Below are 226,466 nucleotides of genomic sequence, written 5' to 3'. Positions count from 1 at the left end.
CCACCGTCGACAGGAGCTTCACCGTGTCGTCGTGGCCGGCCGGGCAGTCCGCGGGGGCGGCGGACTCCGCCATCGGACGACTCAGTTCGAACGTGTCGCCGCAGGTCCGGCAGCGGTACTCGTAGCGAGGCATGCGCACAGGTTAACCGGCGGCGGCCGACGGCTGTAGAGGCGTCAGTGCCCCGCCCCGCGCTCCTCCCGGATCTGCGACACCACCCGCGCCACCGTCTGCCGCACCGCCTCCGTCTCCGTGAGGAAGTGCCAGTAGTCCGGGTGGCGGCCCTCCAGCGTGCCGATCGCCCGCTCCAGCCGGGCCACGGAGTCGTCCAGGGGGCGGGCGTGACGCGGATCGGGGGTGTTCCGGCCCGTCATGGCCAGCCGCTGCGCGTCGCGGATCGCGAAGCGGGTGCGGTCGATCTCCTGCTGGGGGTCCTTCTGTACGGCGTTCAGGCTCCGCAGCCGGTCGCCCGCCGCGGAGACGGACTCGTCGGTGCTGTTCAGCAGGGCCCGTACGGTCGACAACAGGGCGGTCGCGTCCGGCCAGCGCTGCTCTTCGCGGGCGACGCGGGCCTCCGTGAGCTTGCGCTCGGCCTGGCGTACGTTCTCCGCGGCCTGGTCCGGGACCTGCTGGAGGTCCTGCCAGCAGGCCGCGGTGAAGCGCCGCCGCAGCTCGCTCAGGACCGGGTCGACCTGGCCCGCGCGGGTGGTGAGGGCCTGGGCGCGGGTGCGCAGGGAGACGAGCCGGTGGTCGATCTCGGCGGCCTTCTCGGGCAGCCGCTCGGACTCGACCCGGACCGTCTCGGCCTCCCGGGCGACGCGCTCGGCGCGCTCCAGGGTGTCCGGGACGCCGTGCTGCCCGGCGCCCTGGTTCAGCTTGGTCAGCTCGGGGCCGAGGGCGGCGAGCCGGGCGGCGAGGTCGTCGGCCTTCAGGCCCGACTGCCGTACGGCGTCAAGGGCGTTGGAGGCGGCCAGCAGTCCCTGCCTGGCCCGTTCGACGGCGGGGGCGAGGCGAACCAGTTGGGTCTCGGCCTTGCCGAGGAGCGGACCGAGGCTGTCGCCGAAGCGGTCCAGCTCCCGCTTGACGTTGGCGAGCTCGTCCTTGGCCTTGGTGAGCTCGGTGCGCGCGCGTACGGCGACCGACGCCTCCAGGTCGTCCCGGTCGAGGTCGTGCGCGTCGACGGCCTCGATGTACTGGTGACTGGCCTCGTCGATCCGCCTGCTGATCGCCTCGAAGTCGGCGACCGCGCGCCGGGCGGCGGGGGAGTCGTCGACCGCGGTGATGGTCTCTATCGAGATCCGCAGATCGCGCTGGGCGGTGTCGAGTTCGTAGAACGCGGCCGCGGCGGCGTCCTTCGCGGCCTGCGCCTCGGCCCGCTGGCTCTCGGAGCGTCCCCCGAACCAGCGCCGGGTGCCGCCGCCGGCGAACGCGGCCGGCAGCGCGAGGACGGCGACCAGTGGCAGAGCGATGAGAGTGAGCGTGTCGCGCAGCGCATGATGTGCGCGCGGCTTCGACGGCGAGTACGGCTGCGCTGGTGTCGCCGTCACATCCCTCTCCCGTGCTGTGTCCGTCCTGGCCCGGTGTCATTCTCCCACCGGTTAAGGACGAACACACGGGCCCGTTAGTTCGCGGTCCGGACCGTGACTTTGCCGTCGCCGGTGCGGGCGGTGATGACGTGCGAGCTGGAGTCGGCCCGCGGCACGGACACGTCCACCCCGCCGTCGCCGGTCTGGGTGGTCACCTTGTACGTGGCCTCGGGGACGTCGATGGTCACGGAGCCGTCGCCGCTCCTGGACTCCACGCGGTCCGGGACGGTGCCCAGTTCGAGGTGGACCGAGCCGTCGCCGGTCTCGGAGCGCACGTCGCGCGAGGTGACGTCGGCGCGTACGGAGCCGTCGCCGGTCTTCAGGTCGAGCGGCCCGCTGGAGTCGGTGACATGCACCGATCCATCCCCCGTACGAATGCTCAGCGCGTCCTCGAATCCCCTGGCCCGCACGCTCCCGTCCCCGTCCTGGACCTTCACGGAGACGCCGCGCGGGACCTCGATGCGGTGCTTGGCCGCGCAGTCGGCGACCACGCCGGTGCACTTCATCCGCAGCTTCAGCGTGTCGTCCGTCATCGACCAGGTGACCTTCGGGTCCTTGCCGAGGGCGACCGTGCCCTGGAACCAGCGGGTGACCTCGATCCGGCCCGCCTTGTTGTCGTCGGCGGCGACGATCTCCAGCGCCGAGTCGTCGGAGTCGATGGTCAGCGTCCTCCCCTCCAGCGCGAACGACCGCTGGTCCGGATCCTTGTCGTCCCCGGCGGACGCACCGCAGGCGCTGACGCCCGCGATGAGAGCGACGGCGCCGGCGGCGAGGACCATGCGAGCGGTGGCGGTACGTGCCATTGGGATCTCCCCCTGAGCCAGAATGATGAGGCTCTTCGACCGTACGGAGCGGGGCGCCGCCGCGGGATCCGGGACGCTCCCGGATCCGGGGTGGGGAAAACCCCCGGGTCGACCCTGAGATCCGGCTCCCGCGATACGCGTTTGCAGGACACGGCCCCGGGCAAGGTAGTCTGTCGACTCGTCCCGAGCGCGGATGTTCGGGACCCGGGTGCGTAGCTCAGGGGTAGAGCGCCTGCCTTACAAGCAGGATGTCGGCGGTTCGAAACCGTCCGCGCCCACACCGAAAGAAGACCCCGGCCGATCACGGCCGGGGTCTTCTTCGTTTCTCAGCCGTCCTCCTGCGCGTGCTTCAGCGTCATGCGGGCGTCCACGCGCTCCCCGCCGACGACCTCCGCCCAGAAGCGGTGGCCGGTGATGAAGACGGCGAGTTCGTGTTCGCGCTGTCTGAGCTTTTCGACCTCGGCCTGTTCGTCGGGTGTCCAGCCGGGGGAGGCGGGGCGTTCCACCTTGCGCCAGCCCGCGGTGTCGCTGAAGCCGTCCAGGGGCTCGACCGACCAGGGCAGTCGCTTGAGCAGGGCCGACAGCTCGGCCCGGACCTGATGCAGCTCCTCCTGACCGGCGAGGAGGTCACTCGGAAAGTCATAGGTCGTAGCCACGCCGCAATGCTACGCCTGTTCGATTTAGGGGTGCGAGTTTCTGGGGGTAGTTCATGTGTTCGGGTGAAGGGGATCTGAGAAGATCACCGGAACCGTACGAACGCAGGGGTGGGGACATGACCGTTCTGGTGCTGGTGGGCGTTCTGGGTCTCGCCGTCTTCGGGTGTGTGTGCGTGGTGTGGGCGGAGCGCGGCGGGCCGACCTGGGTCCGCGCCGTGGCGGCCGTGACGGTCGGCCTGGGCAAGGTGCTGCAGAGCTCGGGGAAGCAGAGGGGCGGGAGCTCGTCGTCCGGCGGCGACGACTGACGAACTCATCGCCGCCGTGGGAAACGGCCCCGCGCCCCCAGCGTCAGTGACCGGCTTCCCTCAACTCCCGTACCAGGCGCGTCGCCACCGGTACCGGTACCCCGTGGTGGGCCGCCGCGCGGAGCAACGCGTCGCCGATCGCGTCCAGTTCGAGGGGGCGGCCGGCCTCGGCGTCGCGTTGCATGGAGGACTTGGTCTGCGGGGGGAACGCGTCGTAGCGGGCCAGGGCCTGGGCCGGGTCCGTCGCGGCGCCCGAGGCGCGGCTCACCGCGGCGGTCTCCTCGACGAGTGCCGTCAGCTCCTCGCGGTGGCGGGTGCGTACGTCGCCCAGGGGGAGGGCGTACCGCGTGGTGAGGAGGGCGAGCGGGGCCAGGAACGACATCTTGGCCCACAGTGCCGCCGTCTCGTCCGGCAGCACCCGGGTGGTCGGACCGGCAGAGCCCAGAGCGCCCGCCAGCGTCTCCAGGCGCTCCTTCGCCACCCCGTCGCCGGTCAGGTCGATCTCCGCGAACGGGCTGCCGTGCACGATGTCCCCCGGTGCCACCCGCGTCGACTCCACACGGATCACCGCCGGGGCCACCACGTCCTCGCGATAGCGGGTCCGCAGCGTCGCCGGATGCTCCACACCGTTCAGGAACGGCACCAGGAGCGCATCGCCCAGCGCCGCCGGCGGAACGCGGTCCAGGGCGGCCTCGAGCGCAGTGTGCTTCACCGCGACCAGGCAGACGTCCACCGGTACCCGCAGCTCGGTGTCCGCCTCCACCTCGGCCGTGAAGTCCCCGAACAGACCGCTGCGGACCCGGATCCCGGAGGCCCGCAGGGTCGCGGCCGTCTCGTCCCCGGCCAGGCAGATCACCCGGTGCCCGGCCCGCGACAGCAGTCCGGCGAGCAGGCCGCCGATGCCGCCCGGGCCCAGCACGGCCACGGTCAGTTTCTCGTCGTGCGTCATCAGACGAAGTCCCTTCGTCGGTCGGCCCCTTGAGTGGTGGCCGCCTCGGAACGGATCATCGCAGACGTCAGAGCCGTACGGACTCCCCGGGCGCCAACAGGTGCAGTCGCTCCGTCAGTCCGGCCTCCGCGAAGGCCTTCGTCAGCGTCGGTCCGTCCTGTGTGAAGTGGCCCCAGTGCTCGAAGTGCAGCGGTACGACATGCCGGGCGCCCAGGATCGTCGTCGCCTCGGCCGCCTGCTCGCTGGTCAGGGTCAGGGTCGCGTCCGGTACGAGGGGAGTGCGTGCCGCGCCCGCGAACAGCAGCGCCACGTCGAAGGGGCCCTCGCGGTCGGCGATCTCCCGGACCCGGTCGAGGGAGGCGTTGTCGCCGCTGACGTACACCTTGGGCAGTCCCTCCCCGGACAGTACGAAGCCGGTGACCTCGCCGACGAAGGGTTCGGAGCCCTCGGGTCCGTGCAGGGCGGGGACGGCGGTGACGCGTACGCCGCCCACCTCCACGCTCTCCCACGCGGGCAGGGCGCGGACGGGGGCGCCCAGGCGCTCGTGGGCGGAGGCGGTCGACAGGACGAGGGGGACACCGGCGAGGTAGGCGCGGCCCGCGCCGTCCAGGTTGTCGGGGTGCTGGTCGTGGGAGAGCAGCACGGCGTCCACCGCGCCGAGGTCCGCCGCCGTGAGCGCCGGGCCCGTCGTCTTCACCAGCGCGCGGGAGCCGATGGGGTACTCACCGGGCGCGTCGAAGGTCGGGTCGGTGAGGAGACGCAGGCCCCCGAGAGACAGAACGGCGGTCGGGCCGCCGACGTAAGAGATCTCCACTGTCGTCATGCTCCACACAATTCCGCGGACGCCCGGCGCTATTCCCCGGTCGGGGCGAGACTGGGGGTATGTGCCGCAGCATCAAGACCCTTCGCCCGCCCGCGTTGCCCGAGGAGGCGACGGATGACGAGATCCGCGCCGCCGCCCTCCAGTACGTACGGAAGGTGTCCGGCTTCCGGGCGCCGGCCGCACACAACAAGGAGGTCTTCGAGCGGGCGGTAGCCGCGGTGGCCGAGGCCACGGCCGAGCTACTGGCCGACCTGGAGGTCCGAGGCACCACCGCACAACGCGCCGGGTAGCCGGTCAGCCGGGCCGTCGACGGCCCGGCAATCGGCAGATCCGTCCCACGTCCGCCGATCCCTCACGCCGTGAGCCGGCGGGCGCGCGGCGCTATGCCGGCCGGCGGCGCATCACGAATGCCGCTCCGGCTCCCGCGGCGGACAGGGCCAGTACCGAGACGCCGGTCGCCAGCCATGTCGTGCCCAGCCACTGGGCGCCGTAGTAGCCGAGGGCGACGCTGTACGCCGCCCAGGCCAGGCCCGCGAGGGCGGACCAGGGGAGGAACTCCCGGACTCGGCGGTGGGCGGCGCCCGCGACGAAGGAGACGACCGAGCGGCCGGCCGGGGCGAAGCGGGCGAGGACGACCAGGGGGCCGCCGCCGCGGGCGAGGGCGGAGCCGAGACGTTCCTGCGCCGAGGTGAGGCGGCGGGAGCGGGCGATGGCCCGGTCCAGGCGGGCGCCGCCGCGCCAGGCCAGCCGGTACGCGACCAGATCGCCGAGCACCGAGGCCGTCGCGGCGACCACGGTGAGCAGCAGGAGGTCGGGAACCTCGCCGGGGACCTTGCCGGTCGCCGCTCCGGTGCCCGCCGCCGCGGCCGTGGCGGCCGTGATGACCAGAACGCCGCTCGGCAGGACCGGCAGGAACACGTCCAGCAGCACTGACGCGGCCACCATCGCGTAGATGATTCCTGGGCTGCCGGTCAGCACGCCCATACTCCCGAGACTCTCGAACACCGTCACTCCCCGTTTTCCCCCGTAACAGCCCTACAGCGTACGCCCGAGGTGTGACAGGAGATTCATGGGGGGCGCGTGTGTTCGGCACAGCATGTTCACCCGGCCGACACGTATCGGCGCCCGCCCCCACGCGGGGACGGGCGCCGTCGGGTGCGGGTGTGGCTCAGGCGGCCACGGGTGCCCGGTCCGAGGCCGGCCGCTCGGCGGCGGCCGAGCGCTTCTGGAACAGCCGGTCGAGCCCGAAGGCGCCGGAGCCGGTGAAGACCAGCAGCAGGAAGGCCCAGCAGAACATCGCCGCGCCCTCACCGCTGTTCTCGATCGGCCACAGGGCGTTCGGCTGGTGCACCTTGAAGTAGGCGTAGGCCATTGCGCCCGAGGCGATGAACGCGGCGAAGCGGGTGCCCAGGCCGATCAGGACGAGGGAGCCGCCGACGAGCTCGATCACGGCCGCGTACCAGCCGGGCCAGGTGCCCAGCTCGACGGTGCCGCCCTTGCCGTCCGCGCCGCCGAGCACTCCGAAGAGCGCGACGGCGCCGTGGCTGGTGAAGAGCAGTCCGACGACGATGCGGAACAGGCCGAGGACGTACGGCTGGGCGCTGTTGAGGCGTCCGGTCATGTGGGGGGTACTCCTACGGTCGGGCCGGTCCCTGGGGTGGACCGGTCGGGGGACGGAACCGAGCGAGCACCCCCACGTTAGGTCGGACTAATCGATACTTACAAGTTCAACATTTGGCCACGGCTTTGCTTCCGTTTGGCCTTCCGTTCCTGCTGTAGTCGCACGTAGAGCCGCTCGCGCCACCGCGTCGGCGTCCGAAAGCGTGACCGAATCCACACCCGGACGCGCGCCCGCCGCGGTCACCCAGTGCACACCCTCCGTCGGCACCCCGAACGCGAACCGCCTTGTGTGCGCGTGTCCTTGACGGTCGATCAGGCGATATGGGCGGGGTGTCACGTCCAGTCCGCCGGTCTCGTATCCGTCGACCGAGTGCGGCCGGCACTGTCCGGTCTTCAGCAGCCGGGCGAGGAGACCGTCGGCCGTGCGCCGCAGATTCGGTTCTGGAAGCCGTGCCTCTATGAGCGTCGTCACGCGTACGCCGGACCCGTGGACGTCGGGCGAGTGCGCCACCCAGGCCCCGTCCTCCGCCCGGACCTCCAGGCGCGGCCCGAGCACCTCCACCACACCCGCCTCCATCAGTGCCACCAGCTCCTCGATCCGGCGCCGGGGCGGGCCGATGGACAGGAAGGCGTTGAGCGGGGTGTACCAGCGGTCGAGGTGGTCCCGGCGGGAGGCGCCGGCGATGCCGCCGTGGTCGACGGTCAGCCGGAGTTCGTTGCGCAGGTCGCGCAGCACGTCGAGGGCTGCCTTGAGCGGGCCGTCCGCGTTGCCGAGGGCGGCCTGCGCGGCGTCCTCGCGCAGATGCGCCAGCAGCCACTCGCGCCAGCGGCCGGGGTGGGTGAAGGCGCGTCCCGTGTACGGGCGGGAGATCCGGTCCCAGCTCCAGCGGTCGGCGTCCGGGATCCCGAACTCGTCGAGGATCAGCGCCTCTTGGGGGTCGCGGTGGGGGACGGCGAGGAAGCGGTCGGCGAGGTCCGGTCGCCGTACGAGCGCCGCGTAGTAGACCGTCTCCACCTCCTTCGCCACCAACGGCCATATCTCGGCGAGGAAGTCGGGCGCCTCACCCGAGTCGGCACGCTTGCGGAAGCCCGCTATGACCTCCGGCGTCAGGACGAGCGGGGTGTGACGGCCGTACGGCCCCTTCGCGTTGTCGCCACGGGCCTGGTAGGGGACGCCGCGCCGGGACCCGGCGTACAGACGGGGCTCGCGGCCGGAGGGGACATACCGCAGCCCGCGCCGATCACGCACGAAACGGCCGCCGCGGCCGGTCGTCAACAGGGCGGTGTGATCGAAGAAGTTGAGGCCGAGGCCGCGCAACAGCACCGGTTCGCCCGGGGAGACGGGGGAGAGGTCGACGTCGGCCGGGTTGGCGGGCGGGACATGGAGCAGGCCGTGATTCTCGGCGTACGACGAGATGGTCCGCTGCGCCGCGTCGGGGGCGGTCGGCAGATGGCCCTGGGCGAGGACGACGGCGGACAGGCCGGTCAGTTCACGGCCGTCGTCGAGGGTGAGGACCTGACGGCCGTCGGGGGCGTCGTCGAGCCGTAGCGCACGGGCCGTGTGCGTCCGTATCCGGACGCCGGGCGGCGCCTCGCGCACCGTGCGGGCGAACACCCACTCCAGATAACGGCCGTAGTGGGCACGGGTCGGATACTCGTCCGGGCCCAGCTCGCCGGCCGCCCACTCGTGCAGGCTGGGGCCGGGGCGGACGGGTCCGGAGCAGTCGACGCTCTCGTCGGTGAACAGGGTCACCTGACAGGCCACGGTGTTCATCAGGAGGTCCGCCGGCTGCGCGGTGCGCCAGACGCGGCCGGCGCCGGGCGGTGCCGGGTCGACCACGTGGACGGTGAGCCGGGCGCCGGGCGGGAGCAGTTCCGGCGCGGAGGCACAGAGGCGTTCCAGGACGCTGGTCCCGCGCGGTCCGGCACCGACCACGGCGACGGAGACGGGCGCACAGGCCGTGGTCGGTGCGGACAAAACGGGGACTCCCGGGCGTGTGGGGGCGCTTGGCAGCAGACCGCCCACCGGAAGCGGACGGTCCGCCTCATCATGCCTGCCGCACGCCGGCCGGGCGTCAGGTACCCCGGATTACGCGTTGCCGGTGGCGATGGAGAGCCACGGGGTCCAGGTCGAACAGTTCTCCCAGCCGATGTCGTTGGAGTAGTTGCGCAGACACACCTTGATCCGGACCTTGTAGTCCTCGTCGAAGTTGTAGTTGCACTCCTCGCGGCCGGTGAACGCGCCGCCGGTCGCCTTGCACTCGCCCTCGCGGCCGTAGTTGGTCTCCCAGCGGGTGACGGCGCTCTTGTGGTCCTCCCCGATGTCGTTCGCCATGATCCAGTCGCCCTCGGCCTGGAAGGCACCCTCGCCCGCGTTGTCGGAGGTGTACGCGTGCTGCGGCCATCCCGTCGGGTACCAGGTGGCGTGGGCCGGTACGGCCATGAGGAGGACGCCCGCTCCGGCGGCGCCGAGCGAGATGCTGATCTTCTTCAACAAGGCTTGTCCTTCGAGCAGTTGGGCCGTATGTGGGGGCCCAAGGTCGAGTGAGCATATGTTCGATTGCATGCCTGCTGAAGATGCAACTGTGCCCAACTCGCCCTTCTCAAGGCTCACTTGTGCACAGCCCGGTCACTTCTCGCTCAGCACCGACTCCGACACCACGGTCAGCCGCGCCTTCCCGCCCCGCACGGCTCGCGCCTGCTCCAGCCGCAGTTCTGCCGAACGCCCGCGCATGGCCAGCGTCATGAGCTGGTTGCCGAACCAGGGGCCGCCCGTCCGCCGCCAGTCCACCGACGGCTGGGGACAGGCTCCGTGTCCGGCGAACCGGCGCCCGAGAAAGCGGCCCACCGCGCTCCACCCGAAGCGGAAGCCGAGGCGTATCGAAAGCGGGATGGAGTTGTGGACGGGGGAGCAGGTCAACTGCAGCACCCGCGCATCGGGCCCGCTCCCCTCCGGCCACCTCGGCTCGGCGATGTACGCGTGATGGACGTCGCCCGACAGCACGCACACCGTCGCCGGCGCGTCAGGGCCCGATCCCGCCTCCGCGATGAGCTCCACCAGCGCCTCGAAGGACGCCGGGAACGCCGCCCAGTGCTCCAGGTCCGCCCGCCGCCGCAGATCCTCCCCGAACCGCGCCCAGCGCGCCCCGCGTTCACCCCGGCACAGCGCCGCGTTCCACGCCTCGGCGTCGTGCACCAGATGCGGCAGCAGCCAGGGCAGCGAGGTCCCGATCAGGAGATGGTCGTACGACCCCGGCCCGTCCAGCACCTGCTCGCGCACCCATCGCGCCTCACCGGGGTCGAGCATCGACCGGTTCTCCTCGTCGAGGACCCGCGCCGCCCGGCTGTCGACCATCACGAGCCGCACGCGCCCGAAGTCCCGCCGGTAACTCCAGCGCACGGAGGCCGGATCGACGTCGGCCCTGCAGGCGAAGGCGCGCAACTCGTCGGTACCGTCCGGGGTTTCGCGCAGGGCGGCGTAGAGCGGGTCGGAGTCGAGCTCCGCCGGGGACAGGTTCCCGAGGTGCTGATGCACCCAGTACGACATCAGCCCGCTCAGCACCCGCTCCCGCCACCACGGGGTGGCCCGCATGTCCTCCACCCAGGAGGCGGAGGTGTTCCAGTCATCGATCACGTCGTGATCGTCGAAGATCATGCAACTGGGCACGGTGGACAGCAGCCACCGGATCTCGGGATCGAGCCAGGACTCGTAGTAGAGGTGGGTGTACTCCTCGTAGTCCGCGACCTCGCTGCCCGGCGGATCGCTCAGATCCCGGCGCGCGGCGAGCCAGCGGCGGGTCGCGGGGGACGTCTCGTCGGCGTAGACCTGATCGCCCAACAGCAGCAGCACGTCGGGCCGTTCACGGTCCGGGTCGGTCGCGATCCGGGCCGCCAGGGTGTCCAGGGCGTCCTGGCCGACGGGATCCGGCTCGCCGTGGGGAGGAGCGGCCCAGCGGCAGGACCCGAAGGCGACGCGGACGGTGTCGCCGTCGGCCGGCGTGCGGATGACGGAGTCCGGGAACGGGGAGTCGGGCAGCGGCCACACGCGTACTCCGTCGAGCAGGACCTCGTACGACGACGAGGTCCCCGGCGTCAGACCGGTGACCGGAACCAGGGCGTAGTGATGGCCTGAGACCTGAAAGGTCTGGGTCTTACCGCCCGCCCCGCCCGCGCAGCGCACCTCGGCGGCGCACGGACGGCTCGCCTCGACCCATACGGTCGCGGACGAGCCGTCGGCATACCTGAGCAGCGGTCCCAACCGAAGTCCGGCCACGTGATCCTCCTCCGTCGCCCCGTACGGTACGGAACGACGGAGGCCGGCGGGGAGGTTCCGTCACTGAATCGTCAGCAGCTGGCCAGGTAGCTGGTGAGCGCGCTCTTCTCCGCGGAGTCCACGGACAGGTCGTAGTAGTACTTCACCTGGACCCAGGCGCGGACGTAGGTGCAGCGGTACGAGGTGACCGACGGCATCCACTCGGCCGGGTCCTGGTCGCTCTTGGCCTGGTTGACGTTGTCCGTGACGGCGATGAGCTGCGGACGGGTCAGGTCGTTGGCGAAGTTCTGGCGCTTGGTGGAGGTCCAGCTGTCGGCGCCGGAGTCCCAGGCCTCGGCCAGCGGCACCAGGTGGTCGATGTCCAGGTCGGAGGCGGCGGTCCAGGTGGCGCCGTCGTAGGGGGAGTACCAGGTGCCGCTGGTGGCGGCGCAGGCGGAGCTGGTGACGACGTTCGTACCGTCCCGCTTCAGGACCGTCTCACGGGTGTTGCAGGTGCCGGAGATGGTGATCCAGTGGTTGAACAGGTCGCGGTCGTAGCCGGTGCGGTCCTCCGTCGCCACGGTGAGGGAGGCGAGGTAGGTGCGGGCGGTGGCGGCGCTGACCGGGGTGGGGAGGGCGGCGGAGGCGGTCGGACCGTTGAAAAGTCCGACCGAGGCTATGAGACCGGTGAGCGCCGCGAGTATGCTGAGCCGTCGACGCGCGTAGAACTTCGCCATGCGAACTCCCTTTGAGGGGTGGGGGTGTTGGAGCGCGAGCGAGGGAACTCTCGCGGCTCCGCGTTGCGGGGAGGTGTGCGTTGGGTTAGAAGTTAGTGACGCGTACATGACACGACAAGGTTTACGGCGAAACGATCTCGTATGATTGACGGAGTTGAAGGGGAGTAGCTCTTCGCCGGACCGTCGACATACTGCTCAGCTCGTCTGAGCCGGCGCCCGGAGGCAGGTCATCCGTGACCGGCCAGCGAGACCTTCGGCCAGTAGTGCACTGACTGTGTGCTGCCGTGCCGAGGTGTCGTGTCGCAGTAACACTCTCGGTGGGGCAGCCCCGACCGATTGAGGAACCTTGATCAGCTTCACCGTGATGGCCGTCGTCTTCGGCGTCGTCTTCCTCGCAGAGTTGCCGGACAAGACCGCGCTGGCGGGTCTGGTCCTGGGCACCCGCTATCGCGCGTCGTACGTCTTCGCGGGCGTGGCGGCGGCCTTCGCCCTCCATGTGGCGCTGGCCGTGGCGGCGGGCAGCGTGCTCACGCTCTTGCCGCAGCAGATCGTGCACGCGATCACAGGCGTCCTCTTCCTGGGCGGTGCCGCGGTGCTGCTGATGAAGAAGGACGAGGACGAGGACGAGATCCGTCGCCCGGAGAACCAGTCCTTCTGGAAGGTCGCGGGAGCCGGCTTCATGCTCATCCTGGTCGCGGAGTTCGGCGACCTGACGCAGATCATGACGGCGAATCTGGCCGCCCGCTACGACGATCCGCTCTCCGTCGGTCTCGGTGCGGTGCTCGCGCTCTGGGCGGTGGCCGGGTTGGGCATCGTCGGTGGAAAGGCGCTGATGAAGCGGGTGCCGTTGCGGTTGATCACGAAGATGGCGGCGCTGCTGATGCTCGGGCTCGGGCTGTGGAGTCTGTGGGAGGCGGTCACCGGGTGAGCTGAACGGTGAGTGAACAGTTTCGGGATGCGCTGGCGCAAAGCGGGCCCGGTTTTGTACCGTAGAGAAACAAAGTGGCTCCCCGCCCGTTTTCCCTGACCGGCGGGTGGGGGCCGCCTTGTCCCTCCGGGTCACCCCCGGTCCCCGCGCCTTGGAGCTGCCGATGACGGCCACCGCCGTGCCCACCGTGCTGACCGCCCGCGCCCTCCTGCTCGACATGGACGGCACCCTTGTGAACTCCGATGTCGTCGTCGAGCGCTGCTGGCGGCGGTGGGCGTCGCGGCACGGGTTGGACGGCGACGAGGTCATGAAGGTCGTCCATGGGCGGCAGGGGTACGCGTCGATGGCGTTGCTGCTGCCGGACCGGCCGATGGAGCAGAACCACGCGGACAATGCGGTGATGCTTGCCGAGGAGACGGCGGACATGGAGGGCGTGGTGGAGATACCGGGGGCGTCGGAGTTTCTGGCGTCCTTGCGTGGTGTGCCGCATGCGCTGGTGACCTCGGCGGATGTCGACCTCTCCACGGCGCGGATGGCTGCGGCCGGTCTGCGACTGCCGGACATTCGGATCACAGCCGAGTCCGTGGGCGCCAGCAAGCCGGATCCGGAGGGCTTTCTGAAGGGGGCCGCGGAGTTGGGGCTGGCGCCGGAGGACTGCATCGTCTTCGAGGACTCCGGGGCGGGGATCGCTGCGGGGCGCGCTGCCGGGATGCGTGTGGTCGGCGTCGGGTCGCGGGCCGACGTCTACGACCCGGACGTGGTCGTCCGTGACCTGACCCAGGTCCGTGTGGAGCCCACGGCGGACGGGACGATACGGCTGTACGTCCGCTAGGCCGGTGCCTGGGCCGGCCTGGGGCCTTTTTCGCCCCCGCCGCCCCTACCCGTCCCATCCTCCAGGGGCCGCTGCCCCTTCGACCCCGCCCCCAGGGGGCTCCGCCCCCTGGACCCCCATCGGCCCCAAAGGGCCTCGTCCTCAAACGCCGGACGGGCTGAAAGACCTGGACCGGCGTCGAGGGGCGGAGCCGCCTGTGGGTGGGTGGGGGATCGGGGCGACAGGCCCTCGTTGCCGAACGCCGGGCGGGCTGAATGACACGGGATCGGGATGGCTGCCCCCGTCCTCTGACGCCGGACCGGCCGGTCCGTAGAGCCGTCTCCTGTGGCGCCCGGCGGGGCACCGCCCGCGCTTGCGCAACGGCGAGCAGGGGACGTACCGGGGGGTGTCCGCCCGCAGCGTCGGGCGACCGACCAACGGTGCAGCCCCAGCACACAGCACCGCCCGACCGAGGACGGACACCCCCCGGTGCGGCACCGACCCCCGACGAACCGTCATGCGCGACGCGAACCCCACCGGACCGCGACGGGCCGCCGCAGGCATCCACCCACTCGCCGTCAGACGCTCACGGCTCCTGTGTCTCCGACTCCAGTCGTTCTCGGGTCGCCAGGTCGTACACCCCGTACTCGGTCGCCTGGATTCCCCGTGCCCACTGGTACCGGGAAACCGCGTCCTCGACGCCCTCGTTGTAGTGGCCGCTCGCCTTGCGGGTGTAGAGGCCCAGTTGGGTGAGGCGGAGTTCCAGTTCGGTGACCTCGTCGCCCTCGGAGCCGCGGCGTAGCACCGGGGGTGTGCTTTCGCGGGCGTCGGAGGAGTCGTCGGCTGTGGTTGAGGTTGTGGGGGAGGGCGTGGGGGCCGTTGAGCGGGACGGGGTCGGGGAGGCGCTTGTCGGGGTTGGGGACGGGGACGGCGGTGGTGACGGGCTGGTGGACGCCGACGGGGGCGTCGTGGTGGGGCGGGGTGCCGTCGTGGTCGGGGATTGGGATGCCGCTCCCGTTGTCGGTGGCGCGTCCGGGACGCTCGCCCGTACCTCCTCCGGCAACGCTCCGTTCCGGGTGGGCGTGTCGTACGAGAACAGCCCGCTCGCCAGCCCGGCCGCCGCGATCACCCCGACGAGCCCGCCCGCCGCGCCCAGCAGGACCGTGCGGCGGGGGCGTCGGCGCGGGTCGTCGTCGAAGTCGTCGAAGTCGGTGAGGCCGTCGACGTCGGCGCCCTCGCCTTCCCGGCCTGCCCCCTCGAACAGGCTCAGGTCCCTCGTGGTGGGCGCCGGGCCCGGCACGGCACGCAACGGCATCGTCACATCGGCCGCCCCGGCCGACGCCTCCCCCTCCAGCTCCACGTAGGGACGTATGCGCAGCGGGTCGAAGTCCTCCGCCGCGGCCGCCTCCGCCGTACGCGCATCGCGCAGGGCGTCGGACGCCCGTTGCGTGCACCCGCACGACGGCGTGTTGTCGGTCCCTCTCGGTGCCCCGCACTCCGGGCACAGATGGCCATTCGATTCCGCCATGTGTTCGTCCCTCCCCTCGCGAACTCCAGAGATTATGCAGACCCCCTCCACACTCCCGACCCATAAGCCCCCGGAATACCGGCTTCCACCAGGACTCAACAGGCCATAAACGGTCACACCGACCACGATGGAGATGTAACGAGACCGTCGGGAGGTCTTCATGGCCGCGGATGCGGACGGTATGACGGGGGATGTGCGAGACCCTCGAGACGGAGCAGGGGACCAAGCCGGGGACGGAACACCCGGCCAGACGCCCGGCGCGGTACGAGGCCAGGCGCAGGACCCCCACGTGTCCGGCAACGTCCTCGTCTCGATCGGCGCCCTGCTCCTCGGCATGCTGCTCGCCGCCCTGGACCAGACCATCGTCTCCACCGCGCTGCCCACCATCGTCAGCGACCTCGGGGGCCTCGAGCACCTGTCGTGGGTGGTCACGGCGTATCTGCTCGCCTCGACCGCCGCGACCCCGCTATGGGGCAAGCTCGGCGACCAGTACGGCCGGAAGAAGCTGTTCCAGACCGCGATCGTGATTTTTCTGATCGGCTCGGCGCTGTGCGGCATGGCGCAGAACATGCCGCAGCTGATCGCGTTCCGGGCGCTGCAGGGGCTCGGCGGCGGTGGGCTCATGGTGCTGTCGATGGCGATCGTCGGCGACATCGTCTCGCCGCGTGAACGCGGGCGGTACCAGGGACTGTTCGGCGCGGTCTTCGGGGCGACCAGTGTCCTCGGCCCGCTCCTCGGCGGGCTGTTCACCGAGCACCTCAGCTGGCGCTGGGTCTTCTACATCAACCTCCCCGTAGGCGTCGTGGCCCTCGCCGTCATCGCCACCGTGCTCCGCATCCCGCGCAAGGCGACGCAGCACGTCATCGACTACCTCGGCACCTTCCTCATCGCCTCCGTCGCGACCTGCCTGGTCCTGGTGGCGTCCCTCGGCGGCACCACCTGGGGCTGGGGCTCGCCGCAGATCATCGGCCTGGCGGTGCTCGGCGTCGTGCTCGCCGTGGCGTTCGTCGCCGTGGAACGGAGAGCGGCCGAACCCGTCCTCCCGCTCAAGCTCTTCCGCATCCGCACGTTCACGCTCTCCGCGGTCATCAGCTTCATCGTGGGCTTCGCGATGTTCGGCGCGATGACGTACCTGCCGACGTTCCTCCAGGTCGTGCAGGGCGTCAGCCCGACCATGTCCGGTGTGCACATGCTGCCGATGGTGGCCGGACTGCTGCTGTCGTCGACCGCGTCCGGGCAGATCGTCAGCCGTACCGGACGCTGGAAGGTGTTCCCGGTCGCGGGTACCGGTGTCACCACCATCGGTCTGCTCCTGCTCCACCGACTGGACGAGAACAGCTCGACCGGGGAGATGAGCACGTACTTCTTCGTGTTCGGTCTGGGTCTGGGCCTGGTGATGCAGGTGCTGGTCCTCATCGTGCAGAACGCGGTCTCGTACGAGGATCTGGGCGTCGCCACCTCCGGCGCGACCTTCTTCCGGTCCATCGGAGCCTCCTTCGGCGTCGCCATCTTCGGCACGGTCTTCGCGAACCGCCTCGGCGAAAAGCTCACCGCCGCCTTCCGCGGCGCCGAACTCCCGCCGGGCGCCTCGGTGGACGCGCTGGAGTCCGACCCGCGGGGCATCTCGGAGCTGCCGGGCGCGCTCCAGCCGCCCGCGGTGCACGCGTACGCCTCGTCCATCACCGACGTCTTCCTGTACGCCGCGCCGGTCGCGCTCGTCGGCTTCGTGCTGGCCTGGTTCCTCAAGGAGGACCGGCTGCGCGGCTCGGTCACGGCGCCGGACCTCACCGAGACGCTGGCCAGCAATCCGGTGGAGCGGTCGTCGTACGACGAGGTGTGCCGGGCGCTGTCGGTGCTCGGTACGCGGGAGGGGCGGCGGGAGATCTACCGGACGATCACCGAACGGGCGGGGTACGACCTGCTGCCGGGCGCGAGCTGGCTGCTGCTGCGGATCAAGAAGTACGGCTGGGTGGAGCCGGCCCTCCTCGCCGAACGCAGCTCCGTTCCGCTGCACGTCATCATGGCCGCCGCCCGCCAGGTCGAGGAACGGAGCCTGGCCCGCCGCGACGGCCTCGACCTCGTCCTCACCGACACCGGCCACGAGGTCGCCGACCGCCTCGCCCAGGCCCGCGAGGAGTCCCTGGCGGAGCTTCTCGGCGACTGGTGGGGCCCGGACCGCCCCACGGACCTGAACCGCCTCGTGAAGGACCTCAACGCCGAACTCTGCGGCTCGGACCGCGAACAACCCCACAACGGCTCGACGAAACACCTCGGTTGACCCCTTTCACGACCGTCAGCCGTGCCCCCTACAGCCTCTTGGTGAACCAGTGCTCCGCGTACTGGTCGTCGTTGTGCGGTTCGGTCTCCACGTAGCCGAGGCGGGCGTACAGGGTGCGGGCCTCGGTGAGGTCGTTTCGGGTGTCGAGGATCAGGCGGCCGGCGCCCAGCTCGCGGGCGGTGTCCTCGGCGGCGCGGACGAGGAGCGGGCCGCCGCCCTTGCCGCGGAGTTCCTCGCGGACGTACACGCGCTTCAGCTCGGCGGTGTCGACGTCCAGTAGGCGTACGCCCGCGGTGCCGGCGGGCTCACCGTCGTACCGGGCCACCAGCAGCCGCCCTTTCGGCGGGGTGAGTGCGGACCAGTCCGCGCGGGTGACCTCCCGCTCCAGCTCCTCCGGCTCGGTGCGCCGCCCCTCGTGCAGGAGGTAGTAGCGGTCGCTGACCTCCGTGTAGTACGCCCGCCAGAGCGCGGCGGCGACGGGGGAGTCGTAGGGCTCGGGGGCCACGGTCCAGGAAGTCATGCGGCTCATTCTCCGGATGTGCGCCGTGGCGACCGCAAGCGAATTACTGGCGGTTTGAGGCCCCTGTTCGGGGCTACCCGGGAGCCATGTCAACAGGCCTGATCATCGCTCTGATCGTGATCGTTGTGGCCGTCATTGCCGTGGCGGCCGTTCTTGCCCGGCGTGCTCGGGGGCCGCAGCGCGGCCGGAGTCTGAAGCGGCGCTTCGGACCCGAGTACGACCGGGCCGTGTCCCTGCACGACGGGGACCCACAGGCTGCCGAGCGGGAGCTCGCCGAACGTGTCGAGCGGCACGGTTCGCTGCGCGAGCGGCCGCTGGAGCCGGCGCAGCGCCAGCAGTACGAGGCCCGCTGGACGGCAGCCCAGGAGCGCTTCGTCGATTCGCCGCGGGAGGCCGTGGCCGAGGCGGACCGGCTGCTCGCCGACCTCGCCGGGGTCAAGGGGTTCCCGGACGGCGGGCAGTACGACGAGCAGGTCGCCGCACTGTCCGTGCACCACGCGGACCATGTGCACGGCTACCGGCGTGTGCACCAAGCCGCCCATCTGCGCGGGGACGAGACACAGGACGGCGCCCGGGCCGGCACCGAGGAGATGCGCGAGGCCATGGTCGAGGCCCGGTCCCTGTTCGAGGACCTGGTGGGCCACAACGGCCGGCACCGGGAGTCGTCCCGGACGGCCGGGCGGGCGGAGAACACACCCGAGCACGAGGCAACCGACGGCGGGAGCCGACCCGCCCGCACCGACAGCCGCGGCCATCTGCCGTGGGCATCCACCCGGCGTCACGCGAAGGGGAGTTGAGTGACATGACGGATGCGACGACCGGCCAGGGCGCCGACGGCGCACGGCGCGGCGAGAAGACGGCGGGCGAGGGCCCGGCAGGGCGTGCCTATGTGACGGGCGGCCAGTCGAACGCCCCCCAGGGCGACCGCTCCAAGGGCCCCGAGGGCCAGGAGAGCGCCCCTCTCGTGGCGGGCCACGACACGCGCGACACCTCCGGTGCCGAGCGGACCGAGCGGCCCGAGAAGGGCGACGGCTCGCGGTCACCCCTCGTCGCCGGTCCCGCCGGGCACGAGGCGGCGACCAAGGGCGAGGGTTCCCAGCGCGGCCGGCTGCTCCCGCACGACGAGTGCGACAAGCTCTCGCTGCGGCTCCAGCACGCGGTCGCCGGTTTCGTCGACGGGCCCCGGAACGCCGTCGAGGAGGCCGACCACGTGATGGAGGAGGTCGCCTCCCGTGTCACGGACGCCCTGACGCAGCGCCGTCGCACCCTGCGCACGTCCTGGCAGGACGGCGAGGACAAGCACGCGAACGCGGGCGACACCGAGCAGCTCCGCCTCGCCCTGCGCGACTACCGCGAGCTGGCGGACCGGCTACTGCACCTCTGACCTACCCGCCGCCGCGCGGCGTTCCCGCCACTGCCGTACGACGTCCTCGACGTCGTACGGCTTTTTTCCGAGCGGGGGGCCGGGCGGCGGCCTGAACATCATCTCGCGGATCTTGACGTTGACGTCCGTGATCAGCTTCCGGACGATCCGCTCCGAGGGTGCCGCGAACGCGGCGGCGAGGGTGTCCTCGGCCTCTTTGCGCAGGGCCAGTGCGGGCGGCAGCACGGCGAGACCCTCGCGGGCCATCTTGCGCCTGATCCACCAGAGTTCGTCGTACGGGGTGTCGAGATCGGCGGGCAGGGGCTCGCCCACGCCGGGGAGTCGGTCGAAGTCGCCGCGGCCCTGCGCGTCTTGGATCTGCTTGTCGACCCAGGACTCGAACGGGACGCCAGGTGGCTTTCGCTCGGTCATGAGTCCATTGTGCCGGACGCGGAATGGCCGGGCGATTTATCATGCGGCCGCTGTGCAAGCACAATTGCACAGGGACATTTCAGCAACTGCACAAGGGAGCGCACGTGCTCGAACTCACCATGGCCGCCGTATCCGCGGCGGAGGAGGGTGCCACGGCCGGCATGCAGATGGCCGACGCGCCCAGTGATCCGGGCGCCGTGCTGCGAGTGGGCCGCGACAAGTCCGTGTGCCGTCTCTCGACGCCCGACGACTGGCTGTTCGTCTCCCGGGTCCATCTGGAGTTCCTGTGCGGCCCCGAGGGCGGCTGGCAGGTCACCTGGCTCCAGGGCTCGCAGCCCGAACCGTCCTCCGAGGTGCACCTGGTGGTCGGCCAGTACGCGCAGCCGCTCGTCTACGGCGGGAGCATCCCGCTGCCCAGGGGCGGCAACGGCGAGATCGTCATCCGGGACCGCACCGCCCCCCGTACCGTCAACGTGGGTTTCTACCACGAGGCTTGATCTTCACGGGCCCCGCAGCAAGGGCTACGCCAGCACCCGCGCCAACGCGAAGCCGTCGTAGCCCTTGCTGCCCACCGTCTGGATCGCCGTGCCGCTCAACCTCGGGTGGGAGCCGATCAGTTCGATCGCGGCCCGGGTCCCGGTGACGTCCGGGGCGGTGCTGCCGGAGTCGGCGACGCGGCCCCCGCGTACGACGTTGTCGACGATGATCAGGCTGCCCGGGCGGGTCAGTTCGAGGGCCCACTCCAGGTAGTGCGGGTTGTTGTCCTTGTCGGCGTCGACGAAGACGAGGTCGAAGGGGGCCGGAGCCTCGTCGGCCAGCCGGGGCAGCGACTCCAGGGCCGGGCCGACCCGGATCTCCACGAGCTTGTCGAGGCCGGCCCGCGCGATGTTGCGGGTCGCGACCTCGGCGTGCCGGGGGTTGTACTCCAGCGAGACCAGCCGGCCGTCGGCGGGCAGCGCGCGGGCCAGCCAGATGGTGCTGTAGCCGCCGAGGGTGCCGATCTCCAGGATGTTCCGGGCGCCCTGGATCTGGGCGAACAGCTGGAGGAGCTTGGCCTGCGGGGCGGCGACGGCGATCTGCGGGAGCCCGGCAGCCTCGCTGTCGCGCAAGGCGGCGGCCAGCACTTCGTCGTCGGGCGTGAGGTGGGTGGTGAAGTAGTCGTCGACGTCGTCCCAGATCTTCGACTCGCTCATGCGAACTGTGCCTTTCGGGTGGCTAGTTGACCGGTCGGGGTGGCTGCAGCGGCTTCGGTGGGATCACCGGGCGCCGGGAGCGCCGTACGGCGAGCAGGACCGCGGCCGTGACGAGCAGCGCGAGACCGCCGACGACCGTCAGCAGCCATGCCGGGATCCCGGCCACCTTCCGCAGCCGGTCCTCGTAGATCACCTGCTGGAACGTGGTGTCGGACGCCGTCCGGCGCAGCACGTGGTCGCCGTCGATCAGGGCCGGGGCCGGGAACTCCTGGCCCACGGCGGTCAGGAACGGTGTGCCCCGCGCCAGCTCGGCGAGCGGGCCGGACTTCGCGGTCACCCGGCCGGCGAAGGTGACCCGGGGCCGCTCCCCGCCGATCCCGGAGGCGGGCTCCATGCGGTGCGGGGCCAGGACGTACAGGCCCAGCGACTGCGGGGTCCGCGCGAGGCGGGACAGCCGCATCGGGTAGACCGGCTTGTCGGCGGAGAAGGTGAGGTGCAGCGGGTCCAGGGCGCCGCGCAGGGCGGTGCCGGAGGTCTCGGGGGCCAGTCGCACCGCCACGTACTCCCAGCGGTCCTGGACGTAGGGCTCGAGGGCGGTGGTGAGGCGGGGCGGGAGGGCGAAGCCGTTGGTGTCCAGCCAGCTGCCCAGCGCGTTCGGATCGGTCGCGGTCAGCCGGGCCACGTCGAAGGGGCCGAGCTTCTGGCGGCCGACCACGCTCACGGGCGGCTCGGCGCCGACCCCGGCGCCCGGTGGTGGTGCGCCGGTGTCGGGGCCGCCGTCGCCGGAGACGAGCGGCCAGTCGCCGTCCTGGGGCCAGAAGTGGTGGCGCGTGCGGTGCACCGGCGCGGTGGCCGCGTCCAGCTCGTCGAAGAGGGCCGGGTCGCCGAGCTTGACGGTCGCCCGGCGGGGTACCGGCATGACCCAGGCGGCCCGGTCGCTGTCGCCGTCCACCGTCAGCCGCATCACGATCTGTTCCTGGGTGCCGTCCCAGCGCACGACGGACACCTCGCGCGACACGCCGACCCGCCGGTCGGTGTCCGGGATCAGGGCGCCGCAGCCGCACGCGTAGGCCGGGGCGACGAGCGAGCCGATCTGGGTGGCGAGTAATGCCAGAACGACCGAGAGTACGCGCCGACGCGCCCGCCCTCGTAGGAAACCGACCATTTCCCCAGACCCCTCCGCCGTACCGTCGACGGCTTCAGACGGTAGTACGGCGGGAGCATACGGTTCCGTTCCGTCCGGCGCCGTAAGTGATCCACGTCGCGCCCGGCAAGGCGGAGTGACCGGCCGCGGACTATCGTCATTCGGACAAAAGCAGGACAGACGTCAGGTGAGGCGGGGGCAGCCTGCGTCTCTCTCCGGGGGTGATGCGAGCCTTGATTAGGGTTCGCAAAGCAGCCCTCACGCACCCAATGCGTGGGAAAACGGGGCGGGAGGCCTACGAGGCGTGGCGAATGCGGAACACAGCGGAGCGACGGACGTCGAGACGGTGAGGGCACGCCTGCGCGTGGCCCACCTGGGGCTGTGGCTGATCGCCGCGATACTCGCCGTCCGACAGGTGGCCGTCGTCCTGAGCACCCCCGACGGCGAGCGGCTGACCGATCTGGAGACCTGGGTCGGCCCGGACGGCGTCCTGCATGTGAAGGGCTCGCTGTACGACTCGACCCTGTTCACCGGTACCCCTTTCGGGGGGCTTGTTCTGAAGCCGTTGACACGTGCCGCCGAGCAGGCTCTTGGCTGGGGCTGGACCTTCGGCACGCTGCTCCTGGTCGTCGCTCTCGGCCTCGTCGCCGCGCGGGCGCTTCCTCATCCGGTGAACAGACGTACGTCGCTGCTGGCCGCGCCGGTCGCGATCAGCCTGCTGATGCTGTCGCTGCCGGTCCGTAACACGCTGTACCTGGGCCAGACGAGCATCATGCCGGTGCTCCTGGTGTTGTTGGGCTGCTTCGTCGTGCGCGGACAACGAGCGGGCGGCGTACTGATCGGCGTGGCCGCCGCGCTCCAGCCGACGGTGCTGCTGTTCGCGCCGCTGCTGTGGTTCACGGGCCGGCGCCCGGCCGGACTGTCGGCCGGCGTGACGTTCGCCGCGAGCACGGCGCTCGCGTGGCTGGCGATGCCGCACGACTCGTACACCTACTGGGTCCACCACGTGGCCGGCACGGGGCTCGGCGGCGCGGCGGACGGCCTCGCCAACCAGTCGCTGCACGGCGCGCTGCTGCGGGCGGGCCTGTCCGGGCCGCTGGAGATCGCGCTGTTCCTGGTGCTCGGCGCGGCGGTGGCGGTCCTGGCCCTGCGCCGGGCGGTGCGCTACGCCCACGACGGGCAGTTGCTGCTCGCGGTCGCGATCACGGGCTGCGCGGCGATCCTGATCTCGCCGACGACCTGGCAGCACCAGCTGCTGTGGGTGCTGCTCGCGGTGGTCGGGCGGGTCGGGAAGCGGGCGTCGGACCGGTATGTGTGGCCGGTGGCCGTGGTGCTGGTGATGACGCTGCCGACGAAGATGATGCTGCCGAACATGTCGTCGCTGTACCCCTTGCGCGACAACATCGTGCTGCTGGCGGCGCTCGCGGCGGCGACCGTGATCCCGTTCCTGTCCCGCACCTCGCCGCACTACCAGGCCGCGATCCCCGCGGAGCACGCCGAGCCGGTCCCGACCCGCTTCAGGCGGGTGCCACTGCTGCCGTTCCTGAAGCGGGTGCTGAACCGCCCGAACCTGCTCCTCGAACTCCTGCTGATCCGGGTGACGTACGCGGCGTACCAGAAGGTGCGGCTGGCGGCGACGGGCGGCAGCAACTCGGAGGGCCGGGCGCGGGCGGAAGCACACGGGCAGCAGATCCTCGACCTGGAGCGCCGGCTGCACCTCGACATCGAGCACTGGGCCAACCACGCGGTGGTGAAGGTCGCCTGGCTGCGCGACTTCTTCGACTTCTACTACACGTCCTTCCACTTCGTGGTGCCGCTGTCGGTGCTGGCGGTCCTGTACTGGCGGCGCCCGGTGGACTACCGCTGGGCCCGCGCGTCGCTGGGCTTCGCGACGCTGCTGGCCCTGGTCGGCTTCTGGCTCTACCCGCTGGCCCCGCCCCGGCTCATGCCGTCGCTGGGCATCATCGACACGGTCCACGGCGTCCAGGACTTCTCCAAGCCGGACTACGGCACCCTGACCGCCCTGACGAACCAGTACGCCGCGATGCCGTCCCTGCACTTCGGCTGGTCGCTGTGGTGCGGTCTGGTCATCGCGATCGTCGCCCCGAAGTGGTGGCTCAAGGCCCTGGGACTGCTGCACCCGCTGTTCACGGTGACGGCGATCGTGGCGACGGGCAACCACTGGGTCCTGGACGCGGTGGGCGGCGCGCTGGCCGTGGGCGGCGGCTTCGGTCTGGCCTATCTCTTCCAGGGGCCGAGGGCGCGTACGACGGTGGCGGTGGCGGTGGGCGGCAAGGAGGAACCCGTGGCGGCGGGCCTCGGGGGAGGCAGGAGCGGGGCGTAGGGATGGGGGTGCTCGCTGCCTCCCCCGGGTCTGGGGACGGGCCGACGGCGCCGGGAAGCCGTCGGCCCGAGTAGGGGTTGGCGCGGTCAGCCCACGCTCACCTGGAGTTCCTTCACGCCGTTGATCCACGCGGAGCGCAGCCGGCGGGGGTCGCCGGTCAGATGGAGGCCGGGCATGGCGTCGGCTATGGCGTTGAAGATCAGGTTGATCTCCATGACGGCCAGGGACTTGCCGAGGCAGAAGTGCGGGCCGCCGCCTCCGAAACCGAGGTGGGGGTTGGGGTCGCGGGTGATGTCGAAGGTGTCCGGGTTCTCGAAGACGTCCGGGTCGTGGTTGGCCGAGGCGTAGAAGATGCCCACCCGGTCGCCCTGCTTGATCTTCTTGCCGCCCAGCTCCGTGTCCTGCGTCGCCGTGCGCTGGAAGCTGACCACCGGGGTCGCCCAGCGGACGATCTCCTCCGCGGTCGTCGCCGGCCGCTCGCGCTTGAACAGCTCCCACTGGTCGGGGTGGGTCAGGAAGGCGTGCATGCCGTGGCTGATCGCGTTGCGGGTGGTCTCGTTGCCCGCGACCGCGAGGGCCAGGACGAACATGCCGAACTCGTCCGAGCCCAGGTTGCCTTCGTCCTCCGCCGCCACCAGCGTGGTCACGATGTCCTTCGCCGGGCACTTCTTGCGGTCGGCGGCCATGTTCATGGCGTAGGCGATGACCTCCATCGCCGCCTCCTGGCCGACCTCCTCGGTGATCGCGTACTCGGGATCGTCGTACGAGATCATCCGGTTCGACCACTCGAAGATCTTGAGGCGGTCCTCCTGCGGGATGCCGATCAGCTCGGCGATGGCCTGGAGGGGGAGTTCGCAGGCGACCTGGGTGACGAAGTCGAAGGAGCCCTCCTGGGCGAGGGCGCTCTGGACGATGCCCTGCGCCCGGGTGCGCAGGGTGTCCTCCAGTGCCCGGATCGAGCGCGGGGTGAAGCCGCGCTGGACGATCTGGCGGACACGGGTGTGCTCCGGCGGGTCCATGTTGAGGATGATGAGCCGCTGGGCGTCGATGGCGTCGCGCTCGATGCGCTCGTTGAAGCGGATGATCGCCGTGTTGAGCATGGACGAGAACAACTCGGGGTGCGTGGAGACGAACTTGACGTCCTCGTGGCGGGTGACGGCCCAGTAGCCCTCGTCCTGGAAACCGGCGACATTGTCCGACTGGGCGATCCAGTGGACCGGTTCCGTCCGGCGTAGCTCGGCGAACTCCGGTAGTGGTACGCGCTGTTGCAGCATGTCGGGGTCGGTGAGGTCGAACCCGTCGGGGAGCGCTGGACAGGGCATGGGCAGCTCCAGCCATATTCTGACGGTCCATCAGTTTGTGTCGTGAACGTAGTAACCGGTTCTAGAAGTAGCAAGAGGCGTGCACGACTCTTGCGGTGATGGACTCCGTGTCAGCAGACTGCCTTTGGAACTAGAACACGTACTAGTTCCGCGTGGCGGGCCGGGCCGGGACGCCCCCGCGCCGCGCGGGTGAGAGCCTGTGTCATATTCCCGGTCGGATCAGCGCGCGGCGTCTGGTGCGTGCGATCGCAAGGCGCCGGAGCGCCCTCGTGGCGGAGCCACGTGGGTGGTTCGGCAACGCGGCGAGCGTGCGTGCCAGGCGGCGGGCGCCCGGCCGGGGATATGACACAGGCTCTTGAGGAGGAGAGGAACTCCCCATGGCCGCGGAACCCGTGATCGTCGAAGCCGTACGCACCCCCATCGGCAGGCGCGGCGGCGCGCTCGCCAACCTCCACCCCGCCTACCTGTTGGGCGAGACCTACCGTGAACTCCTCGGCCGCACCGGCATCCCCGCCGACTGCGTCGAGCAGATCGTCGGCGGCACGGTGACCCACGCCGGCGAGCAGTCCATGAACCCCGCGCGCACGGCCTGGCTGACGATGGGCCTGCCGTACGAGACGGCGGCGACGACCGTCGACTGTCAGTGCGGCTCCTCGCAGCAGGCCTCGCACATGACGGCGAACCTGATCGCGGCGGGCGTCATCGACGTCGGCATCTCCTGCGGCGTCGAGGCGATGTCGCGGGTGCCGCTCGGGTCGGGGTCCAAGCACGGGCCGGGAAAGCCGTTCCCCGACGAGTGGAACGTGGACCTTCCCAACCAGTTCGAGGCGGCGGAACGGATCGCCCGCCATCGGGGCCTGACGAGGGAGAACGTCGACTCGCTGGGCCTCATCTCGCAGGAGCGGGCCGCTGTCGCCTGGAGCGAGGAGCGCTTCAAGCGCGAGACGTTCGCCGTGCAGGTGCCGACGACCGAGGACGAACAGCACGCCGGGCAGGGCATGTGGCGGCTGGTGGACCGGGACGAGGGTCTGCGCGACACCTCCATGGAGGCGCTGGCGGGCCTGAAGTCCGTCATGCCCACCGCGATCCACACGGCGGGCAACTCGTCCCAGATCAGCGACGGCGCGGCCGCGATCATGTGGGCCTCGAAGCGGATGGCACGGGCGCTGAAGCTGCGTCCGCGTGCCCGGATCGTCGCCCAGGCGCTGGTCGGCGCCGACCCGCACTTCCACCTCGACGGACCGATCGACGCGACCAAGGCGGTGCTCGGGAAGGCCGGGATGTCCCTCAAGGACATCGACCTCGTCGAGATCAACGAGGCCTTCGCGTCCGTGGTGTTGAGCTGGGCGCAGGTCTTCGAGCAGGACCTGGAGAAGGTGAACGTGAACGGCGGCGCGATCGCGCTCGGGCACCCGGTGGGGGCGACCGGGGCCCGGCTCATCGCCACCGCGCTTCATGAACTGGAGCGTGTGGACAAGGAGTTCGCGCTGGTGACGATGTGCGCGGGGGGTGGCCTCGCCACCGGCACGATCATCCAGCGGATATAGGCAGGGGCGGCTTCGGGCTGCTGTTCCTGGCGATCGCCGTCCTGCGTGCGCATCTCTTCCGCAAGGAGTGGAGAGCGCACCAGGCGGCGAAGGCGGGGGGTGTGGTCAGACCGCAGGTGTAGCGCCGCTCCAGGAGACGAAGTGGTGGAAGGCGGCGGGGGTGATGGTGAGGATCGGTCCCGTCGGGTTCTTTGAGTCGCGGATGGCGATGGTGGGGGGTGCTTCGGCGATTTCGACGCAGTCCCCGCCCTGGTCGCTGCTGTGCGTGGACTTGCGCCAGGCGAGTTGGGCGGAGGTCGCGCACTCGCCGCCCTGGTCGCTGCTGTAGCTGGACTTACGCCAGTTGCTCTCCATAGCGGTCCTCCATCACACGCTGGATCAACTCCGCCGAGTCCTTGAGGGATAGAGCGGCGGCCCGCAGATGATCGTAACGGAGCGAGCAGTCCTTGACAGTGTCCGGGTTCGCGGTCGGATGTCCGCTGCCGTACCCCTCGGTGTAGACGATCGTCGGGTCGCTGGCGAAGCGGTAGAGGTTGAATGAGCCTGTCAGTCCGGTGTGCGCTCCGGCCGAGAATGGCAGCACCTGGATGTTGATCCGGGGATTGTCCTCGAAGTCCAACAGGTGAGCCAGTTGGCCGCGCATGGTTTCACGGCCGCCGATCTCCTGGTACAGCGCCGCCTCGCTGATCACCGTCCAGAAGACGGGCGCTTCCGCCTTGTCGAAAATGCGCTGACGGGCCAGTCGTACGGCGGTGCGGTCGTCGAGGTCGGTCCGATTCAGCGTGCCGAGCGTGGCGCGTGCGTAGGCGTGGGTCTGGAGAAGGCCATGGATCATCGTGGCCTGGAACGTGCAGATCTCGGTCGCCCGTGCCTCCAGCTCGGCAACCTGCCTGAACCACGCCGGGAGTTGACTGCGCAGAACCAGCTCGACGAGCCGCGTCAGCAATCCGTCCGACCCCAGGGCCGCGTCCGCCCGCACGCTGAACTCCGGCGTCGGCACCTTCCTCGCTGTCTCGATCTGGCCGATCAGGGACCCGGTGTAGTTGAGGATGTCCCCGAGCTGTTTCTGGCTCAGCCCGGCGGCCTCCCGCAGTCGCCGCAGCTCGAAACCGTAGTAGTCGAGCGGTGAGGCCCCCGGGTCCAGGACGTTGATGTGCGTCACGAACACCCTCCACTCCAGAACAGGTTGTATCCAGCCTGTAGCCCAGCGTAGTTGCGCCAGTTCAGGCTCGTACCGTGAACGCATACATTCCCCCCATCCTCCTGGGCCCCCTCTCCACCCAGTACCGCATGCGCCTCACCGTGGGCGAACACTCGGTCCGGTACATCCGCCGTATCGTCCGCTCGCTGCTCGTCGACTGGGAGTTGGCCGGGCTGACCGACGCCGTGGAGCTCGGCGTGACGGAGCTGGTCGCCAACGTCGTACGGCATGTTCCGGATCGGCTGTGTGAGGTGGTGGTGCTGCGTCAGGTGGCGGGGGTGCGGGTGGAGGTGGCGGACGGATGTGCGCAACGGCCGGTCCCGCGAGGTGAGTTGTCGCCGGACGCCGAAAGTGGGCGCGGGCTTCTGCTGCTGGAGGCGGTCGTGGACAAGTGGGGTGTGACGGGGGTGGCCGGGGGTGGCAAGACGGTGTGGTTCGAGTGTGGGGGTGTCGGCGACGGCTGATGGTCGGGGATGATGTGGGATCTTCGGCAGGGGGTCGCAGGTGGAGGCGTTCGAGGCGCTGGTAGCGGGGGATCCGGAGCAGGTCGGGCGGTACCGGATCGTGGCGCGGTTGGGTGTGGGCGGAATGGGCCGGGTGTATCTGGGGCGCTCGCCTGGCGGCCGGGCGGTGGCGGTGAAGGTGGTGCGTTCCGAACTGGCCGAGGATGGTGAGTTCCGGCGCCGGTTCGCCCGGGAGGTGGCCGCCGCCCGACGCGTCAGCGGGGTGTTCACCGCCGGTGTGGTGGACGCCGATCCGGACGGGTCACCGGCATGGCTCGCGACGGCGTATGTGCCCGGCGTCTCGCTGGGCGAGGCCGTGGTCGCGCACGGGCCCTGGCCGCAGGGCCTGGTGCTGGCGCTCGGCGCCGGTCTCGCCGAGGCGCTGGAGGCGATCCATGCGGCTGATGTGGTCCACCGGGACCTCAAACCGTCGAACATCCTCCTCGCGACGGACGGGCCCCGGGTGATCGATTTCGGGATCTCGGTGGCGCATGAGGCCACCGCGCTGACCCGGACCGGCATGGTGGTGGGCACGCCGGGCTTCATGTCCCCCGAGCAGCTGACCGGAAAGCCGGTCGGGCCCGCCAGCGATGTCTTCTCCCTCGGCGTGGTACTGGCGTTCACCGCGACGGGATCGGGGCCGTTCGGGACCGGCTCGGGGCATGCCCTGAGCTTCCGCATCGTCTACGAGGACCCGGACCTGGACCAAGTCCCTCCCGTTCTACGGTCGTTGGTGGCCCTCTGTCTGACCAAGGAACCCGAACGGCGTCCGACGGTGGCGACGCTGCTGGAGCAGCTGGCGGAGGCTGCGGCCGAAGAGGCGGGGGAGGCGGCGGAGGCCGAAGCTGCCGTGGAGGCCGTCGGTCACACACCCACTCAGCCCGGCTGGCTCCCCGCACCGGTCGCCGCGACCTTGCACTCACGCACCACCACGCACGGGCCCAAGGTCCCACCAGCACCAGCACCAGCACCAGCACCAGCACCAGCACCGGCACTGGCACCAGTGGTGACCGAGGCACCGGTGGTGACCGAGGCCCCCGAATTCGAGCCCTCGCCCAAGAGCCCGGAGACGGCAGCAACCGGCGCCGGCCCGACCGCGCTCCCGGCCGACCTGACCCGCCGACGCGCCCTGTTCGGCCTCGGCGGGGCCGCCGTGGCCGCAGGATTCGGCTTCGCCGCCTGGAAGTCCAGCGACGGCGACTCCTCCGCCGAAGGACCCGAGTCCCTGCCCGATTCGAGCCGAAGACCCAGCGCATCCCCCACACCCACACCCACACCCGCGGCCCCGTCCGGCACAGAGCAGTGGAGGTTCGCCACGGGCGACCTGGTGTACGCGTCGCCGGTCGTCGTCGGTGGCGTCGTCTACATCGGCAACGACTCCGACAACCTGTACGCGCTGGACACGGCCACCGGTGGAGAGCGGTGGACGTTCCCCGCCGGTGGAATGCGGCCGACGTTCGTCATCGGTGCGAAGGTGAGCTCGGCGCCGGCCGTCGCCGACGGGACGGTCTACGAAAGCAGTGCGGACGGCCACCTGTACGCGGTGGACGTCGGTACCGGCAAGCAGCGGTGGACATTCCCCACCGGCGAGTACGGAAGCTCGTCGCCGACCGTGGCCGACGGCGTCGTGTACGTCGGCGGTGGGGGTGAAGTCGTGTACCGCCTCGGTCCGGGGGGACGCAACGACTACGGAGACGGCCATGTGTACGCGGTCGACGCCGGTACCGGCGAACAGAGGTGGAGATTCACCACCCGCAGCTCGGTCGTCGCGGCACCGACCGTCGTCGACGGGGTGGTCTACGCCGCCTGTCTCAGCGGCACCGCGTACGCGCTGGACGCCGGCACCGGCAAGCGACGGTGGGAGTTCACCACCCGCGGCTATGTGGGCTCACCGGCAGCCGTCGCCGACGGCGCGGTCTACGTCAGCAGCGAGGACGGCCAGCTCTACGCGCTGGACGCCGAGACCGGCGACCAGCGGTGGAAATTCGCCGCCGGTAAATCCATGAGCGCGCCGACTGCCGTCGACGGCACGGTCTACTTGGGCAGCGCGAACGGCGACTTGACCGCCGTGGTTGCCGGTACCGGCAAGCGGCGATGGAAGTCCCGCATCGGCAAGGAGTTCGTGAGCGCCCCGATCGTCGTCGACGGCACGGCCTATGCGGGCAGCGGGGACGGCAACCTGTCTGCGGTGGACGCCGACACCGGGAAACGGCGGTGGACGTTCCGCACCGGCAGCTCCATCTACTCGACGCCGGCCTTCGCCGACGGCGTGGTCTACATCAGCAGCCTGAACGGTGTCCTGTACGCGGTGACGTAGTCCGATGAGTTTCGCCGCCAGTCGCGGTCATACCTTCGGCCACGGCACGAGGAGGAGGTGTCCGCGATGGGCGGAACGGCGGGGCAGGAAGCGTTGGAGCGGCTGGGTGTGCTGGTAGGGGAGTGGGCGGTGGAGGCCGATCTTCCCGGGGCGGACGGGCCTCCGGCGCGGTGTGTGTTCGCTTGGGATCTGGATGGGAAGTTCCTGGTGCAGCGGACCGAGATCCCGATCGAGGGGGCGCCGGACAGCATGGCGATCATCGCCGTCGATCCGGAGTCGGGGGCGTACACGTACCACTACTTCGACACACGCGGTGTCGTACGGACGTATGCGATGAGCTTCGATGGCGAGGAGTGGCGGCTGCTGCGCGAGACGGCGGACTTCTCGGCGCTGTCCTTCCGGCAGCGGTTCTTCGGGCGGGTGGAAGGCGATGTCATCCGGGGGGCCTGGGAGCTGGCCAAGGATGAATCGGCGCCGTGGGAACGGGACTTCGGGCTCGTCTACCGGAGGACTCGGTGACGGGGAGCGGCGAGATCGCGCGGGGGATCGTCGACGGGATCCGGTACATGGTGCTGGCCACCGCCGACGCGGACGGGCGGCCGTGGAGTTCGCCCGTCTACTTCGCGCACGAGGGGTACCGGGAGTTCTTCTGGGTGTCCTCGCCGGAGGTCACCCATTCACGGAACATCGCGGTACGGCCCGAGGTGGGGATCTCGGTCTTCGACTCGTCGGTGGCGATCAGTACCGGGCAGGCGGTGTACATGGCCGGTGTGGCCGAGGAGGTCGTGGACGACTCGGCGGCCGAGCGTGCGCTGGAGGTCTTCTCCCGGCGTTCCGTGGAGCACGGGGGTCGGGTCTGGACCCTCGACGACGTGCGGGGCGACTCCGGGATCAGGCTGTACCGGGCGGTGGCCGACGGTCACTCGATGCTGGCGAAGGACGGCAAGCCGGATCACCGGGTGCCCGTCGACCCGCTGCGGCCGTGATGAGGACGGCCGGCAGGTCGGCGAGTGCGAGGGCGCCCACCGGCCCGCCGCCGAGGTCGCCCTCGTGGTGAGCCCAGCGCCGGCCGGTGCTCCAGCGGCCGTACCGCGCGACGAACTCCTGGGTCATGGGCTCGGCCCAGGGCTCCCGCATATCGTCTTCGCATGGAGGACGAGACGGAGACCGTCTGCCGGGTCTGTGGGCATGACGGCTACGAGGTGTTCTGGGAGGGCGGCTGGCCCACGGCGGAGATCTGCTCGTGCTGCGGCAACGAGTCCGACGTCGGGGACAACAGCGTCCTGGGTGTGCGGGGCTATCGCGGCTACTGGGTGGGGCAGGGCGCCCCGTGGAGCAGTCCGTCGGCGGAGCGCAGGCGCAGGAGCGAGGGCTGGGACCTGCTGCGGCAGCTGGCGAACATTCCGCCGCAGTGGCGCTGAGCCGGTCCCCGAACGCAACGGCCCTTTCCTACTCCCGCCCCGACGCCACCACCGCCAGTACCCCCACCAGCACGGCCGTGACCAGCAGCGGGATGCCCAGCCCGTGGTGGAGCACCAGCCACGCCCCGAGCGCGGCTCCCACCACCATCGCGACGACCGCGGCTGAGCGGCGGGGAGAGCGCGTCCCCGGCCCGCCGCCCGCGCGGGAGTCCGCGGCGAGGCCGGTCAGGGTCATGGTGAGGACGGTGGTCGTGATGTCGGGGACACCGAGTCTGCGGACCGTGGCGTTGCGCAGGCCCATCGCGAAGGCCGTGACCGCGATGAGGGTGTAGACGGTGGCCGTGTCGTCGGGTGCGACGAAGGCGACCACCGCGGACGCGCCCAGCAGGGCCGCCTCGGCGGCGAGGGTGAGCCGGGCCCACCTGCGGCGGGAGCCACGGCCGAGACGTACGGCGATCCGGCCGCCCACCACCGCGCCCACCAGGAACGAGGCGAGCGAGGTCACGGTGTGCGGTACCGAGAAGCCGGGGGCGCCGGCCGCGGCGAAGCCCAGCACGACCACGTTGCCGGTCATGTTCGCGGTGAAGACGTGCCCGAGGCCGAGATAGCTGACGGCGTCGATCAGACCGCTGACCAGGGTCAGCGCGAGCAGTACCGGCACCAGGCGGAGCCCGCGGTCCTCGGGGGCGGACTCCGTGGACTCCTCAGTCTCTGTGCTCACCGGCCCAGTGGACCATGCGCGCTCCCCCTGGACGACGAAGGCGGCGGCCCCCTCGTGGGAGGGGGCCGCCGCCTTCGTACGTCAGTCTGCTGTCAGTCGGCTCAGTACCAGCCGTTGGCCTGCCAGAACGCCCAGGCGCCGGTCGGGCTGCCGTAGCGCTCGTTCATGTACTTCAGGCCCCACTCGATCTGGGTCTCGGCGCTGGTCTTCCAGTCGGAGCCGGCGGAGGCCATCTTGGAGCCGGGCAGGGCCTGGACCAGGCCGTAGGCGCCGGAGGAGGCGTTGGTGGCGTCGACGTCCCAGCCGCTCTCGTGCTCGACGATCTTGCTGAACGCGTTGTACTGGGCGGCGTTCGGGATCATCTGACGCGCGATGGACTTGGCCTCGGCGGCCGAGGAGCTGGTGGCCGCCTGAGCGGGCGCCGCGGTCAGCACCAGACCGGCGGTGGCGGCGGCCATCGCGACGGTGGTGATGGCCTTCTTCGGGGAAGCGATGCGGCGAACGATGCGAGAGACGGACACGGAGAACCTTTTCTTCGGGGACAGGGAGTCGCGGGTATGTCGTGACCGCGTTGAGCGGCTCTGACATGCGTTGGCGCCGAGGCCCGTGGGGCGGGTCGGCGCCGTGCGACGTTGTCCAGATAAACAGGCTCGGAGCGCGTCCGCAATGACCCCTTTTGCTAGTTGTGGTCGTATGTGCGGCGGGAGGGGGTGGTGTGATCTGGCTCTCAAAGCGCAGGTCAGAGGCCATTATGGCGTGGACATGGCGTCCGAAATGTACTACTAGGCCGGGTAGTTCGTGATGTGGGTCATGTGGGGTGCTTCACCGCTCAACGAGGTTTCGAATGTGACCGCGGTCTCGAACGCCGCCCGCCGGGTGGCTCTGCGTAGCGCCCTGAGCACGGCCGGACCGAGCAGGAAGGTCAGGACGACCGTGCACACCGCCCGGCCCAGGTCCCAGCCGAGGGACGTGGCCAGGCAGTAGGCGAGGAAGCGGGCCAGGTTCTCGGGGACCGGGTCCCCGGGGACGAAGGCGATGTTCGAGGCCAGTGCGCCCATGAAGGGCCAGCCCGCGAGGTTCATCGCCGTGCCGTAGGCGAAGGCCGCCGTGAAGCCGTACAGGGCGAGCAGGCGCAGCTCCGCCCGCCCGCGGACCCGGCCCGGCAGCAGGCCCGCGCCCATCGTGAACCAGCCCATCGCCATCATCTGGAACGGCATCCACGGGCCCACCCCGCCCGTCAGCAGCGCCGAGGCGAACATCGTCGTCGAGCCGAGCGCGAACCCGAACCCGGGGCCGAGCACCCGGCCGCTCAGCACCATCAGGAAGAACATCGGCTCGATCCCGGCGGTCCCGGCTCCGATCGGCCGCAGCGCGGCGCCGGTCGCGGCCAGCACGCCCATCATCGCCACCGCCTTCGGCCCCAGCCCCGCCTCCGAGATCGCCGCCCCGACCACGGCGACCAGCAACAGCAACAGCCCCGCGAACAGCCACGGCGCGTCCTGCGTGTGCGTCCCGACCTGCGAGGTCGGCGGCGCGAGAAACGGCCACCCGAAGGCGACGACACCGACCGCCCCGGCGAGGGCGAGGGCGGCGATGGAGCGGGGGCCGAGGCGGATGGCCTTCACGGACTTCACGCGAGGCCCTCCTCGACGCCCGCCACGAGTGCCTCCCGTACCTGCGTCACCGTGAGCCACTTCTGTGGGGCCAGGATCTTGCTGACCTGGGGGGCGAAGGAGGGGGAGGCCACGATGACGTCCGCTGCCGGGCCGTCCGCGATCACTTCGCCGTCTGCGAGCAGGACGACCCGGTGGGCGATCTCGGCGACCAGTTCCACGTCGTGCGTGGCCAGCATGATGGCGTGACCCTCGGCGGCGAGCGCCTTGAGGAGCGTGACCAGCCGGGCCTTCGCCGCGTAGTCCAGTCCGCGGGTCGGCTCGTCTAGGAGGAGCAGGGGAGGGCGGGCGGTGAGCACGACGGCCAGGGCGAGGGCGAGCCGCTGGCCCTCGGAGAGGTCGCGGGGGTGGGTGTCGTCGCTCACGCCCGGGAGGAGCTCGGAGACGAGGGTGCGGCAGGTGCCGGGGGCGGCGCCCGCGTCGGCGTCGGCGGCGGTGCATTCGGCGGCGACCGTGTCGGTGTAGAGGAGGTCGCGCGGCTCCTGCGGTACGAGGCCCACGCGGCGTACGAGGTCCTTGGGGGCCGTGCGATGGGGCACGGTTCCGCCTACCCGTACGGAACCGGCCGAGGGTTCGACGAGGCCGACGAGGGTGTTGAGCAGCGTGGACTTGCCGGCGCCGTTGCGGCCCATGAGGGCGATGGTCTCGCCGGGGGTGACGGTGAGCGTGATGTGGCGGAGGGCCTGGACGTGAGCGCGCCGGACCGAGACGTCGTGGACTTCGGCGGTGTGGGGGGACGGGGGGAGAGGGGTGGAGGTGGTGCGTGTGAACCAGCGGCGGCGGGTGGGGGCGCCCAATGGCTCGGGGGGTGTGGGTTGTTGGCGGGTGCGGGCTGTTTGTGGCTGATCGCGCCCCGCGGCGGAGCCGCTGATGAATACAGCCCCGCGCCCCTTGGCGGCGTCGGCCGACCCCGCGTTCAGACGTTCGCGCAGGTCTCCTGCCCTCCGGCGCGCATCCCTCACCGTCAGGGGCAAGGGGAACCAACCCGCCAGGCGCCCCAGGTCCACCACCGGCGGGTACACCGGGGACACGGCCATGATCTCGGCCGGGTCGCCCAGCACCGGGGGTGCTCCCTGGCCCGGCAGAAGGGCGACCTGGTCGGCGTACTGGATGACCCGCTCCAGGCGGTGCTCGGCCATCAGGACCGTCGTCCCCAGATCGTGGACCAGACGCTGGATGACCGCGAGAACCTCCTCCGCGGCGGCCGGGTCCAGCGCGGAGGTCGGTTCGTCGAGGACGAGGACCTTGGGGTGCGGGGTGAGGACCGAGCCGATCGCCACGCGCTGCTGCTGGCCGCCGGAGAGGGTGCTGATGGGACGGTCGCGGAGGTCGGTCAGACCCAGGAGGTCCAGGGTCTCCTCCACACGGCGGCGCATCACGTCCGGTGCGAGGCCCAACGACTCCATGCCGTAGGCGAGTTCGTCCTCGACCGCGTCCGTCACGAAGTGGGACAGCGGGTCCTGGCCCACCGTCCCCACCACGTCGGCGAGTTCACGCGGCTTGTGCGTACGGGTGTCACGGCCGGCCACCGTGACGCGGCCGCGCAGGGTGCCGCCGGTGAAGTGCGGGACGAGACCGCAGACGGAGTTGAGGACGGTCGACTTACCGGTGCCGGACGGCCCCACGAGCAGGACGAGTTCACCCTCGGGAACCTCGAAGTCCACGCCCCGGACGGTCGGTTCGGCCGCCCCGTCGTACGTCACGGAGACATCCTTGAAGCGGATCACGATGGCTCCTTGTGGGGGACGTGGGGGACGTGGGGGACGTTCGGGGCGATGAAGGCCGGGAGCAGTCCGACGAGGATCGCCGCCGCGGGCCAGAGGGGCAGGGTGGGGGCGACCGGCGGGATCACGCCGGGGTGCAGGGCGGGGTCCGTCGAGGCCGCGAGGACCAGCGCCACCGCCGCCACCGCGCCGGAACCGGCGACGAGCAACGCGCGCGCGTTCCAGCGGTCCGGGCGGTAGCGGGTGCGCGGGGTGCGCCGCCCGCCGAGGCGCAGCCCCGCGAGGGCGGCGGTCGCTCCGCCGAGGAGCACGGGCATGCCGTACGTGCCGCCTTCGGCGGTGAGCAGGCCGTACGTTCCCGCGCAGATGCCGAGCAGACCGCCGAGGGTGAGCGCGGTCGTCGTACGGCGGACACGGGGCGGGACGTCGGCGGTACGGCCGTACCCGCGCGCGTCCATCGCGGCGGCGAGGGCGACGGAGCGCTCGAGGGCGCCCTCCAGGACCGGGAGTCCCACGTGCAGCAGGCCCCGGATGCCCATGTCCGGACGGCCGCGCAGACGGCGGGCGGCGCGCACGCGCTGGACGTCGGCGATGAAGTGAGGCGCGAAGGTGAGGGCGACGACGACCGCCACGCCGATCTCGTAGAGGGCGCCCGGCAGGGACTTGAGGAGCCGGCTGGGGTTGGCGAGGGCGTTCGCCGCGCCCACGCAGATGAGGAGGGTGGCCAGCTTCAGCCCGTCGTAGAACGCGAAGAGGAGTGTCTCGCCGGTGACCTTGCCGCCGAGCCGGATGCCCTGCGCCCAGTCGGGGAGGGGGAGTTCGGGGAGGGTGACGATCACATGGGTGCCGGGGAGGGGGGAGCCGAGGGTGACGGCGAAGACGAGGCGGATGAGGAGGACGGCGAGGGCGAGCTTGACGAAGGCGGAGTAGGAGCGGGACCAGGGGGCGTCGGGGCGACAGGTCACCACGACGTAGGCGGACGTGGCTATGAGGAGGGCGTGCAGGAGGGGGTTGGTGGTGCGGGTGGCCGCGACACCGAGGGAGAGGGCCCAGAGCCACCAGGCGGCGGGGTGCAGGTTCCGCAGCCGCGCAAGGTCAGCGCGCATTCCCGCGCCGCCTCGCCTGCCACACCGCTGCCGCGCCCAGGGCCGCCACGGCGGCCGCCCCCGCGAACAGACCCACCGAGGGGCCGCTGGCGGAGTCCTTCTTCTGCGCGGACGTCCTCTGCGTGGACGTCGGCTTCTTCCCTCCCGTCACCTGCTCCCCGCACCCCGTCTCCGGATACCCGGTGATGGCGCACAGCAGCGCGTTCGTGCCGTACCGCAAGGGCTTCGCCACCGTCGCCAGCGCCTCCGCCGTCGTCGCGTCCTGCGACACCACCGCGCAGGCCGTGCGGGTCGCGGGCGGGGTCTCGCCGGAGGGCGCGTCCTGTGCCGTACCGAAGTCGATGACCAGCGCCACCCGCTTCCTGCCCTCCGCCGCCGGGGTCTTCGCGCAGATCGTCGCGAAGGACGCGGTGCCACGGGGCTTCGTCGCGTCCGCGGAGTCCTCACTGACGGCGAATCGGAACCCCTGCACGTCGCCGTCGGCGGGGACGGCGGTGGCGGGGCCCTGGGTGGCGTAGGTCCAGGTGGTACCGGTGCGGTCCCAGAAGGACCAGTAGCGGTAGCCGGCGGCGTGGGCGGCCTGGGTCGCGCCGGTCAGGAGGACCAGCGCGGCCAGCAGCGGTGCGAGGGCTCGGCGGATCACGGCTGCTGCTTCTTCTTGCGGCCGCTGATCAGGAAACCGACACCGATGCCGCCGACGAGACCGACCCCGACGATCCACCAGACGCTGACGCCCTCGTCGTCCTTCTCGGCCGCCTGGTCGTCCGCCCCCGGGGACGCGCTCTCGGCGGCGGAGGGCACCTTCTCGGGCGCGGGGCCGGTCGCGTTGAGCAGCTTCACCAGGTCCTGGCCGCCGAAGTCCCGTGCGTCGAAGGCGTCCGCCTCGGCGGCGAGGATCAGCTGCGCGTACGCGGCCGGACCGCTCTGCTGGGCCCACTGCTCGAAGTTGGCCTCCAGCCAGCGCACGCTGTCGGCCGCCTTGTCACCCTGTCCGACGGTCGCGAGGGCGAGGACCGCATCGGCGGTGTTGCCGTAGTCGGGCTGGTCCTCGGAGCCGGGCAGCGCCGATGTGAGGTGCCCGTCCTTGGCCAGGGCCTTGACGAGGTAGGCGGCACCGTTCTCCGCGCCCTGCTCCGGGTCGGTGGCGTCCTTGCAGGTCAGGTCGGTGCCGGTGGGCTTCTCGGGCGCCCCGGCCAGTCCCTTGCCCAGCGCGCCCACCACGGCCGCCGCCGTCGCGTCCGCGTTGGCCGCGAGCTTGCCCTTCTTGTCCGGCTGGTAGGCGAAGGCGCCCTCGCCGTCCCCGGTGCAGGGCAGGGCGAACGTCAGCAGGGCGTCGTAGGGGGACTTGCCGTCCTTCACGACAGCGGCAGGCTTCTCGCCGGCCGCCGTGAGCGCGCCGATGACCACGGACGTGGAGTTCGCGTCGCTGGCCCCGCCCGGGGTGTAGCCCCAGCCGCCGTCCTTGTTCTGCACCGACTTCAACCAGGTGACCGCCTTGCCCGTCGCGGTGTCGTGCCCGCCGAGCGCGGCCAGGGCCTGGACGGCGGCGGCCGTGCTGTTGGTGTCGACCAGGAGCCCCGGGGCACAGGCCTTGGCGGTGTCGGCGCGGAAGGGGGCGAAGGCGCCGTTCGCGCACTGCTGGCCGGTCAGCCAGTCCACCGCCCCGGCGGTGGGTACGACACCCACCGTGTCCTGCGCGAGCAGGGCGAGCGACTGCCGCCACACCCCGTCGTACGTCGGATCCCCATCCCCGTACAACCCCTCCGGTATCACCACCGACGGCGACGGAGAAGGACTCGCGGCGACGGCCGGTGCGGCCGTCCCGATCACTGCGGTGGCGGCCAGGACCGCGGCGCTGCGGCGGACGTTCATGATCGGCGGGTGCCTCTCCCTGCAAGGGAGCCAGGCAGCACGGGACATCCCGGCGGCTCGGCTCCGTATACCTCGACGGTGCCGCGCACCGGCCGGTTGCCGGTGCCCGTGAGCCGGTCACAAGTACCGACACGGGGCGATCCGGCTCGCCGCCCCCCGGCAGGAGACGGCTCACGGTTGCGGGTCAGCGCCGGAATTGCACCGGCTTCCCCCCGTACGGGTGTGATGACGACCCGGCCACTCTACCGGCCCGTAGCAAAGCCCCTGAGGGGTGGCTGTGGGCCCGGTAGGTTCCCGGCATGGGGATCATCACGGGGAGACTGATCGGCTCGGGGCGGGCCTCGGACGTGTACGAGATCGACGAGGCGTGGGTGCTGCGGCGGGCTCGGGACGCCTACGGCGACGCGCTCGTCGAGGCGGCCGTCATGGAGCGGGTGCGCGGGCACGGGTATCCGGTGCCGCGGGTGCGCGTCGAGGACTGCTCGTCCACCGAGCTGGTGATGGAGCGGCTGCACGGGCCGACGATGCTGGGGGCCTTCGCCGCCGGACGGATCGACGCGCGGGAGGCCGGGGTCGTACTGGCCCGTCTCCTACGGCAGTTGCACGCCCTGCCCGGCCGTGTCGTCCACCTCGACCTGCACCCGGACAACGTCATGCTCACCCCCGCCGGGCCCTACGTCATCGACTGGGCCAACGCCGAGGAGGGCGATCCCGGGCTGGACTGGGGCATGTCGGCGGTGATCCTCGCCCAAGTCGCTGTGGGGGACGAGACGTTCGCCGAACCGGCGCGCGCGATGCTGGCCGCGCTGCTCGCCGATGCGTCGTCCCTGACCGACGACGGACTGGCGGAGGCGCGGCGCCGGCGGGCGGTCAATCCGACGATGAGCCGACGGGAGGTCGAACTCCTCGGGGAGGCGGAGGACTTGATCCGGTCACTGATCTGATCGGGTTCGTTCGTGAAGTGGCGCGACACGGCCACTTCAGGTGATCACGCCGTCCGGTTCGGTCGGACGGCGTGGGCGCGTGGGCGCCACGGTCAGACTGTTGCCCGTGCCCAGCGAGAAGACTCTCCTCGGGAACCTGCCGCCCGATCCCCGCGGCTTCGTCGGACGGCAGGACGAACTCGGCTGGCTCGCGGAGAAGTTGGAGCCCGGTGGCGGCACTCGCCTGGTGACCCTCGTCGGTGTGGGAGGGGTGGGCAAGACGCGGTTGGCGCTGCGGGCGGCGGAGCGGGTGGGGGCGGTGTATCCCGACGGGGTGTGGCTGGTGGAGCTGTCGCCGGTGCGGGCGGCGGGCCAGGTGCCGCTCGCGGTCATGGAGGCGGTGCGGCTGTCCGACCAGTCGGCCGGGTCGGTGGCCGAAGCTCTCGGCGACTGGATGTCGGACAAGCGGCTGCTGCTGATCCTCGACACCTGCGAGCACCTGCTGACGGACTGTGCGGCCCTGGTGGCGGACCTGCTCGCCGGCGCAGCCGGGCTGCACATCCTCGTCACCAGCCGTGAGCCGCTGGACCTGCCGGGGGAGCGGACGCTGGAGGTCGACCCGCTGCGGGTGACGGACGCCGAGACCCTGTTCGTCCAGCGCGCGGGCCTCGTCCTCGACGCCACCGCACGGCGGCAGGTGGCCGACATCTGCCGCAGCCTCGACGGCATTCCGCTCGCCATCGAACTGGCCGTCGCCCGGCTGGCGCTGTACTCGTTGGACAAGCTCCATGAGCTGCTCTCCGACCGGCTGCGCTCCCGCTTCGACGTGCTCACCCGGGACGAACGGAGTGTGGACGGTCCGCCCCGCCACTGGACGCTGCGGACCACGATCGGCTGGAGCCACGAGCTGTGCGCCCCGCTGGAGCGCCTGCTGTGGGCACGGCTGTCGGTGTTCGCGGACACGTTCACCGTCGGTGCCGCGACCTGGGTCTGCGCGGGCGGCCCGCTGCGGGCCGACCGGGTCGCGGACGTGTTGATGCACCTGGTCCGGCAGTCGATCGTGCTGCGCCATCCGACGGACCTGGACCGCTTTCGGCTCCTCGACACGGTGCGTGAGTACGGCGCCGACTGGCTACGGGAGTTGGCCGAGGGGGACGCCGTACGACTGCGGCACCGGGACCACTACCGGCGGTTCGCCCGGGAGGCGTGCGCCGACTGGAACACCAGCCGTCAGGTGGCCTGGTGCGAGCGGCTCCTCGCCGAGCACGCCAACCTGCGGGCCGCCATGGACCGCGCACTGGACGAACCCGCCAGCCGCGCCGCGCTGGAGATGGCCGGAACCATCGGGTTCCTGTGGCGGCACTGCGGCATGATGCGCGACGCCGCCCGCTGCCTCGACCTGGTGCTCGCCGCCGAGCATGAACCCGGAGCGGACCTCGTGCGGGCACTGTGGTCGCGCTCGGCGGTGGCGATCAACCAGGGCGACCTGGACCCCGCGTGCCGGTGGGCGAGGCGCTGCGCCGACGCGGCGCGGGAGCAGGGCGATCTCACCATGATCGCGGCCACGGCCTACGTCACCGGCAGCACGGCGGTCCTCACCGGCCGCACGGCCGAGGCGATCGACCTGCTGTCGGCCGCCCCTCGTCTGCCGCTCGGGGCGGACTGGCAGGGGTCGGCACAGCTCCAGGTCCGTATCGCGCTGTGCTTCGCGCACTTGCTGAACGGCGCGATCGACGAGGCGCGCGAGGTGGCCGAGCAGGCCCGTGCGGACAGCGTTCGGTGTGGAGAGCAGTGGGGGAGGCCCGTCATCGACGGTCTCATCGCCCAGACCGACTTGGCGCGCGGGGATGTCGAGACGGCACAGGCCAACGCCCGGGCCGGGGTGGTCGGTAGCCGGCTGACGCACAACACCGTGGGCACGGCCCTCACCTTCGACTGGCTGGTCGCCGCCGTGGTCGCGGGCGGCGACAGCCGACGCGCCGCCGGCCTGGAGGGCATCAGCCGGCGCCTCTGGGAACGCGTCGGGCGCGCCCAGGTGAACTCGCCCCACCTCATCGCCGCCCGCGAGGCCCGTGAACGCCTCCTCCGCGACCGCCTCGGCGACCAGGCCTACGAGGAGGCGTACGCGCAGGGCATGGCGATGCCGTACGACGAAGGCCTCGACTACGCGCTCAGCTGAGGCGTCGGCCCCCCGAACGGCAGATGCAACGCCCGTGACGCCAGTAGCCAACTCCCGCCGTCCGAACGCCGGAACGTGTCCTCGTAGTGCCCGACCTGGACCGGCGCCCCCGGCGGCACGATCCCGCCGTGGAACCCGTCGACCCGGTACGTGGTGAAGTACGAGGTCGCCGTCGCCGTGTCCGGGGAGGCCACCGTGACCAGGACGTTGGACATCACCCGCCGCGACAACCGGTCCTCGGGCCGGGACCCGAAGTACTCCCGCAGCGCCTCGCGCCCGTCGAACCGCCGCCCGTCGCCCGGCGAGGGCCACTCCCAGCTGCCGTCCTCGGTGAACAGCTCGGCCACGGAGCCCGGGTCCCCGATGTCGAGCCGGCGGACGAAGTCGAGGATGAGCCGCTCGCAGGCGCGCTCGGCGAGGAGTTGCTCCAGAGGGTCCATGGACCAGTGGTACCAGGGGCGGATCATGACCCGCGACCCGATTCACACCGCGACGTAGGTCACCGGCTCACTCCCGGCCACGGCCTCCGCCCGCCCCAGCTTCACCAGCCGCCGCAGATGCGCCTCGGCCTCCGAGACCGCGATGGTCCGTGATCCGTAGGGGATTTGGTCCCACGGACGGTTCCACTCCATGCGCTCGGCGAGCTGCCACGGGGTGAGGGGTTCGACCAGCAGCGTCAGCAGGTCGGTGAGGCGTTCCTCGTGATGCGCGAGCAACTCCCGTACCCGGGCGGCCGCGTCGGTGAAGACGTGCTGGTGGGCGGGGAGGACCTCGGCGGGGGCGAGACGGCCGACGCGTTCGAGGGAGTCGAGGTAGTCGCCGAGCGGGTCGGTGACGGTGGCGTCGTCCGGGTCCTCGTAGAGGCCGATGTGCGGGGTGATCTCGGGGAGCAGGTGGTCGCCGGAGAACAGGCGTCCGTTGCCCGGCAGTTGGGCGGGGTGGGTCTCCTCCAGGTGGAGGCAGACGTGGCCCGGTGTGTGGCCCGGCGTCCAGATCGCGCGCAGACGGCGGCCCGCCAGGTCGAGGAGTTCGCCGGGAACGATCTCACGGTCGGGGACGGCGGGGGAGAAGCCGGGGAGCTTCCGGGAACGGGCGGTGCGCAGGGGCGCCACATGGGACTCCGGGGCGCCGGCGGCCTCCAGCTTGGCCGTCATATAGGAGAACCAGCGCTCCGAGCGCGTCTCGCGGGTGCGGCGGACGATCGCCGCGTCCGCCGCGTGCATGGCGATCCAGGCGCCGGAGGCCTCGCGGACCTTGCCCGACAGACCGTGGTGGTCGGGGTGGTGATGGGTGATCACCACCCCGTGGACCTCGGTCGCCGAGGTGCCGCAGGCCCGCAGCCCCTCGGCGAGCGTGTCCCAGGACTCCGGGTCGTCCCAGCCCGTGTCGACCAGCACTGGACCGCGGTCGGTGTCGACGACGTACACCAGCGTGAAGCCCAGCGGGTTGTCGGGGATGGGGACCCGGATCGACCGGACGCCTCCGCCGTGGTCGCCGACCTGTGGCATGAGCTGAGTCATGGGCTCCCCCTGTCGCCGCGTTCTCGCCACTATAACTAGAACGCGTTTCGATGGGAGCCCAAGTCACCCTTCAGCCGGTGATGTTCAGGCGCTCGCGTTGACCTCGTCGATCACCGCGACCGCGTTGGAGGAGTGCGCGGCGGAGAACAGGTCGTCGTTGGTGCGCTCGTTGGTCGTGGCGTCCACCTCGTGGTGGCTGATGGCGCCGACGATCTGCGGGTTGCCGCCCAGCGCGCCGATGAACATCGGGCCACCGCTGGAGCCGGCGCCCATGTCGCAGTCCATCTTCAGCCGGTCGTCCAGGGGCCACAGCGGTGCGGCGTCCTCGGTGTTGCCGTAGCAGTACATCATCTGCTCGGCGTCCATGTCGGTGCGCTGGTAGCCCTCCCCGGGGTAGCCGACGGCGAAGACGTCGGAGTAGTCGGTGACGGACCCGAACTGGTACCCCAGACCACCGATGTTGTCCTGGAGGTTGCCGTAGTCGGCGTGCGGGGCCAGCACCACGGCGGCCATGTCGGAGTCCGTGGCGTCACCGTCCTCCAGCCACTCCGTCGGGGCGTACTTGCGCTCGGCCTCCCAGAAGCCCCACGGCATCTGGCCGTCCTTGTAGCCGGGCATGAAGATCAGGTTCGTGTTCCAGCCCGCGTCGCCGGTGCCGTCGCCCTGGTGGACGCAGTGGCCCGCGGTCCAGATGGTGTTGGCGGTGTCGGACACGATCACCGAGGCGGAGCAGGAGGCCGGGGTGCCGTCGGGCTTGGTGAACGTGAGCTTGCCGACCACCACGTTGGGGACGGAGGTGGAGGCCGGGACGTCCTGGGCGACGGCGATGTCGGCAGCCGCCGCGGCGGTGGTGGACGCCGCCAGGGTGCTCGCCGAGGGCTGGACCGCGTCGGCCGAGGCGCTGACGGCGGGGGGTTCCGCGGAGACACCGTTGTCGTTCGCGAGGGCGGGCTGCTCCACCGGGTTGGCGAGGGCCTTCTCGATCCGGTCCTGGGTCCAGTAGGAGCGGATCTCCTTGGGGGACTTGCTCTCCTCGCTCATGGAGACCGTGGCGGCGGGGGCCGTGGGGGTGGCCGCCGCGGCCGGGGTGACCAGGCCGGCGAGGAGCGCGACGGTACAGGCCGCGGTGGTGCGTGTGCGCGTGAGGTTCATCGCCCTCTTCCTGATGGTGGGTTTTCTGATGGGTGCATGACAGGGCAGCCGAACGGTGGCTGCTCGGCGCGGAGTTGAAAGCGGAGTTGAAAGGGGAGGGGGTGCGGGCGCGCTACCAGCAGTCGGTGTCGAACACGGCCTTGAATCCGTCGCACGCGGGCACCACCGGCATCTCGGCCGGTTCGGAGTACTCGATACGGGCCCGCTGCCAGCGCGCCTCGATCTCCTCGGTGCTCAACCCCGAGGTCTCCGGCACCTGTTGGCCGTGCTCGGAGAGAAGTGAGCGCAACTGGCGGATCATCTCGTCCCGCGTGGCCGGAGTCGCCGTCGACACCGAGACACCGTCACCGGCCGCCTCGCCCTGCCCCGAGACCGCCCATCCCGCTCCGCAGGCGACCACGGTCAAAGTGGCCGCCGCGACCAGCGCGGGACGGCGTGCGACCTTGCGCATCCATGGCATTTCCTTTGCCTCCCCCTGACTTGATCATCGTAGGGGCGGGCTCCTCGGGGAGGTGTGGTGAACCGGTGTGAGCTCTGTGGACTCCTCCGAAGGGAACTGGTATCAGTTCCCGTATCTGATGAACCGTCAGAGTCAGTCCCGGGGAGGCAGTCGCCATGACCGAGCTCGTGGAACACGGACAGCTGTTCATCGGCGGGGAGTTGACCGACCCCCTGGGCAAGGACGTCATCGAGGTGATCTCCCCGCATACCGAGGAGGTCATCGGAAGGGTGCCGCACGCCTCGACCGAGGACGTGGACCGGGCGGTCGCGGCCGCGCGCAAGGCGTTCGAGGAGGGACCCTGGCCGCGGATGACGCTCGACGAGCGCATCGAGGTCGTCTCCCGCATCAAGGACGGCATCCTCACCCGGCACGAGGAGATCGCCCGCGTGATCTCCTCCGAGAACGGCTCGCCGTACTCCTGGAGCGTCCTCGCGCAGGCGCTCGGCGCGATGATGGTGTGGGACGCGGCGATCACGGTCGCACGGAACTTCACGTACGAGGAGCAGCGCGACGGCGTCCTCGGCAAGATCCTGGTCCGGCGCGAGCCGGTCGGCGTCGTGGCGGCCGTGGTCCCTTGGAACGTCCCGCAGTTCGTCGCCGCCGCCAAGCTCGCGCCCGCGCTGCTCACCGGCTGCACGGTGGTGCTGAAGCCGTCGCCGGAGTCGCCGCTGGACGCGTACATCCTCGCCGAGATCACGCGCGAGGCCGGGCTGCCGGAAGGCGTGCTGTCGATCCTGCCCGCCGACCGGGAGGTCAGCGAATACCTGGTCGGGCACCCGGGCGTGGACAAGGTCTCCTTCACCGGGTCGGTGGCGGCGGGCAAGCGCGTGATGGAGGTGGCGTCGCGCAATCTGACGCGCGTGACACTGGAGTTGGGCGGCAAGTCGGCGGCGGTCGTCCTCCCCGACGCGGACATCGAGACGTCCGTCCCCGGGATCGTGTCGGCGGCCTGGATGAACAACGGCCAGGCGTGCGTGGCCCAGACCCGCATCCTCCTGCCGCGCTCGCGCTACGACGAGTTCGCGGACGCCTTCGCCGCCGCGGCGAGCGCCCTGGTCGTCGGCGACCCGCTGGACCCCGCGACGCAGGTGGGCCCGCTGGTGGCGCAGCGCCAGCAGCGCAGGAACCTCGACTACATCCGCATCGGCCAGGAGGAGGGCGCCAAGATCCTCACGGGCGGCGGCCGCCCGCCGGGCCTGGACCGCGGCTGGTACGTGGAGCCCACCCTCTTCGGCGACGTCGACAACTCCATGCGGATCGCCCGCGAGGAGATCTTCGGCCCGGTCATCTGCCTCCTTCCCTACGGCGACGAGTCCGAGGCCCTGAAGATCGCGAACGACTCGGACTACGGCCTCTCCGGCAGCGTCTGGACGGCCGACGTGGCGCACGGCATCGACGTCGCCCGCCAGGTCCGTACGGGCACGTACTCGGTGAACACCTTCAGCCTCGACATGCTGGGCCCGTTCGGCGGCTACAAGAACTCCGGTCTGGGGCGGGAGTTCGGCCCCGAGGGCTTCGGCGAGTACCTGGAGCACAAGATGATCCACCTGCCGGCCGGCTGGGAGGCGTGAGCGGCCATGGGTGACCGCTGGCAGGTCGAGGTCGACCGCTCCATCTGCATCGGCTCGGCCCAGTGCATCCACCACGCCCCCGACGGCTTCCGCCTCGACGCCGGCCGCCAGTCCCACCCCGTCGAACCCGAGACGGACGCCAACGAGAAGGTCCTGGCGGCCGCGGAGAGCTGCCCGGTGGAGGCGATCATGATCACGCTGCTGGGGAGCGGGGAGCCGGTGTACCCGCCGGAGGAGTAGGCATCTCGGTCGGTTTTGTCCAGAAAAATATGCATCCGGAAGGTGTTATCTCCGGACGGAAGTTCTATTCTGGAAACAGGCCTACGGGACGAGTGAGGGAGTTCGACCGGAGTAGCCGACTTGGGCGAGAGGCGTCAGCCTCCGCCGCGGCCGACGTCGACGGTCGGGCTGAGAGGCCGGAAGGCAGTAGTCGGGCCGGAAGGCGACCTCCACCACCTGATCCGGGCAATGCCGGCGCAGGGAACCCGTCTCGTAGGTCCTTCGTATGCTCAGCCTCTCGCGTCGGGTGCCGTCAGGTCGATCAGGCGGCACACCGTCTCGATGTCGATCTTCACCTGGGCGATGGAGGCACGGCCCGAGAGCCAGGTGATCAGGGCCGAGTGCCAGGTGTGCTCGATGACGCGGACCGCGGAGAGCTGGGCCGGGGTCGGGTCCTCGATGCCCATCGCGTCCAGGATGATCACCGTGGTCTGCCGGGAGACCTGGTCGACCTCGGGGGAGACGCTGCGGTCGGCGAAGGTGAGGGCGCGGACCATCGCGTCGGCGAGATGTGGCTCGCGCTGGAGTGCGCGGAACGCGCGCATCAGGGTCTCCGACACCCGCTCGGCCGCCGTCTCGCCCTGCGGCGGCTTCTTCCGCAGGGTGCCGTGCATGTGCTCCAGCTGGTCCTGCATCGTGGCGACCAGCAGATGGATCTTGGACGGGAAGTAGCGGTAGAGCGTGCCCAGCGCCACCTGCGAGGACTCCGCGACCTCCCGCATCTGCACCGCGTCGAAACCGCCCCGGCTCGCCAGCTGCGCGCTCGCGTGCAGGATGCGGCGACGACGGGCCTCCTGCCGCTCCGTGAGGGGCGCAGAGGCGGGGCGCTGGGTGATGGCTTCCGCAGGCATGGGTCCCGTCCGTGACAGTCGGTGAGGGCGAGTGATCACACAGCATGTCAGGGGTGTCAGTGGTGGCGTGAATCACCTGATCCACTGCTCACAGTGCCCCTACCTGCCGGTAGATTCAGAGCCTCTTGAACGATCAAGTCTGAAACTTGTTCTAGATTAGCGTCCCGGCGTAATCTCGCGGGAAATAGCAGGGAGAAGGGGGCCCGGAGTGACCGCTGAGGCCAGTCGGGCGGGTTCCCAGGAGGACCCGGCCGCGGACGGCGAGCGACCGCTCAACATCGCACTCCTCACCTATAAGGGAAACCCGTTCTGCGGCGGCCAGGGCGTCTACGTCCGCCACCTCTCCCGCGAACTGGCCCGCCTCGGCCACCGCGTCGAGGTCATCGGCTCCCAGCCCTATCCCGTCCTCGACGAGGGCGACGACATCGACGGCCGGCTGAGCCTCACGGAGCTGCCGAGCCTCGACCTGTACCGGTCCCCGGACCCCTTTCGCACCCCCAAGCGCGACGAGTACCGCGACTGGATCGACGCCCTCGAAGTGGCGACCATGTGGACCGGAGGCTTCCCCGAGCCGCTGACGTTCTCCCTGCGCGCCCGCCGCCATCTGCGCGCCCGGCGCGGCGAGTTCGACGTCGTGCACGACAACCAGACGCTGGGATACGGCCTCCTGGGCGACATCGGCGCCCCCCTGGTCACGACGATCCACCACCCCATCACCGTGGACCGCCAGTTGGAGCTGGACGCGGCCGAGAGCTGGGGCCAGCGCCTGGCCAAGCGCCGCTGGTACGCCTTCACCCGCATGCAGAAGCGCGCGGCACGCAGGCTCCCGTCGGTCCTCACCGTCTCCGGCACCTCCCGCCAGGAGATCGTCGACCACCTCGGCGTCCGCGACGACCGCATCCACGTCGTCCACATCGGCGCCGACACCGACCTTTTCTCACCGGATCCCTCGGTGGCCGTGGTCCCCGGCCGGATCGTCACGACATCCAGCGCCGACGTCCCGCTCAAGGGCCTGATCTTCCTGGTCGAGGCCCTCGCGAAGGTCCGCACCGAGCACCCCGACGCCCACCTCGTCGTCGTCGGCAAACGCGCCGAGGACGGCCCCGTCGCCCAGGCCATCGAGCGCTACGGCCTCGAAGGCGCCATCCGCTTCGTCAAGGGCATCACCGACGCCGAACTGGTCGACCTGGTCCGCTCGGCCGAGGTCGCCTGCGTGCCCTCCCTCTACGAGGGCTTCTCGCTCCCCGCGGCGGAGGCCATGGCCACCGGCACACCGCTGGTCGCGACGACCGGCGGCGCGATCCCGGAGGTCGCAGGGCGCGACGGGGAGACCTGTCTGGCCGTACCGCCGGGGGACTCCGGGGCACTCGCGACCGCCCTGAGCCGACTGCTCGGCGACCGTGACCTCGGGGCGCGGCTCGGTCTCGCGGGACGTGAGCGGGTACTGGCGCGGTTCACCTGGGCCCGGGCCGCCGAGGGAACGGCGGCCCGGTACCGCGAGGCGATGGCCCTCCCGCCCGCGGCCACGCACGCCGACCGCGTCGCACCCGCGGCCGAAGAAGTTGTTGACGTTGTATCCGATCGCGAAAGCAGGGCCACGTGCTGACCGTCGACTTCTCCCGGTTCCCGCTAGCCCCGGGCGACCGCGTCCTGGACCTCGGCTGCGGAGCCGGCCGGCACGCGTTCGAGTGCTACCGGCGCGGCGCGCAGGTCGTCGCGCTGGACCAGAACGCCGAGGAGATCCGCGAGGTCGCCAAGTGGTTCGCGGCGATGAAGGAGGCCGGAGAGGCCCCCGAGGGCGCGACGGCCACCGCGATGGAGGGCGACGCCCTGGCGCTGCCCTTCCCCGACGAGTCCTTCGACGTCGTGATCATCTCCGAGGTCATGGAGCACATCCCGGACGACAAGGGCGTACTCGCCGAGATGGTCCGGGTGTTGAGGCCCGGCGGCCGGATCGCCATCACCGTCCCGCGCTACGGCCCCGAGAAGGTCTGCTGGGCCCTGTCCGACGCCTACCACGAGGTCGAGGGCGGCCACATCCGCATCTACAAGGCGGACGAGCTCCTCGCCAAGATCCGCGAGGCCGGCCTCAAGCCGTACGGCACCCACCACGCGCACGCCCTGCACTCGCCGTACTGGTGGCTGAAGTGCGCGTTCGGCGTCGACAACGACAAGGCGCTGCCGGTCAAGGCGTACCACAAGCTGCTGGTCTGGGACATCATGAAGAAGCCGCTGGCGACGAGGGTCGCCGAGCAGGCCCTCAACCCCCTGATCGGCAAGAGCTTCGTGGCGTACGCGACCAAGCCGCACCTGCCTGCCGTGGATGCGCGGTGACCACTCCCCGTACCGAACACCTCGTCCTGTCCGGTGTCCTGACCGCCGAGGAAGCCGCCGCGACCGTCGCCGGCGTCCTCGCCGCGCAGCGCGCGGACGGGGCGATCCCGTGGTTCCGCGGCCACCACCTCGACCCCTGGGACCACACCGAGGCCGCGATGGCCCTGGACGCGGCGGGCGAGCACGAGGCCGCCGAGCGGGCCTACGAGTGGCTGGCGCGGCACCAGAACGAGGACGGTTCCTGGTACGCGGCCTACCAGGACGGGGCGTTCGACGACGTCACCGACCGGGGCCGGGAGACGAACTTCGTCGCCTACATAGCCGTAGGCGTGTGGCACCACTACCTCTCGACGGGCGACGACACCTTCCTCGACCGCATGTGGCAGACGGTCCACTCGGCGGTGGAATACGTCCTGCGGCTCCAGCAGCCCGGCGGCCAGATCGGCTGGAAGGGCGAGGACGACGGCACGTTCACCACGGACGCGCTGCTGACGGGCTCCTCGTCCATCCACCACGCGCTGCGGTGTGCGCTCGCGATCGCGGAACAGTGCGAAGAGCCGCAGCCGGACTGGGAGTTGGCGCTGGGCATGCTGCGGCACGCCATCCGCCGCCACCCCGAACGGTTCCTGGACAAGGACCGCTACTCCATGGACTGGTACTACCCGATCCTGGGCGGCGCGCTCACGGATGCGGAGGCCAAGTCCCGTATGGAGACGGACTGGGACCGGTTCGTCGTACCCGGCCTCGGGGTGCGGTGCGTCGTCCCCAACCCGTGGGTGACGGGAGGCGAATCCGCCGAACTCGCCCTCGCGCTCTGGGCGATGGGCGAGTCGGACCGTGCGCTGGACATTCTCCAGTCGATCCAGCATCTGCGGGATCCGGAGAGCGGGCTGTACTGGACCGGGTACGTCTTCGACGACGGCGCCATCTGGCCCCAGGAGCTGACCACTTGGACGGCCGGGTCGCTACTGCTGGCGGTCGCCGCGCTGGGTGGTCATGAGGCTACGTGCGCTGTGTTCGGCGGGGACCGTCTGCCGACCGGGTTGGACCCGGACTGCTGCGCCTGAGAGCTCGGGTGGTTCGGTCGTGTGGCGGGGCGCGGGTCCGTGGTGGCTGGTCGCGCAGTTCCCCGCGCTCCTGGGTGGGTTCAGTGGCGGTGGACCCGGTTGGCGATCGCGTGTCCGATGAACAGGTAGACCACCGCCGCCAGTCCGTACCCGGCGACGACCCGCGCCCACGCCTCGTCGAACGTGAACAGGTCGTGGCTCCAGCCCGCCAGCCAGCGGGCGGCGTCGTGGATGAACTGCACGAAGTCGTTCGCGCGGTTCGCGTCCAGCAGGTACATCAGGATCCAGAGGCCCAGGATGAGGGCCATGATGTCGGCGACGATCGCTATGACCGTGCCGGCCGAGTTGGCACCGCTATATCGAGAGGACATAACCAGCGTGTTGCCGCTCATTCCCGTATGAAACCGGATCGTGAGCCAGAGCGGCCCGAACAGCAGGAAGAGCTCACGAGTTGAGCTCGGCCAGTATCCGCAGCGACTCCCGGTCCGGTGACAGTGCCAGGAGGTCCGTGACCGGGCCCTTGCGCCACAACTCCAGGCGTTCGGCGATGCGTTCGCGGGGGCCGACGAGGGAGATCTCGTCGGCGAAGGCGTCGGGGACCGCCAGCACCGCCTCCTCGCGGCGGCCTTCGAGGAAGAGGCGCTGGATGCGGCGGGCTTCCTCCTCGTATCCCATGCGTGCCATCAGGTCGGCGTGGAAGTTGCGGGCCGCGTGGCCCATGCCGCCGATGTAGAAGCCGAGCATGGTCTTCACGGGGAGCAGGCCCTCGCGTACGTCGTCGCAGACCCGGACCTGGGCCATGGGGGCGATGAGGAAGCCGTCCGGGGCGTCGGCGAGGGAGGCTTCGTAGACCTCGGGGCGGGTCGGGGACCAGTAGAGGGGCAGCCAGCCGTCGGCGATGCGGGTCGTCTGGGCGACGTTCTTCGGGCCCTCGGCGCCCAGGAGGATGGGGAGATCGGGGCGCAGGGGGTGGGTGATCGGCTTGAGGGGTTTGCCCAGGCCTGTGGCGTCCGGACCCCTGTAGGGGTGGGAGTGGAACCGGCCCTCGACCTCGACGGGGGCCTCGCGCTTGAGGACTTGGCGTACGACGTCGACGTATTCGCGCGTCGCGGTCAGCGGTGACTTCGGGAACGGGCGGCCGTACCAGCCCTCGACCACCTGCGGGCCGGAGAGTCCCAGGCCGAGCATCATGCGGCCGCCCGACAAGTGGTCCAGGGTGAGGGCGTGCATTGCCGTCGTCGTCGGGGAGCGGGCCGCCATCTGGGCAACCGCCGTGCCCAGCTTGATCCTTGAGGTCTGGGCCGCGATCCAGGTCAGGGGCGTGAAGACATCCGAGCCCCAGGACTCGGCCGTCCACACGGAGTCGTAGCCGAGCCGCTCTGCCTCCTGCGCCAGCGGTACGTGGTCGGGATTGGGGCCGCGACCCCAGTAGCCGAGTGCGAGACCGAGCCGCATAGCCGCCTCCTGACGGTGTGTCAGTTCACCGGTCGAGCGAGGCGACTGTACGACAACGGCCCCCCGCCCGGAAGGGCGAGGGGCCGTGCGTTGATGTCGCTTCGGGATCAGCCGCGCTGGATGCCCGAGGTGTCCTGCAGTACGCCGCGACGGCCGTCCTGCGTCTGCGCGACCAGGTTGGCGCCGCGCTGCTCGACGGCCAGGTACCAGGTACCCGGGGCGAGTTCGGCGATCGGCGACTGCGAGCCGTCCTCCGAGAACAGGGGGCGCGCCACCGGCACCGCGAACCAGAACGGGGAGAAGTCCCCGGCCGGCTGGGGCGCCTGGGGCTGCGGCTGGCTCGGACCGGGCTGCGGCTGGCCGCCGTACGGCTGACCCGGCTGCGGCTGACCACCGTAGGGCTGCGGCTGACCCGGCTGCGGAGCGCCCGCGCCCGGGTAGCCGTAACCGCCGGGCGGCTGGGCGCCGTAGGGCTGGGGGGCGGCGGGGCGGGGGGCCGGGACGAGGGCGGCCTGGAGAGCGCCGACCAAGGGGGTGGCGACGGCGGCCGCGGCCAGGAGGAGCGACGCGATGAAGCCGAGGATGAGGCCAGAGCCGGCGTCGGTGTTGTCGCCGGAGTCCACCAGCGACCAGAACAAGCTCCAGGCGGCGAGGACCGTGAAGGCCACGCCGACCGTTCCGAGGTCAAGGCCGGCGACCTTGCGGGGCTGCGGCAGGCAGCGGCTGATCACGATCAGCGCGGCGCCGATGACCCCGCCCATGTAGATGCCGAGGCCCATGCCGAGGCTGTCCCACGCGTTCACGTCAAGGTCGTACCCGGAGACGGAGTAGAGCTCGAGGAACGACGCGATGAACAGCAGTACCGCTGCTCCGATCACCACGCCGTCGCCTCGAGTGAGGGAGCGGATATTCACTTCTAGGTCCTTCGGTTCAGTCGTCTCGTCATCGGCTTCGTTGGAGGCGTCGCTGTCACCATGTCGCCGTAAGGCCCCTGTGTGAAGCGCGGGGGTGGCCCCTCATCGTAAAGACGACCTTATCGTCCGTCCGACGAAGCTGTCCCCGGGGATCAACCCGCGGAACGCTACCCGCGCAGGAAACTCACAATCCCCTCAGAGATCCCCTGCGCCGCCTTCTGTCGCCAGGCACCGCTGGTCAACTGTGCCGCGTCCTTGGTATCGCGCATGTTGCCGCACTCGATGAACACCTTGGGAACCGTTGACAGATTGAGACCGCCGAGGTCCTTACGCGTGACCAGCCCGGTGCCGTCGCCGACGTAGTTGGAGGGGGCGCTGCCCGTGACGCGGACGAAGTTGCCGGCGATGCGCTCGCCGAGTTCGGCGGAGGAGGCGACGATCGGGCCGGTGTCGGCGCTGCCCGCCTTGACCTTGCCGGGGAGGATGACGTGGAAGCCGCGCTGGCCGGCGCCCGCGCCGTCCGCGTGGATCGACACCACGGCGTCCGCGTCCGCCTTGTTGCCGATGCTCGCCCGCTCGTCGATGCACGGGCCGTACGTCCGGTCGCCGTCCTGCGTCAGCTTCACCGTGGCGCCCTGTTTCTCCAGCAGGGTGCGCAGACGGTGGGCCACGTCGAGGGTGAACTTGGCTTCCGCGTAACCGGAGTTGGTGGAGGTGCCCGTGGTGTCGCACTCCTTCCAGCCCGTACCGATGTTCACCTTGCGGTTGATGTCGGCCGTGTGCTGGAAGTTGTTCGGGTTGTGACCCGGGTCGATGACGACGACCTTGCCCTTGAGGGGGCCGGAGGCGGCGGGTGCCGAAGTGGTGGGGGCGGAGCTCGGCTTCTCGTCGTCGGGCGCGGAGGTCGAGGACGTCGAGGGCGTCGAGGACGTCGAAGGAGAGGCCGGCGTGCTCGACGACGACGTCGGTGTCCCCACCGCCTCCTCGGAGCCTCCACCGGATCCGCCCACCGTCTCGTACACCAGCCACCCGAGCAGTGCGCCCGGGACGAGCGCGGCGACCGCGACGGTCAGGGGGCGGCGCCGGGAACGGCGGGGCTGGGGAGGATCGAAGTCCGGGCCTACGTACGACACGACAGCCACCCTAGCGGCGGGTCACCGGCACGGCAGGCGGGTGGCCGCCGAGCAGGTCGCTTCATCCGAACGGCACCGTCGGTGTCGCTCACGGCTGGGTGATATGCCGAGAATCGCCCATGAGTTCATATATGCGTGTCATGGCGAGTGTCCTCAGCGCCGTCGCCGGGACGGTCGTGCTGGGCGCGCCGACGGCCCAGGCCGCCGCGTTCCCCTGCGCGCCGCCGGAAGACGTCTGTGCCGTCGACCACGTCTACGGTCAGCCGGGCGTCGGCACGGGCAATGTCATCCAGACCCCGGTCGACATCGACATCAACGTGAAGCCCTGAGACCCGCGGCGCCTCAGATCCCTGCACCCACCCGCCGCAGCACGCGCAGCGTGTCCGTGGCGGACACCTCCGTGAATGCCCCTGACTCCAGCGCCCGCAGATAGATCCGGTACGGCGCCTGGCCGGTGAACTCGTCCTTCGGGTCCGGGTGCACGTCGTGGATGAGGAGCAGTCCGCCCTCCGCGACATGGGGCGCCCAGCCCTCGTAGTCGGCGCCCGCGTGCTCGTCGGTGTGGCCGCCGTCGATGAAGACGAGGGCGAGGGGGGAGCTCCAGATCTTCGCGATCTGCGGGGAACGGCCGACCAGGGCCACGATGTGGTCCTCCAGGCCCGCCTTGTGCAGGGTCCGGCGGAACGTCGGCAGGGTGTCCATCAGGCCGATCTCGGGGTCGACCGTCTCGGGGTCGTGGTACTCCCAGCCGGGCTGCTGCTCCTCGCTGCCGCGGTGGTGGTCGACGGTCAGCGCGGTGACACCGGCCGAGCGGGCCGCGTCGGCGAGCAGGATCGCGGAGCGGCCGCAGTACGTGCCGACCTCCAGGAGCGGCAGCCCGAGAGCGCCGGCCTCGACGGCGGCCGTGTAGAAGGCGAGGCCCTCGTCCACCGGCATGAATCCCTTCGCCGCCTCGAACGCGGCCAGGATCTCGGGCTTGGGTGCCGCGGTCATGGGCGGGGGCCTTCCGGTCGTACGGGTCTGTGGGCGCCCCATGCTGCCGTACCCCCTGGCCGGCGGGCGACAGGGGGTACGGCGGGGTGGGGCCGGAACGCGATCAGGGCGCCCCGGGGCGTACTCGGCCATCCGTGAGCAACTGGGTCCACTGGGACTTGGCTGTACGTCCACACCCGGCCCACCTGTCCCGGAGGCCCCGCAAGACCGCGTCCGGCGAACCCTTCGCTCAGGGTGCGGAGACCGTCTCACCCGGCAGCGACAGGTCCAGGGCGACCGCGCTCTCGTCGCCCGCGTGGGTCGCCGACGAGGCGAGCGGGCCGTGGCCGGTGGCGCGGGCGGCCAGGACGTACGCGCCCTGGGACGGGACCGCGAGGGCGTAACTGCCGTCCTCGTCGGAGAGCGTCGCGCCCGCCTGGCGGCCGCGGCGGTCGATGAGCGTGACCTTGGCGCGGGGGACCGGGGTGCCCTCGGCGTCCAGGACCCGGCCGCGGAATCCGCGCAGGGCCTCCTCGGCGCGCGCCAGGTTGTCCTCCTCCTCGCTGCTCGCCCGCAGTTGGGGCGCACGGTTCGGCTTCGGCAGGAACAGGGCCATCAGCAGACCGACCGCCACCGCACCGGTCGCGATGAGGAAGGAGACGCGGAAACCGTGCATGGTCGGGATCGCGACGCCGTTCACGGTGTTCGCCGTGTTGGCCAGCACCATGCCGATGACGGCGCTCGACACCGACGTACCGATGGATCGCATCAGCGTGTTGAGGCCGTTGGCCGCGCCCGTCTCCGAGGCCGGGACCGCGCCGACGATCAGGGCGGGGAGCGAGGAGTAGGCGAGGCCGATGCCCGCACCGAGGACGACGGCGATGACCAGGCTCTGCCAGGCGGCGCTCATGAGACCCAGACCCGCTCCGTAGCCGATCGCGATGATCAGCATGCCGAGGATGAGGGTGGTCTTGGGGCCGTACTTCGCGGACAGACGGGCGTAGACCGGCGCCGTGAACATCATCGTCAGGCCCAGCGGGGCGACCAGCAGTCCGGCGACGACCATCGACTGGCCGAGGCCGTAGCCGGTGGCCTTCGGGAGCTGGAGGAGCTGGGGGAGGACCAGCGAGACGACGTAGAAGCTGACCCCGACCATGATCGACGCGAGGTTGGTGAAGAGGACGGCCGGGCGGGCCGTGGTGCGCAGGTCGACGAGCGGCGCCTTGGTGCGCAGCTCGAAGACGCCCCACAGGAGCAGTACGAGGGCCGACGCGGCGAACAGGCCGAGCGTGGTGCCCGAGGTCCAGCCCCAGTCGCTGCCCTTGGTGATGGGCAGGAGGAAGAGGACCAGGCCGGTGGAGAGACCGAACGCGCCGAGCACGTCGAAGGAGCCCTCGGCGCGCATGGGGGATTCCGGTACGACGAGGAGGGTGAGGGCGATGGAGAGCGCGCCGAGGCCCGCGGCACCGTAGAAGAGGGCGTGCCAGTCGGCGTGCTGGGCGATCAGGGCCGCCAGCGGCAGGGCGAGGCCGCCGCCGACGCCGATCGAGGAGCTCATCAGGGCCATCGCCGAGCCGAGCTTCTCGCGGGGCAGCATGTCGCGCATCAGCCCGATGCCGAGGGGGATCGCGCCCATCGCGAAGCCCTGGAGGGTACGGCCGACGATCATGACGATCAGGTCGCTGGTGAGCGCGCTGACCAGCGCGCCGACCACCATCACCGCCAGGCTGACGATCAGCAGCCGGCGCTTGCCGTACAGGTCGCCGAGGCGGCCCATGATCGGAGTGGCCACGGCGCCCGAGAGAAGCGTGGAGGTCAGGACCCAGGTGGCGTTGCTGGGCTCGGTGTCGAGGAGCTGGGGCAGGTCCTTGATGACCGGGACGAGCAGGGTCTGCATCACCGCGACGACGATGCCCGCGAAGGCGAGCACCGGGACGAGGGCGCCGCTCGCCGGGCGGCTGGGCTGATCGGTCGGCGTAGATCTCATGTGAGTGGCCAACCCGGTGTGCTGGGGCAACTATTCCGATGCTTTGGCCAGCTAACGATTTCTTTATCTTCTCTTGAAGGAGAGGCGAGCCCAGGCCCGGCCCGGCCTAGGTCCTCCTGCGGGGGCGGACTGGGCCGAAATCCCGATGCCGGGGGCATCCGGCGGTTGAGACCATGACGGCCATGCCGGAAGCCGCCGCAGTAACCCGTGCCCCCCGTCCACGTACGAAGCCTCCCGTCTGGCTGGTCGTGGCGCTCGCGTGCGCCGGACAGTTCCTCGTCGTGCTCGACATGTCCGTCGTCAACGTGGCACTGCCGTCGGTACGGGCCGACCTGGCCCTGAGCGAGCAGGGCCTGCAGTGGGTGGTGAACGCGTACGCGATCGCCTTCGCCGGGTTCATGCTGCTCGGCGGGCGGGCCGGCGACCTGTACGGGCGCAAGCGGATGTTCCTGGTCGGGCTCGGCCTGTTCACGCTCGCCTCGCTGGGCGGCGGACTGGCCCAGGACGGCTGGCAGCTGCTGGTCGCACGGGCCGTGCAGGGGCTGGGCGCGGCGGTGCTGGCGCCCTCGACACTGACGATCGTCACGTCCGCGGTACCCGAGGGGGCGGCACGCGCGCGTGCCATAGCGACCTGGACGGCGGTGGGTGCGGGCGGCGGAGCGGCGGGCGGGTTCGTCGGCGGGGTGCTGGTGGACGTGTGGTCGTGGCGCTGGACGCTGCTGGTCAACGTGCCGGTCGGCGCGGTCCTCCTCCTCGGCGCCCTGTGGTGGCTGGCCGAGAACCGGGCCGGGAACGGGCGCCGACTCGACCTGCCCGGCGCGGTGCTGGTGACGGCGGGGCTGGCGGCTTCGGCGTACGGCATCTCGCAGACGGAGGCCGAGGGGTGGACGTCGGCGGCGACGGTGGTCCCGCTCATGGTCGGGGTGGCGCTGATCGGAGTGTTCCTGCTGGTCGAGGCGCGTACGGCGGCCCCGCTGATGCCGCTCGGACTGCTGCGCCGACGCTCGGTGGCGTCCGCCAACGTGGCGATGTTCCTGAGCGGCTCCGCGATGTTCTGCATGTGGTTCTTCATGACGCTGTACGCCCAGAACGTGCTCGGCTACTCCCCGACCGAGGCCGGTCTCGCCCTGGTGCCGAGCTCCCTGGCGATCGTGCTGGCGTCGAAGGCGGCGCCACGGTTCATGCGAGTGCTGGGCGAGCGGAACGTGGCGGTGCTGGGGACCCTCGTGGCTGTGGCCGGGTTCGCCTGGCAGTCGACGATGAGTGTGGACGGGGACTACGTCGTCACGATCATGATCCCCGGCATCCTGATGATGCTCGGAGCCGGTCTCGCCACGACACCCCTGGCCGCGCTGGCCACGTCGGGGGCGGCGCCCGGGGAGGCGGGACTGGTGTCGGGCCTGGTCAACACCTCGCGCACGATGGGCGGCTCACTGGGACTCGCGGTGATGTCGACGCTGGCGGCGGCGCGGACGGCGGGGAGCACGGGGCGGGAGGCGCTGACGGAGGGGTATGCGCTGGTGTTCCGGACGGGGGCCGGGGTGTTGGTGGGCGGGGCGGTGGTGATGTTGGTGTGGCTGCCGCGGAGGGTTCCGGCGGCGGTGGCGGTTCCGGTGGCCGTTCCGGTGCTGGCTCCGGTGTCGGGGGAGGCCGAGGACGAGATGGGGGAGGGGCCGGGGGCGGGGGCGGGGTCAGAGGCAGAGACGGGTCGGAAGTTTTCCGCGGAGTGAGACGGGGGGCGGGGGAGCAGCTCGCCGGTGAACGCTCCGAGGTCGGCGGCCAGGTGGGCGGGAGGATTCCGGCGGGCGAAAAGATTTCCCCCGACTGAGGCAACGGTCTGGGCGGCCCATGGACTCCTTTAGACATCTAGGAGGTGGGAGGTGCCCATGGGGGATCGAAAAGAGGCTCGGGACGAGGAGTTCCAGAGCTTCGTCATCGGCCGCTGGCCGCGGCTGATGCGGACGGCATTTCTCCTCACGGGGGAGCAGCACGGCGCGGAGGACCTGGTCCAGTCGACCCTGGAACAGGTCTACGTGGCCTGGCGCAGAGTCGGCTCGGCCGACGACCCGGAGGCGTATGTACGGCGCGTGATGATCAACGCGCACGCACGAAAACACCGTCGACGGCTCCGGGAGTTCCTGGCGCCCAAGGACGACTCGGGCCTCGTACGCGAGATCGCCGACACCGGCGACCGCATCGCCCAGGCCGAGGACCGCAACGCCCTGCTGAAGGCGTTGTCCCAGTTGCCGCCACGGCAGCGCGAGGCGGTCGTCCTGCGCTACTGGGAGGACCTCACCGAGACACAGACCGCCGAGGCGATGGGCTGTTCCGTCGGCTCGGTGAAGAGCAACGCGGCCAAGGGAATCGCGAAACTCCGCGCCATACCGGGGCTGGCCGACGTCGTGACGCAGGGAGGGCGGAAGTGATGAACGCGGACCGGGAGACGAACCACGACATGACGAACGGTGACATCGCCTCCATGCTGGCCGGAGCCGCGGACGAGGTCGAGATCGGTATAGCCCCCTACGAGGCGGTCATTCGCGGCGGCCGTCGCCGCAAGGCCCGCCGCTGGGCGGTCGCCGCGGCCACGGCCCTGGTGCTCGCCGGTTCCTCGGCGACGCTCGCGGTGGCGGGACTGCCGGGCGGGGACCGGACGGTGGCACCGGCGGCGACGCAGTCGGCGACGCCCGCACCCGACCTGTTCACCCCCACCCGGACGACCCTCGCGACCGGCACGGAGAACGGCAAGGAGTGGCGGGTCGCCATCGACGTCTGGGCCGCGCCGCGGACCGAGGCGCAGGCGGCGGGTCAGTTTGCGGCGATGGGTGAGTACGGCGATGCGCCGGCCGGGACGAAGCCCTCCGAACTGATCGGCAAGAGGTCGTACCTCGTGTACTTCAGCAACGGCGACGAGCGGCGGAAGACGTTCGAGGACCTGTTCACGAAGCACGACACCATGGCGGGCACGGACCTCCAGTCCGCCTCGACCCCCTTCGACATCGACACCGACGGTCCGGAACGCCTGGTCATCGGCATGGTCGGCAAGAACGCCCAGCAGGTCACCTGCACCTGGAAGAACGGCACGGCGACCAAGGTCGACAGGGCCCCGCAGAACGAGGACACCAGCACCGACACCCCGGCGATCCGCCCGGCGGAGGGTTCCCCGGTGGACTGGTTCGTCTGCCTGGCCCCGGAGGGCACGGCGGCGCAGTCGGCGGAGGTGACGAGGGTGCGGTAACGGGGTGCGGGGTGGGGGCGGTTCTGCCCAGCACCGGGTTTGGACGGTGGCAGCGGCGGGGGCGTGGGCGTCGAGGGCTCCCGTCACACCCACCCCTGCTGTCGAGCCTCCCGCAGTGCCTCCATCCGGTTGCGGGTGGCGGTCTTGCCGATGGCGGAGGAGAGGTAGTTGCGGACGGTGGACTCGGAGAGGTGGAGGGCGGAGGCGATGTCGGCGACCGTCGCCCCGTCCGCCGAGGCGCTCAGTACGTCGCACTCGCGGGAGGTGAGGGGGTTGGGGCCGGCGCTGAGGGCGGCCGCGGCGAGGGCGGAGTCGATGACCGTCTCGCCGGTCAGGACACGGCGGATGGAGGAGGCCAGTTCCTCGACGGGGCCGTCCTTCACCAGGAAGCCCGCGGCGCCGGCCTCCATGGCCCGGCGGAGATAGCCGGGGCGGCCGAAGGTGGTGAGGATCAGGACCCGGCAGTCGGGGGCCTCGTCACGGAGCTCGGCGGCGGCGTCGAGGCCGCTCTTGCCGGGCAGTTCGATGTCGAGAAGCGCGACGTCCGGGCGGTGGATCAGCGCCGCGTCCACGATCTCGTCGCCGGCCCCCACCTGGGCCACGACCTCGATGTCCGCCTCCATGCCGAGCAGCAGCGCGAGCGCGCCCCGCATCATCCCCTGGTCCTCGGCGAGCAGAACCCTGATGGACTTGGTGGGCCGGTGGTCCCGGGGCATCTCGTTCACGGCCCAAGGGTAGGGCGCGGGGGCCGGGTGTGCTCGGCGCGGAGTCGTGCCGGTGTGCCTTGCACCTAACATGCTCCAAGTGATGTCGGCCGATGACGTGTTGTCCGTGCTCGCCCTGCTGCGGCGGGCGCATGTGGAGGTCTGGGTCGGTGGAGGCTGGGGCATCGACGCGCTGGTCGGTGAGCAGACCCGGGACCATCGCGACCTCGACCTGATGCACCGCCTGGAGCAGGAGCCGGCCGTCACGGCGGCCCTGTCCGAGGCCGGGTACGTGGAGAGCCTCGACTGGCGCCCCGTCCGCTTCGTCGTGACGGCCCCGGACGGCAGGGAGATCGATCTGCACCCGCTGGTCTTCGACGAGGACGGCTCCGCGACGCAGGCTTCCTTCGACCCGCAGAACCCCTTCCCCTACCCCGCCTCCGCCTTCGTGACCGGCACCATCGGATCCACCCCGGTCCCCTGCCTCTCCGCCGCCCAGCAGGTCCATTTCCACCAGGGCTACGAGCCGACGCCCCGAGACCGCCACGACATGGCACAACTCCGCCGCGCCTTCAATATCCCCACGCACTTCTGACCCACCCCACCCCGCAGATCGGCGATCGGCAGATCCGTCCCAGCCCCAGCCCGCCCCACCTGCGCCTTTCTCCTCCAGTCCTGAGACCCATCTGCCAATCACTCCCGCCCCCGGGCCCTGCCCCCGGGCTCCTCACCCGGGCCCCTCACCCCACCGTCACCACCTCCCGCTCCAGTACCTCCACCGGGAGCTCCGCCTCCACCACGAACCCGCCCCTCGGGCCCGGGCCCGCCTCCAGTCGCCCGCCCGCTGCCGCGAGGCGTTCGGCCAGACCCTTCAGTCCGGTGCCGGCGGAGCCCACCGCATCGACCGGCCCCCGCCCGTCGTCCACCACCCGCAGCCGCACCCGTTCCGCCGTCCCCTCCACCGCGATCTCGCACCGTGAAGCCCCGCTGTGCCGCACCGCGTTGGTCACGGCCTCCCGTACGACCCAGCTCAGCAGCGTCTCCGTGTGGGCGGTCAGGGGTGGGCCGGAGTGGCGTACGACGGGTTCGACGGACGCGGCCTCCAGGGCCGAGCGGGCGCGGTCCAGCTCTGTGCTGAGGCTTCCCTCGCGGTAGCCGGTCACCGCCTCGCGGATCTCGGTGAGCGCCTGGCGGCCGACGGACTCGATGTCGGTGATCTGGGCGAGGGCCGCGTCCATGTCGCGGGAGGCCAGACGGCGGGCGGCCTCCGACTTGACCACGATCACGGACAGGGTGTGGCCGAGGAGGTCGTGGAGGTCACGGGAGAAGCGCAGGCGCTCCTTCTCGACCGCGCGCCGGGCCAGTTCCTCGCGGGCGGCGCGCAACTCCCGTACCGCTTCGGAGAGGGACAGGATCGCCGCGGTCACCATCGTCGAAAGGAAGGTGGCGTATCCGATGTTCACCGCGTCCCAGCCGTCCTGGACCGCGGAGACGGCCACCGCGAGTGCGGTGAGGCCGAGCCCGGTACGGCCGAGCCAAGGGCCCCGGGTCACGGCGCCCGTGGCCAGTCCGAGCAGCGGGAAGAAGAACAGCCAGTTGCCGCCGTAGCCGATGGCCAGGGCGCAGGTGACCACGCCCATCAGGACGAGCGCGACCCGGGTCGAGCGGGCCTCGCGCTTCTCCTTCACGAAGGCGCGGAAGACGACGTAGATGTAGAGGGAGTTGAAGGCGAGCAGGCCGAGGGCGCCCAGCCATGGCTGGGGTGTTCCGGCCTGGAAGATGTTGGAGAAGGCGCCCATTCCCATCAGCAGCCAGGGGAGGAAGGAGAAGCCGGTGGGCGGTGGGCCCGGGTCCTCGACCGGCACGCCGGTCTTGCGGGCGGTGCGCTGGTCGGCCTTGAAGCGTTCCATGTCCGACTTCCAGTCCGCCCGCGCCACCTGCCACGCGTCCATACGGCACGACGTCTTCCGCAACCACGACCCGTTCCCGCTGTCCTGTGTCATGGCTCCCACGCTACGAACCCGCCCACGTGCGCGGCAGAGGGACATGTACGGAATCCGGCAGTACAAATGTCATGAGGCCCAGCATCTGACATGCCGTCAGTAGTCTTCACAACTTCTGAGAGCTGGGCTATACAGGGGTCGCCGTACTGGAACGCGTTCTAGAACGAGCGCGGAGGCACGGACCCGTGAACGACCTCGGTGCGGCCGACGGTGCGGACGGCCGCACCGAGGTCTCTGAGCCCCCAGGAGCCCCATGCCCATCGACGCCGCAAAGGCAGTGGCCGCCGAACCCAGGACGGGCGAGATCGCCTGGAACTCCAAGGACGTGCAGCTCTACCACCTCGGCATCGGAGCAGGCGTCCCGGCGACGGACCCGGACGAGCTGCGCTACACCCTCGAGTCACGACTGCATGTCCTGCCGAGCTTCGCCACCGTCGCCGGCTCCGGCTCGCCCGGCGTGATCAGCGGTCTGTCCATGCCCGGCATCGAGGTCGACCTCGCCAAGGTCCTGCACGGCGGCCAGTCGCTGACCATCCACCGCCCGCTGCCCGTCGCGGGCACCGCCACCGCCACCGGCCGTATCGCCGCGGTCCACGACAAGGGCAAGGCCGCGGTCCTCGTCATGCGCACCGAGGTCGCCGACGCCGACGGCCCGTTGTGGACCAACGACGCCCAGATCTTCGTGCGGGGAGAAGGGGGCTGGGGTGGCGACCGGGGGCCGTCCGGCCGCCTCGACCCGCCCTCCGGCGAGCCGGACCGGGTCGTCGAGCGGGCCGTCCGTGAGGACCAGGCCCTGCTCTACCGCCTCTCCGGCGACTGGAACCCGCTGCACGCCGACCCCGAGTTCGCCAAGGTCGCCGGGTTCGAGCGGCCCATCCTGCACGGGCTGTGCACCTACGGCATCACGCTCAAGGCGGTCGTCGACACCGTGCTGGGCGGGGACGTGGCGCGGGTGCGCTCGTACGTCACCCGGTTCGCCGGGGTCGTGTACCCGGGGGAGACCCTGCGCATCCGGATGTGGGAACAGCAGGACGCCGTACGGGTCGCCGTGAGCGCCGTCGAGCGGGACGACGCGCCCGTCCTCGCCGACACCGTCGTCGAACACACCTGAGCACACCAGCCGTTGAGGGGAGCCGCACCATGCGCGCAGCCGTACTGCACGAGATCGGCCAGGACAAGCTGGAGATCCTCGACGACGTCGAGGCGGTGGGGTTCGGTCCCGGAAAGGTCAGGATCAGGGTGCGGGCCGCGGGGCTGTGCCACTCGGACCTGTCCGGGATGAGCGGCGTGCTGCCGCAGCCCGCGCCCTTCGTACCCGGTCACGAGGGCGCGGGCGAGATCCTCGAAGTCGGAGAGGGCGTCGGCAACTTGAAGGCCGGTGACCGGGTCGTCGTCTGCTGGCTGCCCGCCTGCGGCGCGTGTCCGGCGTGCAAGCGCGGCCAGACCGAGCTGTGTCTGGCCGGGTTCATGAACGCCGGCACCCCCAACTTCAGGCGCCCCGCCGGAGACGTCTTCGGCATGGCCGGCACCGGCACCTTCACCGAGGAGGTCGTCGTCGACGCGGGCTGCGCGGTGCCGATCCCCGACGACGTGCCCTTCGACATCGCCGCGCTGATCGGCTGCGGAGTCACCACGGGTCTTGGCGCCGCCCTCAACACCGCCGACGTACAGGCCGGTTCGTCCGTCGCCGTCATCGGCTGCGGCGGTGTCGGCATCTCCGCGATCCAGGGCGCCCGGCTCAAGGGCGCGGCGGAGATCGTGGCCGTCGACCCGGTGCTCTCCCGCCGGGAGTCCGCCCTCAAGTTCGGTGCCACCAGGGCCGTTTCCCCCGACGAGCTGGCCGACGCCAAGCAACAGGTCACCGCGGGCGAGGGCTTCGACTACGTCTTCGAGGTCGTCGGCAGGTCCGCCACGGCGCGCACCGCGTACGACAACACCCGGCGCGGCGGCACCCTGGTCGTCGTCGGCGCGGGCGCCATGGACGACAACCTCCAGCTCAACATGTTCGAGCTGTTCTTCGACGAGAAGCGGATCCTGCCCTCCATGTACGGCGGCGGTGACGTCCTGACCTCCTACGAGCGGACCATCGCCCTGTGGCGGGCGGGCCGCGTCGACCTGGCGGGCCTGATCACCCACCGCGTCCCGCTGGCCGACATCAACGAGGCCCTGGACCAGATGCGCACCGGCACCTCGCTGCGCACCTGCATAGAGATCTGAGGAACTCCGGGTATGTCACTGCCACTTGAGGGGCTCTCCGCGATCGTCACCGGCGCCGGACGCGGCCTCGGCCGGGCCGAGGCGCTCGAACTCGCCCGGCTCGGTGCCGCCGTCGTCGTCAACGACTACGGGCAGCCCGGCCGCGACGGCTCCGGCGAGGCCTCCGCGGGCCCCGCCGAGGAGGTCGCCGCCGAGATCCGCGCGGCGGGCGGCAAGGCGCTCGCCCACACCGGGGACGTCTCCGACTTCCCACAGGCCCAGCGACTCGTCCAGTCGGCCGTCGAGGAGTTCGGCAAGCTCGACATCCTCGTCAACAACGCGGGCATCCTGCGCGACCGCATGGTCTTCTCCATGACCGAGCAGGAGTGGGACTCGGTGATCCGGGTCCATCTCAAGGGCCACTTCAACACCACCCGCTTCGCCGCCGCGCACTGGCGCGAGAGGTCCAAGGCGGTGGACGGGCCGGTGTACGGGCGGATCGTGAACACCTCGTCGGAGGCGTTCCTCGCGGGTTCGGCCGGACAGCCCAACTACGCCGCCGCGAAAGGCGGAATCGTCGGGCTCACCACCTCCACGGCGCTCGCCCTCGCCAAGTACGGCGTCACCGCGAACGCCATCTGCCCGCGCGCCCGCACCCGGATGACCGAGGACGTCTTCGCGGGCTTCGAAGCGCCCGACGCCGGGCTCGACCCCCTCGCCCCCGAGCATGTCGCCCCGCTCGTCGGTTACCTGGCCTCACCCGCCGCCGCACGCGTCAACGGCCAGCTGCTGGTCGTACACGGAGGGATGGTCGCCCTGGTCGACCGCCCGCGTGTGCAGGCCAAGTTCGACAGCAAGCAGGAGACCTTCACCTACGACGAACTGGACGCGCTGCTCACCCCGCACTACGCGGCGCGGCCGCCGGGGGAGACGTTCGCGGCGGCGGAGGTGCTGGGGCTCAAGCGGGAGTAGACATACGGAACGGGAGTAGACATACGAAGGGGCCCGCGTGTCAGGCGACACGCGGACCCCTTCTTCGTACCGTCAGGCAGCCTTTTCGGCTTCCTCGACCGGCTTGCGGTGCCGGCCCCGAGGGGCCGAATCGCCGTCGTGAGCCGAGACCTGCCCCCGGTGCCGACCGTGGCCGGACGACTGCTGGACATCGGTGCGCGGCGGCTGAATCGTGCTTGCGTCGCTCATCGGAAGAACTCACCCCGTCAACATGATCTTTCTAACAGCCGGGCGAGTTTAACCAACCGACCACGGGGCGAATCCAGGCGGCCACGCCAACCGGCACTAGTTCGTTACAAGACCACCCAACGCCGTTTTCCCGAGGCTCTTCTGCGCCACTTTCCCGAGCGCTTCCAACGGCGCCTTCCCGAGTGGCACCGGTCTCAGTACCGCGGGCTCCGGGGGATCCGGTTGCGACGGCCCGTCCGAGTCCGACGGCCTCCCCGGCGTCGACTCGTCGGCCGTCGCGTCCCGGACCGGATCCCCCGGGCCCGCGTCCCCCGTCCTTCCCCCGCCCCCCGGTTCCCCCGTGGGCACCGTCAACTCCGCCACCGCGCACGGCGCTTCGTCCGTCGCGTACGGCAGTCGCAGCACCCCGTCCCGCGTCCACAGCCCGGCGCCCGTCAACCACCCCATGGGCGCCGCGAGATGGTGCACCTGCCGCCCGTTCGGCCGCCACATGCCGACCCAGCTGCCCACCGGCCCGTCGATCCGCAGCGCCACCGCACAGTTCTCCGGCATCAGCACCTGCCCCGGCTGGACGGCGAACGGCGTCACCACGCACTCGGGCAGCCGCAGGCTCTCCGGGAAACGCACCGGCAGCGTGCTGCCGAGCACCCCCCAGCCGAGCCGCTCCTCACCGGGCGCGTCCGAACGGATCAGCAGCAGCCTGCTGTCCGGGTCGGCGAGCAGCAGCCGGTCGTCACTGCCGGCGGAGATCTGCAGCAGCGGCGACACCTCACCGCCCCGCTCCAGATCGACCACGATCGCCTTGGTGAACCCCCCGACCTCCCGGTCCAGGGCCAGCATCCGCCCCGCCCGGTCCAGCCACACCCCGCCCGAGCAGCGCCCCGGGACCTCCGCGAGGTGCTCGGGCCCGAAGGCGCCCCCCGCCACCAGCCACACCGCGGTCGAGTGCCGGCCCGCGGCGAGGGCGTACGCCTTCTCGCCCCCCGGCGCGGGCGGCAGCAGCCACAGCCGGGTGCCCTCCTCCGGGCACTCGACCGCCCCGAGCGGCAGCTCACCGGTGGCGGGAACGGTCGGGTAGAGCAGCGAGAAGTTGTGCCGCCCGTCCGCGAACCGCCTGATCAGAACCCGTCCGTCGCCCATCGGCTGCACCTCGGTGCCCGGCTCCTCCGGCTGGTTGCCGGGCAGCGGTACCGCGTACGGCTCGGGGCCGTCCAGCGTCCAGCGCTCCGGGAACCAAGAGTCGCCGTCCAGCGTGAGGCGGGCGGCGTACGCGCCGTCCGCGGTGATCGTGCAGCCAGCCTGCGGCGTACCGTCCTCGTCCGCCGCCGTGGGCTCGATCGCACAGGCCGTCATCGTTCGGTCACCTCCGGCCACGAAGCTAGTTTCGCACGCACGGACGTGGGACGAGCTGACGGCCACTTCACACAAAGGGATGGCACAGGAACGATTCGCCTGAGGAAAACGGGACGATTGTGCTGGGCGGGGTCATCGGGAGCCGGACCGGTACATCGGCACAGACCAGCCAGGTAGCCTTTGCCCCGTGCCCCGTCTGTCTGAAGTCATCACCGCGCTGGAGAACCTGTGGCCCGCCGAGCGGGCCGAGTCCTGGGACGCGGTCGGCACCGTCGTGGGCGACCCCGACCAGGAGGTCTCGCGGGTCCTGTTCGCCGTCGACCCGGTCCAGGAGATCGTCGACGAGGCGGTGAAGCTGGGCGCCGACCTGCTGGTCACCCACCACCCGCTCTATCTGCGCGGTACGACCACGGTCGCGGCGACCCACTTCAAGGGCCGCGTCGTCCACACGCTCATCAAGAACGACATCGCCCTGCACGTGGCGCACACGAACGCGGACACGGCGGACCCCGGGGTGAGCGACGCGCTCGCGGGCGCGCTGGACCTCCGGGTCGTACGACCGCTGGTGCCGGACCCCTCCGACAAGGAGGGCCGCCGAGGCCTCGGCCGGATCTGCGAGCTGGACCACCCCCTTTCGCTGAAGGACTTCGCCGCACGGGCCGCCGCCCGGCTCCCCGCCACCGCGCAGGGCATCCGCGTCGCCGGCGACCCCGAGGCGGTCGTCCGCACGGTCGCCGTCAGCGGCGGCTCCGGCGACAGCCTCTTCGACGTCGTACGCGCCGCCGGCGTCGACGCCTTCCTCACCGCGGACCTCCGCCACCACCCGGCATCCGAGGCCCGAGCCCAAACCCCTCTCGCGTTGCTCGACGCGGCGCACTGGGCCACCGAATGGCCCTGGTGCGAGCTGGCCGCGACCCAGCTCGACGAGATCTCCGACCGCCACGGATGGGGCCTGCGGGTCCACGTCTCCAAGACGGTCACCGACCCCTGGACCGCCCACGCGGCGTCCGCCACCGACACCACCGACTCACTGGGAGCCCCCAACTGAACGCCGCGCCCGCCGACCAGATCCGTCTCCTCGAGGTCCAGGGCCTCGACGTCCGCCTCCAGCAGCTCGCGCACAAGCGCAAGTCGCTGCCCGAGCACGCCGAGATCGAGTCGCTGACCAAGGACCACACCCAACTGCGTGACCTGCTGGTCGCCGCGCAGACCGAGGAGAGCGACACCGCCCGCGAGCAGACCAAGGCCGAGCAGGACGTGGACCAGGTGCGTCAGCGCGCCACCCGCGACCAGCAGCGCCTGGACTCCGGGGCCGCCACCTCCCCGAAGGACCTGGAGAACCTCCAGCGCGAGATCACCTCCCTCGCCAAGCGCCAGGGCGACCTGGAGGACATCGTCCTGGAGGTCATGGAGCGCCGGGAGTCCGCGCAGGAGCGGGTCGTCGAGCTGACCGAGCGGGTCGGCGCGGTGCAGGGCAAGGTCGACGACGCGACGGCCCGCCGGGAGGCGGCGTTCGAGGGCATCGACAACGAGGTCGCCACCGTCACCAAGGAGCGCGAGGTCATCGCGGGCACGATCCCCGCGGACCTGCTCAAGCTCTACGACAAGCTGCGCGAGCAGCAGGGCGGCATCGGTGCGGCGAAGCTGTACCAGCGCACCTGCCAGGGCTGCCGCCAGGAGCTGGCGATCACCGACATCAACGAGATCCGTGCGGCCGCGCCGGACACGGTCGTCCGCTGCGAGAACTGCCGTCGCATCCTGGTGCGTACGTCCGAGTCCGGCCTGTAAGGAGCGTTGCGCGTGCGGGAGTTCATCGTCGAGGCCGACGGCGGGTCCCGGGGCAACCCCGGACCCGCGGGCTACGGCTCGGTGGTCATCGACGCGGCGACCGGCGAGACGTTGGCGGAGCGGGCCGAGTACATCGGCGTCGCGACGAACAACGTCGCCGAGTACCGGGGCCTGGTGGCCGGCCTCCGCGCCGCGCACGAACTGGACCCCGCCGCCTCCGTCCATGTCCGCATGGACTCCAAGCTCGTCGTCGAGCAGATGTCGGGCCGCTGGAAGATCAAGCACCCGGACATGAAGCCGCTCGCGATGGAGGCGGGGCGGGTGTATCCGGCGGACCAGGTGACGTACGAATGGATCCCGCGGGAGCGCAACAAGCACGCGGACCGGCTCGCCAACGAGGCGATGGATGCGGGGAAGCGGGGGGAGCAGTGGTCGGCGTCGGACTCGACGGCGGAGCTGGACGCGGCCGCCTCTTCGTCCCGCCGCGGAGCGGTGGAGTCTTTGGGCGGCGGAGCCGCTGAGGCCGAGGCTGATGTGCGTGCCGCGAAGGTGGTGGCCAGCCCCGGGTGGGCGCCGGCCGACATGGGGGCGCCCGCGACCTTTGTGCTGCTACGGCACGGGGAGACGCCGTTGACGCCTCAGAAGCGCTTCTCCGGGAGTGGAGGGACCGATCCGTCCCTGTCCGACGTGGGGCGTGGGCAGGCCGAGCGGGTCGCCGCCGCGCTCGCCCGGCGTGGCACGGTCCAGGAGATCCTCGCCTCGCCCCTCACCCGTACCCGGGAGACCGCCGCCGCCGTGGCCGAGCGGCTCGGGCTCGACGTGACCGTCGAGGACGGGCTCCGGGAGACCGACTTCGGGGCGTGGGAGGGGCTCACCTTCGCCGAGGTACGGGAGCGCTACCCCGACGACCTCAACACCTGGCTCTCCGACCCGGACGCCGAACCCACCGGCGGCGGTGAGAGCTTCGCGGCCACGGCCACCCGTATCGCGGCGACGAGGGACAAGCTGGTCGCGGCGTACGCGGGACGTACGGTCCTGCTCGTCACGCATGTCACGCCGATCAAGACGTTCGTACGACTCGCGCTCGGCGCCCCGCCGGAGTCCCTGTTCCGGATGGAGCTGTCGGCCGCGTCCCTGTCCGCCGTGGCGTACTACGCCGACGGCAACGCGAGCGTGCGGCTCTTCAACGACACGTCCCACCTGCGTCCCTGAGCCCCGACGCCGCGCGGGCCAGCTCTTCGATCCGGTCCCAGTCCCGCGCGGCGACCGCATCCGCGGGCAGCATCCACGTTCCGCCCACGCAACCGACGTTGGGCAGGGACAGATACTCCGGTGCGTTCGCCGGACCGATACCCCCCGTAGGGCAGAACCGCGCCTGAGGCAGCGGACCGGCCAGCGACTTCAGATACGCCGTCCCGCCCGCCGCCTGCGCCGGGAAGAACTTCATCTCCCGCACCCCGCGCTCCAGCAGCGCCACGACCTCCGACACCGTGGACACCCCCGGCAGGAACGGCACCCCGGACGCCCGCATCGCGGTCAGCAGTACGTCGGTCCAGCCCGGGCTGACCAGAAACCGCGCCCCGGCCCGCACGCACTGCGTCACCTGCTCCGGCGTCACGACCGTCCCCGCCCCGACCACCGCGCCGGGTACACCGTCGGCGATGGCCCGGATCGCCTCCAGCGCGACCGGCGTCCGCAAGGTCACCTCGATCGCCGGCAGCCCTCCGGCGACCAGCGCCCGCGCCAGCGGCACGGCATCGGAGGCGTCCTCGATGACGACGACGGGCACGACGGGCGCGAGGTCGAGCACGGAGGCGTACGGCGAGGAGGGCAGCGGGGAGGAGGGCAGCGGCGAGGTCATGGCCTCATCGTGCCCAGGGGAAGCGATAGCTGCAACGAGCGTTGCAGATGCTGCAACCGTCAGTGGATCTCGTCCACGAGAACGTCCAGCGTCCAGGCCTTCCCGGCCCCCTTCGGCGGCGCCACCTCCACCACGTACCCCAGGTCCCGCAACGCCTCCACCAGCTCGGCAGGCCCCGCCGGCGCGATGCCCGCCGACAGCAGACTCCGTACGATCCGCCCCTTGGTCGCCTTGTTGAAGTGGCTGACCACCTTGCGCGTCGGCGCGTGCAGCACCCGCACGCTCGCCGTCCGCCCGGCCACCTCACCCTTCGGCTTCCACGCCGCCGCGTACGCCGAGGACCGCAGATCCAGCACCAGCCCGTTCCCGGCGGCCTCGGGAAGCGCCGCCGCCATCGGCGTACGCCAGTGCGCGCCCAGCGCTCCGAGGCCGGGCAGCTTCACGCCCATGGAGCACCGGTACGAGGGGATCCTGTCGGCGACCCCGACGGCACCCCACAGCCCCGAGAAGACGAGCAGCTGACGGGCGGCCCGCTTCTTGGCGGCCGTGTCGAGGGAGGACAGCTCCAGAGCGTCGTACAGCACACCTGTGTAGATCTCCCCGGCGGGCCGTGCCCCGGCGGTCCGCAGTTCGGTGTTCTTGCCGACCTCGCCCCGCAGCCCCTCGCTCAGCCCGAGCACCTCACGCGCCTTGCCCTCGTCACCGGCGCACAGCTCGACGAGCTCGCCGAGAACGGCCTCACGGGCCTCGGTCAGCCCCGGCAGCGACAACGACTCCAGCTTCAGCGGGGCGCCACGACCGGAGGAGGCCTTGCCTTCGGACGGCGGCAGCAGGACAAGCACGGGCGGGATCTCCTTCGGTAGCGGCGGTAGCAGCTGTAACGGCTGTAGATCCTGTACAGCTCTGCGACAGCGTACGGCGTGCTCCTCGGGGTTCCCGGCCCTACGCTCGCTGTATGCCCCGCCGCCACATCCGCGTGACCGGCGCCCTCGAAGCCCCCCTCCGGGCCGCCCTCACAGCGCTGCGCACCGAACTGGGAGTGCCGGAGACGTATCCGCCGGAGGCCTCGGCGGACGCCGGGACACCTCCCGCGCGCCCCTCGTACGACGCCACCGACATCCCCCTGTTCACGATCGACCCGCCCACCTCCACCGACCTCGACCAGGCGATGCACCTCTCCCGCCAGGGCACCGGCTACCGCGTCCGGTACGCCATCGCGGACGTCGCCGCCTTCGTCACCCCCGGGTCGGCGCTCGACGCGGAGACGCACCGCCGCGTGATGACCCTCTACTTCCCGGACGAGAAGGTCCCCCTGCACCCCGTCTCCCTCAGCGAGGGCGCGGCCAGTCTGCTCCCGGACCGGACGCGCCCGGCCGCCCTGTGGACGATCGACCTCGACGCGGACGGCCGTACCGTCGCCGTCGACGTCCGCCGCGCCCTGGTCCGCAGCCGGGCCAAGCTGAACTACGAGGGCGTACAGAAGGAGATCGACTCGAAGACGGCCGAGGAGCCACTGGCGCTGCTGGAGGTGATCGGACGGCTGCGGGAGGAGCTGGAGGTGGAGCGGGGCGGGATCTCGCTGAACGTCCCCGAACAGGAGATCGTCGAGCGGGACGGGACGTACGAACTGACGTACCGCGCCCCGCTCCCCGCCGACGGCTGGAACGCCCAGATCTCCCTCCTGACCGGGATGGCGGCGGCGGACCTGATGCTGGGGCACGGCACCGGCGTCCTGCGCACCCTCCCCGCCGCCCCCGACGGCGCGGTCGGCCGCCTGCGCCGCACGGCCCACGCCCTGCACATCGACTGGCCGCACCACGTGTCGTACGCGGCGCTGGTCCGCTCCCTGGACCCGCATGTCCCGCACCACGCGGCGTTCCTCCAGGAGTGCACGACGCTGCTGCGGGGCGCGGGCTACACGGTCTTCAGGGACGGCGTACTGCCCGACATCACCACCCACTCGGCGGTGGCCGCGCCCTACGCCCACTGCACGGCACCACTGCGCCGCCTGGCCGACCGGTACGCGTCGGAGATCTGCCTCGCGGCGGTCGCGGGGGAGCCGGTGCCCGACTGGGTCCTGGCCGCGTTCGATGCGCTGCCTCGCGAAATGGCCGAGGGCGGCCGGCGCGCGGGCGCGGTGGAACGGGCCTGCGTGGACATCGTCGAGGCGGCCCTGCTGAAGGACCGGGTGGGGGAGGTGTTCGACGGGTGCGTGGTGGAACTGGAGGAGCGTCGACCGACAGTGGGCGTGGTGCAGTTGGAGTCACCGGCGGTGATCGGACGCGTCGAGGGCGCCGGTCTGTCCCTGGGCGAGCGGCTCCGGGTCCGCCTCACACAGGCCGACCCGGAACCTGCTCCGACCGTGCGTTTCGTGCCTGCGTGATCGCGCGTACGAGCTCGCCGGGTTCGTCGGCGTGGAAGCGGACGAGGCGGATCTGCTTCGGGCGCCCGAGGAAGGTGAAGTGACGGACTGGCTGGGCCAGTTCGAGGGTGACGGTGGTCCGTGCGCCCATGGCGAGGTCGAGTTCGCCGTCGGCGCGCTGGTGGGTGGCGCGCAACTCGCGCCGTACGCCGGTGATTTGGTGCAGCGGTATGCGCAGGTCGACGTGCGCGGCGCGGCGGATGCGGAGGGAGTCGGCGTAGAGCACGTGGGGCCGTACGGCGTTGGCCGCGTGCATGCCGATGACGAGGACGATGGTGTAGACGTCCAGGACGAGGACGGGCGTGTGCACGGCGGGCAGATCCCGCAGCAGCACGGACATCGTCACCGACTCGATCACGCACACGAACGCCAACCCGAACATCAACGGCCCCTCGCCACGGGCGTATCCGAATCCTCGTCCGTGCCGGGTCTGGTGCGTCCGCCGGGCCACCCACAGCGCGAGGCTGACGAACAGCCGCAGTTCATGCCGTACGAGGGCGGAGGCCGCTGTCTTCATGTCTCCTCCGTGAGGATGCGCATGGCGCGACGGATGGCCTCCGCCTGGGCCGGGGCGAAGTCGGCGTAGAAGGCGCGCAGGAAGCTGCTGCCGTGGTCCAGGGAGACGGCTTCGGGGAGCAGTTCGCGCGGTGTGCTCTCGGCGAGCTTGCGGGCGGCGTCGTCCACGCGAGGATCGTCGACGGAGGCTTCGGCGAGCGCGTCGAGGAGCGCGTACGCCTCGTTGGCCTTGGCCACCCCTTCGGGCGAGGCGAGCACGGAGCTCACCGCCGACAGCATCCGCTCCCGCTCCTCCGGACCCGCGGCGGCCTCGATGAGGGCGAGCACCTCGCGGTCCTTGGCGGCCATGGGGGAGTCGGACAGCGGGGCCATCTCACTGAACAGCGCGGCGAGTTCGGGGGAGACGGGCCCTTCGGCGGGCAGCCCGTCGGCGTCCAGCAGCGCCCGCAACCGTACGCGCCGCTCCCGGATCGCCGCCTCCTGCCGGGCGAGATCCTCGTCCAGCTCCTGGAGGATCTCGGTGAGCTCCTTCTCCGTGTCATCGGCCAGCACGTCCCGCACCTCCGCGAGCCCCAGCCCCAACTCGGTCAGCCGCCGGATCCGCGCGAGCACGACGGCGTGCCGCAGGGTGTAGTCCCGATACCCGTTGCCCAGCCGTTCCGGTTCGGGCAGCAGCCCCTGATGGTGGTAGTGCCGCACGGTCCGCGTGGTGACGCCGACGGCGGCGGCGAGTTCTCCGATCCGCATGGGATCAGTAGAGACGTTGACGTTGCGGCAGGGTCAAGCACACGGTTCGACGTGCCTGACGGTGGCCGGGAACGTGTGCCACGATCGAGGGAACGGTTTCCGATCTCACGGACAGGTGATCAGCCGATGTCCCAGTCTGGCGAGCGACAGAAGGAGGGGCGTGACATGACTGCCATGGCCCACGAGCCGCTCACGCAGGCGGACGTCCTGCTCGAGGGCTTTCTCGCCCTGGACGCTCCGGAGGGTTTCCGGGCCGAGCTGATCGAGGGGGAGATCGTCGTGACGCCGCCGCCGGACGGGGACCACGAGGACTACATCGGACTGATCGTGGAGCAGGTGCACCAGCAGTCCCGAACCAGGATGCAGTTCGCCGGAAACAAGGGGCTGAAGCTGGAGAGCAGGGGTGACTGCCCGAAAGACCGCCTGATCCCGGACGGCACCTTCGCCCCCAGGGAACTGCGGCTCTACCGGGGCGCCGACTCCTGGATGCCCTGCCAAGGGGTAGCCATGGTCCTTGAGGTGACGTCCACCAAGCCCAAGGCCGACCGCGAGGCCAAACGCCGCTGCTACGCCCGCGGTGGCATCCCCCTGTATCTGCTGGTCGACCGTGAGGCCACCTCGATCACTCTCTTCAGCGACCCGGAGAAGGATGACTACCGCGAGCAGTGCACCCGGCCTTTCGGGAAGCCGCTCGCGCTCCCTGAGCCGTTCTCCTTCGACCTCGAGACAGCGGACTTTCTCTGAGTACCCCGGCGTTGCACCCTGAGGACGACGGACAGGGGGCACCGCGTGGAGCAGGCGCTGTGGACCAGGGCGAGGCTGGGCCGTTGCGGTCCGCGCCTGGACCTTCTGACGGCCCGCTTCGACAAGCATGCCTACGCCCCGCACGCCCATGACGAGTTCACGGTCGGCGTCTGTGTGGGCGGCTCGGAGATCATCGACTACCGGGGCGGACACATCCGTACGGGGCCGGGCAGCATCGTCGTACTGGCGCCGGGGGAGGTGCACACGGGCGGCCCCGGAAACGCCACGGACGGCTACGCGTACCGGGCCCTGTACGCGGAGACCGGCCTGCTGAGGGACGGGATCCTGGGCCCGGAGGCCCCGCACTTCCGTGAGCCGCTGATAGACGACCCCGAGCTGGCCGCGGCGTTGCGCAGCACACATACGGACTTGAGCGCCTGCCCCGACCCACTGGAGGCGGAGTCCCGCCTCCCGTGGCTGCTCACGGCACTGGCCCGCCGTCACTCGTCATCCCGCCCGGCGTCGGACACGGTGCCGGGTGCCGACCGCATCGCGCTCGCCGTACGAGACCGTCTGGCCGACGAACTGCTGGAACCGCCCTCGCTGGCGGACCTGGCCGCGGAACAGGGCATGTCCCGCTACCAATTGCTTCGTGCCTTCCGTACGACGATGGGGATCCCGCCGTACGCCTGGCTGGCCCAGCACCGGGTGCACCGAGCCCGACGCCTGCTGGAGTCGGGCATCCGCCCCGCCGATGTGGCGTCGCTGGTGGGCTTCGCGGACCAGGCGCACCTCACGCGGTGGTTCCGGCGGGTGCTGGGGGTGACGCCGGCGGCGTACCGCAACAGCGTTCAAGACGCCGGCTGAGACGGCGGCCGAAACTGCCCGCATGACTGCACGCGGCTGGTTCCTGTTCTCCCTGATGGGAGTGGTCTGGGGCATCCCCTACCTGATGATCAAGGTGGCGGTGGAGGCCCCGCTGTCCCCGTCGGTGGTGGTGTTCACGCGATGCGCACTGGGCGCGGCGCTGCTGCTGCCGTTCGCGGCGAGGGGCTTGGCGGGGACCGTCAGGTCGTTCTGGAAGCCGATGCTGGCCTTCGCCTGCATCGAGATCATCGGCCCGTGGTTCACGCTCACGGACGCCGAACGCCATCTGTCCAGCTCGACGGCGGGTCTGCTGATCGCCGGGGTGCCGATCGTGGGCGTGGCACTGGCCCGCTTCTTCGGCGACACGGAGCGGCTGGGGGCGAGGCGGTTGACGGGTCTGGGGCTGGGCCTGGCGGGAGTGGGGGTCCTGACCGTCCCGCATCTGACGGGCGGGGACGCCCGCTCGCTGGCGGAGGTGCTGGTGACGGTGGTGGGCTACGCGACGGCGCCCCTGATAGCGGCACGGCACCTGAGGAATGTCCCGTCCTTGCAGCTCACGGCATCCTGCCTGGGCCTGGCAGCGCTGGTGTACGCAACGCCGGCCGCGATGACCTGGCCTTCCACGGTGCCCTCGCCCACCGTCCTGCTGGCCCTGGCGGGCCTGGGCGTGATCTGCACGGCGGTGGCGTTCGTCGCCTTCCTGGAGCTGATCAAGGAGGTCGGCCCGACCCGCTCGACGGTGATCACGTACGTCAACCCGGCGGTGGCGGTGGCGGCGGGCGCGCTGTTCCTGGACGAGCAGCTGACGCTGGGCGTGGGGGCGGCGTTCGCCCTGATCCTGGCGGGCTCGGTCCTGGCGACAGCGGCCGGTCCTGCGAGGGACGAGGGCCCGGTAACATGGTCGACACGGCAGACGAGCCGGGCGGACGGCCGCGTGGAGTCCCCTTGATGGGGGGGCTTCCCGAGGAACGTCCGGGCTCCACAGGGCAAGGTGGTGGCTAACGGCCACCCGGGGTGACCCGCGGGACAGTGCCACAGAAAACAGACCGCCGGGGACCTCGGTCCTCGGTAAGGGTGAAACGGTGGTGTAAGAGACCACCAGTGCCCAGGGTGACCTGGGCAGCTAGGTAAACCCCACCTGGAGCAAGGTCAAAAGGAGCGCCGTCAAACGCGCTCTGCGGGGACGTTCGAGGGCTGCCCGCCCGAGTCCCTGGGTAGACCGCACGAGGCCGGTGGCAACACCGACCCTAGATGGATGGCCGTCTCCCCGGCCGCCGCGAGGCGACCGGGCGACAGAACCCGGCGTATAGCCCGACTCGTCTGCCGCTCATGCCTTCCCCTCACCTCCGCAGTGGGGTGGCCTGCTGGGGCGGGACATGCGTGCTGACGTGTCTAAGAATCCGCCTGCTGATCAACCGCTGCTTCGTAGAACGCATCCGCGAGGGCGACGATGATCGAGTTGATGGCCGGCCCGTCGGTGAAGAAGTAGTCAGCCATCATGTTGTGGGCGTCCTGGTTGTCTGCGACCGCCTCCGTGACGGCTGCTTGGAAGTCTGGTGACTCCACGAACTGCTTCTTGGAGTTCACCTTGGTCTGCCTGATCAGGTTCGGGTCGGCGAGCAACCGCTGGACGAGTCCCTGCACGAACTCCCTGACCTGGTACTCGGCGAACGATTCGGCGCCAAAGAGGTCGTTCATCTTGTCTATGACGACCTGGAGCGCGACGTACTTCGGATCCTTCTTCATTCCCGTGCCAGCGGCGCTGATGCCCTTCAGCTGCCCGTCGCCCACAAGCGAGATGTCGACCGGGATTGTCTTGTTGTGCTTGACCCCGACCAGCACCACATCGGAGAGATCCACGTCGGCCGCCCAAGCGGACTCGGCGATGACCTTCTCCAGCAGGCGCAGGAAGATCGAAAGCATCTCCATGTAGGGGTCGCCGTAGTCGACGATCTGGGACATGAAGTCATAGAGACGTACGTAGGTGGAGACATCCTTGCGGAACAGGTCGAGCGCCTGGAGCGTGACCTTGTCCTCCTCCTCGATAGCCCGCGCGTAGCGGCGCCGGAAGCCGTGCTGCGCCGGGCTGATCGCCGCCGAGAGCGCGTTGTTGCCCTTCCTGGTCACCCACAGCTCGGCGACCTTGCGAACGTCGTCCTCGGTGTAGATCCCGGCCTGGGCAAGCTTGTTAGCCAGGTGGACGACGACGTACGGATCGGTCTCGGTCTCCAGGGTCGCGTTCTTGAAGTACGGCTCGAAGGCTGCCTTGATGTCCTCGGGCTTGTTGGCGAAGTCGATGACGAACGTCTTGCGCTTCTGCTCCCCACCAGCGGTGCGATGGGTGCGGTTGAGCCGCGAGAGCGTCTGCACCGCGGTGACCCCTGACAGCTTCTTGTCTATGTACATCGCCGAGAGTAAGGGCTGGTCGAAGCCGGTCTGGAACTTGTTGGCGACCAGCATGATCTTGTACGTATCGCCCTTGAATGCGGCTGCCAGATCAGCCCCGGCGCCGGGGTTCATGTTGGCCTCGGTGAACTCGTCGTCCTTCGACGGCTGCGGGCCCCAGTCGCTGTGCCAGGTCTCGTCCTCGGCCATCGTCACCCCAGCGGAGAAGGCGACCAGGGCGCGGTAGTTGTACGAGGCGTCCTCGGTGCGGCGCCTGGCGATGTAGGCGTCGATGGCCAGCTTGTACTTCACCGCGGACTTGCGCGAGTCGGTCACCACCATCGCCTTCGCCCTACCTTCGAGGAGGTAGGCGACGTTGGCGTGGAAGTGCTCGACGATGATCTGCACCTTCTGGCCGATGTTCGTTGGATGGAGCTGCACCCACCGCATCAGTCCCTTGCGGGCGGCTGCCTCCTCAACCTCTCCCCCGTCACCGCTCTCGGCCCTGCCAGCGATCTTCAACGCGGTCTCGTAGGACTGATAGCCCTTGAGCACGTCGAGGATGTAGCCCTCCTCGATCGCCTGCTGCATCGAGTACAGGTGGAACTCGCGCGGCTTCCCGTCGGCGCCCTTGCGGCCGAACAGTTCGAGGGTCTTGTTCTTCGGCGTCGCGGTGAAGGCGAAGTAGGAGATGTTCTCCGACTCGGCCCGCTCGGTCATCTCCGATGCCAGGATCGACTCCACATCGATCTCGCCACCCTCCTCGATCTCCTTGACCTCCTCAGCGGTCAGCACCTGCTTCAGCTTTGAGGAGATCTGACCCGACTGGGAGGAGTGCGCCTCATCGGCGATGACGGCGAACCGCTTGCCCTTCAGGCCGGCGTCGGTCCGGATCTCGTCCAGCGCATGCGGGAAGGTCTGCACCGTCACCGCGATGATGAGCTCACCGTTCTTCAACGCCTGTGCCAGCAAACCCGACTTCGACTTCGCGCCGGCCTTACGGACGTCCTCGGGGCTGATAGTCGCGACGATCTTGCCGGTGCCGTCGATCTGCCGGATCGCATCCTGCAGCTGAGAGTCGAGCACGGTGCGGTCCACGACCACGATGACCGAGTCGAAGACCTTCTGGTCATCGACATGCAGCCGCGCCAGCCGGTGGGCCGTCCAGGCGATGGTGTTCGTCTTCCCCGACCCGGCCGAGTGCTCGATCAGGTACCGCTGCCCGACACCCTCCTCCTTCACCGACTCGACGATGTTCGTGACGGCCTCCCACTGGTGGAACCGCGGGAAGAGCATGCTCGTATGCCGCACCGACGTGCCGGTGGTGACCTCCCACTCCTCCTTGGTCTGCACGATCATCAGCCGACCGATGATGTTCAGCCAGGCGTGTTTCTCCCAGACCCGTTCCCACAGGTACGCCGTCGACGACCGTCCGTCCGAACCGGGCGGGTTGCCGGCACCGCTGTCGAAGCCGATGTTGAAGGGCAGGAAGTGGGTCCTCTCCCCCTCCAGCCTCGTGGTCATCGCCGCCAGGTCATTCGAGACCGCGAAGTGCACCAGCGCCCGGTGACCGAACGACAGCAACGGCTCCGGCCGCCCGTTCGTCAACGGATTTCGATCCTGCTTGTACTGGTTGACCGACTCGTCCAGCGACTGGGTGAAGTCGGTCTTCAGCTCCACCGTGGCCACCGGGAGCCCGTTGACGAAGAACACCAGATCGATACTGCGCTGGTCGGCTGTTGAGAAGTGCACCTGCCGTACCATCCGCACCCGCATCGCCTCGTAATGCGCCGTCGTGGTCTCGTTGAGCGACGTCTCCGGACGGAACTGCGCCATCTTCAACCGGCCACCGCCGATGTACTGCACGCCGTTGCGCAGGATGTTCAGCGTCCCACCGCCATGTTCCAGCGGCCGGTCGAGCGCCGCAGTAAGCACATCGAGGAACTTCGCCTTGGACCCCGCCGCCTTCAACGCCTTTTCGTAGGCCTGCCTCTGCGTCTTCTCCAGCCACACGAACAGGTCTGCAGGGAACAGCGCCCGCTCCCGGTCGTACTCACCACCGTCACGGTCGTTCTTCGAGTACAGCCAGCCGTGATTCCGCAGGTACTCGCAGATCTCAGTCTCGAAGACCACCTCGTTGTGGTCAGCCATCACGCCCCTCGCGTACGTCGATCTGACCCGTCACCGCAGCCGTGATCAGCGCTGACCGTCGTTCTCGGGCGAGCTCGATGAACCGCTCCGCCTCTGCCTTCGTGCGGTCGATCTTCTCTGTCTGTTCGTCGAGGTATGCGGCAATGAGTCGCTGTTCCTCAACGGGCGGCACCGGGACCTGGATTGCTCCCAGACGCTGATTGTTCAAGATCGGCACCCGGTTCATCTGTGAGGCAGCCCAAAGTTCACTTTTTGCTGCGCGCATGACGTAATACAGGTACCGCCCTTCCTCGGCCGGAATAATGCACGTAATCTGCTGATTAGTAGTCGCTGCCACAGGCAGGTAACCAACCGAACCCAGCGAGTACGCGATACATCCGACGAGAACCGAGCCAGCCGGGACTGGACGCATTTTGGACCAGCCGTCCGCCGTAAGCCATGCGCTAGCTCTCGTCTCTGAGCTCAAGTCCTGAGGACGGACCCATGGGCGTTCGTTCTCTTCCTCAGCGAAGTTGCTACGGTTGTCGGTCGGCGGGGTGGCGCCAGTCAAGAGCGTCCCGCACCGGCGGAGTGCTTTCACACTCCACCCTTCTGGGATGTCCCCGAGCCATTCAACGCCAGAATCAACCAGAGCCACCCCTGGGCTCACGCCCTTCGTCGCCGCCTCGGCGATGACACCGTCTCGGCGTTCATCGAGCATCTCGATCAGGCGCTGCTGCTCCTCGATGAGCGTGTCGATGTGGGCCGTCTCGCGGTCCAGGTAGTTCGCGATGAGGCGCTGTTCTTCGGGCGGCGGCAATGCGACGGGGAGAGCGCGGATCGCCGACACGTTGATGCGACGGAACGTGGAGCCGATCATCGCTGACTCGACAGCGTAGTTCGCTTCTGCCCCCACCAGTGCGTACCGCAGGAACGTCGGATCGACCTCCGAAGTCCTTCGAAGAAGGACCGTTTCCTGGCCAACAGCGAACTCGGGGGTACCTGGGGCCACAGCTGATACCAGGCCCACTGACACATTGCGGATGAACAACAAGTCACCGGTACGCGGCGCGCGGTCGGACGCGCGCAGATGATCAAAGAACTCCTGTGTCGTGTATTTGCAATCAGACAGGTCGACATATGCGCCCTGGCACTCTCGGATACTCGCGACCGGGAACCGGCGGTCATCGTCAACGAACGGGGCAGTGACATGGGCACAATCAATGACATCAACGAGCCGCCTGAGCGAAACAGTCGTGGTCATCCTTCGACCTCCCGCAACAGGTCGAGGATCTTGGCGACCTGCTTCTCCAGGTCGGCGTCGATCTCGGCGAGGGGGCGGGGCGGGACGTATTTGTAGAAGTGGCGGGTGAAGGGGATTTCGTAGCCGGTCTTGACCTTGGCCCAGTCGATCCAGGCGTCGGGGACGTGTGGCTTTACCTCAGCGTCGAAGTAGGCCTGTATGGCATCGAGTTTGCCGGCCGGGCCGGCGGTCGAGCCGCCGTAGGTGAAGGGCACGTTCTCGGTGTCGCGTTTCTTGGTGTCGGGCTTCGGTTTGCCCGTGCGGTCGGTGACCGGCTTGCCGTCCTCGTCAAGCAGGGGCCGCTCGACGGTGATGGTCCAGTAGCCGAACTCGTCGTTGCGCAGCACCTTGGAGGTGTCGGGGTCGGCGTCGGTGAAGTCGGCGTACAGCTTGACGATCTTGGCGCGGTCGGTGTCCCTGATCTCGCGGCCCTTGGCGCCGAGGTTCTTGCGCATCTTGGTCCAGAACGACGAGCCGTCGATGAGTTGGACCGTGCCCTTGCGGTCGGGGTGCTTGGTGTTGTCGAGGATCCAGATGTAGGTGGCGATGCCGGTGTTGAAGAACATGTTGGTCGGCAGGGCGACGATCGCCTCGACGAGGTCGTTCTCCAGCAGCCACCTGCGGATGCTGGAGGGACCGGATTCGGCGGCGCCGTTGAAGAGCGGCGAGCCGTTCATGACGATGCCGACGCGGCCGCCGCCGTCCTCGGGTGTGCGCATCTTGTGGGCCAAGTGGAGCAGGAAGAGCATCTGGCCGTCCGAGGTCGCGGGGAGTCCCGGCGCGAAGCGGCCGTAGGGGCCAGCGGAGTCGCGCTCCTTTTTGACCGCCTTGGCGTACTGCTTCCAGTCCACCCCGTAGGGCGGGTTGGACATGCAAAAGTCGAACTGGCGGCCCTTGAAGGCGTCGTCGGTGAGCGTGTTACCGAAGGCAATGTTGGTCGCGTCGTGGCCCTTGGCGAGCAGTTCGGACTTGCAGATGGCGTACGACTGCGGGTTGTACTCCTGGCCGTACAGGCTCAGCTTCGCCTCGGAGTTCTGGGCGAGCAGGTGCTCCTCCGCCAGGGAGAGCATGCCGCCGGTGCCGGCGGTGGGGTCGTACAGCGACCGGATGATACCGCCCTCGGAGAGGTCGACATCCTTCTCTGCGAAGAGCAGGTCGACCAGCAGCCGGATAGCATCGCGCGGCGTGTAGTGGTCTCCGGAGGTCTCGTTCGCGGCCTCGTTGAACTTGCGGATGATGTACTCGAACGCATCCCCCATGTCTGCGTTGGACACCACGTCGGGATGCAGGTCGACAGCGCCGAAGGACTTGACGATCTCGCGCAGGAGCCCGGCCTTCTCCAGGGCCAGGATCTCCTTCTTGAAGTCGAAGTACTCGAACACGTCCACGTCGGCGGAGAACCGGTCGATGTAGTCAGCGAGGTTGTCCACCAGCCCGTCCGCATCGGCCAGCAGGTTCACGAACTCATAGTTGGAGGTGTTGTAGAACCTCCGCCCCGTGGCCTTCTTGACCTCGACCTTGAGTCGGTTCGGGTTCTCATACCTCGCAGCCAGCTCCTGTACCGCCGCGCGGTCCGGCTCAAGTACGCAGTCGAGCCGTCTCAGAATCGTGAACGGGAGAATCACTGTCCCGTACTGGTTGGGGCGATAGGGGCCCCGAAGCTGGTCAGCGATTGACCAGATGAAGCTACCGAGCGAGCTCACAAGTTCCTCACGAGAATCGTTTAGCGGTGCCGATCACTTTGCCAGAGGCAGCAACCACCGTCCCATGGTTCAGCCATGGGACCCCCTCTTAGGCGGATCTCCAGAAGTTCTGTCGGTAATTGGTGGGGGGGGGCCAGGGGCTGGTCCAGGGGGCGGCGGTGGTCGGGAGTTGGCCAGGTAGTGCTTGAGAGCAGTCAAGACGAGTCCGCTGGGATTGCGGGCTGTAGCGAGTGCCGCACCACAGGCCCCGCAACGACAGCAGAACGTTACCGTCCGTAACGGTAGGGTCCAGTCCCCGCAACGGACTGCATAACCTCGGGTACTCAGTGGCGAACGCGTGGGCGGGCGGACGTTGCGGACACCTCGATCAAACGCCCGGCGAGGTCCATGTCGATGCCTCCCGCACCAGAGAGTCCCAACTCTCTCTACGCACAGCATTTCTGGATACGCGCTCAGCTGAAGCCGGACTGGATCGCCTGCGATGCAGGTCTGGCGCATCTTTGCCCGGCACGACTACCCGCCGGACCGAGGGAAGGCGGCTATCGGAGGGTTGGCTGGGTGGGTGTTTCGGCAGTGGGCGGCAGAGGGTCCGAGACGAACCACCCTCGCTGGGGAACGGCGTACACCCAGCCTTCCTCGGCCAGCAGGCCAAGCCCTCGCCGGACGGTCGTCCGTGCGATCCCGTACTGCTGTACGAGCTGGGCTTCACTCGGCAGCATCCGTCCCGGTTGCCAGTCCCCGCGCTGGATCTGCGCACGCAGAATCTCGGCCAGCTGCCGGTACGGGGTCAGCGGCGCACCGTGATCGATCTCAGCGTCAGGGTTCATGAAGTCGACGCTAAGCAAGGGAGGTGATAGATGCTCTTTGAGATACGTCTCGCGACGAGTCGATACAAGGCGATACCATGAGACTCAAAGAAACGCCCCGGCGGGAAGGGTGAGAGCTTCCGTGCCGGGGCTGAGCCGACTACGTAGGAGTCGACCTATGCGCAGCCTACTGGCCGCGATCCTGAGCCTTTTTCTGCCTGCCCGCGGTGCGCACCGCGCCACCGGAAGGCCACCGTCCCTCAGCTCCATTCCGTCTGCTCCCGCGCACCATCCCGCCTCTGCCGCCCGGCGAACGAGGCCGTACCCCGCGGACATCGTCCTCGCTGACGGTCTCCCCCTCGTCCGGCCCTACCTCGGCGTATGGGAACGCGAGCGGGACGAACAAGACCACAGGTGCCTGCAGCGGGGCCGGCGCCGAGCAGCCGTCCTCGCGACCCTCGGCCAGGACTACAGCCCGGCGGAGGTCGCATGAGCGCGAGGCGTTTCCGCAGCGTCGGTGTCGATCCGGCCACCGGTAAGGAGGCGTTCGTGGTCGCTCAGCCGGGCGGTTTCCTTGAGGAGCTGGCCGACGCGCACGCCCTCAAGGCTGCCGTCGTCCTGGCGACGGTTGTCGGTGCCGTGCTTGAGGGAGGCGAGGCGTCGGATGCCGAACTCGCCGCCTTCGTGCCGTCGTTGCACGCGGCGCTCGAAGAGTGCGTCGGGATCATGGTGGCTGACAGAACGTAACGGCGTGTAGGCGTCCCGCCGTGGCGCCGGTGGTCGGGTGCGATCTCGTCGGCGAAGCCCCAATGCCTCGCGGAGCCAAGGTCGCACCCGGCATGCGCCATACCGCTACGTTGACCTCAGGCGGCCAGGTCGGCGAGGAGCATCTCGAGCACGGTCTCCTCCTCGATCCGCACGCCAAGTTCGGTCAGGGCCACCGGCAGGCCGGGGTCCCACGACGCGGTGGCTGGTGTGCCGGTCAGCCGTGGTGCCAAGGGTGTGGCCGCGGCCGCCGTGAGGTAGTCGGCCGCCGTGTACCGCCACGGCCGCCACGGCACGCGCCGCAGCAGCGCCTCGGCAATGCGCAGCCCGCCCCAGTCGAAGTCACCGTGGTAGCGGAGCCGGGACCCCTGGCTGTGCAGATGGCGCAGCAGCGTGAGGGCGGCGGCCGACGGCTGGCCCTGGAGGCAGATCAGCGGTGCGCAGGCAGGCCCGTAGGTGTCGGCTGCCGTGGCCAGGACCGTTGGGTTCTCGCAGACGTACACGACCGAAGGCGCCGTTCGCGGCGGGCTATGCGTGAGCTGGCGCAGGGTCAGGACGGCTGGTTCGCCAGTGTCGGTCATCCAGTCCAGGGCTGGGGTGCCGCGCAGGCACAGGGTGAGGACGGTGGAGGACAGGGCGTCCCTGAGCAGGCCGGCCGAGGCCCAGGCCTCGCGGCGCCACTCGGCGCCGCTGCCGTCCAGGAAGCCCGACAGGGCGCGTACCCCGGACAGGACGAGGGTGGCCAGTGGGGTGCCGTCGTCGAGGGCGTGGGCGTCGCCGAGGGTGGTGGCCGCGAAGGCGGGCAGGGACACGGCAGGGTCGGCCGGCAGCGCCTGTAGAGCCGTCGCGGTGTCGGTGAGTAAGGTCTTCGCCGCTTCGGGGGTGCGGGCGAGGCGGCGTAGGAGACCCTCTCCGCGCAACCGGTCGGCCCAGGCCGACAGCTCGGGCCGTAGCGTGGCGAGGGGGGTGTACGCGTCCTGCCATGCCACCGCCTCACGTGCACGTATCTCGGCGAGGCGGTCGACCGGGCCGGTGAGCGTGGTCACCGCCGGGGCGAGGCCGTCGGGGCTGATGCCGGAGCGGCGCAGCAGATCGTCCACCGCGTTCAGGCGCACGGTCAGTGAGTGGCCGGTGCCGGGACTTCGGCCCAGCAGGCGTTCGGCGGCCGCGCGCTCGGCGGTGGTGGGGGCCGTCAACGTGACCGGGCCGGTGAGGGGTTCGTCCCGCTCCATGCGGCGGCGTATGCGCTCGACCAGCCAGACCAGGTCGGGGTCGCCTAGCAGGCGGCCGAGGCGGTCCCGGTCGACGCGCGCGCCGGGTTCCCGGACGAGGTCGGGGTGTTCGGGGCCGCTCACGGCCACAGCCCTCCCTGGTCGGAGCCGGACACCCCGGGGGACGCGGGTGCCGTCGCGCCGATTGAGGGCGCCGTCTGAGCCGGGAGGACCGCAAGACCGTGCTCCGGCTCGGCGCCTCGTACGCGCTCCGCCCCGTCCCACTCCCAGCGGGTCACCAGCACCGCCGCGATCTCGTCGACACGCGAGAGCTGGGCGATGGCGACGCCGGGGACCTGGGGGTAGCAGGCCCATTCGCGTTCGCTGGTCATCACCACGTCCAGGTCGAAGGCGTGCAGCAGGCCCAGGCACTTGGCGCGGGAGTCGTCGTCCACGCCCGCGAACGCCTCGTCCAGGGTGACCAGGCGCGGGGCGTCGGGGGCGGCGGTGGCGTAGTGGGAGGAGGCGGCGGCGAACAGGGGGACGGAGACGGCCAGGACGCGTTCGCCGCCGGAGGCGGGGCCGGTGGCCGGGACCCAGGTGCCGTGCTGGTGGCGTTCGATGCCGAACTCGTGCCAGGCGCGGTAGTCGAGCGCCGCGGTGAGGACCTCCAGCCAGCTGCCCGCCGCGTCGTCGGACTGCCGGCGGGCGATCTCGGCCTGCAGGAACTCCCCGACCGCAGTCCGGTCCTCGGGCGCCCAGGCGTCCGCGGACTGGCGCAGGCGTTCGCGTGCCTGGGCCAGTCCGGTCGGGGCCTTGCGCGAGGGGCGCCACACCAGGCGAAGTCGCATGCCGGTGGAGGTGGGGCGTTCCTGGAGTTCGGCGTTCATGGCCCGTACCTGGCGTTCGGCGGCGGCGATCAGTTCCTGAAGGGTGCCGGCGACCTCGGTGAGCAGGTGGGTTTCGAGGATCTCGCGTTCGTGCGCGGACAGGATGCGCGCCAGTTCGGTCGTCTCGGTGGCGAGGGCCGCGGCCAGTTCGGGCACCGTCCGGCGGCGGCCCTGGTAGACGATGTCGACGACCATGCCGTCCTCGACCATGCGGGCCGTGGCGGTGTGACCGCCTCGGGAGAGGGCGTCCTGGAGCTTCTTGTACTCCTCGCTGAGCCGCTTCTGTACGCGCTCCCAGGCGCCGTCGGAGTCGTCGGTGCCGGACGGACCCGACAGCTGCGCCTCGATGGTGCGGGCGAGTGCGACGGCCGGGGTGGCCGCCCATGGGCCGTCGTCCAGCGGGGGGACGGTCGTCTCGGGAAGAGCGACGGTCAACAGGCCGGTGGCCGCGAAGCGTTGGAGCGCGGCGATTGCCTCGGCGCGCGAGGCGGCAGCCTCGTGGACGTCCTTCTCCAGTTGCTCGATACGGCCCTCCGCATGGCCCACGCGCCGGCCGGCGGCGGTGTGTTCCTCGCGGGAGGTGCGTTGGTCGCGCTCGCACGTGGCCAGGGCCTCGGCGGTGGCGGCCAGGCGCCGCTCCAGCTCCGCGACCGCGGTACCGACGGTGGAGCGCAAGGTGGTGTGGCGTTCGTCGGCGGTGGCCGCCAGGCGGGCCGACTCCTCAGCGCGTAGAGCCAGTTCGGCGACTCGGGTGCCGGCTTGCTCGGCCTCTGTGCGCTCGTCGGCCGCCATGCGCGCGGCGTCGGTCCGCTCGCGCAGGGCGGGCCACAGTGCGGCGAGGACGGCGGTGTAGTCGGCCAGTGCCTGGCGGACGGCCGTCAGATGTGGCCGGTCGGTGGGCAGGTTGACGGCGGTCGCGGTGTCGGTGAGTTCGGTGGTGGCCTGGGCTTCCTGCCCGGCGGCCGCAGCGAGTTCGGCGGCGCGTTCGTCCTGGCGGGTGCGGGCCCGGTGGGCGGCGTCCGCGGCGGCCGCGGCCAGCGCGTGCGCGTGGCGCAGTGCGGCGTCGTCGGGGACGGCGGCCAGTTCGGCGTCCAGGGTGCGCCGACGCCGGGTCACCGTGGCCCGATCGGCCTCCGCTTGAGCCAACTCGCCTGCCAAGTCATCGAGTTCGCCCTGCAGTACGACGATCCGGGCCCGGCGCGCCTCCTCGCGGGCACCCTCGCCGACGTAGACGGCCGCCTGCTTCGACCAGCTACCGGTCAGCGCCCCGATCCGGAAGTGACCGTCCGCCGAAACCCACGTGCCTCCGGAGCCGCCGGGGCCGAGCCCCACCGCGGCGAGCAGGCGGGCCACAGTCTGCTCGCCCACCGCCACCGCCCGCGCGTCACCATGGTCCACAGCAGGGCGCAGCACGTCACCGAGGACCGGCCCGGCAAGCGGCGCGCCGGGCGCCAGCAGAACGTCATGCCCGTCGGCAGCCATGGCCGTGCCGTCCGGACGCACCCAGGCATCCAGCAGACCGGAGGCCTCCAACGCCGCCTCCAGGCCCGCTCGTTCACCGCCGGTGACATGGTCGTGGAAGTCGACCAGACGCCACAACGGCGCCCCGGGTGCCTGCTCGCGCACGCCAGGAGTGCGCGTGTGGGGTGCCGTGGGAGCGCGCTGGCCGCCCGCCTCCAGGTCCGTCAGTTCCCGTTCCGTCTCGGCGCGGCGGGCGGCGAGTTCCGTCAGGTGTTGGCCGAGGGTGGCCGTCCGGTCGGCCAGGTGAGCGGCCTGGGTGCGATGGGCGTCGGCGGTGTGCACCCGCGCGGGCGAGGGCCCTTGCAGGTGTGCGACCCAGTCCTGCAGGCCGTCCAGCAGGCCCGTCGGATCCTGGGGCCGCAACTCCTCGCACACATCGAGGTGTTCGCGTACGGCGGCCACCAGCTCCCGGCCCGCCTCGGTGGCGGCGGCCTCCGCCTGGGCCTGCCGTTCGGCGGTGTGCCCGGCCTCGGTCTGGGCCTCGTCCAGCCGCCGGGCCGCGGCGCGCCGTTCGGCACCTGCCTGCTCGGCGCGTGACGCGAGCTCCTCCACGTGATCCAGGGTGCGCCCCCTGCGCGCCACCGACTCCCCGGCCACGCGGCGCAGTTCGGCCTCCGGCGCGCCCTCGGCGCGCAGCTCGCCGTCCAGGTGCGCGGCCGCGGCCGCCTCCCGCTCGCGCGCCAGCATGTCCGCGACCTGCTCCTCGGCCGCCACCAGACGCCTGCCCGCGCTCTCCAGACGACCCAAGGTGCGGGTATGGGCCTGGGCGGCCTGCTCCCGGTCCGCCTCGGCGCGGGCCACATCGGACGCTGTGCGGCGGGCGTCGGCCGCCGCCTGCTCCAGCTCGCGCGCGCTGCGCATTTCCGGGCCCTCGCGCAGCGCGGCCTCCTGCGCCTTCAGCCGCGTGGCACGCTCCTCCAGCTCCATCAGCCGTACGGCGATCCGCTCCCGCTCTTCCTCGGCCTGGGCCCGCTCGCTCTGGGCCTGCGCGAGGTCGCGGCCCAACTGCTCGTAGCGGGCGTGCTCATGGCGGGGCAGCCGGGCTCGGCGGCGGGTGGCGACACGGGCGTAACGGCGGTAGTGGTCCAGGAAAGCGGACGCCGCACGCTCGGCCTCGGTGGCCGCCCGCAGCTCCTCCTTCTCCTCGTCCAACGACCGGAACGCCTCGGCCACATCGGCGATCACCGCCTGGTCCATCGGCGGCAGCGCCTCGGTCAACGCACGCGACAGTGCCGCCTCGTTGGGCCGCTTCGACAGCTGCGGCTGACGCAGCTGGATCAGCAGGTCCACCAAGGCCGCGTACCGCTGCTCACCCAGCCCGAACAATGCCTCGTCCACCGCCCTGCGATACGCGGTGGCGGTGTCGTACACCATGCCGCGACCCGCGAGCGCCTCCGCCAGCCGGTCCCGCGACAGGGCGGTGCCGGTCGCGTCGAGCAGGCTCAGTTCGGCGCCGATGCGCTGGTCGGTGACGGCGTACCAGTGACGGGCGATACCGCGGCCCGCCACCGCCTTCAGCCCGCAGGCCAGTGTGATGAAGCGGTCCTGTCCAGTGGTCTCGTCGTGGCGGCCGAACTCGATCCAGGTGTAGCCCAGCCGCTCGGGGTGCGGGTGCTGCCCGCCCAGCAGCAGGTTCCACTCCATGCGCTTGCCCGGGTCGGCGTCGGGCTCCACCCGCCGCGCGGACAGATCGCCGTCCAGGAGGAAGGGCAGGGTCAGGGCGAGGACCTTGGACTTGCCGGTGCCGTTGTTGCCGCGCAGCAGCAGCCGGCCGTCGCGGAACCAGAACTCCTCGGTGTCGTAGTAGAAGAGGTCCACCAGACCGATGCGCAACGGTCGCCACCGGCCGGGCGCGGGGGAGGGCAGGGCGGCGGCGGTCACGGCCATCACGCCTTTCGCTCAGAGGTGCGGGGGCGGGGGACACCCGGTTCTTGTACGACGGTTTCGCCGACCGCGTACCGGGCCAGCGCCGGCAGTGGGACGACGCCACCGGGCACGGCGGTGACCAGGCCCAGCGCGGTCAGCTTGGCCAGTGCCTGATCCACCAACTCGCTCTCCGCTCCCGGCTGCTTGGCGCTCTTGGACCAGAACCCGCCGTGCTCGACGGCCAGTTTCCGCACCCTGCCCTCCAACTCCGCACGGTCGACGGCGCCGCCCGCGCTCGCGAGGTGCTCGGCGAGCAGCAGGGTGACGTGCCCGTGGGTGCCCTGCTCGGGCATGCGGACGTCGGTCAGGTCGTCCAGCGGGTCGACCATGGCGATGCCCTCGGCCCGTACCTCCGCGACCAGGCCGGTCAGTTCGGTGATCCGTGCGGTGATGAAGGCACGCTGCCGGGTCAGGTAGGCCAGCTCCTCGTCGGTCAACTCGTCGTAGTACAGCACCGGATCGTCCAGCAGGCGCCGGGTCAGCCGCTGGCGGATGGCACGGAAACGCAGGTCGTCGCTGTCCAGGGCGCTTTCGGCGGTCAGTTCGGACAGTCGGTCCTCGAAGCTGTCGGCGCCGATCATCGACGGCCCCTGGCGGGCGGCGAGCAGCCCGGCCAGCACCCGGCGCTGGACGTCGTAGAGCACATCGCCCGCCCCGCTGACGTAGGCCTCCTCGTCCCCGGCCACCCGGCGCAGCACCCCGTAGCGCATGAGCAGCCGTACCACCGCCGCCAGATCCAGCCGCTCCTCGCGTCGCTCCAGCGTGAACTCGATCCCCGCGGCGGCCAGCTGGGGATCGGCGGCGTCCAGGACCACCTGCTCGGCGAGCCGGCCGAGCGCGATCTGCGCCTCGCCCCGCTCCAGCGCGGCCAGCGCCAGGCACAGCAGCACATAGCGGCGGCGGGTGAAGGGCGCGCGGGCGCGGGAGGCCTCGCGGGCCGGATGGGTGGCGTCGGTCAGGGTGCCCGGTGTCCGGCCCAGCCGGGCCGCCTCCGCGTCCACCCTCAGCGGCCAGCCGGTGTTGCGGTCGAACCAGTCGCGCAGGTCGCCGGCGTGCCGACGTACCAGGCGGAACTCGTCGGCGTTCGGTCCGTGCGCCAGCAGCAGCGGCTCCTTCAGCAGAGCGCGGGCGGCCTTGTGGAACTCGGCGGCGCGCCGGTTGTCCAGCACCTCGCCCAGGGGTGTGGTCATCGCTCCCCTCCTGTGGGAATGCCTTCGGCGCGCACCTGACCGGTCCGGGTGAGATCGGTGATCTCGACCAGGTGGTCGGGGCCGCGGAAGGTGCCGCCGGGGGTGTGGATCTCGGCCGTCGTGCCGTCCGCCAGGGCGGTCAGCCGGATCTCCATCGTGCCGTCGTTGCTGGTCGCGACGGTGGCTGTCATGCCCGGCCGCCAGGTGGCCAGGGCGTCGCCGAGCAGTTGCAGACAGAGGCCGAAGGCGAGTGGGTCGAGTGCGCCCAGTGCGGACAGCCGTGTGGTGCCGTCCGTCGCGAGGCGGGCGCGAGCGGCCGCGATTTCCTGCGTCTGCTGGGCGGCGATCTCGGCCAGGCGCCTGCGCTGCTCGGAACGGTCCTGCACCCGGCGGGTCTTGCCGCGCCGTTCGTAGCTGCCGGTGCGGCGCAACTGCGGGCTGATCCGCAGGGGTTCGGCCTCGGCCCACGGAGTGGCGGCGGCCACCGGGCGGGCGGCACGCTGTTCGAGGGTGTCGGCGTCGACGGTGAGGTGCCGTGCCGGATACAGCCCGAACGCGGCACGCCACAACCGGTGCCGCGCCGCGTCGTCGGGGGCCTCGGCGAACCAGCGGGCCAGGGTGCGGAAGTCCGCCGAGCGGTCCGAACGCCCGGCCCGCCGCTCGTTCAACTGCCGCACCACTGCCAGCAGTTGCGGGATCGCGCCGAGAGCGCGTCCGCGCAGCAGGCGGGCCTGCGACTCGCGGCCGTCCGCCGACACGAACCAGGCGGCCAGCCCCGACCACCGGGCCACCCACCGCGCGTACGCCTGTGCCTCGGCACTCTCGACCTCGCCCGGGGCGGCATCGGCGGCCTCCCGCGCCGCCGCCAGCCGCAAGAGCGCACCGGCCCGGCCCTGACCCTCCAACTCGCCGATCAGCAGGGCGATCCGCCCGCCCAGAGTGATCAGGTCCTGGATGAACCGCTCCAGGTACTGGATGAGGCGATCCTTGTAGGCGAGGAACACCTCGACCTCCACATCGTGCAGGTCGATGGTGCGCTGCAGGGAGCCCATGAACGCCCGCGCGTTCTCCGCCAGCGCCTCGAACCGGCTCGTCAGCGCGGACAGCGCCAGATGGGCCTTGGCCGCGTCCGGTTCGCCCTCCTCCTGCTCGGCGGCGATCACCAACAGGGCTCGCAGTTGCGTGACGATGTCGTGCAGGGCCACCGCCTGCAGCGCACCGCGCCGCCCCAGCGCCTCGTCATAGGTGGACAGCGCCAGCTCGGCGGCCTCGCCGGCCTGCGTGAGCTGGTAGATGAAGCGCTTGCGGTAGAAGTCCTCGACCGCGGTGACCCGCGAGGTATCCGGATCCGCCCGCAGATTGCCCCACTCCACGAGACTGTCCAACGCCTTGATCACCGCCTCCGGCTCGGCGGGCCGGTGCTCCGGCGGCAGCGCCGCGAACACGTCCTCGGGCCGCAGATGGACCGCGAAGCGCTCCTTGGCGGCCAGGAACGCGCCCATCACCCGGCGGTACAAGGCGGCGTTGGGCACGGTGAGGTGGGCGAAGGGCGCGTACCCGGCCCGTGCCGGTCCGGAAGGCGTCGACATCATCGTTGGGGCATTCTTCCCGACAAGGGCCCCGGTTCGGCAATTCTCGCCTGACCTTCACGCAGCGTCGTCACTGATCCCGGAGCTAGGCTGACGCACCGTAACCGCAAGTGCATCACCGCAGCAGGGCGGAAGACCATGGACGGCATTCTCACCGAAGCGAAACTCAAAGCGCTGGCCGGCGCCCGCTCCTTCGAACGTGGGCGTGGGTACCTGCCGACGACCGACAGTGGCTGGCGCTCGCCGACCGGATCCGCGGCACCCGTCCCGCCGACGCGCTCGCTGTCTATCTGCGCCTGGCGCAGCCACTCATCGGGCAGACCGGCAACGCGGTCTACGCGGAGTTCGTCGGCCTGTTGGTGAGCATCCGCGAACGCCATCGCCTGCTGGGCACGCAGGATGAGCTCACCGCGTACGTCACTGCCCTACGCGGCGCCCACGGACGAAAGCGGAACCTGATGCGCCTGATGGAGCAGCACGGTTTGTGAGGCGGACCGGTCCCACGAGGGTGAGGTCGACCATCAGGTGACCGAAGCCGGCCCTCGCGGACCAGCCGTATGAAGGCGCACCACGCGCGCGACTGACCGTCCTCTAGGACGCACCCAGCGACCGTTCCACGACCCGCGTCAAATGCCGGTCGAACACTTCCCGCGTATTCGGCGTCAGCGTCCGCAGCGCCACCAGCGCCGTGATCACGACATCGCAGAGTTCGCTCTCGACGTCCTTCCACGTGTGGGTCGTGCCCTTGCGCGGGTTCTGGCCCGTCGCTCCGATGACCGCCTGGGCGACCTCGCCGACCTCCTCCGACAGTTTCAACATCCGTAGGAGGAGGGCTTCTTGGCCGCTCAGGGGTTGGCTCGTGTCCAGCCAGGTCCACAGGGCGTCGATGCCCGCCCAGACGTCGGCCGTCGTGTCGCGATCGTTCATGGGCGCAGCTTGGCATGCGCCACTGACAGCCGGGGGAGGCCGTCGGCCTCCCCCGGTTCACCGGGTCAGCCCTTGCCGAGGAGCTTGTTCATCTCGGTGATCTCAGCGGTCTGGCCCGTGATGATGTCATCGGCCATGGCGGTGGCAGCGGCGTACCGGCCCTTCGTCTTCTCCGTCTCGGCCATGTCGACCGCGCCCTCGTGGTGCTCGACCATCATGGTCAGGAACATGGTGTCGAAGCCCTTGCCGGAGGCCTTCCCCAACATCTCCATGTCCGCGTCGTCCATCATGCCGGGCATGCCGGACTGCGAGCCGTGGTCCATGCCGGGCATCGACGCGCCCGCCTCCGGGATCTCCTCGCCCCAGGACTTCAGCCAGCCGGACATGGTCTTGATCTCCGGGTCCTGAGCCTTCTCGATGCGCGCGGCGAGAGACTTCACCTCGGCGGACGAGGCCCGGTCGGCGGCGAGTCCCGCCATCTCGAGGGCCTGGCGGTGGTGGGGGATCATGCCCTGCGCGAAGGAGACGTCCTGGGCGTTGTGGGCGGCGGCGGTGTCGGCCGACGGGGACGACGAGGTGCCGTGGCTGCTCCCATGGCCGGCGTCGCCGCTGTCGCTGTCGCTGTCACCACAGGCCGCCAGGACGAGCGCGGCGGTGACGGTCGCCGCCATGAGGGCAGCGCGGCGTGTACGGGAGGTGCTCATGCTTGAACTCCTGCTGGATGAAAGGGATCTGGACATGCCGATGCGCACACCGAGGTGCGCGGCGTGGTGTCTAGATCCGCAGGAGTTGGAGTTCCGCCAGCGACGGTGGCGCCCGGGCGCCTTCCGGGTCGGAGCCGGCGTACGCGCGCGGTGATTCGTCTCGTACGACGATGGCGACCGCGTCGGGCACGAGCGCGGGCAGCGTCGGCCCGCCGCTCACCGAGGCCGCCGAACAGGTCGTGTCGGCATGCGTGACGTGGCCCGAGCCGCAGTGGCCCTCTCCGGCGCAGTCGCCGTGGGGCGCGGACACGGAGACGGAGACGGCGGCCATGGGCGGCGGGGTGTGCGGGTGCTCGGCGGCGACGGCCGCACCCGGTGCCAGGGCGTGCATGCCCATGAGCCCCGCCAGCAGAGCCAGCACGAGCAGCGCCCGCCACCGCCACCGGGGCGGCGATGCGGGGTGGTGCTCGGGGCCGTTCACGGGGGTCATCCTAGGCGGAAGCCGGGAAGTGACTGTGCGCGGGCTGCGAAACCCCACGTGATGGCGGCGAGCGAGATGGCTGGGCCTGCGTCGCCCTTCGGCCCGGCGGTGCATCCTCCTCCGGGCCCGGCCCGTGCCCCGGCTCCGTGCCCCGACAGCCGACCCGTGCCCCGACAGCCGCCCGTGCCGTCCTTACTCCCCGAACAACGCCTCCTGCGCATCGAACTGCTCCGCCTGCTCCTCCCGCTCCTTCTCCTGGAGCCTGCGGTTGCGCGCCCCCACGACCACCGCCGTGGCCGCCGCCGTCACCGCGAGTGCCGTGGGGACCATCCAACCCCGGTCGAACACGTGCCCGATGGCGTGGTCGAGGGAGAGACGTCCCGGACCCGCGATCGCGAGCCCCGTCGCCGCGAGGCCCAGGGTCGCCGCGTACTCGAAGCCGCCCTCGGCGTTGAAGAAGCCGTTGGGCGTGTGGACGGTGGACGCCCCCGCCATCGCACCGGCCGCCGCCGCGCCCGCCGCAGGTGTCGCCAGGCCCAGGGCCAGCAGCGTGCCGCCGCCCGCCTCCGCGAGGCCCGCCGCGGTGGCGCTCGCCTTGCCGGGCGAGTAGCCGACGGACTCCATGAACTGGCCGGTCCCCTCGATGCCGTGGCCGCCGAACCAGCCGAACAGCTTCTGCGCGCCGTGGGCGGCCAGCACGCCCCCGGTACCCAGCCGGAGCAACAGCAGGCCCAGATCGCGTCGGTCGTAGGAAGAGGCGTGTGAGGTCACGATGACTCCCGTAAGAGATGGACGAAACATCCCCCTCGCGTTTCCACCGTCGCACTCCTGACACCTCTCGGAGTCACCCGCGCCGCCGTTCGGGTGGCGGGCCCGGGGGAGCGGTGTGAGTCTGGCTGCCATGACGATTCAGACCGGCAAACTCAGCGACCCCGCGGTCCGCGCCTTCGTCAACGCCGTCAACGCGCACGACCGCGACGGCTTCATGGCCCTCCTCGCCCCCGGCGCGACGATGTCGGACGACGGCTCCGACCGTGACCTCGACGACTGGACCGACCGGGAGATCTTCTCCTCCCACGGTCACATGGAGGTCGACAACGAGTCCCGCGGCGGCCACGACCTCATCGCCCGCTACAGCAACGACACCTGGGGCGAGATGCGCACCAAGTGGCACTTCGAGGTCGACGGCGACAAGATCACCCGCTTCGAGACCGGCCAGGCATAGCGAGGCCCGACAGGTTCCGCGAAAGCCCTTGCCTTGAAGTGCGCTCCAAGCCCTAGCGTCTCGACCCATGGAGACGAACAGGACTTTGGGCCGTGGCGGCATAGAGGTCAGCCCTCTCGGCTTCGGCTGCTGGGCCATCGGCGGTGAGTGGTCCGACCTCGGCGGACAGCCCCTCGGCTGGGGCAAGGTAGACGACGACGAGTCCGTACGGGCGATCCACCGCGCCCTCGACCTCGGCGTGACCTTCTTCGACACCGCCGACGTCTACGGCACCGGGCACAGCGAGCGGATCCTCGGCCGCGCCCTCGGCAAGCGCCGCGCCGACGTGGTCGTCGCCACCAAGTGGGGCAACCTCTTCGACGAGGACACCCGCGTCCTCAACGGCCAGGACGCCTCCGAGGAGTACGCCCGCGAGGCCCTCACCGCGTCCCTCGCCCGCCTCGGCACCGACTACGTCGACCTCTACCAGTTCCATCTCTCCGACGCCCACCCCACCCATGGCGCCCGACTCCGCGAGATCTGCGAGGAGTTCGTACGCGAAGGGCTCATCCGCGCCTACGCCTGGAGCACCGACGACCCCGCCCGCGCCGCCGTCTTCGCGGAGGGCGAGCACTGTGCGGCCGTGCAGCACGCGCTGAATGTCATGCAGGACGCCCCTGAAATGCTGGCGCTGTGCGAGGACTTGGGACTCGCGAGCATCAACCGCAGCCCGCTGGCAATGGGATTGCTGGCCGGGAAGCGTCAAGGGCCGCAGGACGCCGGCGACATCCGCAGCAGGCCGCCGGCCTGGCTCCCGGGCTTCGGGGGCGGCTCCGAGGCCGACCCGCAGTGGCTCGCCCGGATCGACGCGCTCAAGGACATCCTCACCAGCGAAGGCCGCACCCTCGCCCAGGGCGCCCTGGCCTGGATCTGGGCCCGCAGCCCGCGCACGATCCCGATCCCGGGCTTCCGTTCCGTGGCCCAGGCCGAGCAGAACGCGGGCGCGATCGAGAAAGGGCCGCTCACCGTAGAGCAGTTGACCGAGGTCAACCAGATTCTCGAACGGTGAGCGACCCAACCTAAAGGGGCGCGGGGCTGTATCGAAATGCGGCTCAGCCGCGTGGGCGCGACCAGCCCCCACGCACCCGCGGACGAACGACGGCTAGTACCCCTGCCCGCCGAACTGCTGCGCATACTGCTGCCGCTGATCCGTCAGCGTGATCTGCCCCGCCTTGATGGTGGCCAGACGCGGGGACTTCTTCGCGATCGACGAGTCATGGGTGACCATGATGAAGGTCAGCCCGTACTCGTGCCACAGCCCTTCCAGCAGCGCCATGATGTCGTCACGGGTGCCCTCGTCGAGGTTGCCCGTGGGCTCGTCGGCGAGGAGCACCTTCGGCTTCTTCACCAGCGCGCGGGCGATGGCCACCCGCTGCTGCTGACCACCGGACAGCTCCGACGGCGCGTGGCTGAGCCGCTCGCCGAGGCCGACCGAGCGCAGTGCCTCGGCCGCCCGCTCGCGCCGTTCGGCCGGCTTCACGCCGAGCGGGACCAGGGCCGTCTCGACGTTCTCCTGGGCGGTGAGCGTCGGGATGAGGTTGAAGGACTGGAAGATGATGCCGATCTTCTCCGCCCGCAGCCGGGTCAGCTTCGCCTCGCTGATCTTCGCGAGGTCGACGCCGTCCAGCTCGACACTGCCCTCGGTCGGCCGGTCCAGGCCGCCGATCATCTGCAGCAGGGTGGACTTGCCGCCACCGGTGGGGCCCTGGATGACGAGCTGGTCGCCGTCCTCGATGGTGAGGTCGACGCCGCGCAGCGCCTCCACCGTGTCCTTGCCCCGCGAGTAGCGCTTGGTGACGCCGGTCAGTCTGTACATGGGGTGCTCTCCATAAGTAAGGGGGGCGGGGCGCCGCGACCCGGGGGGAACGGACACGGCGCCCCGGCTCGGGGCAGGGTCAGGACACGCTGCGCAGCGCGTCCGCAGGCCGCATCCGGGAGGCGCGCCAGCCGCCCATCGCGCCGGCGATCAGACCGCCGGTCACCGCCAGGCCCACCGCGAGGGCGATGGTGGTCAGCGAGACGGGCGCGGACAGCGCGATCTCCATGGTGTTCTGCGTGGACTGCTGGCCCGGACCGCCGCCGCCGGGGCCGCCGCCCATGCCGTCACCGCCGCCGGAGCTGCCGAGCTGCGCGGTCAGCTTGGGGCTGATCGAGGTGACGGTGTACGCGGCCGCGAGGCCGAGGCCGATACCGAGGGCGCCGCCGATCAGACCGTTCACCATCGACTCGCCGACGACCTGCCGGGTCACCCGGCGGCTCGGCCAGCCGAGCGCCTTCAGCGTGCCGAACTCACGCACCCGGCGGGACACCGCCGAGGAGGTCAGCAGCGCGGCCACCAGGAAGGCGGCGGCGAGCACCGCGATGGACAGCCACTTGCCGACGCTGGTCGCGAGGTTGGAGGCGGTGGACAGGGAGCCGGAGACGGTCTCCGCGAGATCGGCCGAGGTCGTCACCGTCGTACCGGAGATGTTCTTCTGGATCGTCGACTTGACCGAGTCGATCTGCTTCGAGTCGGTCGCCTTGACGTAGATCGTGGTGACCTGGTTCTTGGCGTCGGCCAGCGTCTGGGCCTGCTTCAGCGGCAGGTAGACATCGGTGGTGGACTCGCTGCTGGAGGCCGTCGCGATACCGATGATCGTGTACTTGGTGCCGGAGATCTTGAGGGTCTTGCCGACCTTGTACGAGTTCTCCTTGGCGTACGACTTGCTGAGCACCACGACCTTCGCGTCGGTCTGCGAGGCCGTGAAGGTCTTGCCGGAGGTGATCTCCATGCCGGCCAGCGGGCCGAGGGTCTGGTCGGTGACGTCGACGCCGGCGACCGAGTAGGAGTTCACGTCGAACGAGGCGCCGCCGCCCTGCACCTGGGGGGCCGCCGTGCTGTTGCCGCCGCTGCCGCCGGGGCCGCCCTGGCCTTGGGACTGACCGCTGCCGGTCGTGGACTGTGCCTTGCCCTGCGTGAAGGAGCCGTCGACCTTGGTGACGTTGAGGGTGATCGCGCCGACCGCGTTCGCCACGCCCTCCTGCTTGGCGACCTTGGCGACGAGCGCGGCCTTGAGGGCCTGGCCGCCCTGCGTCATCACACGGTCGGAGCTCTGCTTGTCGTCGCTGTCGTTGGAACTGGCGTCGAATTCGAAGTTCGGTCTGCCCGAGCTGTTGTCGGTCGGCGCCGACCTGGCCTTGGTGACCGTCATGTCGGTGCCGAGGCCGTACAGCGACTTCAGGACCTTGTCCTGAGCCTGAGACATGCCGGCCGACACCGAGTTGACGGTGATGACCAGCGCGATACCGAGCGCCAGACCCAGTGCGATGACCAGGGCGGCCTTCTTGCGCCGGCCCAGCTCGCGCTTGAGATAGATGCCAAACATCCCGTTCCTCAGAGGTTCTTGGCGCCCGCTGTGGGCGCTGCCTCAAGGTAGGGACCTTGCATTGCGGAGCCGTGAGTAAGGGATGTGCAAGGCCTGAGAAGGGATGTGCAAGAGCTGAGAAAGTGCGCGGCAGCCGTTCCACCCACCGGCGCGTACTCCGCGGTCCCGCGCGGAGCCCACCCCCATCCGGTGCGGTGGAACGACTGCCGTCTCCCCCCTCGGTTTGGTCTGCGTAAGTGCCTTGTTCCAAATGTGAAGCTCTGATGGAGGAGATGTAGAGCATAAGTCCGCCACCGGCCCATATGGACCGGATGTTCATATTCCGCTTGTGCAGATTGAGACCTCAACCACGCCCGACGTACGGCATCGCCGTCGCCAGCACGGTCGCGAACTGCACGTTCGCCTCCAGCGGCAGCTCCGCCATGTGCCGCACCGTGCGCGCGACGTCGGCGACGTCCATCACGGGCTCCGGCGCGACCTCGCCGTTGGCCTGCAACGCACCGGCCCGCATCCGCGCGGTCATGTCGGTCGCCGCGTTCCCGATGTCGATCTGCCCGACCGCGATGCCGTACGGCCGCCCGTCCAGGGACAGCGACTTGGTGAGGCCGGTCAGGGCGTGCTTGGTCGCGGTGTAGGCGACGGAGTGCGGACGCGGCGTATGGGCGGAGATCGAACCGTTGTTGATGATCCGCCCACCCTGCGGATCCTGCTCCTTCATCTGCCGGTACGCCGCCTGCGCGCACAGGAACGCCCCGTTGAGGTTGGTGTCCACCACGTGCCGCCACGCGTCGTACGGCAGCTCCTCGACGGGCACCCCGCCGGGACCGAACGTCCCCGCGTTGTTGAACAGCAGGTCCACCCGCCCGAACCGCTCCACGGTCGCGGCGAACAGCGCGGCCACGTCATCGGGCCGTGAGACGTCCGTCCGTACGGCGAGACAGGCGCCCTCGGGCGTGAGTGCCGCCGTCTCCTCCAGCGTCTCGGTCCGCCGCCCTGCCAGCGTCACCGACCAGCCCGTACGCAGCAGCTCCACGGCGACCGCGCGGCCGATCCCGGAACCCGCGCCGGTCACCACGGCAGTCCTCGCATTTCTCGTGTCCATGAGCGCGCAGCGTAGGTGAGCCTCCGCGATACGGAAGCATCTGTCCGCCATCCGGGTGCTGCCACCCCCGTGAGCGTGTGTCGGCGCCGGGCCCGCGCCCTTGCCCTCCCTCAACTGTGACGGGAGGAAAGAATGACCATCACACCAGGCCGGTCGCCCCGGCACAGCCGTGAACCGTGCGCTGCCGCCCACCGCTCCCCCAGAGGGGGGACCCCCAGCCGCCGTCGCTTCCTGGGTCTGACCGCCGCGGCCGCCGCACTCGCCTTCGCCGTGGACCTGCCTGCGACCGGTACGGCGGCCGCCGCCCAACTCGACGCGGCGCGCATCGACGACTTCCCCTTCACGCTGGGCGTCGCCTCGGGAGAGCCACTGCCCGACTCGGTCGTCCTGTGGACCCGGCTCGCGCCCGCTCCTTACCAGCCCGACGGCGGACTGCCCGCCGAACGCGTCGACGTCGACTGGGAGGTGGCCGAGGACGAGACGTTCGCGACGGTCGTCGCCAGGGGCACAGCCGTCGCGCACCCGGAGTTCCACCACACCGTGCACGTCGGGGCCGAGGGCCTTGCCTCCGGCCGCGTCCACTACTACCGCTTCCGAGCGGGCGACTGGCTCAGCGAGACCGGCCGCACCCGCACGGCGCCCGCCGCCGACAGCCCGGTCTCCTCCCTGACTGTGGCCGCCGTCTCCTGCCAGGCCTACCACGACGGCTACTTCACGGCCCACCGTCACCTCGCCGAGGACGACGTCGACCTGGTTCTCCACCTCGGCGACTACCTCTACGAGTACGCCGTCGACTCGGTCGGCGGCGCCCGTGCGTACACCGACCGGGTGCTGCCGGCCCTGTTCGACCACGAGACCGGCACGCTGGAGGACTACCGGCTGCGTTACGCCCTCTACAAGACCGACCCCGATCTGCGGGCCGCACACGCCATGCACCCTTTCGTGGTTACCTTCGACGACCACGAGACCGAGGACAACTACGCCGCCTCCATCCCCGAGAACGCCGTCCCGCCAGAGCGATTCCTGCTGCGCCGCGCCGCCGCCTACCGCGCCTACTGGGAGAACCAGCCGCTCCGCCTCCCCCAGCTGCCCGTCGGCCCCGACATGCAGCTCTACCGACGGCTCCAGTGGGGCCAGCTGGCCCAGATCGACGTCCTCGACACCCGCCAGTACCGCTCCGACCAGGCCTACGGCGGCGCCAAGCACCTTCCCGGGCCCGAGTCGGAGGACCCCACCCGGACGATGACCGGCGCCGCCCAGGAACGCTGGCTCCTGGATGGCTGGAGCACCTCACAGGCCCTGTGGAACGTGGTGCCCCAGCAGGTCTGCTTCTCGCGACGCCGGATGGATCTCAACCCCGTGGCCGCGGTCGCCATGGACGCCTGGGACGGCTACCCGGCGGCCCGCCGCCGCATCCTCGACGGCGCGAAGGCGGCCGGGGTGCAGAACCTGATGGTCCTCACCGGCGACCTGCACGCCGGGTACGCCTTCGACATCAAGGACGACTTCGAGGACCCGGCCTCCCGCACCCTCGGTACCGAGATCGTCACCACCTCTGTCGCCAGCGGCAAGGACGGCACCGAGAAACCCTCGAACTGGACCACGTACACGACCGCCAACCCGCATCTGAGGTTCTACGACGGCCGGCGCGGCTACACGACCGTCACCCTCGACCGGGCCCAGGCACGCGCCGACTTCAAGACCCTGCCGTACGTCACCACGCCCGGGGCCCCGATCGCCACGGTCGCCTCCTTCGTCACGGAGGTGGGGAACCAGGGCCTCACGCCGGCGTGACGGTCTCCCCGACGGCCTCGCCCGGGTAGCGGACCCCGATGCGCTCGCGGACCGTGTCCATCGTCCGCATCACCGCGAGCGTGCCGTCGAGCGGGACGAGCGGCGACTCGGTCTCGCCGGCCCGCAGCGCGCGCATCACCTCGACGGCCTCGTGCTTGAGGCTGTTGCGGGGACCGGCCTCGGCCTTGCACTCCTCGGGGTCACGGCCGTCCCGGTGCAGCACGAACCGGTCCGGGAAGAAGAAGCCGTACGGCACGTCGATACGGCCCAGCGAACCGGTGACCGACGCCGAGGTCGCCGTACCGCCGATGATCGAGCAGTGCACCGAGGCGAGCGCGCCGCCGTCGTAGGAGAGCAGGGCTCCCGTCTGGAGGTCGACGCCCTCGTCGGAGAGCGTCGCGCGGGCCGCGATGTCCGACGGCTCCCCGAGCAGCAGCTGGGTGAACGACATCGGGTACACACCGAGGTCAAGGAGTGCGCCGCCGCCCTGTGCCGGGTCGCGCAGACGGTGGCTGGGCGGGAAGGGGCCCGCCAGCCCGAAGTCGGCCTGGACGCTGCGCACTTCGCCGATCGCGCCGTCGTCCACCAGCGCCTTGAGCCGCCGTATCAGGGGATTGCAGTACATCCACATGGCTTCCATCAGGAAGCTCCCGCGCTCCCGCGCGAGCCCGACCAGCTCCTCCGCCTCGCGCGCGTTCAGCGTGAACGCCTTCTCGCACAGCACGTTCCGCCCGGCCTCCAGGCACAGACCGGCGGCCGCCCGGTGTGCCGAGTGCGGGGTGGCGACGTAGACGACATCGATGTCCGCGTCCTCGGCCAGCGCGCCCCACTCGCCGTACGCCCGCTCGATCCCGAACCGCTCCGCGAACGCCTTCGCCGACTCCTCGCTCCGCGAGGCCACCGCCACGACCTCCGCATCCGGCAGATCCACCAGATCCGCCGTGAACGCCCCCGCGATCCCACCGGTCGCCAGGATTCCCCAGCGCACCCTCTGCTCCGTCATCCCCGCGCCCATCCTCGCTCGCGTGACACTCGCCACTGTGTACGAGCTGAGAGCATAGGTGGCGGATCGGACTCGGAGGGAGGTGCACATGCCCGACAGCGGGGCATCGACATCGAACCTGGAACAGGCGGCTGCGGCACCGGCGCAGCCGCCCACTCGTGCCACGCGCCGCACCGGCTGGGTCGTCACCCTCACCCTCGGCGGCCTCACCGCCACGCCTCCGCTGGCGATGGACATGTACCTCCCCTCGCTCCCGGAGGTCACGAACTCCCTGCACGCGCCCGCCGCGACGGTCCAGCTCACTCTCACCGCCTGTCTGCTCGGCATGGCCCTCGGCCAGCTCGTCGTCGGCCCCATGAGCGACCGCTGGGGCCGCCGCCGGCCGCTGCTCGTCGGTCTGGTGGTCTACGTCCTCGCCACCGCTCTGTGCGCCCTGGCGCCCACCGTCGAGACCCTGGTCGCCTTCCGGCTGACGCAGGGGCTGGCGGGCGCGGCCGGGATAGTGATCGCGCGGGCCGTCGTACGCGATCTCTACGACGGTGTGGCCATGGCCCGCTTCTTCTCCACCCTCATGCTGATCGGCGGGGTCGCCCCGATCGTCGCGCCCGTCATCGGCGGCCAGATCCTGCGGGTGACGGACTGGCGGGGCGTGTTCGTGGTGCTGACGGTCGTCGGCGCGCTGCTGGCCGTGCTGGTGTGGGCCCGGCTGCCCGAGACCCTCCCGGTGGAGCGGCGCCATGTCGGCGGGGTCGGCGAGGCCCTGAGGTCCATGGGCACCCTGCTCGCCGACCTCCCCTTCACCGGCTTCATGCTCGCGGGCGGCTTCGCCTTCGCCGCGCTGTTCGCGTACATCTCGGCCTCGCCGTTCGTGATCCAGGAGATCTACGGGGCCTCGCCGCAGACCTTCAGCCTGCTCTTCGGGCTGAACTCGGTGGGCCTGGTCGTCGTCGGCCAGATCAACGGCAAGGTGCTGGTCGGTCGGGTCAGCCTGGAGAAGGTGCTGGGCGCGGGGCTCGCGATCGTCATCGCCGCCGCGATCGCGCTGCTGCTGATGTCCCTGGGCGTGTTCGGCGAGCCCGGCCTGGTGGCCGTGGCCGCCGCCCTCTTCGTCCTGATGTCGGCGATGGGCATCACCCTGCCCAACGCCCAGTCCCTCGCCCTCCTGCGCACCAAGCACTCCGCGGGCTCCGCCTCCGCCCTGCTCGGCACCTCCTCCTTCCTCATCGGGGCCATCGCCTCGCCGCTGGTCGGGGTCGCCGGGGAGGACACCGCCGTACCGATGGCCGTGGTCCAAGTCGTGTCGGCACTGGTAGCGCTTGCCTGTTTCATGGGAATGTGCCGTCCTTGGAACAGACGTGCGAGCGCGGAGGGAGTAGAGAACTGAGCGCGCCGAGACTGCGCAGCGACACACCGGAACGGGCCGGACTCGACCCCGGGGAACTCGAACAGCTCGCCCAGGAGGTCCACGACCTCACCACCGGCGAGCGCCCCTGGGCGGCCGGCACCGTCGTGGTCGCCGGACGCGGCCCGGTGATCGCCGTCGAGGAGGCGGCGGGCTGGGCGGTCCGGTACGCCTCCTACGACCCCGAGGCCGACGCGGGAGTGGAACTGCCCCGCAAGGCACGCGTCCCGATGACGGTCGCGACCCCCTTCGACCTCGCCTCCCTCACCAAGCTGTTCACCGCCGTCGCCACGATGCAGCAGATCGAACGCGGCACCCTCGGCATCGACGCCCGGGTGGGCGCGTATCTGCCGGACTTCCGGGCGGCGGCCGAGCACGGGGTGACGGTACGGGAGCTGCTCACGCACACCTCCGGACTCCGCCCCGAACTCCCGCTGTACGACTGCGCGGACGACGCGGAACGGCTGGAGCTGCTGCGGTCCGAGCCCCCGATCGGCGTACCCGGCACCTACATGTACTCGGATGTGAACCTGCTCCTCCTGCAGCACGTCCTGGAACGCATCACCGGCCGGGGCCTCGACACCCTCGTCCACGACGGCATCACACGGCCGCTGGGGATGACGGCGACCGGGTTCGGGCCGTGCCCCGGGGCGGCGGCGACCGAGTACCAGCGGCGGCCCTGGGCGAAGGCGGACCGGGGGATGCTGCGGGGTGTCGTCCACGACGAGAACGCGTGGGCGCTGGGCGGAGTGGCGGGCCACGCCGGTCTCTTCTCCACCGGCCGTGACCTGGCCGTCTTCTGCCGCGCCCTGCTGGCGGGCGGCTCCTACGGCCCCGCCCGCATCCTCGGCCCCGACTTCGTCGAACTCATGCTGACCCCACCGGGCCTGGGCTTCGCCATCGACCAGCCGTGGTTCATGGGCGAGCTGGCGGGACGGGGGGCCGCGGGCCATACCGGCTTCACCGGAACCTCCCTGGTCCTGGACCGGGCGACGGACACCTTCCTGGTGCTGCTGTCGAACGCGGTCCACCCCCGAAGACGGCCACCGGACAGCAGACCGAGAGCGGCGGGGGCCACCCGTCTGGCGCGCGCGGTCCGCCCCACCAGCCTGTCCGGCGTGTGAGGGCGGGGCGTTCGGGGCGGGTTCCGGGCGACCTAGAATCGCCGGGTGAACGCCCCCGTATCCCCGGCCGAGACCCTTCGCGCCACCCTTGCCACCGTCCTCGACGGACTGCCCCCGAAGCAGGCCGCGCAGGCCGTCGACCGGCTGATCGCCACCTACCGCGGGGCCACCCCGACCGACGCGCCCATCCTCCGGGACCGGGCGGACGTCGCCGCGTACGCCGCGTACCGGATGCCGGCCACCTTCGAGGCGGTGCGCTCGGCACTGGACGCGTTCGCGGACGCGGTGCCGCAGTGGGTGCCGGGGAGTCATGTGGACGTCGGCGGGGGGACCGGGGCGGCGACCTGGGCGGTCAGTGCCACCTGGTCCGGTGCGCGGTCGGTCACGGTCCTCGACTGGGCGGAGCCCGCGCTGGCCCTCGGCCGGGAGATCGCCGTGGCGAACCCGGCGCTGGAGGGTGCGAGTTGGCGACGCTCGCGGATCGGATCCTCCCTCGCGCTCGAGAGCACGGACCTCGTCACGGTGTCCTACGTCCTGAACGAACTCACTCCCGCCGACCGCACCGCTCTCGTCGATGCCGCCGCGGGGGCCGCGCAGGCCGTGGTGATCGTCGAGGCCGGTACGCCGGACGGATACGCCCGGGTGATCGAGGCTCGCGACCATCTGATCGCGGCCGGCTTCCGGGTGGCGGCTCCCTGTCCGCACAGCGCGGCCTGCCCCATCGTCCCCGGCGAGGACTGGTGTCACTTCTCGACACGGGTCAGCCGCTCGTCCCTGCACCGGCAGGTCAAGGGCGGCTCCCTGCCCTACGAGGACGAGAAGTTCAGCTACGTCGCCGCGGCCCGCTTCCCGGTCGCCCCGGCCGCCTCCCGTGTCATCCGCCGCCCCCAGATCCGCAAGGGCCAGGTCCTGCTGGACCTCTGCGAGACGGACGAGCAACTGTCCCGCACGACGGTGACGAAGCGGCACGGTGACCTGTACAAGGCGGCGAGAAACGCGGCTTGGGGCGACCCCTGGCCCCCACTGCCGTAGCGCGGGACTTTTCTCGCCCCCGCCGCCCCTACCCGTCCCACCCTGGGGGCTGCGCCCCCAGACCCCCGCGTCGGCCCTGAACGGGCCTCGTCCTCAAACGCCGGACGGGCTGGGTTTCTCAGCCCCTCCGGCGTTTGAGGAGGGGGGTCCAGGGGGCGGAGCCCCGGGCGGCGGGGGCGAGGAACGCCCGGGTTCGGCGAGACGGGGCGTCTCACTCGGCTGCTACCGTCGGGCCATGGTCAAGCAGCCCGTCCCCGACACCACTCGCCGCAGCGAGAAGTCCCGTCGCGCCATCTATGACGCCGCCCTCGCGCTCGTGGGGGAGGTCGGTTACCCCAAGACCACCATCGAGGGCATCGCGGCCCGCGCAGGCGTCGGCAAGCAGACGATCTACCGGTGGTGGTCGTCGAAGGCGGAGGTGCTGATGGAGGCCTTCCTCGACCTCGGCGAACAGTCCGCACGCGAGGCCGGCCAGGAGTCGTACGCCTTCCCGGACACGGGCGACCTCGCCGCCGACCTCAAGGCCGTACTGCGCGCCACAGTCGACGAGCTGAGGGACCCCCGCTTCGAGGTACCGTCCAGGGCGCTCGCCGCGGAAGGCGTCGTCAACGAGCAGCTCGGCCGGGAACTCGTAGCCAAGCTGCTCGAGCCCTCGCTCCAGCTCTACGTCGACCGTCTGCGCTCCGCACAGGACACCGGCGACGTACGCCCGGACATCGACCCGCGCATCGCCCTGGAGCTCGTCGTCTCGCCCCTCGCCCAGCGCTGGCTCCAGCACACCGGCCCCATCGACCACACGTACACCGACACCCTCGTCGACTACGCCCTCTACGGTCTCGCCCCGCGCTGAGCCACCCGCTGAGGCGCCCGCGCCAGCCGCCCCGGCGTATCCGTGATCACCCCGTCACAGCCCAGCCCCAGCACCCGGTCCCGCTGCGCCGACGTCACCACGGTGTGCGCCCACACCCGCCGGACACCGGAGTTCACCGCCCGGACCAGGTCCGCGTCACGCGCCCTGTAGTCGACGTCCAGGACGTCCACGAAGGACCGCCACCGCTCGGGACGGTCGGTGCGCAGCTGCTGCGCCGAGCGCCACAGGCCGCCCAGCAGATCCAGCACCTGGGCCACGGTGGGCGGCCGCTCCGACCGCCAGCTGCCGGGGAGGGGTGCCTTGGGACGCACCCGTACGCCCTGCCACTCCCGCACGTTCAGCTTGTGCACCTCGCCGCCCAGATACGTCGTGCGGTTCAGCAGCGGATCGTGCATCACGACGAGCGTGCCGTCGCTCAGCATGCGGGTGTCGAAGTCCAGCACGTGGGCCGTACCGCGCCCATAGGCGGCCATGAGCCCCGTCAGGCTGTTCTCGGGCACCTCACGGGCGCCGCCGCGATGAGCGACGTATGTCACACGCGGCAGCGAATCCACTGTGAGCGGTCCGGGCCCCCACTCCAGCGGGATCGTCGGTCCCAGCAGCGAGACCAGGGAAGCCGCCGAAGCCAGGCCCGTCAGCGCGATCCTCGTGACCATGACGACCACGGTAGGGGCGCCGGGGTTCTAAATCCTCTCAAAGAGGAGGATTTCACCCGATCCTCCTCCCCGGTACGCCCTGTCCCGCCTACCCCGGTTGTCGGCTCCGGCCACCGGGAGCGCAGGATGGTGGGACCATAGAGTGCTGTCCGCACCACAGCGAGGCGAGGCGATACATGAGCCAGGAGTTCGGCGGCCGGACCGGCCTGCAGGGCAAACTCACCCAATGGCTGCGTGGACGCCGCCCGAAGGACGCCGCCGACGACGGCGGCCGTGAGGCCCTGCTGCTGGCTGCCGCCGGGGCGGGACTGCCTCTCGCGCCCGCCGCGCACCCGGCCGGCTACCGCTGTTCCTGCGACCGAGTCGGCTGTCCCACCCCCGCCCGGCACCCCGTCTCCTTCGCCTGGCAGACGCAGTCCACCACCGACCGCGCCCAGATCGAGCGCTGGGCCCGGCACCAGCCGCAGGCCAACTTCATCACCGCCACCGGCATGGTGCACGACGTCCTGGACATGCCCCTCGACGCCGGCCGCGAGGCCCTGGAGCGGCTGCTCGCCTCCGGTATCGAGGTCGGCCCGGTCGCCGAGACCGACGGCCGGCTGATGTTCTTCACCCTCACCCGCGGCACCCCCGAGGACGAGGACGAGTGGTGGCCGTGCGAGCTGGACTGCCACCCCGAGACGATGGACGAGCACCCGGGGCTCCGCTGGCACTGCCGCGGCTCCTACGTCCTCGTACCGCCCGCCCGGCTGCCCGGTGACGGTCGGACCGTGCACTGGGTACGCGGCCCGGAGCACCCCCTGCCCGACCCGCTGAGCCTGCTGGAGATCCTCACCGACGCAGGCGCCCGCTGGGCCGGCGAGGACCGGGACCACGCCTCCACGGCCTGGCCCTCGCGCGGCTGAAGCACCTCCCGGAGGGGGCTACTCGCCCTTCGCCGCCGTCAGTCCCTGGATCCGCCCCAGCACCGACACCTGCCCGCCGTCCGTACCCTTCGCCGGGTCCAGGGCGACCTCGTTGGAGACGAACTCCATCGTCAGCGACTGCTTGACCTCGCCGGTCGTCAGCGCGTCGACGGCCGCGTTCTGGTCGGGGAGCGTGGTGCCCGCGTAGGCGGTCTGCTTCATGAAGTGCCGCGTGGTGAAGAACACCAGGGCGCCGCCGTCCTTCGTGCGCAGCGCCAGCGGGGCGTAGTCACCGTTCGTCAGCGACTCGTCGATGTACTGCGTGGCCCGTCCCGGCTTCTTGGCGTCCTTCGTGCGCTGCGTGCGCCATCCGCTGGTGTGGGCGCCCGCCGCGAAGGTCTTCCCCTCGCCGCTCTCCAGATAGGTCGCGTAGTCCTGGCTCAACTGCCGCGGGGCGACGGACAGTTCCGTCGAGTTCGCGGGGACGGCCTCCGCCCAGCCGTCCGTGTCCGTCTTGAACTCCGGTACGTCGTCCGGTGCGACGAGCGTCAGATACGCCACCTGGAACGGCTCGTTGAGGCCGTCGCGCGTGAACACGAACAGCCAGCGCGCGGTGCCGCCCTTGTTCGCGGCGGTGTCGGCGACGAACCAGCGCGGCCAGCCCGCCTTCTTGGGGATGGTGTACTTCGCGTCGGACAGCTTCAGCGGGGTGTGCGCCGTGTTGCCCTGCGGGCTGTTGGCCCTGCCCGCCTTCAGCCGCGCCGCGTCGATGTCGGCGAGGGGGCCGGTGACCTGGTCCGCGTCCAGGGAACTGTCGTACGCCTTGTCGGCCTTGTTGTACGCGGTCGTGAACTCCCGGAGCGCCTCGGCGGCTTCGGCCTTGGTCGTCGCGGGGAGCACCTCGCGCTCCCCGTGGACCACCACGCACCCGCTCGCCGTCAGCGACAAAGCGGTCACCGAGGCCGCTGTCAGCACCCTCCGGTCAAGATTGCGGAGCCTTCGAGGGCTGCGATTCCTGCTCATCGGATGCCTTCACCTTCCCCTTCCCGGAGGCGAACCCTACCGGGGCGAGGAACAGCGCGAGCGTCGGGACCAGGTACAGCAGCCACACCGTGACCTGGAGCACGGTCGGGTCCGGCTGGAAGTTGAAGACGCCCTTCAGCAGGGTGCCGTACCAACTGTCCGGCGGGATGGCCCCGGAGATGTCGAAGGCCTTGTCGTTCAGGCCCGGCAGCCAGTCGGCCTCCTGGAGATCATGGAAGCCGTACGCCAGCACGCCCGCCGCCACGACGACCAGCATGCCGCCGGTCCACGTGAAGAACTTGGCGAGGTTGATCTTCAACGCGCCCCGGTAGAAGAGCCAGCCCAGCACGACCGCACTGGCGATGCCGAGCCCCACACCGATCAGCGGGCGCGGCGTCCCGTCACCGGCCGCGTGCACCGACGCCCACACGAACAGGGACGTCTCCAGACCCTCCCGGCCGACCGCGAGGAACGCGGTGGCGACCAGCGCGCCGGTGCCCATCTGCAGGGCCGCGTCCAGCTTGCCGTGCAGCTCCGCCTTCAGGTGCCGGGCGGTGCGCCGCATCCAGAAGACCATCCACGTCACCAGGACGACCGCGAGGATCGACAGGGAGCCGCCGAGCGCCTCCTGCGCCTTGAACGTCAGCTCCTGGGAGCCGAATTCGAGCGCGCAGCCGAAGCCGAGCGCGATCGCGACCGCGACCGCGATGCCGATCCAGATGGGCTTCAGCGCGTCCCTGCGCTCCGTCTTCACCAGATAGGCGATGAGGATGCAGACGACGAGTGAGGCCTCCAGGCCCTCGCGCAGACCGATCAGATAGTTGCTGAACACGGCTACGCCTCCTTGGAGAACAGCGTGCTGCCCCACCAGTCGTCCTTGTCACGGACGCCGGGCGGGACGGCGAAGACCGCCGAACCCACGTGCTGGATGTACTCGTTGAGCGCGTCCGGGGCGAGGTTGCGCTGGATCTGCACGAACCCCTTGCGCACATCGCGCTGGTACGCGAGGAAGAACAGCCCGGCGTCGAGCCGCCCGAGCCCGTCCGTGCCGTCGGTGAAGGAGTAGCCGCGGCGCAGGATCGTCGCCCCGTGGTTGGAGTCGGGGTGCGCGAGCCGGACGTGCGCGTCGGGCAGCATCGCCTTCAGGAACGGCTTGTCGCGCTCCTTGGCCTTGCCGACCGGGGCGCCCTCGCCCTTGTCGCGGCCGAAGATGTCCTCCTGCTCCTGCAGGGAGGTGCGGTCCCAGGTCTCGATGTGCATCCGGATACGGCGCGCGACGAGATAGGACCCGCCGACCATCCAGTCGGGCCCTTCCTGGCCGGAGACCCACACGAACTTCTTCAGCCGGTCCGTCTCGGTCCCCGCGATGTTGCGGGTGCCGTCCTTGAACCCCATGAGGTTGCGCGGGGTCTGCTCCTCCGGCGTCGTGGAAGAGGTCTTCCCGAAGCCGAGCTGCGACCAGCGGATGACGACCTTGCCGAAGCCGATACGGGCCAGGTTGCGGACGGCGTGCACGGCGACCTGCGGGTCGTCGGCGCAGGCCTGGATGCACAGGTCGCCGCCGCTGCGGTTCTTGTCGAGGGCGTCCCCGGCGAACTTGGGCAGCTCGAAGAGCCCCTCGGGCTGTTCGCCTTCGAGCCCGAACTTCCGGAACAGCGACGGCCCGAAGCCGATGGTGAGGGTGAGCCGCGAGGGCTTGAGCCCCAGCGCCTCACCGGTGTCGTCCGGCGGCGCCTCGGCCAGCCCGCCGAAGGCGCCCTCGCCGACCGCCTGCCCGCCGGTCATCCGCCGCGCGGCCGCCGTCCAGTCCTTGAGCATCTGCACGAACTCGGCGCGGTCCTCGGTCTTCACGTCGAACGCGGCGAAGTGCAGCCGGTCCTGCACGGGAGTGGAGATACCGGCCTGGTGGCCGCCGTGGAACTCGACGGCGGCCCCCGCCTCGGCGCCCGCGGGGTCCACGTCGTTGCCGGTCCGGGTCATCGCCACCGCCCCGCCGGCCGCGGCGGCACCGAGCGCGAGCCCGGCACCGCCCCAGCCGATCAGCGAACGGCGGGAAGGGGAGGGCGAGGTCTCGTCGGTGGAGGTCTCGCCCGTGGAGGTCTCGGTCATGAGGGCTGCCCCTGCTTCACTTGGCGACGACGGCGGCGGCGAGCTTGGACAACGGCTCCGCGAGGGCGTTCACCGCGTCCGACAGCTCCTTGCGGTCGGCCTCGCCGACCTTCTCGTACGAGGTGAAGTCGTAAGACGTCTCGTCCGCGCGGTACTTGTCCAGCAGCGTGTCCAGCGCGGCGAACTGCTTGTCGAGCTCGGTGGTGAGGGCCGCGTCGTTCTCCTTGGCGACCGCCTTCAGCAGCTCGTACGACTTCTCCGCGCCCTCCACATTGGCCTTGAAGTCGACGAGGTCGGTGTGCGAGTAGCGCTCCTCCTCGCCGGTGACCTTGCCGGTGGCGACCTCGTCGAGGAGCTCCTTGGCGCCGTTGGCCATGGAGGTCGGGGTGATCTCGGCCTTGCCGACCCGGTTCTGCCAGTCCTTGAGGTCGGTGACCAGCTGGTCGGCGAGCTCGGAGTCACGGGCGGTGAGCTTCTTGTCCTTCCAGAGCGAGCGCTCCAGGCGGTGCCAGCCGGTCCAGTCCTTCTCCGGGTCCTGGCCGTCCTCCAGGCCGTCCTCGCGGACGTCGACCTTCGGGTCGATGTCACCGAAGGACTCCGCGACCGGCTCGGTGCGCTCCCAGCCGATACGGGAGGGGGCGTAGGCCTTCTTCGCGGCCTCGATGTCCCCGTCCTTGACCGCCTTGGCGAAGGTCTCGGCGAGCGGCAGTGTCTCGTCGGCCTGCGCCTGTACGTATGTGCGGTAGGCGGCGACGGCCTTGTCGAGGCGGGGGTCGCGCTTGGCGGCGGTGCCGCCGGTGGCCTTGACGTCCTGGCGGATGCCGTCGCCCTTCATGCCGGGCTTGCAGGCGATCGTGTAGTCGCCGGCCTTCACCTCGGCGGTGACGGTCTGCTTGGTGCCCGGGCCGATGTTCTCGCGCTCGGTGACGACCCGGTCGTCCGGGAAGAGGATGTAGACCTCAGTGACCTTGGAGCCCTTGTTCTCGATGGCGAGCTCGACGTGGCCGGCCGGGAACTCCTTCTTCGACACGTCGCACTTGCTGTCGGTGGCGGTCACGTTGATGACGCCGTCGCTGCCCCCGGAGCCGCCCTTCTCGGTGCACCCGGTGAGGGCGGTCAGGGCCGCCACGACGGCGGTGGCGGTGACTGCGGAGAGTCTGGCGGCTCGCATGCGGGCTCCCGGGCGATGGCTGAAAAATCACGTGACAGGGCTCACACGGTTCGGTGAGGCTCACCTAACTTAACCGAGCCTTACCTGCGTGATACCCCGTCGTTCCGTGATTCACCTCTCATGGACGGTGTAAGAGCACGACCCGATCACGGTGACTCAAAACGGACCCCAAGTAATGGTCAAAGGAGATTCAAAGGTTCCGCTCGGGGTTTACGAGCAGCGCCCCCGTCCGAGGGTGCGGAAACACCTCCACGGGCTGGTCGTACACCTCCGACAGCAGCCGCTCGTCGAAGATCTCCTCCGGCGCCCCGTCGGCGGCGACCCGCCCGCCGCGCAGGATCGCGACCCGGTGCGCGTACGCGGCGGCGAGCCCCAGATCGTGCAGCACGACGACGACGGCGTCCCCCTCACGCGCCCGCTCCCGGCACACCCGCAGCACCAGCTCCTGGTGCCTGAGGTCGAGAGCCGCGGTCGGCTCGTCCAGCAGCAGCAGGGGAGCCCGCTGCGCAAGCACCCGCGCGAGCGCGACCCTGGCCCGCTCCCCGCCGCTCAGCGCGCCGAAGGGACGGGACGCGAAGGCGGCGACCTCGGTCTGTCGCATGGCCTCGGCAACGGCCCGGTCATCGTCGTCGGGCGCGGCGGCGGCCCAGGGCGCGCGTCCCATCCGGACGACGTCCTCGACGCTGAAGGGGAAGGAGAGGGAGGCCGACTGAGGGAGGACAGCCCTCCGCAGGGCTAGCTCGGGCGCGGACCACTCCGTGGCGGGACGGCCGTGGATGCGTACGACTCCGTCGGCGGCCGCGATATCGGCGGCGAGCGCACCGAGGAGGGTGGATTTCCCGGCCCCGTTGGGCCCGATGAGCGCGAGAACCTCCCCGGCACGGACGGTGATGTCGATGCCATGCAGCACTTCGCGGGGTCCGAGACGGACGTGGAGCCCTTCGGCCGTGGCGAGTACGTCCCCGGGCTCGGCGGGGGCCGGGGGAGTGGGGCGGTTGCGGAGGAGTCTCATGGCGGGGTCCTTGGAGGTGGAGGGGTGCTTGGCAGCGTTCACCGCGATCCCCGTGAGAATCAGCGTCACGACCTCGGTACGCCCCCCGGACCGCGACATCGCGACACCAGCAGCACCGTCCCGAGCCCCGCGACGAACGCGAACGCCGAGACCGTCCACGTACCGAGGAAGTCGATCCCGAACGCGATCGCCGCGACCGCCCCCACCGCCGCCCCCGAGGAGACCCCGATGACCCCCGGCTCGGCGAGCGGATTGCCGAACACGCCCTGCATCAACGCCCCCGCGCACCCCAACGAGGCCCCGACGAGCAGCGCGAGCACGATCCGCGGGAACCGCACGTTCCACAGCACCGACTCGGCGACCCGGTCCAACTCACCGCCCCCGAGCCCGACTTTGTGCCGCACGGAGCCGAGGACATCCCCGACCGGGATCGGATAGGCCCCGACACCGGCCGCGACCGGCACGAGGACGAGCAGCCCCACGACCAGCCCGACGGTCATCAGCCACGCGGCCGAGTGCCGTCTTCGCGGCGGGGATTCAGCCGCGCCGCCCGCCTGCGCCGCGGTCTTCTCCAGTACGGTCACGCCCCACCGTCCTTCTTGTGCAGCTGCTCCATGACCGACTTGACCTCTTTGGGTTTAGGTTAGCCTTACCTTGCTTGGTTGAAGTCATCGGGCGCCGTAATCGCGATGCGCAGGCGCCGCACCGAGGCGTAGAACTGTCCCCGTGAACAGGGGACGCAGGGAACTGCTGGGGCCGGGGCGGCTGGTACTGCACGTGTCGGACCGCCCCGGCCCGCCGGCGTTGCGCTTCGAGACGACGGGCGACGGGCGGATCCTGCTGCGGCAGGGGGAGCGGCCCGTACTGCTGGGCCGCACGGGCGAGGGCTGTTGCCGTGAGCTGTCTCTGCACGGCCTTGACGGCTACCGCTCCCCGTTGCCCCCGCTGCGCTCGGCAATGATGCGGTCGTCGGTCAACTGGCCGCACCGCTACGCCCGTTGGCTGGAGGAGGCGGACGGCACCCCGCTGCAGGACGGACGGTGGGAACTGGCCGTGCGGACCGGCTTCCCGCCGGGTATCTGGACCGAGGACTTCGTGCGCGACTGGCCGAGCAGCAGCCTGGAGCTCGCCTGCGGAGGCGGCTGGCACGGAGTGCTCCCGCTGCGCCGCCTCTCGCCGCCGGATGCCGCGCGCGTGAAGGCGTACCGCAGACACGCCCGCGAGGGCACCCTCGCACCCGTCCTCCTGTGGTGGGTGGCCTTCCTCGACGGCTGGGTCATCCTCGACGGCCACGACCGGGCGGTGGCGGCGCTGGCGGAGGGAGAACAACCGCGGTGCGTGGATCTGAACCGGGTGCCCGACGAGGACAAGTGGCGGCAGGTCGCCGAGCAGGCGACCCACGAGCACGAGGCGCGGATACGACGGCTGGCGGCGCACCCCGACGAGCCGGGCCACGTACGCCAACGGGCCGCCCTGGAACAGGGGCACGCCGAGCTGATCGCCTCGCTTCCGTACGGCATGCCCCCCACCGGCTTCTGGCCCCTCCCCGGCGGAGCCAGGACCTGGGACGACCTCGCCGACCGCGCGATGCTTCAATTCCCCCGTGACTGACTACGACGTACTGCGCGTCTTCTGCGCGCCGAACGGCGGATACGGCAATGAACTCGGCGTCATACGCGAGGGATCCGTGATGCCGGACCGCGAGGAGCGGCAACTGTTCGCCGGGAAGCTCGGGTTCAGCGAGACCGTGTTCGTGGACGACCCGGAGCGCGGGGTCATCGACATCTACACGCCGACACTGCGGCTGCCCTTCGCCGGCCACCCCTGTGTCGGCACGGCATGGCTGCTCGACGTGCCGGAGCTGGTCACCCCGGCCGGCGTCGTGGGCGCCCGGCTCGACGGCGAGTTCAGCTGGATCGAGGCGCGGGCGGAGTGGGCGCCGCCGCGGACGCTCAGGCAGTACGCGACGGCCGCCGAGGTCGACGACCTGGACGTGCCGCCGAAGGGGGAGTGGATCTACGCCTGGGCCTGGGAGGACGAGCCCGCGGGGCGGGTGCGCGCGCGGGCGTTCCCCGGCCGTGACGACGGGATCGACGAGGACGAGGCGACCGGTGCCGCCGCCCTCCTGCTCACGGAACGGCTGGGCCGCGCCCTGAACATCACCCAGGGTGCGGGCTCACAGCTCCTCACCGCTCCCCAGCCCGGCGGCTGGGTGGAGATCGGCGGCCGGGTGTACCTGGAGCGCTAGGCGCTCAGGGAGAACTCCTCACCGAGGGCGCGGAAGACCGCCGTGTTCAGCGCGAACGCCTTCTTGCACTCCGTCACGATCCGCTGCTTCTCCAGGTCGTCGGCCCGCACCCCGTCCAGCAGCTCCCGGTAACCCCGCTTGAACGCGGCGGGGTTGGCGATCCCCTCGAAGACGTAGAAGCGCACTCCGTCGCCCTTGCGCTCGAAGCCCCACGTCCGCTCCGCCTTGTCGCGGATGATCTGGCCGCCGGAGAGGTCGCCGAGGTAGCGCGTGTAGTGGTGGGCGATGTACCCGGCCGGCCACTCGGTGGCGCACTCCCGCACCCGGTCCGCATAGGCCTGTGTGGCCGGCAGCGCGGTCAGCCCCGTACGCCAGTCGGCGCCCCGCAGATGCTCCAGGTCCCGCTCCAGCGCACCCAGCCGGTACAGCTCGGGCTGGATGAAGGGTCCGGTCACCGGATCCGCGGCCAGCCGCTCGGCCCCGCTCTCCATCGCCTCGTACACGAACCACAGCTGCTCGGTGTACCGCGCGTACGCGTCCACGCCCAGCCTGCCGCCGAGCAGGTCGCTCATGAACGACGAGGTCTCCGCCTCCACGTGCTGCTCATGGGAAGCGGTGCGGATGACTGTCGAGAAGGAGTCCATGCAGTGCATCCTCTAAGGTAAGGCTTACCTAAGTCAATAGGTTTGCCGACGCCCTGTCGGTAAAAGCGTACAAGAAAAGACCCGCCCCAGCAGGGGACGGGTCCACGGGCTTGCTACGGCAGCGTCAGGATCTCGGCGCCGCTCTCCGTCACCACCAGCGTGTGCTCGAACTGCGCCGTGCGCTTGCGATCCTTCGTGACGACCGTCCAGCCGTCGTCCCACATGTCGTACTCGTGCGTCCCGAGCGTCAGCATCGGCTCGATCGTGAAGGTCATGCCGGGCTGGATGACCGTCGTCGCATGCGGACTGTCGTAGTGCGGAATGATCAGCCCGGAGTGGAACGACGAGTTGATCCCGTGCCCCGTGAAGTCCCGCACCACCCCGTACCCGAAGCGCTTGGCGTACGACTCGATGACCCGGCCGATGATGTTGATCTGGCGCCCCGGCCGGACCGCCTTGATCGCGCGCTCCAGCGACTCACGCGTCCGCTCGACCAGCAGCCGGCTCTCCTCGTCGACGTCCCCGACCAGGTACGTCGCGTTGTTGTCGCCGTGCACCCCGCCGATGTACGCCGTCACATCGAGGTTGACGATGTCGCCGTCCCGCAGCACCGTCGAGTCCGGGATCCCGTGGCAGATCACCTCGTTGACACTGGTGCACAGCGACTTGGGGAAGCCGCGGTAGCCGAGCGTCGACGGGTAGGCGCCGTAGTCGCACATGTAGTCGTGCGCCACCTTGTCCAGCTCGTCGGTGGTCACACCGGGGGCGATCAGCTTCGCCGCCTCCGCCATCGCCTGCGCGGCGATCCGACCGGCGATCCGCATCGCCTCGATGGTCTCCGGAGTCTGCACCTCCGGTCCGGTGTACGGCGTGGGCCCCGGCTTGCCGACGTACTCAGGACGACGGATGTTTCCGGGCACGGAACGGGTGGGGGACAGCTCCCCTGGTACAAGCAGCGACTGGCCAGACATGCCAGCGAGTCTAACGAGCCGCTGTGGGGGAACATGTCGGTGGCGAGAGGAGCTGGTCATGGCCCTGTTCAAGAAGCGCACGGTCGGCAAGCCGGGCGAGTGGTACTACTGCCTGGAACACAAGAAGGTCGAGGAGGGGCCGGACTGCCCCGGCAAGGACCGTTTCGGGCCCTACGCCTCCCGGCAGGAGGCCGAGCACGCGATGGAGACCGCCCGCGAGCGCAACCTCGAGTGGGAGAACGACCCCAAGTGGCACGACGCCTCGGCCCGCGGCAGCGACGACGACTGATCAGGCGCCCGTGGGTGCGGCAGCGGTCCGCTGCTTCCGCACCCGCGCCGCGTGCTCGTCCGTCCGCTCGTCGTACGTCATCAGCTTCGGCAGACACAGCGCCAGCAGGCCCACCGCGCCGGCGCACAGCAGACCGCCCGACCACACCGAAGCCCGCACACCCCACCACGCGGCGAAACCGCCCGACCTGACCTGGCCCAGCGTCGGACCGACGGAGTACGACAGCAGCTCGATCCCGGCGAGCCGGCCCCGCAGCTCGTCCGGGATCGTCTGGTTCCACATGACCCCGCGGAAGATCCCGCTCACCATGTCGCAGCCGCCCGCCACCGTCAGGAACAGCAGCACCAGCCACAGATTGCCGACGATTCCGGCCGCCGCGATCGCCACGCCCCACAACGCGGCCGACAACACCACCATCCGGCCGTGCCGGTGGATCCGCGCCGTCCAGCCGCTCGTCACACTCACCAGCAGCGCCCCGAGCGGGACCGTCGCGTACATCAGACCCAGCGCCCACTCGGCGTCCAGCTCGTCCGCGAGGAACGGCAACAGCGCCAGCGGCATCGCCAGGAACATCGCGGCCAGGTCGACCGCGTAGGTGCCGAGCAGCTCCTTACGGCTCCAGGCGTACCGGGCGCCCTCGGCGATCGCCTTCAGCGAAGGTTTCGCCGCCTCGTGCGCGGCGGGGGAGGAGGCGATCGGGATGATGAGCACGACCGAGACCACGAAAGTGGCCAGATCCGCCGCATAGGCCCAGCCGAGCCCCGCGTACGCCACCACCACACCCGCCACCGCCGGGCCCGCGACCCCGCCGACCGTCCAGCGGAAGGTGTTGAGGGAGGCCGCGGCCGGCAGATGCTCATGGGCCACGATCCGCGGCCACAGCGAGTCCAGCGCGGGCCGCTGGACCGAGACGAGCGCGGAGGACAGGGCGGCGACGAGATACAGCGGCCACACCGCCGGGTTCGGCATCAGCGCGTTCACCAGCAGCACCGCACTGAGCAGACCCTGCCCGGCCTCGGTCCAGATGATCAGCCCGCGCTTGTCCATGGCGTCGGCCAGCGCACCGCCGTACAACCCGAAGACGATCAGCGGAATGAGCTCCACCGCACCGATCGCACCCACCGCCGCCGCGGACTCCGTCAGCTCCTTGATCTGCACCGGCAGCGCGACGAACGTCAGAAAGCTCCCGAAGTTCGAAACCAGCCCCGACACCCACAGCCGCCGAAAGTCGGCCGAGGCCCGCCATGGGGTGAGATCGGGCAGGACGGAGCGGAGACGGGAGGGAGGGGGCGAGACAGAGGGCGCGGCAGGGGGAGCGGAGTCGTCGTCGGTCACGACGGGTCATGGTCGGCCGCGCCGGCAGGCGGGGGCAACCGAATTTCGGGGCACCGCCCCTCCCTCGCGCCCCCTACCACCGCGCCGGCGGCGGTGCCGTCAGCTGGTCCGTCAGGCGGGAGAGCCGGTCCCGGAAGCGGCGGCGTGTCCGTGGGGCCGGAAGGGCGTTCTCGCCCGCTGCCGCGCTCACCAGGTGCTGGACGGTGTCGAGATCGAGGTCCGGGCCGCTCGGGACGGCGAGGGATTCGTGGGCCATCGCCACGAGGTCGCCGTCGTCGGGGCCGAGCGCCAGTACCGTCGCGCCGGCCCGACGGGCGTCGTGCACACGCTCCAGGAGTGCGGCGCCCGGACCCGCCGGGGACACGACCAGCAGCGTCTCCCCGCGCCGCGCCGCCGCCAACCGGCCGAGACCGACGGCCAGATGGGCCGGATCCGAGGGCTGCGCCTCATGCCGTACGAGCGTGGGAGCCAGCTCCGGTGTCCCCGACCAGGCCGCCTCGTCCACCAGATGAGCCGCCAGATGCCACGGCTCGTACTCCGGCGTGCCGACCAGCAGCAGACCACCGCCGTGCGAGACCACCGAGCCGCGCAGCACCCCGGCGAACCTCCGGGTCGCCCCCAACCACTCGGTCCCGGCGAGCACTTCGCGCAGCAACGAGACACGTACGGCGTCCATGTGGCCGTATCCTGCCGCAAACGGCCACCCGTGACCCGGAGTTCACCACGAATTCGCCCGAACCGGGCATGAGAAGCGCTGTCGGCCTTCCGCGGGGGCGGGGCACAGCGACATCGGCTTCCGGCGCGTGCCCGTGACGCGGCTCACCTGACCGGACGGGGTGCGCGGGGCGCACGTAAAGTCGGCCCATGACCTCTACCGACAGTGCACAGAAGGCCCCTGCGAAGGACCCCTGGGACCTTCCCGACGTCTCCGGGCTCGTCGTCGGCGTGCTCGGCGGAACCGGCCCCCAGGGCAAGGGCCTCGCCTACCGGCTCGCCAAGGCCGGCCAGAAGGTGATCATCGGCTCGCGCGCCGCCGACCGCGCCCAGGCCGCCGCCGACGAGCTCGGGCACGGCGTCGAGGGCGCCGACAACGCCGAGACCGCCCGCCGCAGCGACATCGTGATCGTCGCCGTGCCCTGGGACGGCCACGGCAAGACGCTGGAGTCGCTGCGCGAGGAACTGGCCGGAAAGCTGGTCGTCGACTGCGTCAACCCGCTCGGCTTCGACAAGCAGGGCGCCTACGCCCTGAAGCCCGAGGAGGGCAGCGCCGCCCAGCAGGCCGCCGCCCTGCTGCCGGACTCCCGGGTCACCGCCGCCTTCCACCACCTCTCGGCGGTCCTCCTGGAGGACCCGGAGATCGACGAGATCGACACCGACGTGATGGTCCTCGGCGAGGCACGGGCCGACGTCGAGATCGTCCAGGCCCTGGCCGGCCGTATCCCCGGCATGCGCGGCATCTTCGCGGGACGCCTGCGCAACGCCCACCAGGTCGAGTCGCTGGTCGCCAACCTGATCTCCGTGAACCGCCGGTACAAGGCGCACGCGGGTCTGCGCGTCACGGACGTATGAGCCGATGGGGGACACTGGACGACGACGTCACCAGTGTCCCCCCGACAGGAGAGCCGCTCCCATGCCCCGCCTCGCCCTCTATGCCCTGATCGTCTGTCTCCTCGCCGTGGCGGCGGCGGTCGTGTCCTTCTCCCGGGGCAGCTTCCTGGGGATCGTATGGGTGCTGATCGTGGGGCTGTCCAGCAACATGTGCTGGTACTACGTGAAGCGTGCCAAGGCGGAGAAGTCCGTCAGCCGCTGACCGAGCAGAAGTCGCTCGTCTGCCAGAAGCGGTAGAGGTCCTGACCGCAGTACGTCTCGAAGTCGCTGATGCCGAGCGAGGCCAGGATCGAGTCGATCACGTCGAAGAACGCGCTGTTGACCGCCGGCACCCACAGCAGCGCGAAGACGAACAGCAGGCCGAACGGCGCGAACGGCTCCACCTGGCGCTTGATCTTGTACGACAGCCAGGGCTCGATGACGCCGTAGCCGTCCAGGCCCGGAATCGGCAGGAAGTTCAGGATCGCGGCCGTCACCTGGAGCAGGGCGAGGAAGGCCAGCGCGAACCGGAAGTCCGCCGGCACCCCGTCGAGCGCGTCCAGCCAGAACGGGGCCGTGCACACGACCGCGAACAGCACATTGGTGAGCGGCCCGGCCGCGGAGATCAGACTGTGCTTCCAGCGCCCCTGGATCCGGCCGCGCTCGATGAAGACGGCACCGCCCGGCAGACCGATCCCGCCCATGATCACGAAGAGGACGGGGAGGACGATGCTGAGCAGCGCATGGGTGTACTTCAAAGGATTGAGCGTGAGGTAACCCTTTGAACCCACGGTGATGTCACCGCTGTGCAGGGCGGTACGCGCGTGTGCGTACTCGTGCAGACACAGGGACACGATCCAGGCGGCCGTCACGAACAGGAACACGGCCACGCCGGGCTGCTCGGCGAACCCGGTCCAGGTGGCCCAGCCGGTCACCGCGGTGACGGCCAGGATGCCCACGAAGACAGGGCTGATCCGCCGGTCGCTGTTGCGGGCGGCTGTGGTGGTCATGGGGTTCCCCCGACTCTCGTACACGCTCTGGGACTGCCCGACCGTACCGGGCGTACGACGAAAACGTCTCGCGGTACCTCATCGGTTCCGGAGAAGGTGGGGCCATGGGGCTTTGGCATGTGTTCTACGAGGACTGGCAGATGGAGTGCTGCGGTACGCCGTTCTCGGTGGGGGACGAGGTGAGCTGGCCGCTGCTGCTGAGTGAGAGCGGCCTGGTATTGGGCGGGGGCTGGCACGATCAGTTGACCAAGGTCGTGGGGCCGGTGGAGGGCGGGGTGCTGCGGGACGAGAACGGCCTGGAGGTCGCCGTGCGGCAGCGCTCGGGGGAGCGTGTCCGGCTGGTCGGCCTGCTCACGGTCGAGACGCACGGCGCCGAACTGCCCGAGGTGCGAGGCCGGGTGCGGGCGCTCCAGGTGCTGACACAGGGGTACGTTCAGCCGCCGGACTCGGAAACGTGGTGGCCGGTGCCGGAGGAGCGGTGGTTGCGGACGGTGGACCGGTGCCCGAAGTGGTTCGCCGAGAGCGCGACAGGAAAACGGAGCCGACGTTCGGACGCGGGTGCCGTGGTCACCCTCGACGTTCCGGACACGGACTCCTGGCTGTCCTACGCCGTACGCAAGGCGAGCGGCCTGCCCGAGGACGCACCTCCCGGCGCCGAGACGGAGGGCATCGACGCTCACTCGTCGGCGGCACTGCTGGAGACGTTCAGTACGGTGCGGGGCCGGCCCACCTGACCCGTCGGCCGCCGGAACCGACACGGCGCCCGCCCGCGCCCGATCCCCGTGACCGCCCCCGAACCCACCAGAGACAATGGACCCCGTGCGCTATCGCATCCTCGGCACCACCCAGGTACTCCGTCCCGACGGCACCCCGCTCCCCGTCGGCGGCGCGCGGCTGCGTGCGCTGCTGACCGTGCTGGCGCTGCGGCCCGGCCGTACGGTCGCCGTGAGTCTGCTGGTCGACGAGGTGTGGGACGGCGACCCGCCCGCCGACGCGCAGGGCGCGGTGCAGGCGCTGGTGGGCCGGCTGCGGCGGGCCCTCGGCGCGGACGCGGTCGCCTCCGCGGACGGCGGCTACCGGCTCGTCGCCGCATCCGACGACATCGACCTGCACCGCTTCGACCGGCTGACCGGCGAGGGCACGCGCGCGCTCGCCGACGGCGACCCCGCGAAGGCGGCCGGCGTCCTCGACGACGCCCTCGCCCTGTGGCGCGGCCCCGTCCTCGCCGACCTGCCCGACCGCACCGCCGAGGCGGCCCGTTGGGAGACCCGGCGCCTGGACGCCCTGCGCGCCCGCCACACCGCCGCCCTCGCCCTCGGCCACGCCGACCAGTCGCTCCCGGAACTGACCGCGCTGTGCGACAGCCACCCGCTGGACGAGCCTCTCCAGTCCCTGCGCCTGCGCGCCCTCCGTGACGCGGGCCGTACGGCCGAGGCGCTGGCGGCCTACGAGGACGTACGACGCGTGCTGGCCGAGCAGTTGGGGGCGGACCCCGGGCCGGAACTTCGGGCGCTGCACGGGGAGTTGCTGCGACCGGGGGTGTCCGGCGGACAGGGCTCGGGCGCGGCTGGTCCGGCCGTTTCCGCAGCAGACGTCGACAGCGACCAGGGCTCGCGGGCGCCCTTCGCCGAGCCCGCTTCCGCAGGCACCGAGCCCGCTCCCCTCGGTAACCTCCGTGCCCGCCTCACCTCCTTCGTCGGCCGTGAGACCGACATCGAGGCGATCCGCGGCGACCTCGCGGCGGCGCGGCTCGTGACCCTGCTCGGGCCCGGGGGCGCGGGGAAGACGCGGTTGTCGCAGGAGGCGGCCGAGACCGTGCGGTACGCCGCGCAGGACGGGGTGTGGCTGGCCGAGCTCGCTCCGGTCGACGATCCGGACGGGGTGCCGGATGCCGTGCTGACCGCCGTCGGCGCCCGGGAGACCGTGCTGTACGGCGCCGGCGCGGAGGCGATGCGGGCCGGGAACGAGCGGCACGCCGACCCCGTCGAGCGGCTCGCGGAGCACTGCGGCAAACGCCGGATGCTGCTGATCCTCGACAACTGCGAACATGTCGTCGACGCCGCCGCCCGGCTCGTGGAGGAGCTGCTGGCGCGCTGCCCGCAGCTGACGGTGCTGGCCACCAGTCGTGAACCCCTGGGCGTACCGGGGGAGTTGCTGCGGCCCGTGGAGCCGCTGCCCGAGCCCGTCGCACTGCGGCTGTTCGCCGATCGCGGGGCCGCGGCCCGGCCCGGGTTCCGGGTCCAGGCCGACGAGGAGACCGCCGCGGCCTGTGCCGAGATCTGCCGGCGGCTGGACGGACTACCCCTCGCCATCGAGCTCGCGGCCGCCCGGCTCCGCATGCTGACGCCACGTCAGATCGCCGACCGGCTCGACGACCGCTTCCGGCTGCTCACCTCCGGCAGCCGTACCGTCCTGCCCCGCCAGCAGACCCTGCGGGCCGTCGTCGACTGGTCCTGGGAACTGCTCGACGAGGACGAACGGGACGTGCTGCGGCGGCTGTCGGTCTTCGCCGGCGGCTGCGACCTGGCCGCCGCCGAGGCCGTGTGCGGGCCCGTCGCGCTGGAGGCGCTGGGCTCGCTCGTCGACAAGTCCCTGGTCGTCGCCGCGCCTTCGGGCGAGCGCGGCGACATGCGCTACCGGCTCCTCGAGACCGTCGCCGAGTACGCGGGTGAGCGGCTCGACGAGACCGGTCGGCGCGGGGAGGCGGAGCGTGCGCATCTGACGTACTACCGCGAACTCGCCCGCACCACCGACCCGTTGCTCCGCGGACCGAGCCAGCTCCTCGCCATCGAACGGCTGGAGCGCGAGTACGAGAACCTGCGCACCGCCCTGCGGCACGCCATTGCCGAGCGTGACGAGCAGGAGGCGCTCTGCCTGGGGCTGTCGCTGGCCTGGTACTGGCAGCTGCGTGACGTCCGTATCGAGGCCCGCAACTGGTACAGCGAGATCATGACCCTCGGCCCCGACCCGTTCACCGAGCCGGTGCGCCGTGCGGCCCCGGTCCACCAGCGCTGCACCGACTCCCCGCCCCCGCTGACCGGCGAGCTCCTCGCCGAGGCCCGGCGCGGTATCCACCTCTCCCATCTGGCCTGCATGGACACGGAGTTGGACGCCTGGGAGACCCCGCAGGCCAAGGAGAAGCTGCGCATCATCACCGAGGTCTACGAACCCGGCCTGCCGCAGGTCTGCCGTCCCCCGGGCATGCTCTGGTTCTACGCCGTGATGCTGAGCGGCGGCGCGGAGCAGCTGTCCGGGATCCTCGACGCCGCCGTCCGCACCTGCCGTGCGACGCCCGGGACCGAGTGGGAGCTCGCCGGCACCCTCCAGATCCGCGCCAACATCCTCGCCAACCGGGCCGACTGGGCGGGCGACGCGGCCCGCGACGCCGACGAGGCGCTGGAGATCTTCCAGACCCTGGGAGACGCGTGGGGCACCGCGGAGGCACTGTCCGCGCGCGGTGAGGCCCGGGAGCGCGCGGGCGCCTGGCTGGACGCCGCCGCCGACTACGAGGCGGCCATGGAGCAGGCCGACCGGCTCGGCGCCCGCGCCCAGAACGCGGTGCTCCGCGCCCGGCTCGGCAGCGCGCTCATGGAGGCGGGCCAGAGCGAGCGGGCCGAGCAGATTCTGCGCGAGGTGATCGCTCAGCAGGAGGGCGGGGTCAACGGGGCCCTGCCCGCCGCTCGGATGTTCCTCTCCGCGCATCTCGCCTTCACCGGCCGGACCACGGAGGCACGCGAGCAGCTGCGGCTGCTGCGCGCGGAGTTCAACATCGCCCACTTCGTCGTCTTCGACGCGTTCATCCTCGGCTCGGAGGCCTGGCTGGAGGCGGCCGACGGCTGCTACGAGGCCTGTCTGGACAAGGCCCGGCAGGCCCTGGACAAGGCCGACGACCCGCTGTCCGAGGCCATCGCCCCGTTCATGCGACCGCTGTACCTGTCGATCGCGGCGATCGCCGTGGCCGCACCCGAGGGCAGGAACAGGCCCCGAGACGCGGCCCGCATCCTCGGGGCCGCGCGGGCGATGCTGCCGCGTGGCCATGTCGCGACTTCGATAGAACGCGAGACGTACAGCCGGGCCGAGCGCCACGCACGCGCCGGGCTCGGCGACGAGGCGTTCGAGGCGGCGCTCGCGGAGGGCGGCGGCCTCTCCCCCACGGAGGCCACCGCCCTGATCTGACGCGCACCGACGAAGTGAACGTCAGCTCTTGGTCTTGAACTTGTGGATCGCGACCGGCGCCATGATCGCCGTGATCGCCACCGACCAGGCGAGCGTCACCCACAGGTCGTGGGCGACCGGGCCGCCCACCATCAGTCCGCGCGCGGCGTCGGCGAGCGTGGACAGCGGGTTGTAGTCGGTGAAGGCCTGCAGCCAGCCCGGCATGGAGCCGGTCGGCGCGAAGATCGACGAGCCGAACTGGAGCGGGAACAGCACCAGGAAGCCCATCGCCTGCACGGACTGCGCGCTCTTCATGATCACGCCCAGGGTGAGGAACACCCACATGATCGACGAGGCGAACGCGGTGGACAGGGCCACGGTGGCGAGCAGTCCGGTCCAGTTGGTGATGTCGAACCCGACCAGGACGGCGACGATCATCAGCACGGCGGTCGCGAACAGCATCCGCATCAGTTCGACGGAGATCTTCGCGAAGAGCACCGAGCCGCGTCCGATCGGCAGGGACCGGAAGCGGTCCATGACACCGGAGTTGAAGTCCTGGCTGAAGCCGGTGCCGACGCCCTGCGAGAGCGTCATGCTCATCATCGCGATCATGCCGGGGATGACGTACTGCACGTACTGGTCCTGCCCGCCGCCCAGCGCCTGCCCGATCGAGCCGCCGAAGACGAACACGAACAGCAGCGTGAAGATGACCGGCATCAGCAGCGCGTCGGCCATCGACTCCGGGTCCTGGCGGATCCAGAGCAGATTGCGGCGGATGAGGGCGCTGGTGTGCCGCAGATGCCCGCGCAGCGGAATGCGGACGTCGTCGGAGACGGAGGTGGAGACGGGTGTGGTGACGGTGGCGGCGCTCATACGGCGACCTCCTCGCGGTCGTCGGCGGGCACGGCGTCCTGGGGAGCACTCGCGCGGTGGCCGGTGAGGGACAGGAACACCTCGTCCAGGCTGGGGAGTTCGGTGGTGATGGAGGAGATCGTGACGCCGCGCGCGGTGACCGCGCCGACCACCGCGGTCAGCTGCTCGTCGCTGAGGATCGGCACCAGGAGGGAGCCGGCGTCGGGGTCCACGGTGGTGGTGGCGAGGCCGGTGATGCCGAGACCGTCGAGGAAGGAGGCGAGCGGCCGCAGCTGCAGCGGGTCCACGGGCCGTACCCGCAGGGCCCGCCCGCCGACCTTGGCCTTCAGCTCCTCGATGCCGCCGCCGGCGATGACCTTGCCGCGGTCGACGACGGTGAGCTCGTCGGCCAGCTGCTCGGCCTCCTCCATGTATTGCGTGGTGAGCAGGACGGTGACCCCGTCCCCGACCATCCGCTTGACCTCGTCCCACACCTCGTTGCGGGTACGGGGGTCGAGACCGGTGGTCGGCTCGTCGAGGAAGAGGACGGCGGGCCGGCCGATCATGGACGCGGCGAGGTCGAGGCGTCGCCGCATACCGCCGGAGTACGTGCTCGCCGGCCGCTTGGCGGCCTCGGTGAGCGAGAAGCGCTCCAGCAGTTCGTCGGCCCTGCGGCGGGCCTCCTTGCGGGGCAGATCGAGCAGCCGCCCGATCATGTACAGGTTCTCCCAGCCGGGGAGCTTCTCGTCGACGGAGGCGTACTGGCCGGTGAGGCCGATGACCCTGCGCAGCTGGCGGGGCTGCCGTACGACGTCGTAACCGGCGACGGTCGCCTGTCCGGCGTTCGGGGCGAGAAGGGTGGACAGGATGCGGACGAGGGTGGTCTTCCCGGCCCCGTTGGGCCCGAGCACCCCCATCACGGTCCCCTCCCGCACATCCAGGTCCACACCGTCCAGCGCCTTGGTGTCGCCGTAGTGCTTCACCAGCCCCCGCACGGTTACGGCGATGTCGGCGCCGTTGGGGTTCTTGTCGATTCGCGTCATGGGGATGACGGTGCCAGCCCCGACCGACAGACCACCGACAAGTCACCGACACCACCGACAGCCGACCGACAAGCGCCCCCAGACCCCTGCTTCGGCCCTGAAGGGGCCTCGTCGTCAAACGCCGGACGGGCTGGAAACCTGGACCGGCGTCAGTAAATCCAGCCCCTCCGGCGCTTGAGGAGTGGGGTTGAAGGGGCGGCGGGGGCGAGGAAAACGGCAGCAGCCCCGCCGGCGGGGGAAGATCGGCGGGGCTGCCCTGGTGCCACAGTGGCTCTAGTGGACGCTGTGCTCCTCCAGCGGGAAGGTGCCTCCAACCACGTCCTCCGCGAACGCCTTCGCCGCGTTGCCCATGACCTCGCGCAGGTCGGCGTACTTCTTCACGAACTTCGGGACCCGGCCGGCGGTGAGACCCAGCATGTCGGTCCACACCAGGACCTGCGCGTCCGTCTCCGCCCCGGCCCCGATGCCGACGGTCGGGATGTGCAGCGACCGGGTCACCTCGGCGGCCAGCTCGGCGGGGACCAGTTCGAGGACGACCGCGAACGCGCCCGCGTCCTGCACGGCCTTGGCGTCGCGCAGCAGCTGCGCGGCCGCCTCCTCGCCACGGCCCTGGACGCGGTAGCCCATGGCGTTGACGGACTGCGGGGTCAGACCGATGTGCGCCATCACCGGGATGCCGGCCTCGACCAGCAGCCGGATCTGCTCGTACGACCGCTCGCCGCCCTCGAGCTTGACCGCGCCGGCCCCGGCGTCCTTGATCAGCCGGGTGGCGGACCGGAGCGCCTGTACGGGGCCCTCCTGGTACGAGCCGAAGGGGAGGTCGGCGACGATCAGGGCACGGGAGGTGCCGCGGACCACGGCCGCCGAGAGCATCGTCATCTCGTCGAGGGTGACGGGCACGGTCGACTCGTACCCGAGATGGCAGTTGCCCGCGGAGTCGCCCACGAGCATGACCGGGATGCCGGCCTCGTCGAAGACGGACGCGGTCATCGCGTCGTACGCGGTGAGCATGGGCCACTTCTCGCCCCGCTCCTTGGCGAGAGCGATGTCGCGAACAGTGATACGGCGTGTGCCCTTCCCCCCGTACAGCGCTTTGCTGCCGTCGGAGGGCTTCGTCTGGGCAGCCGAGAGCTGCGTCATGGAACTGCTCCTTACACGTCATCTCGAGGCGCCCTTACGGCGTCCCCGGATCACCTCCATGGTGGCACTTCGTGTCACGCTCGGCCAGAGGGGGGCGGGGGACTTGGGTCACGCCTCGAGCGACGTAAGTCCGGGGCCCTAGGGCTCTTCTTAAGGTCTCCGTAAAGAATTCCGATACGAGACGGTGTCGTATCGAAATAGGTCTAGGGTCGACCGTATGACTTCTCCTGCCGACCCTGCCCTCCCCGGCTCCCGCATCCCGGAAGCCGTGCACCGGCGCCGCTGGGCGATCCTCGGCGTGCTGATGCTGAGCCTGTTGATCGTGGTGCTCGACAACTCGATCCTGAACGTCGCGATCAAGACGATCTCCACCCCCGCCCCCACCGGCCTGGGCGCCACCCAGAGCGAGCTGGAGTGGGCGATCAACGCCTACACCCTCGTCTTCGCGGGGCTCCTCTTCAGCGCCGGTCTGCTGGGAGACCGGCTCGGACGCAAGAGGGTGCTCCTCGGCGGGCTCGCCGTCTTCGGTCTCGGGTCCGCCCTCGCCGCCACCGCCGGGTCGCCGACCGAGCTGATCGCGTTCCGCGCGGTGATGGGCCTCGGCGCCGCCTTCGTGATGCCCGCCACCCTCGCGGTGCTCATGAACGTCTTCGAGCGTGAGGAGCAGCCCAAGGCCATCGGTATCTGGGCCGGTGGAGTCGGGCTCGCCATCGCCATCGGGCCGATCACCGGCGGTGTGCTTCTGGATCACTTCTGGTGGGGGTCCGTCTTCCTCATCAACGTGCCGATCGTGATCATCGCCGTCGCGCTGATGATCTGGCTCGTGCCCGACTCCCGGGACCCGAACCCCGGCCGTATCGACCCGATCGGTGTCGTGCTGTCCGTCGTGGGCCTGGTTCTGCTGGTCTACGGCATCATCAAGGGCGGCCAGCTCGCGGACTTCACGGACGCGACGGTGCTGTCGACGATCGGCGCGGGTCTTGCCGTACTCGTCGCCTTCGTCGTCTTCGAGAAGCGCAGCAGCCATCCGTCCATCGACGTGACGTACTTCAAGAACAAGGCCTTCTCCGCGGCGATCGCCGCCATCGCGCTGGTCTTCTTCGCGCTGATGGGCGTGACCTTCTTCTCGGTGTTCTACACACAGAGCGTGCGCGGGTACTCGCCGCTGGAGACCGGTCTGCTGATGCTGCCGCTGGCCGCCGCCCAGATGATCTTCGCGCCGCGGGCCCGGCTGGTCGTCGACCGGTTCGGCAACAAGGCCACCACCACGGCCGGACTGCTCATCATCGCCGCGACGCTCGCCGCGTTCGCCGGGTTCGAGGCGGACACGCCGATCTGGATCCTGGAGGTCGTGTTCTTCCTGATGGGTGCCGGCATGGCGCACATCATGACCCCGGTGAGCGTCGTCATCATGCAGGCCCTGCCCCGCGAGAAGGCCGGCTCCGCCTCCGCCCTCAGCAACACCTTCCGCCAGGTCGGCGGCGCCCTCGGTATCGCCGTCCTTGGCTCGGTGCTGTCCACGGCGTACCGCAACGGCATCGAGGACAAGCTCGACCTCCTCCCGGCCGGGCTGCGCCACACCGCGGGCGAGTCCATCGAGGCCACCCTCGGCGTCGCCGACAAGCTCGGCCCCCAGGGCAATGCGCTCATCGTCCCCGCCCACAACGCCTTCCTCCACGCCATGCACATCACCGCCCTGTGGGGAGCCGGCGTCGCGGTGGTCGGCGCGATCGTGGTCGCCGTGTTCCTGCCGGGCAAGCCGCCGGCCGCCCAGAAGGACGAGGAGGGACGGGAGTTGGTGGCGGCGGAGTAGGAGACGCCCCTCCGGGGTGCCGTTCCCGGTTCTCCCGGTCGCCGCTTCGGTCGTCCGGCAGGTGCGACCCTGGCCGGCTCCCCGGTGCGGCACCCGGCGGGGGACAATCGTCCCAGGACACAGAAGGGATCCAGCGACGTGAGCAGCCTCGCCGAAGGTCAGCCCCGGCAAGCGGGCCCCGTGCGGGGTCGGCCCCGTAGTGAGGCCGTGGAGCGTGCCATCGTCGAGGGTGTGATGAAGCTGCTGGAGGAGGGGGTGCCGCTCGCGGAGCTGTCCATCGAGCGCATCGCCCGTACCGCCGGCGTCGGCAAGGCGACCATCTACCGCCGCTGGAGCGGCAAGGAGGAGCTGTTCGTCGATGTCGTCCGCAGCGCCGAACCCCCGGATCCCGAACTCCCCGGCACCTCCATGCGCGACGACCTCGTCGTCCTCCTGGAGTCGCTGCGGCAGCGCGGACTGGTCAGCCGTTCCTCGGTGATCCTGCACAACGTGCACGCCCAGATGAAGAGCAGTCCGAAGCTCTGGGAGGCGTACCACAACCTCGTCATCGCGCCCCGGCGCAGGCTCGGGATGGAGGTTCTGCTGCGGGGTCAGGCGAACGGCGAACTGCGCCAGGACGTCGACATCGAACTGCTCAACGACATCTTCGTCGGCCCCATGTTGCTGCGTTCCGTCATGCGCCCCGACGCCGACCTCCCGGACGGCCTGTCCGAACAGATCGTCGACACGATCCTTGAAGGACTGAGCCCCTTGGACCCGGAGGACCTACGGCCCGTCAGCTCACCGACCGTCAGTTCGGCGGCGTCGTAGCCCTACTGTGCGCGTTTCGTCACAGAGGGCGCTTTCTGCGTCCGTGCACGGAACTGGCGGCGCCGACTTGTTCGTGCTCGTACGGGTACGGCCGTCATCGGACGGCGAGATCGGAACCGATCATCCCCTAGGGTCTTGAGACACGGGGGGACGGACGGATGCACGGCGGGCAGTGAGGCGACGCGGTATGGCGCAGCAGGCGTACATGGAGGAGACGGACAACGGCGGCTCGGGACCCGAGCGCCAGAGCTCCAGGTTCCGGCGCCTGCTCGACCGGCTGCTCACCGGATGGCGCGGCGACCCGAGAATCTGGCGCCGCGGCCTGGTCGTCGCCGCGCTGGCGGTGCTCCTCGCGCTGGTGATGCTGCTGCACTCGCGCATCCCCAACCGCATCGGCAACCTCGGCAGCCTGATCGAGACCTTCCTGCCCTGGCTGGGCTTCTTCGTGCCGGTGCTGCTGGTTCTCGGCGTCGTACGGAAGTCGGTGACCGCCCTGATCGCCGTGCTGCTCCCGGCGGTCGTCTGGCTCAACCTCTTCGGCGGTCTGCTCACCGACAAGACCGGCTCCGGCGGCGATCTCACGGTGGCCACCCACAACGTCAACGCCGACAACCCCGACCCGTCCGGCACCGCCCGCGACGTGGCCGCGTCCGGCGCGGACGTGGTGGCGCTGGAGGAGCTGACCGCGGGGGCGGTGCCGACGTACGAGAAGGCGCTGGCGGCGACGTACAAGTACCACTCGGTGCAGGGCACCGTCGGGCTGTGGAGCAAGTACCCGCTGACCGGGGTCGAGCCCGTCGACATCAAGCTGGGCTGGACGCGCGCCATGCGCGCCACGGTGGCCACGCCCGAGGGGCAGCTCGCGGTCTACGTCGCCCACCTGCCGTCGGTCCGGGTGAAGATGGAGGCCGGGTTCACGGCCCGCCAGCGCGACAAGAGCGCCGACGCGCTCGGTGAGGCCATCGCCGACGAGCCGTTGCAGCGGATCGTGCTGCTCGGCGACCTCAACGGCACGATGAACGACCGCGCCCTGAACGCCGTCACCTCCCAGATGCGCTCCACGCAGGGCGCGGCCGGCAGCGGGTTCGGGTTCAGCTGGCCGGCGTCGTTCCCGATGGCGCGGATCGACCAGATCCTGGTGAAGGGTGTCGAGCCGGAGAGCTCGTGGACGCTGCCGGAGACGGGGAGCGACCACCTTCCGCTGGCTGCCCGTGTGAAGGTCGACACGTCTTCCTGACCGCATGGAATACTGAGCCCGAGAGGCTTTGTTCCGCAGGTGAACATAAGTACTGCGGAACTACCCCTGAAAGGCACAGGCACTTCATGCCCCTGGCCCTGCTCGCCCTGGCCGTCGGCGCCTTCGGCATCGGCACCACCGAGTTCGTGATGATGGGGCTGCTGCCCGAGGTCGCGGACGATCTCCACATAGCCATCCCCACCGCCGGGCACCTGGTCTCGGCGTACGCCCTGGGCGTCGTGATCGGCGCCCCGCTGCTGGCCGCCGTGACCGCCCGGATGTCCCGTCGTACGGTCCTGATCGGCCTGATGGCGCTGTTCATCGTCGGCAACGCGGCCTCCGCCTTCGCCCCCGACTACCACTGGCTGCTCGCCGCCCGGTTCCTGAGCGGCCTGCCGCACGGTGCCTTCTTCGGTGTCGGCGCGGTCGTCGCCACGGGGATGGTCGCGCCCGAGCGCAAGGCGCGGTCCGTGTCCCTGATGTTCCTCGGTCTCACCGTCGCCAACGTCGCGGGCGTGCCGGTCGCCACGCTCATGGGGCAGCACCTCGGGTGGCGGGCCACGTTCCTCGGTGTCAGCGCGATCGGGCTGGCCGCGATCGCGGCCCTGGCCTCGCTGATCCCGCACGACCGGGTGGTCGCGGGCTCCGGTGCCGGGCCGCGTGGTGAGCTCGCGGCGCTGAAGTCCCTTCCCGTCTGGCTGGCGCTCGGTACGACCGTCGCGGGCTTCGGGGCGCTGTTCGCCGCGTACAGCTACGTCACGCCGATGCTCACCGACTCCGCCGGGTTCGCCGACGGGAGTGTGACGCTGTTGCTCGCGCTGTTCGGGGTCGGGGCGACGGTGGGGAACCTGGCGGGCGGGCGGCTGGCCGATCACGCGATGCGGGGGACGTTGTTCGGGGGGCTGGTCTCGCTGGTCGTGGTGCTGGCTCTGTTCCCTGTTCTGATGGGTGCGCAGTGGAGTGCCGGGGTTGCCGTGGTGCTGCTCGGTGTGGCCGCCTTTGTCACGGGGTCGCCGCTTCAGCTGATGGTCATGGAGAAGGCCTCATCGGCGCCGTCCTTGGCTTCCTCCGCCAATCAGGCTGCCTTCAACCTGGCGAACGCCGGGGGTGCGTGGATCGGTGGGGTCGCGTTGGCCGCGGGTTTCGGGGTGACGTCTCCGGCGGTCGCGGGCGCGTTGCTCGCGGTGCTGGGGCTGGGGGTGGCTGGGGCCGCCGCTGTCGTGGATCGGCGGCGGGTGGTTGTGCCGGGGAGTGGGCGGGAGCGGGTGGTTGCGTCTCACCTGCCTGAGCGGGTGGAGAGTGCGCGGATCTGACGGGTGGGGGTGCGCCTCGATGCCTGCGGCGGCCTGTGCGGCTTCGGTGGGGGTTCGCGTTGCGCACTACTGGTCGTTGGGGGTCGGTGCCGCACCGGGGGGTGTCCGTCCTCGGTCGGGCGGTGCTGTTCTTCTGGGGTAGTGCTCTTGGTTGGGCGCCCGACGCTGCGGGCGGACACCCCCCGGTACGTCCCCTCCTCGCCGTTGCGCGAGCGCGGGTGCGTCCCGTCTGGGGGCGGTGCGGCGGTGCGGGTGCGGTCCGGTTGCGGTGGGGTGGTCTCAGTCGTTGAGAATTCATCTACCCGGTGAGAGTTCGGTAAGGCTTGCCTTATAAGGTGGCGGGGTCCCCTGCTGCCGTGCGCGGGGCGTGAATGTCTCCCGTACGACAGGAATCCCCCCATGCGCTCCACCCCTCGCCGTCTGTTCTCGGCACTTGCCCTCGCTCCCTTGCTGACCGGCTGTTTTGTGTCGGGTGAGGACGGGGTGGACGCCGGCGGCTCCGGTGCTCGGTTGAAGGTCGCTCTCGCGGTGCCGCCGGTGCAGGCGCTGTCGCCGTACAGCAATGACGCCACCGTGCTGAGCAAGCTCTCCGTGGCCGAGGGGCTCACCGCGCTGGACGAGGACGGGGTCGCCGCGCCCGCGCTGGCCAGGTCCTGGAAGCAGAAGAACACCACCACCTGGGTCTTCGAGCTCCGTGAGGCCACCTTCCAGGACGGCACCGAGGTCACCGCCGAGTCGGTCGTCAACGCCCTCGACCATGCCGATGAGGCGGAGACCAAGCCCCGCGTCCTGAGCGACGTGACCCTGACGGTCAAGGCCGAGGACGCCGACACCGTCACGATCAGCACCAGGACCGCCGATCCGGTGCTCCCGCTGCGGCTCGCCAGTCCCGCCCTCGGGATCCTCGCCGCGAAGGCGTATGCGAAGGACGGCAGCGTCAGCCCTGTCGGCACCGGGACCGGGCCCTTCGAGATCACCGCGCTGACCGGCAAGACCAAGGCCGCCCTCGACCGGTACGACGGCTACTGGGGCGGCAAGGCCAAGGCGTCCGGCATCGACGTGACCTGGATCGCCGACGGCACCGCCCGTGCCAACGCTCTGCGCAGTGGTGATGTCGACATCGCCGAGTGGATCCCCACCGCGCAGGCGAAGCTCCTAGACGAGGACACCCGGCACGAGGTGCCCTCCGTGCGGACCGACAGCCTGATCCTCAACACCGGCAGCGGCATCTTCACCGACGCCTCGCTGCGGGCCGCCGCTCGTGAGGCCGTGGACGGGTCCGCCCTCGTCGACTCCGTCTTCGGTGGGTACGCCGATCCCGCCCAGGGTCTGTTCGGGCCGGCCGTCTCCTGGGCCGCCGACAAGCGGGTGGAGGTGAGCGGCCGAGTTGACGCCGCCACGGTCGCTCAGGTGGAGGGCAGGACCGAGGGCAGGACCCTGCGCCTTGCCACCTACACCAACCGTTCCGAGCTTCCCGAGGCCGCGAGCGTGCTCCAGCAGCAGTTGGAGAAGGCCGGGTTCACCGTGAAGCAGGACGTGCGCGAGTACACGCAGATGGAGGCCGATCTGCTCGCGGGCAAGTACGACGCCCTCGTCTTCTCCCGGGTGACGCTGCTCGACACCGGTGACGCGGTCGCCTATCTCGCCAGTGACTTCACGAGTGACGGTGTGTACAACATCGCCGGGCTGAAGGACGCCAAGGTCGACCGGGCCATCAAGTCAGCCGCTGTGGAGGGTGACTCGGCCACGCGGCAGCAGAAGGTCATGCGGGCCGAGGCGGAGATCCTGCGCACCGACGCCGTCGTGCCGCTGGTCCATGAGCAGGCCGTGCAGGGCATCGCCGCCGATGTCGAGGGCGTACTCCTGGACCCGCGCGAGCGCTCGCTGGTCGACCTCGACACGCACCTGAAGTGAGAGACGGTCGCCTTCGCGCCGCCGGCGGCCGCCTGGTCGCCGGCGCCGTGCTGCTCACGGCCGTCGCCCTGCTGCCCTGGCTGTCCCGGACCGACCCCGCGCTGACGGTGCTGCGGGCCCGCTCCGCCGAGCAGGACCCGACGCCGGCCCAGCTGGCCGCCGTACGCGAACAACTCGGTCTGGACGACGGGCCGTCGGCTCATCTCGTGGACTGGCTGGGCGGGCTGGTGCGCGGGGACGCGGGGACGTCGTGGGTGTCCGGTGAACCCGTCGGGGCGCAGCTGAGCACCGCCTTCGCGGTGTCCGTCACGCTGATGCTCGGCGCGCTCGCGGTCACGGCCGCGGTGGCCGCGATGGTCTGTGCCCGGACCGTGTATCTCGGTTCCCGGCGGCGGTTGCGGAAGGCGCGGACCGGTGCCGGGGCGGCCGTCCTGGCCGCGCTGCCCAAGTTCCTGCTCGCCTCCGTGCTCGCCACCGTGTTCGGGGTGTGGCTGGGCTGGTTCCCGTCCAGTGGGTGGGAGGGGCCGCAGGCGATGGTGCTGCCCGCGCTCGCCCTCGGTGTACCGTCCGGGGCGATGATCGGCGGGCTCCTGGACCGGTCGTTGCCCGCCGCCTTCCAGGAACCCTGGGCGCGTACCTGGTACGCCTCCGGACTCCCGTCCGGCGCCATCGCCCGCACCGCGCTGCGCCGCGCCCTGTCCGGGGTACTGCCGCAACTCCTGCCGACCGTCGTGGCGTTGGTCGGCGGCGCGGTCGCCGTGGAGCAGATCTTCAACATCCCCGGCCTCGGCCGCCTCGCCCTGGACGCCGCCAAGGCCCAGGACCTCCCGCTCCTGCAGTCCGCGACCCTTGTCCTGATCCTGCTCGGCGTCACCGCCGGCCTTCTCGTGCAGGCACTGCGCCGCGCCCTCCTCGGCCCCGCCCTGCGCGACGGGGCCCTGCCCGCGCTCGCGGTGCCCGTGCTCCGGCGGCCGCGCTCGCTGCCCTGGATCGCCGGGTTCTGTACGGCCGTTCTGCTCACGCTGCTGGTGGCAGGGCTGCTGCGCGACCCCCTGAACGTCGACACCACCGCCCGGCTGCTGTCGCCTTCCCTCACTCACCCGCTGGGCACCGACGCCCTCGGCCGCGACCTGCTGGCCCGTCTAGGCCACGGAGCGCTGCGCACCGCCGGGGTGGCTCTCGCGGTGACCGCCGTCAGTGTCGTGACCGGCCTTCTGCTCGGCACGGCCACCCGGGTGGGCACCGGCCTGACCGAGGTGGTCTCGACCCTCCCGGCCGTCCTCGCCGGGCTCCTGACCACCGCGGTGACCGGGCCGTCGGTCTGGGGCGCGGCCCTCGCGGTGTGCCTGGTCGGCTGGAGCCCGTACGCCGCCCAGACCGCGGCGCTCATCGAGGAGGAACGGGCGAGCGGCCACCTGCTGGCGTCCTTGTCGTTCGGTGCCGGTCCGCGCTATCTGCTCCGCCACCACTACGTACCCGCGGCGCTCCCGGGCGTCCTGCGCAACGCCCTCCTGCGCCTGCCGACCACGGTCCTCGTCCTGGCCTCGCTGGGCTTCCTGGGCCTGGGCGAACAGCCGCCGACCCCGGAGTGGGGCCGGCTGCTGTCGGAGAACCAGCCGTACGTCGAGCTGGCGCCGTGGACGGTGCTGGGACCGGCGGGGGCGCTGGTGTTGTTGTCGGTCCTGGCGGTGTCGGCGTCGGCGTACGGGCGCAGACGGTGACGATGGGATGCCGGACCGGGCAGGTCAGCCGGACAGGTCGAACCGCTCCAGGTCCCGCAGCCACGCCCTTGCCGAACTGTCCGACGGCGCCCGCCAGTCACCTCGCGGCGACAGCGAACCGCCCGCCGACACCTTCGGTCCGTTCGGCATCGCCGACCGCTTGAACTGCGCGAACGCGAAGAACCGGCGGCAGAAGACCTCCAGCCACTTCCGGATCTCGGCCAGGTCGTAGGACCCGCGCTTCTCCTCGGGGAATCCCGGCGGCCAGGCGCCGGTGGCCGTGTCGTGCCAGGCGTGCCAGGTCAGGAACGCGATCTTCGACGGCCGGAAGCCGTAGCGCAGTACGTGGAACAGCGTGAAGTCGTGCAGCGCGTACGGGCCGATCTTCGACTCCGTGGACTGCATCTCCTCACCCGGCACCAGCTCCGGACTGATCTCCGTGTCGAGGATCGCGGAGAGGATCTTGCCGGTCTCGTCGTCGAACTGCCCGCTGCTGATGACCCACCGGATCAGATGCTGGATCAGCGTCTTCGGCACACCGGAGTTGACGTTGTAGTGGCTCATCTGGTCGCCCACACCGTACGTGGACCAGCCCAGCGCCAGCTCCGACAGATCGCCGGTGCCGAGCACGATGCCGTTGTGGTGGTTGGCGAGCCGGAAGAGGTAGTCGGTGCGCAGGCCGGCCTGCACGTTCTCGAAGGTGACGTCGTAGACCGGCTCGCCGGAGGCGAACGGGTGGCCCATCTCCTTGAGCATCAGACGCGCGGTGGGCGTGATGTCCAGCTCGGCCGCGGTGACGCCGAGCGAGCGCATCAGGGCGTGGGCGTTGTCCTTGGTGTGGTCGCTGGTGGCGAAGCCGGGCAGGGTCCAGGCGAGGATGTCGCTGCGCGGGCGCCCGGCGCGGTCCATCGCACGGGCGGCGACGATCAGGGCGTGCGTGGAGTCGAGGCCGCCGGACACCCCGATGACGACCTTCGGGCCGCCGATCGCGGCGAGGCGCTGCTGGAGGCCCTCGACCTGGATGTTGTAGGCCTCGTAGCAGTCCTGGGCGAGGCGGTCGGCGTCGGCCGGTACGAACGGGAAGCGCTCCAGGCGACGGCGCAGTCCCAGATCGGTGAGGGGCGGGTCGAGTTCGAAGGCGACCGTCCGGAAGTCGGCCGTCCGCGCCTTGTGGGTACGGCGGTTGTCGTCGAACGTGCCCATCCGCTGCCGCTCCTGGCGCAGCAGGTCGAGGTCCACGTCGGCGATCGCGTACGAGTCGCCGAGCGGGAAGCGCTCGCTCTCGGCGAGCAGTACGCCGTTCTCGTAGATCATCGTCTGGCCGTCCCAGGACAGGTCCGTGGTCGACTCGCCCAGGCCGGCCGCCGCGTAGACGTACGCGGCGAGGCAGCGGGAGGACGCCGAGCGGCACAGCAGCTTGCGGTCCTCGGCGCGGCCGACCGTGATCGGGCTGCCGGAGAGGTTGACGAGGAGGGTCGCACCGGCGAGGGCGGCCTCCGCGCTGGGCGGTACCGGGACCCACATGTCCTCGCAGATCTCGGCGAAGAGCACGAGACCGGGGACGTCCGCCGCCTCGAAGAGCAGGTCCACACCGAAGGGCACATCCGAGCCGCCCACCCGGATCGTCCCGCCGCGCTCGTCCGCGCCGTCGGCGATCTGCCGGCGCTCGTAGAACTCCCGGTAGTTCGGGGGGTACGACTTGGGCACGACGCCTAGGATCCGGCCGCGGTGGATGATCACCGCGCAGTTGTAGATCCGGTTGCGGTGCCGCAGCGGGGCGCCGACTACGAGGATCGGCAGCAGGTCGGCCGAGCCGGTCACCACGGTCGCGAGGGCCGCCTCGACCTCGTCGAGCAGTGCGTCCTGGAGCAGCAGGTCCTCGATGGAGTAGCCGCACAGGACCATCTCGGGGAAGACCGCGACGGCGACGCCCTCCTCGGCACACCGGCGTGCGTGCCGCAGGACCGATTCGGCGTTGGCGGGCGGGTCGGCGATGACGGTGTGGCCCGTACAGGCGGCCACGCGTGCGAACCCGTGCTGATAGATCGACCAGAAGTTCAGTGGAGGCACGGGTTCAGTGTAATCGTCAGAGCGACGCGATGGGGTGGCGCAAGGTGTACGTCACCTCACGCCACCCCATCGGTCTCAGTGGCGGCGGAACGATTCGACGTAGCCGTTCGCGGGCGTACCCACGCCCGTGACGTCGTCGTAGCCCTTCACGGCGGACAGCGAGCTGTCCTTGCCGAGGGAGCGGACCGACGTGGTCAGACCGTCCGTGGCGTCGTAGCCGTTGACGAAGTCAACGCGCGCGACGGCGAGTTGGCGGCCCGTCGGGTTGTCGGTGACGTCGTGGTAGGCCTTCGTGCCGTACTTGGCGTAGATCGACGGGTTGGCGAAGCCGATCGCCTTGCCGCCGCGCGCCTCCTGGGCGAGGGCCTGGACGGCCGCGATGACCGGCGAGGCCAGCGAGGTGCCGCCGATGCGGTACTCGCTGTACGACTCGGAGCCGTCCGCCTGGGTCTGCGTCTGGCCGACCAGGAAGCCGGTGTTCGGGTCGGCGATCGCGGAGATGTCCGGGACGACGCGGTTGCCGGCGGCGTTGTTGGCCTTGGCGAGCGCGTCCGGGACGACACCCTTCTGGTAGGAGGGCTCGGCGACCGTCTTGCTGGTGCCGCCGCCCGCACCGGAGGTGAACGCGCCGGGGAAGGCCGTCCAGCTCTTGCCGTCCGCGGACAGCGTGGCCTTCTCGGTGCCCCAGCCGGTCTCCCACAGGTACTTGTCGCCCTTGCCGACGGCCAGCGAGGTACCGCCGACCGCCGTCACCCACGCCGAGTTGGCCGGGGTGTCGACCTGCTTCGTCCCGGTGTTGGCGACCTCGTCGCCGTTGTCGCCGGAGGAGAAGTAGAAGCCGATGCCCTCGACCGCGCCGAACTGGAAGACCTGGTCGTAGGCGGCCGCGAGGTCCGGCGTCTGGTTGGCCTCGATGTCACCCCAGGAGTTGGAGACGAGGTCGGCCAGGTGCTTGTCGACGATCTTGCTGAGGGAGTCCAGCAGGTCGTCGTCCATGCAGGACGAGGCGCCCACATAGGTGACGTTCGCGTCCGGCGCGACCGCGTGCACGGCCTCGACGTCGAGGGTCTCCTCGCCGTACCAGCCGGAGGCGTCGCACTCGTCGGCGCCGGTGTACCTGTAGTTCTTGGGCAGCACCTGGGACAGCTGGCCGGTCTTCCAGGCGGGGTCGCCGTGCTTCTTCGCGTAGGTCTGCGCGTCGAAGGCGATGGTCGGCGAGGCGAACGCGTCGGTGATGGCGACGCGCACCCCCTTGCCCGTATACGAGCCCGCGCCGTACGCGGCCCGCAGCTGCTTGCCCGTGTAGCCCTTGATGGCGTACGGGATCTTGCCGCCGTACGCGTCGGGCAGGGTGCTCGCGGTGTTCGAGCCGTAGTACGACGAGAACGGTCCCGCGTTCTTGAACACGGCGCCCGGACCGGGCAGTTGGTCCTTGTGGCTCGCCCTGTGCGGGGCGTTGTCCAGGCCGGTGACGGTCAGCACGGCGCCGTTCAGGCTCTCCGGTGCGGAGGCCGTTTTCGACGGGGCACGGTAAGTCTTGGAGCCCTTGGCGTAGTTGTGCAGCTGGGTGCCGAACGCCTTCTCGGCGGCGGCCACGTCACCGGAGACGGAGACGTAGTGCCGCGTGACACCGGTGACCTTCAGGCCCGCGGACGCCAGCCACGACTTCACCGCGGCCACCTGGGCCTTCGTGGCACCGAAGCGGGCCTGCGCCTGCTGGGCGCTGAGGTACTTGCCGTACGACGCCGAAGCCGGGTCGGACACGGACTTCGCGTACGCGGCGAGGCCGGTCGCATCCCGGCCGGCGAGGTAGACCCGGGCGGAGACCTGCGAACTGTCGGCGGTGGCGCCCTTGTCGGCCTTGGCCGTGGCCCACGCCGGCCTGGTCCCGGCCAGCGTGTCCCGTGCCGGGCCGTCCGCGGCGTGCGCCGCGGGTATGCCGAGCGCCAGCGCGCCGGCGATCATGGGCAGTGTCGCTGCCATGCTCACACCGGCACGCAGAGTGGCGCGGTTGGATCTCATGGAACCCCCTGTATGCGGTTCGTCTCGAGTGGATCACTCGACGGTGGCCACTCTTTCGATGAACCGTTCATGCCAGGGGAATACGAGTCCCAAGAAGACCCCAATTAACCTAATGACAAGGCCATTTGAGGGTTAAGACGCTCCGAGAGCCGAGGGTTAACCCTCTAACGCCCTCTACGACCCTCTAGGAACGCGGTTTCGCGCCGCGCTCCTTCAGCATGTCCGTCATCAGGCCGATCTCCGATTCCTGCGCGTTGACCATGCCCTGCGCGATGTCCTTCTCCACCTTCACCTCGCAGCGCTCGACACAGCCCTCGGCCATGTGGACGCCGCCCTTGTGGTGGTCGGTCATGAGCTGGAGATAGAAGATCTCGGCCTGCTTGCCGCTGAGCTTCCTCAGCTTCTCCATCTCGGTGTTGGTCGCCATGCCCGGCATCAGCGCACCGTCCTCGCCGGAGGCCATGCCGCCCATGTCCATCCAGGTCATCGGCGGCTTTGACGACACCTTCGGCAGACGCCACAGATCGAGCCAGCCCAGCAGCATGCCGCGCTGGTTGGCCTGCGTCTGTGCGATGTCGTACGCGAGCAGCCGTACGTCCTCGTCCTTCGTACGGTCGCGGACGATGAACGACATCTCCACCGCCTGCTGGTGGTGCACCGCCATGTCCCGCGCGAACCCGGCGTCCGCGGTGTCCGCGGTCGGGGTGTCGGTGGAGCCGTCGTCCTGGGTGACGGCGTAGGTGATCCCCCCGGTCGCGACGAGTACCGCCGCCGCGCCCGAGGCGATCCAGCCGGCCTTCCTCACTACGACAGACCGCCCTGGCACGTCGCGCCCTTCTCCGGAGTCTGCTCGCCCTGGACATAGGTCTCGAAGAACTTGTCGACGTTCGGGTCGCTCGCGCTCGTCACCGTCCGCTGGTGGCCCCACGCCGTCAGCATGATCGGGGCCGCCTGCTTCTCGTACGGGCTCATCAGCGTGTACGGCGTCTTCTTCACCTTCGCCGCGAGCGCCTCGATGTCGGCCTTCTTGGCCTTGGCGGTGTACGTCACCCAGACCGAACCGTGCTCCAGAGAGTGCACGGCGTTCATGTTGTTGAGTTCCTTGGTGTAGACGTCGCCGTTGCAGTTCATCCAGCGGGCGTCGTGGTCACCGCCGGCCGGGGGCGTCATCGGGTACTTCACGGTCTTGGTGACGTGGGTCTGGGAGAGCTTCGACGACCACGTCTTCACCCCGTCCTTGCCCGTGGTCCAGTGACCCGGGTTGCTGGAGTCGGCCGTCGTGCTGCCGCCGTCGTCCTGCGACCGCACGAGCACGACGCCGCCCACGACGAGAGCGGTGACGACGGCCACGCTCGCCCCGATCGTGAGGAGCCGGTTGCGGCGTTCGCGGGCCTGTTCGGCACGCCGCATCTCCGCTATTCGAGCCTGGCGCTCGGCGGAGTTCTTGTTCTTGGCGGAACCCATGGGGTGTGTCCTTCTGGGTAAGGAGGGCCGGTCGGGTCCGCTGATCGTAATGGGGAAGGGGGTGTCTCCAGAAAGGGAGGGCACAGGAATGGCCGAAGACCGGGAGACCGCGGAGATCCGGGTCCGCCGAGGTTGCGACACGCCCGGCATTACTTATACGGGTCCGAGCAGGCAAGATGGGCGGCAGAACAGTACACCTGCCGTACGTGAGGCGTTCGCCCGGAGGTCGGCCCGCCGATCATGGTCCGCAACACGGATGAAATGGTGTTGTGGTGGGATGCTCAGGTGCCCGACCGTCTCGCGCGGGACCGGAGACAGGTGGCCTGACCAGCAAGGATGGGGAAGCTGAAGATGGACAAGCAGCAGGAGTTCGTGCTCCGGACGTTGGAGGAGCGCGACATCCGGTTCGTACGCCTGTGGTTCACGGACGTGCTGGGCTTCCTCAAGTCCGTAGCCGTGGCCCCGGCCGAACTGGAACAGGCATTCGACGAGGGCATCGGATTCGACGGCTCCGCGATCGAGGGCTTCGCCCGGGTCTACGAGTCCGACATGATCGCCAAGCCGGACCCGTCGACCTTCCAGATCCTGCCGTGGCGCGCCGAGGCGCCCGGTACGGCCCGGATGTTCTGCGACATCCTCATGCCGGACGGCTCGCCGTCCTTCGCGGACCCGCGCTACGTGCTCAAGCGCGCGCTGGCCCGCACCTCGGACCTGGGCTTCACCTTCTACACCCACCCCGAGATCGAGTTCTTCCTGCTGAAGGACAAGCCGCTGGACGGTACCCGTCCCACGCCGGCCGACAACTCGGGCTACTTCGACCACACCCCGCAGAACATCGGCATGGACTTCCGCCGCCAGGCGATCACCATGCTGGAGTCGATGGGCATCTCGGTGGAGTTCTCCCACCACGAGGGCGCCCCCGGCCAGCAGGAGATCGACCTCCGCTACGCCGACGCGCTCTCGACGGCGGACAACATCATGACGTTCCGCCTGGTCATGAAGCAGGTGGCGCTGGAGCAGGGCGTCCAGGCGACCTTCATGCCGAAGCCGTTCAGTGAGCACCCGGGGTCCGGGATGCACACACACCTCTCCCTCTTCGAGGGCGACCGCAACGCGTTCTATGAGTCGGGCTCGGAGTACCAGCTCTCCAAGGTCGGCCGCTCCTTCATCGCGGGCCTGCTGAAGCACTCCGCGGAGATCTCCGCGGTCACCAACCAGTGGGTCAACTCCTACAAGCGCATCTGGGGCGGCTCGGAGCGCACGGCGGGCGCCGGCGGCGAGGCCCCCTCGTACATCTGCTGGGGCCACAACAACCGCTCGGCCCTGGTCCGCGTCCCCATGTACAAGCCCGGCAAGACCGGCTCCGCCCGCATCGAGGTCCGCTCGATCGACTCCGGCGCCAACCCGTACCTGGCGTACGCCGTCCTCCTGGCCGCCGGCCTCAAGGGCATCGAGGAGGGCTACGAGCTCCCGCCGGGCGCCGAGGACGACGTCTGGGCCCTCTCCGACGCCGAGCGCCGCGCGATGGGCATCGAGCCCCTCCCGCAGAACCTCGGCGAGGCCCTGACCCTCATGGAGCGCAGCGACCTGGTCGCCGAGACCCTGGGCGAGCACGTCTTCGACTTCTTCTTGCGCAACAAGCGGCAGGAGTGGGAGGAGTACCGCTCCGAGGTGACCGCGTTCGAGCTGCGGAAGAACCTGCCGGTTCTGTAAGCACGTATGCGCAGGAAGGGCCGACGGTCATGGACCGTCGGCCCTTTCGCGTTTCCTCAAATACATGCCGAGAACCTCCCAAGCCGTGACATGATCGCGCCACATCAGTCAGTGATCAAGGAGCGATTGCATGCGAACTCGCGCAAGGGTGGGGCTTGTCGGCGCGGCCGCGGCGGTTCTGGTCGGCACCGTCTCGGGTGTTGCCTGGGCCGACAACAACGTTCATACCTGTACCGCGTCCGCGGACGACGACGGTGGCAGGGACTGCAGTTTCTGGTTCTACAAGGAGGACGGCAACACCCAGGTCGGGTACGCCGGATTCCAGGCGTACGGCGAGCACCTCATCGCCGACGACAGCTGGACCGACGGGCGTGGTGTCTTCGTCTCGGCCTCGTGGAGCGGGGGCTACAAGGAGATATGGGCCACGGGCGGCAACGGCGACTACGAGAACGTCAACCTGTCCATCGGTGAAGGCGTTTCCGTGACGGTGACGGCGTGCCAGACCGACAACGGGGCGCTTCTCAACTGCGCGACGCAGACCTCAAGGGCGTGACGACGGGGGCGCGGGCCGGCCCGCGCCCCCACACGTGCGCTACTTGCCTGTCAGCTTCGCCAGTACCTGGTGCAGCGGCTCGGTCTCGCGGCGCTTGTACTCCTGGATCGCCCAGCCGTTGCCGTCCGGGTCCTTGAAGTACATGAAGGTGGCGCCGTCCTGCGGGGCGAACTGGACCGGCTCGCTGACGTCGAGGCCGCGCGCCGTCAGCTCGTCGTACGCCGCCTTCGCGTCCGTGACGCACAGCTGCATGCCGTGGTACGTGCCCGGCTTTGGTGTGCCCGTGGGGACCTGGAGACCGTCGACCAGGGCGATGGAACAGCCCGAGCCCGGCGGGGTCAGCTGGACGATCCGTACGCCCTCCATCACCTCGCCGTCGAGGTCCACGTGGAAACCGACCTTGTCCCGATAGAACTCCTTGGCCCGATCCACATCGGAAACCGGCAGCAGGATCACTTCGAGGGACATGTCCATGGCGTTGACTCCCTTGTCGACGTCAGTCGAACCGCCAGCGGGTCTGGCTGAACGGCTCCCCCTTACCGAAGCCGAAAACCGTGCGCGGCGCCACCGAGAAGACGAAAGCGTGCCCGGCACCGTGGTGGAAGCTGCCGTTCCGTACCTCGAAGCGCCAGAACTCGCCGTATTTCTCCTCCCACGCGGCCGCCAGCTCCCGCAGCCGCCCGTCATCCACGACGCGCACCGCCTCGCCCTCCACGACGAGGTCGTAGCCCTCCTTCCAGGTGTTGACGCCGGTCGTCAGCACGACCTGCGGGTTCGCCGCCAGATTTCGGGCCTTGCGCTCCTCCGGACCCGTGCAGAAGTGCAGCGCGCCCTCCGACCAGACCGCGGGCAGCGGGGTCACATGCGGGCGCCCGTCCGGCCGGACCGTGGAGATCCAGAACAGCTCGGCCTGGTTGAGGATCTTCAGCGCCTCGGGCTGCTCGGCGATCTGCGGGGTGTTCAGACCCCGGGCCACGCAGCGCAGGACGTCCAGCTCCCGCCGGGTCAGCCGCACGGGAGGCCGACGCCTGAGGGCGGCCTCCTTGTAGATCTCGTACACATGGGGAGCCAGCAGCTCCAGGGTGGTCATCTCGTGCGCGGTGAACGGCTTGGAGCCCGTACGGAAGAACTGGAACACCCGGGTGCGGTTCGGGGCGGTGGGCAGGGCGATGTCCGCGATGGTCGGGCACGGGGCGAGGAACTCCGTGTAGATCGGCAGGTTCCGTAGCTCGCGCACCGAGAGGAAGTCCGACATCTGCGTCGTCTCGGGAACGTCGTGCGGCCGGCAGACCTGCAGCCGGAAGACACGGAGGTATCCCATGCGTTCCCACCTGCGCCCCTACGACGGTCGCGGCCACCCGCGTCCGCACCGGCCCGCCGCCCTCGCCACGGGCGCCGCCATGCTCGTCGCGGCCCTGCTCGCCACCGGCTGCCAGGCCGCGACCACGAAGGCCGCCCCCGAGGCCGCGCCCGAGAAGGCCGAGGCCTTCACCACCGTGCGCTTCACGCTCGGCCCCGCGGCGGCGTCCAGTTCCACGGGGCCTCCCGCGAGGCGGTCACCGCGGCCGGGTCCTACGCCGTCTCCGCGGGCCGCGCACACCCCTTCGCCCGCCCCGACGGGCGGCTGCTGGTGGTGCTGCGGCACTGGCCCGAGGCCCGTACGGAACGGGCCTCGCGCGGGCGGGCGCCCCGGCGGCTCGTGCCGCCCGAGGAGGCCGCGGTCGAGACGGGCTTCCTGGTCGACACCGCGGACTGGGTGCGGGCCGACCTCGACGGACACCCGTTGCAGTGGCTGCGTGACGACACGATCCGCGTCGACACCACGAACGGCACCGTCGGCGACCTCAGCAGTCTGACCCTGTCCGGACCGCACGGGGGTCGGTCCGGACAGCCCGTCCCGCCGCCGGGCGGCCCCGGGTGCGAGAAGCCCTCGCAGCTGGTCCCCCCGTCGGTCGAGCCGGGCGCGTCCGTGACGGCCGTACTGACCCGGCTGCGCGCCCGCTGCCTCGACGTCCAGTACGCCACCCTGCCCGGCAAGGGCACTCCCGGCACCGTCCAACGGGTGTACGTCCCCCTCGCCGGCCACCCCGTCGCAGCCGCCTTCCTGCCACCCCTCGAAGGCACCACGGCCCCGGACCGCATGCCCGGCGACAAGGTCCTCACCGACGCGTCCCGCCCGGCCACGGTGGTGGTGACCCGCTGACACCCGGGGTGCGCCCGGTGCCGTGGACGGGGAAGGCGCGCGCCCACCCGCTCGATCCGTCCCGGCGCTTCTCTCACCCTCTCCGGTTAGGCTCAAGCTCGTACGACCTTGATCGGAGGAGGCCGAGGATGACGGCGCCGGGGCGCAGGAGCAGTACCTTCAGTCGGCTGCTGCGGCACGGGTTCACCGATCCCTCGGCTGCCGAGCGGCTGCTGGACGGTCCGGAGCTGACCGGCGTACGCAATGATCCCGTGCTGCTGGAAGCCCTCGGTGCCACCGCCGACCCCGATCTCGCGCTGCACGGCCTCGTACGGCTCCTGGAGGCACAGCCCGCCCCCACCGCCCGCCGGGAGCTGCTGGACACGGTGATAGCGGCCAAGCCGTTGCGCGACCGTCTGCTGGGTGTGCTGGGGGCCTCCGCCGCGCTCGCCGAGCATCTGGCCCGGCATGCCGGGGACTGGCAGGCGCTCGTCATGTACGAACCGCGCGATCTGCACCCCGGCGTGGAGGAGTTCGAGCGCGGGCTCGCCGAGGCCGACGACCCCGTCTCCCTGCGCGTCGCCTACCGGCGCTGTCTGCTGTCCATCGCCGCCCGTGACGTGTGCGGCACCACCGACATCGCCGAGACCGCCGCCGAGCTCGCCGACCTCGCCACCGCGACCCTGCGCGCCGCCCTCGCCATCGCCCGCGCCGCCGCCCCCGACGACGCCGCGCTGTGCCGGCTCGCCGTCATCGCGATGGGCAAGTGCGGTGGCCACGAGCTCAATTACGTGTCCGACGTCGATGTCATCTTCGTCGGCGAGGCCGTCGAGGGGGCCGACGAGGGCAAGGCCCTGCGGTCCGCCACCAAGCTCGCCTCGCACATGATGCGGATCTGCTCCGAGACGACCGTCGAGGGGTCGATCTGGCCCGTCGACGCCAACCTGCGGCCCGAGGGCCGCAACGGTCCGCTGGTGCGGACGCTCGCCAGCCACCTCGCCTACTACCAGCGCTGGGCCAAGACCTGGGAGTTCCAGGCGCTCCTCAAGGCCCGCCCGGTCGCCGGTGACATCGAGCTCGGCGAGGAGTACATCAGCGCGCTGGAACCCCTCGTCTGGAAGGCCGCCGAGCGCGAGAACTTCGTCGCCGACGTGCAGAAGATGCGGCGCCGGGTCGTCGAGAACATCCCGGTCGCCGAGGTCGAGCGCGAGCTGAAGCTCGGCCCCGGTGGCCTCCGCGACGTCGAATTCGCCGTACAGCTCCTGCAGTTGGTGCACGGCAGGGCCGACGCCTCCCTCCGCAGCGGCACCACCCTCGACGCGCTCCAGGCCCTCGCCGCCGGCGGCTATGTCGGCCGCGACGACGCCGTGCAACTCGACGACGCCTACCGCTTCCTGCGCTCCATGGAGCACCGCATCCAGCTCTACCGGCTGCGCCGCACCCACCTCGTCCCCGAGGACGACGCCGACCAGCGCCGTATCGGCCGCTCCCTGGGCCTGCGCACGGATCCGGTCGTCGAGCTGAACCGCGAGTGGAAGCGGCACACCAGCGTCGTACGGCGACTGCACGAGAAGCTCTTCTACCGGCCGCTGCTCGACGCCGTCGCCCAACTCGCGTCCGGCGAGACCCGGTTGAGCCCCGAGGCGGCCCGGGAGCGGCTGGTCGCGCTCGGGTACGCCGACCCGGCCGCGGCCCTGCGGCACCTGGAGGCCCTCGCCTCCGGCGTCACCCGCAAGGCAGCGATCCAGCGAACTCTCCTTCCCGTACTGCTGGGTTGGTTCGCCGACTCCGCCGACCCGGACGCGGGCCTGCTCAACTTCCGCAAGGTGTCGGACGCGTTGGGCAAGACCCCCTGGTATCTGCGGCTGCTGCGCGACGAGGGTGCCGCCGCCGAGAACCTCGCGCGCGTGCTGTCCGCCGGGCGCCTCGCCCCCGACCTGCTCATGCGCGCACCGGAAGCCGTCGCGCTGCTGGGCGACAGCGACGGTGGGCTCGAACCGCGCGGCCGGGCCGCACTGGAACAGGAGATCCTCGCCGGGGTCAGCCGCGCGGACGGCGCCACACAGGCGGTCACCGCGGCCCGCGGAGTACGCCGCCGCGAACTGTTCCGTACCTGCGCCGCCGACATCGTCGGCTCCTACGGCACCGAGACCCAGCCCGCCGAGGCCGACCAGGGCGCCCTGGTGGACCGGGTCGGCGGCGCCGTCTCCGACCTCAACGCGGCGACCCTCGCGGGCACCCTGCGCGCGGTGGTCCGCGACACCTGGGGCGACACCCTGCCCACCCGGTTCGCCGTCATCGGCATGGGCCGCTTCGGCGGTCACGAACTCGGCTACGGCTCCGACGCGGACGTCCTGTTCGTCCACGAGCCGCGCAACGGCGTGCCCGAGCAGTCGGCCTCCGAGGCCGCCAACAAGGTCGTCACCGAGATGCGCCGCCTGCTGTTGCTCCCGAGCGCCGACCCGCCCCTGCTGATCGACGCGGACCTGCGCCCCGAAGGCAAGTCCGGGCCGCTCGTACGGACGTTGAAGTCGTACGAGGCGTACTACCGCCGGTGGTCCTTGGTCTGGGAGTCACAGGCGCTGCTGCGGGCCGAGGTCGTCGCCGGTGACGAGGACCTGGGGCAGCGTTTCATCGAGCTGATCGATCCGCTGCGGTATCCGGCGGAGGGGCTCGGTGACGATGCCGTACGGGAGATTCGGCGGCTGAAGGCGCGGATGGAGTCGGAGCGGCTGCCTCGCGGCGCCGACCCGAAGCTGCACACCAAGCTGGGGCCGGGGGGGCTCTCCGACGTCGAGTGGGTCGTGCAGCTCATGCAGTTGCAGCACGGGTGGGTCGAGCCGGGGCTGCGGACCACGCGGACGCGGGAGGCGCTTGCCGCGGCGTGCGCCGCGGAGCTCATCGCCGGTGAGGATGCCGAGATCCTTGATGAGGCTTGGGTGTTGGCGACTCGGGTGCGGAATGCGGTGATGCTGGTTCGGGGGCGGGCCGGGGACACCTTCCCCACCGACCCGCGTGAACTGGCCGCCGTGGGGCGGTACTTGGGGTATGGGCCCGGGCATGTGGGGGACATGCTGGATGACTATCGGCGTACGGCGCGGCGGGCGCGGGCTGTGGTGGAGACGCTGTTTTACGGGGCGTAGAGCTTTTCCTTCGGCTGCGGCGCCGTCGTGGTTGCTCGCGCCCGCGCGGCGGTAGCCGCAGATTCAACAGAGCCCCGCGCCCCTTTGGGGCGCGTCATCGCGACGCCTGTCAGGACGATCGCCATGCCGATGAGTACCCGTACTCCGACCTGCTCGTCCAACAGCAGTGCGCCCAGCGCCACCGACACCACCGGCAGCAGATAACCCACCGTCGCCGCGGTCGTCGCGCCCTCGTCCGCGATCAGGCGGTAGTTGAGGTAGAAGGTCACGCCCGTGCCCAGGACGCCCAGGGCGGCCACCGCGAGGAGGGCGGTCATGTCGGCGTCGACCGGGCCCGCCACCGGAAGGGACAGCGTCGTCCAACCCGTCGCCATGAGCAGCTGTGCAGCTGACATCGCCATCGGCGCCTGCTTGTCGGTCAGCTTGCGGGCCATGTACGCGAACGCCACCGCATAGCTCGCCGCGGCTCCCAGCAGGGCCAGCGCGCTCCAGCTCAGCAGGCCCGAGCGGTGCCAGGGGGCGAAGATCAGGACCGTGCCGGCGAAGCCGAGGAAGAGACCGGCGAGGCGTACGGGGTGCAGGCCGCGGTCGGTGCCGAGTAGCAGGCCGATCAGCAGCGACCACAGGGGCGTTGTCGCGTTCAGGACGCCCGCGATACCCGAGTCGAGGCTCTGCTCACCCACCGCGAACAGGGCGAAGGGGATGGCGTTGCAGAACAGCGCTGCCACGACCAGATGACCCCAGGTGGCCCGTGAGCGGGGCAGTCGCTGACCGGCCGAGCGGGCCAGCACCAGCAGGGTCGCCGTGCCCAGCACGCAGCGGACGATGGTGATCTGCGCGGGGGAGAGGCCGTGGTTGAGGGCGAGCTTGATCCAGAGGAACCCCGAGCCCCACAGGAGGGCGAGGACGGCCATGCGGAGCGTGGAGGCGGGAGACATGCCTCTACGGTCGGGGAGGTGACGCGTGAGGACAAGTGAAGAGTTCTTGATGAGTTGTTAAGCTGTGCTACATGCTGGATGTGCGTCGGATGCAGGTGCTGCGGGCCGTGGTGAGCAGCGGGTCGGTGACGGGGGCGGCGACGGTGCTGGGCTACACGCCCTCCGCCGTGAGTCAGCAGATCGCCGCGCTGGAGAAGGAGGCGCGGACGGATCTGCTGGAACGGGTCGGGAGAGGGGTGCGCCCCACGGCGGCGGGGCTGCTCCTGACCGAGTACGCGGACACGATCAGCCGTCAGGTCGCCGAGGCGGAGACCGCCCTGGCGGATCTGCTCGCGGGGCGCACGGGCCGGCTGTCGGTGCGGTACTTCGCGACGGCGGGCGCGTCCCTGGTCGCCCCGGCGGTCGCCCGGCTGCGGACGGAGCATCCCGGCGTACAGATCGAGCTGAAGCTCATCGATCCCGAGGACCCGCTGCCGGACGTGCGGGAGGGCCGGGCGGATCTGGCGCTGGTGGTGGGGCCACGAGCCTCCGGCCAGGAGGGCGTCCGGTTCCTGCACCTGCTGGACGACCCCTACCTCGCGGTACTTCCCGAGGGCCACCACCTGGCGCATGCCGAAGAGCTGGAGATGTCCGACCTCGCGGAGGAACCCTGGGTCGGCAGCGAATGGCCCGGCCCCTGCCTCGACGCCCAGCTCACCGCCTGTGAGACGGCGGGGTTCCGGCCACGCTTCGTGGTCGAGAGCGAGGACTACGTCACCGCCCAGGGGTTCGTCGCGGCGGGGCTCGGGGTGAGCCTCATCCCCCGGCTCGGGCTGGGGGTCGGCGTCCGGCCGGGAGTGGTCGTACGGGAACTGCGGAGCCCGCAGCCCGCACGCTCGATCTACGCGGCCGTACGCGAGACCGCCCCGCCTCAGCCGGCGCTGCGGGCGTTCATCGCGGCGATGCGGGCTGCGGCCGGGGCTGCTTGAGGGCGACCGCCGGCACCAGCTGCGGCAAGCGGTACGGCAGGGCGCCGTACCAGAGCCGTGCCACCGTGAAGCCGAAGGTCAGGCACAGGATGCCGCCCACCGCGTCGAGCCAGAAGTGGTTGGCGGTGGCGACGATGACCACGAGGGTGGCCGTCGGGTAGAGGAGGCCCAGGACGCGCACCCAGGGCACCGACGCCAGCGCGAAGATCGTCAGGCCGCACCACAGGGACCAGCCGATGTGCATGGACGGCATCGCGGCGTACTGGTTCGACATGTTCTTGAGGTCGCCGGAGGCCATCGAGCCCCACGTCTGGTGGACCATGACCGTGTCGATGAAGTCGCCGCCGTTCATCAGGCGGGGCGGGGCCAGCGGATACAGGTAGTAACCGACGAGGGCCACGCCGGTCGTCGCGAACAGCACCATGCGGGTCGCCGCGTAGCGGCCGGGATGACTACGGAAGAGCCACGCCAGGACACCGAGCGTCACCACGAAGTGCAGCGTCGCGTAGTAGTAGTTCATGCCCACGATCAGCCAAGTCGCGGAATTCACCGCGTGGTTGACCGACTCCTCGACCGCGATCCCCAGATCGTGCTCGACCCGCCAGATCCAGTCGGCATTGCGCAGCGCCTCGGCCTTCTGCTCCGGGACCGCGTTGCGGATCAGCGAGTACGTCCAGTAACTCACAGCGATCAGCAGGATCTCGAACCAGAGGCGGGGGCGGCGCGGGGTGCGTAGACGGCGCACGAGACCCCGTTCCGTCGTCTCGTCCGCGACGGGCTGCGGAACGACCTCTGCGCGGCCTTCCAGTGTCGTCACGGTCGGATCACCCATGGACACAGAGTCTGCCAGAAAAGCCCTTGCCCCCAGATCATCCCCCGGTCGGGTCCGGGATGCATGTTCTACGACGGTACGACTGCCCCATCTCCTACCAGCGTACTGCCCGAAACCCCTGGATTCTCCGCCCTAGGGACGATTCCGGTCCCCAGGGGCCGAAGCGGTCGAACCGCGTACCACCAGCTCCGGCATGAACACGAACTCACTGTGCGGAGCGGGCGTCCCGCCGATCTCCTCGAGCAGCGTGCGCACCGCGGCCTGCCCCATCGCCGGCACCGGCTTGCGGACCGTGGTGAGAGGCGGGTCGGTGAAGGCGATCAGTGGGGAGTCGTCGAAGCCGACCACAGAGATGTCCTTCGGCACGTCCAGACCGAGCTGCCGGGCCGCCCGTATCGCACCCAGCGCCATCATGTCGCTGGCGCACACCACCGCCGTGCAGTTGCGGGAGATCAGCGCCGTGGCGGCCGCCTGACCGCCCTCCAGGGTGTAGAGCGAGTGCTGGACGAGCTCCGTCTCGACCGTCTCCGCGGTCAGGCCCAGCTGGTCCTGCATCGCGCGGACGAAGCCGTCGATCTTGCGCTGGACGGGCACGAACCGCTTGGGACCCAGCGCCAGCCCGATCCTCGTGTGCCCCAGCGAGATCAGATGCGTCACCGCGAGCGTCATCGCCGCGCGGTCGTCGGGGGAGATGAAGGGCGCCTGCACCTTCGGCGAGAAGCCGTCCACGAGGACGAACGGCACACCCTGGCCGCGCAGCTGCTCGTAGCGCTGCATGTCGGCGGAGGTGTCCGCGTGCAGTCCGGAGACGAAGATGATGCCGGCCACGCCCCGGTCGACGAGCATCTCGGTGAGCTCGTCCTCGGTGGAGCCGCCCGGGGTCTGGGTGGCGAGGACGGGGGTGTAGCCCTGCCGCGTCAGCGCCTGCCCGATGACCTGGGCCAGTGCCGGGAATATGGGGTTCTCCAGCTCCGGCGTTATCAGCCCCACCAGACCCTCGCTGCGCTGCCGCAGACGCACCGGGCGTTCATAGCCGAGCACGTCGAGTGCGGCCAGCACGGACTGGCGGGTGGTGGAGGCGACGCCGGGCTTCCCGTTGAGGACGCGGCTGACAGTCGCTTCACTGACCCCCGCCTGTGCAGCGATGTCGGCAAGCCGTGTGGTCACAGGGGTGGACTGTACCGCCCGTATCTGCCCTTGCACACCAATTGGACGTCGCGACCGACCTGTTGGCCGGCCGGGTCCGGGTTGCTGCGTCATCGCGCTCCCTCGTGAAAGTGATGGCAAGAGCTTGCAGAGTCTTGCACAACCCGTGTTGTGCCGCCCCACCGCCGGAAACAAGCGTCTCACGGCGGTTGCCGAGAGGTCACGCCCGGATAACATCGATGATGTCTTGCACTTTTTTGCTGCAAGACCTTTCGCGCCGCTTACATCGCTGTTACGTTCGGCCACGCCCGGCGGCCGCAACGGCGCAGTCGGACAGCGGCAGGGACGGCGGACGGGACCGCCACCTGCGCAAGCAGGGCGGCAGACGGGGCCATCCCTGCACATACGGGCTTTCACCCTCAAGGAGAACTCATGCGGCGTGGCATAGCGGCCACCGCGCTGGTGGCGTCCCTCGCCCTCGCGGCGACGGCCTGCGGCGGAGACAGCGACAGCGGCGACAAGGCCGACGGCCCGGTCACCATCACCTGGTGGGACACCTCCAACGCCACCAATGAGGCGCCGACCTACAAGGCCCTCATCAAGGAGTTCGAGGCCGCCAACAAGGACGTCAAGGTCAAGTACGTCAACGTCCCCTTCGACCAGGCGCAGAACAAGTTCGACACCGCCGCCGGCGCCTCGGGCGCCCCGGACGTGCTGCGCTCCGAGGTCGGCTGGACCCCCGCCTTCGCCAAGAAGGGCTTCTTCCTGCCGCTGGACGGCACCGAGGCGCTCGCCGACGAGAGCAAGTTCAAGTCCAACCTGATCGAGCAGGCCAAGTACGAGGGCAAGACGTACGGCGTCCCGATCGTCACGGACACGCTCGCCCTTGTGTACAACAAGGAGCTCTTCGAGAAGGCCGGCGTCGAGGCCCCCAAGACCTGGGACGACCTGAAGAAGGCCGCCGCCACGGTCAAGGACAAGACCGGCGTCGACGGCTACTGGGGCTCCACCCAGGCCTACTACGCCCAGTCCTTCCTCTACGGCGAGGGCACCGACACCGTCGACGCCGACGCCAAGAAGGTCACGGTCAACTCGGACGCCGCGAAGAAGGCGTACGGCACCTGGCTGAGCCTCTTCTCCGGCAAGGGCCTGCACAAGGCCGACACCACCGCCGACGCCTACGCCCACATCCAGGACGCGTTCGTCAACGGCAAGGTCGCCGCGATCATCCAGGGCCCGTGGGAGATCACCAACTTCTACAAGGGCGCCGCGTTCAAGGACAAGGCCAACCTCGGCATCGCCACCGTCCCGGCCGGCTCCACCGGCAAGGCGGGCGCCCCGACCGGCGGCCACAACCTCTCGGTCTACGCCGGCTCCGACGCCGCCCACCAGAAGGCCTCGCTGAAGTTCCTCAACTTCATGACCTCCGCGAAGTCCCAGGCCACCATCGCGCTGAAGAACTCCACGCTGCCCACCCGTGACGACGCCTACACCGACGAGGTCAAGGCCGACCCGGGCATCGCCGGCTACGGCACGGTCCTCTCCGCCGCCCAGCCGCGCCCGGCGCTGCCCGAGTACAGCTCCCTGTGGGGCCCGCTGGACACCGAGCTGCCCAAGATCGCCGGCGGCAAGGAGTCCCTGGACAAGGGCCTGAGCAACGCCGAGACCGCGATCGCCAAGCTGGTGCCGGACTTCAGCAAGTGAGCCCGGGTGGCCGCCGGATCTCCCGACATGGGGGGAGGGATCCGGCGGCCACCGGCCTGTGCCCAGCCACTTCTCAGTGCCGTAGAACTCCCAGAAGGTGTCGAACATGACAGTCGCCATCGACCGCGCCACCGGCAAGCGCCGCGGTGACCGCGCGCCGCGGCCCGGGCTGGGCCAACGCTTCAAGCGCAGCTACCAGAAGCACTGGTACGCCTACGCGATGATCGCCCCGGTGGCGATCGTGCTCGGCGTCCTCGTGCTCTACCCCCTGATCTACGGCGTCTACCTCACGCTCACCGACGCCAACAGCCTCAACACGGCCCGCACCATCGGCGTCAACCACATCGACGCCACCTACAAGTTCATCGGCCTCGACAACTACGCCGACATCCTGTGGGGCCCGACGGCGTACGACCGCTTCTGGTCGCACTTCATCTGGACCATCGTCTGGACGGCACTCTGTGTCGCCCTGCACTACAGCCTCGGCCTCGGCCTCGCGCTGCTGCTCAACCAGAAGCTTCGGGGACGGACGCTGTACCGGCTGATCCTCGTCCTGCCCTGGGCCGTGCCGACCTTCGTCACCGTCTTCGGCTGGCGGTTCATGCTCGCCGACGGCGGCGTCATCAACAGCTTCCTGGAGACCCTCCACCTGCCGACACCGCTGTGGCTGGAGGACACCTTCTGGCAGCGGTTCGCCGCGATCATGGTCAACACCTGGTGCGGTGTGCCGTTCATGATGGTCTCGCTGCTCGGCGGACTGCAGTCCATCGACAGCTCGCTCTACGAGGCCGCCGAGATGGACGGCGCCACCGCCTGGCAGCGCTTCAGGCACGTCACCCTGCCGGGCCTCAGGTCCGTCAGCTCCACCGTCGTGCTCCTCGGCGTCATCTGGACCTTCAACCAGTTCGCCGTCATCTTCCTGCTGTTCGGCAACACCGCCCCCGACGCCCAGATCCTGGTCACATGGGCCTACTTCCTCGGCTTCGGACAGCAGCCGCGCGACTTCGCGCAGTCCGCCGCCTACGGCATCCTGCTGCTGGCCATCCTGATCATCTTCACCTCCTTCTACCGCCGCTGGCTGAACCGCAATGACCAGCAGCTCGCGATCTGAGGCAGGAGTCCCCATGAGTACGACCACCGTCGACACCCCCGCCGAAGTGAGCAAGCAGCGCTCCTCGCACGCCCCCCGCCGGGTCCGGCGCCGCGGCGAGAACAGTCGCGCCGGCTCGTTCGTCTCCCACGGCATCCTGATCGTCGCGTGCCTGATCGCGCTGTTCCCGATCGTCTGGCTGATCTTCCTGTCCCTCGGTCCGGACAAGGACGACTACCTCCACCCCGGCGGCATCTGGGACAAGATGTCGTTCGACAACTACTCGTTCGTCCTCCAGCACACGGCCTTCTTCGACTGGCTGAAGAGCTCGCTGATCGTCTCGCTCGGCACCACCGTCATCGGCGTGCTGATCGCCTCGACCACGGGCTACGCCGTCTCCCGGATGCGTTTTCCGGGCTACCGGAAGTTCATGTGGGTGCTTCTGGTCACCCAGATGTTCCCGGTAGCCGTACTCATGGTGCCGATGTACCAGATGCTCTCGGATCTGCAGCTCATCGACAGCTACCTTGGGCTCATCCTCGTGTACTGCACGACCGCGGTGCCGTACTGTGCCTGGCTGCTCAAGGGCTACTTCGACACCATCCCGTTCGAGATCGACGAGGCCGGCCGCGTCGACGGGCTGACCCCCTTCGGCACGTTCGCCCGACTGATCCTTCCGCTCGCCAAGCCGGGGCTCGCGGTCGCCGCGTTCTACAGCTTCCTGACCGCGTTCGGTGAGGTCGCGTTCGCGTCGACGTTCATGCTGTCCGACACGAAGTACACGTTCGCGGTCGGTCTGCAGAGCTTTGTGAGTGAGCACGATGCGCAGCGCAACCTGATGGCTGCGACCGCGGTGCTGATCGCGATACCGGTGTCGGCGTTCTTCTACCTCGTCCAGAAGAACCTGGTGACCGGCCTCACCGCGGGTGGCACCAAGGGGTGAGTGCCGCGTCTGGTTGTCGATCGGCCCCAGCGCCGTCGTGGCTGGTCGCGCCCACGCGGCGGTAGCCGCAAATTCAATACAGCCCCGCGCCCCTTGTGGGGGCGTTGCCCCCACACCCCCTGAGACCCGAGGTGGTCGCGGTTGCCATCCGACCCCGCTGCGACCGCGGCCGCCTCGCCAACCCGCCCCCGTACCCCCACCTGAACCGATGACTCCGTTACGCAAGGACGCCATGAGCCAGCAGCACACTGCCGACCCGGCCCCGACCTCCGCCGTAGCCACCGTCGCCCAGCACCGCGACTGGTGGCGGGACGCGGTGATCTACCAGGTCTATCCGCGCAGCTTCGCCGACAGCAACGGCGACGGCATGGGCGACCTGGAAGGCGTACGCTCCCGACTCCCGTACCTGCGCGACCTCGGCGTGGACGCCGTGTGGCTCAGCCCCTTCTACGCCTCCCCGCAGGCCGACGCCGGCTACGACGTCGCCGACTACCGGGCCGTGGACCCCATGTTCGGCAACCTGCTCGACGCGGACGCGCTGATCCGCGACGCGCACGAACTGAACCTGCGGATCATCGTCGACCTGGTCCCCAACCACTCCTCGGACCAGCACGAGTGGTTCAAGCGAGCCCTGCGCGAAGGCCCCGGTTCGGCCCTGCGGGACCGCTACCACTTCCGCCCCGGCAAGGGCGAGAACGGCGAACTCCCGCCCAACGACTGGGAGTCGATCTTCGGCGGGCCGGCGTGGACGCGGGTCACCGAGCCGGACGGCTCGCCCGGTGAGTGGTACCTGCACCTCTTCGCCCCGGAGCAGCCCGACTTCAACTGGGAACACCCGGCGGTCGGCGACGAGTTCCGCTCCATCCTGCGCTTCTGGCTGGACATCGGCGTCGACGGATTCCGCATCGACGTGGCGCACGGCATGGTGAAGGCGGAGGGGCTCCCGGACCTCGGCGACCACGAACAGCTGAAGCTGCTGGGCAACGATGTCATGCCGTTCTTCGACCAGGACGGCGTGCACGACATCTACCGCCAGTGGCGGACGATCCTCGACGAGTACCCCGGCGAGCGCATCTTCGTGGCCGAGGCATGGACACCGACGGTCGAGCGGACCGCCAACTACGTCCGCCCGGACGAACTCCACCAGGCCTTCAACTTCCAGTACCTGGGCACCGCGTGGGAAGCGGCGGAACTCCGCGAGGTGGTGGACCGCACGCTGGAGGCGATGGCCCCGGTGGGCGCACCGGCGACATGGGTGCTGTCGAACCACGACGTGACCCGCCACGCGACCCGCTTCGCCAACCCGCCCGGCCTCGGCACCCAGATCCGCACGGCGGGCGACCGCGAGCTGGGCCTGCGCAGGGCCAGGGCGGCAACCCTGCTCATGCTGGCGCTGCCGGGCTCGGCATACGTCTACCAGGGCGAGGAGCTGGGCCTCCCGGACGTGGTGGATCTGTCCGACGACGTCCGCCAGGACCCGGCGTACTTCCGGGGCGCCGGCCAGGACGGCTTCCGCGACGGCTGCCGGGTGCCGATCCCGTGGACGCGGGAGGGTTCGTCGTACGGCTTCGGCGCGGGCGGCAGCTGGCTGCCCCAGCCGGCGAGCTGGGCCGAGCTGAGTGTGGAGGCCCAGACGGGCGTGCCGGGCTCGACGCTGGAGCTGTACCGCACGGCACTGGGTCTGCGCCGCTCCCAGCCGGACCTCGGCGCCGGCGAGTCGGTGGAGTGGCTCCGCGCCCCCGAGGGCGTACTCGCCTTCCGCCGCGGCGAGTTCGTCTGCGTCGCCAACACCAGCGGCGAGTCGGTCACGACCCCGTCCTACGGCCGCGTCCTGCTCACCAGCGGTGAGATCACGGAGGCGGACGGCGAGACGAAGGTCCCCTCGGACACGACGGTGTGGTGGACGACGGCCTGACGGTCGTCCTCCCCGTACAGGGCCCGCTGCCTGCTGAGGCGGCGGGCCCTGTGCTGTCGGGGCCGCCGCATCTGTGCCCGGCGTGCGTCCTCACGTAGCCTCACCACCTGTGAACATCGCATGGGCGGTACGGGGAAACGCGCAGGACGGGGCTGACATGGAGCGCCTCTCCGAGCTCTGGAACGAAGACGCGTACGAACAGGTCGAGGTCGAGGCCAGGGCGCTCCAGGCGAAAGCGGAACGCCTGCGCAAGCGTCCCCGGGGTCTCGTACTGGGGCAGTTCGCCAGGTTCATGGCCACGGCCGCGGCGTGTGGCCACGGGCGCGGGGCGCGGGTGCTGGACGAGATGGATTCCCTCGCGGCGGAGCTGCACGACACCGCCGGGCCGTACCGGCTGCTCCTGCTGGGTGTGCGCAGGAACCGCATGGTGGTCCTCAACGCCGAGCGGCGCTTCGGTGAGGCCGAGGCGGAAGCGGTGTCCGTACTGCGCGAACTGGCGCGGCTCCAGCATCTGACGCAGGTGTGGCGTCTGGAGCTGTCCGTGCTGGCCGGCCTCGTCGACGCGCTGTGCGGACAGGCCCGCCACGAGGAGGCCGAGGACATCGCCCGAGGGAATCTGCCCCGCGCCGAAGGACGCTCGCTCGTTGCCCTGCACTGCGCCCTGGTCGACAACCTGAACGCCCAAGGGCGTCACACCGAAGCGCTCACCGAGGCACGCCGATTCGCCCCGCCCCGGGTCCGGGAACAGAGCGGAAGACTGGACATGGGCACGGCTGCCGCCCTGCACGGTCTGGGACACCGGAACGAGGCGGAAGCGGCAGCCCGTCAGGCGCTGACCGACTGCGAGCGGTCCCTGCATCCGGAACACCCGCGCCTCCGGCAGGTCCGCACACTGCTGGCCGACATCACCGCCGACGGCCCACCGGAGCCGACACCCGAAGAGACCGCCCACTGATCGAGCGGCCCCTTCGGGTCAGGGACGGGTCACTTCCAGGTGTCGCTGGTGCTGTAGCCCGACGAACTGCCCGTCGTGTACGAGCGGTTGGTGCCGGACTCCCAGGTCACGGTCCCGGAGCCGTTCTTCTTGATGAACTTGTACTCGAAGGCGGTGCTCCTGGGCACGATCGCCGACTTGCTCCACGTCGGGTAGGAGGCCGAGGACAGTGGGATCGCATCGGCCGTGTTCCAGGAACCGAGGGCGGCGATGGAGCCGACCACGTAGACGTTCGTGCCCAAGTCGGTCGTGGCGGTGACATTGAAGGTCACGTCGGTGGCGTTGGCGCTCGCCACGTTCCAGGAGTTGTTGAGCCCGACCGCCGAAGTCGTGGTGGACGCCGACCTGTTGGCGTTGGACTCCCAGGTTACATTGCCTGAACTGTCCTTTTTGATGTACTTGAACTCGAACGACGTGTTCACCGGCACGCTCACCGCCCCCGACCAGACCGGGTAACCGGACGACGAAAGCTTCACCGCCTTCGACGTGTCCCACGAACCCAGTGCCGAGATCGAGCCGACCACGTACACGTCCTGGCCGGACGTCGTCGCCGCGTACTCGTTGAACGTCGCCGTCACCGTCGAGGTCGAGTCGTCGTCATCGTCCTCGCACGTCGTGCAGGGCGTGAACTCGCCGTCGTGGAAGGCGATCGCGCTCTTCGCGGGGATCGTGAGCGTCGCGCTGCCGCCCGACACGGTGACCGTCGTCGCGCCGTTGTCGATGACGTTCGCGTACGTGCCGTCGGCCATGCCCGTCGCGAAGGTGTACGTCGCCGCCGGCGAGCCGTTGTTGATGGCCACGTAGCCCGCTGTGCCCCGCCCGAAGCCGATCACACTGGACGACTTGGTCGACCAGTTGGACACCGACTCCGAACCCACCGTGTTGTGCCACTTCACCATGCCGGTGATCGCGGTGTCCCGCTGGAGGCAGTACCAGCCGCCGGCGCAGTTCGTGTCGGTGACGAAGCCGCTGGAGTTCGGCGGGGCCTGGTCCGAGGAGGAGAACTCGAAGCCCGAGTAGACCGTGGGGGTGGACCACTTGTAGGCGAGCTGGAAGACGTTCGCCAGCCGGTAGGTGTCGCCGTCCTTGTAGCTCATGTGCAGACCGTTGCGCTCGGTGTCGTGGTTCGTCACGAAGGACACCGAGTTCGCCGGGGTCAGCACACCGGACGAGGACAGCGACTCCAGGTCGGACACATTGCCCTGGAACGACGACTTCAGCTTGCTCGCGTAGCTGAAGTCGAGGACGTCACCCGCGGAGTAGTAGTCGGAGGCGGCCGGCGTCGAACCCGGGTACACCTCCTGGAAGATGTACGGCGTCGAACCGGCCGTCGTCGCGTTCAGCTTCGCCCAGATCGCGTTCAGGTCCGCCACCGGCATGTGCTTCGCCGCGTCGATCCGGAAACCGTCCACGCCCAGCGCGATCTGCTTGTTGAGGTGGGCCGCGATGCCCGAGCGGACGTCGTCGTCCTCCGTCTCCAGGTCCGGCAGGCCGAGGAGTTCGCAGTTCTGGATCTCGTTGAGGTTCGACCAGTCGTCGATGATCAGGTCGGAGTCGCTGCACTCGGCCGACGTGTGGAAGTCGTCCGGGTCCCAGTCGGGAGTGTCGTACTTGTTGGTGATCGTCGTGCCGTTGTAGCCGGTGCCGGTCTGCGCGGCGGTGTGGTTGATCACCGCGTCCGTATACACCTTCACCCCCGCGTCATGGCAGGCGTCCACCATCGAGGCGAACTGCGCCGCCGTCCCGAAGCGGCCGCTGAGGTTGTACGAGTAGGGCTGGTAGACGTCCCACCAGTAGTAGCTGGACTGCTTCAGCGACTCCGCCGGCGGTGCGACCCACACCGCGCCGTAGCCGTTGGGGCCGAGCACGTCCGTGCACTCGGAGGCGACCGAGTTCCAGTTGTAGGACCAGAGGTTGGCGATCACATCGCCCGAGGTCGTGGCGTCCGCCTGGGCGGGTGTCGCGGGCAGCACCATCGCGCCGGCCAGCGCGAGAGCACCGGCGGCCGCGCTGGTCGCGGCACGGCGGAGGACACCCGGGGGACGGTGTCTGGTGGTCATCGGCGGCTCCGGGGGAGAAGGGGCGGCATTCAACAACTCGTGAGCGTGGGGGAGTTGAGAAGGGCACGTCAAGGTTGTGGATGAAAGTTCTTGCTGTGACTTTCAAGCCCCTTGCTGTAAACCTTTCGTTAGCGGTACGTTCTCGCCGGCGCCGGGCAAAGACGCCTGGCCGTCACGCAAGGAGCCCCCACGTGATATCGAGATGGTCCGCAACCGCCGGCGCCGCGGCCACCGCGCTCGCCACCGCGGCCGCCGTCCTGGCCCCCACCACCGCCTCCGCCTCCCCGCCCGGCACCAAGGACGTCACCGCCGTCCTCTTCGAGTGGAACTTCGCCTCGGTCGCCAAGGAGTGCACCAACACCCTCGGCCCCGCCGGCTACGGCTATGTCCAGGTCTCCCCGCCCGCCGAGCACATCCAGGGCTCGCAGTGGTGGACCTCGTACCAGCCCGTGAGCTACAAGATCGCCGGGCGTCTCGGTGACGCCGGCGCCTTCCAGAGCATGGTGACCACCTGCCACAACGCGGGTGTGAAGGTCGTCGTCGACACCGTCATCAACCACATGTCCGCGGGCAGCGGCACCGGCACCGGCGGCTCGTCGTACACGAAGTACAACTACCCGGGCCTGTACTCCTCGGCCGACATGGACGACTGCACGTCCACCATCAGCGACTACACCAACCGCACCAACGTCCAGAACTGCGAGCTCGTGGGCCTCGCCGACCTGGACACCGGTGAGGAGTACGTCCGCGCCACCATCGCCGGGTACATGAACACCCTGCTCGGCTACGGCGTCGACGGCTTCCGTATCGACGCGGCCAAGCACATCCCGGCGACCGACCTCGCCAACATCAAGTCGCGGCTCGGCAACACGTCGGTCTACTGGAAGCAGGAGGTCATCCACGGCAGCGGAGAGGCCGTCCAGCCGACCGAGTACACCGGCAACGGGGACGTGCAGGAGTTCCGCTACGCCTACGACCTCAAGCGGGTCTTCAACAGCGAGAACCTCGCCTACCTGAGCAACTACGGCGAGGGCTGGGGCTACATGAGCAGCTCGGTCGCCGGTGTCTTCGTCGACAACCACGACACCGAGCGCAACGGCTCCACCCTGAACTACAAGAACGGCGCCAACTACACGCTGGCCAACGTCTTCATGCTCGCCTACCCGTACGGCGCCCCGGACATCAACTCCGGCTACGAGTGGTCCGACACGGACGCGGGCCCGCCCAACAGCGGCTCGGTGACCGCCTGCTGGCAGGACGGCTGGAAGTGCCAGCACGCCTGGCCGGAGATCCTCCGCATGGTCGCCTTCCGCAACGCGACCCGCGGTGAGCCGGTCACCAACTGGTGGGACAACGGCGGCGACGCGATCGCCTTCGGCCGGGGCAGCAAGGGCTACGTCGCGATCAACCACGAGTCGAGCAGTCTGAGCCGTACGTACCAGACCTCGCTGAGCGCCGGGACGTACTGCAACGTGCAGAACAACACGACGGTGACCGTGAACTCCAGCGGCCAGTTCACCGCCACCCTCGGCGCCAACACCGCGCTCGCGATCTACACCGGCAAGTCCAGCTGCTGAACCGCTCCACCCTCAGGACGGCCACCCCCGCCCCGGCGCATGGGTGGCCGTCCCAGTATCTCGATGTACATGATCCGGCCGTACACCACGTCGAGGATCAGATCGCCCTTCGAGGGCAGCAGCGGCACACAGCGATGGCCCGGGCCGTACGGCTGTCCGCCGGGATGCTCCGACGTCCGGATGCTCTGGCAGAAGTCGTCGCCGCAGCCGCACTTGCCTACCATCCGGACGTCCCACACGCAGATGGCCAGCCAGTGTTCCCCCTCCTCCGTCAGGAGGGCGGCCAGTTCGGCGACGAGCTCCGGGTAGAGGTCGCGAACGAGGGGCGCTTCGTGCTCCATGCGGGGACGGTAGCCACGGGTGGCCGTGTGGGGCGAGTGATTATGCGCTCGGGCTGCTGACGCGGACCAACTCCCCCTGCTGAAAGTTCTTTCCGTTACTTTCACGACTCTTGCTGTAAGCATTACGGCGGCGATACGTTTCGCGCGGGGTCGGACCCACGTAGAGCCGCCGCAATCGCAAGGAGTCCATCTGTGATACCGAGATGGCCGTCGCCGTCGAGGCGTCGTTCCGCCCATGTCGGACGGGTCGCCGCGGTCACCGTGACCGCGCTGGCCGCAGCGCTCGTCCAACCCCTCGCGGCGCGGGCGGACACCCCGCCTCCGCCCCCCTCCGACGCCAGGCTCGCCTCGGCGCCCGCCCGGCACGACTCCACCCGCGAGCAGTTCTACTTCGTCCTGCCGGACCGCTTCGCCAACGGCGACACCGGCAACGACAAGGGCGGGCTGACGGGCACCCGCCTCGCCACCGGGTACGACCCCACCGACAAGGGCTTCTACCAGGGCGGCGACCTCAAGGGTCTGACCAGGAAGCTCGACTACATCAAGGATCTGGGCACCACCTCCATCTGGATGGCCCCGATCTTCAAGAACCAGCCCGTGCAGGGGACGGGGAGCGACGCCTCCGCCGGTTACCACGGGTACTGGATCACGGACTTCACCCAGGTCGACCCGCACTTCGGCACCAACAAGGACCTGGAGACCCTGATCTCCAAGGCCCACGCCAAGGGCATGAAGGTCTACTTCGACGTCATCACCAACCACACGGCCGATGTCGTCGACTACGAGGAGAAGTCCTACGACTACCTCTCCAAGGGCGCGTTCCCGTACCTGACCAAGGACGGCGAGCCCTTCGACGACAGCGACTACGCAGGAACGGGCGACTTTCCGGAGGTCGGTTCCGGTTCCTTCGCGCGTACGCCGACCGTCACCGCCGCGAAGAAGACCACCAAGGTCCCGTCGTGGCTCAACGACCCGACGATGTACCACAACCGCGGCGACTCCACCTTCGCCGGTGAGAGCTCCGACCAGGGCGACTTCTCCGGCCTCGACGACCTGTGGACCGAGCGTCCCGAGGTCGTCAGCGGCATGGAGAAGATTTACGAGAAGTGGGTCCGCGACTTCGACATCGACGGCTTCCGGATCGACACCGTGAAACACGTCAACCTGGAGTTCTGGACCCAGTGGGCCACCGCCCTCGACTCCTACGCGGCCAAGCACGGCCGCGACGACTTCTTCATGTTCGGCGAGGTCTACTCCGCCGACACGTCGATCACCTCGCCGTACGTCACCCAGGGCCGCCTCGACGCCACGCTCGACTTCCCCTTCCAGGAGGCGGCACGGCAGTACGCCTCCCAGGGCGGCAGCGCGCAGAAGCTGGCCTCCGTCTTCGGCGACGACTACAAGTACACGACCGACAAGGCCAACGCGTACGAGCAGGTCACCTTCCTCGGCAACCACGACATGGGCCGCATCGGGTACTTCCTGAACCAGGACAACCCGAAGGCGACCGACGCCGAGCTCCTCGCCAAGGACAAGCTCGCCAACGAGCTGATGTTCCTCAGCCGCGGCAACCCGGTCGTCTACTACGGCGACGAGCAGGGCTTCACCGGCGCCGGCGGCGACAAGGACGCCCGCCAGACCATGTTCGCCTCGAAGACGGCCGACTACCTCGACGACGACGAGATCGGCACCGACCGTACGCACGCGAGCGACGCGTATGACACGAGCGCGCCGCTGTTCCGGCAGATCGCCGCGCTGTCCAAGCTCCGCAAGGCCAACCCCGCCCTCACCGATGGCGTCCAGACCGAGCGCTACGCGGCCGACGGCAGCGGGGTCTACGCCTTCTCGCGCACGGACGCCAAGACGGGCACCGAGTACGTCGTCGCCTTCAACAACGCCGGTGAGGCGAAGTCGGCGACCTTCGCGACCGGTTCGGCCGGGATGGTGTTCAAGGGGATCTACGGCGGTGACGCCTCCCTCAAGAGCGACGCCGACAAGAAGATCACCGTCACCGTCCCCGCCGGCTCCGCGATCGTCCTCAAGGCGGCCGGGAAGCCCGCCAAGCCCGCCACCGCGCCGACGCTGACCCTCAAGGCTCCCGACGCCGGCGCCACCGGCACGGTCGAGATCAGTGCCGGCGTCGACGGCGGACAGCTCAACCGGGTCGTCTTCGCCGCGCAGGTCGGCAACGGCAAGTGGCGCACGCTCGGCTCCGCCGACCACGCGCCGTACAAGGTCACGCAGGTCATCGGGGAGGACGTGGCGGCCGGAACGGCCCTGCGGTACAAGGCCGTTGTCATCGACTCGGCCGGACGCACCGCGAGCACCACGGCGGCCTCCACCACCGGCACCCCGCCCGCCGAGGAGACCCCCACCGCCTCCTCCCGCGACTACGCGATCGTCCACTACAAGCGCACCGACGGCGACTACGCGAACTGGGGCCTGTACGCCTGGGGCGACATCGCCGACGGCGAGGCCACGAACTGGCCGGACAGCCACCCCTTCGTCGGCCGTGACGCCTACGGTGCCTTCGCCTACGTCAAGTTGAAGCCGGGTGCCTCCGGTGTCGGCTTCCTCGTCATCGACAAGGACGGCAACAAGGACGTCTCCGCCGACCGCACGATCGACGTCACCAAGACCGGCGAGGTCTGGATCGAGCAGGGCAGGACGGACGTCGTCACCGAGAGGCCCGACTATCCCGCGCAGGACAAGACCAAGGCGGTCCTGCACTACCACCGGGCCGACGGGAACTACGACGGCTGGGGACTGCACGTCTGGACGGGCGCCGCGAGCCCCACGGACTGGTCCAAGCCCCTCGAGCCGGTGAAGACTGACGCCTATGGCGCGGTCTACGAGGTACCGCTCACCGACGGGGCCACCAGCCTCAGCTACATCCTGCACAAGGGCGACGAGAAGGACCTGCCCAGCGACCAGTCGCTCGACCTCACGGCCAACGGCCACGAGGTGTGGCTGGTGAACGGCCAGGAGAAGTACCTGCTCCCGCAGCCCGCGGGCTCCGCGGCCGCCCTCGACCTGACCACCTCCAAGGCGGTCTGGATCGACCGGAACACGGTCGCCTGGAACGGCTCCGACGCCGCGGTCTCCACCCAGCTGCTGTACAGCCGCGACGGCTCGATCGCGGCCAAGGACGGCGCGCTGACCAGCGACGACGAACGCTGGCTCCGTCTGTCGAAGACCACTCTCACCGACGCCCAGAAGGAGAAGTTCCCGCACCTGAAGGACTACACCGCCTGGTCCGTCGACCCGCGTGACCGCGACCGGGTGCGCGAGGCCCTCAAGGGCCAGCTCGTCGCCTCCCAGCGGGCCGTCAGCGGTGCCGTGCTCGCGGCCACCGGCGTGCAGATCGCCGGCGTGCTCGACGATCTCCATCCGGCCGCGACCAAGGCCGACCTCGGCCCGATGTTCGACAGGAGCGGCCGTCCGACGCTGTCCGTCTGGGCGCCGACCGCGCAGAGCGTCGCACTGGAGCTCGACGGCTCCACGGTGAAAATGAGGCGCGACACCGCCACCGGCGTCTGGTCCGCCACCGGCCCCAAGTCCTGGAAGGGCAAGGAGTACCGGTACGTCGTGAAGGTCTGGGCGCCCAGTGTCCAGAAGGTCGTCACCAACAAGGTCACCGACCCCTACTCGGTCGCCCTGACCGCGGACTCGGAGCGCAGCCTCGTCGTCGACCTGGCCGACAAGTCCCTCGCCCCGAGCGGCTGGTCGACGTACACCAAGCCGAAGGCCACCCCGCTCAAGGACGCCCAGATCCAGGAGCTGCACATCCGGGACTTCTCCGTCGCGGACAAGACGGCCGGTGACCCGGGTACGTACCTCGCCTTCACCGACAAGAACAGCGACGGCTCCAAGCACCTGAAGGAGCTCGCGAAGTCGGGCACCTCCTACGTCCATCTCCTCCCGGCGTTCGACATCGCCACCATCCCCGAGAAGAAGTCCGACCAGACGACCCCCGACTGCGACCTGGCCTCCTACGCGGCCGACTCCGACAAACAGCAGGAGTGTGTGGCGAAGGCAGCCGCGAAGGACGCCTACAACTGGGGCTACGACCCGTACCACTACACGGTCCCCGAGGGCTCCTACGCCACCGACCCCGACGGCACCGGGCGCACGGTCGAGTTCCGCGAGATGGTCAAGTCCCTGAACGAGGACGGCCTGCGGGTCGTCATGGACGTCGTCTACAACCACACGGCGGCCGGCGGGCAGGCCGACACCAGCGTCCTCGACAAGCTCGTCCCCGGCTACTACCAGCGGCTCCTCGCCGACGGCTCGGTCGCCAACAGCACCTGCTGCGCCAACACGGCGCCCGAGAACGCCATGATGGGCAAGCTGGTCGTCGACTCGATCGTCACCTGGGCCAAGGAGTACAAGGTCGACGGCTTCCGCTTCGACCTCATGGGCCACCACCCGAAGGCCAACATCCTGGCGGTCCGCAAGGCCCTGGACGGGCTGACCCTCGCCAAGGACGGCGTCGACGGCAAGAAGATCATCCTGTACGGCGAGGGCTGGAACTTCGGCGAGGTCGCCGACGACGCCCGCTTCGTGCAGGCCACCCAGAAGAACATGGCCGGAACCGGCATCGCCACCTTCTCCGACCGGGCCCGTGACGCGGTGCGCGGCGGCGGCCCCTTCGACGAGGACCCCGGCGTCCAGGGCTTCGCGTCCGGGCTCTACACCGACCCCAACTCCTCGGAGGGCAACGGCACCACGACCGAGCAGAAGGCCCGTCTGCTGCACTACCAGGACCTCATCAAGGTCGGGCTGAGCGGCAGCCTCGCGCAGTACACGTTCACCGACACCGACGGCAAGGAGGTCACCGGCGCCGAGGTCGACTACAACGGTCAGCCCGCCGGTTACGCGGACGCGCCGGGCGACGCCCTCGCCTACGCCGACGCGCACGACAACGAGTCGCTGTTCGACGCGCTGACGTACAAGCTGCCCGCCACGACCGGTGCGGACGACCGCGCCCGGATGCAGGTCCTCGCCATGGCGACCGCGACCCTCTCGCAGGGCCCGTCGCTCTCGCAGGCGGGCACCGACCTGCTGCGCTCCAAGTCCCTGGACCGCAACTCCTACGACAGCGGCGACTGGTTCAACGCCATCCACTGGAGCTGCGAGGACGGCAACGGCTTCGGACGCGGGCTGCCGATGGCGGCCGACAACGAGTCCAAGTGGCCCTTCGCCAAGCCCCTGTTGGGTGCGGTGAAGGTGGGCTGCCCGCAGATCGAGGGGACCTCGGCGGCGTACCAGGACCTGCTGAGGATCCGTTCGACGGAGAGCGTGTTCTCCCTCGGCACGGCCGCGCAGGTGCAGTCGAAGCTGTCCTTCCCGCTGTCGGGCAAGGAGGAGACGCCGGGTGTGATCACCATGGAACTCGGTGACCTCGTCGTGGTGTTCAACGCGACGCCGCAGGCCCAGGAGCAGCGGGTGGCCGCCCTGGCCGGCACGGCGTACGCGCTGCACGAGGTTCAGGCGGCGGGCGCGGACTCTACCGTCAGGGCATCGTCCTACGAGCGGGTTTCGGGCACCTTCGCCGTTCCGGGACGGACTGTGGCCGTATTCTCCCGCAAGTCCTGACAACGGCATTACCGTGGTGGGGCAGACCCGGATCCGGGTCTGCCCCATCGGGCTGTCCAAGGGCTGAACACATGGACGTCAACGGAGACCTGACAGGCACGACCGTGATGGTCGTGGACGATGCGGAGGCAAGCCGGTACGCCATGGGCACCCTGCTGAGCCGCGCGGGCCACCGGGTCGTTCCGGTCGCCACAGGTCACGAGGCGCTCGCCGAACTCGACGATCGGCTGCGCAAGGGCACCCTGCCGGACGTGGCCCTCGTCGACGTGGGCCTGCCGGACATGAGCGGCTTCGAACTGTGCCGTCTCTTCAAGGAGCGGCCGCACACGGCGGGGCTGCCCGTCGTGCACTTCTCGGCGGCCAACGTGGCGCCGGTCGACTGCTGCGAGGGCCTGGACGCGGGATTCGAGGCCTATCTGAAGGTGCCCGCCGAGCCCCTGGAGATCGAGGCCGTGGTGCGGGCCGCCGTGCGCAACGCTCAGGTGCGGGCCGACGACCGGGCGCTGGTACGACGGCTGACACTGCTGTCGGAGACGATCGTCACCATCCAGGCGGCGCGCTCCCTGCCGGAACTCACCGACGCGGCCGCCGAGGGCATCTCGCGGGTCACCGGCACCCCCGCCGCCGTCTTCGTCCTGGACCAGGACGAGCGGCTGTACCGGGGCCTGTCCCGGGACCGCGTTCCCGTCGCCCTGCCGGACGAGGGGGCCGACCGGGCGGTGGCCGCTCTGCTCCAGCGCCTCACCCGGGGACAGGCCGTCGGCGTGCAGCTCACGACGGTGCCCTCGCCGCTGTGGCCGGCCGGGTACTTCCGGCCGGGCGTGGAGCACGACGCCCGGCTGGCGCTCGTCCGTACCCAGGACGGCAGGGCCACGGTGTGCCTGGCCGCGCCCGCGCGCGGGATGCGGCGGCTGGGCCCCGAGCGCGAGAGCCTGCTCGCCCAGCTGACCCAGGCCACCGCGTTCGCCGCGGAACCGCTGCTCATGTACCAGGTGGAGCGGCATGTCGCCCTCACGCTCCAGCACAGCTTCCTGCCCCAGCCGCACCGGCTGCCCGAGCTGCCGGGCATGGACGTCGTGGCCCGCTATGTGCCCGCGTCCCCGGAGACCGAGATCGGCGGCGACTTCTACGCGGCGCTGCGTACCGACGAGGGTGTGCTCACCGCGGTCGGCGACGTCGTCGGGCACTCGCTGGACGCGGCGACCGTCATGGTGGAGCTCCGGCACGCGCTGCGCGCCTACGCCGTCGAGGACAGCGACCCGGCCGTGCTCGCGGAGCGCCTCGACCGGTTGCTCCAGCGCTACCACCCCGACCTCACGGCCACGGTCTGTCTGGCCCTGATCGACCCCGGCACCGGGCGCGCCCGTATCGCCAACGCGGGACACATACCCCCGCTGATCGTCCGGGACACCGGCAGTGCCGACTACGTCAAGGCGGCCGGTCCGCTGCTCGGTGTCGGGCTGCCCCACCCGCCGACCACCGAGCTCTTCCTCGAACCCACCGACCGGCTCCTCATGGTCACCGACGGCCTGATCGAGACCCGGGGTACCGACCTCTCGGCCTCGATGGAGCACCTCCGCGCGGCCGCCGCCGGCTCCCTGCCCGGCCTGGACGCCCTGTGCGACACCCTTCTGGCCTCCTTCGGCCATGACCGGGAGGACGACATCGCGATGCTGGCGCTGCGGCTGGGGTGAGACGGCCCTGTGAGGGCTCCTGTACGACGGTTAGGGTGCCCTGGTCGACCTAGAACAGGAGTCCTCATGCCGCAGATCACCGTCGAACGCTCCCCGCATCTCGACCATGTCGACTGGGAGGAGTTCGCCCTGGCGCTGCACCCGGTGGTCGTCGAGACGGCGGCCGCGAAGCTTGAGGCGTGCAAGACCCGGGTGCTGCGCACCGAGGACGAGGCGGTCGGCGACGAGAACAGGAACCACGCGATCGTGAACGTCACGATCGCCCTGCTCGCCGGACGGTCGGACGAGACCAAGGCGAAGCTCACCGAGGCCGTCGTGGAACTGCTGCGCAAGCACGTCGGGCCCGAGGACGGCCTCACCGTGCACCTCTCCGCCGAGGTACGCGACCTGGACGTCTCCTACACCAAGGCCGTGCTCTAGGACGCCAGCGCGATCAGCCGGGCCGCCAGGTCGGTGAAGGGGCCGTCGTTCGGCTCGTCCCTGAGCATATGGCGCAGCAGCGCGGCCATCTCCTCGTCGTGGGCCGCGCTCACCGCGGCCAGTGCCGCGAAGTCGTGCACGAGCTGCACCTCCAGCTCGTCGCGCGGGATCCGTCGGCCGTCCAGCCAGATCAGCGCGGTCGACTCGGCGAGCGAGATCCAGGAGCGGATGACCAGTTCCAGCCGCGCGGGCGGGTTCTCCACCCGCAGATGCGAAAGGATCTGGTCATACGCGGCCTGCCGTACGGAGTCGATGAGCGCGTTGGTCGTCGAGGAGCCGACGGCCGGGCCGCCCCGCATCAGCGCCGCGAAACCGGGCCCGTGGTCGTCCACGAAGTCGAAGTACCGGCGCATCACCCGCAGCAGCCGCGTGCCCAGCGGCCCTTCCCGCGCCTCGACGAACCGGTCCGCCAGATCGTCGGCCGCACGCTTCAACGCGGCCTCGTAGAGGCTGAGTTTGCCGGGGAAGTAGTGGTAGACCAGCGGGCGGGAGATGCCTGCCGCGGTCGCTATCTCGTCGATGGAGACATCGTCGGGCGAGCGTTGGCTGAACAGTTCGAGGGCAACGCCGATCAGCTGCTGCCGCCGCTCCTCGACTCCCATTCTTCGCCGTACCCCGGTAGTCATGCGAACACCTTACCGATCGGATCCGGCCCGGAACGGCCCGGTCCGGACACGGGTGTTCACATATCCAGCACAAGTCGCTCACTTCGCGCTCGCGAAACGCAGATCAGCATCGAGTCCCCGCGCTCCGCGTCCGTCAGCAGCTCGTCCCGGTGGTCCACCTCGCCCTCCAGCACCCGCTGTTGGCAGGTCCCGCAGAAACCCTGCTCGCAGGAGTAGAGCGTGTTCGGCAGTTCCCGGCGCACGGCGGCCAGTACGGAGGAGTCCGCCGGGACCGTCAACGTCCGCCCGCTGCGCCGGAGTTCGACCTCGAACGCGGCGCCCGGCGCGGTGGCGCGGGCCGTGAACCGCTCCAGGCGCACCTGCGGGAACCGCTCCTCGACCGCCGCCATGAGCCCTTCGGGGCCGCAGCAGTAGACGGCGGCCCCCTCGGGCACCTCCAGCGCGCCGAGTTCGGGCGCACCGGCGACGACGGTCACCTGGTCCAGCTCCTCGAGCTCCGCCACGAACGGCATCGACTCCCGTGACCGCCCGCAGTACAGCAACCGCCACTCCGCCCCGTCCGGCAGCGCCCTCAGCATCGGCAGGATCGGTGTGATCCCGATACCGCCCGCGACGAAGACGTACGAGGACGCCTCGACGAGCGGGAAACGGTTGCGCGGCCCCCGCACCTCCAGCTCCATGCCCTCGGCCACCTGCTCGTGCACCTCGCGCGAGCCGCCCCGCCCGTCCGCCACCAGCCGGGTCGCCACGGTGTACGACGAGGTGTCCGCCGGGTCCCCGCACAGCGAGTACTGCCGGACAAGGCCCGACGGCAGGACGAGGTCCAGATGCGCGCCGGGCTCCCAGCGCGGCAAGTCCCTTCCCTCCAGGCGCAGTTGTACGACCCCGTCGGCGGCCTCCTCGCGCGAGGCCACCAGCAGCCGCAGCGCCCGCGACCGGGGCCGCCCGGAGACCGGCTCGTCCAGCGCGGGCATCGGCCACAGCGGCGAGGCCTGGATACGGCGGCGCATCGCCCGGCGGGTGAGGAGCGCGGCCCCAGAGACGAGCGCGACGGTCAGCGGCTTCGGCATCACGTGGCCCCCTTCTCGGCCGTGAGGGCCGCGACGGCGGCGGGGGAGGAGGCCAGATAGGCGACGGCCTGCTCGGTGCACCCCTCCTGGGAGGGGTGGTAGGCGCGGCTCAGATAGCGCGGTATCGACCTGAGCATGTCGCCGGTTCCGGGCAGCACACCGCGCCGCCCCCGGACGTGGAAGTCCTTGAAGCTCGCCCTGCCGTCGGTCAGCGTCGGGTCGTTCTCCATGAAGAAGCGGGCCCCGCGCTGCCACAGGAACACCAGTGTCGTGAACGCCGTGGCCCAGGTGCGTACCCGGCGCCGGTAGCTGCCGTCCACGTGCTGGAAGAGGTCGAAGGCGACCGAGCGGTGCTCGACCTCCTCGGCGCCGTGCCAGCGCAGCAGGTCCAGCATGGTCGGGTCGGCGCCTCGCCGGTCCAACTCCTCGGCGTTCAGTACCCAGTTGCCGAGGAAGGCGGTGTAGTGCTCGATGGCCGCGATGAGGGCCACACGCTCCAGGAGCCACCACTTGCGCGCCTTGCCCGGCGGCAGGGTCCGGTCGCCGAGCAGCTTCTCGAAGAACCAGTCGATCTGCGCGGTGTAGGGCGTCGGATCGAGGCCCAGCTCCTTCAGGTGCGGCAGCACCTCGTCATGGGCCTGCGAGTGCATGGCCTCCTGGCCGATGAACCCGATGACGTCCTCGCGCAGCCGCTCGTCCCGGATGAGCGGCAGCACTTGCTTGTAGACGTGCACGAACCAGCGCTCGCCGGCCGGCAGCAGAAGATGGAGCACATTGATGGTGTGCGTGGTGAAGGGATCGCCGGGCACCCAATGCAGCGGGGTGTCCTCCCAGGCGAAGGACACCTTCCGCGCCTTGAGCGGCGCCCGGTCCGGTGTGTTAGACATGGCGTCAATGTACTGACGGGTAAGTCTTCCGGGAACCCTCGTGCACACTCTTGTTTACGTCAGTGTCAGCAAGCCCGTTCCTGACCCGGCCCACTCCCGGCCTACCGCAGCCCGTTGATCGACCGCCCGTCCTCCAGCGTCCCCTTCAGTCCGGCCTGCGCGCCTTCCTTCGTCTTCACGGTCAGCAGGTTGCCCCGGGCGGAGCCACTGACCGCACCCGTCGCACCGACCGACGCCGTGTCCTTGCTGCCGGCCGCCAGCAGATACCAGTTGCCCGCCTCCGACTTCCACAGCACACCCGCCAGCACATGCGGGTCACGCGGTCCGCACGCCGGGACGTTCTCGGCCTTCGCCGCGACCGCCCCGTACGCCCCGCCCGGTGTGCGGAACTGCGCCAGCACACGGGTGCCGCCACCACGCCAGGTCTCGGCGCGCGTGCACATCCAGTCCGCGGCACCGCTCGCCTCGGGCAGCCGCTGCTCGGCGTACGGCCACGCGTTCACCGTCCGTACGCCCGCCGAGCGCATCGCCGACAGGGAGCAGGCGTACGGCGCCCAGGTGCGCAGCGCCTCCGCGCCGGACGCCTCGTGGAGCGCGCCGGGGCGGCCGGTGGTGAGCCGGGCCGGGACCAGTTCGCCGAGGTCGCTCATCAGACGGGTGCCGCTGCGGTCGGTCAGCTGGAGGACGTTCCAGGACGTGCAGCCGCCGGTCTGCTGTGCGGGGCCGGCCAGCGGCGAGGTCACCCCGTCGGTCACGGTGAGAGCCATCGTGCCGGCGGAGGGCTTCAGAAGGTCCCGCTCGGCGGCCTTCGTCACCCAGGGCGCCATGAGATAGCGGACATTGCCGTCGGCCCGGCCCAGCACGACCGCGCTCGCCTCGGCCGACGTCGCCCCGTCGACCCGTGCGAAGTCGAGGGCCGCGCCCTGCGTGCCGTCCTTCGGCTCGGCGTAGCGGGCGATGCGCAGACCGTCGTAGAGGATCACCACGCGCGCGTTGTCGACGTTCCCGGCGTACAGGAGCTGGGCCGGTCCCGAGGGGCCGCCGGACGGGGTGCCGGGGGTCGCGGAGACCCGTACCGTCTCGCCGGGGCGGGCCCAGACGGCGAGGGCGCGGCGCAGCAGCGCGGTGTCGTCGGTGAGGTCGCCGCGGGCGGGCCACACGGAGAAGTCGTTGCGCGAGGCGGCCTGCCAGGCGGTGGCCGGGACCCTCGTCACCCGGCCCGGGTCGAGGGCGGCCTGGGCGGCCGGGTTCTGCGCGTACGCCGGAGCGGCCGCGCCGTCCGGGCCCCAGCCGTCGCCGGGCAGCCCGAGCAGTGCCCCGCACACGGTGACGGCCACGGCGGCGGCGAGCGCGGCCTTCATGTGCTGGCGGCGTCGCATCAGGTCGGTGGGCCGGGCCTGGAGCGAGCAGGGGTCGAACTCGGTGGAGTCGAGGAGCGGGTACTGGGCCGGGAGGGTGTCGGCCTCCTCCAGCGACTCGTCCGGCTCCGCCACACCGGCCGCCGTCAGCACCCGGCGGACATCGCCGTCCGGGAGCCGCTCCAGGCCGCGCAGAACGTAGGCGGCGCGGGCCGGGCCGGACAGCGCGGACAGCTTCTGGTCCAGGGCGAGTTCATCGGCCCCGCCCGAGCGGGGGAAGAGCCTGAGGCCCCACACCTGGGGGAGCAGCGGCGGCAGCTGGGAGCGCTTGGGCCACGCCTTGCGGGCCAGTGGCAGGCCCGCCTCCAGCGCCGTACGCAGCACCTGGAGACGGACGAGGGCGTATCCGGGGTCGCCGTCGCGGCCGGTCGACTGGGCCGGGATGACGGGCGTGGAGGCACGGCCCCGGGGCAGGGCGCGCTGGGTGAGGGCGTGCGCGGTCAGGACCCGCCGGTTGCGGCCCAGACTCGGCGGCAGCACCAGATAGGCGAGCCGCACGAGCCGTGGGTAGTGCTCGACGAGCGCGGCCTCGGCCTGTTCGACGTCGACGAACGGCTCGGGGGAGGCGGGTGCGGGGGGCGGGGCGACATCCTGTGACTGCACGTTCAGCAGAACGAGCGAATCGTTGGTTGGTCACCACCGTCCGGGTGGCTCAGCTCCCCGACGGGTCCTCCGGCTCGACCAGCGCCCGCGCGTAGTTGGCCATCGACCGCTGGTAGCGCGGCAGATGGGGGGCCAGCGCGCCCAGGACGAGGGAGAGGCCCTCGCGGTCCCGGCCGAGGCTGGACAGGCACAGTGCCAGACACGCTCGTACGGCGTCGTCCAACTCGTCCGAAGGGGCGTCGAGTTCGGGCGTCAGCAGCTTGACGCCCTCTTCGGCCTGTCCGATGTTCCGCAGCGAGCTGGACAGCTGGATCTTGGCACGGCGGCCCTTGTAGCCGCTCAGACCCAGCGCCAGCGCCTCGCGGTACAGCGGGGCCGCCTTGTCGGAGTGCCCGGTCGAGTCCCAGGCGCAGGCCCGCTCGAAGGGGCCCTCCGCGCTGCCGTCGGGAAGCTCGGCGACCAGGGCGTCGATCACCGCCCGGAAATCGGCGGCCCGATCCTCGGGATACTCGTCGAAAGTGGCCCAGACGGCCGTGATCTGCTGTTCCCAGTCCTCGTTCACCGGCACACTGTCGCACGGGTGTGCCCACGGAGACAGCGGATTTGAGCACACCTTGCCCCACAGCCGTATGGAAGGGGACGGGCACCCAGGCCCATGGGAAGGTTCCGGAGGAACAGATGAGGTTGACCCGATCGATGCTCGCGGTTGCCGCGGCGGCTCTTGTACTGACCGGCTGCGGCTCCGGTGGCGACGACGACAAGGCCGCGGTACCGGAGACGGCGACCGGCAGCCTCGAGCACCTGGCCGCCGAGGTGGGCTGCGATCCGACCATCCAGATCGACGCCGACGAGATCCGCCAGGCCTCGTGCCGCAAGAGCGACGCCGACGGCAAGTTCATCCTGGCCACCTTCGCCACCGACCGCGGCCAGCGCGAGTGGATCAACGGGGCCAAGGACTACGGCGGTCACTACCTCGTCGGCCGCAAGTGGATCGCCGTCGGCGAGACCAAGACGGTGACCACCCTGCGCGCCACGCTCGGCGGCGACATCGAGGAGGGCCAGGACCACACCGTGCACTCCGGTAGTCACTGAGCATGAGAGAGCCGGCGGTGGGAAATCCCACCGCCGGCTCTCTCATGCGCTAGCTCACTGGCACTTCTGGCCGGTGTTGATGCACTTGACCAGCTTGTTCATCGTGTTCGCGGAGAAGAAGTTGATGAAGTCGTTGTGGTCGGTGATCGGCTTGTGCAGGTTCTCCGGGAAGGAGTCCACCGCGTACGGGTTCACGACCGTCCCGTTCTCGATGGTCGGGGCCGGAACGTTGTAGACCAGCCGGACCTGGAGCTGCGGGATCGCCTTGAAGTTGTTCGCGCAGGTGCCGTCGGCCTGAGCGAATGCCACGTGGGTGCGGTGGTTGGCGCTGTCGATGTTCTGACCGTCCCAGCAGCTCTGGAAGTTGGTCGTGCGCACCACCTGGCTGCCCTGCGGGCAGATCGGGTACTTGTCCTCGAGCTGGACCTTGTTCTCGAAGCCTGTGCAGCTCCAGTTCACGTTGGCGTTGGCGTTGCCGTTGACGAACGCCTTGGCGTCACCGGTGATGATGCGCAGGGCCGTCGGCATCGCGACGACGTTGCCCTTCTTGTTGCCGACGAACTTCAGCTGCGCCTGCGCGGGCTGGAGGATCTTGCCCACGTTGCCCTCGGTGCCACCGCCGGCCGCGTTCTGGTCGAAGTCCTGCGAACCGTCCTGCAGTCGCAGCACCGGCCAGAAGTACGACGACTTGTCGCCCTGGTTCTGGCAGCTGGTCTGAGCCGCCGCCAGCTCCTGGTCGCTCGCGAACGCGTCGTTGCTCTGGTTGCCGACGTAGTCGTGCAGGTGGTGAGCACCGTTGGAGACACCGGGCGCCACGATCACGTTGTCCGTGTTGTGGTTGTCGTTCCCGTTGGTGCCGCACTTGGTGGTGAAGGTGCCTCGCGAACCCGACCGGCCGTTCGCCGCGAGTCCGTTGGCGCCCACACCCAGCTGGGCGTTGGCCTGGACCTGCGTGATGTCCACGAAGTCGTCGGCCGCCGGGCCGTTGCCTCCCTGGCCGTTCTGCTGGCCGTTGCCCTGGTCCTGACCCTGATCCTGGCCCTGGTCCTGCCCGTCGCCCTGCTGCTGGCCGTCGCCCTGCTGCTGACCGCCGTCCTGCTGCTGACCGCCGTCCTGGCCGGCCTCGCCGTCGTTGGTCTGCGGCTGCTCGGCCGGCACTCCGGTGCATCCGGCGAACTGGCCCAGGTCGGGGTTGGCACCGCCGGCGCGCTGGATGTTGATCCGGATCCGGTCCAGAGCCGCGGTCCGCTTGTCCTTGAGCGGGCCGAGGATCGCGTTCTGGACGAATCCCGAGTCGTTCGTCTGTGCTTGGCGCGTGGAGGCGAGGCGGGCGTACGCCTCGGTGATCTGCTTGTCCAGGTTCGCCAGCTCCGTGCTCACGCCGGACCGGGCCCCGTTCGGGACGTTCGTCAGCTTCTGACCGACGTCCGGGCACTGGATCGTGGCGATCTGTGCCCCGGCGGCCTTCACCTGGTTCTGACCGGACCCCGACTCATGCGCCGAGGCATAGAAGTTCGCCCATACAAGCCCGCCCCCACCGAGCGCTAGGGCTGCCGACCCGGCCACGACCTTGGTGGTCATCGACGTACGGCGTTTGCGAATGTTGCGTCCCATGGAACTCCTCTGACTTCCTTGCGGGGCGTCGAGTCGCCCGACAGGAGTGAAGCGGCGTCGTTCCATACGCACGTGGCCCCAGGGGTGTTCAGTCGCCTCACAAACAAATCAGAGGATTACTCGGCTGCCCGGCCTCAACAATCGCCTGAACAGCGGAAGTTACAGAAAATCAGCAACCGTTCACCGGCCCTGGTCCAGATAGGCGAGGACCGCCAGAACGCGTCGATTGTCGTCGTCCGACACCTCGAGGTCCAGTTTGGTGAAGATGTTGGAGGTGTGCTTGGCAATGGCCCGTTCTGTGACGACGAGCTGTCCCGCGATCGCCGCGTTGGACCGGCCCTGCGCCATCAGCTCCAGCACCTCCAGCTCCCGCGGGGTCAGCCGGCCCAGCGGCTGGTCCGCGGCGGCCCGCCGGGACAGCAACTGCTGGATGACCTGTGGGTCCATCGCGGTGCCGCCCGCCGCCACCCGGTGCACGGCGTCCACGAACTGCGCCGCGTCGAACACCCGGTCCTTCAGCAGATACCCCACCGCGCCGGTGCCGTCGGCCAGCAGCTCGCGCGCGTACAGCTGCTCCACGTGCTGCGACAGCACCAGCACGGGAAGCCCGGGCCGCGCCCGGCGGGCGTCGAGCGCACACTGCAGGCCCTCGTCGGTGTGCGTGGGAGGCAGCCGTACGTCGACCACGGCGACGTCCGGCTCCAGCTCGGCCAGCGCGCGGGCGAGCTCGGGGCCGGACTCGACGGCCGCGGCGATCTCGAAGTCGTGGGCTTCCAGCAGCCGGACCAGTCCGTCGCGCAGGAGGAACAGGTCTTCGGCTAGGACAACACGCAAGGGATCTCCATGGTCACCATGGTGGGACCGCCCGCGGGGCTGCTGACGGCCAGGACGCCGTCGAATGTACCCAGCCGGCGCTCGACCCCGGCCAGACCCGAGCCCGCCCCGATCGCCGCGCCGCCCTTGCCGTCGTCGGTGACGGTGATCCGCAGCATGCCCTCGGTGTGGTGCAGGTCGATCCAGAGCCGGTCGGCGCCGGAGTGCTTCACGGCGTTGGTGAGCACCTCGCTGATCGCGAAGTACGCCGCCGCCTCGACCGGCGCGTCCGCCCGCCCGGGCAGCTCCACCGTCACCTCGGAGGGCAGCGGCAGCCGGAGAGCCAACGCCTTCACGGCGTCCCCGAGTCCGCGCTCGGCCAGCACCGGCGGATGGATTCCGCGGACCAGGTCGCGCAGTTCGGCCAGGGCGTCGACGGAGGACTTGCGGGTCTGCGCGAGCAACTCCTTGGCTTTCTCAGGGTCCTTGTCGAGGAGCATCTCGATGGTGCCCAGGTCCATGCCCATGGCGACCAGCCGGGCCTGCGCCCCGTCGTGCAGATCCCGCTCGATGCGCCGCAGTTCGGCGGCGGAGGTGTCCACGGCATCGCGCCGCGTCTCGGTCAGCACCCGCACCCGCTCGGCGAGTTCACCCTGGCCGGCACCGAGAACGGCCTTGGTGAGCCGGAAGTGCACCTGGAGCGCCCGGGGTGCGAAGAAGTGGCCGAAGAAGAGGATGACGAGCCCGAGGGCGGCGGCGGCCAGCGCCGAGGCCTGACCGGTGACGGGGACGAACCCGTACCAGTACCCGTCGGGGAACACCCGCCACAGCCCCGCCGCCAGCGCGAACCCCTCCAGCGGGTAGAGCACGAGCACGGCCGGCAGCAGCGCGGTGACGAAGCCCGCCGTCATGTCGACCGGCAGCCACCGGAAGTCCCGCCAGGTCGCCGGGTCCCGCAGCATGCCGAAGGTGCGCGTCCACGGGTTGGCGTCCTTGGGGATCGGCCGGTACGCCGACGGGATCCGCACCCCGCCCCACTCGGCGGCGAGCACCCGCCGCCAGTCCGCGAACGCCCGTACGCCGGTCAGCACCCACGGTGTGGTGACGATCCCGACCCCGATCGGGATCAGTGCGAAGGACACCAGGGAGAGCGTGAAACAGAGCACGGCCCCCGGCAGCGCCACCAGCGCCAGCCCCAACCCCCGAACCGCCGCCCGCCCCATGCCTTTTGCCCCTGTGCGACCGACGTCGCGCTGCGTCTCGATGTCCATGGCAGCCAGTCTGGCCGAGGGAGGCGGGCGGGGGCACGGGGCTTGGCCACCGGGTCAGGGGGTGGTGCTGGGTACACCCCCGTCGAGGCCCAGTACCTTCGCCTCCACCGCCGGGTCCAGTCCCACCGCGGGCCGGTCGGGCCGCTGTGGCGCGGCGCCGCCGATCTCCCGCAGCCAGCTCCAGGTGTCGGCTACGGTCTCCTCGACCGGCCGACAGCGCAGCCCCGCCCCGACGGCCCGCGAGACGTCGGCACTGTGCAGCGCGGCCTCCAGGTCACTGCCCGGCGGCACCCACACCGGCAGCTGGGTCCACGGCTCGATTCCCGCGCCGAGCACCACGTCCGGGTCGGTCCACCGCAGGTCGGCGGCGCCTCCGGTCACCTTCGCGCAGGCGTCGAGGAGCGCGCCCATGGTGGTGTGCCCGCGCTCGCTCATCAGGTTGTACGGCCCGCTCAGCTCCCGCTCCACCCCGTCCAGGATCCATTCGGCGAGGTCGCGGACATCGACGTACTGCAGCGGCAGATCCCGTGGTCCGGGCGCCAGTACCGGACCGCCGCGCGCGATCCGGGTCAGCCACCACGGCAGCCGCCCGATGTTCTCGTACGGCCCGATCAGCAGCCCCGACCGGACGAGCAGCGAGCGGTCCGCGCCGAAGACCTCGGTCGCGGCCAGCTCGCCGCCCAGCTTGTCGCGGGCGTAGTCGCTCTGCCCGGCGTCGGACGAGGCGCCCTCCACCAGGGGAGCGTCCTCGGTGTAGCCGACGGGCGGCGCCCAGGCGTACACCGAGCAGCTCGACACATACACGTACCGCCCGACGCGGTCCCGCAGCAGCCGCGCCGCGTCACGCACCGCGGACGGCGCCGCCGACCAGGTGTCGACGACGGCGTCCCAGGAGCCGCCGCTCCTGGCGAGTGCGGCGAGCCCGTCGGGCGTGGTGCGGTCGCCGTGCAGCGACCGCACCCCGGCCACGGGTGTGTGCCGTCCCCGATGGAAGACGGTCACGTCCCAGCCGCGCCCGAGGGCCGCCTCGACGACGGCCCGTCCCGCGAACTCCGTACCACCCAGCACCAGAAGTCTCATGTCACAGACTCTGCACGCCGAAGCGGCCGTACGGGACGGATCTCTGCCGTCAGCAGACGGCCGGTGCCGTCAGCGCCCGGTCGGCGGGGAGTACTTGTAGCCGACCCGGCGGATCGTCTGGATGGCCTGGCGGTTCTCGGCGCCCAGCTTGCGGCGCAGCCGGGCGATGTGGACGTCGACGGTACGGCCGTCGCCCACATGTCCGTAGCCCCACACCGTGGTGACCAGCTGGTCGCGGGTGTGCACCCGGTGCGGGTGCGCGACGAGATGGGCGAGGAGCTCGAACTCCAGGTAGGTGAGGTCGAGTTCCGCGCCGTTCACCTCGGCGGTGCGCTGCACGGTGTCGATACGGACGAGCGGGTCGCCGTCGGCCTCGCCGGCCCGGCCCGCCGGGTCCGGCAGGAGGGGCGGCTGCTGGTCGGCCGGGACGAGCACCAGGTAGCCGATCATCGGCGGCTGGCCCGGCAGGGTGGGCAGGGTGTGCTGCGGAGCGGGCAGCCAGGTGGCGCCGGGCGGCAGGAAGTCCACCACGCCGGGGACGTCGTCCGGGCCGACGGCCCGGAGTCGATGCCGTGCGCCGCTCTCGGAGGGGGTGGGGAGAGTGGCGGTGGACAGGGAACGAGTGGTCGCCATGAGAAGTCAGCTCTTTTCGCGCGAGGAGGTTCGTCGGTGGACGTACGTCGACTGCGCGCTGGCCGAAGGCCGAGGGGGTGTACGGCTTTAGAGGGCCCGCGCGTTCACCGCGCGGCAACACACCCGGTCGAAGTCATGGTGCTGACGAGAGGGCCAGAACGGCTTGAGGTCATGGCGACCTGTCGCGCTGGGGTTCTGGAAGCTGGCCATGCGCTCATTGAAGCAGACACGGGCCCGCAACAGGAGACTCCTCTCGCTGCTTGGACGCTTCCTCGGCGTGAAATCGAGCGTGGTGTGCCTCACCCCATCAGGCGTTTGCGCCAGACCAGGGGAGTGACGGTGATGGTCTTGTCCGGACTGCCGTCCCACTCCGTGGACAACCCGGCGGCGTCGAGAGCGGCGACGATCTTGCGGCCCACGGCGGCGGTGGCCTCCGGGCTGTTGTCGGTGTCTCCGTAGTAGAGGGTGAGTTCGTCGTGCTCGGCCGCGCTACGGGTGCACTGGTAGTGGAAGAAGACGAACCCCAGGGCGCCCGCGTCCGCCATCTCGGCGCCGATCTCCGCCTTCCCGCAGCCGCCGCAACAGGCGAAGTTCTCCCGCGCGACGACGCCGTCCTTCTCCAGCGCGGCGAACGCCCGCTCCAGGCGGTCCGGGTCGGTCGGCCCCGACCAGGTCTGCTGCTCCTCGACCCGCTCCAGCCACAGCCGCTCGACGATCGGGCGGGCCTGGGCGGTGGTGAGCCGGTCCTCCACCATGTACACGGTCTCGCGGATGATCTCCTTGATGCCGAGATAGCCGTCGGCGAGCGTCTCGCGCACGTACTTCTCGGCCTGCGCGGCGACCTCCGGGTCGGGCGGCGGCACCTCCTGGGGCGCCGCGAGCTCGTCGCGCTGCCAGGTGACCGAGGCGTCCCAGTCCTTCTCCTGCCGTGCCCAGCGCGCCATGACGTCCGCGACGAGGTCGGGGTCCGTCACCTCGGTCACCCACATGTGGGGGACGGAGCCGGTGCGGTGCTGGAACTCGTAGACCCCACCCGGCTCGTGGGCGACCTGGATGAACACCGCCGGCCGGTCCGGTATCCGCTGCACGATCAGGAAGTGATCGCCGCCGCCCCCGATCCGGTGCACCAGCTCACGCAGGCGCGCGGCCGAAATCCGTGTGTGCGTCTCGTTGTTCTCCGTCTCGACCTTGATGTCGAGCGGGCCCCCGTCGATCTCCATGCCCCCACCTTCGCACGTCCCGCTGACAACGCACCGAGGGGCGTCCACCGAAGGTGGACGCCCCTCAAGAAGCTACTGGTCGGCGGATCAGACCTGACCGGCCTTCTCCAGCGCGGAGCAGCACGTGTCGACGATCAGACGCGTCACCAGGTACGGGTCGACGTTGGCGTTCGGACGGCGGTCCTCGATGTAACCCTTGCCGTCCTTCTCCACCTGCCACGGGATACGGACCGAGGCGCCGCGGTTGGAGACACCGTAGGAGTACTCGTTCCACGGGGCGGTCTCGTGCAGACCGGTCAGACGGTCGTCGATGCCGGCGCCGTAGTTCTTGACGTGGTCGAGCGGCTTGGAGCCCTCACCGAGCGACTCGGCGGCGGTGATGATCGCCTCGTACGTCTCGCGCATCGCCTTGGTGGAGAAGTTGGTGTGCGCGCCCGCGCCGTTCCAGTCGCCCTTGACCGGCTTGGGGTCCAGGGTGGCGGAGACGCCGAAGTCCTCGGCGGTGCGGTAGAGCAGCCAGCGGGCGACCCACAGGTGGTCGGAGACCTCCAGCGGGGAGACCGGGCCGACCTGGAACTCCCACTGGCCGGGCATGACCTCGGCGTTGATGCCGGAGATCGCCAGACCCGCCTTCAGGCAGTTGTCCAGGTGCGCCTCGACGACGTCACGGCCGAAGATCTCGTCGGCGCCGACACCGCAGTAGTAACCGCCCTGGGGGGCCGGGAAGCCGCCCTTGGGGAAGCCGAGCGGGTAGCCGTCCTTGAAGAACGTGTACTCCTGCTCGATGCCGAAGATCGGCTCCTGAGCGGCGAACTTCTCGGCGACCTCGGCCAGCGCGGCGCGGGTGTTGGAGGAGTGCGGCGTGAAGTCGATGTCGAGGACCTCACACAGGACCAGGATGTCGTCGCCGCCACGGATCGGGTCCGGGCAGGTGAAGACCGGCTTGAGCACACGGTCGGAGGAGTGCCCCTCGGCCTGGTTCGTGGAGGAACCGTCAAAGCCCCAGATCGGCAGTTCGGCACCCTTGGCGTCGTCGGCCAGTATCTTGGTCTTCGAACGAAGCTTGGCCGTCGGCTCGGTGCCGTCGATCCAGATGTACTCAGCCTTGAAGGTCACGGGCCACATCCTTCGGGGTGGGTCTCTAGGCGCATGTGCGGGTGCTGCGGCGCTGCGGCACTGAAACGCCGCGCTTGATGCCCGGCAGCCTGTCAACAGGCGATTTCCCGATCATTGCTCCGATGTGAACCCCGTGTTACCTGGTGGTTCTGTGGCGCGCCTCACGCCGTGAGGACGGCCGGTGTGCAGAAGCCGACACAGAAAGCCGACAGAAACCCCTGCTCACGGCTGCGCAGCGGCCCGGCGCGACGGCTCGTATGCGATGCGGTTGCCGAAGACATGTCGGTCCTGCTGCTCGTGGCCGCGAACAGCAGGACCTGTGACACGTACGAGATTCCTACGCCGTCGGCATCACCCCACCTTCTCGATCAGAGCCCGTCGGATCAGGAACTTCCCGGGCTCGCGGACCTGCTCGAAAGCGGCGTTGTTCAGCAAGGCGCAGCTGCCGGAGACCGAAGTGACCTCCACCGTCGTGGACTTGTTGTTGTCCAGGTTGGTGACCTTCAGCTTCGTCCCCGCCGGGAACTGGTTGCTGGAGGCGGCCGGCGCCCCGGCCTCGCCGGAGAGGGTGACGGTGGAGCCGTTGCAGACCTGCTGCCCGGAGGCGGCGGCCGGTGCGCTCGGTGCCGCGCTCGCCGCAGCGCTCGGCGTGGCCGGCTGTGCCGCCTGGGAGTCCTGAGCCGACTCCCCAACGGCGCACCCGGACGCCTCTTGCTGCACCTTGATCTGTGCGATGACGGCCTCGCGGTTGGCGATCCGGGCCGTGGACTGCGCGTCCGGATCGGCCCGTTGGCCGTCGATGAACTTCTGGTTGTTCCCGAGGGCGGTGGCAAGCCCCTGGCAGACGACCGAGTCGGCCTTGGTCTGCACATTCTGCGGAGCCTGCGAGGCGTTCGAGGTGCTCGCCATGACGAAGGCCCCGCCACCCGCCACCGCGGCCGCACCGACGAACAGCGCGACCTTCTTGCCCGTGCTGACAGTTCTCCTACGCGACATGCGCGCCTCCTGAAGAGGTCGGGGAGCGTACGCCGCTATGTACGAGATACCGAACGAGGTTACTCAGCGGTTACAGGAGTCACTGAAGTAACCTGCGTCACACAGAACTTGGATCCTCGTACGCCACCACGTTGTCATCGGCGTACTGGAGGAGATCCTCGGTCTCCTTGGTGATCACGGCCTCGTCGGTCTCCGCCCCGTCCCCCCACTGTCCGTTGGCGAACACCACGGACCGCACGGTCATCAACCGCCGGAACACCCCGGCCGATCCGGGCGGCACGGTCGGCAGCCCCGCCTCCGGCGGCGGATCGAGCGACACCACCTGATAGGTCACCGGGTCCATCGAGGCCATCGCGAACACCTTCGAGGCGTCCTGGACGGTCCGGAAGCTCACCACGGTCACCGTCACCTGCGACCGCCGCTCGGTGTCCGTGAACAGCGCGGCGGTCAACCGCTCGCACCCCTTGCCCTCTTGGATCAGCGCGGCCAGCTCCGGCGACATGCCCTCGGAGCAGTCGGTGGTGGTGGCCAGGTCGACGCGCTCGTACCGGGAGCCGTCGTCGAGGCGCACGCTCTTCGCGGGGAAGGCCTGCTCCGGACGGATCACGGGCCGGGAGAGCAGGGAGGGCAGTGCGGACGGGGCGTCGGAGGGCAGGGACGCGGTGACGGACGCGGCCGCCGACGAGGGGGGAGCGGCCGCCTCCCCGTCACCGTCTCCACCCGTGTACAGCACGGCTCCCGCGGTGATCGCCGCGACGAGGACGGCACCCGTCCCCGCGGCCACCGCGCGCCGGGTGCGCCGGTGCCGACGTATCCGCTCCTGCTCGACCACCCACTGGGTGTACGGGTCCGCGGCCCCGTACGGCGTTCCTTGATCACCGAAGGTCATGGCGGCGGAGGGTAACAGCGTCGACGCCCCGAACTCCCGCCGCCGGACAACCGCCTGCTTACCGGGACAGAGCATCCCGTACGGCTTCGTCGGTGCGGCCGACCACCGCCGTCCCGTCCTCCGCGGTGATGATCGGCCGCTGGATGAGCTTGGGATGCTCGGAGAGCGCCTTGATCCAGCGGTCCCGCGTCGACTCGTCCCGGGCCCATTCCTTGAGCCCGAGCTCCTTGGCGGCGGCCTCCTGGGTGCGGGTGATGTCCCACGGTTCGAGGCCGAGGCGGTCGAGCACGTCCTTGATCTCGTCCTCGCTCGGTACGTCCTCCAGATAGCGGCGGACGGTGTAGTCGGCGCCCTCGGCGTCGAGCAGGGTGAGGGCGCTGCGGCACTTGGAACAGGCCGGGTTGATCCAGATCTCCATGCCGCCCACGGTACGCGAAAACCCGTTCTCCACCTGGGTCACAGCGGCCCCGAAAGCCCTTGTGGCCAGGGCCTTTTGTCAGTGGCGGAGGGTAGAATAGTAGAAGTGTTCGAGGGTGTTGCGGGGGGCGTCGTGGCCCCCCGTGGACGCCCTGACCGCGACAGGAGGATGCCTGTGCCCGCTGCCGCACTGAAGCCGTTGCCCACCCAGTCGACCGCTCAGCACCCGGTGCTGCTGGACCTGCCGTACGCGCCCGTGGAGAAGCGCGCACTGCCGCCCGGACGCCCGCGCGAGTGGTACATCACGCACAACCGCCGCCTCAAGGCGATGCGGCTCGCCATCGCCCTGCTCGACTCGGGCGTCTATCTGCCCAACCAGGCCCGCAACGAGACGATACGGACCACGGCGGAGACGATCGGCGTCCATCCGCCGTCGGACACGACGTGCCACATGGTGCGGGCGCTGATGCGTTACGCGCGGTGAGCCATGGCGCCGGGTACCCCGTGCCGCTCGGGGCACCCGGCGCCGTCTCGCCGCCGGCCATCGCTTACCCGGCCAACTCCCGCTCCAACGGCGTCCGGAACCTCGGCGTCACCCGGGTCGCCCCCACCCACCCCCGCAACCGCTCCGCCTCCACCCCGATCGCCGCTTCCGCCTCACGCCCCACCCCTTCCTTCTCCAGCACCCGCCACACGATCTCCCCGTCGGCGCGCTGGGCCCAACCCCCCACCACCCGCCCGTTCCACCACACCGTCGGCCCCACGTTGCCGCTGCGGTCGAAGAGCAGGGGGCGTAGTTCCGGCGCCAGATACCAGTCCCGCTGCCGCCACCCCATCGCCGTCGGATCGAGGGCGGGCAGGAGCGCGGCCCAGGGCTCCACCGGCCCGGCCACCGGCTCGACGTCCCCCGCCGTGACCCACCCGGTGCCCTCGTCCAGTGCCACCACCTGCGCCCCGATCGCGGCCAGTGCCCGCCGGACGTCCGTCACCTTCCAGCCCGTCCACCACTTGAGGTCGTCCTCCGTGGCGGGCCCGCACACCGCGAGCCAGCGGCCGAGCAGGGCCGCCTGTGCCTCGGCGACGTCGAGTTCCGGATGCGCGGGCGCCACGGCCCAGCGGAACTGCGAGGACGTCCAGGAGCCGAGCGGCCGCCCCCGTACGACCTTCCCCTCGGTCCCCAACACCCTCAACAGCTGCGTCGAGACGGTGTGGACCCCCTCGTAGCTCTTCCCTGCGGCGTACACGAACTGCTCCCGCAACCGTGGCTCGTCCAGGGCGAGTTCGGACGCCGTCGCCTCACCCCGCCGCCCCAGCGCGGCCAGCGCCGACTCCTCGACCTCCGCCAGCCACACGGCATCCGGCGCCCCCGCCTTGGCCATGTCCTTGACCAGCCCGGCACGCTCCCGCGCGGCAACGGTCACGCCGGTCGAGGCATGCACGACCGCGACCAGCTCGGTCGGGAACACGAACACCGTGTGCCGCATGCCGTGCATCCGCACCAGCGCACGATCCTCGTACAACGCCCGCTCGGTCTCACCCACGGTCTTCACCGCCTCCACCAACCGAGCCCCGACAGCCAGATACACGGCCGCCGGATCACTCCCATGCAAAGCCACAAGCGCCGAGGCCACCTCCTCCGGCCGCTGAGCCCTCACCTCCCGCCCCAGCCGATGCCGCACCCCAAGCCGCCCCCGCCGCTCCCCGACCCCGACGTACCGCTCCCGCCCACCACCCATTCCAACCTCCACCCATCCGCTTCCCCCCATCCTCCCCGCCCCCACTGACAACGGCCCGACACCGCCCCCAGCCGTGCCTTTCAACCCGCCCGGCGTCCGGGTACGAGGGCCTGCCGTCCCGATCCCCCACCCACCCACAGGCGGCTGCGCCCCTCGACGCCGGTCCAGGTATTTCAGCCCGTCCAGGGACTTCCGTTAAACGCACTGTGGTGCGGAAGCGGAGTCGGCATCATGCAAGACGTGATCACCACGGAGTTCGACGGTTGCGGGAAGTGCCTGGTGGTGGTGCGGCGGCTGTCGCGGAAGTCGGATGCGACATCGTCGCCGGAACGGCAGCTTGACCAGTCGTTGGCGGCGGTGGCAGCGGTGGGCGGGCACGTGATCGCGTTCGCGGATGACTGGGAGGTCAGTGGCGCTACCGACCCGCTGACGCGCCCAGGGCTTGGGCCGTGGCTGCGGGGGGAAATGGGCCCGTACGCGGGGATCGTGGGTGCGGCCGTAGACCGGATCGGGCGCAATCAGCGCGACGTCCTCAACACCGCGTACGCCATTCACGAGGCGGGGCGCATCCTGGTGACCTACGGACATGACGGCCCGTGGGACCTTACCGACCCGGCGGACGAGATGAGGCTCAGTATGGAGAGCTTCGGAGCACAGATGGAGCTTCGGGCGATCCAGAAGCGCAACCGGGACGAGACCCGCCGGGCCCGGGAAGCGGGTGAGCCGAAGCAGATGAACCCTTACGGGTACCGCTACGTGCGCTTGGTCCCGACGGGAAAGGTGGATCACGTGGAGGTGGACCCCGTAGCAGCCGAGATCATCCGGAAGGTCGCCGAGCGCATCCTGACCGACACCACGGGAAAGATCACCACGTACACGGAGGCTGCGCGGCTGACACGGGCGGGGATCCCGTCGCCACGTGATCACCGGGCGATCATGTACGGGCGGGAGGCGAAAGGGACGCCGTGGACCGGTCCGGCAATCCGGAACATCCTCACCAGCGAGGCATCCCTAGGGTTCCTGACGCACCAGGGCCAGCCGGTCATTGGCGGGGACGGGCACCCGGTACGGCTAGCACCGCCGCTGTGGGACCGAGCCACCCGGGATGAGTTGATCAAGGCCACCGCGCCGAAGCAGCCGAGGACTCACCGGGGCAGCAGAGCGCCGAAGGGGACACGACTGCTGTCGGGACTGGTGTACTGCGGAACGTGCGGACGCCGCCTCAAGGTCACCGGCGGAGAGGCGGACACCACCACCTACGTGTGCAACGGGCGGTACCTGGGCATTGAGGCCTCCCAGGACTGCAAGCCCGCCCCCACCATGCGCACGCATCTACTGGATGCCGAGGCCACCTTGTGGTTCCTGGCGCGGTACGGCACGGGTCAGGTGATGCGCCGGGAGTACGACCCGGGCACCGGCTACGCCGCCCGCATCACCGCGCTGGAACACGACCGCAAGCGGCTGCGCGAGGACCGGGCGGCAGGCCTGTACGACGCCGACGACGACGCGGCATGGTTCCGCACGGAGTACGCCCGCATGGGACGCGAAATCACCGAACTCAGGGCATTGCCCGACCGGGCCCCATCGATGCGCATGATGCCTACCGGCCAGACCGTTGCCGACGCATGGCACCAGGCGCCCGACGATGCAGCCCGCCGGGAGACACTCACCAGCTACGACGTCCGCGTGACGCTCCACCCCGCCAGCGCCCCGCAGCGCGTCTGTATCACCGGAGCCAGCCTCTTGCAGGAGGAGGCCGCCTAACATCCGACGCACGCCAGAGACCGGCAGAGGGACACCTCTCCGCCGGTTTCTGCATGCCCGCACTCAAGCGATCATGCAGCCCGCCTCCGGGCACAGTGCCCGCCATGCCCCACCCACCCACCCGTGCAACCCCGCCGTGGCGTGCCCGCCATCGAGGCCACAGCGCCATGGCCCACCCACCCGCCCAAACTTGCGGCCCGCCCGCCTCACTCTGGCTGCGTCCCGCCGTCCCAGTGCTCGATCAATACCAATGACGGCAGGAGATACCGCACCGTGGTTCCGGTTTTCGTGGTGAAGTCCACAGCCCGAATTAGCAGGTCACATAGGCAAGGCCGCCCCTGCCCGGCAAGCAGGTCCACTGTCCTGCCCATGATCTCCGACAGAAGCCACGGACCCGAGCTGTAGTGGAAGACTCCGGCCGTGCAGTCGACGGCCAGCCGGAACATGAGATCCGAACCGCTCGCGTTCTCCACCACGGCCCGCAATCCGTCTGTCCGCGTCATGATCTCCCACGGCTCACGGGCAGAAGGATGCGCTTCGCGCGCTTCTCCTCCGAGGAGCCGGGCGATCGTGGCCGCCGTATCCGGACTTCCAGTCGTCACACGCCATGTGCTCAACGCCTCCTGACGACCCTTTACCGTGCGGAGACAATGGAACTGGCCGTCGCTGTCAGGCCGCATCGGGCCACCGGTGCCCGGCAGCCAGTTCCTGTCTGACCTCCCGGAGCAAGACGAGATCTTCGGCGATTCCGGCGGCGATGAGTTCGGCGCCGGGGGTGTGACCTGATCCGACGTATCGCCACGCCGACTCGACCAGCGCCAACGGACCCGTATCAGGACCAGACGGGAGCACACCATGACGGGCGGCACGGGTCGCGCGGAGTTCGCCGTACGTGGTGGAGTATCGGCGGGACTTGGTGAGGACGTGACCCCGATAGCCCAGCGTGTGAGCCCAGGCCCGCAGGCGTAGCGGCGCCAGCTCTGGCATTCTGCCCAGCCGCCAGCAGGTGCCCATGAGCGCACGCACGTGAGCGGAGACGCGAAGCAAGGCGATGTCGTCGAGCGACCTGATCGGATAGTCCGTGCCGCCCGCGTCACCGACGCCCTTACTGACGTATTTGGCGACGTAGGCCGCCACCGCCTGATCAGTCACCGCGCTGTCATCGGCGAAAGCCCGCCGGATGGAATGCACATCGAGTTGTCCGCCCCAGCGGAACACCAGCTCTCCCAGACCCGGCACGTAAGGCATGGAGACCTCCACCGAGGCCGCAGCCGATCGCACGGCAGCGCCGAGGAGTTCGGCACTGGCCCAGGTGGGCGGAGGCGTGGTCGGCCCGTCGGGACCGTCGAGGCGGATCACGGCATGGAAGTGCACGGCGCCCCGCCTCTGATACTCCGTGACCTTGGCGAAGCTCATCCGCAGGTGTTCGCCGATGCGTGCTTGCGTGATGCCCGCCGACGTGGCGAGGTGGCGGCGGATGGCTCTGGTGGTGCGGTTCCAGAGTTCGCCCGCGTGGGCGTGCCACAGCACGTGTCCGGCGTAGTCGTAGCAGTCCGGGCAGAGTGGCTGACCGACTGCGGAGTCGTCGGAGGCATGCACGAGACCGCAGGTCAGGGGGTGCCCGTGCTCGCACGATGTGCCGGCGGAGTGGCGTCGGCATGGTTCGCCATCGGTGGTCGCCCGGTGCACGGCGCCGAAAGACGGTGCGGTGAGGGTGACGAAGAGCCGGGGGTGATCGGTCACCGTGGCCGGGGTGCCCTTGCCGCCGAGAAGGCCGGACCGGACGAGGTGGAAGGTGTCGCCGGAGTGGAGACGCGAGCAGGGCAGGCAGCGGGATTCCCGGCGGTTGCGGCATCGCACAGGCAGCCGTTCGCCGGGTTCGTTGATCGTGTCGTAGTGGCGCAGCACCTGCCCCGTGACCGGGTCGCTCACAGTTGTGTGGCCCGCCAGGTAGATCGGGTGCGCGCATCCGCCAGTGGCTTTGATCTGTTCGAGCCAACGGGGGAAGCCGGGCTCGCTGGCGAGGCGGATCAAGTCCTGATCGGTGTCGGTGAGTCGGCGCATGCGCTCCGCCCGGTCGAGGACGGAGCGCCGCACGTCAGCGGTAGTGATCGGCATGCAGGGGCGGTGACCTTCCAGCGGGAGCAGCCAGACGGGCTGCGATGACAGGGGCGGGGTGGTGGTGCACGGTGCTCCTCTAGGGGTGAGGGACGGGTCGCGATCAGGAGTGCTGAGAGCACATCCCGATGAGGACGCCCACGATGACGACGAGTGCCAGGAACCTCAGGAACCGGGGCACGGGTTGAACCTCCCTTCTTGCCCTGCGTGATCAGCGTTTGCGCCGTCGACCGTCGCGGCAGCAGTAGCAGCGGCGGAGGCGTCCGCCACGGGTGCGCAGACGGGGGCGGCGGCAGTACGGGCAGCGGATGTACCGGTGAGACATCGGACAGCACCTCTCAGGGGACTGAGGGCGGTCACACCGCGAAGCGGTCGAAGATCCAGACCACGAACTCGGAGATCATGAAGAACGCCGGGGTCTGGCCGAGGTAGAACCCGAAGAGGCCGATCAGCACCGCGACCCACCACGGCACCTCACGCGAGCGGACCAGCAGCACCGTGATCACTCCGAAGAAGACCACGTAGGCGAATGCCTCGCCCTCATTCATGGTTCTCGCCTCCCGCCTCCAGGGCCGCTGCAAGGTGCGGGAGTTCTGGCGTGCGGTGCGCATTACGCGCGGCGTATTGGCGGACGTTGTCCGGGGTCAGGAGTATCGAGCGGGCCCGCACCCAGTGACCGCCGATCGTGGTGACGGCGACCCCTTTTTCGTCTTCTGTGATCGCTTGGGCGACAGCGATCGCATCGGGAGACAGGTCACCCAGCGCCATTTCCGCCGAGGCTTCATCGTTGACCCGATGGCAGATCCGGCCGCCGAGTTGGGCCCGCAGAGCTGTGGCGCCGGGACCGAGTTCGGAGCCGAAGCGCTGCGCCGCTACGACCAGATGGATACCGAGTGCCGCACCGAGCTGAGCAAGCCGCAGCAGGGCCGTGGAGCACTCGACGGCTTCCTTGCGACCGGCCAGCGTCGCACCGGCCAAGTACAGCTCCGCGATCTCGTCGACCAACACCACAATCGGCACGGGCCGTTCATCGGCGTCGAGATCCCAGACCGAGCGGACACCGGCCGCCCGGCACACGGCCATGCGCGCCTCAGCCTCCGTGATCATCGCCTTCAGGAGCCCGAGCGCCTCAGCCCGGTTGGTCGCCAGCGCGGACAGCCGCTTGACGAAGAGGGAGAACTCCATCCCGCCCTTGCAGTCGATCCCCACGAGCGCGACCGGCTGCGCTCCCAGGTGCGTGACCAACGCAGCCAACAGCGTCGACTTGCCGGACTGCGTCGCACCGACCACCAGCCAGTGAGGGATCTTGCGCAAGTCGATGATCCATGCCGAGCTGTCTCCAGTCCGGCCGACCACAGCAGCCATGAAGCGGGGTGCGGGGTACATGCGGCGCGCCTGATCGACCACCAGCGGATCACGGGCGACCGCGACGATCAGAACCTCACCGCGCTCCGGTGAGATCACCCGTACCGAGTGGACCCGCCACGCGTGCACGATCGCCTCCGTGGCAGCGATGAACTGTGCCGGAGTCTGGCCGGGATGCAGACGAACCCGCACGGAGAGGCCGCAGCCAAGACGGTTGATCTTCGGCACGCCGAGGCGAGGCGGAACGGGCCGCAGGGCCACCCCCCGCACCATCACATCGCGCCCCACCATCGTGTACCGGGGGCGGCGGACGACCGCCAAGTCCGTGTTCTGGCACAGCCGCCGCCAGGTGAACCGTATTCGGCAGACCGTGACCGGAAAGCCGATCAGGTACCAGACCAACGGCACCCCGCCGAAGCGCCGCCGGAGCCTCGGTTCCCAGTACGCCTGCGTCAGGAGTCCGACGCAGAGCAGAGCCGTGAGTATCCACACGATCAACGTCGCATCCATCAGCGATCACCGCCCCGCTGATCCAACTCTTCGAGCTTCTGGAGGACTTGGCGCCCGTGATCGGCTGCGGACTCCGCGTGCGTGATCACCAGCGTCAGGAAGTACTTGACCGTCGCCCGGTCCCGCAGGGCGGTCAGCAGCGAGTCACATCCGGCGAGGACGCGTAGATCACGCATCATCGCCTTCACGGCTTCGTCGTCTCGGAGCGCCACCAGTCCTCACCGCCCTTCTCGCGTGCGAGGACGAAGTTCGCCATCTTGAGGGCTTCCTCCGTGTCCTGCGCCAGCCGTCCCAGCGAGAGCAGGCGAGTGCTGCGGTCCATGGGCGTGGCGTCGATGATGTAGGCGATGGTCGCCAGGTTCATCAGGCGGTCGTACAGGGCCTGCCAGTCCCAGTCGGGAGCTAAGTCGTCCGAGGTCATCAGGCCTCACCTCCTGAAGACTTGGCCCGCCCCGCGGGTACGGCGCCGGTCGTGGCCGGTGCTCCCTGGGGCGTGATCTCGGAAGCCCGAAACGATGTCCCCTTACGGCCCTCGATCTCCCACGCCACGGCCACCAGGTCGACGACGTTCACCCGCATACCTTCAGCGATGCCGTGCGGCTCGCTGGGCACAGCGACGTCGATCACGTCCGCACGTCGGTTGTCGCGCTGGCGGACCGAGATGCCGACGACGTAGATCACGTTGCCATCGCGATCCTTCCGGACCTCTCCCGTCTCCTGATTGACTCTCGGTTCGGGCGGGACGACGCACATCAGGGCGCCCAGTCTCCGCACATCAACCGGGATGGTCTGCATAGGCACTCACGCCTTTCAGGTTGATCCCCAGAGCTTCGCGATATTTGCAATCGCGCACTCATTCTGATGAGTGTGAGCATGGCTGATCGCACCTTGATTGGCAAGCACTTAAGCTGACGAGTGTGGAGCGGACGTGCCCTAAAGTGCTCGGCAGCACGCTGGCTCACGTACCGCCGCAGGGAGATCAGAGCATGCCTGGAGACATCGTTCGGCCGAGCGCCATGTACAAACAGCTGGCTGATCGACTTGCGGAAGCAATCGCCGCAGGCGAGTACGAACCCGGCAGCATGCTCCCCAGCGAGACGCAGCTCATGGAGCGCTACCAGGTCTCCCGACCCACCGTGCGCTCAGCCATCGCGGAACTGCGCTCCATGGGCTTGGTGGAGAGCCAGCACGGCAAGGGATCTTTCGTGCGCACGCACGGGCTTCCCGCCGCCGTCATTGAGCGCACGATCAGCCGCAGCGGCAAGGGGTTCGTCCTCGGATGGCCCGGCGAAGAGGCGGAGTTGCCCGCCGTCACCCGGGGCGAGGCAACAGGGATCACGGCCACACTCCTGGACCGCGACGAGGCAGACGTGTTCATCACAGACCGCCTCCTCAAAGATCCCACGACGGGCGCACGCGCTGCCCACCGGACCGTGATCCCCTTCGACGTCGCCGAGCAGATCCCGACGCTGGCCAAGCACCCCGACGCCGAACCGGCCGACATCTACACGGTGTTGGCCGCAGCCGGACACACCCTGTCCTGGGCCGAGACCGTCACCGCGCGCAACGCGCTTCCCGATGAACGCGCCGACCTTGGCCTGACCGACGGCAGCCCGATCCTGATCACCTACCGCGTGACCGCCACCGAAGACGGCCGTCCGCTCATCCTCGAAGAGCTCCGCGTCAGCGCCGACGCCGCGCAACTCGCCTTCCGCATCACCGTGAAGTAGCCCGCCGCAGGCGCTCCGAAGCTGATCGGTCTAACTCCCCTCTACTTACTCAAGGGCGCGCCTACGGCGCGCCGGACGGCCGGGCGCTCCGGCCGGGCTGCGGCGTGGCCGCCGGTCCCGTCCGGGCACCCGCCGCCCGACGACCACCACCCCTGAGCAGCAGAAAAGCTCCGCCAGCTTGAGCCGGCGGAGCCTTCACCGTGCGGTCAGCGAGTACAGATGTCTGCGTGCCGACGCGCCTGGGATTTCGCGGGCGAGACCCCCGGAGCGTAAGCATCCAGGCGACAGCCCGAGCACGTCACCCACTGACGGCCCCTGTCGTCTTCCTCGACGCGCACCATGCCGCGCCCCTTGGCCCGTAACGGACGCCCGACCGTCTTCCGCCTCATCCGAATACCCCTCCCCGCACCCAGCGCGCCAACCATCGTGCGCAGCTCAACTCCCCGTTGGCTAGGGGCGGGTGGCTACATCGCACCGATCACCAGCAAGCGTTCAAGAACAAGCCCGTCTCACGGCTTGCGCCACGAGGCGAATCCCTTCCGGCGTGCCATGGATGCGCACCACCCCCCTCCCTTCACCGTCAGCGTGCGGCGTAAGCCGGATGTCCTCCGGGCCCAGCCCCAGCTTTGCGAGAGCCTCGTACAACTCCTCTGCCGCATCGCGGGCCGTGGCCCACGCCCGGACGCAGTCGACACCTCGCACCCGTGCCGTCGATTCAGCATCACGCGCGCCCGAGGAAGTTTCCGCAGTCATGGTGAACACCCCTCACCCATCCAGCACACTGGCCTCACGTACATATTGCTGACGCAAATAGGCGACCCGCGGTTGCACCCTGGCCGACTCCAAACGGCCCTGCCTAAACGGCACTTCAAGAAGATCCGAAACGAGTCGCGTCCCCCTTCCCAGGCGGAAAGAGGGACGCGAAGTTTGCGATGATCATCGGGGGCGCCTCCCGACGACTTCCGGCCCTACTTCAGGTAGGCCTTGTACACGTACCCGAACGTCTGGCGCGGGAGCCCGCTCTTGCTGCGCTGAGTGAGCACGACCCCGACCCAGTTCGGGTTGTAGTCCGAGGCAAACACCTCGCGGATGAACACGCGATCACCCCGGTAGAGCAGACCCTTGATGTAGCCGCTGTATCCGGGCTTGGAGCGAAGCCTCAGCCCGTTGACCGCCACACCCTTGGTCGAACCGGCCGTCACAGCCTGCCGGGCCGAGCCTGTTTCGGGAGCTGCCGACGCAACCGAGGCCCCCACGCCGACGAATCCGACCAACGTCGCGACGACAGCGGCCAACCACACCGCCAGCTTTCGCGGAATGCGGATCTTTCTCATGCATTACCTTCCGGCTCGCAGGGCGACGAGTCCGCCAAATGCGAACTCATCCTGATGAGTAGCGAGCATGCATGTTTGCGATAGGGAACGTCAAGAGGGTTGCGTTGTCCGCTTTCACGCAGGCCGGCGCGACCTGCTGAGCAGCCCGGTTCGCAGACGGGAAAGACGCAGGCGACGACGCAGCAGTAACGCGTTAGCGTCAGGGGGCAGCAGGAACCTCACACAGGTGCGGCCCGGCCCCATACCCTGACTGTGTTGGCCTGTTCAGAGAGGGGCACGGCTGTGTCGTCTGAAGGTGCTACCCCGGACCCGTACGCCGATCCGCTGGTGTTCGGCCAGCGCCTACAGATCTTGCGTACCCGCAAGGGCATAACCCGTGATCAACTGGGCGGACTGGTGGGCAAGTCCGGCTCATGGGTGAAGGGCATCGAAACAGGGCGCTTGAAGGTGCCCAAGCTGGAGATGATCCTGCGCATTGCGGAGCTGCTGCGTGTCAGGGATCTTTCGGACCTCACGGGTAATCAGTCCGTACACGTCGAGTTGTTCACCGGCCCCGGCCATCCCCGACTCGCGGCGGTCAAGGCCGCCATCGACGCTTTCCCTCTGACCACCGAACGTGAAGCACCGCCGACCGAACACCTTCAAGCCCGGCTCATCCGGGCTTGGAAGGCACGGCACTCAGCACCGAATCACCGCGAGGTGATCGGCGCGTTGCTGCCGAACCTGATCTCTGACGCTCAACTCGCTGTACGCCAGGCCGACACCGTGTCGGACCGCAGGGCGGCCCAAGCCCTACTCGCCGAGGTCTACTCGCTCTGTCAGTTCTTCGTGGCTTACCAACCGGACTCTGCGCTCTTGTGGCGTGTCGCCGAGCGCGGGCTGATCGCTGCACAAGAGTCAGAGGATCCCCATGCCATCGGGATGGCCGCCTGGCTAACCGCTCAGGCGCACCGCGACGCAGGCCCGGCACAGTTCGACGCTGCGGACGCGGTCACCCTGGAGACATTGGCCTACCTTGGGCCGCTGCTGCCCGACGCATCAGCCGATGTCCTTGCGATCGCAGGAGCGCTTACCTTCGAAGCCGGTTACACCGCAGCCCGACGGGCGCAGACCGGCACCGCATGGCGCTACTGGGACCAGGCGCACGACTTGGCCGCGCGCCTCCCGGAGGGCTACTACCACCCCGTCACGTCGTTTTCTCTCGCCATCATGGGTGCCCACGCAGTCACTGTCGCCGTGGAACTGCGTCAGGGCGGTGAGTCTGTACGACAGGCCGCACGCGCCGACGCCGTCGCCATTCCGTCGAGGCCGCGCCGGGCCCGGCACCGCATTGAGGAAGCTCGCGGCTACCACCTCGACGGGCAACCCGATGTCGCACTCGCCACGCTGGAAAAGGCGTACGAGGCTGCCCCGGAGACGATCAAGTACAACGGGTACGCGAAGCGGATCGTCCTCGAAGAAGCCGAGGCGAAAGTTCCGGCCCGCCGCCGTCGTGCCTCCGAACTGGCAGTGAAGATCGGCATGTTGGCTGCGTAATCGTAGGGGCACAATCTGTGCCCCTGCACCCTGCGCACCGCTCCTACGGTCGAGGACCACGAAGACCCCGGCGACCGCTCGCAACGGCCCCGGGGCGCGGCCAACGCTGACTAGGAGCGCCGACATGGCAGAGCCTACGGTCCCCCGAGTTCACCGCACATCCCCAACCGGTCCAGCTACCTACGGGACGGTTTCCGAGTGGCTGGCCTCCGCCCATCCATCGCCGAGCGCGGTGAGGAACGAGTGGAGCAGCGTCGCACAGCTCGCGCTGATCCCCCTCGGTCGGACCTTCGACGCAGTCCGCCTCCCCGACACGATCGTCCACGCAGCCGCCGAGAGCGACGAGCCGTGCACCATCGACGCCTGCCTCGCGGAGTATGTCTGCGGCCCGGTTATCCACGACCCCGGGGGGCGCCGCTATTACGCCCTGGTGCCGCCCGGCACCGCCCCGGGATGGAAAGCCCGGGGCACTGAGTGCCTGAGTCAGGGGACCTACTTAGGCGTCCCGCGTTCCGACCATACGGGCCTGAACGAGCAGACACGAGCCTCCTACTGGTCGGTGCCGATGACCCAGCCAGGACACCTGTGCAACCCCTTGAATGTTCTGGCCCTCGTGACCATTGGCCGCTGCTTTGCCGACAAGGACGAGGCATGAGCACGCCCGCGACGGAAGCCCCGTCGCTGTCGGCAGAATGCACGCTCGCGGAGCTCCCCGAGTACAGCGAGCTACATGGCGACTGCCGCCAGACCAAGGACATCCCGCTTCCCGGCTTCAGCGGCATCCTGCTCCAACGGCGCTGCCTCTGCTCCTGCCACCGGCCGAGCAAGCCGAGCGCCTGATCCCCTGCCCCGTCCGGGACCCCGTGGCGCCCCCAGGCTCAGGGTCGCGCAGACTCCCACTCGGTCTGGACACAAAGTGGCCCGCAGGCTGAGAGCGATCGAGACCCGTCCCGCTGTCTCTGTCCCCCGCAGAGGCAGCGGGACGTCTGTGTGCGGATCACGAGGCCACCGACTGACCACAACACCTCAGATGGCCCCGGTCGGATCACACAAGATCCGACCGGGGCCGCTTCCTGTCACAACAGTCCGACAGCCGGTCGGCTCCGAGACTTTAAGGTCTGGCGATCAGCGGGGCCCCTCCAGGAGCAAGACAGGGGGCCCGGTGGAACCCAAGACGCGGTGAAGCCATCCGGCCCCACCTCGCCGTGAGCTTACGGGCCCCCTGCCATGCTCCTGCCCCGCAGACCGCCAGACCTCAAACTCTCTCCGCCAACCTCCCACCGCCGCAGACGAACCGCCGCCATCGGCCCGAAAGTGCAGGTCAGACAGGTTTCCGGGCACATCCAACGGGTACATTGTCTTTAGAGGAAGTCGCCGTCCGGCGTTTGAGGACGAGGCCCTTCGGGCCGATGGGGGTCCAGGGGGCGGAGCCCCCTGGGGGCGGGGTCGAAGGGGCGGCAGCCCCTGGTGGATGGGACGGGTAGGGGCGGCGGGGGCGAAAACCCTCGGGGCGCACCCACATCCCGTCACCCGATCGCCGTACCCGACATGCGCAGCCCCCCGTCCCACGCTTCGCTGCGAACAGGAGGTGGCGCGGCAGACCCGGGAGGCGCGATGCACAGGCAGGGCGGCAGATGACCACCCCCGGCACCGGCACCCCCCGCACCCCCACCGACCGAGCCACCCAAGGCCGAGCCGCCCGCAAACGCACCCCCCGCTCCGCCCACGCCGCCTGGATCCCCTCCATCGACCGCCCGGACCCCGTCGCCGTACTGGAACGACAGGGCCGCGACCGCCTACCGGAACTGCTCCCGATCCGGTACGGCCGTATGACCGCCTCCCCCTTCGCCTTCCTGCGCGGCGCCGCCGCAGTGATGGCCGCAGACCTCGCCGCCCAGCCCCACACCGGCCTCACCGTGCAACTCTGCGGCGACGCACACCTCCTCAACTTCGGCCTGTACGCCTCACCGGAACGCTCCCTGCTCTTCGACCTGAACGACTTCGACGAGACGTTCCCCGGCCCCTTCGAGTGGGACGTCAAACGACTCGCCGCGAGCGTCGTCGTGGCCGCCCGCGAGAACGGCCACAGCGAGGCGAAGGCGCACCGTGCCGCCGTGGAGGCGACGGCCGCGTACCGCACATCCATCCACCGACTCGCAGGGCTCGGCGAACTGGCCGTCTGGTACGAGCGGACGGACGCCGACACCCTGCTCCCGCTCCTCCGCTCGGCCCGCCACCGAAGGCGCGTCGAGTCCAGCCTGACCCGGGCCCGCCGCCGCACCAGCCTCCAGGCCCTCGGCAAGCTGACGGAGGTAGTCGACGGACGCCACCGCATCATCAACGACCCACCGCTGCTGGAATCCGCCGGCACCTCCGACACGGCGGCCCTGCGCAAGATCTTCAGCGACTACCGCTCCACCCTCTCCGAGGAGCGCCGCCTCCTGCTGGACCGCTACCGCTTCGTCGACGCCGCCCGCAAGGTCGTCGGCGTCGGCAGTGTCGGCACCCGCTGCTTCATCGTCCTGCTCGCCGGACGGGACGCGGACGACCCGCTGTTCCTGCAGATCAAGGAGGCACGGAAGTCCGTACTGGAGGAACATCTGCCGCATGGCCCCTACGTCCACCCCGGGCATCGCGTCGTGGCCGGCCAACGGCTGCTCCAGGCGGCCAGTGACATCTTCCTGGGCTGGATGACCGGACCCCAGGGACGGGCCTACTACTGGCGCCAGTTGCGCGACATGAAGGGCTCGGCGGACGTCGCCGGCATGACCCCGGCCGCCCTCACCTCGTACGCCCGGCTCTGCGGCACCGCCCTCGCCCGGGCCCACGCCCGCTCCGGCGACCGCATCGCCATCGCCGCCTACCTGGGCAAGGCCGACACCTTCGACCAGGCCGTCGCCGAGTTCGCCCGGACCTACGCAGCCCAGACCGTCACCGACCACACCACCCTGGCCGCCGCGGTCGCCGCGGGAGTGGTGAGAGCGGCCCCGGAACTCTGACGGCCCGAGACCGAGCTCTCAGGCGTACCGCTCCAACAGCCCGCCCACATAGGCCTCCAGCCGCCCGCCCAGCACCGCCGGCGTCAGCTCGGTCCGCCCCAGCTCGCGCCACGGCCCCGCCAGTTTCCCGGCGTCGGGGGCGTAGGCGAGGGAGTCGAGCAGCCGCCAGTACAGGTGATCCGTGCCGTCGGAGAGTCGACGTCCGCCCTGGGCCTCGTAGCGGTCCCGGAAGCCGAGCCCGTGCTCCGGCCCGTGCAGCAGCGCGAGCGCCGTCGAGCAGTGGGCGACGTCCAGGTCGGCGGGGCCCCACGAGGTCTCGACCCAGTCGACGACACCGCTGATCCGCAGGTCGTCGGTGAAGAGCACGTTCCCGGGGTGGAAGTCCCGGTGCAGGAAGACACCTTCGTACGACGGTGGATCGCGCCGGATGACGTCCACGGCCCGCTCCCACAGCGCATCCTCGGGTACGCGCACCCTCTCCGGTGACGTCCACGCCTGATAGGCGCGCGGCCGTTCGTCAGGTACGACCTGGTGGATCCGTACGAGTTGGGCCGCCAGCAGATCGAGCCGCCGTACGAGATCCTCCTCGTCGACCCGCACCCGGCCCGGCAGCCGGGACATCAACAGGCCCGGGTGATCGCTGTGTTCGGCCGTGGCGTCCACGGCGAGCAGCTCGGGGACCGGGATGCCGTCCTGGCCGGCGAGCAGTGTGAGGATCGACGCCTCGCGGTTCAGCAGGCCGGGCGCGTGGTGCCGGAAGAAGGGCTTCACGAAGGACCGCAGGACCAGGTCCGAGCCGTCGTCGAGGGTGAGCCCGCGCATCTGCGAGCTCCAGCCTCCGGACAGGAAACGGGTGGTGGCGACCGTACGGCCCGCGGGCAGCTGCTTGGCCACCCAGGCTCGGGTCGCCGTCCAGCCCTCGACGAGCAGCGCGTCGACGAACTCCCGCCGGTCCTCGGCGTGATCGTGGAACCAGAGGCCCAACCGGTGCTGTGCGTCCGGGACGTCGAGGCGCGTGTACTGCGACCGCGCGGCCAGCGCGTCCTGGACGGCCTCCGTCACGGCGGGCGGGATGACCTCGTCGTGGCCCGGCACCGCGAGCACCGCCCGCCCCTCGTACGCCCGCAGCGCGTCCAGCGCGGGCGCCCCGCGCCAGCTGTCCGGGGTGCGCAGGATCGCGCGGAACCGGCTGTCCCCGCTGCCGAACGGCACGTCCCACGCCTCGGCCGCGTACACCGCCGGCGAGCACAGCCCGATCGCCGTCACGCGCTCCCCGTAGTGCCGTACGAGATCCGCCACCGTCTGCCCGCTCATGCTGAACCCGACGAGGATCAGCGGCCCGTCCGCCGGCACCCTCGCGTCGATCACCGCGACGGCCTGCTCGAAGCGCCGGCGCAGGCTCAACTCCCGCAGCTCACCGGTGGATTCGCCGTGCCCGGAGAAGTCGAGGGCCAGGACACCGCAGCCCATGCCCGCGAACTCCTCCACGACTGGCGTCAGCCGCTCCTTGCTGCCGTTGCCCGCCCCGTGCAGCAGAACGGCGGTGGCCCGGTCCGGGCCACCGCCCCCGTACACCCCGCTGAGCCGTTCGCCGTCGTGATGCTGAGTGAACGAGGAGATCATGACCTCATTCACTCATGGCGGCCCCGGCGTCAGGAAGCGGATTCCGCCTTCGGTGACCGCGCCGCCGCGATCGCCTCGCGCAGATGGTCCTCGTCGGCCTGGCTCAGCGAGGTCTGCACCAACTCGCCGCCGAACGGGGCGAGTTGCGGGATCACCTTGTCCTGGGCGGCCTGCTTGACCAGGATGAACAGGGCGGCGGCGCCCGGCCGCAGGTTCTGGCTGAGGTCCTTCATGAAGTTGTCGTTGATACCGGTGTCGGTGACCGCGCCCCCGGCGGCGCCGGCCGCCGCACCCACCGCCGCACCGAGCAGCGGGGCCAGGAAGAGCAGCCCGATCACCCCGCCCCACAGGGCGCCGCCCGCCGCGCCCACGGCGGTGTGGTTGACGGCCTGGTGCAGCTTGATCCTGCCGTCCTCGCGCCGCTCGACGACCACGACGTCCTCCAGCTCGACGAGATGCTGCTTGGACAGCTCGATCACCTTCTCGCGGACCTGGTTGGCGGTGGCGAGGTCGTTGTAGGCGACGACGAAGAGATCACTCATCCGGGAACACCCCTTATCGGTGCAATTTGGCGTTTCGCTCGACTTTAGGGTGCCGGAATGCGGGGCGCACGCCAGGGAGCGGGAAAAGGAGATGCACACGCAGTGACCGTCTCCCTACGCTGGACACGCATTGCGGAGCTGCTCCCCACCGCTTGCCGCAGGACCGGTTTCACCGGGCGGCCCCGGGACTACTCTGCTGCTCACCCACCCACGCACACGGAGGCCCGTGATGGGCACCATCGTCATGGCCGGGGCCGCGGTCCTGGTCGTCCTAGGATTCGGGAACCACGTCTACTGGCTCGCCGCAGCTGCCGTGCTCTTCCTGTACACGCAGTACGGGCGGGGCGCGTCCTCGACGCCCTCCTCCCGGGGCGGTTCCTCGTCCGGGGTCATGCCCAGCGACTACCGGGCGTACCGGGAGCGCCGTGACAAGCAGGCCAAGTGGGAGCGCCGCTACCGCCGCGACCGCCCCTTCGAGTCCCGCCGTCAGGAGCGCGAGAAGAAGGGCAAGTGAGCCCTTGCCGGGTGCTCCCCGGTCACCGGTGTCAGAGGCCGGGGGCGCCCCACACCGGGAACCAGCGGCTCAGGTCCTGCTCGATCCGCAGATCGTCCCCGAGAGCCGCTTTGACCCGCAGTTCCAGCGCGTTGTCGCGCCGCTGCCCTCCGTCGGGCAGTGGCGCGAAGGGGAACCAGGTACCGCGCTTGTAGAGGTAGACCAGCGCGAGCGTACGGCCCTCGCCGTCACGGAAGCCCGCCAGCGAGCACAGCAGCTGCGGGCCGAAGCCGTTGACCTCCATCGAGGCGTTCACCGCGTGCAGGTCGTTCACGAGCTGGGGAAGCTCGTCGGTGGCCCGCTCGGAGACCAGCCAGGAGTAGCCGTACTCGTCGCGTCGCAGCTGGACCGGGGGGCCGTCGCGGTCGGCGTCCGCGTCGAGGAGCGCCTGCACCTCGCGGTGCGTCTGCTCGAACGCGGCGCCCTCGACCGTGGCGAAGCACACCGCCCCGCTGCCGGTCGGGGTGAACCCCGCGGCGGCCTCCAGGGTGACGGCCGCCGACGGCAGTGCGAAGAGCTGGTCGAGATCGGGCGCGACCGGTTTCGTACGCCCGAGCAGAATGTCCAGCAGCCCCATGGGTGTCAGTCCGCCTTCCCCGGGGTCGCGGCCTCACCCAACTCGGTGGAGATCCGGCCCAGTTGATCCAGTCGCTGTTCCAGACTCGGGTGGGTGGAGAAGAGCCGGGCGATGCCGGGCTCGGACCCGAGAGCCGGGGTGAAGTAGAAGGCGTTGAACGCCTGCGCGGTCCGCAGATCCTTGGTGGGGATCCTCGCGATGTCCCCGGAGACCTTGGTGAGCGCGGAGGCCAGCGCCGAGGGCCGCCCCGTCAGCTGTGCGGCGGCCCGGTCGGCGGCCAGCTCCCGGTACCGGGACAGGGCCCGGATGAGCAGGAAGGAGACGGCGTACACGGCCGCGGAGACCCCCATCACCCCCGCGAAGATCACGGCGGTGTTCTGGTCCTTGCGCCCGCTGAAGATCTGCGAGTAGAACGCGAACCGCACGACGAGCCCCGCGATGACGCCGAGGAAGGAAGCGACGGTGATGACGGCGACGTCCTTGTGCGCCACATGCGACAGCTCGTGCGCGAGGACGCCCTCCAGCTCGGCCGGCTCCAGCCGCCGCAGCAGGCCCGTCGTCACACACACCACGGCATGATCCGGATTCCGCCCGGTGGCGAAGGCGTTCGGCATGTCGATGTCCGACACGGCGACCACGGGCTTGGGCATGTCCGCGATGGCACACAGCCGGTCGACGACCCCGTGCAACTCCGGATACTCCTCCCGCCCCACGACCCGTCCCCGCATCGCGAACAGCGCGACCCGGTCGGAGAACCAGTACTGCGCGCCCAGCATCCCCGCGGCGATCACCACGACCAGCACCCAGGACTTCAGCAACACGATCAACGCGGCAACGAAGGCCACGTACAGCAGTCCGAGCAGAAAAAGCGTGACCGCCATACGCACGGTCAGCCGCCGATCGCTCCGGAAACGGCTCTGCATCTGCATCACCCCGCAGTCAGGCACTCGCCCCACTGCCCAGTGTGCACCCGGCCCCACCATGAAGCGGTCGTGATCACCTCTAGGACCAGCAAAGGTTCAGTCCTTGAGCCCGGCCTCCCACTTGCGCCGCTTCAGCACGTACTCGCTGAACAGATGCGCACCACGGTCGAGCAGTTCACCCACCTCCACCGTCCCGGGCGGCGCGTCCGCCGTCGGGTGCCAGCGCTGCACGGACTGCCGGGCCCACTGCCGGAGTTTGTCGTCCGGGTCGTCGAGCAGCGCGACGGAGGCCCGCAGCCGGACGAGCCCGTCACGCGCGTGCAGCAGCCGGAACGCGGCGACCCGCACATGCCGGGACCGCTCCACCGCGAGCCGCTCCATCAGCCGGTCCGCGTCCAGCGACCCGACCGACGGCAACAGCGCCACGGTCGCCTCCCGCACCACACCGGGCGCCGGATCGTCGAGAAGCGGCAGCAGCCGTCGTACGTCCACCACGTCCAGCCCCCGCAGCCCCGCCACGGCCCGCGCCCGCACCCCCGCCGCCGGGTGGTCGAGCAGCGGCCACAGCAACGCTGCGTCCACCCGCTCCCCGCACTCCGCGAGCCCGATCACGACCCCCGGAGACAGACCGTCCGCACGCGCACACCGCTCCCGGTACCAGGGCAGCGGATCGCCCCCGCCCTGCCGCACGACATACCGCGCGCAGGCCCGCACCACCCCCGACCGGTCCCCGAGAAACCCCACCGCCCGCTCCACCCGCCCGGCCCGCCGCAACGCGGTGACCCCGGCCGCCCGAGCCTGCGGCCCACGGGCGGCGAGCAGCGGTTCGAGTACGTCGTCGTGAGGCCCGTCCTTGTCCGAGACGGCGGCCAACGCGGTGTCGGCGCACAGCGACTGCACGACCGGGTCGCTGTCACGGGCGGCGGCCCGGGCCAACTCGACGGGGGAGAGGAACCCCTCGTCGACGGCGAGCCGGTACGCGTACCGGCGTACCCCTCGATACGGGTCGGCGTACAACGGGGCGAGCGTCTCCGGAAGCGCGGCCCGCAGCACCGCGGTGGCCAGAGCGCTGACGAAGTCCCCCCGGTCCCGCCGCCCGATCCGCAGCACCAGGCCCATCACCCGCACCGCAGCCTCGGCGTCGAGCGTCTCCGTCAGCCGCCGCCGTGCCACTTCCCGCACCGGCGCGGCCCAGTCGGAACACCGCACGACGAGCAGCGGCAGCAACCCGGGAAAATCGACGGCCCGCCACAGCGAGGCCTCTCTGACCCTGCCCTCGCGGTGGCACAGGGCGAGCGCGAGCTGACCCTCGCCGAGCGGCCCGCCGGACAGCAGGGCATCCTTGACCGCCCGCCCACCCTCGGTCTTCTCCCAGGCCGGCAACCACACGACCCGTTCCGTATCCCAGGAGATCGTCCGTACCCCGGCGTCCAACGCGATCCAGGCGGCCGGATCACCTGTGTCGAGCGCTTCCCGCAGCGGGACCCCTTCCGCGAGCCGCACGGCCGCAGCGGCCCCGTACCAGATGTCCATGCCCACCCCTGACCAGCCCTGATGTGTCCGGCGATCGTAGGTGGCGGGACCGCGTCGAGTCGCGCGATATACGAGGCCTAGAACGGCGCCCGGAAGTTCGTGTACCCCAGCAGCACGATGACCGCCGCCACACATCCGAACACGACCGCCGTCGACACCCACGGCGACCGCGGCCGTCGCACTCGCTCGGGCTCCGGCCGGAACGGCTGGGCCTCAGGCGGGTTCTCCTTCCAGCGTGCGGCGAGCATCCGGGCCCGTGCCGAGGGCTCCTTCTCCTCGGCGCCGTCGGCCCACCGGATGTCGAACTCCCGCTCCTCGTCGTCCCGTTCGGCCATCCCCGTAACCCCCGGTCGCCCTTCTCGCACGTCTGTTCCCGAAACCATACGACGGCGCCCCCGCCCTGAGAAACCAGGAACGGGGGCGCCGAGAGAGCCGGGAGAACCGGCCCAGGTTCGATCACACGTCGAAGTACAGCTCGAACTCGTGCGGGTGCGGACGCAGCTGCAGCGGCGCGATCTCGTTCGTGCGCTTCAAGTCGATCCACGTCTCGATCAGGTCCGGCGTGAAGACGTCGCCCTGGAGGAGGAACTCGTGGTCGGCCTCGAGGCGGTCGAGGACGGCCGGGAGGGAGGTCGGGACCTGCGCGACGCTCGCGTGCTCCTCGGGAGCCAGCTCGTAGAGGTCCTTGTCGATCGGCTCGGCCGGCTCGATCTTGTTCTTGATGCCGTCGAGGCCCGCGAGCAGCAGCGCGGAGAAGGCCAGGTACGGGTTGCCGGAGGAGTCGGGCGCACGGAACTCGACGCGCTTGGCCTTCGGGTTGGAGCCCGTGATCGGGATACGCATGGCCGCGGAGCGGTTGCGCTGCGAGTACACCAGGTTGATCGGCGCCTCGAAGCCCGGGACCAGACGGTGGTAGGAGTTCACCGTCGGGTTGGTGAAGGCGAGCAGCGACGGGGCGTGCTTGAGGATGCCGCCGATGTAGTAGCGGGCCATGTCCGACAGGCCCGCGTAGCCGGCCTCGTCGTAGAAGAGCGGGGAGCCGCCGGTCCACAGCGACTGGTGCACGTGCATGCCCGAGCCGTTGTCACCGAAGATCGGCTTCGGCATGAAGGTCGCGGTCTTGCCGTTCTTCCAGGCCACGTTCTTCACGATGTACTTGAAGAGCTGGAGGTCGTCGGCCGCGGCGAGCAGCGTGTTGAACTTGTAGTTGATCTCGGCCTGGCCGGCGGTGCCCACCTCGTGGTGCTGGCGCTCGACCTGGAGGCCGGAGGCGGCGAGCTGGAGGGAGATCTCGGCGCGCAGGTCGGCGAAGTGGTCGACCGGCGGGGTCGGGAAGTAGCCGCCCTTGTAGCGGACCTTGTAGCCGCGGTTGTTCTCCACCGCACCGGTGTTCCAGGCGCCGGCCTCGGAGTCGATGTGGTAGAAGCTCTCGTTCGCCGAGGTGGCGAAACGGACGCTGTCGAAGACGTAGAACTCCGCCTCGGGACCGAAGTACGCGGTGTCCGCGATACCGGTCGACGCGAGGTAGGCCTCGGCCTTCTTGGCCACGTTGCGCGGGTCACGGCTGTACTGCTCGCCCGTGATCGGGTCGTGGATGAAGAAGTTGATGTTGACCGTCTTGTCGCGGCGGAAGGGGTCGACCCGGGCGGTCGAGAGGTCCGCGCGCAGCGCCATGTCGGACTCGTGGATGGCCTGGAAACCACGGATCGACGAGCCGTCGAACGCGAGCTCCTCGTCCGGGTCGAACGCCTCGACGGGCAGCGTGAAGTGCTGCATGACGCCCGGCAGGTCGCAGAAACGGACGTCGACGAACTTGACGTCCTCGTCCGCGATGAACTTCTTGGCCTCGTCGGCGTTCTGGAACATCCAGCTCCTCCTACTCCCGACGGTTCCCTGCCGGGGTGGTAGTTCGTTTGTGCGGCCAGTGCGGTGGCACACGATGACGACGACATTAGGGACGCGTGATTTCTCGGGCGTGACCCATTTGTTTCGCACAAGTTAACCGGACATCCCGCTCCGCACCCCACCTGTCCGCATCCCGAAACGCGGGCAGTACGGTGGACGGGTGGACAAGAGGGAAGCAATCGGATCGTGGCTCTCGGGGCCCCGTGCGGCCGCCGAACAAGCCGGTGTGGACTTCGGATACCGCGGGCAGCAACTGGGCCTGCCGGAGGAGGGGCCGGGCTCCATCGCCCGGCCGGGGCGGCGGCTCGGAGCACTCGCCGTGGACTGGGCGATGAGCGTTCTGATTGCATCCCAATTGATCACTCAGGGCTACGAAGTCCCGGCGTCCTCGAACTGGGCGCTGCTGGTCTTCTTCGTGATGAACGTGCTCACGGTCGGGACGATCGGTTACACCCCGGGCAAGCGTCTCTTCGGCCTGCGCGTCGTCGACCTGTCGACCGGCCGCCCGAGCCCGCTGCGCGGCCTCCTGCGCAGCGCCCTGCTGTGCATCGCCGTCCCGGCCCTGATCTGGGACCGCGACGGCCGGGGCCTGCACGACAGGCTGGCACGCACGGTCGAGGTGCGGATCTAGTTCTCCTACGACGAAGGGGCGCCCGGAGATCTCTCCGGGCGCCCCTTCGTCGTAGGAGGTCGATCAGCGTGCCTTCGGCCCGCCCTTGGGCAGCTTCATGCCCTTCGGCATGGGCCCCTTCGGCAGCGGCATGTTGCTCATCAGGTCACCCATGGCCCGCAGCCGGTCGTTGGTCGCGGTCACCTGGGGGCCGGTCAGCACGCGGGGCAGCTTCAGCATGCTGGTGCGCAGCTTCTTCAGCGGGATCTGGTCCTCGCCCGTGCCGACGATCAGGTCGTGCACCGGCACGTCCGCCACGATCCGGTTCATCTTCTTCTTCTCGGCGGCCAGCAGGCTCTTCACCCGGTTCGGGTTGCCCTCGGCGACCAGGACGATGCCGGCCTTGCCGACGGCCCGGTGCACCACGTCCTGGCTGCGGTTCATCGCCACCGCGGGGGTCGTCGTCCAGCCCCGGCCGATGTTGTCCAGCACGGCCGCGGCTGCGCCCGGCTGGCCCTCCATCTGTCCGAAGGCGGCCCGCTCGGCCCGGCGTCCGAACACGATCGCCGTCCCGAGGAAGGCGAGCAGGATGCCCAGGATGCCCAGGTAGACCGGGTGACCGATCAGGAAGCCGATCGCGAGAAAGACACCGAGGATGAGGATGAAGACACCCGCGAGCACCAGGCCGATCGTCTTGTCGGCCTTGCGGGTCATCTTGTACGTCAGGGCGATCTGCTTCAGTCGCCCGGGGTTAGCGGCATCGGCCGCACTGTCACTTCTCGCCATGCCACGAAGTCTACGTGGCCCGAGGAGCGCCGACGACGGCAGTGTCCCGGAGGAAAAGCTTCAGGGACGGACGGTGAACGACCGCTCCAGCACCTGCTGCGCCTCGACCCTGTCCTTGGCGCGGCGGCGGTCCTCCAGCACGGACGTCCAGGCGTTGCGGCGGGCGGTGCGCTGGCCGCTGCTCATGAGGAGCGACTCGACGGCACGGAGTGCATCGGTGAACGACGGGATGGCGGTGGCGCGAACGGGCGCGGCCTGCATGATGGAGGTCCCCCCTCAGGGATAGCGGCTCTGGTGAGTGGTGCACGGGCTGTACAACCAGGGTCACTGATTGGTGTTACCAGGGCGTGACCGACCGGTCAAACACCAATGAAGCCTTGATTTGCGGCACGAGAACACTGAAGCGGCCCTGACACCGCCCCCATCTGCGGGGACGTCCAGGGCCGCGTCAATCGGTCGCTACCGAGCGGTAGTTGCTTGTGCTCGGATTCACACGCTCCGAGTGGCACTCCGTGCCATCACACGGCCTGCGACGCGACGTAGGAACCGCGCTTCTCGATGGCCATCTGGTAGAGCCGGCCGGCGCGGTACGAGGACCGGACCAGCGGGCCGGACATCACACCGGAGAAGCCGATCCGGTCGGCCTCCTCCTTCAGCTCCACGAACTCCTGCGGCTTGACCCAGCGCTCCACGGGGTGGTGGCGGACGCTCGGGCGCAGGTACTGCGTGATGGTGACGAGCTCGCAGCCGGCGTCGTGCAGCTGCTGGAGCGCCTCGCTGACCTCCTCGCGGGTCTCGCCCATGCCGAGGATCAGGTTGGACTTGGTCACCAGACCGAAGTCACGGGCCTCGGTGATGACCTTCAGCGAGCGCTCGTAGCGGAAGCCGGGGCGGATGCGCTTGAAGATCCGCGGGACCGTCTCGACGTTGTGCGCGAAGACCTCGGGGCGGGACTCGAAGACCTGCTGGAGCAGCTCCGGCACGGCGTTGAAGTCGGGGGCGAGCAGCTCGACCTTGGTGTGGCCGCTCTCGCGCTCGGCGGTCTGCTGGTGGATCTGGCGGACCGTCTCGGCGTACAGCCAGGCGCCGCCGTCCTCCAGGTCGTCGCGGGCGACGCCGGTGATGGTGGCGTAGTTCAGGTCCATGGTGACCACGGACTCACCGACGCGGCGCGGCTCGTCGCGGTCGAGCGCCTCGGGCTTGCCGGTGTCGATCTGGCAGAAGTCGCAGCGGCGGGTGCACTGGTCGCCGCCGATGAGGAAGGTGGCCTCGCGGTCCTCCCAGCACTCGTAGATGTTGGGGCAGCCGGCTTCCTGGCAGACCGTGTGGAGCCCCTCGCTCTTCACGAGTTTTTGCATCGCGGTGTACTCGGGACCCATTTTCGCCCGGGTCTTGATCCACTCGGGCTTGCGCTCGATGGGGGTCTGGGCGTTCCGGACCTCCAGGCGCAGCATCTTGCGTCCGTCGGGTGTGACTGCGGACACATCGGCTCCCTGTAGCTTCGATTCTTCGGCGTACACCAGGGTACGCCCCGTGTTTTGTAGGGCCCTACCGGTGAGGCCAACCTCTGGACTCCGGGCTCCATTCCCCACCTGGGGGCGCGGGGCTGTATCGATATGCGGCCCCGCCGCGTGAGTGCGACCAGCCCTCACCGGCCCGCAGGTGACGACGGTCTTCCATCGGCGCGACTACGCCGTCGCCTTCTCGATCTCCCGCGGCTTCGGATCCGCATTCTCGAGTACGTCCCTCAGGTGCCGCTCGACAACCGGCAGCACCTCGGAGATCGTCACGTCCCGCCCGAGTTCGTCCGCCAGGGACGCGACCCCCGCGTCCCGGATCCCGCACGGGATGATGCGGTCGAACCAACGGTTGTCCGGGTTCACGTTCAGCGCGAAGCCGTGCATCGTCACGCCCTTGGCCACCCGGATCCCGATCGCCGCGATCTTGCGGTCCTCGCGGCGCTGGCCGGCGTTGGACGGGGCGTACTCGGGGCCGTTCATGCGCGGGTCGAACTCCTCGTCGTGCAGACGGGGGTCGAGGTCCAGCGACAGGCCCCCGATGGACGGGCGCTCCTCGACCGGATCACCGAGCACCCATACGCCACTGCGGCCCTCGACCCGGCTGGTCTCCACGCCGAACTCCGCGCAGGTGCGGATCAGGGCTTCCTCAAGGCGTCGTACATGCGCCACGACGTCCACCGGACGCGGCAGCTTCTGGATGGGGTAGCCCACCAGCTGACCCGGACCGTGCCAGGTGATCTTGCCGCCGCGGTCCACGTCGACGACCGGGGTGCCGTCCAGGGGGCGTTCGCTGTCCGCCGTGCGCCGTCCGGCCGTATACACCGGCGGGTGTTCGAGCAGCAGGACGGTGTCGGGGGTCTCGTCCGCGAACCGTGCCGCGTGCACCCGGCGTTGCTCGTCCCACGCCTCCTGGTACTCGACGGCGTCCGCGCCGAACCCCATACGGACGAACCGCAGCTCACTCACGGCAAGCGCCTCCCCGGAGAGTCGTAAGGCACGAAGTGTGCCTACGCCACTGTACGACTCGCCGTCTCGCGTCAGCCGTGCGGCCAATCCTCACACGATCGGATGAACGAACGTCGAAGTGTGCGATCGTCTGCTCACTCTCCGCTACATTCGCGCCGTCCTATAGAGGCCATAAGGGCTGCTCACAGGCAATCCGGGCAGGAGACACCACCCCAGATGACGGAACGACCCGCGCAGCGCACTCCCAACCGCCAGCTCGCCGCGCTCATCGCAGAAGCGGGGTTCTCCAACGCGGGGCTCGCCCGTCGGGTGGACCAGCTCGGTCTCGAACACGGGCTTGATCTGAGATACGACAAGACATCCGTGACCCGGTGGCTCCGCGGACAGCAGCCGCGGGGCACGACACCCGCCCTCATCGCCGAGGTCTTCACCCGGCGGCTGGGGCGCCGGCTCTCCGCGCAGGACCTCGGGCTCGACGCCTGTGCGCCGGTGTACGCCGGTCTCGAGTTCGCCGCGACCCCCGAGGAGGCCATCGACATCGTCAGCGGGCTGTGGCGCAAGGACTCCGGCAGCCACGCCGAGCTGCGCAAGATCGCGTTCACCCCGGCGGGGCTCGTCGTGCCCAGCCGGGACTGGCTGATCGGGCGGGCCGACGACAAGGTGGCCCGCGGCGAGCCGCCCTCCCCCACTCTCGGCTTCGCTCGAGCGGGAGGGACCCCCACCGTCCCCACCCAGGGCCGCCCGGTGGTGCCCCGGCAGCGCGGCGCGGAGCGCGGCCCGGGCCAGAAGGTCACCGGCGGCGACATCGCGGCGCTCCGCTCGGTCGGCGACCTGTTCCGCTCCCTGGACGACATGTACGGCGGCGGTCACGCCCGGCAGGCCCTCGTGCGGTACCTGGAGCACGAGTGCGAGCCGATGCTGCGCGGTATGTACGGCGAGCAGACCGGCCGTCGGCTGTTCTCGGCGGCGGCCGACCTCACGAGGCTCGCGGGCTGGACGTCGTACGACATCGCGGCGCATGGGCTCGCGCAGCGGTACTTCGTGCAGTCGCTGCGGCTCGCGCAGGCGGCGGGGGACCGGGCGTACGGCTCGTACGTGCTGATCACGATGAGCCGGCAGGCGGTGTACCTCGGGCACGGGCGGGAAGCGGTGCAGCTGGCGCGGGTGGCCCAGCAGGGCGTCGGCACCAATGCCCCGCCGGTGGTCCAGGCCCTGCTGCACGCGGTCGAGGCGCGGGCGCACGGGGTGCTGGGCGAAGTGCGGGCGTGCACGGGGGCGCTGGTGCGGGCCGAGCGGGCGCTGGAGGCGGCTCGGCCCGGTGACGAAGTTCCTTACTGGGCGCGGTTCTTCGACGAGGCGCAGCTGGCGGACGAGTTCGGTCATGCCCACCGGGATCTGCAGCAGTTCCGGGCGGCGGCCCAGCATGCCGAGCGGTCCCTGCAGTTGCGGGCGCCCGCGTATGCCCGCAGCCGTCTGTTCTGCCGTGTGGTGTTGGCCTCCGCCCGGCTGGGGCTGGGTGAGCTGGACCAGGCGTGTGCGCTGGGGGCGGAGGCGGCGGGGGCCGCTGTGGAGATGCGGTCGGTGCGGGCGATCGAGTATGTGCGGGACTTCGAGAAGCGGTTGGAGCCCTACAAGGACGCGGCGCCGGTGAGGGGGTATCGGGACAAGGTCGCGGCGCTGGGGTGATGTCTTCACCGTGACTTCGGAGGTTGTGGGGTCTGCGCGACTCCGTCGTGGCTGGTCGCGCCCCCGCGGCGGAGCCGCATATCGATACAGCCCCGCGCCCCTTTGGGGCGCGTTTCAGGCAGCCTGCGTTGTCGGGATCGGTTCCGCCCTGTGCATCGGGGTCGCCGAGCCCAGGTCCGTCAGGATCGCCGTCGACGCCCTGTGGCCCGAGTGCAGCGCGCCCTGGACCGTGCTGGTGTCCCTGTGGTCGCCGCACACGTACAGGCCCGCCAGCAGGCGTACCGGGCGGCGCAGGTCGTGCGGGGCCCGCATCGCAGGTACCGCTTCGGGTGTGTGGTGGACGGCGAGGGTCTCCCAGCGGGTGGTGGACGTGCCGTACAGGCGGGACAGGTGCCTGCGTACGGCCGTCTCGACGTCCGGTGGGGGCGGGCCCAGGACCGTCGACGAGATCAGGGAACGGCCCGCCGGAGCACGGGACGGATCCACCTGGCTGACCACCGCCGTGTGGGCCACCGGGCCGCCCCGGTCCGCGTCCAGCAGCAGCGCGGCGCCCGTCTCCGGGGGCTCGTCCGTCGTGTGGTGGACCACCGTCACCGGGTGGAAGTCCGGTACGCGCAGGCCCGGGAGGAGGTCCGCTGCCGTGCGGGCGTCCGTCGCCAGCAGTACCGCCCGGCAGCGGAACTCGCCGTGCTCCGCCGTGGTCACCGAGCTCGTCGACACCGAGGTGACCCGCACCCCCGTGTGCACCGTGCCGGCCGGCAGCGAGCGCGCCAGCAGCTCCGGCAGCACCTCCGCGCCGCCCTCCGGCACACACAGCCGCCCGGCCGCGAAGGCGCGCAGCGCGAGGTCGGCGCACCGGCTGGACGTGGTCAGCTCGGGGTCGCACAACAGCGCGGCGAGCAGCGGGCGCAGAAAGCCGTCGACCGTCCGGGCGGGCAGACCGCGGGTGGCGAGGGCCTGGGCGGCCGGCGACTCGGTGCGGCACAGCAGGCGTTCGATCGGGGTGTTCGCGATCCGGGTGAGCGCTGTCCCGAGACGGGCCTGGTCGACGCCGCTGCCCAGGGGGGCGACTCCCCGTGGCGTGCTTCGCGGAACCGTCGGCCTCGGGGCGCTCGCCAGGGCGCGCACCGCGTGGAGTGCGCCCCTTGCGCCCCCTGCGCCGGGGGGCGCGCTCGCGCGATGGTGGCGCCCGTCGCTGTGCAGCAGGACGCCCGGCGCGAACGGACGCAGGACGAGTCCGTCGAGCCCTGGTGTCCTGCGTAGTTCCGGATACGCCGTGGACAGCAGCTGTCCGATCCGGTCGAGCCGGAATCCGTCGACCTTCTCCGTCGACATACGGCCGCCCACCCCATGGGCGGCCTCCAGCACCGCGGTCGTCACTCCTGCGCTGGTCAGCCGATGCGCGGCGGAGAGCCCGGCGACCCCGGCTCCCACGATCACGACGTCCGCCTGGTACGCGGGCTCAAGCACGTGCCCCTCCTCGAGGTTGCGCGGCCGGTGGAGACGTCATGCCCCCAACTGGCTCCGGGGATACCCGAGTTCGGCTTGAGGTTAAGGCGGTAGTCGGTCAGGAACAGTCGCGCATGAACAGGGCACGGTCGCACGCCGGTCGCATACGGTCGCCCCTTCTTCATTGCTCCGCCTCCGGGGCGCCTCAGTCGGTGTCGAGAGGACCGACCGTGCTCAGCCCTTCGGGCCTCCGCGCGCTCGGCCCTCTCGACACCGGCGCGCCCCTACGGCTCCGCGTGCGCGGCTCGGACGGCTCCTTCGATCTCCGGGAACGCGAAGGTGAACCCCGACTCCAGCAGCCGCTTGGGCACCACCCGTTGGCTGCCCAGGACGTCCCCGGACATCTCACCGAGCACGGTCCGCAGCACCGGCGAGGGCACCGTGAAGAGCGTCGGCCGGTGCAGTACGCGCCCCATGGCCGCGGTGATCTCCTGGTTCGTGACCGGGTTCGGGGCGGTCAGGTTGAACGGCCCGGACAGCCCGTCGGTGTCGATGAGATGCCGGATCGCGGCCACCTCGTCGTGCAGCGCGATGAACGACCAGTACTGCCGCCCGTCGCCCAACCGCCCCCCGAGCCCGGCCTTGAACAGCGGGAACAGCCGCCCCCAGGCACCCCCCTTGCGCGCCACCACCAGCCCGGTCCGGGTGAACACGGTCCGTACACCCGCCTCCTGGGCCGGCGCCGCCGCACCCTCCCACTCCACACACAGCTTGGGCAGGAACCCCTCCCCGGCGGGCGCGCTCTCGTCGACGACCCGGTCGCCCGTCTCGCCGTAGAAGCCCATCGCACTGCCGTTGACGAAGACCCGCGGCGGCTTGTCCAGCGAGGCGACTGCCTCGGCGAGCGCGGAGGTGCCGAGCACCCGGCTGCACCGGATCCGCGTCTTGTACGCCTCCGTCCAGCGCCGGTCGCCGACCCCGACACCCGCGAGGTTCACGACGGCGTCGCACCCGGCCAGCCCGCCCGTGTCCACCCGCCTCCCCTCGGGGTCCCAACGGACCTCGTCCGCATCTCCCGGTGCCCGGCGTACCAGGCGCACCACCTCGTGTCCGTCGGCGAGCAGGGACCGGACCAGGGCACCGCCGATGAGACCGGACGCGCCGGCCACCGCGATTCGGGAACGCTGCATGGCGTCAATTCTGCTCCGAATTCACGCAAAGGCCCGGTCTTGTGCGCCGTAGGGTGGCCGACATGCACATACGCCACGCCACCCTCGACGACGAGGACACGCTGGGACGCCTCGACCGCGCCACCTGGTCCACGCTGCACGCCGTCTCGCCGCGCCCCCAGCCGCCGCACGAGCCCTTCTACGGCGAGCGGTTCGGCCCGCGCGACCATCTGGTGGCCGAACTCGACGGCGTGCTCGTCGGCTACATCCGGCTCGGCTTCCCGACCCCGCTGGCCTGCAACGCGCACGTCCGCCAGATCCAGGGCCTGGTCGTCGCCGAGGAGGCGCGCGGTGCCGGAGTGGCGCGGGCGCTGCTGCGGGCGGTGCAGGAGGAGGCCAGGAAGTTGGGCGCGCGCCGCATCACGCTGCGCGTCCTCGGGCACAACGCCCCGGCCCGCAAGCTCTACGAGTCCGAGGGCTTCGTGGTGGAAGGCGTCCTGCCCGAGGAGTTCCTGCTGGACGGCGAGTACGTCGACGACGTGTTCATGGGGCGCAGTCTCTGACCTGGTCGGCCTCGGCGGCCGTACGACGCCTGCGGACGACCAGATAGAGCGCGGCCCCCGCGACGAGCAGGGAGATCAGGAAGAAGACGGGCACGGAAGCCTCCTGCGGACGAGTCGGTCGGTGAGAACACTGCCCATCCTGACGATCAAGGCACCGATCGGCGGGCAGGCCACGTCGACGCGTTCGCAACCGCTGCCGTCAGCCCGTCAGCAGTCTCATGCCGCCCACCAGTTCCCGCAGGCACCGCACCGCCAGCTCCGCGGGTGAGCCCGGGCCGCTGGTGTCCGCGTCCGTCTCCGCCCAGGTCTCCAGCGCCACCCGGATGGCGTCCGTCGCGGCCGCGGCCGTGAGGCGTACGTCCAGCGGGTCGGCGTCCGGCCCGGCCAGCCTCGCCACCACCGGGATCAGCTTCTCCTCGGACTCCTGGTTCACCCGGTACCACACGGCCCGCAGCGCCGGGTCGGCCACGGCTGCCCGCAGCAGCGCCCGCGTCTGCCGCAGGCCCTCCGCCGCGTGCGCGTCCGGCACGGACAGCGACTCCCCGATCGCCCGCTCCAGGGCCCGCGGCAGCCCGGCGGTGCCCGGCTCCGACGCGGCGAGGAGCTCGCGCCAGCGGTCGGCGCCCCGGGCCAGCAGCGGGCCGACGGCGTCCTGCTTGTTGCGGAAGTACCGGTAGAAGGTGCGCAGGGCGACCCCGGCCCGCTCGGCGATGTCCTCGGCGGTCGTGCCATCGGGTCCGTGCTCGGTGAACAACGCGGCGGCGGCGCGTGCGATGTCGAGCTGGGTCGCCGCCTTGCGGCGCTCGGTCAGTGAGAGGGGCTTGGTGCTCACCGGGGAAGCCTACGCCGGAGCTCCGACATTGGCATCTTTCGCCTTGATGGCAAAACGTGCCACCCAGGCGTACCGTGAAGGCCATGAACCGTTACGAGAACCGACGCGCCCTCATCACCGGCGGCGGCTCCGGCATCGGCCAGGCCACCGTGCTCCGGCTGCTCGCCGAGGGCGCCACCGTCGTCGCCGCCGACATCAGCGAGGCAGGCCTGAAGGACACCGTCGAAAAGGCGGGCGCCGGCGCGCGGCGGCTGACCACGGTCCTCGTCGACATCGCCGACGAGGCCTCCGTACGGCAGGCCGTGGCCCTCGCCGTCGAGGCGCTGGGCGGGCTCGACGTGCTCGTCAACGCCGCCGGCATCCTGCGTTCCGCCCACACCCACGAGCAGAGCCTCGCCGACTTCAACCGGATCATCGCGGTCAACCTCACCGGCACCTTCCTGATGATCCGCGAGGCGATACCGGCCCTGCGCGAGGGCACCGGCCCCGCCGTCGTGAACTTCAGCTCGACCTCGGCGACCTTCGCCCACCCCTACATGGCGGCCTACGCGGCCAGCAAGGGCGGCATCCAGTCCATGACCCACGCGCTCGCGAGCGAGTACAGCAAGCAGGGCATCCGCTTCACCGCCGTGCAGCCCGGCTCCATCTCCTCCGGCATGACCGACGGCTCGGGCGCCAGTGGGCAGAGCACCGGCCCGGGCCTTCCCGAGGACACCGACTGGGACCTCTACACCAAGCTCGCACCCGCCCTCGGGCGGGGCTTCGCGGGCCCCGAGACCGTGGCGGGCGTCGTCGCGATGCTGGCGAGCGAAGATGGCCGGTTCATCACCGGTACCGAGGTCCGCATCGACGGCGGGACGCACTTCTGACGTCGCGACCGGCTACGACGTGACCAGGTCACCCGTGTCCACCGGCGCCGTCGCCTCCGCCGCCCGCTCGGCGTCGGCGGCGACCTCGTCGGCGGTCAGCACGTACCCCGTCTCGTCGTCCGACGTGGACCGGGCGAAGACGACTCCGTACACCTTGCCGTCCGTCGTCAGCAGCGGCCCGCCGGAGTTGCCCGGGCGGACCGTCGACCGGATCGAGTAGATCTCGCGGGTGGCGGTCCCGTCGTTGTAGATGTTCTGGCCGTTCGCCTGGACCCGGTTGGCGACGGTGGCCGCCTGGAGGTTGAGGTCGCCGTCCTGCGGATAGCCCGCGACGACCGCGGAGTCGCCGCGCGTGGCGTTGTCGTCGAAGCGCAGCACCGGTGCCTCCAGATCGGGCACGTACAGCACCGCCACGTCCTTGTCCGGATCGAAGAGCACCACGCGTGCCTCGTACGACCGTCCGACCCCGCCCACCCGGACGGTCGGCTCGTCGAT

The 226,466-nt window shown here is 70.4% G+C and carries 210 protein-coding genes, 1 tRNA gene, 1 other RNA gene, 4 pseudogenes and 1 riboswitch (2 of these 217 running past the window's edge); of the genes and pseudogenes, 89 read left to right on the top strand and 127 right to left on the bottom strand.

The features are described 5' to 3' along the window. From OHU89_RS16495 to OHU89_RS16485, 3 genes are all read right to left on the bottom strand, one after another. Positions 1–133, bottom strand: partial view of a zinc ribbon domain-containing protein gene (locus OHU89_RS16495; protein ID WP_046259209.1) — the 5' portion only. It extends 89 nt beyond the left edge of the window; 133 of the gene's 222 nt are visible here — the first part of the coding sequence; the start codon lies at positions 131–133; its stop codon lies beyond the left edge, outside the window. Positions 134–174: 41 nt separating this feature from the next. Then, positions 175–1,545 (bottom strand): hypothetical protein, encoded by a 1,371-nt coding sequence (locus tag OHU89_RS16490; protein ID WP_405643639.1) that lies wholly within the window; start codon positions 1,543–1,545, stop codon positions 175–177. A 74-nt stretch (positions 1,546–1,619) separates the two neighbouring features. Beyond that, entirely contained in the window at positions 1,620–2,387 is a 768-nt protein-coding gene (locus OHU89_RS16485) for a DUF4097 family beta strand repeat-containing protein (RefSeq protein ID WP_405643636.1), read from the bottom strand. 206 nt (positions 2,388–2,593) lie between these two features. On the opposite strand from OHU89_RS16485, the gene OHU89_RS16480 reads away from it, so the two are divergent. Beyond that, positions 2,594–2,665 (top strand) — tRNA-Val (locus OHU89_RS16480). 48 nt (positions 2,666–2,713) lie between these two features. On the opposite strand, the gene OHU89_RS16475 is transcribed toward OHU89_RS16480, so the two are convergent. Beyond that, on the bottom strand, positions 2,714–3,043 hold the full coding sequence (locus OHU89_RS16475; protein WP_405643633.1) for a hypothetical protein: 330 nt from the start codon (positions 3,041–3,043) through the stop codon (positions 2,714–2,716). A 116-nt stretch (positions 3,044–3,159) separates the two neighbouring features. Here OHU89_RS16475 and OHU89_RS16470 point away from each other — a divergent pair, with 116 nt between their 5' ends. Continuing rightward, complete coding sequence (locus tag OHU89_RS16470) at positions 3,160–3,348, top strand: hypothetical protein (protein ID WP_405643630.1); 189 nt, start codon at positions 3,160–3,162, stop codon at positions 3,346–3,348. Between the two features lie 43 nt (positions 3,349–3,391). Here the strand turns inward: OHU89_RS16470 and OHU89_RS16465 are convergent, their stop codons facing one another. Both OHU89_RS16465 and OHU89_RS16460 read right to left on the bottom strand, forming a co-directional pair. After that, on the bottom strand, positions 3,392–4,297 hold the full coding sequence (locus tag OHU89_RS16465) for a ketopantoate reductase family protein (protein ID WP_405643627.1): 906 nt from the start codon (positions 4,295–4,297) through the stop codon (positions 3,392–3,394). A gap of 67 nt (positions 4,298–4,364) precedes the next feature. Next, the gene (locus tag OHU89_RS16460) at positions 4,365–5,120 is read right to left on the bottom strand and encodes an MBL fold metallo-hydrolase (RefSeq protein ID WP_405643624.1); all 756 of its coding nucleotides are present in this window, start codon (positions 5,118–5,120) and stop codon (positions 4,365–4,367) included. Between the two features lie 59 nt (positions 5,121–5,179). Between OHU89_RS16460 and OHU89_RS16455 the strand changes: the two genes are divergently transcribed. Beyond that, positions 5,180–5,410, top strand: coding sequence for a DUF2277 domain-containing protein (locus OHU89_RS16455; RefSeq protein WP_405643621.1), 231 nt, complete (start codon positions 5,180–5,182; stop codon positions 5,408–5,410). A gap of 91 nt (positions 5,411–5,501) precedes the next feature. Here the strand turns inward: OHU89_RS16455 and OHU89_RS16450 are convergent, their stop codons facing one another. The 6 genes from OHU89_RS16450 to OHU89_RS16425 all read right to left on the bottom strand — a co-directional run bounded on the left by OHU89_RS16450 (position 5,502) and on the right by OHU89_RS16425 (position 11,729). Continuing rightward, a complete protein-coding gene (locus OHU89_RS16450; RefSeq protein WP_405654517.1) occupies positions 5,502–6,104 on the bottom strand; it encodes a DedA family protein in 603 nt (200 codons plus the stop codon). A gap of 184 nt (positions 6,105–6,288) precedes the next feature. Next, positions 6,289–6,741 carry a DoxX family protein gene (locus tag OHU89_RS16445; RefSeq protein ID WP_266893098.1) on the bottom strand — a complete coding sequence of 151 codons (453 nt, stop codon included), beginning with the start codon at positions 6,739–6,741 and terminating at the stop codon, positions 6,289–6,291. Between the two features lie 87 nt (positions 6,742–6,828). Beyond that, positions 6,829–8,718 carry an FAD/NAD(P)-binding protein gene (locus tag OHU89_RS16440; protein WP_405643619.1) on the bottom strand — a complete coding sequence of 630 codons (1,890 nt, stop codon included), beginning with the start codon at positions 8,716–8,718 and terminating at the stop codon, positions 6,829–6,831. Positions 8,719–8,829: 111 nt separating this feature from the next. Beyond that, positions 8,830–9,234, bottom strand: coding sequence for a hypothetical protein (locus OHU89_RS16435; protein WP_405643617.1), 405 nt, complete (start codon positions 9,232–9,234; stop codon positions 8,830–8,832). A 135-nt stretch (positions 9,235–9,369) separates the two neighbouring features. Further along, positions 9,370–11,013, bottom strand: coding sequence for an alkaline phosphatase D family protein (locus OHU89_RS16430; protein WP_405643615.1), 1,644 nt, complete (start codon positions 11,011–11,013; stop codon positions 9,370–9,372). A gap of 71 nt (positions 11,014–11,084) precedes the next feature. Continuing rightward, complete coding sequence (locus tag OHU89_RS16425) at positions 11,085–11,729, bottom strand: HNH endonuclease family protein (RefSeq protein WP_405643613.1); 645 nt, start codon at positions 11,727–11,729, stop codon at positions 11,085–11,087. Positions 11,730–12,075: 346 nt separating this feature from the next. Between OHU89_RS16425 and OHU89_RS16420 the strand changes: the two genes are divergently transcribed. Both OHU89_RS16420 and OHU89_RS16415 read left to right on the top strand, forming a co-directional pair. Then, positions 12,076–12,657 carry a TMEM165/GDT1 family protein gene (locus OHU89_RS16420; protein ID WP_405643610.1) on the top strand — a complete coding sequence of 194 codons (582 nt, stop codon included), beginning with the start codon at positions 12,076–12,078 and terminating at the stop codon, positions 12,655–12,657. 163 nt (positions 12,658–12,820) lie between these two features. Beyond that, the gene (locus OHU89_RS16415) at positions 12,821–13,489 is read left to right on the top strand and encodes an HAD-IA family hydrolase (RefSeq protein ID WP_405643608.1); all 669 of its coding nucleotides are present in this window, start codon (positions 12,821–12,823) and stop codon (positions 13,487–13,489) included. Between the two features lie 565 nt (positions 13,490–14,054). Here OHU89_RS16415 and OHU89_RS16410 read toward each other — a convergent pair. Then, positions 14,055–14,996, bottom strand: coding sequence for a peptidoglycan-binding domain-containing protein (locus OHU89_RS16410; protein WP_405643605.1), 942 nt, complete (start codon positions 14,994–14,996; stop codon positions 14,055–14,057). 160 nt (positions 14,997–15,156) lie between these two features. Between OHU89_RS16410 and OHU89_RS16405 the strand changes: the two genes are divergently transcribed. Further along, entirely contained in the window at positions 15,157–17,274 is a 2,118-nt protein-coding gene (locus OHU89_RS16405) for a DHA2 family efflux MFS transporter permease subunit (RefSeq protein ID WP_405643603.1), read from the top strand. A 28-nt stretch (positions 17,275–17,302) separates the two neighbouring features. On the opposite strand, the gene OHU89_RS16400 is transcribed toward OHU89_RS16405, so the two are convergent. Then, positions 17,303–17,803, bottom strand: coding sequence for a GNAT family N-acetyltransferase (locus OHU89_RS16400; RefSeq protein ID WP_405643600.1), 501 nt, complete (start codon positions 17,801–17,803; stop codon positions 17,303–17,305). A 77-nt stretch (positions 17,804–17,880) separates the two neighbouring features. Between OHU89_RS16400 and OHU89_RS16395 the strand changes: the two genes are divergently transcribed. Both OHU89_RS16395 and OHU89_RS16390 read left to right on the top strand, forming a co-directional pair. After that, positions 17,881–18,591 (top strand): hypothetical protein, encoded by a 711-nt coding sequence (locus OHU89_RS16395; RefSeq protein ID WP_405643597.1) that lies wholly within the window; start codon positions 17,881–17,883, stop codon positions 18,589–18,591. Between the two features lie 5 nt (positions 18,592–18,596). Then, positions 18,597–19,178, top strand: a complete 582-nt coding sequence (locus OHU89_RS16390) for a hypothetical protein (protein ID WP_405643594.1) — start codon at positions 18,597–18,599, stop codon at positions 19,176–19,178. Here OHU89_RS16390 and OHU89_RS16385 read toward each other — a convergent pair. Beyond that, complete coding sequence (locus tag OHU89_RS16385; RefSeq protein ID WP_307031520.1) at positions 19,164–19,589, bottom strand: DUF1992 domain-containing protein; 426 nt, start codon at positions 19,587–19,589, stop codon at positions 19,164–19,166. The genes OHU89_RS16390 and OHU89_RS16385 overlap by 15 nt on opposite strands. A gap of 104 nt (positions 19,590–19,693) precedes the next feature. Here OHU89_RS16385 and OHU89_RS16380 point away from each other — a divergent pair, with 104 nt between their 5' ends. Further along, complete coding sequence (locus OHU89_RS16380) at positions 19,694–20,086, top strand: hypothetical protein (RefSeq protein ID WP_266893126.1); 393 nt, start codon at positions 19,694–19,696, stop codon at positions 20,084–20,086. Between the two features lie 24 nt (positions 20,087–20,110). Here the strand turns inward: OHU89_RS16380 and OHU89_RS16375 are convergent, their stop codons facing one another. Both OHU89_RS16375 and OHU89_RS16370 read right to left on the bottom strand, forming a co-directional pair. After that, positions 20,111–20,782, bottom strand: a complete 672-nt coding sequence (locus OHU89_RS16375) for an O-methyltransferase (protein WP_405643590.1) — start codon at positions 20,780–20,782, stop codon at positions 20,111–20,113. A gap of 22 nt (positions 20,783–20,804) precedes the next feature. Then, positions 20,805–21,947, bottom strand: coding sequence for a DUF2330 domain-containing protein (locus tag OHU89_RS16370; protein WP_405643587.1), 1,143 nt, complete (start codon positions 21,945–21,947; stop codon positions 20,805–20,807). Between the two features lie 283 nt (positions 21,948–22,230). On the opposite strand from OHU89_RS16370, the gene OHU89_RS16365 reads away from it, so the two are divergent. Further along, positions 22,231–24,270 (top strand): bifunctional glycosyltransferase 87/phosphatase PAP2 family protein, encoded by a 2,040-nt coding sequence (locus OHU89_RS16365; protein WP_405643584.1) that lies wholly within the window; start codon positions 22,231–22,233, stop codon positions 24,268–24,270. A gap of 86 nt (positions 24,271–24,356) precedes the next feature. On the opposite strand, the gene OHU89_RS16360 is transcribed toward OHU89_RS16365, so the two are convergent. Further along, positions 24,357–25,592, bottom strand: coding sequence for a cytochrome P450 (locus tag OHU89_RS16360; protein WP_405643581.1), 1,236 nt, complete (start codon positions 25,590–25,592; stop codon positions 24,357–24,359). A gap of 377 nt (positions 25,593–25,969) precedes the next feature. Here OHU89_RS16360 and OHU89_RS16355 point away from each other — a divergent pair, with 377 nt between their 5' ends. Next, positions 25,970–27,139: a steroid 3-ketoacyl-CoA thiolase gene (locus tag OHU89_RS16355; protein ID WP_266893136.1), complete on the top strand. Its 1,170-nt coding sequence runs from the start codon at positions 25,970–25,972 to the stop codon at positions 27,137–27,139. Positions 27,140–27,244: 105 nt separating this feature from the next. Here OHU89_RS16355 and OHU89_RS16350 read toward each other — a convergent pair whose 3' ends face one another. Together OHU89_RS16350 and OHU89_RS16345 are read right to left on the bottom strand one after the other, a co-directional pair. After that, entirely contained in the window at positions 27,245–27,493 is a 249-nt protein-coding gene (locus OHU89_RS16350) for a DUF397 domain-containing protein (protein ID WP_405643577.1), read from the bottom strand. Continuing rightward, entirely contained in the window at positions 27,474–28,301 is an 828-nt protein-coding gene (locus tag OHU89_RS16345; protein ID WP_405643575.1) for a helix-turn-helix domain-containing protein, read from the bottom strand. The genes OHU89_RS16350 and OHU89_RS16345 overlap by 20 nt, the downstream gene beginning before the upstream one ends. Positions 28,302–28,375: 74 nt before the next feature. Here OHU89_RS16345 and OHU89_RS16340 point away from each other — a divergent pair, with 74 nt between their 5' ends. The 5 genes from OHU89_RS16340 to OHU89_RS16320 all read left to right on the top strand — a co-directional run bounded on the left by OHU89_RS16340 (position 28,376) and on the right by OHU89_RS16320 (position 32,581). Further along, positions 28,376–28,804, top strand: a complete 429-nt coding sequence (locus tag OHU89_RS16340) for an ATP-binding protein (RefSeq protein ID WP_405643572.1) — start codon at positions 28,376–28,378, stop codon at positions 28,802–28,804. Positions 28,805–28,844: 40 nt separating this feature from the next. Continuing rightward, positions 28,845–31,160 carry a PQQ-binding-like beta-propeller repeat protein gene (locus OHU89_RS16335; RefSeq protein ID WP_405643569.1) on the top strand — a complete coding sequence of 772 codons (2,316 nt, stop codon included), beginning with the start codon at positions 28,845–28,847 and terminating at the stop codon, positions 31,158–31,160. 66 nt (positions 31,161–31,226) lie between these two features. Continuing rightward, the gene (locus OHU89_RS16330; protein WP_405643566.1) at positions 31,227–31,679 is read left to right on the top strand and encodes a hypothetical protein; all 453 of its coding nucleotides are present in this window, start codon (positions 31,227–31,229) and stop codon (positions 31,677–31,679) included. Next, positions 31,676–32,146 (top strand): pyridoxamine 5'-phosphate oxidase family protein, encoded by a 471-nt coding sequence (locus OHU89_RS16325; RefSeq protein ID WP_405643563.1) that lies wholly within the window; start codon positions 31,676–31,678, stop codon positions 32,144–32,146. Before OHU89_RS16330 ends, OHU89_RS16325 begins: the two co-directional genes overlap by 4 nt. A gap of 162 nt (positions 32,147–32,308) precedes the next feature. Next, positions 32,309–32,581, top strand: a complete 273-nt coding sequence (locus tag OHU89_RS16320; RefSeq protein ID WP_405643560.1) for a hypothetical protein — start codon at positions 32,309–32,311, stop codon at positions 32,579–32,581. Between the two features lie 28 nt (positions 32,582–32,609). Here OHU89_RS16320 and OHU89_RS16315 read toward each other — a convergent pair whose 3' ends face one another. From OHU89_RS16315 to OHU89_RS16285, 7 genes are all read right to left on the bottom strand, one after another. After that, positions 32,610–33,302 (bottom strand): YoaK family protein, encoded by a 693-nt coding sequence (locus OHU89_RS16315; RefSeq protein ID WP_405643557.1) that lies wholly within the window; start codon positions 33,300–33,302, stop codon positions 32,610–32,612. 101 nt (positions 33,303–33,403) lie between these two features. After that, positions 33,404–33,823, bottom strand: a complete 420-nt coding sequence (locus OHU89_RS16310; RefSeq protein WP_361540053.1) for a transglycosylase SLT domain-containing protein — start codon at positions 33,821–33,823, stop codon at positions 33,404–33,406. A gap of 261 nt (positions 33,824–34,084) precedes the next feature. Further along, positions 34,085–34,936: an ECF transporter S component gene (locus tag OHU89_RS16305; RefSeq protein ID WP_405643554.1), complete on the bottom strand. Its 852-nt coding sequence runs from the start codon at positions 34,934–34,936 to the stop codon at positions 34,085–34,087. Continuing rightward, a complete protein-coding gene (locus tag OHU89_RS16300; protein WP_405643551.1) occupies positions 34,933–36,702 on the bottom strand; it encodes an ABC transporter ATP-binding protein in 1,770 nt (589 codons plus the stop codon). Before OHU89_RS16300 ends, OHU89_RS16305 begins: the two co-directional genes overlap by 4 nt. Continuing rightward, positions 36,699–37,805: an energy-coupling factor transporter transmembrane component T gene (locus tag OHU89_RS16295; RefSeq protein ID WP_405643548.1), complete on the bottom strand. Its 1,107-nt coding sequence runs from the start codon at positions 37,803–37,805 to the stop codon at positions 36,699–36,701. The genes OHU89_RS16300 and OHU89_RS16295 overlap by 4 nt, the downstream gene beginning before the upstream one ends. Then, positions 37,795–38,448, bottom strand: coding sequence for an SCO2322 family protein (locus tag OHU89_RS16290; RefSeq protein ID WP_405643546.1), 654 nt, complete (start codon positions 38,446–38,448; stop codon positions 37,795–37,797). Before OHU89_RS16290 ends, OHU89_RS16295 begins: the two co-directional genes overlap by 11 nt. Then, the gene (locus OHU89_RS16285; protein WP_405643544.1) at positions 38,445–39,677 is read right to left on the bottom strand and encodes a prenyltransferase/squalene oxidase repeat-containing protein; all 1,233 of its coding nucleotides are present in this window, start codon (positions 39,675–39,677) and stop codon (positions 38,445–38,447) included. The genes OHU89_RS16290 and OHU89_RS16285 overlap by 4 nt, the downstream gene beginning before the upstream one ends. Before the next feature lie 117 nt (positions 39,678–39,794). After that, positions 39,795–39,929, bottom strand: a riboswitch (cobalamin riboswitch). Between the two features lie 47 nt (positions 39,930–39,976). Between OHU89_RS16285 and OHU89_RS16280 the strand changes: the two genes are divergently transcribed. Together OHU89_RS16280 and OHU89_RS16275 are read left to right on the top strand one after the other, a co-directional pair. Further along, entirely contained in the window at positions 39,977–40,621 is a 645-nt protein-coding gene (locus OHU89_RS16280; protein WP_405643542.1) for a phosphotransferase, read from the top strand. A gap of 106 nt (positions 40,622–40,727) precedes the next feature. Beyond that, entirely contained in the window at positions 40,728–42,779 is a 2,052-nt protein-coding gene (locus tag OHU89_RS16275) for an ATP-binding protein (protein ID WP_405643539.1), read from the top strand. On the opposite strand, the gene OHU89_RS16270 is transcribed toward OHU89_RS16275, so the two are convergent. The 4 genes from OHU89_RS16270 to OHU89_RS16255 all read right to left on the bottom strand — a co-directional run bounded on the left by OHU89_RS16270 (position 42,764) and on the right by OHU89_RS16255 (position 45,902). Continuing rightward, positions 42,764–43,219 carry a nuclear transport factor 2 family protein gene (locus OHU89_RS16270; protein WP_405643537.1) on the bottom strand — a complete coding sequence of 152 codons (456 nt, stop codon included), beginning with the start codon at positions 43,217–43,219 and terminating at the stop codon, positions 42,764–42,766. The genes OHU89_RS16275 and OHU89_RS16270 overlap by 16 nt on opposite strands. Positions 43,220–43,261: 42 nt before the next feature. After that, on the bottom strand, positions 43,262–44,287 hold the full coding sequence (locus OHU89_RS16265) for an MBL fold metallo-hydrolase (RefSeq protein WP_405654514.1): 1,026 nt from the start codon (positions 44,285–44,287) through the stop codon (positions 43,262–43,264). Between the two features lie 96 nt (positions 44,288–44,383). Further along, positions 44,384–45,451 (bottom strand): trypsin-like serine peptidase, encoded by a 1,068-nt coding sequence (locus OHU89_RS16260; protein ID WP_405643535.1) that lies wholly within the window; start codon positions 45,449–45,451, stop codon positions 44,384–44,386. 112 nt (positions 45,452–45,563) lie between these two features. Next, a complete protein-coding gene (locus OHU89_RS16255) occupies positions 45,564–45,902 on the bottom strand; it encodes a hypothetical protein (protein ID WP_405643533.1) in 339 nt (112 codons plus the stop codon). A 164-nt stretch (positions 45,903–46,066) separates the two neighbouring features. On the opposite strand from OHU89_RS16255, the gene OHU89_RS16250 reads away from it, so the two are divergent. After that, entirely contained in the window at positions 46,067–47,524 is a 1,458-nt protein-coding gene (locus tag OHU89_RS16250) for an aldehyde dehydrogenase (RefSeq protein WP_267016040.1), read from the top strand. A 6-nt stretch (positions 47,525–47,530) separates the two neighbouring features. Beyond that, a complete protein-coding gene (locus OHU89_RS16245; protein ID WP_405643530.1) occupies positions 47,531–47,764 on the top strand; it encodes a ferredoxin in 234 nt (77 codons plus the stop codon). 269 nt (positions 47,765–48,033) lie between these two features. On the opposite strand, the gene OHU89_RS16240 is transcribed toward OHU89_RS16245, so the two are convergent. After that, positions 48,034–48,654, bottom strand: a complete 621-nt coding sequence (locus OHU89_RS16240) for a TetR family transcriptional regulator (protein WP_405643527.1) — start codon at positions 48,652–48,654, stop codon at positions 48,034–48,036. Between the two features lie 208 nt (positions 48,655–48,862). Between OHU89_RS16240 and OHU89_RS16235 the strand changes: the two genes are divergently transcribed. The 3 genes from OHU89_RS16235 to OHU89_RS16225 are packed head-to-tail and all read left to right on the top strand — an operon-like array spanning position 48,863 to position 52,055. After that, positions 48,863–50,260: a glycosyltransferase family 4 protein gene (locus OHU89_RS16235; RefSeq protein ID WP_405643525.1), complete on the top strand. Its 1,398-nt coding sequence runs from the start codon at positions 48,863–48,865 to the stop codon at positions 50,258–50,260. Continuing rightward, on the top strand, positions 50,254–50,988 hold the full coding sequence (locus tag OHU89_RS16230; protein WP_405643522.1) for a class I SAM-dependent methyltransferase: 735 nt from the start codon (positions 50,254–50,256) through the stop codon (positions 50,986–50,988). The genes OHU89_RS16235 and OHU89_RS16230 overlap by 7 nt, the downstream gene beginning before the upstream one ends. Beyond that, entirely contained in the window at positions 50,985–52,055 is a 1,071-nt protein-coding gene (locus tag OHU89_RS16225) for a prenyltransferase/squalene oxidase repeat-containing protein (RefSeq protein ID WP_405643519.1), read from the top strand. The genes OHU89_RS16230 and OHU89_RS16225 overlap by 4 nt, the downstream gene beginning before the upstream one ends. Before the next feature lie 80 nt (positions 52,056–52,135). Here OHU89_RS16225 and OHU89_RS16220 read toward each other — a convergent pair whose 3' ends face one another. From OHU89_RS16220 to OHU89_RS16205, 4 genes are all read right to left on the bottom strand, one after another. After that, positions 52,136–52,426 (bottom strand): hypothetical protein, encoded by a 291-nt coding sequence (locus OHU89_RS16220; RefSeq protein ID WP_307031582.1) that lies wholly within the window; start codon positions 52,424–52,426, stop codon positions 52,136–52,138. 73 nt (positions 52,427–52,499) lie between these two features. Then, positions 52,500–53,510 carry an LLM class F420-dependent oxidoreductase gene (locus OHU89_RS16215; protein WP_405643516.1) on the bottom strand — a complete coding sequence of 337 codons (1,011 nt, stop codon included), beginning with the start codon at positions 53,508–53,510 and terminating at the stop codon, positions 52,500–52,502. Between the two features lie 107 nt (positions 53,511–53,617). Beyond that, a complete protein-coding gene (locus OHU89_RS16210; protein ID WP_405643513.1) occupies positions 53,618–54,424 on the bottom strand; it encodes a DUF5336 domain-containing protein in 807 nt (268 codons plus the stop codon). 167 nt (positions 54,425–54,591) lie between these two features. Continuing rightward, a complete protein-coding gene (locus OHU89_RS16205) occupies positions 54,592–55,557 on the bottom strand; it encodes an N-acetylmuramoyl-L-alanine amidase (RefSeq protein WP_405643510.1) in 966 nt (321 codons plus the stop codon). 140 nt (positions 55,558–55,697) lie between these two features. Between OHU89_RS16205 and OHU89_RS16200 the strand changes: the two genes are divergently transcribed. Beyond that, positions 55,698–55,886 (top strand): chaplin family protein, encoded by a 189-nt coding sequence (locus OHU89_RS16200; RefSeq protein WP_405643508.1) that lies wholly within the window; start codon positions 55,698–55,700, stop codon positions 55,884–55,886. A 13-nt stretch (positions 55,887–55,899) separates the two neighbouring features. On the opposite strand, the gene OHU89_RS16195 is transcribed toward OHU89_RS16200, so the two are convergent. Together OHU89_RS16195 and OHU89_RS16190 are read right to left on the bottom strand one after the other, a co-directional pair. Beyond that, a complete protein-coding gene (locus OHU89_RS16195; RefSeq protein ID WP_405643505.1) occupies positions 55,900–56,550 on the bottom strand; it encodes a class I SAM-dependent methyltransferase in 651 nt (216 codons plus the stop codon). A gap of 229 nt (positions 56,551–56,779) precedes the next feature. Beyond that, positions 56,780–58,516, bottom strand: coding sequence for an MFS transporter (locus tag OHU89_RS16190; protein WP_405643503.1), 1,737 nt, complete (start codon positions 58,514–58,516; stop codon positions 56,780–56,782). A 173-nt stretch (positions 58,517–58,689) separates the two neighbouring features. Here OHU89_RS16190 and OHU89_RS16185 point away from each other — a divergent pair, with 173 nt between their 5' ends. The 3 genes from OHU89_RS16185 to OHU89_RS16175 all read left to right on the top strand — a co-directional run bounded on the left by OHU89_RS16185 (position 58,690) and on the right by OHU89_RS16175 (position 61,754). Then, the gene (locus OHU89_RS16185) at positions 58,690–60,246 is read left to right on the top strand and encodes an MFS transporter (protein ID WP_405643501.1); all 1,557 of its coding nucleotides are present in this window, start codon (positions 58,690–58,692) and stop codon (positions 60,244–60,246) included. Positions 60,247–60,402: 156 nt separating this feature from the next. Continuing rightward, positions 60,403–60,942, top strand: coding sequence for a SigE family RNA polymerase sigma factor (locus OHU89_RS16180; protein ID WP_266893200.1), 540 nt, complete (start codon positions 60,403–60,405; stop codon positions 60,940–60,942). Beyond that, positions 60,942–61,754, top strand: coding sequence for a hypothetical protein (locus OHU89_RS16175; RefSeq protein ID WP_405643498.1), 813 nt, complete (start codon positions 60,942–60,944; stop codon positions 61,752–61,754). The genes OHU89_RS16180 and OHU89_RS16175 overlap by 1 nt, the downstream gene beginning before the upstream one ends. Positions 61,755–61,837: 83 nt before the next feature. Here the strand turns inward: OHU89_RS16175 and OHU89_RS16170 are convergent, their stop codons facing one another. Next, positions 61,838–62,470: a response regulator gene (locus OHU89_RS16170; protein ID WP_405654511.1), complete on the bottom strand. Its 633-nt coding sequence runs from the start codon at positions 62,468–62,470 to the stop codon at positions 61,838–61,840. Between the two features lie 91 nt (positions 62,471–62,561). On the opposite strand from OHU89_RS16170, the gene OHU89_RS16165 reads away from it, so the two are divergent. Next, positions 62,562–63,053: a nucleotidyltransferase domain-containing protein gene (locus OHU89_RS16165; protein WP_405643495.1), complete on the top strand. Its 492-nt coding sequence runs from the start codon at positions 62,562–62,564 to the stop codon at positions 63,051–63,053. A gap of 145 nt (positions 63,054–63,198) precedes the next feature. On the opposite strand, the gene OHU89_RS16160 is transcribed toward OHU89_RS16165, so the two are convergent. Beyond that, a complete protein-coding gene (locus OHU89_RS16160; RefSeq protein ID WP_405643492.1) occupies positions 63,199–64,461 on the bottom strand; it encodes a sensor histidine kinase in 1,263 nt (420 codons plus the stop codon). Between the two features lie 253 nt (positions 64,462–64,714). On the opposite strand from OHU89_RS16160, the gene OHU89_RS16155 reads away from it, so the two are divergent. The 3 genes from OHU89_RS16155 to OHU89_RS16145 are packed head-to-tail and all read left to right on the top strand — an operon-like array spanning position 64,715 to position 67,629. After that, positions 64,715–65,572 carry a MaoC/PaaZ C-terminal domain-containing protein gene (locus OHU89_RS16155; RefSeq protein ID WP_405643489.1) on the top strand — a complete coding sequence of 286 codons (858 nt, stop codon included), beginning with the start codon at positions 64,715–64,717 and terminating at the stop codon, positions 65,570–65,572. A 29-nt stretch (positions 65,573–65,601) separates the two neighbouring features. Continuing rightward, a complete protein-coding gene (locus OHU89_RS16150) occupies positions 65,602–66,678 on the top strand; it encodes a Zn-dependent alcohol dehydrogenase (protein ID WP_405643487.1) in 1,077 nt (358 codons plus the stop codon). 12 nt (positions 66,679–66,690) lie between these two features. Then, positions 66,691–67,629: a 3-oxoacyl-ACP reductase gene (locus OHU89_RS16145; RefSeq protein WP_405643484.1), complete on the top strand. Its 939-nt coding sequence runs from the start codon at positions 66,691–66,693 to the stop codon at positions 67,627–67,629. A gap of 324 nt (positions 67,630–67,953) precedes the next feature. On the opposite strand, the gene OHU89_RS16140 is transcribed toward OHU89_RS16145, so the two are convergent. Continuing rightward, positions 67,954–69,210, bottom strand: coding sequence for a hypothetical protein (locus OHU89_RS16140; RefSeq protein ID WP_405643481.1), 1,257 nt, complete (start codon positions 69,208–69,210; stop codon positions 67,954–67,956). A gap of 187 nt (positions 69,211–69,397) precedes the next feature. On the opposite strand from OHU89_RS16140, the gene OHU89_RS16135 reads away from it, so the two are divergent. The 3 genes from OHU89_RS16135 to OHU89_RS16125 are packed head-to-tail and all read left to right on the top strand — an operon-like array spanning position 69,398 to position 72,210. Continuing rightward, a complete protein-coding gene (locus OHU89_RS16135; protein ID WP_405643478.1) occupies positions 69,398–70,258 on the top strand; it encodes a Nif3-like dinuclear metal center hexameric protein in 861 nt (286 codons plus the stop codon). Then, positions 70,255–70,998 (top strand): zinc ribbon domain-containing protein, encoded by a 744-nt coding sequence (locus tag OHU89_RS16130; RefSeq protein ID WP_267016521.1) that lies wholly within the window; start codon positions 70,255–70,257, stop codon positions 70,996–70,998. The genes OHU89_RS16135 and OHU89_RS16130 overlap by 4 nt, the downstream gene beginning before the upstream one ends. A 12-nt stretch (positions 70,999–71,010) precedes the next feature. Continuing rightward, on the top strand, positions 71,011–72,210 hold the full coding sequence (locus OHU89_RS16125) for a bifunctional RNase H/acid phosphatase (protein WP_405643475.1): 1,200 nt from the start codon (positions 71,011–71,013) through the stop codon (positions 72,208–72,210). Here OHU89_RS16125 and OHU89_RS16120 read toward each other — a convergent pair. Both OHU89_RS16120 and yaaA read right to left on the bottom strand, forming a co-directional pair. Continuing rightward, positions 72,182–72,859, bottom strand: coding sequence for a bifunctional 4-hydroxy-2-oxoglutarate aldolase/2-dehydro-3-deoxy-phosphogluconate aldolase (locus OHU89_RS16120; protein ID WP_405643472.1), 678 nt, complete (start codon positions 72,857–72,859; stop codon positions 72,182–72,184). The genes OHU89_RS16125 and OHU89_RS16120 overlap by 29 nt on opposite strands. Positions 72,860–72,918: 59 nt before the next feature. Then, positions 72,919–73,701, bottom strand: a complete 783-nt coding sequence (yaaA, locus tag OHU89_RS16115; RefSeq protein WP_405643469.1) for a peroxide stress protein YaaA — start codon at positions 73,699–73,701, stop codon at positions 72,919–72,921. 113 nt (positions 73,702–73,814) lie between these two features. Here yaaA and OHU89_RS16110 point away from each other — a divergent pair, with 113 nt between their 5' ends. Further along, positions 73,815–75,242: an RNB domain-containing ribonuclease gene (locus OHU89_RS16110; protein WP_405643466.1), complete on the top strand. Its 1,428-nt coding sequence runs from the start codon at positions 73,815–73,817 to the stop codon at positions 75,240–75,242. Here the strand turns inward: OHU89_RS16110 and OHU89_RS16105 are convergent. After that, the gene (locus tag OHU89_RS16105) at positions 75,190–75,798 is read right to left on the bottom strand and encodes a hypothetical protein (RefSeq protein WP_405643463.1); all 609 of its coding nucleotides are present in this window, start codon (positions 75,796–75,798) and stop codon (positions 75,190–75,192) included. The genes OHU89_RS16110 and OHU89_RS16105 overlap by 53 nt on opposite strands. Continuing rightward, on the bottom strand, positions 75,795–76,544 hold the full coding sequence (locus OHU89_RS16100) for a MerR family transcriptional regulator (protein ID WP_405643460.1): 750 nt from the start codon (positions 76,542–76,544) through the stop codon (positions 75,795–75,797). Before OHU89_RS16100 ends, OHU89_RS16105 begins: the two co-directional genes overlap by 4 nt. A 165-nt stretch (positions 76,545–76,709) precedes the next feature. On the opposite strand from OHU89_RS16100, the gene OHU89_RS16095 reads away from it, so the two are divergent. From OHU89_RS16095 to rnpB, 4 genes and pseudogenes are all read left to right on the top strand, one after another. After that, entirely contained in the window at positions 76,710–77,288 is a 579-nt protein-coding gene (locus OHU89_RS16095) for a Uma2 family endonuclease (protein ID WP_405643457.1), read from the top strand. 45 nt (positions 77,289–77,333) lie between these two features. Beyond that, the gene (locus tag OHU89_RS16090) at positions 77,334–78,155 is read left to right on the top strand and encodes a helix-turn-helix domain-containing protein (protein ID WP_405643454.1); all 822 of its coding nucleotides are present in this window, start codon (positions 77,334–77,336) and stop codon (positions 78,153–78,155) included. Positions 78,156–78,177: 22 nt separating this feature from the next. Then, positions 78,178–78,954, top strand: a pseudogene (locus OHU89_RS16085) (DMT family transporter); the annotation flags it as partial. Between the two features lie 115 nt (positions 78,955–79,069). Next, positions 79,070–79,478: RNase P RNA component class A (gene rnpB / locus OHU89_RS16080), an RNA gene on the top strand. Between the two features lie 69 nt (positions 79,479–79,547). Here rnpB and OHU89_RS16075 read toward each other — a convergent pair. From OHU89_RS16075 to OHU89_RS16060, 4 genes are all read right to left on the bottom strand, one after another. After that, complete coding sequence (locus OHU89_RS16075; RefSeq protein WP_405643452.1) at positions 79,548–82,691, bottom strand: type I restriction endonuclease subunit R; 3,144 nt, start codon at positions 82,689–82,691, stop codon at positions 79,548–79,550. Then, positions 82,684–83,934, bottom strand: a complete 1,251-nt coding sequence (locus tag OHU89_RS16070; protein ID WP_405643450.1) for a restriction endonuclease subunit S — start codon at positions 83,932–83,934, stop codon at positions 82,684–82,686. Before OHU89_RS16070 ends, OHU89_RS16075 begins: the two co-directional genes overlap by 8 nt. Continuing rightward, complete coding sequence (locus OHU89_RS16065; RefSeq protein ID WP_405643447.1) at positions 83,931–85,676, bottom strand: N-6 DNA methylase; 1,746 nt, start codon at positions 85,674–85,676, stop codon at positions 83,931–83,933. Before OHU89_RS16065 ends, OHU89_RS16070 begins: the two co-directional genes overlap by 4 nt. Positions 85,677–86,215: 539 nt before the next feature. Further along, entirely contained in the window at positions 86,216–86,503 is a 288-nt protein-coding gene (locus tag OHU89_RS16060) for a GntR family transcriptional regulator (RefSeq protein ID WP_405643445.1), read from the bottom strand. Between the two features lie 468 nt (positions 86,504–86,971). Between OHU89_RS16060 and OHU89_RS16055 the strand changes: the two genes are divergently transcribed. Further along, positions 86,972–87,229: a hypothetical protein gene (locus OHU89_RS16055; protein ID WP_405643442.1), complete on the top strand. Its 258-nt coding sequence runs from the start codon at positions 86,972–86,974 to the stop codon at positions 87,227–87,229. Positions 87,230–87,345: 116 nt separating this feature from the next. Here OHU89_RS16055 and OHU89_RS16050 read toward each other — a convergent pair whose 3' ends face one another. From OHU89_RS16050 to OHU89_RS16035, 4 genes are read right to left on the bottom strand one after another with little or no spacing between them, the layout of a single operon-like run. Further along, on the bottom strand, positions 87,346–88,602 hold the full coding sequence (locus tag OHU89_RS16050) for a TIGR02679 family protein (RefSeq protein ID WP_405643439.1): 1,257 nt from the start codon (positions 88,600–88,602) through the stop codon (positions 87,346–87,348). Next, the gene (locus OHU89_RS16045; RefSeq protein WP_405643437.1) at positions 88,599–92,750 is read right to left on the bottom strand and encodes a TIGR02680 family protein; all 4,152 of its coding nucleotides are present in this window, start codon (positions 92,748–92,750) and stop codon (positions 88,599–88,601) included. Before OHU89_RS16045 ends, OHU89_RS16050 begins: the two co-directional genes overlap by 4 nt. A 5-nt stretch (positions 92,751–92,755) precedes the next feature. Then, a complete protein-coding gene (locus OHU89_RS16040; RefSeq protein ID WP_405643434.1) occupies positions 92,756–93,985 on the bottom strand; it encodes a TIGR02678 family protein in 1,230 nt (409 codons plus the stop codon). Continuing rightward, the gene (locus OHU89_RS16035; protein WP_405643431.1) at positions 93,982–95,577 is read right to left on the bottom strand and encodes a TIGR02677 family protein; all 1,596 of its coding nucleotides are present in this window, start codon (positions 95,575–95,577) and stop codon (positions 93,982–93,984) included. Before OHU89_RS16035 ends, OHU89_RS16040 begins: the two co-directional genes overlap by 4 nt. Before the next feature lie 212 nt (positions 95,578–95,789). On the opposite strand from OHU89_RS16035, the pseudogene OHU89_RS16030 reads away from it, so the two are divergent. Continuing rightward, positions 95,790–96,062 (top strand): annotated as a pseudogene (locus tag OHU89_RS16030) (hypothetical protein); the annotation flags it as partial. Positions 96,063–96,165: 103 nt separating this feature from the next. On the opposite strand, the gene OHU89_RS16025 reads toward OHU89_RS16030, so the two are convergent. The 4 genes from OHU89_RS16025 to OHU89_RS16010 all read right to left on the bottom strand — a co-directional run bounded on the left by OHU89_RS16025 (position 96,166) and on the right by OHU89_RS16010 (position 98,487). Beyond that, positions 96,166–96,501 (bottom strand): MazG-like family protein, encoded by a 336-nt coding sequence (locus tag OHU89_RS16025; protein ID WP_405643430.1) that lies wholly within the window; start codon positions 96,499–96,501, stop codon positions 96,166–96,168. Between the two features lie 65 nt (positions 96,502–96,566). Next, a complete protein-coding gene (locus OHU89_RS16020; protein ID WP_405643427.1) occupies positions 96,567–97,205 on the bottom strand; it encodes a DUF305 domain-containing protein in 639 nt (212 codons plus the stop codon). Between the two features lie 70 nt (positions 97,206–97,275). Further along, on the bottom strand, positions 97,276–97,695 hold the full coding sequence (locus OHU89_RS16015) for a DUF6153 family protein (RefSeq protein ID WP_405643425.1): 420 nt from the start codon (positions 97,693–97,695) through the stop codon (positions 97,276–97,278). Between the two features lie 183 nt (positions 97,696–97,878). Then, on the bottom strand, positions 97,879–98,487 hold the full coding sequence (locus OHU89_RS16010; RefSeq protein ID WP_405643422.1) for a DoxX family membrane protein: 609 nt from the start codon (positions 98,485–98,487) through the stop codon (positions 97,879–97,881). Between the two features lie 100 nt (positions 98,488–98,587). Here OHU89_RS16010 and OHU89_RS16005 point away from each other — a divergent pair, with 100 nt between their 5' ends. Both OHU89_RS16005 and OHU89_RS16000 read left to right on the top strand, forming a co-directional pair. Next, positions 98,588–98,911, top strand: coding sequence for a nuclear transport factor 2 family protein (locus OHU89_RS16005; RefSeq protein WP_405643419.1), 324 nt, complete (start codon positions 98,588–98,590; stop codon positions 98,909–98,911). A 67-nt stretch (positions 98,912–98,978) separates the two neighbouring features. Continuing rightward, entirely contained in the window at positions 98,979–99,959 is a 981-nt protein-coding gene (locus OHU89_RS16000) for an aldo/keto reductase (RefSeq protein WP_405643416.1), read from the top strand. Positions 99,960–100,052: 93 nt separating this feature from the next. Here OHU89_RS16000 and OHU89_RS15995 read toward each other — a convergent pair whose 3' ends face one another. The 3 genes from OHU89_RS15995 to OHU89_RS15985 all read right to left on the bottom strand — a co-directional run bounded on the left by OHU89_RS15995 (position 100,053) and on the right by OHU89_RS15985 (position 103,417). Continuing rightward, positions 100,053–100,766 (bottom strand): ABC transporter ATP-binding protein, encoded by a 714-nt coding sequence (locus OHU89_RS15995; protein WP_266893267.1) that lies wholly within the window; start codon positions 100,764–100,766, stop codon positions 100,053–100,055. Positions 100,767–100,845: 79 nt separating this feature from the next. Next, positions 100,846–102,315 carry an ABC transporter permease gene (locus OHU89_RS15990; RefSeq protein WP_405643411.1) on the bottom strand — a complete coding sequence of 490 codons (1,470 nt, stop codon included), beginning with the start codon at positions 102,313–102,315 and terminating at the stop codon, positions 100,846–100,848. Between the two features lie 343 nt (positions 102,316–102,658). After that, entirely contained in the window at positions 102,659–103,417 is a 759-nt protein-coding gene (locus OHU89_RS15985) for an SDR family oxidoreductase (RefSeq protein WP_405643409.1), read from the bottom strand. A 132-nt stretch (positions 103,418–103,549) separates the two neighbouring features. Here OHU89_RS15985 and OHU89_RS15980 point away from each other — a divergent pair, with 132 nt between their 5' ends. Then, the gene (locus tag OHU89_RS15980; protein ID WP_405643407.1) at positions 103,550–105,211 is read left to right on the top strand and encodes an alkaline phosphatase D family protein; all 1,662 of its coding nucleotides are present in this window, start codon (positions 103,550–103,552) and stop codon (positions 105,209–105,211) included. Here the strand turns inward: OHU89_RS15980 and OHU89_RS15975 are convergent. Further along, complete coding sequence (locus OHU89_RS15975) at positions 105,198–106,214, bottom strand: Gfo/Idh/MocA family protein (RefSeq protein WP_405643404.1); 1,017 nt, start codon at positions 106,212–106,214, stop codon at positions 105,198–105,200. The two genes, OHU89_RS15980 and OHU89_RS15975, sit on opposite strands and share 14 nt — an antisense overlap. An 88-nt stretch (positions 106,215–106,302) precedes the next feature. On the opposite strand from OHU89_RS15975, the gene OHU89_RS15970 reads away from it, so the two are divergent. The 4 genes from OHU89_RS15970 (at position 106,303) to OHU89_RS15955 (ending at position 110,622) form a co-directional block, all read left to right on the top strand. Continuing rightward, the gene (locus OHU89_RS15970; protein ID WP_405643402.1) at positions 106,303–107,598 is read left to right on the top strand and encodes a multidrug effflux MFS transporter; all 1,296 of its coding nucleotides are present in this window, start codon (positions 106,303–106,305) and stop codon (positions 107,596–107,598) included. Further along, on the top strand, positions 107,550–108,740 hold the full coding sequence (locus OHU89_RS15965) for a serine hydrolase domain-containing protein (protein WP_405643399.1): 1,191 nt from the start codon (positions 107,550–107,552) through the stop codon (positions 108,738–108,740). Before OHU89_RS15970 ends, OHU89_RS15965 begins: the two co-directional genes overlap by 49 nt. Before the next feature lie 45 nt (positions 108,741–108,785). After that, a complete protein-coding gene (locus OHU89_RS15960; RefSeq protein ID WP_405643396.1) occupies positions 108,786–109,772 on the top strand; it encodes a small ribosomal subunit Rsm22 family protein in 987 nt (328 codons plus the stop codon). 235 nt (positions 109,773–110,007) lie between these two features. After that, positions 110,008–110,622: a TetR/AcrR family transcriptional regulator gene (locus OHU89_RS15955; RefSeq protein ID WP_267016093.1), complete on the top strand. Its 615-nt coding sequence runs from the start codon at positions 110,008–110,010 to the stop codon at positions 110,620–110,622. Here OHU89_RS15955 and OHU89_RS15950 read toward each other — a convergent pair. Continuing rightward, positions 110,601–111,299, bottom strand: a complete 699-nt coding sequence (locus OHU89_RS15950; protein ID WP_405643393.1) for a glycerophosphodiester phosphodiesterase — start codon at positions 111,297–111,299, stop codon at positions 110,601–110,603. The genes OHU89_RS15955 and OHU89_RS15950 overlap by 22 nt on opposite strands. A gap of 176 nt (positions 111,300–111,475) precedes the next feature. Here OHU89_RS15950 and OHU89_RS15945 point away from each other — a divergent pair, with 176 nt between their 5' ends. Continuing rightward, positions 111,476–112,204, top strand: a complete 729-nt coding sequence (locus OHU89_RS15945; protein WP_405643390.1) for a bifunctional DNA primase/polymerase — start codon at positions 111,476–111,478, stop codon at positions 112,202–112,204. Between the two features lie 18 nt (positions 112,205–112,222). Here the strand turns inward: OHU89_RS15945 and OHU89_RS15940 are convergent, their stop codons facing one another. From OHU89_RS15940 to OHU89_RS15915, 6 genes and pseudogenes are all read right to left on the bottom strand, one after another. After that, a complete protein-coding gene (locus OHU89_RS15940) occupies positions 112,223–113,227 on the bottom strand; it encodes a hypothetical protein (protein WP_405643387.1) in 1,005 nt (334 codons plus the stop codon). After that, complete coding sequence (gene efeU, locus OHU89_RS15935; protein WP_405643384.1) at positions 113,187–114,059, bottom strand: iron uptake transporter permease EfeU; 873 nt, start codon at positions 114,057–114,059, stop codon at positions 113,187–113,189. The genes OHU89_RS15940 and efeU overlap by 41 nt, the downstream gene beginning before the upstream one ends. A gap of 2 nt (positions 114,060–114,061) precedes the next feature. Continuing rightward, positions 114,062–115,336 (bottom strand): iron uptake transporter deferrochelatase/peroxidase subunit, encoded by a 1,275-nt coding sequence (gene efeB, locus OHU89_RS15930; RefSeq protein WP_365406169.1) that lies wholly within the window; start codon positions 115,334–115,336, stop codon positions 114,062–114,064. Between the two features lie 16 nt (positions 115,337–115,352). After that, on the bottom strand, positions 115,353–116,507 hold the full coding sequence (gene efeO, locus OHU89_RS15925; protein WP_405643381.1) for an iron uptake system protein EfeO: 1,155 nt from the start codon (positions 116,505–116,507) through the stop codon (positions 115,353–115,355). Between the two features lie 190 nt (positions 116,508–116,697). Beyond that, entirely contained in the window at positions 116,698–117,519 is an 822-nt protein-coding gene (locus OHU89_RS15920) for a heme ABC transporter ATP-binding protein (RefSeq protein WP_405654509.1), read from the bottom strand. Positions 117,520–117,552: 33 nt separating this feature from the next. Continuing rightward, a pseudogene (locus OHU89_RS15915) lies at positions 117,553–118,019 on the bottom strand (iron chelate uptake ABC transporter family permease subunit); the annotation flags it as partial. 226 nt (positions 118,020–118,245) lie between these two features. Between OHU89_RS15915 and OHU89_RS15910 the strand changes: the two are divergent. Both OHU89_RS15910 and OHU89_RS15905 read left to right on the top strand, forming a co-directional pair. Beyond that, entirely contained in the window at positions 118,246–119,130 is an 885-nt protein-coding gene (locus OHU89_RS15910) for a hypothetical protein (protein WP_405643379.1), read from the top strand. After that, positions 119,123–119,767, top strand: coding sequence for a PhzF family phenazine biosynthesis protein (locus OHU89_RS15905; protein ID WP_405643376.1), 645 nt, complete (start codon positions 119,123–119,125; stop codon positions 119,765–119,767). Before OHU89_RS15910 ends, OHU89_RS15905 begins: the two co-directional genes overlap by 8 nt. On the opposite strand, the gene OHU89_RS15900 is transcribed toward OHU89_RS15905, so the two are convergent. Both OHU89_RS15900 and map read right to left on the bottom strand, forming a co-directional pair. After that, positions 119,764–120,411: a heme oxygenase (biliverdin-producing) gene (locus tag OHU89_RS15900; protein WP_405643374.1), complete on the bottom strand. Its 648-nt coding sequence runs from the start codon at positions 120,409–120,411 to the stop codon at positions 119,764–119,766. The genes OHU89_RS15905 and OHU89_RS15900 overlap by 4 nt on opposite strands. Positions 120,412–120,524: 113 nt before the next feature. Continuing rightward, positions 120,525–121,382 carry a type I methionyl aminopeptidase gene (gene map / locus OHU89_RS15895; protein WP_405643372.1) on the bottom strand — a complete coding sequence of 286 codons (858 nt, stop codon included), beginning with the start codon at positions 121,380–121,382 and terminating at the stop codon, positions 120,525–120,527. Between the two features lie 58 nt (positions 121,383–121,440). Between map and OHU89_RS15890 the strand changes: the two genes are divergently transcribed. After that, the gene (locus tag OHU89_RS15890) at positions 121,441–121,671 is read left to right on the top strand and encodes a hypothetical protein (protein ID WP_266893297.1); all 231 of its coding nucleotides are present in this window, start codon (positions 121,441–121,443) and stop codon (positions 121,669–121,671) included. On the opposite strand, the gene OHU89_RS15885 is transcribed toward OHU89_RS15890, so the two are convergent. Together OHU89_RS15885 and OHU89_RS15880 are read right to left on the bottom strand one after the other, a co-directional pair. Then, positions 121,672–123,006, bottom strand: a complete 1,335-nt coding sequence (locus OHU89_RS15885; protein WP_405643368.1) for an MFS transporter — start codon at positions 123,004–123,006, stop codon at positions 121,672–121,674. It lies immediately after the preceding gene. 73 nt (positions 123,007–123,079) lie between these two features. After that, positions 123,080–123,682: a hypothetical protein gene (locus OHU89_RS15880; RefSeq protein WP_405643365.1), complete on the bottom strand. Its 603-nt coding sequence runs from the start codon at positions 123,680–123,682 to the stop codon at positions 123,080–123,082. A gap of 188 nt (positions 123,683–123,870) precedes the next feature. Between OHU89_RS15880 and npdG the strand changes: the two genes are divergently transcribed. Continuing rightward, positions 123,871–124,575 (top strand): NADPH-dependent F420 reductase, encoded by a 705-nt coding sequence (gene npdG / locus OHU89_RS15875; RefSeq protein ID WP_327716735.1) that lies wholly within the window; start codon positions 123,871–123,873, stop codon positions 124,573–124,575. 61 nt (positions 124,576–124,636) lie between these two features. After that, a complete protein-coding gene (locus tag OHU89_RS15870) occupies positions 124,637–124,816 on the top strand; it encodes a hypothetical protein (protein WP_361477268.1) in 180 nt (59 codons plus the stop codon). On the opposite strand, the gene OHU89_RS15865 is transcribed toward OHU89_RS15870, so the two are convergent. After that, a complete protein-coding gene (locus tag OHU89_RS15865; RefSeq protein ID WP_266893306.1) occupies positions 124,806–125,603 on the bottom strand; it encodes a site-2 protease family protein in 798 nt (265 codons plus the stop codon). The two genes, OHU89_RS15870 and OHU89_RS15865, sit on opposite strands and share 11 nt — an antisense overlap. 104 nt (positions 125,604–125,707) lie before the next feature. On the opposite strand from OHU89_RS15865, the gene OHU89_RS15860 reads away from it, so the two are divergent. Continuing rightward, positions 125,708–126,337, top strand: a complete 630-nt coding sequence (locus OHU89_RS15860; RefSeq protein ID WP_405643360.1) for a DUF6578 domain-containing protein — start codon at positions 125,708–125,710, stop codon at positions 126,335–126,337. 76 nt (positions 126,338–126,413) lie between these two features. Continuing rightward, positions 126,414–129,779, top strand: coding sequence for an AfsR/SARP family transcriptional regulator (locus OHU89_RS15855; RefSeq protein ID WP_405643358.1), 3,366 nt, complete (start codon positions 126,414–126,416; stop codon positions 129,777–129,779). Between the two features lie 21 nt (positions 129,780–129,800). Here the strand turns inward: OHU89_RS15855 and OHU89_RS15850 are convergent, their stop codons facing one another. From OHU89_RS15850 to panB, 3 genes are all read right to left on the bottom strand, one after another. Next, the gene (locus tag OHU89_RS15850) at positions 129,801–130,631 is read right to left on the bottom strand and encodes an ABC transporter permease (RefSeq protein ID WP_405643355.1); all 831 of its coding nucleotides are present in this window, start codon (positions 130,629–130,631) and stop codon (positions 129,801–129,803) included. Beyond that, on the bottom strand, positions 130,628–131,653 hold the full coding sequence (locus OHU89_RS15845) for an ATP-binding cassette domain-containing protein (protein ID WP_266893312.1): 1,026 nt from the start codon (positions 131,651–131,653) through the stop codon (positions 130,628–130,630). Before OHU89_RS15845 ends, OHU89_RS15850 begins: the two co-directional genes overlap by 4 nt. A gap of 273 nt (positions 131,654–131,926) precedes the next feature. Next, complete coding sequence (gene panB, locus OHU89_RS15840) at positions 131,927–132,793, bottom strand: 3-methyl-2-oxobutanoate hydroxymethyltransferase (RefSeq protein WP_266893313.1); 867 nt, start codon at positions 132,791–132,793, stop codon at positions 131,927–131,929. A gap of 217 nt (positions 132,794–133,010) precedes the next feature. Between panB and OHU89_RS15835 the strand changes: the two genes are divergently transcribed. The 6 genes from OHU89_RS15835 (at position 133,011) to OHU89_RS15810 (ending at position 141,601) form a co-directional block, all read left to right on the top strand. Continuing rightward, positions 133,011–134,606, top strand: a complete 1,596-nt coding sequence (locus OHU89_RS15835; protein WP_405643351.1) for an MFS transporter — start codon at positions 133,011–133,013, stop codon at positions 134,604–134,606. A gap of 207 nt (positions 134,607–134,813) precedes the next feature. Continuing rightward, entirely contained in the window at positions 134,814–135,416 is a 603-nt protein-coding gene (locus OHU89_RS15830; RefSeq protein WP_405643349.1) for a TetR/AcrR family transcriptional regulator, read from the top strand. 187 nt (positions 135,417–135,603) lie between these two features. Continuing rightward, on the top strand, positions 135,604–136,653 hold the full coding sequence (locus OHU89_RS15825; RefSeq protein ID WP_266893316.1) for an endonuclease/exonuclease/phosphatase family protein: 1,050 nt from the start codon (positions 135,604–135,606) through the stop codon (positions 136,651–136,653). A gap of 86 nt (positions 136,654–136,739) precedes the next feature. Continuing rightward, a complete protein-coding gene (locus OHU89_RS15820; RefSeq protein WP_405643347.1) occupies positions 136,740–137,966 on the top strand; it encodes an MFS transporter in 1,227 nt (408 codons plus the stop codon). A gap of 399 nt (positions 137,967–138,365) precedes the next feature. Next, on the top strand, positions 138,366–139,880 hold the full coding sequence (locus tag OHU89_RS15815) for an ABC transporter substrate-binding protein (RefSeq protein WP_405643344.1): 1,515 nt from the start codon (positions 138,366–138,368) through the stop codon (positions 139,878–139,880). After that, positions 139,877–141,601, top strand: coding sequence for an ABC transporter permease subunit (locus tag OHU89_RS15810; RefSeq protein WP_405643342.1), 1,725 nt, complete (start codon positions 139,877–139,879; stop codon positions 141,599–141,601). The genes OHU89_RS15815 and OHU89_RS15810 overlap by 4 nt, the downstream gene beginning before the upstream one ends. Positions 141,602–141,625: 24 nt before the next feature. Here OHU89_RS15810 and OHU89_RS15805 read toward each other — a convergent pair whose 3' ends face one another. The 4 genes from OHU89_RS15805 to OHU89_RS15790 all read right to left on the bottom strand — a co-directional run bounded on the left by OHU89_RS15805 (position 141,626) and on the right by OHU89_RS15790 (position 147,157). Next, on the bottom strand, positions 141,626–143,671 hold the full coding sequence (locus tag OHU89_RS15805) for an NAD(+) synthase (protein ID WP_405643340.1): 2,046 nt from the start codon (positions 143,669–143,671) through the stop codon (positions 141,626–141,628). 75 nt (positions 143,672–143,746) lie between these two features. Next, the gene (locus OHU89_RS15800; RefSeq protein WP_405643337.1) at positions 143,747–145,693 is read right to left on the bottom strand and encodes a protease pro-enzyme activation domain-containing protein; all 1,947 of its coding nucleotides are present in this window, start codon (positions 145,691–145,693) and stop codon (positions 143,747–143,749) included. A gap of 184 nt (positions 145,694–145,877) precedes the next feature. Beyond that, positions 145,878–146,519: a DUF305 domain-containing protein gene (locus OHU89_RS15795; protein ID WP_405643335.1), complete on the bottom strand. Its 642-nt coding sequence runs from the start codon at positions 146,517–146,519 to the stop codon at positions 145,878–145,880. Next, on the bottom strand, positions 146,498–147,157 hold the full coding sequence (locus OHU89_RS15790) for a DUF3105 domain-containing protein (RefSeq protein WP_266893329.1): 660 nt from the start codon (positions 147,155–147,157) through the stop codon (positions 146,498–146,500). The genes OHU89_RS15795 and OHU89_RS15790 overlap by 22 nt, the downstream gene beginning before the upstream one ends. A 351-nt stretch (positions 147,158–147,508) precedes the next feature. Between OHU89_RS15790 and OHU89_RS15785 the strand changes: the two genes are divergently transcribed. Together OHU89_RS15785 and OHU89_RS15780 are read left to right on the top strand one after the other, a co-directional pair. Further along, on the top strand, positions 147,509–148,870 hold the full coding sequence (locus OHU89_RS15785) for a glutamine synthetase family protein (protein WP_266830106.1): 1,362 nt from the start codon (positions 147,509–147,511) through the stop codon (positions 148,868–148,870). Positions 148,871–149,000: 130 nt separating this feature from the next. Beyond that, positions 149,001–149,423, top strand: coding sequence for a hypothetical protein (locus OHU89_RS15780; RefSeq protein ID WP_351689099.1), 423 nt, complete (start codon positions 149,001–149,003; stop codon positions 149,421–149,423). 39 nt (positions 149,424–149,462) lie between these two features. On the opposite strand, the gene OHU89_RS15775 is transcribed toward OHU89_RS15780, so the two are convergent. From OHU89_RS15775 to OHU89_RS15765, 3 genes and pseudogenes are all read right to left on the bottom strand, one after another. Beyond that, positions 149,463–149,897 carry a VOC family protein gene (locus tag OHU89_RS15775; RefSeq protein WP_405643330.1) on the bottom strand — a complete coding sequence of 145 codons (435 nt, stop codon included), beginning with the start codon at positions 149,895–149,897 and terminating at the stop codon, positions 149,463–149,465. Between the two features lie 22 nt (positions 149,898–149,919). Next, positions 149,920–150,357, bottom strand: a pseudogene (locus OHU89_RS15770) (pyridoxamine 5'-phosphate oxidase family protein); the annotation flags it as partial. A 405-nt stretch (positions 150,358–150,762) separates the two neighbouring features. Beyond that, positions 150,763–150,960: a hypothetical protein gene (locus OHU89_RS15765; protein WP_405643328.1), complete on the bottom strand. Its 198-nt coding sequence runs from the start codon at positions 150,958–150,960 to the stop codon at positions 150,763–150,765. Between the two features lie 93 nt (positions 150,961–151,053). On the opposite strand from OHU89_RS15765, the gene OHU89_RS15760 reads away from it, so the two are divergent. Together OHU89_RS15760 and OHU89_RS15755 are read left to right on the top strand one after the other, a co-directional pair. Then, positions 151,054–151,626: a hypothetical protein gene (locus OHU89_RS15760; RefSeq protein ID WP_405643325.1), complete on the top strand. Its 573-nt coding sequence runs from the start codon at positions 151,054–151,056 to the stop codon at positions 151,624–151,626. A 128-nt stretch (positions 151,627–151,754) separates the two neighbouring features. Further along, positions 151,755–154,748, top strand: coding sequence for a bifunctional [glutamine synthetase] adenylyltransferase/[glutamine synthetase]-adenylyl-L-tyrosine phosphorylase (locus OHU89_RS15755; RefSeq protein ID WP_405643323.1), 2,994 nt, complete (start codon positions 151,755–151,757; stop codon positions 154,746–154,748). Here the strand turns inward: OHU89_RS15755 and OHU89_RS15750 are convergent. Further along, positions 154,736–155,686: a DMT family transporter gene (locus OHU89_RS15750; protein ID WP_405643321.1), complete on the bottom strand. Its 951-nt coding sequence runs from the start codon at positions 155,684–155,686 to the stop codon at positions 154,736–154,738. The genes OHU89_RS15755 and OHU89_RS15750 overlap by 13 nt on opposite strands. Positions 155,687–155,757: 71 nt before the next feature. On the opposite strand from OHU89_RS15750, the gene OHU89_RS15745 reads away from it, so the two are divergent. Beyond that, a complete protein-coding gene (locus OHU89_RS15745; protein ID WP_405643318.1) occupies positions 155,758–156,654 on the top strand; it encodes a LysR family transcriptional regulator in 897 nt (298 codons plus the stop codon). On the opposite strand, the gene OHU89_RS15740 is transcribed toward OHU89_RS15745, so the two are convergent. Both OHU89_RS15740 and OHU89_RS15735 read right to left on the bottom strand, forming a co-directional pair. Further along, positions 156,617–157,486 (bottom strand): phosphatase PAP2 family protein, encoded by an 870-nt coding sequence (locus OHU89_RS15740; protein ID WP_405643315.1) that lies wholly within the window; start codon positions 157,484–157,486, stop codon positions 156,617–156,619. The two genes, OHU89_RS15745 and OHU89_RS15740, sit on opposite strands and share 38 nt — an antisense overlap. A gap of 132 nt (positions 157,487–157,618) precedes the next feature. Then, a complete protein-coding gene (locus tag OHU89_RS15735; RefSeq protein ID WP_046257830.1) occupies positions 157,619–158,653 on the bottom strand; it encodes a LacI family DNA-binding transcriptional regulator in 1,035 nt (344 codons plus the stop codon). A gap of 411 nt (positions 158,654–159,064) precedes the next feature. Here OHU89_RS15735 and OHU89_RS15730 point away from each other — a divergent pair, with 411 nt between their 5' ends. The 5 genes from OHU89_RS15730 (at position 159,065) to OHU89_RS15710 (ending at position 165,239) form a co-directional block, all read left to right on the top strand. Further along, on the top strand, positions 159,065–160,336 hold the full coding sequence (locus OHU89_RS15730; protein ID WP_405643311.1) for an extracellular solute-binding protein: 1,272 nt from the start codon (positions 159,065–159,067) through the stop codon (positions 160,334–160,336). 106 nt (positions 160,337–160,442) lie between these two features. Then, positions 160,443–161,447, top strand: a complete 1,005-nt coding sequence (locus OHU89_RS15725; RefSeq protein WP_405643309.1) for a carbohydrate ABC transporter permease — start codon at positions 160,443–160,445, stop codon at positions 161,445–161,447. 13 nt (positions 161,448–161,460) lie between these two features. Beyond that, entirely contained in the window at positions 161,461–162,369 is a 909-nt protein-coding gene (locus OHU89_RS15720) for a sugar ABC transporter permease (protein WP_405643306.1), read from the top strand. A 232-nt stretch (positions 162,370–162,601) separates the two neighbouring features. Further along, on the top strand, positions 162,602–164,284 hold the full coding sequence (locus OHU89_RS15715) for a glycoside hydrolase family 13 protein (protein WP_405643304.1): 1,683 nt from the start codon (positions 162,602–162,604) through the stop codon (positions 164,282–164,284). 109 nt (positions 164,285–164,393) lie between these two features. After that, positions 164,394–165,239 carry a hypothetical protein gene (locus tag OHU89_RS15710; RefSeq protein WP_405643301.1) on the top strand — a complete coding sequence of 282 codons (846 nt, stop codon included), beginning with the start codon at positions 164,394–164,396 and terminating at the stop codon, positions 165,237–165,239. A 29-nt stretch (positions 165,240–165,268) separates the two neighbouring features. On the opposite strand, the gene OHU89_RS15705 is transcribed toward OHU89_RS15710, so the two are convergent. After that, positions 165,269–167,338 (bottom strand): carbohydrate-binding module family 20 domain-containing protein, encoded by a 2,070-nt coding sequence (locus OHU89_RS15705; RefSeq protein ID WP_405643298.1) that lies wholly within the window; start codon positions 167,336–167,338, stop codon positions 165,269–165,271. A 191-nt stretch (positions 167,339–167,529) separates the two neighbouring features. Between OHU89_RS15705 and OHU89_RS15700 the strand changes: the two genes are divergently transcribed. Further along, on the top strand, positions 167,530–168,915 hold the full coding sequence (locus tag OHU89_RS15700; RefSeq protein WP_405643295.1) for an alpha-amylase family protein: 1,386 nt from the start codon (positions 167,530–167,532) through the stop codon (positions 168,913–168,915). Here the strand turns inward: OHU89_RS15700 and OHU89_RS15695 are convergent. Next, positions 168,891–169,256: a hypothetical protein gene (locus OHU89_RS15695; protein ID WP_405643292.1), complete on the bottom strand. Its 366-nt coding sequence runs from the start codon at positions 169,254–169,256 to the stop codon at positions 168,891–168,893. The genes OHU89_RS15700 and OHU89_RS15695 overlap by 25 nt on opposite strands. A 192-nt stretch (positions 169,257–169,448) precedes the next feature. Between OHU89_RS15695 and pulA the strand changes: the two genes are divergently transcribed. The 3 genes from pulA (at position 169,449) to OHU89_RS15680 (ending at position 176,968) form a co-directional block, all read left to right on the top strand. Then, positions 169,449–174,854 (top strand): pullulanase-type alpha-1,6-glucosidase, encoded by a 5,406-nt coding sequence (gene pulA, locus OHU89_RS15690; RefSeq protein ID WP_405643290.1) that lies wholly within the window; start codon positions 169,449–169,451, stop codon positions 174,852–174,854. A gap of 71 nt (positions 174,855–174,925) precedes the next feature. Beyond that, on the top strand, positions 174,926–176,548 hold the full coding sequence (locus OHU89_RS15685; protein ID WP_405643288.1) for a SpoIIE family protein phosphatase: 1,623 nt from the start codon (positions 174,926–174,928) through the stop codon (positions 176,546–176,548). A gap of 66 nt (positions 176,549–176,614) precedes the next feature. Further along, a complete protein-coding gene (locus OHU89_RS15680; protein ID WP_405643286.1) occupies positions 176,615–176,968 on the top strand; it encodes a 5-carboxymethyl-2-hydroxymuconate Delta-isomerase in 354 nt (117 codons plus the stop codon). Here the strand turns inward: OHU89_RS15680 and OHU89_RS15675 are convergent. The 5 genes from OHU89_RS15675 to OHU89_RS15655 all read right to left on the bottom strand — a co-directional run bounded on the left by OHU89_RS15675 (position 176,965) and on the right by OHU89_RS15655 (position 182,194). After that, entirely contained in the window at positions 176,965–177,654 is a 690-nt protein-coding gene (locus OHU89_RS15675) for a TetR/AcrR family transcriptional regulator (protein WP_405643283.1), read from the bottom strand. The two genes, OHU89_RS15680 and OHU89_RS15675, sit on opposite strands and share 4 nt — an antisense overlap. 56 nt (positions 177,655–177,710) lie before the next feature. Further along, the gene (locus OHU89_RS15670) at positions 177,711–178,724 is read right to left on the bottom strand and encodes a PDR/VanB family oxidoreductase (protein ID WP_405643280.1); all 1,014 of its coding nucleotides are present in this window, start codon (positions 178,722–178,724) and stop codon (positions 177,711–177,713) included. Further along, a complete protein-coding gene (locus tag OHU89_RS15665) occupies positions 178,724–179,611 on the bottom strand; it encodes a metal-dependent hydrolase (protein ID WP_405643277.1) in 888 nt (295 codons plus the stop codon). Before OHU89_RS15665 ends, OHU89_RS15670 begins: the two co-directional genes overlap by 1 nt. A 101-nt stretch (positions 179,612–179,712) precedes the next feature. Next, positions 179,713–181,632, bottom strand: a complete 1,920-nt coding sequence (locus OHU89_RS15660) for a hypothetical protein (protein WP_405643276.1) — start codon at positions 181,630–181,632, stop codon at positions 179,713–179,715. 49 nt (positions 181,633–181,681) lie between these two features. After that, the gene (locus OHU89_RS15655) at positions 181,682–182,194 is read right to left on the bottom strand and encodes a tetratricopeptide repeat protein (protein WP_405643273.1); all 513 of its coding nucleotides are present in this window, start codon (positions 182,192–182,194) and stop codon (positions 181,682–181,684) included. A gap of 116 nt (positions 182,195–182,310) precedes the next feature. Between OHU89_RS15655 and OHU89_RS15650 the strand changes: the two genes are divergently transcribed. Beyond that, positions 182,311–182,724: a hypothetical protein gene (locus OHU89_RS15650; protein WP_405643270.1), complete on the top strand. Its 414-nt coding sequence runs from the start codon at positions 182,311–182,313 to the stop codon at positions 182,722–182,724. A gap of 54 nt (positions 182,725–182,778) precedes the next feature. On the opposite strand, the gene OHU89_RS15645 is transcribed toward OHU89_RS15650, so the two are convergent. The 10 genes from OHU89_RS15645 to OHU89_RS15600 all read right to left on the bottom strand — a co-directional run bounded on the left by OHU89_RS15645 (position 182,779) and on the right by OHU89_RS15600 (position 192,774). Beyond that, positions 182,779–184,338 carry a DUF1996 domain-containing protein gene (locus OHU89_RS15645; protein ID WP_405643267.1) on the bottom strand — a complete coding sequence of 520 codons (1,560 nt, stop codon included), beginning with the start codon at positions 184,336–184,338 and terminating at the stop codon, positions 182,779–182,781. A 180-nt stretch (positions 184,339–184,518) separates the two neighbouring features. Continuing rightward, a complete protein-coding gene (locus tag OHU89_RS15640; protein WP_266893382.1) occupies positions 184,519–185,172 on the bottom strand; it encodes a response regulator transcription factor in 654 nt (217 codons plus the stop codon). Beyond that, entirely contained in the window at positions 185,157–186,422 is a 1,266-nt protein-coding gene (locus tag OHU89_RS15635) for a sensor histidine kinase (RefSeq protein WP_405643264.1), read from the bottom strand. Before OHU89_RS15635 ends, OHU89_RS15640 begins: the two co-directional genes overlap by 16 nt. 54 nt (positions 186,423–186,476) lie before the next feature. Next, positions 186,477–187,502 (bottom strand): SDR family oxidoreductase, encoded by a 1,026-nt coding sequence (locus OHU89_RS15630; protein ID WP_405643261.1) that lies wholly within the window; start codon positions 187,500–187,502, stop codon positions 186,477–186,479. A gap of 69 nt (positions 187,503–187,571) precedes the next feature. Beyond that, positions 187,572–188,135: a winged helix-turn-helix domain-containing protein gene (locus tag OHU89_RS15625; RefSeq protein WP_405643258.1), complete on the bottom strand. Its 564-nt coding sequence runs from the start codon at positions 188,133–188,135 to the stop codon at positions 187,572–187,574. Between the two features lie 299 nt (positions 188,136–188,434). After that, on the bottom strand, positions 188,435–189,355 hold the full coding sequence (locus tag OHU89_RS15620) for a DUF6891 domain-containing protein (protein WP_405643256.1): 921 nt from the start codon (positions 189,353–189,355) through the stop codon (positions 188,435–188,437). 87 nt (positions 189,356–189,442) lie between these two features. Beyond that, complete coding sequence (glnII, locus tag OHU89_RS15615) at positions 189,443–190,471, bottom strand: glutamine synthetase (RefSeq protein ID WP_266827958.1); 1,029 nt, start codon at positions 190,469–190,471, stop codon at positions 189,443–189,445. Positions 190,472–190,822: 351 nt separating this feature from the next. Continuing rightward, a complete protein-coding gene (locus OHU89_RS15610; RefSeq protein WP_405643253.1) occupies positions 190,823–191,467 on the bottom strand; it encodes a hypothetical protein in 645 nt (214 codons plus the stop codon). A 97-nt stretch (positions 191,468–191,564) separates the two neighbouring features. Then, entirely contained in the window at positions 191,565–192,356 is a 792-nt protein-coding gene (locus tag OHU89_RS15605; RefSeq protein WP_405643250.1) for a hypothetical protein, read from the bottom strand. Between the two features lie 58 nt (positions 192,357–192,414). Continuing rightward, positions 192,415–192,774 carry an arsenate reductase family protein gene (locus OHU89_RS15600; protein WP_405643248.1) on the bottom strand — a complete coding sequence of 120 codons (360 nt, stop codon included), beginning with the start codon at positions 192,772–192,774 and terminating at the stop codon, positions 192,415–192,417. Positions 192,775–192,948: 174 nt separating this feature from the next. On the opposite strand from OHU89_RS15600, the gene OHU89_RS15595 reads away from it, so the two are divergent. Beyond that, positions 192,949–193,257 (top strand): hypothetical protein, encoded by a 309-nt coding sequence (locus OHU89_RS15595; protein ID WP_266893400.1) that lies wholly within the window; start codon positions 192,949–192,951, stop codon positions 193,255–193,257. Positions 193,258–193,321: 64 nt separating this feature from the next. Here the strand turns inward: OHU89_RS15595 and OHU89_RS15590 are convergent, their stop codons facing one another. Then, the gene (locus OHU89_RS15590; RefSeq protein WP_405643245.1) at positions 193,322–194,509 is read right to left on the bottom strand and encodes a winged helix DNA-binding domain-containing protein; all 1,188 of its coding nucleotides are present in this window, start codon (positions 194,507–194,509) and stop codon (positions 193,322–193,324) included. 231 nt (positions 194,510–194,740) lie between these two features. Here OHU89_RS15590 and OHU89_RS15585 point away from each other — a divergent pair, with 231 nt between their 5' ends. Continuing rightward, positions 194,741–196,273 (top strand): recombinase family protein, encoded by a 1,533-nt coding sequence (locus OHU89_RS15585; protein ID WP_405643243.1) that lies wholly within the window; start codon positions 194,741–194,743, stop codon positions 196,271–196,273. 206 nt (positions 196,274–196,479) lie between these two features. Here the strand turns inward: OHU89_RS15585 and OHU89_RS15580 are convergent, their stop codons facing one another. From OHU89_RS15580 to OHU89_RS15550, 7 genes are all read right to left on the bottom strand, one after another. Then, a complete protein-coding gene (locus OHU89_RS15580) occupies positions 196,480–196,875 on the bottom strand; it encodes a hypothetical protein (RefSeq protein ID WP_405643241.1) in 396 nt (131 codons plus the stop codon). 67 nt (positions 196,876–196,942) lie between these two features. Next, positions 196,943–198,391, bottom strand: a complete 1,449-nt coding sequence (locus OHU89_RS15575; RefSeq protein WP_405643240.1) for a replication initiator — start codon at positions 198,389–198,391, stop codon at positions 196,943–196,945. A 356-nt stretch (positions 198,392–198,747) separates the two neighbouring features. Further along, positions 198,748–198,939, bottom strand: a complete 192-nt coding sequence (locus OHU89_RS15570; protein WP_171145155.1) for a hypothetical protein — start codon at positions 198,937–198,939, stop codon at positions 198,748–198,750. Next, positions 198,932–200,266, bottom strand: coding sequence for an FtsK/SpoIIIE domain-containing protein (locus OHU89_RS15565; RefSeq protein ID WP_405643237.1), 1,335 nt, complete (start codon positions 200,264–200,266; stop codon positions 198,932–198,934). Before OHU89_RS15565 ends, OHU89_RS15570 begins: the two co-directional genes overlap by 8 nt. Beyond that, positions 200,266–200,478 (bottom strand): hypothetical protein, encoded by a 213-nt coding sequence (locus tag OHU89_RS15560; protein ID WP_405643235.1) that lies wholly within the window; start codon positions 200,476–200,478, stop codon positions 200,266–200,268. The genes OHU89_RS15565 and OHU89_RS15560 overlap by 1 nt, the downstream gene beginning before the upstream one ends. Next, complete coding sequence (locus OHU89_RS15555) at positions 200,451–200,687, bottom strand: hypothetical protein (RefSeq protein ID WP_384160421.1); 237 nt, start codon at positions 200,685–200,687, stop codon at positions 200,451–200,453. Before OHU89_RS15555 ends, OHU89_RS15560 begins: the two co-directional genes overlap by 28 nt. Further along, positions 200,687–200,947, bottom strand: a complete 261-nt coding sequence (locus OHU89_RS15550) for a hypothetical protein (protein ID WP_405643233.1) — start codon at positions 200,945–200,947, stop codon at positions 200,687–200,689. Before OHU89_RS15550 ends, OHU89_RS15555 begins: the two co-directional genes overlap by 1 nt. Positions 200,948–201,204: 257 nt before the next feature. Between OHU89_RS15550 and OHU89_RS15545 the strand changes: the two genes are divergently transcribed. Further along, positions 201,205–201,996 carry a GntR family transcriptional regulator gene (locus OHU89_RS15545; protein WP_405643232.1) on the top strand — a complete coding sequence of 264 codons (792 nt, stop codon included), beginning with the start codon at positions 201,205–201,207 and terminating at the stop codon, positions 201,994–201,996. 968 nt (positions 201,997–202,964) lie between these two features. Here the strand turns inward: OHU89_RS15545 and OHU89_RS15540 are convergent. Further along, positions 202,965–203,330: a hypothetical protein gene (locus OHU89_RS15540; protein ID WP_405643230.1), complete on the bottom strand. Its 366-nt coding sequence runs from the start codon at positions 203,328–203,330 to the stop codon at positions 202,965–202,967. A 282-nt stretch (positions 203,331–203,612) separates the two neighbouring features. Here OHU89_RS15540 and OHU89_RS15535 point away from each other — a divergent pair, with 282 nt between their 5' ends. From OHU89_RS15535 to OHU89_RS15520, 4 genes are all read left to right on the top strand, one after another. Beyond that, a complete protein-coding gene (locus OHU89_RS15535) occupies positions 203,613–204,866 on the top strand; it encodes a helix-turn-helix domain-containing protein (RefSeq protein ID WP_405643229.1) in 1,254 nt (417 codons plus the stop codon). Between the two features lie 232 nt (positions 204,867–205,098). Next, positions 205,099–205,521 (top strand): hypothetical protein, encoded by a 423-nt coding sequence (locus tag OHU89_RS15530; protein WP_405643227.1) that lies wholly within the window; start codon positions 205,099–205,101, stop codon positions 205,519–205,521. Continuing rightward, positions 205,518–205,706, top strand: a complete 189-nt coding sequence (locus OHU89_RS15525; RefSeq protein ID WP_405643226.1) for a hypothetical protein — start codon at positions 205,518–205,520, stop codon at positions 205,704–205,706. The genes OHU89_RS15530 and OHU89_RS15525 overlap by 4 nt, the downstream gene beginning before the upstream one ends. A 794-nt stretch (positions 205,707–206,500) precedes the next feature. Then, positions 206,501–207,865 carry a DUF2252 domain-containing protein gene (locus OHU89_RS15520; RefSeq protein WP_405643224.1) on the top strand — a complete coding sequence of 455 codons (1,365 nt, stop codon included), beginning with the start codon at positions 206,501–206,503 and terminating at the stop codon, positions 207,863–207,865. A gap of 18 nt (positions 207,866–207,883) precedes the next feature. On the opposite strand, the gene OHU89_RS15515 is transcribed toward OHU89_RS15520, so the two are convergent. Both OHU89_RS15515 and OHU89_RS15510 read right to left on the bottom strand, forming a co-directional pair. Further along, the gene (locus OHU89_RS15515; RefSeq protein ID WP_405643222.1) at positions 207,884–209,488 is read right to left on the bottom strand and encodes an alpha/beta fold hydrolase; all 1,605 of its coding nucleotides are present in this window, start codon (positions 209,486–209,488) and stop codon (positions 207,884–207,886) included. Between the two features lie 29 nt (positions 209,489–209,517). Then, on the bottom strand, positions 209,518–210,030 hold the full coding sequence (locus OHU89_RS15510) for a DUF1269 domain-containing protein (protein WP_405643220.1): 513 nt from the start codon (positions 210,028–210,030) through the stop codon (positions 209,518–209,520). A gap of 229 nt (positions 210,031–210,259) precedes the next feature. On the opposite strand from OHU89_RS15510, the gene OHU89_RS15505 reads away from it, so the two are divergent. Next, positions 210,260–210,544 carry a hypothetical protein gene (locus OHU89_RS15505; protein ID WP_405643218.1) on the top strand — a complete coding sequence of 95 codons (285 nt, stop codon included), beginning with the start codon at positions 210,260–210,262 and terminating at the stop codon, positions 210,542–210,544. A gap of 31 nt (positions 210,545–210,575) precedes the next feature. Here the strand turns inward: OHU89_RS15505 and OHU89_RS15500 are convergent, their stop codons facing one another. From OHU89_RS15500 to glnA, 5 genes are all read right to left on the bottom strand, one after another. Next, entirely contained in the window at positions 210,576–211,160 is a 585-nt protein-coding gene (locus tag OHU89_RS15500; RefSeq protein WP_405643217.1) for a hypothetical protein, read from the bottom strand. Between the two features lie 5 nt (positions 211,161–211,165). Beyond that, positions 211,166–212,083, bottom strand: coding sequence for a zinc metalloprotease HtpX (gene htpX / locus OHU89_RS15495; protein WP_405643215.1), 918 nt, complete (start codon positions 212,081–212,083; stop codon positions 211,166–211,168). A 96-nt stretch (positions 212,084–212,179) separates the two neighbouring features. Further along, a complete protein-coding gene (locus OHU89_RS15490) occupies positions 212,180–213,616 on the bottom strand; it encodes a hypothetical protein (RefSeq protein ID WP_405643213.1) in 1,437 nt (478 codons plus the stop codon). A gap of 77 nt (positions 213,617–213,693) precedes the next feature. Further along, on the bottom strand, positions 213,694–213,951 hold the full coding sequence (locus OHU89_RS15485; RefSeq protein ID WP_266893415.1) for a hypothetical protein: 258 nt from the start codon (positions 213,949–213,951) through the stop codon (positions 213,694–213,696). 121 nt (positions 213,952–214,072) lie between these two features. Next, entirely contained in the window at positions 214,073–215,482 is a 1,410-nt protein-coding gene (glnA, locus tag OHU89_RS15480; protein WP_266893416.1) for a type I glutamate--ammonia ligase, read from the bottom strand. Between the two features lie 199 nt (positions 215,483–215,681). On the opposite strand from glnA, the gene OHU89_RS15475 reads away from it, so the two are divergent. Then, on the top strand, positions 215,682–216,152 hold the full coding sequence (locus OHU89_RS15475) for an RDD family protein (protein WP_405643211.1): 471 nt from the start codon (positions 215,682–215,684) through the stop codon (positions 216,150–216,152). Between the two features lie 63 nt (positions 216,153–216,215). Here the strand turns inward: OHU89_RS15475 and OHU89_RS15470 are convergent, their stop codons facing one another. From OHU89_RS15470 to lipB, 4 genes are all read right to left on the bottom strand, one after another. Beyond that, positions 216,216–216,917 carry a DUF4191 domain-containing protein gene (locus OHU89_RS15470; RefSeq protein WP_405643209.1) on the bottom strand — a complete coding sequence of 234 codons (702 nt, stop codon included), beginning with the start codon at positions 216,915–216,917 and terminating at the stop codon, positions 216,216–216,218. Positions 216,918–216,977: 60 nt separating this feature from the next. After that, entirely contained in the window at positions 216,978–217,178 is a 201-nt protein-coding gene (locus OHU89_RS15465; protein ID WP_361477094.1) for a hypothetical protein, read from the bottom strand. A 257-nt stretch (positions 217,179–217,435) separates the two neighbouring features. Next, positions 217,436–218,401, bottom strand: coding sequence for a lipoyl synthase (gene lipA / locus OHU89_RS15460; RefSeq protein ID WP_266893420.1), 966 nt, complete (start codon positions 218,399–218,401; stop codon positions 217,436–217,438). A gap of 204 nt (positions 218,402–218,605) precedes the next feature. Then, positions 218,606–219,403 carry a lipoyl(octanoyl) transferase LipB gene (gene lipB / locus OHU89_RS15455; protein ID WP_405643207.1) on the bottom strand — a complete coding sequence of 266 codons (798 nt, stop codon included), beginning with the start codon at positions 219,401–219,403 and terminating at the stop codon, positions 218,606–218,608. Between the two features lie 216 nt (positions 219,404–219,619). Between lipB and OHU89_RS15450 the strand changes: the two genes are divergently transcribed. Further along, on the top strand, positions 219,620–221,089 hold the full coding sequence (locus OHU89_RS15450; RefSeq protein WP_405643206.1) for a regulator: 1,470 nt from the start codon (positions 219,620–219,622) through the stop codon (positions 221,087–221,089). A gap of 114 nt (positions 221,090–221,203) precedes the next feature. On the opposite strand, the gene OHU89_RS15445 is transcribed toward OHU89_RS15450, so the two are convergent. Further along, positions 221,204–222,559 carry an NAD(P)/FAD-dependent oxidoreductase gene (locus OHU89_RS15445; protein WP_405643204.1) on the bottom strand — a complete coding sequence of 452 codons (1,356 nt, stop codon included), beginning with the start codon at positions 222,557–222,559 and terminating at the stop codon, positions 221,204–221,206. Positions 222,560–222,822: 263 nt separating this feature from the next. Beyond that, positions 222,823–223,728 (bottom strand): TIGR01777 family oxidoreductase, encoded by a 906-nt coding sequence (locus OHU89_RS15440; RefSeq protein ID WP_405643202.1) that lies wholly within the window; start codon positions 223,726–223,728, stop codon positions 222,823–222,825. A 62-nt stretch (positions 223,729–223,790) separates the two neighbouring features. On the opposite strand from OHU89_RS15440, the gene OHU89_RS15435 reads away from it, so the two are divergent. Beyond that, complete coding sequence (locus tag OHU89_RS15435; RefSeq protein WP_405643200.1) at positions 223,791–224,270, top strand: GNAT family N-acetyltransferase; 480 nt, start codon at positions 223,791–223,793, stop codon at positions 224,268–224,270. A 199-nt stretch (positions 224,271–224,469) separates the two neighbouring features. Here the strand turns inward: OHU89_RS15435 and OHU89_RS15430 are convergent, their stop codons facing one another. Next, a complete protein-coding gene (locus OHU89_RS15430; RefSeq protein WP_266893426.1) occupies positions 224,470–225,102 on the bottom strand; it encodes a TetR family transcriptional regulator in 633 nt (210 codons plus the stop codon). 83 nt (positions 225,103–225,185) lie between these two features. Here OHU89_RS15430 and OHU89_RS15425 point away from each other — a divergent pair, with 83 nt between their 5' ends. Beyond that, complete coding sequence (locus tag OHU89_RS15425; RefSeq protein WP_405643198.1) at positions 225,186–225,971, top strand: SDR family NAD(P)-dependent oxidoreductase; 786 nt, start codon at positions 225,186–225,188, stop codon at positions 225,969–225,971. 12 nt (positions 225,972–225,983) lie between these two features. Here the strand turns inward: OHU89_RS15425 and OHU89_RS15420 are convergent, their stop codons facing one another. After that, positions 225,984–226,466: the 3' portion of a MarP family serine protease gene (locus OHU89_RS15420; RefSeq protein ID WP_405643196.1), read on the bottom strand. The gene runs 702 nt beyond the window's last position; the window shows 483 of its 1,185 coding nt (coding positions 703–1,185); its start codon lies beyond the right edge, outside the window; its stop codon occupies positions 225,984–225,986.

Origin of the sequence: Streptomyces sp. NBC_00019 (genome assembly GCF_045041015.1) — a bacterium.
Classification (GTDB): Bacteria; Actinomycetota; Actinomycetes; order Streptomycetales; family Streptomycetaceae; genus Streptomyces.
Note: the sequence above shows the minus strand (reverse complement) of the source record. Positions and strands in the feature narration are given on the sequence as shown.

Coding starts and splice junctions, on each gene's coding strand:
- OHU89_RS16485 (WP_405643636.1), bottom strand. CDS start 2,387: ATGGCACGTACCGCCACCGCTCGCATGGTCCTCGCCGCCGGCGCCGTC.
- OHU89_RS16470 (WP_405643630.1), top strand. CDS start 3,160: ATGACCGTTCTGGTGCTGGTGGGCGTTCTGGGTCTCGCCGTCTTCGGG.
- OHU89_RS16465 (WP_405643627.1), bottom strand. CDS start 4,297: ATGACGCACGACGAGAAACTGACCGTGGCCGTGCTGGGCCCGGGCGGC.
- OHU89_RS16460 (WP_405643624.1), bottom strand. CDS start 5,120: ATGACGACAGTGGAGATCTCTTACGTCGGCGGCCCGACCGCCGTTCTG.
- OHU89_RS16455 (WP_405643621.1), top strand. CDS start 5,180: ATGTGCCGCAGCATCAAGACCCTTCGCCCGCCCGCGTTGCCCGAGGAG.
- OHU89_RS16450 (WP_405654517.1), bottom strand. CDS start 6,104: ATGGGCGTGCTGACCGGCAGCCCAGGAATCATCTACGCGATGGTGGCC.
- OHU89_RS16445 (WP_266893098.1), bottom strand. CDS start 6,741: ATGACCGGACGCCTCAACAGCGCCCAGCCGTACGTCCTCGGCCTGTTC.
- OHU89_RS16425 (WP_405643613.1), bottom strand. CDS start 11,729: ATGGCGAAGTTCTACGCGCGTCGACGGCTCAGCATACTCGCGGCGCTC.
- OHU89_RS16415 (WP_405643608.1), top strand. CDS start 12,821: ATGACGGCCACCGCCGTGCCCACCGTGCTGACCGCCCGCGCCCTCCTG.
- OHU89_RS16410 (WP_405643605.1), bottom strand. CDS start 14,996: ATGGCGGAATCGAATGGCCATCTGTGCCCGGAGTGCGGGGCACCGAGA.
- OHU89_RS16405 (WP_405643603.1), top strand. CDS start 15,157: ATGGCCGCGGATGCGGACGGTATGACGGGGGATGTGCGAGACCCTCGA.
- OHU89_RS16400 (WP_405643600.1), bottom strand. CDS start 17,803: ATGAGCCGCATGACTTCCTGGACCGTGGCCCCCGAGCCCTACGACTCC.
- OHU89_RS16395 (WP_405643597.1), top strand. CDS start 17,881: ATGTCAACAGGCCTGATCATCGCTCTGATCGTGATCGTTGTGGCCGTC.
- OHU89_RS16390 (WP_405643594.1), top strand. CDS start 18,597: ATGACGGATGCGACGACCGGCCAGGGCGCCGACGGCGCACGGCGCGGC.
- OHU89_RS16385 (WP_307031520.1), bottom strand. CDS start 19,589: ATGACCGAGCGAAAGCCACCTGGCGTCCCGTTCGAGTCCTGGGTCGAC.
- OHU89_RS16375 (WP_405643590.1), bottom strand. CDS start 20,782: ATGAGCGAGTCGAAGATCTGGGACGACGTCGACGACTACTTCACCACC.
- OHU89_RS16370 (WP_405643587.1), bottom strand. CDS start 21,947: ATGGTCGGTTTCCTACGAGGGCGGGCGCGTCGGCGCGTACTCTCGGTC.
- OHU89_RS16360 (WP_405643581.1), bottom strand. CDS start 25,592: ATGCCCTGTCCAGCGCTCCCCGACGGGTTCGACCTCACCGACCCCGAC.
- OHU89_RS16355 (WP_266893136.1), top strand. CDS start 25,970: ATGGCCGCGGAACCCGTGATCGTCGAAGCCGTACGCACCCCCATCGGC.
- OHU89_RS16350 (WP_405643577.1), bottom strand. CDS start 27,493: ATGGAGAGCAACTGGCGTAAGTCCAGCTACAGCAGCGACCAGGGCGGC.
- OHU89_RS16330 (WP_405643566.1), top strand. CDS start 31,227: ATGGGCGGAACGGCGGGGCAGGAAGCGTTGGAGCGGCTGGGTGTGCTG.
- OHU89_RS16320 (WP_405643560.1), top strand. CDS start 32,309: ATGGAGGACGAGACGGAGACCGTCTGCCGGGTCTGTGGGCATGACGGC.
- OHU89_RS16295 (WP_405643548.1), bottom strand. CDS start 37,805: ATGCGCGCTGACCTTGCGCGGCTGCGGAACCTGCACCCCGCCGCCTGG.
- OHU89_RS16285 (WP_405643544.1), bottom strand. CDS start 39,677: ATGAACGTCCGCCGCAGCGCCGCGGTCCTGGCCGCCACCGCAGTGATC.
- OHU89_RS16280 (WP_405643542.1), top strand. CDS start 39,977: ATGGGGATCATCACGGGGAGACTGATCGGCTCGGGGCGGGCCTCGGAC.
- OHU89_RS16270 (WP_405643537.1), bottom strand. CDS start 43,219: ATGGACCCTCTGGAGCAACTCCTCGCCGAGCGCGCCTGCGAGCGGCTC.
- OHU89_RS16265 (WP_405654514.1), bottom strand. CDS start 44,287: ATGCCACAGGTCGGCGACCACGGCGGAGGCGTCCGGTCGATCCGGGTC.
- OHU89_RS16260 (WP_405643535.1), bottom strand. CDS start 45,451: ATGAACCTCACGCGCACACGCACCACCGCGGCCTGTACCGTCGCGCTC.
- OHU89_RS16255 (WP_405643533.1), bottom strand. CDS start 45,902: ATGCGCAAGGTCGCACGCCGTCCCGCGCTGGTCGCGGCGGCCACTTTG.
- OHU89_RS16250 (WP_267016040.1), top strand. CDS start 46,067: ATGACCGAGCTCGTGGAACACGGACAGCTGTTCATCGGCGGGGAGTTG.
- OHU89_RS16245 (WP_405643530.1), top strand. CDS start 47,531: ATGGGTGACCGCTGGCAGGTCGAGGTCGACCGCTCCATCTGCATCGGC.
- OHU89_RS16240 (WP_405643527.1), bottom strand. CDS start 48,654: ATGCCTGCGGAAGCCATCACCCAGCGCCCCGCCTCTGCGCCCCTCACG.
- OHU89_RS16220 (WP_307031582.1), bottom strand. CDS start 52,426: ATGTCCTCTCGATATAGCGGTGCCAACTCGGCCGGCACGGTCATAGCG.
- OHU89_RS16215 (WP_405643516.1), bottom strand. CDS start 53,510: ATGCGGCTCGGTCTCGCACTCGGCTACTGGGGTCGCGGCCCCAATCCC.
- OHU89_RS16200 (WP_405643508.1), top strand. CDS start 55,698: ATGGCGAGTGTCCTCAGCGCCGTCGCCGGGACGGTCGTGCTGGGCGCG.
- OHU89_RS16195 (WP_405643505.1), bottom strand. CDS start 56,550: ATGACCGCGGCACCCAAGCCCGAGATCCTGGCCGCGTTCGAGGCGGCG.
- OHU89_RS16190 (WP_405643503.1), bottom strand. CDS start 58,516: ATGAGATCTACGCCGACCGATCAGCCCAGCCGCCCGGCGAGCGGCGCC.
- OHU89_RS16185 (WP_405643501.1), top strand. CDS start 58,690: ATGACGGCCATGCCGGAAGCCGCCGCAGTAACCCGTGCCCCCCGTCCA.
- OHU89_RS16180 (WP_266893200.1), top strand. CDS start 60,403: ATGGGGGATCGAAAAGAGGCTCGGGACGAGGAGTTCCAGAGCTTCGTC.
- OHU89_RS16175 (WP_405643498.1), top strand. CDS start 60,942: ATGAACGCGGACCGGGAGACGAACCACGACATGACGAACGGTGACATC.
- OHU89_RS16170 (WP_405654511.1), bottom strand. CDS start 62,470: ATGCCCCGGGACCACCGGCCCACCAAGTCCATCAGGGTTCTGCTCGCC.
- OHU89_RS16165 (WP_405643495.1), top strand. CDS start 62,562: ATGTCGGCCGATGACGTGTTGTCCGTGCTCGCCCTGCTGCGGCGGGCG.
- OHU89_RS16160 (WP_405643492.1), bottom strand. CDS start 64,461: ATGACACAGGACAGCGGGAACGGGTCGTGGTTGCGGAAGACGTCGTGC.
- OHU89_RS16155 (WP_405643489.1), top strand. CDS start 64,715: ATGCCCATCGACGCCGCAAAGGCAGTGGCCGCCGAACCCAGGACGGGC.
- OHU89_RS16150 (WP_405643487.1), top strand. CDS start 65,602: ATGCGCGCAGCCGTACTGCACGAGATCGGCCAGGACAAGCTGGAGATC.
- OHU89_RS16145 (WP_405643484.1), top strand. CDS start 66,691: ATGTCACTGCCACTTGAGGGGCTCTCCGCGATCGTCACCGGCGCCGGA.
- OHU89_RS16140 (WP_405643481.1), bottom strand. CDS start 69,210: ATGACGGCCTGTGCGATCGAGCCCACGGCGGCGGACGAGGACGGTACG.
- OHU89_RS16120 (WP_405643472.1), bottom strand. CDS start 72,859: ATGACCTCGCCGCTGCCCTCCTCCCCGCTGCCCTCCTCGCCGTACGCC.
- OHU89_RS16110 (WP_405643466.1), top strand. CDS start 73,815: ATGCCCCGCCGCCACATCCGCGTGACCGGCGCCCTCGAAGCCCCCCTC.
- OHU89_RS16105 (WP_405643463.1), bottom strand. CDS start 75,798: ATGAAGACAGCGGCCTCCGCCCTCGTACGGCATGAACTGCGGCTGTTC.
- OHU89_RS16100 (WP_405643460.1), bottom strand. CDS start 76,544: ATGCGGATCGGAGAACTCGCCGCCGCCGTCGGCGTCACCACGCGGACC.
- OHU89_RS16095 (WP_405643457.1), top strand. CDS start 76,710: ATGACTGCCATGGCCCACGAGCCGCTCACGCAGGCGGACGTCCTGCTC.
- OHU89_RS16075 (WP_405643452.1), bottom strand. CDS start 82,691: ATGGCTGACCACAACGAGGTGGTCTTCGAGACTGAGATCTGCGAGTAC.
- OHU89_RS16070 (WP_405643450.1), bottom strand. CDS start 83,934: ATGACCACGACTGTTTCGCTCAGGCGGCTCGTTGATGTCATTGATTGT.
- OHU89_RS16060 (WP_405643445.1), bottom strand. CDS start 86,503: ATGAACCCTGACGCTGAGATCGATCACGGTGCGCCGCTGACCCCGTAC.
- OHU89_RS16055 (WP_405643442.1), top strand. CDS start 86,972: ATGAGCGCGAGGCGTTTCCGCAGCGTCGGTGTCGATCCGGCCACCGGT.
- OHU89_RS16040 (WP_405643434.1), bottom strand. CDS start 93,985: ATGACCACACCCCTGGGCGAGGTGCTGGACAACCGGCGCGCCGCCGAG.
- OHU89_RS16035 (WP_405643431.1), bottom strand. CDS start 95,577: ATGATGTCGACGCCTTCCGGACCGGCACGGGCCGGGTACGCGCCCTTC.
- OHU89_RS16025 (WP_405643430.1), bottom strand. CDS start 96,501: ATGAACGATCGCGACACGACGGCCGACGTCTGGGCGGGCATCGACGCC.
- OHU89_RS16020 (WP_405643427.1), bottom strand. CDS start 97,205: ATGAGCACCTCCCGTACACGCCGCGCTGCCCTCATGGCGGCGACCGTC.
- OHU89_RS16015 (WP_405643425.1), bottom strand. CDS start 97,695: ATGACCCCCGTGAACGGCCCCGAGCACCACCCCGCATCGCCGCCCCGG.
- OHU89_RS16010 (WP_405643422.1), bottom strand. CDS start 98,487: ATGTTTCGTCCATCTCTTACGGGAGTCATCGTGACCTCACACGCCTCT.
- OHU89_RS16005 (WP_405643419.1), top strand. CDS start 98,588: ATGACGATTCAGACCGGCAAACTCAGCGACCCCGCGGTCCGCGCCTTC.
- OHU89_RS16000 (WP_405643416.1), top strand. CDS start 98,979: ATGGAGACGAACAGGACTTTGGGCCGTGGCGGCATAGAGGTCAGCCCT.
- OHU89_RS15995 (WP_266893267.1), bottom strand. CDS start 100,766: ATGTACAGACTGACCGGCGTCACCAAGCGCTACTCGCGGGGCAAGGAC.
- OHU89_RS15990 (WP_405643411.1), bottom strand. CDS start 102,315: ATGTTTGGCATCTATCTCAAGCGCGAGCTGGGCCGGCGCAAGAAGGCC.
- OHU89_RS15985 (WP_405643409.1), bottom strand. CDS start 103,417: ATGGACACGAGAAATGCGAGGACTGCCGTGGTGACCGGCGCGGGTTCC.
- OHU89_RS15980 (WP_405643407.1), top strand. CDS start 103,550: ATGACCATCACACCAGGCCGGTCGCCCCGGCACAGCCGTGAACCGTGC.
- OHU89_RS15975 (WP_405643404.1), bottom strand. CDS start 106,214: ATGACGGAGCAGAGGGTGCGCTGGGGAATCCTGGCGACCGGTGGGATC.
- OHU89_RS15970 (WP_405643402.1), top strand. CDS start 106,303: ATGCCCGACAGCGGGGCATCGACATCGAACCTGGAACAGGCGGCTGCG.
- OHU89_RS15955 (WP_267016093.1), top strand. CDS start 110,008: ATGGTCAAGCAGCCCGTCCCCGACACCACTCGCCGCAGCGAGAAGTCC.
- OHU89_RS15950 (WP_405643393.1), bottom strand. CDS start 111,299: ATGGTCACGAGGATCGCGCTGACGGGCCTGGCTTCGGCGGCTTCCCTG.
- OHU89_RS15945 (WP_405643390.1), top strand. CDS start 111,476: ATGAGCCAGGAGTTCGGCGGCCGGACCGGCCTGCAGGGCAAACTCACC.
- OHU89_RS15940 (WP_405643387.1), bottom strand. CDS start 113,227: ATGAGCAGGAATCGCAGCCCTCGAAGGCTCCGCAATCTTGACCGGAGG.
- efeB (WP_365406169.1), bottom strand. CDS start 115,336: ATGACCGAGACCTCCACGGGCGAGACCTCCACCGACGAGACCTCGCCC.
- efeO (WP_405643381.1), bottom strand. CDS start 116,507: ATGCGAGCCGCCAGACTCTCCGCAGTCACCGCCACCGCCGTCGTGGCG.
- OHU89_RS15920 (WP_405654509.1), bottom strand. CDS start 117,519: ATGAGACTCCTCCGCAACCGCCCCACTCCCCCGGCCCCCGCCGAGCCC.
- OHU89_RS15900 (WP_405643374.1), bottom strand. CDS start 120,411: ATGGACTCCTTCTCGACAGTCATCCGCACCGCTTCCCATGAGCAGCAC.
- map (WP_405643372.1), bottom strand. CDS start 121,382: ATGTCTGGCCAGTCGCTGCTTGTACCAGGGGAGCTGTCCCCCACCCGT.
- OHU89_RS15890 (WP_266893297.1), top strand. CDS start 121,441: ATGGCCCTGTTCAAGAAGCGCACGGTCGGCAAGCCGGGCGAGTGGTAC.
- OHU89_RS15880 (WP_405643365.1), bottom strand. CDS start 123,682: ATGGACGCCGTACGTGTCTCGTTGCTGCGCGAAGTGCTCGCCGGGACC.
- npdG (WP_327716735.1), top strand. CDS start 123,871: ATGACCTCTACCGACAGTGCACAGAAGGCCCCTGCGAAGGACCCCTGG.
- OHU89_RS15870 (WP_361477268.1), top strand. CDS start 124,637: ATGCCCCGCCTCGCCCTCTATGCCCTGATCGTCTGTCTCCTCGCCGTG.
- OHU89_RS15865 (WP_266893306.1), bottom strand. CDS start 125,603: ATGACCACCACAGCCGCCCGCAACAGCGACCGGCGGATCAGCCCTGTC.
- OHU89_RS15860 (WP_405643360.1), top strand. CDS start 125,708: ATGGGGCTTTGGCATGTGTTCTACGAGGACTGGCAGATGGAGTGCTGC.
- OHU89_RS15855 (WP_405643358.1), top strand. CDS start 126,414: ATGGACCCCGTGCGCTATCGCATCCTCGGCACCACCCAGGTACTCCGT.
- OHU89_RS15850 (WP_405643355.1), bottom strand. CDS start 130,631: ATGAGCGCCGCCACCGTCACCACACCCGTCTCCACCTCCGTCTCCGAC.
- OHU89_RS15845 (WP_266893312.1), bottom strand. CDS start 131,653: ATGACGCGAATCGACAAGAACCCCAACGGCGCCGACATCGCCGTAACC.
- panB (WP_266893313.1), bottom strand. CDS start 132,793: ATGACGCAGCTCTCGGCTGCCCAGACGAAGCCCTCCGACGGCAGCAAA.
- OHU89_RS15835 (WP_405643351.1), top strand. CDS start 133,011: ATGACTTCTCCTGCCGACCCTGCCCTCCCCGGCTCCCGCATCCCGGAA.
- OHU89_RS15825 (WP_266893316.1), top strand. CDS start 135,604: ATGGCGCAGCAGGCGTACATGGAGGAGACGGACAACGGCGGCTCGGGA.
- OHU89_RS15820 (WP_405643347.1), top strand. CDS start 136,740: ATGCCCCTGGCCCTGCTCGCCCTGGCCGTCGGCGCCTTCGGCATCGGC.
- OHU89_RS15815 (WP_405643344.1), top strand. CDS start 138,366: ATGCGCTCCACCCCTCGCCGTCTGTTCTCGGCACTTGCCCTCGCTCCC.
- OHU89_RS15800 (WP_405643337.1), bottom strand. CDS start 145,693: ATGAGATCCAACCGCGCCACTCTGCGTGCCGGTGTGAGCATGGCAGCG.
- OHU89_RS15790 (WP_266893329.1), bottom strand. CDS start 147,157: ATGGGTTCCGCCAAGAACAAGAACTCCGCCGAGCGCCAGGCTCGAATA.
- OHU89_RS15785 (WP_266830106.1), top strand. CDS start 147,509: ATGGACAAGCAGCAGGAGTTCGTGCTCCGGACGTTGGAGGAGCGCGAC.
- OHU89_RS15780 (WP_351689099.1), top strand. CDS start 149,001: ATGCGAACTCGCGCAAGGGTGGGGCTTGTCGGCGCGGCCGCGGCGGTT.
- OHU89_RS15775 (WP_405643330.1), bottom strand. CDS start 149,897: ATGGACATGTCCCTCGAAGTGATCCTGCTGCCGGTTTCCGATGTGGAT.
- OHU89_RS15755 (WP_405643323.1), top strand. CDS start 151,755: ATGACGGCGCCGGGGCGCAGGAGCAGTACCTTCAGTCGGCTGCTGCGG.
- OHU89_RS15750 (WP_405643321.1), bottom strand. CDS start 155,686: ATGTCTCCCGCCTCCACGCTCCGCATGGCCGTCCTCGCCCTCCTGTGG.
- OHU89_RS15745 (WP_405643318.1), top strand. CDS start 155,758: ATGCTGGATGTGCGTCGGATGCAGGTGCTGCGGGCCGTGGTGAGCAGC.
- OHU89_RS15740 (WP_405643315.1), bottom strand. CDS start 157,486: ATGGGTGATCCGACCGTGACGACACTGGAAGGCCGCGCAGAGGTCGTT.
- OHU89_RS15730 (WP_405643311.1), top strand. CDS start 159,065: ATGCGGCGTGGCATAGCGGCCACCGCGCTGGTGGCGTCCCTCGCCCTC.
- OHU89_RS15725 (WP_405643309.1), top strand. CDS start 160,443: ATGACAGTCGCCATCGACCGCGCCACCGGCAAGCGCCGCGGTGACCGC.
- OHU89_RS15720 (WP_405643306.1), top strand. CDS start 161,461: ATGAGTACGACCACCGTCGACACCCCCGCCGAAGTGAGCAAGCAGCGC.
- OHU89_RS15715 (WP_405643304.1), top strand. CDS start 162,602: ATGAGCCAGCAGCACACTGCCGACCCGGCCCCGACCTCCGCCGTAGCC.
- OHU89_RS15705 (WP_405643298.1), bottom strand. CDS start 167,338: ATGACCACCAGACACCGTCCCCCGGGTGTCCTCCGCCGTGCCGCGACC.
- OHU89_RS15695 (WP_405643292.1), bottom strand. CDS start 169,256: ATGGAGCACGAAGCGCCCCTCGTTCGCGACCTCTACCCGGAGCTCGTC.
- OHU89_RS15685 (WP_405643288.1), top strand. CDS start 174,926: ATGGACGTCAACGGAGACCTGACAGGCACGACCGTGATGGTCGTGGAC.
- OHU89_RS15680 (WP_405643286.1), top strand. CDS start 176,615: ATGCCGCAGATCACCGTCGAACGCTCCCCGCATCTCGACCATGTCGAC.
- OHU89_RS15675 (WP_405643283.1), bottom strand. CDS start 177,654: ATGACTACCGGGGTACGGCGAAGAATGGGAGTCGAGGAGCGGCGGCAG.
- OHU89_RS15670 (WP_405643280.1), bottom strand. CDS start 178,724: ATGCCGAAGCCGCTGACCGTCGCGCTCGTCTCTGGGGCCGCGCTCCTC.
- OHU89_RS15665 (WP_405643277.1), bottom strand. CDS start 179,611: ATGTCTAACACACCGGACCGGGCGCCGCTCAAGGCGCGGAAGGTGTCC.
- OHU89_RS15650 (WP_405643270.1), top strand. CDS start 182,311: ATGAGGTTGACCCGATCGATGCTCGCGGTTGCCGCGGCGGCTCTTGTA.
- OHU89_RS15645 (WP_405643267.1), bottom strand. CDS start 184,338: ATGGGACGCAACATTCGCAAACGCCGTACGTCGATGACCACCAAGGTC.
- OHU89_RS15635 (WP_405643264.1), bottom strand. CDS start 186,422: ATGGACATCGAGACGCAGCGCGACGTCGGTCGCACAGGGGCAAAAGGC.
- OHU89_RS15630 (WP_405643261.1), bottom strand. CDS start 187,502: ATGAGACTTCTGGTGCTGGGTGGTACGGAGTTCGCGGGACGGGCCGTC.
- OHU89_RS15625 (WP_405643258.1), bottom strand. CDS start 188,135: ATGGCGACCACTCGTTCCCTGTCCACCGCCACTCTCCCCACCCCCTCC.
- OHU89_RS15620 (WP_405643256.1), bottom strand. CDS start 189,355: ATGGAGATCGACGGGGGCCCGCTCGACATCAAGGTCGAGACGGAGAAC.
- OHU89_RS15610 (WP_405643253.1), bottom strand. CDS start 191,467: ATGTCGCGTAGGAGAACTGTCAGCACGGGCAAGAAGGTCGCGCTGTTC.
- OHU89_RS15605 (WP_405643250.1), bottom strand. CDS start 192,356: ATGACCTTCGGTGATCAAGGAACGCCGTACGGGGCCGCGGACCCGTAC.
- OHU89_RS15600 (WP_405643248.1), bottom strand. CDS start 192,774: ATGGAGATCTGGATCAACCCGGCCTGTTCCAAGTGCCGCAGCGCCCTC.
- OHU89_RS15590 (WP_405643245.1), bottom strand. CDS start 194,509: ATGGGTGGTGGGCGGGAGCGGTACGTCGGGGTCGGGGAGCGGCGGGGG.
- OHU89_RS15585 (WP_405643243.1), top strand. CDS start 194,741: ATGCAAGACGTGATCACCACGGAGTTCGACGGTTGCGGGAAGTGCCTG.
- OHU89_RS15575 (WP_405643240.1), bottom strand. CDS start 198,391: ATGCCGATCACTACCGCTGACGTGCGGCGCTCCGTCCTCGACCGGGCG.
- OHU89_RS15570 (WP_171145155.1), bottom strand. CDS start 198,939: ATGAATGAGGGCGAGGCATTCGCCTACGTGGTCTTCTTCGGAGTGATC.
- OHU89_RS15565 (WP_405643237.1), bottom strand. CDS start 200,266: ATGGATGCGACGTTGATCGTGTGGATACTCACGGCTCTGCTCTGCGTC.
- OHU89_RS15555 (WP_384160421.1), bottom strand. CDS start 200,687: ATGACCTCGGACGACTTAGCTCCCGACTGGGACTGGCAGGCCCTGTAC.
- OHU89_RS15540 (WP_405643230.1), bottom strand. CDS start 203,330: ATGAGAAAGATCCGCATTCCGCGAAAGCTGGCGGTGTGGTTGGCCGCT.
- OHU89_RS15525 (WP_405643226.1), top strand. CDS start 205,518: ATGAGCACGCCCGCGACGGAAGCCCCGTCGCTGTCGGCAGAATGCACG.
- OHU89_RS15520 (WP_405643224.1), top strand. CDS start 206,501: ATGACCACCCCCGGCACCGGCACCCCCCGCACCCCCACCGACCGAGCC.
- OHU89_RS15515 (WP_405643222.1), bottom strand. CDS start 209,488: ATGATCTCCTCGTTCACTCAGCATCACGACGGCGAACGGCTCAGCGGG.
- OHU89_RS15510 (WP_405643220.1), bottom strand. CDS start 210,030: ATGAGTGATCTCTTCGTCGTCGCCTACAACGACCTCGCCACCGCCAAC.
- OHU89_RS15505 (WP_405643218.1), top strand. CDS start 210,260: ATGGGCACCATCGTCATGGCCGGGGCCGCGGTCCTGGTCGTCCTAGGA.
- OHU89_RS15500 (WP_405643217.1), bottom strand. CDS start 211,160: ATGGGGCTGCTGGACATTCTGCTCGGGCGTACGAAACCGGTCGCGCCC.
- htpX (WP_405643215.1), bottom strand. CDS start 212,083: ATGCAGAGCCGTTTCCGGAGCGATCGGCGGCTGACCGTGCGTATGGCG.
- OHU89_RS15490 (WP_405643213.1), bottom strand. CDS start 213,616: ATGGACATCTGGTACGGGGCCGCTGCGGCCGTGCGGCTCGCGGAAGGG.
- OHU89_RS15485 (WP_266893415.1), bottom strand. CDS start 213,951: ATGGCCGAACGGGACGACGAGGAGCGGGAGTTCGACATCCGGTGGGCC.
- glnA (WP_266893416.1), bottom strand. CDS start 215,482: ATGTTCCAGAACGCCGACGAGGCCAAGAAGTTCATCGCGGACGAGGAC.
- OHU89_RS15470 (WP_405643209.1), bottom strand. CDS start 216,917: ATGGCGAGAAGTGACAGTGCGGCCGATGCCGCTAACCCCGGGCGACTG.
- OHU89_RS15465 (WP_361477094.1), bottom strand. CDS start 217,178: ATGCAGGCCGCGCCCGTTCGCGCCACCGCCATCCCGTCGTTCACCGAT.
- OHU89_RS15450 (WP_405643206.1), top strand. CDS start 219,620: ATGACGGAACGACCCGCGCAGCGCACTCCCAACCGCCAGCTCGCCGCG.
- OHU89_RS15440 (WP_405643202.1), bottom strand. CDS start 223,728: ATGCAGCGTTCCCGAATCGCGGTGGCCGGCGCGTCCGGTCTCATCGGC.
- OHU89_RS15435 (WP_405643200.1), top strand. CDS start 223,791: ATGCACATACGCCACGCCACCCTCGACGACGAGGACACGCTGGGACGC.
- OHU89_RS15425 (WP_405643198.1), top strand. CDS start 225,186: ATGAACCGTTACGAGAACCGACGCGCCCTCATCACCGGCGGCGGCTCC.